Origin of the sequence: Burkholderia metallica (assembly GCF_001718555.1) — a bacterium.
In the GTDB taxonomy this organism is placed as follows: domain Bacteria; phylum Pseudomonadota; class Gammaproteobacteria; order Burkholderiales; family Burkholderiaceae; genus Burkholderia; species Burkholderia metallica.
This window is the reverse complement of record NZ_CP013403.1, coordinates 225,802-456,487: the sequence shown is the minus strand read 5'-3', so window position 1 is coordinate 456,487 and position 230,686 is coordinate 225,802. Positions and strand designations below refer to the sequence as shown.

194 protein-coding genes, 7 pseudogenes and 2 riboswitches (2 of these 203 running past the window's edge) are annotated in these 230,686 nt (G+C 65.8%); of the genes and pseudogenes, 92 read left to right on the top strand and 109 right to left on the bottom strand.

Annotated features, from left to right (window positions below):
* The 8 genes from WJ16_RS21855 to WJ16_RS21820 form a co-directional block, all read right to left on the bottom strand.
* Positions 1-1,055, bottom strand: partial view of a TonB-dependent receptor gene (locus tag WJ16_RS21855; RefSeq protein ID WP_069259174.1) — the beginning only. It extends 1,258 nt beyond the left edge of the window; the window shows 1,055 of its 2,313 coding nt (coding positions 1-1,055); its start codon is at positions 1,053-1,055; its stop codon lies off the left edge, out of view.
* Between the two features lie 213 nt (positions 1,056-1,268).
* Positions 1,269-2,486 (bottom strand): MFS transporter, encoded by a 1,218-nt coding sequence (locus WJ16_RS21850; RefSeq protein ID WP_069259173.1) that lies wholly within the window; start codon positions 2,484-2,486, stop codon positions 1,269-1,271.
* Positions 2,483-3,559 (bottom strand): ABC transporter substrate-binding protein, encoded by a 1,077-nt coding sequence (locus WJ16_RS21845; protein WP_084636101.1) that lies wholly within the window; start codon positions 3,557-3,559, stop codon positions 2,483-2,485. Before WJ16_RS21845 ends, WJ16_RS21850 begins: the two co-directional genes overlap by 4 nt.
* Positions 3,560-3,593: 34 nt before the next feature.
* Positions 3,594-4,004 (bottom strand): ExbD/TolR family protein, encoded by a 411-nt coding sequence (locus tag WJ16_RS21840; RefSeq protein WP_069259172.1) that lies wholly within the window; start codon positions 4,002-4,004, stop codon positions 3,594-3,596.
* Positions 4,004-4,720 carry a MotA/TolQ/ExbB proton channel family protein gene (locus WJ16_RS21835; protein WP_069259171.1) on the bottom strand — a complete coding sequence of 239 codons (717 nt, stop codon included), beginning with the start codon at positions 4,718-4,720 and terminating at the stop codon, positions 4,004-4,006. Before WJ16_RS21835 ends, WJ16_RS21840 begins: the two co-directional genes overlap by 1 nt.
* A gap of 41 nt (positions 4,721-4,761) precedes the next feature.
* The gene (locus tag WJ16_RS21830) at positions 4,762-5,583 is read right to left on the bottom strand and encodes an energy transducer TonB (protein ID WP_069259170.1); all 822 of its coding nucleotides are present in this window, start codon (positions 5,581-5,583) and stop codon (positions 4,762-4,764) included.
* Positions 5,584-5,616: 33 nt separating this feature from the next.
* Complete coding sequence (locus tag WJ16_RS21825) at positions 5,617-6,663, bottom strand: ABC transporter substrate-binding protein (protein ID WP_069259169.1); 1,047 nt, start codon at positions 6,661-6,663, stop codon at positions 5,617-5,619.
* 50 nt (positions 6,664-6,713) lie between these two features.
* Positions 6,714-7,886: an LLM class flavin-dependent oxidoreductase gene (locus WJ16_RS21820; protein ID WP_069259168.1), complete on the bottom strand. Its 1,173-nt coding sequence runs from the start codon at positions 7,884-7,886 to the stop codon at positions 6,714-6,716.
* Positions 7,887-8,341: 455 nt separating this feature from the next.
* Here WJ16_RS21820 and WJ16_RS21815 point away from each other — a divergent pair, with 455 nt between their 5' ends.
* Genes WJ16_RS21815 through WJ16_RS21800 form a run of 4 tightly spaced genes read left to right on the top strand, consistent with a single transcriptional unit; the run spans position 8,342 to position 12,175 of the window.
* Positions 8,342-9,418 (top strand): ABC transporter substrate-binding protein, encoded by a 1,077-nt coding sequence (locus tag WJ16_RS21815; protein ID WP_069259167.1) that lies wholly within the window; start codon positions 8,342-8,344, stop codon positions 9,416-9,418.
* Positions 9,419-9,448: 30 nt separating this feature from the next.
* Positions 9,449-10,555 carry a PhnD/SsuA/transferrin family substrate-binding protein gene (locus WJ16_RS21810; protein ID WP_069259166.1) on the top strand — a complete coding sequence of 369 codons (1,107 nt, stop codon included), beginning with the start codon at positions 9,449-9,451 and terminating at the stop codon, positions 10,553-10,555.
* Entirely contained in the window at positions 10,555-11,370 is an 816-nt protein-coding gene (locus WJ16_RS21805) for an ABC transporter permease (RefSeq protein ID WP_069259165.1), read from the top strand. The genes WJ16_RS21810 and WJ16_RS21805 overlap by 1 nt, the downstream gene beginning before the upstream one ends.
* 16 nt (positions 11,371-11,386) lie before the next feature.
* Positions 11,387-12,175: an ABC transporter permease gene (locus WJ16_RS21800; RefSeq protein WP_069259164.1), complete on the top strand. Its 789-nt coding sequence runs from the start codon at positions 11,387-11,389 to the stop codon at positions 12,173-12,175.
* Here WJ16_RS21800 and WJ16_RS21795 read toward each other — a convergent pair.
* Both WJ16_RS21795 and WJ16_RS21790 read right to left on the bottom strand, forming a co-directional pair.
* Entirely contained in the window at positions 12,166-13,281 is a 1,116-nt protein-coding gene (locus WJ16_RS21795; protein WP_069259163.1) for a sigma-54 interaction domain-containing protein, read from the bottom strand. The genes WJ16_RS21800 and WJ16_RS21795 overlap by 10 nt on opposite strands.
* 120 nt (positions 13,282-13,401) lie before the next feature.
* Positions 13,402-14,082, bottom strand: coding sequence for a class II aldolase/adducin family protein (locus tag WJ16_RS21790; RefSeq protein WP_069259162.1), 681 nt, complete (start codon positions 14,080-14,082; stop codon positions 13,402-13,404).
* A 388-nt stretch (positions 14,083-14,470) separates the two neighbouring features.
* Between WJ16_RS21790 and WJ16_RS21785 the strand changes: the two genes are divergently transcribed.
* The 6 genes from WJ16_RS21785 to WJ16_RS21755 all read left to right on the top strand — a co-directional run bounded on the left by WJ16_RS21785 (position 14,471) and on the right by WJ16_RS21755 (position 20,731).
* Complete coding sequence (locus WJ16_RS21785) at positions 14,471-15,754, top strand: alpha/beta fold hydrolase (RefSeq protein ID WP_069259161.1); 1,284 nt, start codon at positions 14,471-14,473, stop codon at positions 15,752-15,754.
* 143 nt (positions 15,755-15,897) lie between these two features.
* Positions 15,898-16,188 (top strand): co-chaperone GroES, encoded by a 291-nt coding sequence (locus tag WJ16_RS21780; RefSeq protein ID WP_069259160.1) that lies wholly within the window; start codon positions 15,898-15,900, stop codon positions 16,186-16,188.
* A gap of 12 nt (positions 16,189-16,200) precedes the next feature.
* A complete protein-coding gene (gene groL, locus WJ16_RS21775) occupies positions 16,201-17,841 on the top strand; it encodes a chaperonin GroEL (protein ID WP_069259159.1) in 1,641 nt (546 codons plus the stop codon).
* 637 nt (positions 17,842-18,478) lie between these two features.
* Entirely contained in the window at positions 18,479-18,850 is a 372-nt protein-coding gene (locus tag WJ16_RS21770; RefSeq protein WP_039354345.1) for a DUF6697 family protein, read from the top strand.
* Between the two features lie 417 nt (positions 18,851-19,267).
* Complete coding sequence (locus WJ16_RS21760) at positions 19,268-19,789, top strand: PTS sugar transporter subunit IIA (RefSeq protein WP_069259158.1); 522 nt, start codon at positions 19,268-19,270, stop codon at positions 19,787-19,789.
* A gap of 48 nt (positions 19,790-19,837) precedes the next feature.
* Positions 19,838-20,731, top strand: a complete 894-nt coding sequence (locus WJ16_RS21755; protein WP_069259157.1) for an amino acid kinase family protein — start codon at positions 19,838-19,840, stop codon at positions 20,729-20,731.
* A gap of 57 nt (positions 20,732-20,788) precedes the next feature.
* Here the strand turns inward: WJ16_RS21755 and WJ16_RS21750 are convergent, their stop codons facing one another.
* From WJ16_RS21750 to WJ16_RS21695, 12 genes are all read right to left on the bottom strand, one after another.
* Positions 20,789-22,789 carry a family 2A encapsulin nanocompartment cargo protein cysteine desulfurase gene (locus WJ16_RS21750; RefSeq protein WP_069259156.1) on the bottom strand — a complete coding sequence of 667 codons (2,001 nt, stop codon included), beginning with the start codon at positions 22,787-22,789 and terminating at the stop codon, positions 20,789-20,791.
* Entirely contained in the window at positions 22,764-23,696 is a 933-nt protein-coding gene (locus WJ16_RS21745) for a family 2A encapsulin nanocompartment shell protein (protein WP_021156739.1), read from the bottom strand. Before WJ16_RS21745 ends, WJ16_RS21750 begins: the two co-directional genes overlap by 26 nt.
* 136 nt (positions 23,697-23,832) lie before the next feature.
* Positions 23,833-24,054 (bottom strand): helix-turn-helix domain-containing protein, encoded by a 222-nt coding sequence (locus tag WJ16_RS21740; RefSeq protein ID WP_069259155.1) that lies wholly within the window; start codon positions 24,052-24,054, stop codon positions 23,833-23,835.
* 8 nt (positions 24,055-24,062) lie between these two features.
* Positions 24,063-25,004 carry a serine O-acetyltransferase EpsC gene (gene epsC / locus WJ16_RS21735; RefSeq protein ID WP_069259154.1) on the bottom strand — a complete coding sequence of 314 codons (942 nt, stop codon included), beginning with the start codon at positions 25,002-25,004 and terminating at the stop codon, positions 24,063-24,065.
* A gap of 32 nt (positions 25,005-25,036) precedes the next feature.
* Positions 25,037-25,507, bottom strand: coding sequence for a rhodanese-like domain-containing protein (locus tag WJ16_RS21730; RefSeq protein WP_069259153.1), 471 nt, complete (start codon positions 25,505-25,507; stop codon positions 25,037-25,039).
* Positions 25,508-25,881: 374 nt separating this feature from the next.
* Positions 25,882-27,282, bottom strand: a complete 1,401-nt coding sequence (locus WJ16_RS21725; RefSeq protein WP_069259152.1) for an amidase family protein — start codon at positions 27,280-27,282, stop codon at positions 25,882-25,884.
* 76 nt (positions 27,283-27,358) lie between these two features.
* A complete protein-coding gene (locus WJ16_RS21720) occupies positions 27,359-28,150 on the bottom strand; it encodes an alpha/beta fold hydrolase (protein WP_069261077.1) in 792 nt (263 codons plus the stop codon).
* A gap of 84 nt (positions 28,151-28,234) precedes the next feature.
* Positions 28,235-28,561, bottom strand: coding sequence for a DUF4148 domain-containing protein (locus WJ16_RS21715; protein WP_069259151.1), 327 nt, complete (start codon positions 28,559-28,561; stop codon positions 28,235-28,237).
* Positions 28,562-28,846: 285 nt separating this feature from the next.
* Positions 28,847-29,389 (bottom strand): cytochrome P460 family protein, encoded by a 543-nt coding sequence (locus WJ16_RS21710; RefSeq protein WP_069259150.1) that lies wholly within the window; start codon positions 29,387-29,389, stop codon positions 28,847-28,849.
* Positions 29,389-30,432, bottom strand: coding sequence for an alpha/beta fold hydrolase (locus WJ16_RS21705; RefSeq protein WP_069259149.1), 1,044 nt, complete (start codon positions 30,430-30,432; stop codon positions 29,389-29,391). The genes WJ16_RS21710 and WJ16_RS21705 overlap by 1 nt, the downstream gene beginning before the upstream one ends.
* Before the next feature lie 391 nt (positions 30,433-30,823).
* The gene (locus WJ16_RS21700; RefSeq protein ID WP_069259148.1) at positions 30,824-32,101 is read right to left on the bottom strand and encodes an epoxide hydrolase family protein; all 1,278 of its coding nucleotides are present in this window, start codon (positions 32,099-32,101) and stop codon (positions 30,824-30,826) included.
* A 203-nt stretch (positions 32,102-32,304) separates the two neighbouring features.
* The gene (locus tag WJ16_RS21695; RefSeq protein ID WP_069261076.1) at positions 32,305-33,009 is read right to left on the bottom strand and encodes an SDR family oxidoreductase; all 705 of its coding nucleotides are present in this window, start codon (positions 33,007-33,009) and stop codon (positions 32,305-32,307) included.
* 134 nt (positions 33,010-33,143) lie between these two features.
* On the opposite strand from WJ16_RS21695, the gene gcvA reads away from it, so the two are divergent.
* Positions 33,144-34,037 carry a transcriptional regulator GcvA gene (gene gcvA / locus WJ16_RS21690; protein ID WP_069259147.1) on the top strand — a complete coding sequence of 298 codons (894 nt, stop codon included), beginning with the start codon at positions 33,144-33,146 and terminating at the stop codon, positions 34,035-34,037.
* Positions 34,038-34,053: 16 nt separating this feature from the next.
* On the opposite strand, the gene WJ16_RS21685 is transcribed toward gcvA, so the two are convergent.
* From WJ16_RS21685 to WJ16_RS21660, 6 genes are all read right to left on the bottom strand, one after another.
* The gene (locus WJ16_RS21685) at positions 34,054-34,650 is read right to left on the bottom strand and encodes a pyridoxamine 5'-phosphate oxidase family protein (protein WP_069259146.1); all 597 of its coding nucleotides are present in this window, start codon (positions 34,648-34,650) and stop codon (positions 34,054-34,056) included.
* A 96-nt stretch (positions 34,651-34,746) separates the two neighbouring features.
* Positions 34,747-34,947: a hypothetical protein gene (locus WJ16_RS21680; protein ID WP_069259145.1), complete on the bottom strand. Its 201-nt coding sequence runs from the start codon at positions 34,945-34,947 to the stop codon at positions 34,747-34,749.
* A gap of 12 nt (positions 34,948-34,959) precedes the next feature.
* Entirely contained in the window at positions 34,960-36,159 is a 1,200-nt protein-coding gene (locus WJ16_RS21675) for an aminotransferase-like domain-containing protein (RefSeq protein ID WP_069259144.1), read from the bottom strand.
* Between the two features lie 190 nt (positions 36,160-36,349).
* Positions 36,350-37,318, bottom strand: a complete 969-nt coding sequence (locus WJ16_RS21670; RefSeq protein ID WP_069259143.1) for an alpha-amylase family protein — start codon at positions 37,316-37,318, stop codon at positions 36,350-36,352.
* Positions 37,319-37,426: 108 nt separating this feature from the next.
* Positions 37,427-39,070 (bottom strand): DUF2334 domain-containing protein, encoded by a 1,644-nt coding sequence (locus WJ16_RS21665; protein ID WP_069259142.1) that lies wholly within the window; start codon positions 39,068-39,070, stop codon positions 37,427-37,429.
* 12 nt (positions 39,071-39,082) lie between these two features.
* A complete protein-coding gene (locus WJ16_RS21660) occupies positions 39,083-39,379 on the bottom strand; it encodes a hypothetical protein (protein WP_069261075.1) in 297 nt (98 codons plus the stop codon).
* Between the two features lie 938 nt (positions 39,380-40,317).
* On the opposite strand from WJ16_RS21660, the gene WJ16_RS21655 reads away from it, so the two are divergent.
* Positions 40,318-42,276 carry a glycosyl transferase family protein gene (locus WJ16_RS21655; RefSeq protein WP_226263132.1) on the top strand — a complete coding sequence of 653 codons (1,959 nt, stop codon included), beginning with the start codon at positions 40,318-40,320 and terminating at the stop codon, positions 42,274-42,276.
* Positions 42,273-43,967 carry an NfrA family protein gene (locus tag WJ16_RS21650; RefSeq protein ID WP_069259140.1) on the top strand — a complete coding sequence of 565 codons (1,695 nt, stop codon included), beginning with the start codon at positions 42,273-42,275 and terminating at the stop codon, positions 43,965-43,967. Before WJ16_RS21655 ends, WJ16_RS21650 begins: the two co-directional genes overlap by 4 nt.
* Before the next feature lie 40 nt (positions 43,968-44,007).
* Here WJ16_RS21650 and WJ16_RS21645 read toward each other — a convergent pair whose 3' ends face one another.
* Positions 44,008-44,976, bottom strand: a complete 969-nt coding sequence (locus WJ16_RS21645; protein ID WP_069259139.1) for a hypothetical protein — start codon at positions 44,974-44,976, stop codon at positions 44,008-44,010.
* Positions 44,977-45,246: 270 nt separating this feature from the next.
* Entirely contained in the window at positions 45,247-47,547 is a 2,301-nt protein-coding gene (locus tag WJ16_RS21640) for an NADP-dependent malic enzyme (RefSeq protein ID WP_069259138.1), read from the bottom strand.
* A 136-nt stretch (positions 47,548-47,683) separates the two neighbouring features.
* On the opposite strand from WJ16_RS21640, the gene WJ16_RS21635 reads away from it, so the two are divergent.
* From WJ16_RS21635 to WJ16_RS21625, 3 genes are all read left to right on the top strand, one after another.
* Positions 47,684-48,655: a LysR substrate-binding domain-containing protein gene (locus WJ16_RS21635; RefSeq protein WP_069259137.1), complete on the top strand. Its 972-nt coding sequence runs from the start codon at positions 47,684-47,686 to the stop codon at positions 48,653-48,655.
* A gap of 272 nt (positions 48,656-48,927) precedes the next feature.
* Positions 48,928-49,191: a hypothetical protein gene (locus tag WJ16_RS21630; protein WP_069259136.1), complete on the top strand. Its 264-nt coding sequence runs from the start codon at positions 48,928-48,930 to the stop codon at positions 49,189-49,191.
* A 27-nt stretch (positions 49,192-49,218) separates the two neighbouring features.
* Complete coding sequence (locus WJ16_RS21625) at positions 49,219-49,602, top strand: ATP-dependent protease (protein ID WP_069259135.1); 384 nt, start codon at positions 49,219-49,221, stop codon at positions 49,600-49,602.
* A 273-nt stretch (positions 49,603-49,875) separates the two neighbouring features.
* Here the strand turns inward: WJ16_RS21625 and WJ16_RS21620 are convergent, their stop codons facing one another.
* Complete coding sequence (locus WJ16_RS21620) at positions 49,876-51,003, bottom strand: aminotransferase class V-fold PLP-dependent enzyme (RefSeq protein ID WP_069259134.1); 1,128 nt, start codon at positions 51,001-51,003, stop codon at positions 49,876-49,878.
* 326 nt (positions 51,004-51,329) lie between these two features.
* On the opposite strand from WJ16_RS21620, the gene WJ16_RS21615 reads away from it, so the two are divergent.
* Positions 51,330-52,511 carry a serine hydrolase domain-containing protein gene (locus WJ16_RS21615; protein WP_069259133.1) on the top strand — a complete coding sequence of 394 codons (1,182 nt, stop codon included), beginning with the start codon at positions 51,330-51,332 and terminating at the stop codon, positions 52,509-52,511.
* A 108-nt stretch (positions 52,512-52,619) separates the two neighbouring features.
* Here the strand turns inward: WJ16_RS21615 and WJ16_RS21610 are convergent, their stop codons facing one another.
* From WJ16_RS21610 to WJ16_RS21595, 4 genes are all read right to left on the bottom strand, one after another.
* Positions 52,620-53,792 carry an NAD(P)/FAD-dependent oxidoreductase gene (locus tag WJ16_RS21610; protein ID WP_069259132.1) on the bottom strand — a complete coding sequence of 391 codons (1,173 nt, stop codon included), beginning with the start codon at positions 53,790-53,792 and terminating at the stop codon, positions 52,620-52,622.
* A gap of 194 nt (positions 53,793-53,986) precedes the next feature.
* Entirely contained in the window at positions 53,987-55,138 is a 1,152-nt protein-coding gene (locus WJ16_RS21605) for a branched-chain amino acid ABC transporter substrate-binding protein (RefSeq protein WP_069259131.1), read from the bottom strand.
* A 418-nt stretch (positions 55,139-55,556) separates the two neighbouring features.
* A complete protein-coding gene (locus WJ16_RS21600) occupies positions 55,557-55,748 on the bottom strand; it encodes a CsbD family protein (RefSeq protein WP_069259130.1) in 192 nt (63 codons plus the stop codon).
* Positions 55,749-55,888: 140 nt separating this feature from the next.
* The gene (locus WJ16_RS21595) at positions 55,889-57,421 is read right to left on the bottom strand and encodes a helix-turn-helix transcriptional regulator (protein WP_069259129.1); all 1,533 of its coding nucleotides are present in this window, start codon (positions 57,419-57,421) and stop codon (positions 55,889-55,891) included.
* 400 nt (positions 57,422-57,821) lie between these two features.
* Here WJ16_RS21595 and WJ16_RS35345 point away from each other — a divergent pair, with 400 nt between their 5' ends.
* From WJ16_RS35345 to WJ16_RS21585, 3 genes are all read left to right on the top strand, one after another.
* Complete coding sequence (locus WJ16_RS35345; protein WP_167375392.1) at positions 57,822-57,986, top strand: hypothetical protein; 165 nt, start codon at positions 57,822-57,824, stop codon at positions 57,984-57,986.
* A gap of 64 nt (positions 57,987-58,050) precedes the next feature.
* On the top strand, positions 58,051-58,401 hold the full coding sequence (locus WJ16_RS21590) for a BON domain-containing protein (protein ID WP_069259128.1): 351 nt from the start codon (positions 58,051-58,053) through the stop codon (positions 58,399-58,401).
* Between the two features lie 56 nt (positions 58,402-58,457).
* Positions 58,458-58,655, top strand: a complete 198-nt coding sequence (locus WJ16_RS21585; RefSeq protein WP_034205539.1) for a CsbD family protein — start codon at positions 58,458-58,460, stop codon at positions 58,653-58,655.
* A gap of 394 nt (positions 58,656-59,049) precedes the next feature.
* Here WJ16_RS21585 and WJ16_RS21580 read toward each other — a convergent pair whose 3' ends face one another.
* Positions 59,050-60,078 carry a DUF1338 domain-containing protein gene (locus WJ16_RS21580; RefSeq protein WP_069259127.1) on the bottom strand — a complete coding sequence of 343 codons (1,029 nt, stop codon included), beginning with the start codon at positions 60,076-60,078 and terminating at the stop codon, positions 59,050-59,052.
* Between the two features lie 227 nt (positions 60,079-60,305).
* Between WJ16_RS21580 and WJ16_RS21575 the strand changes: the two genes are divergently transcribed.
* On the top strand, positions 60,306-61,253 hold the full coding sequence (locus WJ16_RS21575; RefSeq protein WP_069259126.1) for a LysR family transcriptional regulator: 948 nt from the start codon (positions 60,306-60,308) through the stop codon (positions 61,251-61,253).
* Positions 61,254-61,540: 287 nt separating this feature from the next.
* On the opposite strand, the gene WJ16_RS21570 is transcribed toward WJ16_RS21575, so the two are convergent.
* Entirely contained in the window at positions 61,541-63,670 is a 2,130-nt protein-coding gene (locus WJ16_RS21570; protein WP_069259125.1) for a TonB-dependent receptor, read from the bottom strand.
* A 903-nt stretch (positions 63,671-64,573) separates the two neighbouring features.
* On the opposite strand from WJ16_RS21570, the gene WJ16_RS21565 reads away from it, so the two are divergent.
* Entirely contained in the window at positions 64,574-66,202 is a 1,629-nt protein-coding gene (locus WJ16_RS21565; protein WP_069259124.1) for an NADP-dependent glyceraldehyde-3-phosphate dehydrogenase, read from the top strand.
* A gap of 67 nt (positions 66,203-66,269) precedes the next feature.
* Here WJ16_RS21565 and WJ16_RS21560 read toward each other — a convergent pair whose 3' ends face one another.
* Both WJ16_RS21560 and WJ16_RS21555 read right to left on the bottom strand, forming a co-directional pair.
* A complete protein-coding gene (locus WJ16_RS21560; protein ID WP_069259123.1) occupies positions 66,270-67,436 on the bottom strand; it encodes a M24 family metallopeptidase in 1,167 nt (388 codons plus the stop codon).
* Positions 67,437-67,565: 129 nt separating this feature from the next.
* The gene (locus WJ16_RS21555) at positions 67,566-68,894 is read right to left on the bottom strand and encodes an MFS transporter (protein ID WP_069259122.1); all 1,329 of its coding nucleotides are present in this window, start codon (positions 68,892-68,894) and stop codon (positions 67,566-67,568) included.
* Positions 68,895-69,065: 171 nt separating this feature from the next.
* Here WJ16_RS21555 and WJ16_RS21550 point away from each other — a divergent pair, with 171 nt between their 5' ends.
* On the top strand, positions 69,066-70,034 hold the full coding sequence (locus WJ16_RS21550) for a LysR family transcriptional regulator (protein WP_069259121.1): 969 nt from the start codon (positions 69,066-69,068) through the stop codon (positions 70,032-70,034).
* Between the two features lie 18 nt (positions 70,035-70,052).
* Here the strand turns inward: WJ16_RS21550 and WJ16_RS21545 are convergent, their stop codons facing one another.
* Positions 70,053-70,685 carry a LysE family translocator gene (locus tag WJ16_RS21545; protein WP_069259120.1) on the bottom strand — a complete coding sequence of 211 codons (633 nt, stop codon included), beginning with the start codon at positions 70,683-70,685 and terminating at the stop codon, positions 70,053-70,055.
* A gap of 592 nt (positions 70,686-71,277) precedes the next feature.
* Here WJ16_RS21545 and WJ16_RS21540 point away from each other — a divergent pair.
* From WJ16_RS21540 to WJ16_RS21515, 6 genes are all read left to right on the top strand, one after another.
* Entirely contained in the window at positions 71,278-71,601 is a 324-nt protein-coding gene (locus WJ16_RS21540) for a DNA-binding protein (protein WP_069259119.1), read from the top strand.
* Between the two features lie 163 nt (positions 71,602-71,764).
* Positions 71,765-72,250, top strand: coding sequence for a hypothetical protein (locus tag WJ16_RS21535; RefSeq protein WP_069259118.1), 486 nt, complete (start codon positions 71,765-71,767; stop codon positions 72,248-72,250).
* A gap of 241 nt (positions 72,251-72,491) precedes the next feature.
* Positions 72,492-73,973, top strand: a complete 1,482-nt coding sequence (locus WJ16_RS21530; protein WP_069259117.1) for a PepSY-associated TM helix domain-containing protein — start codon at positions 72,492-72,494, stop codon at positions 73,971-73,973.
* Complete coding sequence (locus WJ16_RS21525) at positions 73,951-74,370, top strand: DUF2946 family protein (protein ID WP_084636099.1); 420 nt, start codon at positions 73,951-73,953, stop codon at positions 74,368-74,370. The genes WJ16_RS21530 and WJ16_RS21525 overlap by 23 nt, the downstream gene beginning before the upstream one ends.
* A 130-nt stretch (positions 74,371-74,500) precedes the next feature.
* Positions 74,501-76,615, top strand: a complete 2,115-nt coding sequence (locus tag WJ16_RS21520; protein ID WP_069259116.1) for a TonB-dependent receptor family protein — start codon at positions 74,501-74,503, stop codon at positions 76,613-76,615.
* Positions 76,616-76,668: 53 nt separating this feature from the next.
* A complete protein-coding gene (locus WJ16_RS21515) occupies positions 76,669-78,786 on the top strand; it encodes a TonB-dependent receptor (protein ID WP_069259115.1) in 2,118 nt (705 codons plus the stop codon).
* 176 nt (positions 78,787-78,962) lie between these two features.
* On the opposite strand, the gene WJ16_RS21510 is transcribed toward WJ16_RS21515, so the two are convergent.
* Positions 78,963-80,207: an NADH:flavin oxidoreductase/NADH oxidase family protein gene (locus WJ16_RS21510; protein ID WP_069259114.1), complete on the bottom strand. Its 1,245-nt coding sequence runs from the start codon at positions 80,205-80,207 to the stop codon at positions 78,963-78,965.
* A gap of 77 nt (positions 80,208-80,284) precedes the next feature.
* Between WJ16_RS21510 and WJ16_RS21505 the strand changes: the two genes are divergently transcribed.
* From WJ16_RS21505 to WJ16_RS21495, 3 genes are all read left to right on the top strand, one after another.
* Complete coding sequence (locus tag WJ16_RS21505; RefSeq protein ID WP_069259113.1) at positions 80,285-80,743, top strand: MerR family transcriptional regulator; 459 nt, start codon at positions 80,285-80,287, stop codon at positions 80,741-80,743.
* 106 nt (positions 80,744-80,849) lie between these two features.
* Positions 80,850-81,548, top strand: a complete 699-nt coding sequence (locus WJ16_RS21500) for a hypothetical protein (protein WP_069261073.1) — start codon at positions 80,850-80,852, stop codon at positions 81,546-81,548.
* A gap of 219 nt (positions 81,549-81,767) precedes the next feature.
* Complete coding sequence (locus tag WJ16_RS21495; RefSeq protein WP_069259112.1) at positions 81,768-82,088, top strand: DUF1330 domain-containing protein; 321 nt, start codon at positions 81,768-81,770, stop codon at positions 82,086-82,088.
* A 28-nt stretch (positions 82,089-82,116) separates the two neighbouring features.
* Here the strand turns inward: WJ16_RS21495 and WJ16_RS21490 are convergent, their stop codons facing one another.
* Entirely contained in the window at positions 82,117-82,953 is an 837-nt protein-coding gene (locus tag WJ16_RS21490; RefSeq protein ID WP_069259111.1) for an NAD-dependent epimerase/dehydratase family protein, read from the bottom strand.
* Positions 82,954-83,035: 82 nt separating this feature from the next.
* On the opposite strand from WJ16_RS21490, the gene WJ16_RS21485 reads away from it, so the two are divergent.
* Positions 83,036-84,139 carry a LacI family DNA-binding transcriptional regulator gene (locus tag WJ16_RS21485; protein WP_069259110.1) on the top strand — a complete coding sequence of 368 codons (1,104 nt, stop codon included), beginning with the start codon at positions 83,036-83,038 and terminating at the stop codon, positions 84,137-84,139.
* Between the two features lie 77 nt (positions 84,140-84,216).
* Here WJ16_RS21485 and WJ16_RS21480 read toward each other — a convergent pair whose 3' ends face one another.
* Positions 84,217-85,509, bottom strand: a complete 1,293-nt coding sequence (locus WJ16_RS21480) for an MFS transporter (RefSeq protein WP_069261072.1) — start codon at positions 85,507-85,509, stop codon at positions 84,217-84,219.
* 340 nt (positions 85,510-85,849) lie between these two features.
* Here WJ16_RS21480 and WJ16_RS21475 point away from each other — a divergent pair, with 340 nt between their 5' ends.
* Complete coding sequence (locus WJ16_RS21475; RefSeq protein ID WP_069259109.1) at positions 85,850-87,310, top strand: DNA-3-methyladenine glycosylase 2 family protein; 1,461 nt, start codon at positions 85,850-85,852, stop codon at positions 87,308-87,310.
* Positions 87,307-87,840, top strand: a complete 534-nt coding sequence (locus WJ16_RS21470) for a methylated-DNA--[protein]-cysteine S-methyltransferase (protein WP_069259108.1) — start codon at positions 87,307-87,309, stop codon at positions 87,838-87,840. Before WJ16_RS21475 ends, WJ16_RS21470 begins: the two co-directional genes overlap by 4 nt.
* A 22-nt stretch (positions 87,841-87,862) precedes the next feature.
* On the opposite strand, the gene WJ16_RS21465 is transcribed toward WJ16_RS21470, so the two are convergent.
* Positions 87,863-88,681 (bottom strand): AraC family transcriptional regulator, encoded by an 819-nt coding sequence (locus WJ16_RS21465; RefSeq protein ID WP_069259107.1) that lies wholly within the window; start codon positions 88,679-88,681, stop codon positions 87,863-87,865.
* 77 nt (positions 88,682-88,758) lie between these two features.
* On the opposite strand from WJ16_RS21465, the gene panB reads away from it, so the two are divergent.
* Positions 88,759-89,637 carry a 3-methyl-2-oxobutanoate hydroxymethyltransferase gene (gene panB, locus WJ16_RS21460; protein WP_069259106.1) on the top strand — a complete coding sequence of 293 codons (879 nt, stop codon included), beginning with the start codon at positions 88,759-88,761 and terminating at the stop codon, positions 89,635-89,637.
* Between the two features lie 37 nt (positions 89,638-89,674).
* Here the strand turns inward: panB and WJ16_RS21455 are convergent, their stop codons facing one another.
* The gene (locus WJ16_RS21455) at positions 89,675-90,166 is read right to left on the bottom strand and encodes an Lrp/AsnC family transcriptional regulator (RefSeq protein ID WP_021160045.1); all 492 of its coding nucleotides are present in this window, start codon (positions 90,164-90,166) and stop codon (positions 89,675-89,677) included.
* Between the two features lie 156 nt (positions 90,167-90,322).
* On the opposite strand from WJ16_RS21455, the gene glmS reads away from it, so the two are divergent.
* Positions 90,323-92,152 carry a glutamine--fructose-6-phosphate transaminase (isomerizing) gene (glmS, locus tag WJ16_RS21450; RefSeq protein ID WP_069259105.1) on the top strand — a complete coding sequence of 610 codons (1,830 nt, stop codon included), beginning with the start codon at positions 90,323-90,325 and terminating at the stop codon, positions 92,150-92,152.
* Between the two features lie 129 nt (positions 92,153-92,281).
* Positions 92,282-92,916, top strand: a pseudogene (locus tag WJ16_RS34985) (transposase); the annotation flags it as partial.
* Positions 92,917-93,185: 269 nt separating this feature from the next.
* Here the strand turns inward: WJ16_RS34985 and WJ16_RS21440 are convergent.
* Entirely contained in the window at positions 93,186-94,211 is a 1,026-nt protein-coding gene (locus WJ16_RS21440; RefSeq protein WP_069261071.1) for an IS110 family RNA-guided transposase, read from the bottom strand.
* 45 nt (positions 94,212-94,256) lie between these two features.
* On the opposite strand from WJ16_RS21440, the pseudogene WJ16_RS21435 reads away from it, so the two are divergent.
* Positions 94,257-94,778, top strand: a pseudogene (locus WJ16_RS21435) (IS3 family transposase); the annotation flags it as partial.
* Positions 94,779-95,043: 265 nt separating this feature from the next.
* Here WJ16_RS21435 and WJ16_RS21430 read toward each other — a convergent pair.
* The 6 genes from WJ16_RS21430 to WJ16_RS34335 form a co-directional block, all read right to left on the bottom strand.
* A complete protein-coding gene (locus WJ16_RS21430; RefSeq protein ID WP_069259103.1) occupies positions 95,044-95,766 on the bottom strand; it encodes an HNH endonuclease in 723 nt (240 codons plus the stop codon).
* On the bottom strand, positions 95,763-97,538 hold the full coding sequence (locus tag WJ16_RS33590) for a hypothetical protein (RefSeq protein ID WP_236858365.1): 1,776 nt from the start codon (positions 97,536-97,538) through the stop codon (positions 95,763-95,765). The genes WJ16_RS21430 and WJ16_RS33590 overlap by 4 nt, the downstream gene beginning before the upstream one ends.
* Positions 97,539-97,768: 230 nt before the next feature.
* Entirely contained in the window at positions 97,769-102,760 is a 4,992-nt protein-coding gene (locus tag WJ16_RS21420; RefSeq protein ID WP_157126844.1) for an Eco57I restriction-modification methylase domain-containing protein, read from the bottom strand.
* Between the two features lie 4 nt (positions 102,761-102,764).
* Positions 102,765-105,617 carry a helicase-related protein gene (locus WJ16_RS21415; RefSeq protein WP_069259100.1) on the bottom strand — a complete coding sequence of 951 codons (2,853 nt, stop codon included), beginning with the start codon at positions 105,615-105,617 and terminating at the stop codon, positions 102,765-102,767.
* Positions 105,618-105,623: 6 nt separating this feature from the next.
* Entirely contained in the window at positions 105,624-110,951 is a 5,328-nt protein-coding gene (locus WJ16_RS21410; protein WP_069259099.1) for a DEAD/DEAH box helicase, read from the bottom strand.
* A gap of 16 nt (positions 110,952-110,967) precedes the next feature.
* Positions 110,968-111,144: a type II toxin -antitoxin system TacA 1-like antitoxin gene (locus tag WJ16_RS34335; RefSeq protein ID WP_084636098.1), complete on the bottom strand. Its 177-nt coding sequence runs from the start codon at positions 111,142-111,144 to the stop codon at positions 110,968-110,970.
* Positions 111,145-111,222: 78 nt separating this feature from the next.
* On the opposite strand from WJ16_RS34335, the pseudogene WJ16_RS21405 reads away from it, so the two are divergent.
* The 4 genes and pseudogenes from WJ16_RS21405 to WJ16_RS21390 form a co-directional block, all read left to right on the top strand.
* Positions 111,223-111,507: pseudogene (locus tag WJ16_RS21405) on the top strand (Sir2 family NAD-dependent protein deacetylase); the annotation flags it as partial.
* Positions 111,508-112,808: 1,301 nt separating this feature from the next.
* Positions 112,809-115,631, top strand: a complete 2,823-nt coding sequence (locus WJ16_RS21400) for a type VI secretion system Vgr family protein (RefSeq protein ID WP_069261070.1) — start codon at positions 112,809-112,811, stop codon at positions 115,629-115,631.
* Positions 115,628-117,229, top strand: a complete 1,602-nt coding sequence (locus WJ16_RS21395) for a hypothetical protein (protein WP_069259097.1) — start codon at positions 115,628-115,630, stop codon at positions 117,227-117,229. The genes WJ16_RS21400 and WJ16_RS21395 overlap by 4 nt, the downstream gene beginning before the upstream one ends.
* Positions 117,230-117,244: 15 nt before the next feature.
* A complete protein-coding gene (locus tag WJ16_RS21390) occupies positions 117,245-118,255 on the top strand; it encodes a PoNe immunity protein domain-containing protein (RefSeq protein ID WP_069261069.1) in 1,011 nt (336 codons plus the stop codon).
* 68 nt (positions 118,256-118,323) lie between these two features.
* Here WJ16_RS21390 and WJ16_RS21385 read toward each other — a convergent pair whose 3' ends face one another.
* From WJ16_RS21385 to WJ16_RS21365, 5 genes and pseudogenes are all read right to left on the bottom strand, one after another.
* The gene (locus WJ16_RS21385) at positions 118,324-118,626 is read right to left on the bottom strand and encodes an H-NS histone family protein (protein WP_069259096.1); all 303 of its coding nucleotides are present in this window, start codon (positions 118,624-118,626) and stop codon (positions 118,324-118,326) included.
* Positions 118,627-119,421: 795 nt separating this feature from the next.
* Positions 119,422-119,575 (bottom strand): annotated as a pseudogene (locus WJ16_RS35950) (transposase); the annotation flags it as partial.
* A gap of 194 nt (positions 119,576-119,769) precedes the next feature.
* Entirely contained in the window at positions 119,770-120,279 is a 510-nt protein-coding gene (locus WJ16_RS21375; protein WP_069259095.1) for a DUF4365 domain-containing protein, read from the bottom strand.
* A 239-nt stretch (positions 120,280-120,518) separates the two neighbouring features.
* Complete coding sequence (locus tag WJ16_RS34980) at positions 120,519-120,860, bottom strand: hypothetical protein (protein ID WP_157126843.1); 342 nt, start codon at positions 120,858-120,860, stop codon at positions 120,519-120,521.
* Between the two features lie 42 nt (positions 120,861-120,902).
* Positions 120,903-121,005, bottom strand: a riboswitch (SAM-I-IV-variant riboswitch).
* Between the two features lie 151 nt (positions 121,006-121,156).
* Positions 121,157-121,960, bottom strand: coding sequence for a hypothetical protein (locus WJ16_RS21365; RefSeq protein WP_069259094.1), 804 nt, complete (start codon positions 121,958-121,960; stop codon positions 121,157-121,159).
* Positions 121,961-122,057: 97 nt separating this feature from the next.
* On the opposite strand from WJ16_RS21365, the gene WJ16_RS21360 reads away from it, so the two are divergent.
* Positions 122,058-122,309 (top strand): hypothetical protein, encoded by a 252-nt coding sequence (locus WJ16_RS21360; protein WP_069259093.1) that lies wholly within the window; start codon positions 122,058-122,060, stop codon positions 122,307-122,309.
* 146 nt (positions 122,310-122,455) lie between these two features.
* On the opposite strand, the gene WJ16_RS21355 is transcribed toward WJ16_RS21360, so the two are convergent.
* The 11 genes from WJ16_RS21355 to WJ16_RS35640 form a co-directional block, all read right to left on the bottom strand.
* Positions 122,456-123,544: a porin gene (locus tag WJ16_RS21355; RefSeq protein WP_069259092.1), complete on the bottom strand. Its 1,089-nt coding sequence runs from the start codon at positions 123,542-123,544 to the stop codon at positions 122,456-122,458.
* A gap of 199 nt (positions 123,545-123,743) precedes the next feature.
* Positions 123,744-124,079 (bottom strand): Rieske (2Fe-2S) protein, encoded by a 336-nt coding sequence (locus WJ16_RS21350; protein WP_069259091.1) that lies wholly within the window; start codon positions 124,077-124,079, stop codon positions 123,744-123,746.
* A 3-nt stretch (positions 124,080-124,082) separates the two neighbouring features.
* Complete coding sequence (locus WJ16_RS21345) at positions 124,083-124,394, bottom strand: YciI family protein (protein WP_069259090.1); 312 nt, start codon at positions 124,392-124,394, stop codon at positions 124,083-124,085.
* A 5-nt stretch (positions 124,395-124,399) separates the two neighbouring features.
* A complete protein-coding gene (locus tag WJ16_RS21340; RefSeq protein ID WP_069259089.1) occupies positions 124,400-125,272 on the bottom strand; it encodes an intradiol ring-cleavage dioxygenase in 873 nt (290 codons plus the stop codon).
* 28 nt (positions 125,273-125,300) lie between these two features.
* Entirely contained in the window at positions 125,301-126,368 is a 1,068-nt protein-coding gene (locus WJ16_RS21335; protein ID WP_069259088.1) for a maleylacetate reductase, read from the bottom strand.
* An 8-nt stretch (positions 126,369-126,376) separates the two neighbouring features.
* Positions 126,377-127,843 carry an aldehyde dehydrogenase family protein gene (locus WJ16_RS21330; RefSeq protein WP_069259087.1) on the bottom strand — a complete coding sequence of 489 codons (1,467 nt, stop codon included), beginning with the start codon at positions 127,841-127,843 and terminating at the stop codon, positions 126,377-126,379.
* 51 nt (positions 127,844-127,894) lie between these two features.
* On the bottom strand, positions 127,895-128,914 hold the full coding sequence (locus tag WJ16_RS21325) for a hydroxyquinol 1,2-dioxygenase (RefSeq protein ID WP_069259086.1): 1,020 nt from the start codon (positions 128,912-128,914) through the stop codon (positions 127,895-127,897).
* 38 nt (positions 128,915-128,952) lie between these two features.
* The gene (locus WJ16_RS21320; RefSeq protein ID WP_069259085.1) at positions 128,953-129,447 is read right to left on the bottom strand and encodes a cupin domain-containing protein; all 495 of its coding nucleotides are present in this window, start codon (positions 129,445-129,447) and stop codon (positions 128,953-128,955) included.
* A 115-nt stretch (positions 129,448-129,562) separates the two neighbouring features.
* Complete coding sequence (locus tag WJ16_RS21315; protein WP_069259084.1) at positions 129,563-130,492, bottom strand: LysR family transcriptional regulator; 930 nt, start codon at positions 130,490-130,492, stop codon at positions 129,563-129,565.
* A gap of 153 nt (positions 130,493-130,645) precedes the next feature.
* Positions 130,646-131,899, bottom strand: a complete 1,254-nt coding sequence (locus tag WJ16_RS21310) for an MFS transporter (RefSeq protein ID WP_069259083.1) — start codon at positions 131,897-131,899, stop codon at positions 130,646-130,648.
* Positions 131,900-132,444: 545 nt separating this feature from the next.
* A complete protein-coding gene (locus tag WJ16_RS35640; RefSeq protein WP_418219872.1) occupies positions 132,445-132,609 on the bottom strand; it encodes a winged helix-turn-helix transcriptional regulator in 165 nt (54 codons plus the stop codon).
* Here WJ16_RS35640 and WJ16_RS21305 point away from each other — a divergent pair.
* Both WJ16_RS21305 and WJ16_RS21300 read left to right on the top strand, forming a co-directional pair.
* Complete coding sequence (locus WJ16_RS21305; RefSeq protein ID WP_084636096.1) at positions 132,601-132,885, top strand: zinc-binding dehydrogenase; 285 nt, start codon at positions 132,601-132,603, stop codon at positions 132,883-132,885. The genes WJ16_RS35640 and WJ16_RS21305 overlap by 9 nt on opposite strands.
* A 195-nt stretch (positions 132,886-133,080) precedes the next feature.
* Complete coding sequence (locus WJ16_RS21300) at positions 133,081-134,571, top strand: aminotransferase class V-fold PLP-dependent enzyme (protein ID WP_069259081.1); 1,491 nt, start codon at positions 133,081-133,083, stop codon at positions 134,569-134,571.
* A 191-nt stretch (positions 134,572-134,762) separates the two neighbouring features.
* Here the strand turns inward: WJ16_RS21300 and WJ16_RS21295 are convergent, their stop codons facing one another.
* A complete protein-coding gene (locus tag WJ16_RS21295) occupies positions 134,763-135,194 on the bottom strand; it encodes a 2-oxoglutarate dehydrogenase (RefSeq protein WP_069259080.1) in 432 nt (143 codons plus the stop codon).
* 53 nt (positions 135,195-135,247) lie between these two features.
* On the bottom strand, positions 135,248-137,095 hold the full coding sequence (locus tag WJ16_RS21290) for a S10 family serine carboxypeptidase-like protein (RefSeq protein ID WP_069259079.1): 1,848 nt from the start codon (positions 137,093-137,095) through the stop codon (positions 135,248-135,250).
* A 726-nt stretch (positions 137,096-137,821) separates the two neighbouring features.
* Here WJ16_RS21290 and WJ16_RS21285 point away from each other — a divergent pair.
* Both WJ16_RS21285 and WJ16_RS21280 read left to right on the top strand, forming a co-directional pair.
* On the top strand, positions 137,822-138,022 hold the full coding sequence (locus tag WJ16_RS21285; protein WP_157126842.1) for a hypothetical protein: 201 nt from the start codon (positions 137,822-137,824) through the stop codon (positions 138,020-138,022).
* Between the two features lie 4 nt (positions 138,023-138,026).
* A riboswitch (yybP-ykoY riboswitch) is annotated at positions 138,027-138,195 on the top strand.
* 68 nt (positions 138,196-138,263) lie between these two features.
* Positions 138,264-139,274 (top strand): sodium:calcium antiporter, encoded by a 1,011-nt coding sequence (locus tag WJ16_RS21280; protein WP_069259077.1) that lies wholly within the window; start codon positions 138,264-138,266, stop codon positions 139,272-139,274.
* Positions 139,275-139,289: 15 nt separating this feature from the next.
* Here WJ16_RS21280 and WJ16_RS21275 read toward each other — a convergent pair whose 3' ends face one another.
* A complete protein-coding gene (locus tag WJ16_RS21275) occupies positions 139,290-139,928 on the bottom strand; it encodes a glutathione binding-like protein (RefSeq protein ID WP_069259076.1) in 639 nt (212 codons plus the stop codon).
* Between the two features lie 137 nt (positions 139,929-140,065).
* On the opposite strand from WJ16_RS21275, the gene WJ16_RS21270 reads away from it, so the two are divergent.
* The 3 genes from WJ16_RS21270 (at position 140,066) to WJ16_RS21260 (ending at position 142,483) form a co-directional block, all read left to right on the top strand.
* On the top strand, positions 140,066-140,458 hold the full coding sequence (locus WJ16_RS21270; RefSeq protein ID WP_069259075.1) for a winged helix-turn-helix transcriptional regulator: 393 nt from the start codon (positions 140,066-140,068) through the stop codon (positions 140,456-140,458).
* A gap of 51 nt (positions 140,459-140,509) precedes the next feature.
* On the top strand, positions 140,510-140,878 hold the full coding sequence (locus WJ16_RS21265; protein WP_069259074.1) for a hypothetical protein: 369 nt from the start codon (positions 140,510-140,512) through the stop codon (positions 140,876-140,878).
* 219 nt (positions 140,879-141,097) lie between these two features.
* Positions 141,098-142,483: an MFS transporter gene (locus WJ16_RS21260; RefSeq protein ID WP_069259073.1), complete on the top strand. Its 1,386-nt coding sequence runs from the start codon at positions 141,098-141,100 to the stop codon at positions 142,481-142,483.
* A 58-nt stretch (positions 142,484-142,541) separates the two neighbouring features.
* On the opposite strand, the gene WJ16_RS21255 is transcribed toward WJ16_RS21260, so the two are convergent.
* The 4 genes from WJ16_RS21255 to WJ16_RS21240 all read right to left on the bottom strand — a co-directional run bounded on the left by WJ16_RS21255 (position 142,542) and on the right by WJ16_RS21240 (position 148,478).
* On the bottom strand, positions 142,542-143,618 hold the full coding sequence (locus WJ16_RS21255) for a C45 family autoproteolytic acyltransferase/hydolase (protein WP_069259072.1): 1,077 nt from the start codon (positions 143,616-143,618) through the stop codon (positions 142,542-142,544).
* A gap of 107 nt (positions 143,619-143,725) precedes the next feature.
* Positions 143,726-145,306 (bottom strand): DUF3138 family protein, encoded by a 1,581-nt coding sequence (locus WJ16_RS21250; RefSeq protein WP_069261068.1) that lies wholly within the window; start codon positions 145,304-145,306, stop codon positions 143,726-143,728.
* Between the two features lie 98 nt (positions 145,307-145,404).
* Positions 145,405-146,520: a polyamine ABC transporter substrate-binding protein gene (locus WJ16_RS21245; protein ID WP_069259071.1), complete on the bottom strand. Its 1,116-nt coding sequence runs from the start codon at positions 146,518-146,520 to the stop codon at positions 145,405-145,407.
* A 227-nt stretch (positions 146,521-146,747) separates the two neighbouring features.
* Positions 146,748-148,478: an amidohydrolase gene (locus WJ16_RS21240; protein WP_069259070.1), complete on the bottom strand. Its 1,731-nt coding sequence runs from the start codon at positions 148,476-148,478 to the stop codon at positions 146,748-146,750.
* A 238-nt stretch (positions 148,479-148,716) separates the two neighbouring features.
* Between WJ16_RS21240 and WJ16_RS21235 the strand changes: the two genes are divergently transcribed.
* Positions 148,717-149,547 (top strand): helix-turn-helix transcriptional regulator, encoded by an 831-nt coding sequence (locus WJ16_RS21235; protein ID WP_069259069.1) that lies wholly within the window; start codon positions 148,717-148,719, stop codon positions 149,545-149,547.
* 19 nt (positions 149,548-149,566) lie between these two features.
* Here WJ16_RS21235 and WJ16_RS21230 read toward each other — a convergent pair whose 3' ends face one another.
* From WJ16_RS21230 to WJ16_RS21210, 4 genes are all read right to left on the bottom strand, one after another.
* Positions 149,567-150,487 carry a LysR family transcriptional regulator gene (locus WJ16_RS21230; protein WP_069259068.1) on the bottom strand — a complete coding sequence of 307 codons (921 nt, stop codon included), beginning with the start codon at positions 150,485-150,487 and terminating at the stop codon, positions 149,567-149,569.
* Between the two features lie 129 nt (positions 150,488-150,616).
* The gene (locus WJ16_RS21220) at positions 150,617-151,810 is read right to left on the bottom strand and encodes an MFS transporter (RefSeq protein WP_069259066.1); all 1,194 of its coding nucleotides are present in this window, start codon (positions 151,808-151,810) and stop codon (positions 150,617-150,619) included.
* 107 nt (positions 151,811-151,917) lie between these two features.
* Positions 151,918-153,375, bottom strand: a complete 1,458-nt coding sequence (locus tag WJ16_RS21215; RefSeq protein WP_084636095.1) for an NAD(P)/FAD-dependent oxidoreductase — start codon at positions 153,373-153,375, stop codon at positions 151,918-151,920.
* Between the two features lie 85 nt (positions 153,376-153,460).
* Entirely contained in the window at positions 153,461-153,805 is a 345-nt protein-coding gene (locus WJ16_RS21210) for a cupin domain-containing protein (protein ID WP_069259064.1), read from the bottom strand.
* Between the two features lie 198 nt (positions 153,806-154,003).
* On the opposite strand from WJ16_RS21210, the gene WJ16_RS21205 reads away from it, so the two are divergent.
* From WJ16_RS21205 to WJ16_RS21195, 3 genes are all read left to right on the top strand, one after another.
* A complete protein-coding gene (locus WJ16_RS21205) occupies positions 154,004-154,888 on the top strand; it encodes a helix-turn-helix transcriptional regulator (protein WP_069259063.1) in 885 nt (294 codons plus the stop codon).
* A 196-nt stretch (positions 154,889-155,084) separates the two neighbouring features.
* Positions 155,085-156,035, top strand: a complete 951-nt coding sequence (speB, locus tag WJ16_RS21200) for an agmatinase (RefSeq protein WP_069259062.1) — start codon at positions 155,085-155,087, stop codon at positions 156,033-156,035.
* Between the two features lie 22 nt (positions 156,036-156,057).
* Complete coding sequence (locus WJ16_RS21195) at positions 156,058-157,539, top strand: aldehyde dehydrogenase family protein (RefSeq protein ID WP_069259061.1); 1,482 nt, start codon at positions 156,058-156,060, stop codon at positions 157,537-157,539.
* Between the two features lie 134 nt (positions 157,540-157,673).
* On the opposite strand, the gene WJ16_RS21190 is transcribed toward WJ16_RS21195, so the two are convergent.
* Complete coding sequence (locus WJ16_RS21190) at positions 157,674-158,558, bottom strand: patatin-like phospholipase family protein (RefSeq protein ID WP_069259060.1); 885 nt, start codon at positions 158,556-158,558, stop codon at positions 157,674-157,676.
* Between the two features lie 352 nt (positions 158,559-158,910).
* Between WJ16_RS21190 and WJ16_RS21185 the strand changes: the two genes are divergently transcribed.
* Positions 158,911-160,257 (top strand): DUF2325 domain-containing protein, encoded by a 1,347-nt coding sequence (locus WJ16_RS21185; RefSeq protein ID WP_069259059.1) that lies wholly within the window; start codon positions 158,911-158,913, stop codon positions 160,255-160,257.
* Between the two features lie 112 nt (positions 160,258-160,369).
* Here WJ16_RS21185 and WJ16_RS21180 read toward each other — a convergent pair whose 3' ends face one another.
* The 4 genes from WJ16_RS21180 to WJ16_RS21165 form a co-directional block, all read right to left on the bottom strand.
* Positions 160,370-160,693 (bottom strand): winged helix-turn-helix domain-containing protein, encoded by a 324-nt coding sequence (locus tag WJ16_RS21180; protein WP_069259058.1) that lies wholly within the window; start codon positions 160,691-160,693, stop codon positions 160,370-160,372.
* A 111-nt stretch (positions 160,694-160,804) separates the two neighbouring features.
* Complete coding sequence (locus WJ16_RS21175; protein ID WP_069259057.1) at positions 160,805-161,296, bottom strand: molybdopterin-dependent oxidoreductase; 492 nt, start codon at positions 161,294-161,296, stop codon at positions 160,805-160,807.
* Positions 161,297-161,437: 141 nt separating this feature from the next.
* Complete coding sequence (locus WJ16_RS21170; RefSeq protein ID WP_069259056.1) at positions 161,438-162,205, bottom strand: DeoR/GlpR family DNA-binding transcription regulator; 768 nt, start codon at positions 162,203-162,205, stop codon at positions 161,438-161,440.
* A gap of 43 nt (positions 162,206-162,248) precedes the next feature.
* On the bottom strand, positions 162,249-162,929 hold the full coding sequence (locus WJ16_RS21165; RefSeq protein ID WP_069259055.1) for an MgtC/SapB family protein: 681 nt from the start codon (positions 162,927-162,929) through the stop codon (positions 162,249-162,251).
* 266 nt (positions 162,930-163,195) lie between these two features.
* Between WJ16_RS21165 and WJ16_RS21160 the strand changes: the two genes are divergently transcribed.
* The 4 genes from WJ16_RS21160 to WJ16_RS21145 all read left to right on the top strand — a co-directional run bounded on the left by WJ16_RS21160 (position 163,196) and on the right by WJ16_RS21145 (position 167,645).
* The gene (locus tag WJ16_RS21160) at positions 163,196-164,140 is read left to right on the top strand and encodes a choline ABC transporter substrate-binding protein (protein WP_157126841.1); all 945 of its coding nucleotides are present in this window, start codon (positions 163,196-163,198) and stop codon (positions 164,138-164,140) included.
* A gap of 23 nt (positions 164,141-164,163) precedes the next feature.
* Positions 164,164-164,844, top strand: a complete 681-nt coding sequence (locus WJ16_RS21155) for an HAD family hydrolase (RefSeq protein ID WP_069259054.1) — start codon at positions 164,164-164,166, stop codon at positions 164,842-164,844.
* A gap of 168 nt (positions 164,845-165,012) precedes the next feature.
* Positions 165,013-165,150 carry a hypothetical protein gene (locus WJ16_RS35635; protein ID WP_226239565.1) on the top strand — a complete coding sequence of 46 codons (138 nt, stop codon included), beginning with the start codon at positions 165,013-165,015 and terminating at the stop codon, positions 165,148-165,150.
* Between the two features lie 44 nt (positions 165,151-165,194).
* Positions 165,195-167,645 (top strand): phosphocholine-specific phospholipase C, encoded by a 2,451-nt coding sequence (locus WJ16_RS21145; protein ID WP_069259052.1) that lies wholly within the window; start codon positions 165,195-165,197, stop codon positions 167,643-167,645.
* A gap of 206 nt (positions 167,646-167,851) precedes the next feature.
* Here WJ16_RS21145 and WJ16_RS21140 read toward each other — a convergent pair whose 3' ends face one another.
* The gene (locus tag WJ16_RS21140) at positions 167,852-169,015 is read right to left on the bottom strand and encodes a porin (RefSeq protein ID WP_069261066.1); all 1,164 of its coding nucleotides are present in this window, start codon (positions 169,013-169,015) and stop codon (positions 167,852-167,854) included.
* Positions 169,016-169,740: 725 nt separating this feature from the next.
* Here WJ16_RS21140 and WJ16_RS35865 point away from each other — a divergent pair.
* Complete coding sequence (locus WJ16_RS35865; RefSeq protein ID WP_069259051.1) at positions 169,741-170,331, top strand: GNAT family N-acetyltransferase; 591 nt, start codon at positions 169,741-169,743, stop codon at positions 170,329-170,331.
* Between the two features lie 33 nt (positions 170,332-170,364).
* Here WJ16_RS35865 and tam read toward each other — a convergent pair whose 3' ends face one another.
* The gene (gene tam / locus WJ16_RS21130; protein WP_069259050.1) at positions 170,365-171,150 is read right to left on the bottom strand and encodes a trans-aconitate 2-methyltransferase; all 786 of its coding nucleotides are present in this window, start codon (positions 171,148-171,150) and stop codon (positions 170,365-170,367) included.
* A gap of 137 nt (positions 171,151-171,287) precedes the next feature.
* On the opposite strand from tam, the gene WJ16_RS21125 reads away from it, so the two are divergent.
* The gene (locus WJ16_RS21125) at positions 171,288-172,184 is read left to right on the top strand and encodes a LysR family transcriptional regulator (protein ID WP_069259049.1); all 897 of its coding nucleotides are present in this window, start codon (positions 171,288-171,290) and stop codon (positions 172,182-172,184) included.
* A 266-nt stretch (positions 172,185-172,450) separates the two neighbouring features.
* On the opposite strand, the gene WJ16_RS21120 is transcribed toward WJ16_RS21125, so the two are convergent.
* From WJ16_RS21120 to WJ16_RS21095, 6 genes are all read right to left on the bottom strand, one after another.
* Positions 172,451-172,885, bottom strand: a complete 435-nt coding sequence (locus WJ16_RS21120; RefSeq protein ID WP_069259048.1) for a GNAT family N-acetyltransferase — start codon at positions 172,883-172,885, stop codon at positions 172,451-172,453.
* A gap of 92 nt (positions 172,886-172,977) precedes the next feature.
* Positions 172,978-173,817: an ABC transporter permease subunit gene (locus WJ16_RS21115; protein ID WP_069257757.1), complete on the bottom strand. Its 840-nt coding sequence runs from the start codon at positions 173,815-173,817 to the stop codon at positions 172,978-172,980.
* Entirely contained in the window at positions 173,814-174,800 is a 987-nt protein-coding gene (locus WJ16_RS21110) for an ABC transporter permease subunit (RefSeq protein ID WP_069261065.1), read from the bottom strand. Before WJ16_RS21110 ends, WJ16_RS21115 begins: the two co-directional genes overlap by 4 nt.
* Before the next feature lie 10 nt (positions 174,801-174,810).
* A complete protein-coding gene (locus tag WJ16_RS21105) occupies positions 174,811-175,932 on the bottom strand; it encodes an ABC transporter ATP-binding protein (protein WP_069259047.1) in 1,122 nt (373 codons plus the stop codon).
* A gap of 643 nt (positions 175,933-176,575) precedes the next feature.
* On the bottom strand, positions 176,576-177,046 hold the full coding sequence (gene cynS / locus WJ16_RS21100) for a cyanase (RefSeq protein ID WP_069259046.1): 471 nt from the start codon (positions 177,044-177,046) through the stop codon (positions 176,576-176,578).
* A 30-nt stretch (positions 177,047-177,076) separates the two neighbouring features.
* Positions 177,077-177,736: a carbonic anhydrase gene (locus tag WJ16_RS21095; protein WP_069259045.1), complete on the bottom strand. Its 660-nt coding sequence runs from the start codon at positions 177,734-177,736 to the stop codon at positions 177,077-177,079.
* Positions 177,737-177,849: 113 nt separating this feature from the next.
* On the opposite strand from WJ16_RS21095, the gene cynR reads away from it, so the two are divergent.
* Positions 177,850-178,779, top strand: coding sequence for a transcriptional regulator CynR (cynR, locus tag WJ16_RS21090; RefSeq protein WP_069259044.1), 930 nt, complete (start codon positions 177,850-177,852; stop codon positions 178,777-178,779).
* A gap of 107 nt (positions 178,780-178,886) precedes the next feature.
* On the opposite strand, the gene WJ16_RS21085 is transcribed toward cynR, so the two are convergent.
* Together WJ16_RS21085 and WJ16_RS21080 are read right to left on the bottom strand one after the other, a co-directional pair.
* Complete coding sequence (locus tag WJ16_RS21085; protein ID WP_069259043.1) at positions 178,887-179,090, bottom strand: hypothetical protein; 204 nt, start codon at positions 179,088-179,090, stop codon at positions 178,887-178,889.
* A 31-nt stretch (positions 179,091-179,121) separates the two neighbouring features.
* The gene (locus WJ16_RS21080) at positions 179,122-180,441 is read right to left on the bottom strand and encodes a DUF3422 family protein (protein ID WP_069259042.1); all 1,320 of its coding nucleotides are present in this window, start codon (positions 180,439-180,441) and stop codon (positions 179,122-179,124) included.
* Between the two features lie 161 nt (positions 180,442-180,602).
* On the opposite strand from WJ16_RS21080, the gene WJ16_RS21075 reads away from it, so the two are divergent.
* Positions 180,603-181,478, top strand: coding sequence for a LysR family transcriptional regulator (locus tag WJ16_RS21075; RefSeq protein ID WP_069259041.1), 876 nt, complete (start codon positions 180,603-180,605; stop codon positions 181,476-181,478).
* On the opposite strand, the gene WJ16_RS21070 is transcribed toward WJ16_RS21075, so the two are convergent.
* Positions 181,479-182,039 carry a hypothetical protein gene (locus tag WJ16_RS21070; RefSeq protein WP_069259040.1) on the bottom strand — a complete coding sequence of 187 codons (561 nt, stop codon included), beginning with the start codon at positions 182,037-182,039 and terminating at the stop codon, positions 181,479-181,481.
* Positions 182,040-182,181: 142 nt separating this feature from the next.
* Positions 182,182-182,532 (bottom strand): hypothetical protein, encoded by a 351-nt coding sequence (locus tag WJ16_RS21065; RefSeq protein ID WP_069259039.1) that lies wholly within the window; start codon positions 182,530-182,532, stop codon positions 182,182-182,184.
* A gap of 248 nt (positions 182,533-182,780) precedes the next feature.
* On the opposite strand from WJ16_RS21065, the pseudogene WJ16_RS35945 reads away from it, so the two are divergent.
* The 3 genes and pseudogenes from WJ16_RS35945 to WJ16_RS21055 all read left to right on the top strand — a co-directional run.
* Positions 182,781-182,876, top strand: a pseudogene (locus tag WJ16_RS35945) (NRDE family protein); the annotation flags it as partial.
* Between the two features lie 223 nt (positions 182,877-183,099).
* The gene (blaOXA, locus tag WJ16_RS21060; protein ID WP_076605981.1) at positions 183,100-183,909 is read left to right on the top strand and encodes an OXA-1043 family class D beta-lactamase; all 810 of its coding nucleotides are present in this window, start codon (positions 183,100-183,102) and stop codon (positions 183,907-183,909) included.
* Positions 183,906-185,045, top strand: a complete 1,140-nt coding sequence (locus WJ16_RS21055) for an acyltransferase family protein (protein WP_069259038.1) — start codon at positions 183,906-183,908, stop codon at positions 185,043-185,045. Before blaOXA ends, WJ16_RS21055 begins: the two co-directional genes overlap by 4 nt.
* 177 nt (positions 185,046-185,222) lie before the next feature.
* On the opposite strand, the gene WJ16_RS21050 is transcribed toward WJ16_RS21055, so the two are convergent.
* The 3 genes from WJ16_RS21050 to WJ16_RS21040 all read right to left on the bottom strand — a co-directional run bounded on the left by WJ16_RS21050 (position 185,223) and on the right by WJ16_RS21040 (position 188,733).
* Complete coding sequence (locus WJ16_RS21050; protein ID WP_069259037.1) at positions 185,223-185,813, bottom strand: class I SAM-dependent methyltransferase; 591 nt, start codon at positions 185,811-185,813, stop codon at positions 185,223-185,225.
* 442 nt (positions 185,814-186,255) lie between these two features.
* Entirely contained in the window at positions 186,256-187,977 is a 1,722-nt protein-coding gene (gene poxB / locus WJ16_RS21045) for a ubiquinone-dependent pyruvate dehydrogenase (RefSeq protein WP_069259036.1), read from the bottom strand.
* A gap of 255 nt (positions 187,978-188,232) precedes the next feature.
* A complete protein-coding gene (locus WJ16_RS21040) occupies positions 188,233-188,733 on the bottom strand; it encodes an Lrp/AsnC family transcriptional regulator (protein WP_069259035.1) in 501 nt (166 codons plus the stop codon).
* A 200-nt stretch (positions 188,734-188,933) separates the two neighbouring features.
* On the opposite strand from WJ16_RS21040, the gene WJ16_RS21035 reads away from it, so the two are divergent.
* Positions 188,934-189,950, top strand: a complete 1,017-nt coding sequence (locus tag WJ16_RS21035; RefSeq protein ID WP_069259034.1) for a 1-aminocyclopropane-1-carboxylate deaminase — start codon at positions 188,934-188,936, stop codon at positions 189,948-189,950.
* A 197-nt stretch (positions 189,951-190,147) separates the two neighbouring features.
* On the opposite strand, the gene WJ16_RS21030 is transcribed toward WJ16_RS21035, so the two are convergent.
* The 3 genes from WJ16_RS21030 to WJ16_RS21020 all read right to left on the bottom strand — a co-directional run bounded on the left by WJ16_RS21030 (position 190,148) and on the right by WJ16_RS21020 (position 192,818).
* Positions 190,148-191,158, bottom strand: coding sequence for a hypothetical protein (locus tag WJ16_RS21030; protein WP_069259033.1), 1,011 nt, complete (start codon positions 191,156-191,158; stop codon positions 190,148-190,150).
* A 123-nt stretch (positions 191,159-191,281) separates the two neighbouring features.
* Entirely contained in the window at positions 191,282-192,109 is an 828-nt protein-coding gene (locus WJ16_RS21025; RefSeq protein ID WP_069259032.1) for a hypothetical protein, read from the bottom strand.
* A 121-nt stretch (positions 192,110-192,230) separates the two neighbouring features.
* Positions 192,231-192,818 carry a tetratricopeptide repeat protein gene (locus WJ16_RS21020; protein ID WP_069259031.1) on the bottom strand — a complete coding sequence of 196 codons (588 nt, stop codon included), beginning with the start codon at positions 192,816-192,818 and terminating at the stop codon, positions 192,231-192,233.
* A 360-nt stretch (positions 192,819-193,178) separates the two neighbouring features.
* Between WJ16_RS21020 and WJ16_RS21015 the strand changes: the two genes are divergently transcribed.
* Genes WJ16_RS21015 through atsR form a run of 3 tightly spaced genes read left to right on the top strand, consistent with a single transcriptional unit; the run spans position 193,179 to position 196,414 of the window.
* On the top strand, positions 193,179-194,051 hold the full coding sequence (locus tag WJ16_RS21015; RefSeq protein WP_069259030.1) for a response regulator: 873 nt from the start codon (positions 193,179-193,181) through the stop codon (positions 194,049-194,051).
* Positions 194,052-194,093: 42 nt separating this feature from the next.
* Positions 194,094-194,597: a putative pterin-binding protein gene (locus WJ16_RS21010; protein ID WP_069259029.1), complete on the top strand. Its 504-nt coding sequence runs from the start codon at positions 194,094-194,096 to the stop codon at positions 194,595-194,597.
* Positions 194,594-196,414 carry a hybrid sensor histidine kinase/response regulator AtsR gene (gene atsR / locus WJ16_RS21005; protein WP_069259028.1) on the top strand — a complete coding sequence of 607 codons (1,821 nt, stop codon included), beginning with the start codon at positions 194,594-194,596 and terminating at the stop codon, positions 196,412-196,414. The genes WJ16_RS21010 and atsR overlap by 4 nt, the downstream gene beginning before the upstream one ends.
* Before the next feature lie 75 nt (positions 196,415-196,489).
* On the opposite strand, the gene WJ16_RS21000 is transcribed toward atsR, so the two are convergent.
* Together WJ16_RS21000 and WJ16_RS20995 are read right to left on the bottom strand one after the other, a co-directional pair.
* Positions 196,490-196,909 (bottom strand): secondary thiamine-phosphate synthase enzyme YjbQ, encoded by a 420-nt coding sequence (locus WJ16_RS21000; protein ID WP_069259027.1) that lies wholly within the window; start codon positions 196,907-196,909, stop codon positions 196,490-196,492.
* 10 nt (positions 196,910-196,919) lie between these two features.
* Complete coding sequence (locus WJ16_RS20995; RefSeq protein ID WP_069259026.1) at positions 196,920-197,246, bottom strand: thioredoxin family protein; 327 nt, start codon at positions 197,244-197,246, stop codon at positions 196,920-196,922.
* Positions 197,247-197,444: 198 nt separating this feature from the next.
* Between WJ16_RS20995 and WJ16_RS20990 the strand changes: the two are divergent.
* The 15 genes and pseudogenes from WJ16_RS20990 to WJ16_RS34325 all read left to right on the top strand — a co-directional run.
* A pseudogene (locus WJ16_RS20990) lies at positions 197,445-197,888 on the top strand (flavin reductase family protein); the annotation flags it as partial.
* A gap of 117 nt (positions 197,889-198,005) precedes the next feature.
* Complete coding sequence (locus WJ16_RS33570; RefSeq protein WP_084636146.1) at positions 198,006-198,338, top strand: DUF2322 family protein; 333 nt, start codon at positions 198,006-198,008, stop codon at positions 198,336-198,338.
* Between the two features lie 752 nt (positions 198,339-199,090).
* Positions 199,091-200,506: an undecaprenyl-phosphate glucose phosphotransferase gene (locus tag WJ16_RS20985; protein ID WP_069259025.1), complete on the top strand. Its 1,416-nt coding sequence runs from the start codon at positions 199,091-199,093 to the stop codon at positions 200,504-200,506.
* Between the two features lie 52 nt (positions 200,507-200,558).
* Positions 200,559-201,728 carry a polysaccharide biosynthesis/export family protein gene (locus WJ16_RS20980; RefSeq protein ID WP_069259024.1) on the top strand — a complete coding sequence of 390 codons (1,170 nt, stop codon included), beginning with the start codon at positions 200,559-200,561 and terminating at the stop codon, positions 201,726-201,728.
* Positions 201,725-202,255, top strand: coding sequence for a low molecular weight protein-tyrosine-phosphatase (locus WJ16_RS20975; protein ID WP_069259023.1), 531 nt, complete (start codon positions 201,725-201,727; stop codon positions 202,253-202,255). The genes WJ16_RS20980 and WJ16_RS20975 overlap by 4 nt, the downstream gene beginning before the upstream one ends.
* A 7-nt stretch (positions 202,256-202,262) precedes the next feature.
* A complete protein-coding gene (locus WJ16_RS20970) occupies positions 202,263-204,557 on the top strand; it encodes a polysaccharide biosynthesis tyrosine autokinase (protein ID WP_069261063.1) in 2,295 nt (764 codons plus the stop codon).
* The gene (locus WJ16_RS20965) at positions 204,554-205,807 is read left to right on the top strand and encodes a glycosyltransferase family 4 protein (protein ID WP_069259022.1); all 1,254 of its coding nucleotides are present in this window, start codon (positions 204,554-204,556) and stop codon (positions 205,805-205,807) included. The genes WJ16_RS20970 and WJ16_RS20965 overlap by 4 nt, the downstream gene beginning before the upstream one ends.
* The gene (locus WJ16_RS20960; RefSeq protein ID WP_069259021.1) at positions 205,804-206,958 is read left to right on the top strand and encodes a polysaccharide pyruvyl transferase family protein; all 1,155 of its coding nucleotides are present in this window, start codon (positions 205,804-205,806) and stop codon (positions 206,956-206,958) included. The genes WJ16_RS20965 and WJ16_RS20960 overlap by 4 nt, the downstream gene beginning before the upstream one ends.
* 17 nt (positions 206,959-206,975) lie before the next feature.
* The gene (locus WJ16_RS20955) at positions 206,976-208,259 is read left to right on the top strand and encodes a polysaccharide biosynthesis protein (protein ID WP_236858362.1); all 1,284 of its coding nucleotides are present in this window, start codon (positions 206,976-206,978) and stop codon (positions 208,257-208,259) included.
* Positions 208,249-209,391 (top strand): hypothetical protein, encoded by a 1,143-nt coding sequence (locus WJ16_RS20950; protein ID WP_069259019.1) that lies wholly within the window; start codon positions 208,249-208,251, stop codon positions 209,389-209,391. The genes WJ16_RS20955 and WJ16_RS20950 overlap by 11 nt, the downstream gene beginning before the upstream one ends.
* Positions 209,388-210,431: an acyltransferase family protein gene (locus WJ16_RS20945; protein WP_069259018.1), complete on the top strand. Its 1,044-nt coding sequence runs from the start codon at positions 209,388-209,390 to the stop codon at positions 210,429-210,431. Before WJ16_RS20950 ends, WJ16_RS20945 begins: the two co-directional genes overlap by 4 nt.
* Positions 210,432-211,167: 736 nt before the next feature.
* Positions 211,168-211,752, top strand: coding sequence for a fimbrial protein (locus WJ16_RS20940; RefSeq protein ID WP_069259017.1), 585 nt, complete (start codon positions 211,168-211,170; stop codon positions 211,750-211,752).
* 114 nt (positions 211,753-211,866) lie between these two features.
* Positions 211,867-212,607: a fimbrial biogenesis chaperone gene (locus WJ16_RS20935; protein WP_084636145.1), complete on the top strand. Its 741-nt coding sequence runs from the start codon at positions 211,867-211,869 to the stop codon at positions 212,605-212,607.
* 80 nt (positions 212,608-212,687) lie between these two features.
* Positions 212,688-215,333 carry a fimbria/pilus outer membrane usher protein gene (locus WJ16_RS20930; protein ID WP_418219871.1) on the top strand — a complete coding sequence of 882 codons (2,646 nt, stop codon included), beginning with the start codon at positions 212,688-212,690 and terminating at the stop codon, positions 215,331-215,333.
* A 94-nt stretch (positions 215,334-215,427) separates the two neighbouring features.
* Entirely contained in the window at positions 215,428-216,558 is a 1,131-nt protein-coding gene (locus tag WJ16_RS34325; RefSeq protein WP_084636092.1) for a fimbrial protein, read from the top strand.
* 123 nt (positions 216,559-216,681) lie between these two features.
* Here WJ16_RS34325 and WJ16_RS35860 read toward each other — a convergent pair whose 3' ends face one another.
* On the bottom strand, positions 216,682-216,864 hold the full coding sequence (locus WJ16_RS35860; protein ID WP_069259013.1) for a response regulator: 183 nt from the start codon (positions 216,862-216,864) through the stop codon (positions 216,682-216,684).
* A 212-nt stretch (positions 216,865-217,076) separates the two neighbouring features.
* Positions 217,077-217,232 (bottom strand): annotated as a pseudogene (locus tag WJ16_RS35855) (ATP-binding protein); the annotation flags it as partial.
* Between WJ16_RS35855 and WJ16_RS35850 the strand changes: the two are divergent.
* From WJ16_RS35850 to WJ16_RS20890, 6 genes are all read left to right on the top strand, one after another.
* Positions 217,213-217,500 (top strand): hypothetical protein, encoded by a 288-nt coding sequence (locus tag WJ16_RS35850; protein WP_335622444.1) that lies wholly within the window; start codon positions 217,213-217,215, stop codon positions 217,498-217,500. The pseudogene WJ16_RS35855 and the gene WJ16_RS35850 overlap by 20 nt on opposite strands.
* 685 nt (positions 217,501-218,185) lie before the next feature.
* Entirely contained in the window at positions 218,186-218,728 is a 543-nt protein-coding gene (locus WJ16_RS20910) for a fimbrial protein (protein WP_069259011.1), read from the top strand.
* Positions 218,729-218,831: 103 nt separating this feature from the next.
* Complete coding sequence (locus WJ16_RS20905; RefSeq protein WP_084636091.1) at positions 218,832-219,596, top strand: fimbrial biogenesis chaperone; 765 nt, start codon at positions 218,832-218,834, stop codon at positions 219,594-219,596.
* Positions 219,597-219,710: 114 nt separating this feature from the next.
* Positions 219,711-222,416 carry a fimbria/pilus outer membrane usher protein gene (locus tag WJ16_RS20900; protein ID WP_069259009.1) on the top strand — a complete coding sequence of 902 codons (2,706 nt, stop codon included), beginning with the start codon at positions 219,711-219,713 and terminating at the stop codon, positions 222,414-222,416.
* A gap of 41 nt (positions 222,417-222,457) precedes the next feature.
* Positions 222,458-223,492, top strand: a complete 1,035-nt coding sequence (locus tag WJ16_RS34315) for a fimbrial protein (protein WP_167375391.1) — start codon at positions 222,458-222,460, stop codon at positions 223,490-223,492.
* Between the two features lie 228 nt (positions 223,493-223,720).
* Entirely contained in the window at positions 223,721-224,263 is a 543-nt protein-coding gene (locus WJ16_RS20890) for a fimbrial protein (RefSeq protein WP_069259007.1), read from the top strand.
* 450 nt (positions 224,264-224,713) lie between these two features.
* Here the strand turns inward: WJ16_RS20890 and WJ16_RS20880 are convergent, their stop codons facing one another.
* The 3 genes from WJ16_RS20880 to WJ16_RS20870 all read right to left on the bottom strand — a co-directional run.
* Positions 224,714-227,788, bottom strand: coding sequence for an ATP-binding protein (locus tag WJ16_RS20880; protein ID WP_069259005.1), 3,075 nt, complete (start codon positions 227,786-227,788; stop codon positions 224,714-224,716).
* 181 nt (positions 227,789-227,969) lie between these two features.
* On the bottom strand, positions 227,970-228,641 hold the full coding sequence (locus WJ16_RS20875; RefSeq protein WP_069259004.1) for a response regulator: 672 nt from the start codon (positions 228,639-228,641) through the stop codon (positions 227,970-227,972).
* 617 nt (positions 228,642-229,258) lie between these two features.
* Positions 229,259-230,686, bottom strand: partial view of an ATP-binding protein gene (locus WJ16_RS20870; RefSeq protein ID WP_069261062.1) — the 3' end only. 1,677 nt of this gene lie beyond the right edge of the window; the window shows 1,428 of its 3,105 coding nt (coding positions 1,678-3,105); its start codon lies off the right edge, out of view; its stop codon occupies positions 229,259-229,261.

Sequence of the window (230,686 nt, the reverse complement as noted above, 5' to 3'; positions counted from 1 at the left end):
GCGGTGATCGACGTCAGCGTCACCGCCGGGTTGATGCGCCAGTGCGCGGTGAGCGACGTGCCCCAGGTCGAGATGTGATCGCTCGACGGCGCATTGAGCGACACCGTGTACGGATCGCTCGACCCGACGAAGCCGAACTGGTTCGCGCCGCCCGGCCCCGCGCCCTGCGCGTGCCACGCATTGCCGCCGCCCGTGTAGTTGCGGCCGTGAATGTTGAACAGGAAGTCGGTGTCCGAGGTCGGCACAGCCAGCACCTGGAAGCGCACCGCATTGTCGTGGAAGCCGCCGAAGCGACCTTGCTGCACGGTATTCGTGTAGAAGCTGTCGGCGTTCTCGTGATACACCGACACGCGCGCGGCCAGCACGTCGTTCTTGCCGATCGGGCCGCCGATCGCGGCTTCCGCGAGCCGGCTGTTGTACTGGCCGAGCCCGATCTTGCCGTAGCCGCTCACGTCGAAAGTCGGCTTCTGCGACGTGATGCTGAGCGCGCCGCCGACGGTATTCTTGCCCCACAACGTACCCTGCGGGCCGCGCAACACTTCGATGCGATCAAGGTCGAACAGCGGGAAGCCTTGCCCGAACACGCTGTTGATGTAGACATCGTCGAAATACACGCCGATGGGGCTCAGCGACAGGTCCGACGGATCGTTGCTGCCGACGCCGCGCAAGAACCAGCGCGGCCGCTCGCGGCCTTCGGTCGACTGGCCGGTAAAGTTCGGCACGTACTTCGTGACGTCGTTCACCACGCGCAACTCGTTGTTCCTGATCGTGTCGCCGCTCAGCGCGCTCACCGCGACCGGCACGTCCTGGATGCTCTCCTTGCGCCGGCGTGCGGTCACCGTCACCGTGCCGAGATTCGTTTCGCGTGCTACCGTGCCGCGGGTCGCACGGGCTGCCTTCGCCGCGGCCGGGGCTGCATCGTCCGCGCCCGGTTGCGCCGGCTTCGCGTCCGGCGCTGCCATCACCGCGCCATCCTCCGCCCACGCGGGCAACGATACGGCTGCACCCGTCAGCAGTCCCCCCAGCGCGGTGACGATTAGTTTTTTCCTGAACATCGATGAGTCATCCTGTTTGATCGGTTGAACGCACGTGCGTGCGCGACGCACGGGTGACCTGTTGCAATTCGGATGCCAGCATCGAGAAGCCCGTCGCACGGGGCTTCCGGCATGCTTGGGGGGCAGGTGTTGCTGCATGCGCATCTGTGGCGGGAAGCAAACTGCTTGTCACGCAACACCGCGCGGATTCCGCAACACCCGAGCCGATGGTCGTCAGGACAGCTTTGCAGTCACGGACGGCGATGCGTCGCGTCGCCCCGTCGAAACGCGTAACGCGAACGCGACCAGCACGACGACAGGCAGCCAGCACAGAAACACGCCCGGCAACCCGACGACCGGCACGAGCGCACTGCCGGCCAGCGGGCCGCAGAACGCGCCCGTCATCGACGCGAGGTTGTAGAGGCTCGATACCCGGCTCTTGTCGGCCGGGAGACGGCCGAGGCGCTGCATGTTGACGAGATGCAGCAGCGACGACCCGGCGCACAGCGCGGCGAGACCCGCACCGACGATCCATACGTCATGCGCAAGACCCGGCGCGAGCAACCCGGCCACGCCACCGGCAAGACTGAGCGCCTGGCAACGGCGCGCCGTCATCCGCTGCGCGACATGCCCGAGCCCGAACAGCGCGATCACCGCGACGACGCCCTGCAGCGTCAGCAGCGCGACGGCTTTCGTTTGCGACAGCCCGAGCGACTGGATCGCCAGCACCACCGTATACGCGCCGACGAGCGAACGTGTCGCGCTGTTCACGGCTTCCAGCACGAGCTGCTCGCGCACTTCGCGACGCCATGCGAGCGCCAGCAATGCACGCAGGCCGCCGGGTTCCGGTTGCGCACCGCGTGCCGTTGGCTCCGCGTTGCCGAGCAGCGTCCGGCTGAACAGCGCCATGCCCGCGAAGCTCGCCGATGCCGCACAGAACGTCGCGACCGCGCCATGCGTGCCGATCAGCCAGCTCGCGAGCCACGGTCCGACCATGCCGGTACCGACCGACATCGCCGCGCGGTACCAGCCGGCGCGCGCGAAGCCGATCTGCGCGAGACGCGCGAGGAACACGCCGTTGATCGACACGATCCGGAACGGGATGCACAGCCCGATCAACACTTGCGTGAGCGCGATCAGCGGCCACGCGCCGGTCAACGGCACGACGAGATTGAGCAGCATCGGCCCCATGCTCGCGACGAAGTACACGCGCCGCGCGCCGTAGCGCGCGACGAGCAGCCCGGCCGGCAGTGTCATCAACGCGATACCGAGCGGCTCCATCGCCGCGATGACGCCGAGCCGCGCGCTGTCGACGCCGAGCGCGAGCGCGTACAGTGTCGTCGCGAGCTGCGCCATGCTGATCGTCGTGCCGCTCGCGAGCGCCAGCAGCATGAAACCGCCGGTGAAACGCTCGCGCCGCCATGCGTCGGCGACGCGTGCCGGCGCGCTCACCGCGCGGAGTCGCGAGACAGCGTCGCGATGCCGTCGAGCGCGCGCCGGTCAATCGACGCACGCACGTCGAAGTCCGCTGGCAGGAATCGCCATTCGACGAGGAATCGCTTGAAATCGTCGAGCGCGGCGATCGACGCTTCGTCGAGATCCGTGCGCAGCCGCCGGTGCACGTCCGCGCCGTACGCGAGCCGCAGCCAGTCATGGCCCGATCCCGTCTCGCGGCCGAGATAGCCGAGCACTTCCTGCTCGTGCTCGCGCGCCCAGCCTTCGACGTCGGTCACGCGCGCGAGGAAGCGGCTGACGATGTCGGGATGGCGTTCGAGCGTCGACGCATTGACGGTCAGCGGCCGCGGCGACCCGTTGTTGATGCGGATCTGCGGATCGGGATGAAAGCCGATGTCGACGACCGGCTGCGCGCCGATCAGGTGCGCGGTTTCGAGTCCGAGCGACCCCTTCACGTAGATCGCGTCGACTTCGCCGCGCACGAGCGCGGCCGCTTCGGCCGCATAGAGCCGGCGGCTCGACAGGCTCGCGGGATGACTGAATGCCGCGTCGCGCGTCGCCGGTGTCGACACCGGCGCACGCAGGTTCGACGCCGGCACGTCGATCCATTCGACGTCGGCGGGGCCGAGCCCGTCGAGCGACAGCGCGCTGACGAAGCCGCGCAGCGCCGCCGCACGAAATATGTCGATGCGCTCGCCGTCGCGGCGCGGCAGGCCGATGCGGCGCCCGCGCAGGTCTTTCGGCCGCTTCAGGCCGCTTTCCGGCAGCGCGACGATCGCCTGCGCCTCGTCGACCCAGGTCAGGGCGACCACGCGCGTCTCGGCGCCGGCCGCGCGTGCCCACAGCGCGGGAATGCTGCCGCCCTGCCGGAATGCGTTGCCGAGCGAATGATCGACGTGCGCATGATGCAGCGCCGCGTGCCGGCTTTCCTGCAGCGCGCGCACGGTGATGCCGTCGCCGGCGAATTCGCTGTCGAGCCAGCCGAGATGCGCGGCGATGCCGAGCGGCGTCGGCACCGGACAGCGCGTGTACCAGATCGACTGGACGTTGGAGGAAGCCGTGATGCTCATGGATGCGTTCGTCAAGAGAGTCGTGAACCGCGCGTCAGCCGCGCGGCGCGGTCAGCACCGACAGCCGCGTGATGCCCGCATGCTCGATCGCGGCCATCAGCTTCGCGACGGTGCCGTACGGCACGTGCTCGTCGGCCTGCAGGTCGAGCGCGACGTCGGGCCGGCCGGCCTTCAGCGCGGCCAGCTCGGCCGGCATCGCGGCCAGCGCGACCGACCGCTTGTCGAGATACACGACGCCCTTGTCGTCGACGCTCACGGTGACGTTCGGCTTGCGATCGGCCGGCGCCGTGGCGACGGTGTTCGGCAGATTCACGTGCACCGCGTTGTTGAGCAGCGGCGCCGTGACGATGAAGGCGACGAGCAGCACGAGCATCACGTCGACGAGCGGCGTGATGTTGATTTCGCTGAGCACGTCGTCGTTGTCGGAGGAAGAGGAGAAGGCCATTATGCGAACACCTCCCGGCGGGTGTCGTCGGCACGGCGTGCCGGCGCGGGTGCGGCGGCAGCGGGCGGCACGCGGAAGCCGGCTTTCTGCGCGAGCGTGACGAAATCGGTGGCGAACGCATCGAGATCGGCCGACGCGGCCTTCACGCGACGAACGAAGAAGTTGTACGCGAGCACGGCCGGCACGGCGACCGCGATGCCGATCCCGGTCGCGACGAGCGCCTCGCCGATCGGTCCGGCTACGACGTCGATGCTCGCCGACGCGCTGTGCGTGATCGCGGTCAGCGCATGGATGATGCCGAACACGGTGCCGAACAGGCCGACGAACGGCGCGGTGCTGCCAATCGACGCGAGCACCGCCAGCCCCGCCTCCTCGCGCCGGCGCGCGTTGTGGATCTGCTGCCGCAGATGCCGTTCGAGCAGGTCGTGACGGCTCCAGCTGTGTTCGAGATCGTGTGCGCTGCTCTCGTCGGCGCGTCGCAGCGCGTCGAAGCCCGTCGCGGCAAGTTCGCCCACCGGGCTGTTCGCGCCGTCGAGCGCGGCGGCCTCGTGGAAGCTGTTCGCGGCCCAGAACGCGCCGACGTAACGTCGGTTGCGCGCACTCGCCCGCAGGCTCTGGATCGCCTTCACGACGATCAGCGTCCACGTGACGACGGAGAAGACGACGAGCAGCCAGAGCGCGCCCTGGACGATGAAGGTGGTCGGGATACCGTTCATGATGTGAGTTCCTTTGAAAATGTGGCGGGCTGCCCGACGGGTCAGCCCAGCTTGAAATCGATCGGCACGTTGACCCAGCCGTCGACCGCTTCGTCGCCGCGCTTCGCGGGCACGAACGTCCAGCGCTTCACGGCGGCCACCGCCGCGGTGTCGAGCATGCGGCGGCCGCTGCTCGTGCGGACCTCTACGGAATCGGGCGAACCGCTCGCGAGCACGTGCACGCGCAGCACGACGCGCCCTTCCCAGCCCTGGTCCTGCGCGAACGCCGGATAGTCGGGCGCCGGGTTGCGCAGGTAGGCCGCGTCGCCGACCGGTGCGGTTTCGCGCACGGGCGCGGCAGGCGCAGCCGGCGCGAGAGCAGGTGCGGCTTGCGTGGCGACGGCGGGCGCCGCCGTCGCGGGGGCCGCCTCGCGGGTGACCTGCGGCGCGGCGGCCGGCACCGGCGCCGGATGCGCGACGGCAGCACGCGGCTTCGGCGGGGTCGGCGCCTGCTTCGGCGGCTTCGGCGGCACCGCCGGTGGCGGCGGGTGCGCCGTCTGCGGCAACGGTTCGGGCGGCCGCGTCAGTTCGACCGTCATCGGCAGCGGTCGCGGCGGCTGCACGGGCGGCGCGGCAGGTACGCGCGCGGCCAGCAGCGCGACACCCGCATGCAGCGCCGTGACCGCGAGCGCAATCGCCGCCGTGACGCGCCACGCGCCCGGCTTCGCCTTCGTCGCATCCGGCCGTGCCGAAGGTGAAGCACACGGCGGACGCGTCGCCGCCGCCGCCCGGCCCGCCACGCCGTTCGCACCCGCACGCGGCGCAGCACGCGCCGCGTGCCGGCGTGCCGGCGGCACGCCGTATTCGATCGTCAGACCTGTCATGCTCGACTCCTTGCAATGACGCGCCGCGGCGCGCTACGCGACCCACGCATGGCGTTGCCGGTCGATACGCGTGAACGGCGCCGGGTCGATCCACGCGCGCGCATCGAAATCCTGTTCGAGAAAGCCCCACTCGACGAGGAAGTCCTTGAACGCGACCAGCCCGTCGATCGACGTCTGCGCGAGCCCCGTCTCCAGATGGCGGTGCACGTCCGCGCCGTACGCATAACGCACCCACTCGTCGGATGCGCGCGTCTCACGACCGATATAGGCGACCGTCTCCGCGGGATGGCGTGCGGCCCAGTCGCCCGCCCCCACCACCACCGACAGGAAGCGGCTCACGAGATCGGGACGCGCGTCGATCAGCGCACGGTCGACGGTCAGCGTGCGCGGCGTGCCGTTGCCGATCCGCACGAGCGGATCGGGGTGCGCGCCGAGATCGATGACGACCTGCGCGTCGATCAGATGCACGGTCTCGAGCCCTTCGACGCCTTTCACGAACACCGCGTCGACCTCGCCGCGCACGAGCGCCGCGATCTCGAGCCCGTACTCGTGCGGGCCACGCGCAAACGAAGCGGGCCCGGTGCGGCGTTCGCGTTCGTCGGGCAGGTCGACCCATTCGGCGTCGCCGTGCCCGAGCCCTTCCAGTTCGAGTGCGCTCAGGAAGCCTTTCAGCGCGGCCGCCCGCCAGAAGTCGATGCTGATCGGGTGGCGCGGCAACCCGAGCCGCCGGCCGCGCAGATCGCGCACCGAGCGGATGCCGCGATCGGGCAGCGTGACGATCGCCTGGAACTCGTTGGTCCACGACAGGCCGATCACGCGTGTGTCGGCGCCGCGTGCCCGCGCCCACAGCGCGGGAATGTTTCCGCCCTGCCGGAACGAGTGCGGCAGACTGTGATCGAAATGCGATTCGCGCTTGCCGGCGTCGGCCGTCTCCTGCAGCGAATTCAGCGTGATGCCGTCCGGCCCGAACTCCTCGTCGAACCAGCCGCGATGCACGGCGATGCCGAGTGCGGTGGGCACCGGGCAGCGCGTGTACCAGAGTGCGTCGCAGGCCGTGGCCTGCGCAGCGAGTGTCGTCATGGTGAAGGTCCTTGTCGATGTCGTTGGATGGCGCGGGAATGCCGTCGCGCTCATGCGCCGGCCACGCGCAGCGCCGCCTGCGTGCCGCGCGCGTTCAGCGCGCCGTCGACGAGCGGCAGCACTTCCTCGCCCACGCGGTACGCCTCCTCGAGATGCGGGTTGCTGGCGAGAATGAATGTCGAGACGCCGATGTCGACGTATTCCGCGAGCCGCTCGGCCACCTGCTCGTGGCTGCCGACGATCACGCAACCGGGGCCGCCGCGAATCTGCGACATCCCCGCCCACAGGTTCGGGCCGACGATCAGGTCGTCGAAGTGCTGCGTATTGCCCTGGTGCAGCGCGAACTGGCGTTTCGCGCCGACCGACTCCGACGATTCGCCGCGCCCGCCGAAGCCGTTGCGCGTCACGTCGCCCACCGTCGCGAACATCTGCCGCAACTCGGCCCATGCCTGCTCTTCGGTCTCGCGCGCCAGGATGTCGATGCGCATGCCGAAGCGCAGGTCGCGCTCGGCACGCTGGCGATCGAGCGCGCGGCGCGCCGCATCGACCACCTCCTTCTGTTTCGCGAGCGGCTCGCCCCAGCTCAGGTGCACGTCGCCATGCTTCGCGGCGACCGCGAGCGCGGCGTCGCTCGCGCCGGCCAGGTAGATGCGCGGCGGCTTCTGGCCGCTCAGCGGCGGCAGCAGGCCACCGGCTTCGACCCGGTAGAAGCGGCCGTCGAACGTAAACGGGTCGCCGGCCGCAACGCCCTTCACGACATCGAGGAATTCGTCGGTGCGCGCATAGCGGCTGTCGTGATCGATGAAGTCGCCGTATGCACGCTGGTCGGGGCCGCCGCCGCCCGTGACGACGTTCCACTCGACGCGCCCGCGGCTGATCCGCTGCAGGCTTGCGGCCATCTGCGCCGCATAGACCGGATGCACGAAATGCGGCTGCAGCGCGATCAGCAGCCGCAGCCGGCGCGTCTCGCGTGCCAGCGCGGCCGCCACGACCCACGGTTCCTCGGTAAAACGAAAGATCGGAATCAGCGCGCCGTGGAAGCCGGCGATATCGGCCGCGCGCGCGACCTGCGACAGATAGTCGATGTAGCCGAAATCGTCGTCGTCGACTTTCGGCGCGACGCGCGATGCGCGCTGGCGGTTCCATTCGCCACGCGTATGCAGGTCGTGTGCGCGCCGGCCGTCGCCATGCATCGGCAAGCGCCACAGAAATTCAACAGCCATCGGAGTTCTCCTGGTCGGGCCATTCGGATTGCGTGCGGCATCGGCGTGCCGCGCGTGTGCTGCGCTGTAAAGCACGCGGTGTGCCAACGCGCTCGCCACGGCGCGTGCCGGCCCGTCGATGAATGCACACGACGCCTTGTCGGCCGGGCATCGGCGGGATTCGTGCAGCGCGTACCGGCGGTTGCCGGCCATGGCGAAACACGCCCGTACCGCAGTGCTGCACCGACCGCACCGCTGCTGCGCGCGCAACAGCGGCCGGCGCGACTGTTGCTGGCGCAACAGGCCATGCATCGGCGCGAGCACCGCCCCTCCCGCGCGACGCCCGCGCCGCGTGCGGCCGCGCGGTTTCCGTTCACTGGCCCGGAACTTGCAACGTTGACCGGCCCGCGCGTGCGACACCGACACCGTGCGCGACCGGGCTTCAACCATGCTTACGCAGAGAGGGAATCTCACCCATGACAGACAGGCCCGATTCGTCATCGGACAAGCAGCAGACGTTCTGGTACGCCCGATCGCCCGTGCCGACCCCGCTCGGCATCGCCGTGCATCTCGGCTGGCTCAACGGCGAAACGTCGGCCGACGGCGTCGCGATCCGCTCGCCGCGCGGCGACACGCGGCACGACGTGTCGTCGATCAGCGATCACACGCTCGCGCAGTCGTTCCGCCAGGGCGGCAGCATCCCTGCGATGTGGGCGCGCTCGAACGGCGCGAATACGCGCGTGATCGGGCTGTCGTGGGTCGACGAATCGCAGTTGATCCTCGCGCGACCCGAGTCGGGCATCCGCTCCGTGAAGGCATTGCGCGGGCGCCGCATCGCGATCCCGAGCCGCCCCGACGACCGCATCGACATCTTTCGCGCGTCGGCGCTGCGCGGTTTCGTCAACGCGTTGAGCCTCGACGGGCTGACCACCCGCGACGTCGAGCTCGTCGACGTGCGCGCACGCACGCTGCAAGCCGTCGGACCGGCGCGTGCGGCGGACCTGTTCGCGTCGCCGCACGGTTTTTCGAGCCGCGCGCTGTATGCGGCCGAAGCCGGCGCGCTGCTGCGCGGCGAAGTCGACGCGATCTACGTGAAGGGCTCGACCGGCCTCGAGATCGGGCAGCTGATCGGCGCGCACGTGGTGATCGACATCGGCTTTCATCCGGAGCGCGCGATCCGCAACAACAACGGCACGCCGCGCCCGCTGACCGTCAACGCGGACGTGCTCGCGAATCATCCGGACATCGTCGCCGGCTTCCTGAAACTCGTGGTCGCGGCCGGCGACTGGGCCGGCACGCACCCCGACGAAACCGCGCATTACGTGGCCGGCGAAACCGCGTCGTCGATCGACTGGGTCCGCGCCGCGTACGGCAACCAGTTGCACCGGCATCTCGGCGTCAACCTCGACGACGAATCGGTCGCCGCGCTCGACGACTTCAAGACCTTCCTGCACGTCCACGGTTTTCTGGAAGCCGACTTCGACGTCGCCGACTGGATCGACCCGCGCCCGCTCGCCGACGTGCTGCGGCCGTCGCTGCGGAAGCGCGCGTGACCTTTTTTCCGCCCCCTGTTCCGGACCATCATGAAACACACGCTCTCCCTCGCCACACTACGCCGCCCGCTGCGCGCGCTGTTCGCCGCGCTGCCGTTCGCCGCGGCATCGCTCGCCACACCGGCCGCGCATGCGGACGACGCGCCCAAGGTCGTGCGGATCGCCGTCGTCGCCTATTCGAGCGGCGGCAAGACGCAATACGCGGGCGCGTCCGCACTGATCGACGCCGACAAGTCGCTCGAGAAGGCGCTCGCCGCCCGGCACGTGAAGCTACAGTGGGTGCCCGTGTCGACCGCGGCGGTCGGCACGCTCGTGAACGAGGCGTTCACGAACGGCAGCATCGATTTCGCCGGCTATGGCGACCTGCCGTCGGTCGTCGTCAACGCGTCGGGCACCCATACGCGCCTGATCGTGCCGGGCGGTGTCGGCAGCAATACGTATCTCGTCGTGCCGGCCGGCTCGGCCGCAAAATCGATCGTCGATCTCAAGGGCAAGCGCATCGCGCTCAATCGCGGCCGGCCGTGGGAAGTCACGTTCGGCAAGCTGCTCGCCGAGAACGGACTGAAGCTGTCCGACTTCAAGATCTACAACCTCGACCCGCAGGCCGGCGCGGCGGCCGTCGCGGCCGGCCGCGTCGACGGCTTCTTCACGCTGTCCGACGCGTATTCGCTCGTCGACAAGCATGTCGGCAAGATCATCTGGTCGACCAAGACCGCGCCCGACGACTGGAAGATGCGTGCGGAACTGTGGGCGTCTGACGATTTCGTGCGGCGCTACCCCGACATCACGCAGCTCGTCGCGACGGCCTACGTGCGTGCCGCGCACTGGATCTCGCAGCCGCAGAACCGCGACGCGTACGTGAAGATCCTGAGCGCGTCCGGCCAGCCGGAAAGCATCGTGCGCCGCGAATACGCGGATGAGGCGACACCGTGGAAGGAGCAATGGACGCCGCTCTTTACGCCCGCGCTGACCGGCCACTACCGCGACGTCGTCGCGTACAGCCGCCAGGCCGGCCTGACGTCCACGCCGGTCGACGTGAACGCGCTGCTCGCGCCGACGTTCGTGTCGACCGCGCTCAAGCAGCTCGGGCTCGACGGCTACTGGCGCACCGACGCGGCGCGCGTCGCGAGCCGCTGATGCCGATGCATGCCCTCGCGTCGAACGGCGCACGCGCGCTCCGACTGCCCGGCATTGCACGGCTCGGCGGCATCGCGCTGTGGTGGGCCACGCCCGTCGCATTCGTCGCGCTGTGGTGGCTCGCGAGCGCGCAGCGCTGGTTCCCGCCGCAGCTCGTCGTGCCGCCCGAGCGGCTCGCGGCCACGCTGCGCACGCTGCTCGACACGGGCGAACTGCGCGACAACCTGCTGATCACGCTACATCGTCTCGCGCTCGGCTTCGTGATCGGCGCGACCGGCGGCGCGGCATTCGGCATCCTGCTTGCGCGCAGCCGGCTGTTCGCCGATTACCTGCGGCCGACGTTCGACCTGCTGCGGCAGGTGCCGACGCTCACGCTGATTCCGCTGCTGATCCTGCTGATCGGCGTCGACGAACCGCTGAAGCTGGTCGTCGTCGGCAAGGCCGTGTTTTTCCCGGTCGCGCTGGCCGCGTACACGGGCGTGCACGACGCGCCGCGCGATCTCGTCGAGATGGCGCGCCACTACGGGCTCGGCCGCTTCGCGCTGTTGCGCGACGTGCTGCTGCCCGCCGCGTTGCCGCCCCTGCTGACCGGCGTGCGGATCGCGCTCGCCCGTGCCTGGCTCGCGCTCGTCGCGGTCGAACTGCTCAGCGCCGACAGCGGGATCGGCCAGATGATGGAACTGGCGCGGCAGATGCTGCGCCTCGACGTCGTGCTCATCGACGTCGCGGTGATCGGGCTGATCGGCTTCGCGATCGACCGGTCGATCGCGCTCGTGCAACGCTACGCATTGCGCTGGCAGACGCCCGCGCGCTGAACGAACAGGTTTCCGAATGTCCCCCGCCAAGCCCCCCTTCCCGTTCGCCGCGCTGCGCCGTCGTGCGCGCGGCCTCGTCGTGCCGGCGCTGCTGGTCGCCGCATGGCAGTACGCGTCGTCCGGCGACGCGGCCCATCAATACGCATTCGTACCGTTGCAGCAGGTGGGCGCCGCGCTCGTCGAACTCGCACGCAGCGGCGAACTCGCAACCGATCTCGGCGCGAGCCTGCGCCGCACGACGCTCGGCCTGGCGGCCGGTGTCGCGTTCGGGCTCGTGTTCGGCGCGACGATGGCGCGCTCGACGCTCGCGCGCAAGCTCGGCGAGCCGGCGTTCCAGGCGCTGCGCTACGTGCCGCTGCTCGGGCTGATTCCGCTGCTGAGCCTGTGGGCCGGCACCGGCGAATTCGCGAAGGTGTTCATCATCGCGCTCGCCGCGTTCTACCCGATGACCACCGCCAGCTTCGACGGGCTGCGCCGCGTCGATCCGCGCTATGTCGAACTCGCGCAGTCGTATCGCCTGACGCGCATCGGCCTGTGGCGCGACGTGCTGATTCCGGGCGCGCTGCCCGACCTGTTCGCGGGTGTGCTGCAGGCCGTGCCGTTCGCCTGGATCACGGCAACCAGCAGCGAGCTGCTGTTCAACGCGGGCGCGGGGGTCGGCAGCCTGATGCAGAACGCGCAGGCAGGCGCACGCGCCGACGTGTTGCTGGTCTGCGTGCTGGGCGTGACGGCGCTCGCCGTCGGCATGAGTGCGCTATGCGAGCGGATCGCGCAGCGCGCGCTGCGCTGGCGCGATCACGCCTGACGGCGCAGCCGCGCGTCGGCGTCGCCGGCGTCGCGCGGCTTCAGGATGCCGAGCTGCGCGAGCCGCGCACGCACGATGTTGCGCGACTGGTCGAGCAGGCGCGACATGCGTAACTGGTTATGGTCGCTGTAGTCGAACACGCTGCGATAGACGGTGTCCTCGATGTGCTGCCACAGCGACGGCATGCCGAGATCCAGCAGCTCGATCACCGCGTGACGCAGCGCATCGGTCGCCTCGGCCACGTCGCGCGCGCGGCGCGGCACCGCCGTCGCAGTGCGCGGATCGCCGGCATCGGGCGCCAGCGACAGCGCGGAAAACTGCAGGTCGCTCACATCGATCGCGCCGCCCGCGCAGATCAGCACCGCGTGGTGGATCACGTTCTCGAGTTCGCGGATGTTGCCGGGCCACGCGTGCGCATGCAACCGGGCGCGCGCGGCCTCCGTCAACGTCGGCGCGGTCACGCGCAACCGTTTCGCATAGGTGTCGATGAAGTGTTCGATCAGCGGCGCGATATCGCCGGGACGCTCGCGCAGCGGCAGCAGGCTCAGCTTCACGACGTTGAGCCGGTAGTAAAGATCCTCGCGGAAATTGCCCGCGCGCACCGCGGCTTCGAGATTCACGTTGGTCGCCGCGACGAGCCGCACGTCGATCTTCACGGTCTTGCGCGAGCCGACCGGCGTCACTTCGCGCTCCTGCAATACGCGCAGCAGCTTTACCTGCGCGGACAGCGGCAGGTCGCCCACCTCGTCGAGAAACAACGTGCCGCGATTCGCGGACTCGAACCAGCCGGGCTGGCTGTTGATTGCGCCGGTAAATGCGCCGCGTTCGTGTCCGAACAGCTCGCTCTCGATCAGCGTCTCGGAGAATGCACCGCAGTTGACCGCAACGAACGGGCCGTCATGGCGCTCGCTCAGCGAATGCACGAGGCGCGCGATCAGCTCCTTGCCGGTGCCGCTCTCGCCGGTGACGAGCACGGTCGCGTCGCTTGGTGCGACGAGCTGGATGCGCTCGAGCAGCACCCGCGATTTGGGATCGTCGAACGTCAGCGCCTTCGCACGAATCGTGATCGCATGCGAAGTCGGGTCCGGCAAGCTGAAGATGGCCATGGCACGACCGGCGTGTTGAACGGGGAAGGTTCGACGATAGCAAGGCGCGCGCCGGCCACGAACCAATTCATCGAGCTATCGGTATGACGGCGGCCGGATTGCGCGGGCCGCCGCGCGGCGTCACGCGAGGCCGGTCATCTTCCATTGCTGCTCGAGCGCGCCCGGACCGAATTCGAGCGAGCCGCCGAGCGGTTCGGCGAGCGCCTGGAAATACGCGGCTTCCTCGAGGATCAGGATGTACTTCGAAACGTCGAGGATTGATTTTCCCCAGAACGTCGCGCCGCCGTTCGCCTCGATGATCGCTGGTACCTCGGGGTCGCGCCGGATCGTGTCGACGATGAAGCGCGGCTCGCCGGGACGGCGATCGACATACACCGGAATCTCGCGGGCGCGTGTGTAGCGCGCGGCCGGCGCATAGCGGATCGGCAGCGGGCGATGCGCGCTCGCCCAGGCACCGAGGTACGGGCCATGCACGTGGATCACGACGCCGACTTCCGGCGCTTCGCGGAACACGTCCGCATAGCGCGGCCCGTTGCCGCCCGCGCGCGCGTCGCCGTGCAGCACGTCGCCGTCGAACGTCACGACGACGGGCTGGATCTCCTGCGACGCGGCCCACGGGCTCGGCGCAGACAGCGCGACGACGAGTTCCGTGCCCGGCACACGCTGGAACGCCTGGAACGTATTGGTCGCGGACAGCGTGCGCGTGTCCTTCAGTACGCGTTCGGACTGCGTGAATTCGCGCGTGGCGCGCTCGACGAATGCCACGAGTTCGCCGCTGTCGATGGTTGAGGTGACGGACATGAGGACGGTTTCCTTGATCGAATGAACGGATGGGCTCGCGTCGCGATGTCGTCACACCGCGACGCACGGCCACCGGATCAGCAGCAATCGTGCCAGCCGGGCAGGCATGCGTCGAAGGCCCGCGCCACGGTGCGCGTGCACCACGCACGATGCGCGCCGTACGATCCACGCGTGCGCTTCTGTTGCGGGAGCAACAGCCCGCCGGCCCGGATTGCTGCGTGACACGCAGCCGGTCCATGCGCGCACGGCCCGCCGCGCCACGCGAGGGCCCGTCACGCCGTGCGCCGTCAATGCAACGCACGTGCTGGTTCGAAACTTGCGTCGTGGTCGGCCCGCGCCGCGCACTGTCCGGCACGTCCGATCCGACTTCACCGACATCCCTCCGACCATGACGCTTCTCCCCTTGCGCGGCCATGCCGCGCGCACGCTGCTGGCTTCGGCGCTCGCCGTCTCGTCTTTCCTCTCGCATGCGGCGTCGCCGGGCCGCGTGCCCGCACCCGATCCGTTACAAGGAGACGGTCGCGTGTCCGCGTTCTACACGTGGGACCGCGACATTCCGGCGACTCCCGGCGTGCTGCTGCGCACCGAGCCGCTTCCGGCGACGCTCGGGCTCGCGAGCGCCGGGCGCCAGCTGCGCATCCTCTATGCATCGACCGATGGCGTCGGCGGCCGCACGCCGATCGCCGTGTCGGGTGCGCTGTTCGTGCCGCGCGGCACGCCGCCGGCGGGCGGCTGGCCGATCGTCGCGTGGGCGCACGGCACGTTCGGGATGGCCGACATCTGCGCGCCGTCGTGGTTCGGCCGCTCGTATCGCGACGTGCGCTACCTGAACGCGTGGCTTCAGCAAGGGTTCGCGGTCGTCGCGACCGACTATCAGGGGCTCGGCACGCCCGGCCCGAATCCGCAGCTCAACAACCGCTCGAACAGCTACACGCTCCTCGACAGCGTGCGCGCGGTGCTCGGCGGCGTGCCGGGCCTCGCGAACGAGGTCGTGCTCGTCGGCCAGTCGCAAGGCGGCTCGGCCGTGTTCGCGGCGGCCGGCTACGCGCCCGCCTATGCGCCCGAACTCGCGATCCGTGCGACCGTCGCCACCGGGACGATCTACAACGCGTCGCCCGCCACGCTCGCGTCGCTGCCGAAGTTCGAAAGCGCGTACCGGCGCGATCCCGATCGGGTCGATCCGACGCTCGCGTACCAGTTCTACTCGGTGCTCTCCGCGCAGCAGATCGACCCATCGCTGCGCGCGGACGAAGTGCTGACCGAGCAGGCATTGCCGATCCTCGAACAGTCGCGCATCAGTTGTCTCGCATCGCTCGAGGACGACGCGGCGCTCGCGCACCTCACGCACGCGAACACCGTGAAGCCCGGCGGCGATGCACGGCTGAAGGCTTGGTGGGACGAGTACCTGAAATACCCTACGCTGAAGATCGCGACGCCCGTCTTCATCGGCGCAGGCGCGGACGACGGGCTCGCGCCGCTTGAACTCGCGCTCGCAAAGGATGCGTGCGCGGCCGGCACGACGGTCGACGCGCACCTGTATGCGGGCCGAGAACACAACGGCACCGTGAACGCGTCGCTCGCGGATTCGATTCCGTTCGTGAAGCGTGTGCTTGCCGGTGAGACGATCCGCCCGGTCTGCACGCCCGCCGCCCAGCAAGCCGTGTCGCAATAGCGGAGGCGACGCGCTTTTGCACGACGGCGCGAATGCATTTCGGAATCCGTTATTGGATCGCGCCGCCGCGCATTTTTATACTCGTCAGCACTCTCTGCTAAAGAGTGCCAGCCCATTTCGACAGATCAGCACAGGACGAATCCATGAGCCTACGACCCTTGCACGACCGCGTGATCGTGAAGCGACTCGACCAGGAAACCACCACCGCGTCGGGGATCGTGATTCCCGACAGCGCCGCCGAAAAGCCCGACCAGGGCGAAGTGATCGCCGTCGGCCCCGGCCGCAAGGACGCGGACGGCCAGCGCATCGTGCCCGACCTTCAGGTCGGCGAACGCGTGCTGTTCGGCAAGTACGCGGGGCAAGCCGTCAAGGTGGACGGCAACGAGTTTCTCGTACTGCGCGAGGAAGACATCGTCGCGGTCGTCAATCATTAACGGAGCGCAATCATGGCAGCGAAGGAAATCATTTTCAGCGACGTCGCACGGGCGCGGCTGACCGAAGGCGTGAACATTCTCGCGAACGCGGTGAAGGTCACGCTCGGGCCGAAGGGCCGCAACGTCGTGCTCGAACGCAGCTTCGGCGCGCCGGTCGTCACGAAGGACGGCGTGTCGGTCGCGAAGGAAATCGAACTCGCGGACAAGCTGCAGAACATCGGCGCGCAGCTCGTGAAGGAAGTCGCGTCGCGCACCAGCGACGCCGCCGGCGACGGCACCACGACGGCCACCGTGCTCGCGCAGGCGATCGTCCGCGAAGGCCAGAAATACGTGGCGGCCGGGCTCAATCCGCTCGACCTGAAGCGCGGCATCGACAAGGCCGTCGCCGCGGCCGTCGACGAGCTGAAGAAGATCAGCCGGCCAACCACCACGAGCAAGGAAATCGCGCAGGTCGCGACGATCTCCGCGAACGGCGAGGAATCGATCGGCCAGCGCATCGCGGAAGCGATCGACCGCGTCGGCAAGGAAGGCGTGATCACCGTCGAGGACGGCAAGTCGCTCGCGGACGAACTCGATGTCGTCGAAGGGCTGCAGTTCGATCGCGGCTATCTGTCGCCGTACTTCATCAACAATCCCGACAAGCAGATCGCCGAGATCGAAAGCCCGTACATCCTGCTGCACGACAAGAAGATCTCGAACATCCGCGACCTGCTGCCGGTGCTCGAACAGGTCGCGAAGTCGGGCCGGCCGCTGCTGATCATCGCCGAAGACGTCGAAGGCGAGGCACTCGCGACGCTCGTCGTGAACAACATCCGCGGGATCCTGAAGACGGTGGCCGTGAAGGCGCCGGGCTTCGGCGACCGCCGCAAGGCGCTGCTCGAGGACATCGCGATCCTCACCGGCGGGCAGGTGATCGCCGAGGAAACGGGCCTCACGCTCGAGAAGGCGACGCTCGCCGAGCTCGGCCAGGCGAAGCGCATCGAGGTCGGCAAGGAAAACACGACCGTGATCGACGGCGCGGGCGATGCGAAGAACATCGAAGCGCGCGTGAAGCAGATCCGCGTGCAGATCGACGAAGCGACGTCGGACTACGACCGTGAAAAGCTGCAGGAGCGCGTCGCGAAGCTCGCGGGCGGCGTCGCGGTGATCAAGGTCGGCGGGGCCACCGAAATCGAAGTGAAGGAGAAGAAGGACCGCGTGGACGACGCGCTGCACGCGACGCGCGCGGCCGTCGAGGAAGGCATCGTGCCGGGTGGCGGCGTCGCGCTGATCCGCGTGCGGCAGGCGATCCGCGATCTGCAGGGCGTGAATCCCGACCAGAACGCGGGCATCAAGATCGTGCTGCGCGCGCTCGAGGAACCGCTGCGCCAGATCGTCACGAACGCGGGCGAGGAAGCGAGCGTCGTCGTCGCGAAGGTGGCCGAAGGCTCGGGCAACTTCGGGTACAACGCGCAGACCGGCGAATACGGCGACCTCGTCGAATCGGGCGTGCTCGATCCGACCAAGGTCACGCGCACGGCGCTGCAGAACGCGGCGTCGGTCGCCGGGCTGCTGCTGACGACCGATGCGACCGTGTTCGAAGCGCCGAAGGATGCGGCACCGGCGGCGGCGCCGGGCGGCCCGGGTGCGGGCGGGCCGGGGTTCGATTTCTGATTACGCAGTGCAGTGCGGTGCGTGTGCCGGTTCGCCGGCATGCGCACGATCCCGTGGACTCCCCTGCGCGTGGCGACGCAAGTCGTCACGCGTTTTTTTCGTTGTGGTGCCGTCGATGCGCGGCGACGGATACCACGTCGTGGCCGCACCTCGTATGAGTGCAGGCGCCATCTACCTGATCCGGCTCGGCCTGAAAATGATCGTCATCCCGCACGGGCCGCATAACCTTTACGACCTTTTTACTTGCGCCCGCGCACGCGTTCACTAGAATGTGTTCGCAATCGATCCCTCACCGAGTACGCCCATGCGCATCCGAAGTCCTCGCCCCCCGAGTTGCTTTTCTGCCTGACCGGCAGGACGCCTGCGTCTCTCCTTTCCCGAGCCACCGTCCTGCCAGCAGGCGGACGGTGCGCGCCGTAGTCCTTCCCGTGCACGCTTGAACACGACGTCGATGCGTTGATCGCGCATCGCACGGGCCAAGCGTATCCGCGCGGAAATTCCCTTGGCACGACGCGCCATCGATCCGCCTCCGCGGCCGCGATCGATTGGCATGCCCCGCAGTCCGCATTTCGATCCAGCCTCATTACTTCGCATACCTGATTTAACCAACGGAAATTTCCGACACCGGAGCCCGACCATGTTCGAGATCGACAAGCAGTACACCCGCGAATTCATCCACACCGCGTGCGGCGGCAGCAAGCAGGCATTCCTGCCGACGAAGAACGGCAAGGTTGTGGCCGCCTGCCTGCGCACGGACCTCAACCCGCACGCGCCCGACGTGATCCTCTGCGACGGCAGCGCGTCCGCGCGAGCGGCCGGCAGGACGCTCGCCGCGCAACGCGATGCGATTCCGGTGTTCATCCGCATGGCCACGGACGCGTACCGCTTCGTTGGCCAGTACGTCGTCAGCGAATCGCTCACCGCACCGCTCGACTGCGCGCCTTACGTACGCAACAGCAGCTTCACGCCCGGTCAGATCTCGCGCGTGCTCAAGCTCAAGCGTTGCTGATACGCAATGCGGGGCGCCTCGCGTGCCCCGTTCCGGCCATCTTTCATACAGGAGCCATCATGCTTGGCCTGACGTTCTGGAAACACGTGATCGGTGCGCGGACCGATGCCATCCGCGATGACAGGGCGGCTGCACACGACCGGCATCGACGGGTGTCGAGAACGCTCGTGCTGACCAGCGCCGCGGTGGCGTTCGCGGCGATCGCGTTCGGCGCGCCCGTCGTCGGCATTTCGGTGTTCCTGCTGACGACGCTGCCGTTCGTGCTGTCGGGCACCTGAAGGCTTGCATACCGGGCGCGTCGCGTGAACCGCGCCGCGATCGATACACTTTTTTAATGCCGCCCCCCTGCGTATCTGACACCGTCTTTACACGCACTTGTCTAGGATTTCCGTGTCATCCCGACACGGAGAGATCCGCATGCAAACGCAGCAGGCCGCCGCCGGCGGCCAACCCGACCTTCCCTACCGACGCGGCGGCGCACCGTTCGCGACCCGGCTGGCCGACGCCTGCCCGCCGGACCACATCCTGCTCGACGTACCGGTCGAAAGCGCGATCCAGTTGTTCGACCTCGTCGCGCGACATATCGAGCGCGGCAGCGGTGTGCCTGCGGAACGGATCAGGACCGAACTGACGAAGCGCGAACAACTCGGCTCGACCGCACTCGGCCAGGGCGTCGCGATTCCGCATGCGCGTGTCGACGGGCTCGGTTCGGCCGTCGCGCTGTTCGTGCGCGCGCTGTACCCGTTCGCGTTCAATGCGCCCGACCGCAAGCCCGTGCGCGAATTCGTCGTGCTGGCGCTGCCGAAAGCCGACGATCGCGCACACCTCGAACTGCTCGCCGACGCGGCGCGATGCTTCAGCGATCGCGCGTTCCGGCAGGCGTCGCGCGATGCGCCGACACCCGACGCGATTCACCGGCTCATGCAACACGTGCAATAACGCCGCGTCGTGCGGCGACAAGCGCTCCCCTCATCCATTCGAACACCCATGTTCCCAGACCCTGAAAGTTCCACCCTTACATCGCGTCGCGCCGCCGGACTGGCGCGCTCGCTACCGTTCATGCAGGCCCTGCACGGGCAGACCGTCGTCATCGTCGAAGGCGGTGCGGCGAGCGATACGCACGCCCGTGCGGCCTTCGCGCAGGACGTCGCGCTGCTCGCGCTCACCGGGGTTCGCCCGATCGTCGTCCAGCGCGTACCGGCCGCATCCGATACGCAATCGATCCACGCCGTTCACGCGGCGATGGCCGGCATCAATCATGAACTGGTGCGCTTGATCGGCAGTCACGGCGCCAAGGCGATCGGCATCGACGGTCACGACGGCGGCCTGCTGGTAGCAAGCACGGATTCCGACCGGCTCGATACGCGCGAGGTCGCCCGCTTCGACGGCGCCGCGCTGAACGCGTTCGTCGAGAACGGACTGGTGCCCGTCGTGATGCCGGTCGCGCCCGACGACGCGGGCCATGATCACCTGCTGCGCGCCGAACGCGTGGGCAGCCTCTTCGCACAGCGCACGGGCGCGGTGACGCTGGTAATGATGGTCGACGGCGCGCTGCTGCGCGAACTCGACGCGCTCGCCGGGCTCTACGGCATCACGGAACTCGAACAATGGCTGGCCGAGCATCCGGCCGCCGCTGCAGCGCCTTGCGTGCGGGAAGCGCTCGATGCGCTCGCGCACGGCGTACAGAACGTCCATCTCGCCGATAGCGCGCAACCCGAATCGCTGATCGACGAACTGCTCACGGAGGAAGGATCGGGGGTCGTGTTCTGCCGTCGCGGCAACACCGATCTGCTCGCGGAAGCCCGGCGCTATTTCGCGGATTCGGCGAGCGTGCTGCGCGACGGGTTCAGCGTTGAGCAGAAGCAGGTCGTGCGGTTCTGATCGTGCGGTGACAAGGCGCTTGCGGCGACCCGCACGGGCCGCCGCAAGCGCATGCCGTCAACGTCGCGTCGCCAGCCGCCGCACGACGCGCACCAGCGCATCGACTTCGTCGCACGTGTTGTAGAACGCGAGCGACGGCCGCACGGTGGCTTCGAGCCCGAACCGCCGCAGGATCGGCTGCGCGCAGTGATGCCCCGAGCGCACCGCGATGCCCTCTTCGTTCAGCGCCTGCCCGACCTCCTCGGTTTCATAGCCCTTCAGCACGAACGACAGCACGCTCGCCTTGTCGCGCGCGGTGCCGACGAGCCGCACGCCCGGCACCGGCGCGAGCACGCTCGTTGCATAGGCGAGCAGGTCGTGCTCGTAGCGCGCGATGTTCTCGATACCGACCCGGCTCACGTAGTCGAGCGCCGCACCAAGCCCCACCGCATCCGCGATGTTGCCGGTGCCGGCTTCGAACCGGTTCGGCGGCGGCTGGAACACCGTGCGCTCGAACGTCACGTCCGCGATCATGTTGCCGCCACCCTGCCACGGCGGCATGTCGTCGAGGATCGCCCGCTTGCCGTACACGACGCCGATCCCGGTCGGCCCGTAGATCTTGTGCCCGGAAAACACGAAGAAATCCGCGTCGAGCGCCTGCACGTCCACGCGCATGTGCGAGATCGACTGCGCGCCGTCGACGAGCGCCTTCGCGCCGGCACGATGCGCAAGCTCGACGATCTCCTTCACCGGCACGACCGTGCCGAGCGCGTTCGACACCTGCGTGACGGACACGATCTTCGTGCGGTCGTTGAGCAGCTTCCGGTATTCGTCGAGCAGCACCTGCCCCGAATCGTCGACCGGGATCACGCGCAGCTTCGCGCCCTTCTGCGCGGCAAGCTGCTGCCACGGCACGATGTTCGCGTGATGCTCGAGATGCGACACGACGATCTCGTCGCCTTCGCCGACGTTCTGCACGCCCCACGTTTTCGCGATCAGGTTGATCGCCTCGGTCGTGCCGCGCACGAATACGATTTCGTCGGGCGACGACGCGCCGATGAAGCGCTGCACCGTTTCCCGCGCGTGCTCGTAAGCATCCGTCGCGCGGCCGGCCAACGCATGCGCGGCACGGTGGATGTTCGAGTTCTCGTGCGCATAGAAATACGCGAGCCGGTCGATCACGGCCTGCGGCTTGTGCGTGGTCGCCGCATTGTCGAACCACACGAGCGGCTTGCCGTTCACGCGCTCCTGCAGGATCGGGAAATCGCGGCGGATCGCGTTCACGTCGAACGGCGGGTGCGCGCCACGATGCAACTGGCCTTGCGGCTCGGCTGCATGCGCATCGTCGATGAAGTAGCGCGGCACGTCGGCGCCCCCCGCTCGCGACACCGGCGCGTCGCGATGCACGGCGAGCAGCTCGCGCAACGCATCGTCGCCCGGCAATCCGAACGCTTCCGGCGACGCAAGGCCGTTCGACGGCACGACGATGTCCTGCGGCGTGGCCTGCCAGCCCTGCAGCGAACCGTCGGTGAAGTAGTACGGCGACGCCTTCACCGCGCTTTCCGGCGCCGGCGCATTCACGTGCGGCACGCCGAGCGCGGCGCCGCCGACACGCGGTTCGAGCGCCGGCGCGATCGACACGACGTTGTCGGGCAGCCCGTTCTGCGCGGCCGCATGCGGCGCGAGCGCGGGGGCGCGGTTGCCGAGCGACAGCACGTGCGTCGGTGCGGACGGCGCGAGGTTCGCGCCGGGCACTTTCCCTTGCGGCAGCGCGAGACCGGGCACGCCGGTGCCCGCGCCGCCCGGCCCCGCGAGCGGCGAGCCGCCCGGTACCGGGTTGCTCACCGACGCGAGGATCGGCGCGGCTGCCGGCAACGCCGACGGCACGCCGCCTGCCGCGCCGCTGCCTGCCGATACCCCGGGCGCGGTAGCCTGCCCGGGCGGCGTCGCGAGGAACTCGGACGCGAGCCGCGCGAGCGTCGCCGGGTCGGGCAAACCGGCCGGCAACGGCGCGTGCGGCAGCGCGTGCGCGTCGCCGCCGGCGAGGCCGGGATTAACGGTAGGTGTCGGGATAGTCATGGAACTTGGCGATTTCGACGTCATCGAGGACAGCCAGCGCATCCGGCGAATGGACCGCGAGCGAGCAATACAGCGAGATCAGGTACGACGCGATCGCCTGGTTGTTGATCCCCATGAAGCGCACCGACAGGCCCGGGCCCTGCTCGCCCGCGACGCCCGGCTGATACAGGCCGACGACACCCTGACGCTTGTCGCCGACGCGCAGCAGCAGGATCTTGGTCTTGCCGTCCGCAACCGGCACCTTGTCCGACGGGATCAGCGGAATGCCGCGCCACGTGAGGAACTGCGAGCCGAACAGGCTGACCGTCGGCGGCGGCACGCCGCGCCGCGTGCATTCGCGGCCGAACGCGGCGATCGCGAGCGGGTGCGTGAGGAAGAACGCCGGCTCCTTCCATACCTTCGTCAGCAGTTCGTCGAGATCGTCCGGCGTCGGCGCGCCCGTCAGCGGGAAGATCCGCTGGTCGTCGGTCACGTTCGCGAGCAGCCCGTAGTCGGGGTTGTTGATCAGCTGGCTTTCCTGCAGCTCCTTGATCGTCTCGATCGTCAGGCGCAGCTGTTCCTTGATCTGGTCGTGAGGACTGCTGTAGAGATCGGAGATCCGCGTATGCACGTCGAGCACCGTGCTCACCGCGTTCAGGAAATACTCGCGCGGCTGTTCCTCGTACGGCACGAAGGTCTGCGGCAGCACGCTTTCGTCCTCGAGCTGCGTGCACGCGGCGCGCACGGCTTCCGGGTTCTTCACCTGGTTCAGCCGATAGATACCGGCCTCGACCGGCACCCATTGCAGCAGATGGGTCAGCCAGCGCGGCGTGATCGTGGAAAGCTGGGGGACGGTCTTGGTAGCGTTCGCTAGTTGGCGGGCGGCGTGATCGCTCAGCGCGGCCGTGCCGCTTGCAACGGTCGACATGTGGGGCTCCGGGTTCTTTAGATGAAAAACGGGATTGCTTATGACGCTGGGTGATTATCGGAAGCACGCCCCTGCCGGCTCAACATGCTATAGCCGTCATGTCGCGTGCATCCGAACGGGAATCGAGGCGGGCGGCCTAGGTGACGTACGCGCCCGGCAGCAGCGTCGAGATCGACACGTCGAACGCGCGCGCGATCTTGTCGGCCGTGACGATCGACGCGATCGCTTCGCCGCGCTCGATCTCGCCGACGTACGAACGGTTCAGCCCCGCATGCTCGGCCAGCTGCTCCTGCGACCACGTGCGTGCTTCGCGCAGCTTGCGCACGGTGGCGCCGAAGTGATGAATGAGTTCGCTCATCGTGCCTCCTACGCGACGCGCGCCGCCGCGCGTGGCGTGGCGTTCGCCTCGCTGCGCAGCACGGCCTGCGTGACGTTTTCGCCGGCCGGCACGTCCTGCGTGAGCCACACGTTGCCGCCGATCACCGCGCCGCGCCCGATCGTCACGCGGCCGAGGATCGTCGCGCCCGCGTAGATCACCACGTCGTCCTCGACGATCGGGTGGCGCGCGAGCCCTTTCTCCAGATGGCCGGCCGCGTCGCGCGGGAAGCGCTTCGCGCCGAGCGTGACGGCCTGGTACACGCGCACGCGCTCACCGATGACCGCCGTCTCGCCGATCACCACACCGGTGCCGTGGTCGATGAAGAAGCCCGCGCCGATGCGCGCGCCCGGATGAATGTCGATGCCGGTTTCCGCATGCGCCTGCTCGGCGATGATCCGCGCGAGCAGCGGCAGGCCGAGCCGGTACAGCTCGTGCGCGAGCCGGTGGTGGATCATCGCGAGGATGCCCGGGTAGCACAGCAGCACCTCGTCGACGCTGCCGGCCGCCGGATCGCCGTGAAACGCGGCCAGCACGTCGCTGTCGAGCAGCCGGCGTATCTCCGGCAGGCGCGCGGCGAATGCCTGCACGGCCGTCGATGCGACTTCGTCGACGCGATCGGGCGGCGGGCCGTCGGCAGGGCGCTGACGCGCCGCATGGCGCAACTCGAGCGTCACCTGCGCGAGCAGCGCATTCAGCGCCGCATCGAGCGCATGTGCCACGTGCAGGTTCTCGCTCTCCTGGCGCAGATCGGGCGGCCCAAGCCGCATCGGGAACAGCACGCCCTTCAGCGCGCCGACGATCTGGGCAAGCGCCTCGCGCGCCGGCAGGTCGCGCCCGCCCGGTTCGAGCGAGCGCCGCTGCTTCTCGCGCCATGCGCGGCGCACCGTCTGCAGCGATTGAACGATGTCGTCGATATCGAATGCGGCCATGCTGCTTTCTCCCCGTAACGGCCGTGAATCAATCAGTCCTGCGCCCACGGCAGACCGCGAAAGCGCCAGCCGTTGCTGCCGCCGCGATGCTGCCGGTCGTCGAGGTCGCCCTCGAATCCTTCGAGCACGTTGAACACCTGCGTGAAACCGCCCTTCGCCGCGGCCTCGGCCGCCTGCGCCGAGCGGTTGCCGCTGCGGCACAGCAGCAGCACGACCGCGTCCTTGCCCGTCTTCGCTTCCAGTTCGCGCACGAAGCGCGGGTTGCGCGTCAGGCTCGTGCCGGTCGCCCACGGCACATGCAGCGACTCCGGCACGTGGCCGACGAATTTCCGTTCCTCGGCCGTGCGCACGTCCACCAGCAACGCGTCGCCGGACGAGAACAGCGCCCACGCGGTCTCCGGCGCGACACTGCCCGCATAGGGCTTGCCGGCCGACGCCGCGGCCGCGCGCGCATCTTCGAGCGCCTGTTGCGCGGCGGTTCGTTCTTCCAATGCAACCGTCATGACACTTCCTCGTTTTCGCAGATTCGTATGAACAAAGACACCGGGAACGCGGCCGTTGCAGCTTGCGTGCTGTCTATAGCCGTCAGCGCCACTATGCGAGTGCGGCGGAGCGAGCAGAACCAATAAAAATTCATTTCCTAATCAGCGCCGCGGGGAATGCAATGGCAGACGCGCGCTATCGGTGCGCGGTCGCCGGCGGGATGGAAAGGGAGAACGGGGGCCGTTCGATGTCGTACATCGAAGGGGGTTGAAAGGAAGGATGAGGACGATCGCCGCGGCATGCGGCGCGTCGTCATGGAATCAGGGATGGAACGGATCACGCCATGCACCGACGAAGCCACCGAGCGTCGCCGATGCACATGTTCTTCAGTACGTCACACCACCGGGTCGACCGCCACGACCTGCACGCCACGCGCTTCGATATCGCGCGCGGCGAGCAGGCACAGATCCTCGCGGTGATGCGTGGCGACCACCTGCACACCCACCGGCACGCCATTCGCGACGGACGTCGTGACGGCCAGCCCCGGCAGCCCCATCGCGGGCAGCGCGCGCAACGTCAGCTGCGCTTCCCACACGCGGTCGAACCCAGCCAGCCCCTGGCGGTCGAGATCGTCGGGAAACGGCAGTTCCGACGACACCGGCAGCAGCAGCACCGCGTATTCGTCGAGAAACAGCCGCCACTCCCGCGTAAGCGTCGTGCGTCGCACCAGCGCGCGGCTGATCACGTCGGCCGGCAGATCGCGCACCTTGCCGCGCACCGCGGCGATCACCGCGGCCGCGCCCGGATCGCCGTCCGCGTCGACCGCGTTCGCGAGCGCGTCGAAACCGTCGCCTAGCCACAATTGCTCCTGCAGCAGCGCGGCCTCGCGCATCGGCGGCGTATCGTCGATTTCGTCGACGGTCCAGCCCGCATCGGCGAGCCGGCGCGCGGCGTCGCGCAACGCGGCCTCGACCTCGGGCACCACCTCCAGGCCGCGCGGACGCACGCACAGCGCCGCGCGCTTCGGCACCTCGCGCCCGTCGAACGGCACGGCCACGTTCCATGGATCGCGCGGATCAGGCGCGACGAACGCACGCAGCGCGAGCGACAGATCGTCGATCGTGCGCGCGATCGGGCCTGCCGTCGACATCAACTGCGCGCCGATCGCGCGCTCGGGAGACGACGCGTTGAAGGCAGGCACGCGGCCGAGCGACGGCCGGATCCCATGGACGCCGCACGCATAGGCCGGGTAACGCACCGAGCCGCCGATGTCGGTGCCGACCGCAAGCGGGCCGATCCCGGCCGCCACGGCCGCCGCCGCGCCGCCACTCGATCCGCCCGGCGTCAGCGACGCATTGCGCGGATTGCGCGTGCGGCCATGCACGAGATTCGACGTGAACCAACGCAATGCAAACGTCGGCGAATTGGTGCGGCCGAGCAGCACGCCGCCGGCCTTCCGGATGTTGGCGACGACCGGGCTGTCGGCTTGCGCGATCAGGGTCTCCTGCAGGCGCGTGCCGTTGGTCGTCGCGAAACCGGCCTGGTCGATGTTGATCTTCACGGTAACGGGCACGCCCGCGAGCGGCCCCGGATCGTCTCCGCGCGCGATCGCGCGATCGACTTCGTCGGCCTGCCGCCGCACGTCGTCGGGACGATGCTCGACCACCGCGTTGATCGCCGGATTCACCGCATCGAGACGAGCGAGCACGGAATCCGCCACTTCGCGCGCCGATACTTCACGCTGACGCACGCGTTTCGCGAGCTCGGTTGCCGACAGTTGCCAGAGTTGCGTCATGACTGCTCCTGATGGAAAGACATCACAATCGCGCGCGGCGCCGTGCTTCGTTACGCAAGCACGGCGCCGCATGCGCTCACTGCGTATCCTGCTTCGCGCGCTCGGCGGCCGCGATGATCGCATCGGCCACGGCCTTCGGCTGGCTCAGCATCGCAACGTGGCTGCCGTTCACGCGTGCGACCGTCGCGCCGATCCGCTTCGCCATCGCTTCCTGCAGCGTCGGATCGATCATCCGGTCCTGCGTCGTGACGACGAACGTCGACGGCTTCGCATGCCACGCGGCTTGCGTGACCTTCTCCGATATGCAGCCACCGTACCACGGCCCTTGGGTTGCCGCGACGATGCGCTGCTGCGCGGACGGCAGGTCCGGCGCGAAATCCTGCGCGATCGCCTTGTCCGACAGCGTCGTGAAACCGCCCGCGTCCTTGCGCAGTTCACCGGCCCACGCGGGCGCCGGGAGCCCCTGCGTGACGTCGGCGATCGACTGGCCGTTGTCGGGCGCGAACGCGGCGACGTACACGAGCGACTTCACCTTGTCGTCGTTGCCCGCCTCGCTGATCACGACACCGGCCCACGAATGGCCGACCAGCACGACTGGCCCCTTCTGCGCGTCGATCGTGCGCTTCGTCGCGGCCGCATCGTCGGCGAGCGAGCTGAGCGGGTTCTGCACCGCCACCACGTGCAGCCCGCGTGCCTCGAGCAGCGGAATCACGCGGTTCCAGCTCGACCCGTCGGCGAACGCGCCGTGCACGAGCACGACGTTGGTGCCCTTCAGGTCTTCCTTCGGTACGGCCTGCGCCGCGACCGTACCAAACAGTCCGCCGATCACCGCGGCGGATACCAGAACGCGTTTCATCAAACCGGCCATCGTCATGCTCCTGCCCATCTCATGTTGTTCAAATGAAGTGCTGTATCGACATACGCGCCTCCGTACAGCGGGCGCGGTACCGGATCACGAATGCGCGTACAGGTCGTCGGCAGCGTTGCGCGCGGAACGCGACCGGGCTGCATCGCGGAGGCCGTCAGGCGTCGACGTATCGGCCACGTTGTCGTCCTGCGACTTCGACGGGCCGTTCTGGTCGGAGCGTGCGACCTGCAGCGCGGCGACGACGTCGTCCGGGTAGTGCGGGCCGCTGCGGGCCGGGTTATAGCCGGCCTGTTCCAGACGGACGAGTTCGGCGCGCACATCGGCACGCGTGAGGCCGTGGCCGGTATCGGCGAACGACAATGCGGGAACGGCGGCGAGGACGGCAACGGCGAGGATTCGAGCGGCTTTCATGAGGGTTCTCCTTGAAGGAAAAAGGTCAGTCGATCATTCGGCATCCGATCCAGATCGTCTGGCATCGAACGTTTGCTGCATGTCGACAGTAGAACCCGCGCACGTATCTGCGATGTTTCCGAAACCGGTGCTTTCTGCATGCCAGTTTTTCAGAAGCGGCCGCAGATACAGTGCGATACAAACCCGCGTGCCGATGCGCACCGCCGCGCCGTGCGCACCACGAAAAAAGGCGTGCCTCGCCGGGCACGCCTTCCGCTCCACTTCACACCGCAACGTCGCATCACCTCATGGCGCGAGCCGCGTGAACACGTAGTCGCGGTTCTTCACCCGCGCCTCGTGGCACGCGAAGCACGTCCGATGCTGACCGATATCGGCCGGCACGCCGTTGACGAAACGCCCGAAGCCCCAGCCGCCCGTCGACGCATAACGGCGCGAGTCCTTCACCATCACCTGCACGGTCGTCGCCTGGCCAGGCACCGTCGCCGGAGGAAACTCGTCGGATTGCTTGCGCTTGTACGCGAGCTTCACGAGGATCGTGCCGTCCGGGAACGGCAACGTCGCCTGTTCGAGCGCGCGGATCGCGACGGGGTTGCCGAGCACCACGCGCAGCTCGTCGAGCGGCGCGGCCTCTTCGGCCGGTGCGACCATTTCCCACTTGCGATAGCCGGGCGGAATCGTCACGCCGTAGATCGGTGACGCGGCCGCGGCCGGCTTCGGCTGTTCCGCGAATGCGACCGTGCCATTCGCCGCCAGCGCACCGGCCAGCAGCACGCCCGCGCCGAGCACACGGCGCGCACCGCGCCGCCACACTTCGATGCGCACCCGCATCACAGATGCTCCACTTGCAGGATCGCATCCGCGAACGCCTGCGGCGCCTCCTGCGGCAAGTTGTGGCCGATACCGCCGGAAATCGTCCGGTGCTGGTACTTGCCCGTGAACTTCTTCGCGTACGCGGCCGGGGCCGGATGCGGTGCGCCGTTCGCGTCGCCTTCCATCGTGATCGTCGGCACCGTGATCGCGGGGCCGGCTGCCAGACGCCGCTCGATGTCGTCGTATTGCGCCTCCCCCTTCGCGAGCCCGAGGCGCCAGCGATAGTTGTGAATCACGACGGCCACGTGGTCGGGATTCCGGAACGACGCGGCCGTGCGCGCAAAGGTTTCGTCGGAGAACTGCCACTTCGGCGACGCGAGCTGCCAGATCAGCTTGTTGAACGCATCGCGGTTCTGCGTGTAGCCGAGTTCGCCGCGTTCGGTCGTGAAGTAGAACTGATACCACCACTGGAATTCCGCCTGCGGCGGCAGCGGCGCGGCGTTCGCCGCCTGGCTGCCGATCAGGTAGCCGCTCACCGATACCAGCGCCTTCACGCGCTGCGGCCACAGCGCCGCGATGATGTCGGCCGTGCGCGCACCCCAGTCGTAGCCGCCGAACACCGCACGGTCGATCTTCAACGCATCCATCAGCGCGACGATGTCGACGGCCGTCACCGCCTGCTGGCCGTTGCGCACCGTGTCGGCCGAGCGGAACGTCGTCGAGCCGTAGCCGCGCAGGTACGGCACGATCACGCGATACCCGGCCGCGACGAGCAGCGGCGCGACTTCCGCATAGCTGTGGATGTCGTACGGCCAGCCGTGCAGCAGGAACACGACGGGGCCGTTCTTCGGCCCGAGATCGGCATACCCGACGTTGAGCACGCCCGCATCGATCTGATGGATCGTGCCGAGCGATGCGACGCCGGCCGCTCGCTTGCCGGCGGATGCAGCGGGCGTCGACTGCGCATGCGCGAGCGCGCTGAAGCCGAGGTCGGCCAGGCTCAGGCTCGCCAGCGTCGAGCCCAGGATCAGGCGGCGGCGGGTGTTCACGGTATCAGGCATGATTCGTTCTCCATTGTCGATCGCTAAGGAAGGGGCCCGCGGCACGTGCGGGCAATCGGGTATCGGCGTTCGCAGCCGTCGCGCATCGCACCGCGCTGTCGTGTGAATCGCTTCACCGGTGTTATATCCGAACCCTCCGGACGCTTTGTATCGCAACGTATCTGTGTGCGAACACGACAAAAAGCGATTCAAAAATCGCCGGGAAAACGACGTTTCGTGACGGTTGCGGGGCGTGTGGGGTAGAACGGGAGAGGAGAAGCGCCGGCCGTCTCGCCGCGTATGAAGGTGATGGATCCGGCTGCGCGTCGGGTCGACGGTGAAGCGACAACGAACACGAGCCGCGCAGCCGTGCAGCCACGTCGGCCCGCATTCGTTATGCAACCCGCTTCGCTTACGCGCGCCGCAACGGCCGGAACCCGGCACGCACTTCACGCGCGAACAGTTCCGGCTCTTCCCATGCCGCGAAGTGCCCGCCCTTGTCGACTTCGTTGAAGTAGATCAGGTTGTGATAACAACGCTCGGCCCAACTGCGCGGCGCCTGGTAGATCTCGCCCGGAAACACCGTGATCGCCGCCGGCAACGAGATATCCGCCGCATTGAAGTTGTTCGAGTGATCTTCCCAGTAGATCTGCGCGGCCGACGTCGCGGTGTTCGTCAGCCAGTACAGCGAGATGTCGTCGAGAATCTCGTCGCGCGGAATCGAGCGCTCGGGCACGCCGCCGCTGTACGTCCATTGCGAGATCTTGTCGTACATCCACGCGGCCTGCCCCGACGGCGAATCGGCAAGCGCGTAGCCGACCGTCTGCGGCCGCGTGACCATCATCGCCGAGTAGCCGCAGTTGTCGCGATAGAACGTCGCGAGCTTCTCGTACGCCGCCTTCTCCTTCGGCGACAGCGAAGCCGGTGCGGGGGCATCGAGCTGGAGCAGCGCCGCGATATCGGGCGGCACCGTCGCCGGCATGTTCACGTGAATCCCGACGAGGGCCTGCACGCGCTGCATCGCCATCCGGTGCGAGATCACCGAGCCGCAATCGCCGCCCTGCGACACGAAGCGCGTATAGCCGAGCCGCGCCATCAGCTCGCCCCACGCCCGCGCGATGTGATCGGAGCCCCAGCCCGGCTTCGTCGGCCGGCCCGAGAAACCGAAGCCCGGCAGCGACGGCACGACCACGTGGAATGCATCGTCCGCGCTCGCGCCGTGCGCGGTCGGGTCCGTCAGCGGGCCGATCGCCTTCAGCAGCTCGAAGACCGAACCGGGCCAGCCGTGCGTCATGATCATCGGCATCGCGTTCTCGTGCCGCGAGCGCACGTGAATGAAATGAATGTCGAGCCCGTCGATCTCGGTAATGAACATCGGGAAGCCGTTCAGGCGCGCCTCGCCCTTGCGCCAGTCGTAGTCGGTGCCCCAGTAGCGTAGCAGCGCCTGCATGCGTGCGAGCCGCACGCCCTGCGATTCATCGGCCACGGTTTCGCGGCCCGGCCAGCGCGTCGCGGCAATGCGGCGGCGCAGGTCGATCACGGCCTCGTCGGGAATGTGCGCGGTGAACGGGCGTATGCCGCTCGCGCCGGTCGCCGCATGCAGCGCGGTGGGCAGCATCGCCGAGACTCCGGCGGCCACGGAAGTGGCCAGCAGGTGGCGGCGCATCGGGGAAAACGGTGTGGAAGACATCGTTCGGCATCCTTTCGTGAAGTGGAAAGTGAGATGCCGCGGGCGGGATCGCGCCCAGGCTTTCGATCCGGCGCGCCCTCGTCACGCGGCGTCGCCCATTTGAAAGGTCTGATGTATCCCGGATTTGTCTGATTTGTACGCGCTTGTAGCTGCTGCACCGCGCGCGGGCGGCCCCCGCCGCCGCTCGCGCGCCGGTATGACGCTCAGAGCCCGTTGACGATCGCGCCATCGACGCGAATGTTCTGCCCGGTGATGTAGCCCGCGCCGTCGGACAGCAGGAACGCGACCGTCTTCGCGATCTCGCCCGTCTTGCCGAAGCGGCCGGCCGGAATGCGCGCGACGATCTCCGGCGTTTCCGGCCAGCTGTCGATGAAGCCCGGCAGCACCGCGTTCATCCGGATGTTCTCGGCCGCGTAGCGTTCCGCGTAAAGACGCGTCCACGCGCTCAGCGCCGCGCGCAGCGCCGACGAAACGGGCATCGGCCGCTCGGGCGCGTCCGCCGCGAAGCTCGAGATGTTGACCACTGCGCCGCCGCCCTGCTTCTGGAAGATCGGCGTCACGCGGCGCATCACGCGCACCACGTTCAGCAGGATCAGGTCGAGCCCCGCATGCCAGTTTTCGTCGGTGATCGCCAGCAGTTCGCCCTTCGGCGGATGCCCGGTGTTGTTGACCACCGCATCGATGCGCCCGTAGCGCGCGACCGTTTCCTGCACCAGACGCTCGATATCGGCTTCTTCCGTCACCGAACCCTTGATGCCGAAACCGCCCAGTTCGTCGCCGAGCGCCACCGCGCTGCCCGACGGCGACATCAGCGCGACGCGGTAGCCGGTCGCCGCCAGTTCGCGCGCGATCGCCGCGCCCATGCCCTTGCCCGCCGCCGTGATCAACGCTACTTTTTCTACAGTCACGATGTGCTCCTCGTTCGAATCCTGCCGCCGCGCAGCCGCCATTCGGCGCGCCATGGTGGTAATGTAGGCGCATCCATCACCCCTGTCGAACCAGTATTTCTGCCGCCAGACGATAGTTTTTCTACAGCCTCAAGATGCCGCCCCGCCCTTCACGCCTGCCGCCGCTGAATGCCCTTCGCGCGTTCGAAGTGTCCGCGCGGCACCTCAATTTCCGCGCCGCGGCCGACGAGATCGGCGTCACGCAGGGCGCCGTCGCGCAGCAGGTGCGCCACCTCGAGGACGTGCTCGGCCTGAAGCTGTTCGAGCGCCTGCCGCGCGGCCTCGCGCTGACCCACGACGGCGCCGCGTATTTCTCCGACGTGCAGCGCGCGCTGCACGCGATCGCCGACGCGACCGACAAGCTCGTGAAGCGGCGCGCCGCGCTGACGATCAGCACGACGCCGTCGTTCGCGTCGAAGTGGCTGATCCCGCGGCTCGCGCAGTTCACCGATGCGCATCCCGACTACGACGTGCGCGTGATCGCCGACCCGCAGATCGCGACGTTCCGCCACGACGGCGTCGATCTCGCGATCCGCTACGGCAAGCCGCCGTTCGGCAAGCACCTCGTCGCGCATGCGCTGTTCCCTCTCGACGTATGCGCGGTCTGCAGCCCCGCGCTGCTGGCCGAGCCCGCGTCGCCGCACGCGCTCGCGGGCCACGTGCTGCTGCACGACGCGCACGATCTGTGGCCCGAGTTCCTCGCCGCAATGCCGGAGCCCGTCGACGTCGATCCGCACAAGGGGCTGCGCTTCAACCAGACGTCGCTCGCGATCGATGCGGCCGTCGCCGGCCAGGGCATCGCGCTCGCCACCGATCCGCTCGTCGAGCGCGACATCGCGGCCGGCCGGCTGTGCAAGCCGTTCGATTTCGCGTTTCCGCTGTCGGTGGGGTTCTATCTGGTGTATCCGGCCGAGCGGCGCGACGACGATGCGATCGTCGTGATGCGCGAGTGGATGGCCATGCAGGCGGCGTCGGACAGGCGGGCTTGAGCGGACGTCGGCGGCGTCAGGGCGCGATCCAGCGGCTTTCGCAGCCGCCCGCATGCAAGTCGAACACCGCGCGGCGATGGCCGGCGCGCGCGAGTTCGAGCCAGTCGATGCGCGTCACGCTCACGTGAATCACGCAGAAGTTGTCATAGCCGTCGGCGGCCGGCGTCGAATCCTGACTCGTCGGGAGATGCGCCGCCTCGGGCGAGTCGACCCGCGTACCGGGCGGCAACGGCGCACGATACAGCAGCAGCGTATGCGGACGGCTCGATTGCCAGACCGCGCGCCGTTGCGCGTCGTCGTCGCAGATCGATGCAACGCCTTCCACGCGAATCTGCACGAGCGCATCGAGATCGCTCGCAACGAGCGCGATGCGCGGATCGCGACGCAGCTCGGCGACTTTCTCCGACCGTGCATCGGTATGAAACGACAGCATGCGCTCGGCACGGCTCGCGTGACGCAATACGATCGTGCGAACCTTCGGCGCACCGTCGACGCCGAGCGTCGCGGCCTGCAGCATCGTGAACGGCGAGCGCTGGGCGCTCACGCCGGATTCGAGGCACGACCACGCGCGGTCGTACGTTTGCGTGAGCGATTCGGAAGTCGGGTCGGACATAAAGGGCGGCGATCGCGCGTGGGTCGATCGCGCAAGCTTACCCGTTTGCGTCGGCGGCGGCGCGCATGCGATGCCGCCGCCGTATTGGCATGCCGCTCAGTTGTAGCCGAGCACGACCGGCGCGGCCTCGCCAGCATCGGCGGCATCGGCCGCCGGCTCCGCGCCGAAGCGGCCGAGCACGTCGGCCACGTACTGCGGCCCCGCGCTGATCTGCGACGACCGGTGCGCCACCGGCCGGCTATCGCCCGCGCCCGGCGCGGCGCCGGTAGATACGGTGTCGTTGACGGTGACGTTCATGTCGAGGTTTCCTCACGCAGCGAGCGCCGCACCATACGCGCGCACGAGACGCGCGACGCCTTCCCGGATCGCGTCGACGTCCGGCGCGGCGAACGACAGGCGCAGCGACGCCGCGTCGACGTTGTCCGCGAAGAACGCTTTGCCGGGCACGAACACGACCTTGTTCGCGATCGCCTGTTGCAGCAGCACGTCCGACGACACCGCGCCGATGCGCGCCCACACGAACATCCCGCCTTCCGGACGATGGAATTCGATCGCGTCGCCGAGGCCGTCGCGCAGCGCGTCGCACATCGCATCGCATTTGCGCCGGTATGCGGCCGCGATGCGCGGCAGATGGCGTTCGAGCGCGCCGTCGGCCAGATATTCGGCGGCGGTCGCCTGCGTCCACGGCGTGCTGCACAGATCGACCGTCTGCTTCGCGATCACGCAGCGCCGTGCGATCTCGGCCGGCGCGATCGTCCAGCCCACGCGCAGCCCCGGTGCGACGATCTTCGACAGGCTCGCGAAATGCACGATCCAGTCGCGCGCGCCGTCGACTTGATCGGCGAGCGCCAGCATCGACGGCACGGGCTCGCCCGCGAAACGCAGGTCGGCGTACGGATCGTCCTCGACGATCAGGAAACGGTACTGCACCGCGAGACGCAGCAGCTTCAGCCGACGCTCGCGCGTAAGCGTCGCGCCCGTCGGGTTCGCGAAGGTCGGCACCGTATAGAGCAGCTTCGGCTGCGCGATCGCGCCGGACGCGAGCTGTTCGCCGAGACGATCGACGTCGAGCCCAGCGCCGTCGACCGGAATCGTCACGATGCGCGCCTGCTGCAGACGCATCGCCTGCAGCGTCGCCGGATAAGCAGGCTGCTCGGTGAACACGACGTCGCCGGGCGACACCATCACGCGCAGCAGCAGATCGAGGCCCTGCTGCGACCCGGTCGTGACGAGCAGTTCGGCCGCCGTGCACGCCACGCCGCGACGCGCCATCAGCGCGATCAGTTGCTGCTTCAGGTCGGCGAGGCCGTCGGTCGGGCCGTATTGCAGGCAGCGTACGGGCTGCGCGTACGCGCGCGCGGCGGCCGCGTTCAGGCCGTCGACGTCGAACAGGTCGCTGGCCGGATAGCCGCCCGCAAAGGAAATCATGCCCGGTTCGGACAGGTACTTGAACAGTTCGCGGATCGGCGAGCCGGCGGGATTCTGGAATGAGGGAGTGAACGCGTACATGTCGTCGTGAGCTGGAGGGCGCGGACGGCCGGGATAGCCGCCCGATGCCGGCCGCCGCGGCGCTTCTGGCGCGACGGCGGCGAAATCGAGCCACGATTGTCGATAGTCATTAAGGCCGCGGCAAACGATATCTATGCACTAGGTCTTGCGGTTTGGTCATCACATCGCGCCGGGGCGGCATCCGGCCGGATCAGTGCGGCGTCACCGCGGGCGCGGCCGGCGGCGGCCCCGGCTTCCACGTCGACAGCGCGCGTGCGAGGTCGTCGGACACATAGTGCGGACCGTCGAACAGATAGACCGGATAGCCGCGATACGCGACCAGTTGCCTGCTCAACTCGTCGGCGCTGGCGGAACGGAACCCGCCCCGCTCGGCGGGCCGGAATGCTTCGGCGATGACCCGCACGCGGCGTTTGCCCAGTCTTGCAGCCAGTTCGTCGACGTAGCTGCGCGCGACATACGGCTCGCGGGCATACACGCCGCAGCCGTCCTGGAAGAACACGCCGACGTCCGACGGCAGCCACGCGGCGAGCCAGTCGGCGAGCGCCTTTCCGCCGATATTGGTCTGGTCGTACACGCTCACCCACAGCGGACGCGGCAGCCGCTGCAGCACCGCGGCAAGCTTCGGCGCATCCTGCCAGGTCGGATCGATCTCGACCGGGAAGTAGTAGCCGGTGACATGCAGCGGGAGCGATGCGCGCGCCACTTCCAGCGACTGGTCGGCGAGCGTCGACAGATGGGTGCGCGCGCGTTTTTCGTCCTGGTAGCCGGCGAGGCCGAGAATCACGTTCCGGGCCCACGGCTCACGGCCGATACGTTCCCAGTCGGGCAGGTGCGCGGCAGGCTGGATGCGGGTATTCGCGACGTACGCGGTATCGTCGACCGCGATCCATTGAATCAGCAGATCGCTGACACCGAGGATCTGCCAGTTGCCGACCGGACGGGTCGTCGCGTTGTCCACCTGCCAGACGATGCCGTCGGCGTGCACGTCGTGCGCGGTCCAGCTACAGGCGGCCACGACGAGCGACGCGCCGATCGCCGCGAGCGTCGCCGTGCGGGGCGAACGCGGCGCGCCGGCGAACGGGCCGGGCCGCGTCGCGCGCCGAAACCGGCGCATACGCTGGCGAATCCTGCGCAACACCGGGATCGCATACGGGGTCATCGCTCGCTCGCGGGAAGCATGCCTGCGCGTCATCGTAGCCGCTCGAACGCAAAAACGTGCGACCCGCATGGCCGATACGGGTCGCACGCAGCTGCCGTTACGCCGGGCTCACTTGGCGGTCGCGCCGTCCACCCACTTGTAGCCGAGATTCGTAATGCCGGTAATCATGCTCTGGAAGTCCTGGTACGCCGGCAATCCGAGATCGGGCTCGAGCCAGTACGGATGGAAGAAGAACGACGCGAAACCGTCCCGCACCGCCAGACCATACTTGGCATTGGTCACGATCTGCTGCCACGTGTACGTGATGCACGAGAATTTGTCGACGTTGCAGATGTTGTACTGCACGCTGCCCAGGTTCTCCGGAACGATCCGCTGTCCGTAGTAATCGGCGTTGATGATGTACGGGAAAAACTGCCCGGCCGAAAAATCCTGGTTCGCGGCACCCGTTCCGAGTTGCGGATTGGTCGACGTGTAGTACACGGCCCGCTGGAACGTGGTCGGGAACGTGAGCGCCGTCGCCGACGATGCGGCCGGCGACATCTGGTACTGCGGCGCGGCCCAGCCGACGACCTTGTAGCCGTTGGTCGTGAACTCCAGCAGGCCATCGGCCATCCGGCCTTCCGCCCACGGGATCGAGTCCTCGTCGACCGGCCGGTTCTGCACCGCGAACCAGAACTCGTAGTCGCTCCCGCTGACCGCATTCAGCAGGTTCGGCGTCGAATCGTACTGGTGCGTATAACCGTGCATCACGATCGAGCCGCCGCGTGCAAGCGCGTAGTTCAGCGCACTCTTGAGGCCGGTTGCCTGCGCCAGATGAATCGTCTCCGGCACGCCGCCGTTGTAATAGCCGTTCGGGTCCGTATACAACGGAATCGTGGCCATCGTGAACGGGATCCGCTTCGAGTACATGTAGTTCGTCAGCAGTTGCATCGAACTCGTCGTCGTGTACGCGTCGAGGTCTTCGAGACGCACGAGCGCACGATGATTCACCGGCGCATTGGTCTGCAGGATGTCGTGCAGGATGTCGCAGATCACCAGGTAGCGATCCGTCGGCCCGATGTAGGAAAACGGCACGTCGGCGAAGTACCAGAAATTGCCCGAGCGCATGACGTACGGCGCGGTTGCGCCGGTCTTGCTGTTCTTGATGGTGACGAGCGCCTGCGCCTTGGTGGAATCGAGGACCTGCGTCACGCCGATATCCGGATCCGCGCTGATCACGCCGGTCGACGCGTTGTACGCGTAATACTTGACCATCGGCAGGTTCTTGTAGGTGACCGTATCGTAGAAGCCGGGATTCGGATTGCTCGACGACGGCGTCGCGTTCATCCCGGCGAGGCTCACGAAGCTGAACCCGAAGGTCTGGTTGAACGTGTAGGCCGTGTTCCAGGCCAGCTGCCACAGGTTGTACTTGAACCAGACCACCGTCTTCTTGGTGGTCATCACGTCGGTCATGAACGCCGTCGGAATCGGGTTGTTGTAGTAGTCGCCGACATAGAACGTCACGTCGTGGCTCCCGACCATGCCGGACGTGTAGTTCTGGATCGGCACCAGATCGATCGTCGCGTTGAAGTGGCCGAGCAGGTTTCTCAGCATGATGCTGTACATCAGGCCCAGCTTCGAATACGGATCGTTGGCCGGATTGTCGTAGAGCACGAGCGTATGGGCGGTGGTGGCCTGCGCGTGCGCGGTACCCGGCAATGTCATTTGCGCGAGTCCCGCAAGCAGGGCGATGACGAGCAAGATCTTTTTCATGGCCGTTTCTCCCTACTCACGTTCCACATTGCCGTTTAACTTCTTGACCGACTTCTTGCTGAACTTCGGACGGCCCGTTTCCTTGTACGCTTTTTCCCAATCCTCGTCGGACATGCCCGCTTTCAGGTTGACCTGGGCCGAGCCGTTCGGTAGCGGCGGCGGTTTGATCTTCAGGGCAGGCGCATCGCCCGTCTGCTGCGCATGTGCGTCCTGTACGCCGACAGTGAAGACGAGCGCAGTGATCAATGCGGCGAGCGATCCGGCGGTACGCAACCCGTTCCTGAAACATTGTTTGCGATGCGAAGGCATGATTTTCATCCTTTGATAAGCAAAATAAGGTCATCTCGTTAACGAAACGGGCACGGCCGAACGCCATCCGGATTACGGGGCGTCATGTCGTGAATGTCTGCTGCGCGTTCGAACCCGGACGAACAAATCCGGCCGGGGATGGTTGGACTTTCAAGCTAGAACCGTACCATCCGTCGCAAACGGGCATAGCGCCAAGGCGGCGAAATCGGCGTATCTACGCGATTCGAAAATGCGTCGATAAAACGTTTCAGACGTGCAACGCAGCCGCGTCGCGAATTAAATCGGACGAACGTAATAAACGTGTTCGTACGATTCGGGGAAAACCATTCGATTAGCGCGCATCGTCGAATCGCGAAGCGGCACTCGCCGCGGTTGCTATGCATGCGCAATGCGGGACCGACACACCGTGTTGCCGGTTCGATACCGAACCGTTCATCAGGTCTCCGCAGGCGTTGCATGACGCGTGCAGAAGGTGGCGATCACCGCCCGGCAAAGGGCCTGAGAACGCCGTGTCGCTCGCTCGAGCGACCGCATGTTTCAGCACTGAAACGTTTGATCGGCATTCGGCGAGCCGATCCTGTGCGGCACCTCGCACACCCCGCAAGGCCAAGGGTCGCGCAGCGATGGCGCACGACTTGCTACATCTGCAGTGTGCCGCGAGGCGCGCGCCGCGCGCAGAGCGGACGCAAGCGTCGACGCAAGCACGCGGGAAACAGGCGGTCGAAAAGTCACCCACTGAATACGTCACGTCGTTCGCGACGTAACGAGGCCACATCGAGGCAGCGCGCGTCCCATACGGCGCTCGTCCGGTCGGCCGGCATTCGCGCGGCGCAAGCCACGAAGTGGACGTGACGGGGGCGACGAGGACGAAAAGCGTTTCGTCCTGCGTCGATACGAGGGGAAACAATCCGGTACGAGACAAAAGCGCGGAAAGAATGATGGATCACATGATTTGGAGTTCATATTTATATGCGCTCAACCTTGTCGCCATCGTGACCGCACTCGTCATCCTGGTGAGCACACTGGATGACCTCACGCTGGACGCCTGTTACTGGTCCTTCGAAATCCGGCGCATCCTTCGCCGTGAAAAATCGCAAACGATCGATATCGGCATGCTGCGCGCGCTCGAAGAGCGCCATCTGGCGCTGATGGTGCCGGCATGGAAGGAATACGACGTGATCGCCAGGATGATCGAGAACACCCTGACGACTCTCGAGTACGAGCGGTACGTGATATTCGTCGGCACTTATCACAACGATGCCGAAACCACGGCCGAGGTCGAGCGGATGGTCCGAAGGTATCCGGGCCGCGTCACGCGCGCGACGGTGATGAACGACGGGCCGACTTGCAAGGCCGACTGCCTGAACTGGATCATCGAAGCGATCCTGCGCTACGAATCGGTCCATCACATCCAGTTCGCGGGTGTCGTGATGCACGACTGCGAGGACGTCATTCATCCGGTCGAACTCAAGTACCTCAACCATGCGGTCGCGGACAGCGACCTGGTCCAGCTTCCCGTGCTGTCGTTGCCGCGGAAATGGAACGAGTTCGTCGCCGGATGCTATCTGGACGACTTCAGCGAGACGCACCAGAAGGACGTGCCGGTGCGCGCCCGGCTGACCGGCATCGTCCCGGGCGCGGGCGTCGCGTCGTGCTACAGCAGGCGCTCGATCGAAGCGGCGATGAAGGAGCGCAACGGCGCGCCGTTCAACACCAGTTCGCTGACCGAGGACTACGACTTCAGCTTCCGGCTGAGAGACCTCGGGATGAAGGAAACCTTCGCGTGCATTCCGTTGTCGGGGTTCACGCGCGACGCGGCGGAGAAGCGCGCACCGGGCGGCGCCGCGAACCGGAACCTGCTCGCCACGTGCGAGTATTTTCCGAAAACGTTCCGGACTGCATACCGTCAGCGCACGCGCTGGATCCTCGGCATTGCGTTTCAGGGCTGGGAGCAACTCGGATGGAAAGGCAACCTGCTCACCCGCTACCTGTTCTTCCACGATCGCAAGGGCATCCTGACCTCGCTGTTTTCGGTCGTCGCGTACGGCGTGCTGATCAACTTCCTGTTGCTCGGCGCGCTGCAGCGCGCCGGCCATCTGATCCCGGTGCACGCCCCGCTCGTCATGGCAGGCGACTGGGTCGCGCCGCTGCTGTGGATCAACACCGCGATGCTGTTCGCGCGCGCCGCCCAGCGCTTTCATTTCGTCAGCAGGCTGAACGGCCCGACCCAGGGGCTGCTGTCGATTCCGCGGATGTTCGTCAACAACCTGATCAATTTCTACGCGGTTTGCCGCGCGTGGCGCATCTATATCCGCCATCTGGCGACCGGCAAGCCCATCGCATGGGACAAGACCAGTCATACCTATCTGTCGAACGAAGCGCTCGGGAAGATGCGCCAGAAAGTCGGCGAGATTCTGGTCGACTGGGGCGTGGTCACGCTGGAGCAATTGCAGGCCAGCCTCGAGAAGCAACTGGCCTGCGGCAAGCGGCTGGGTGAACTGCTGCTGGAAGACTGCGCGATATCCGCCGAATCGCTCGCGGATGCGATCGCCGAACAGGCCGAGCTGCCGCGCGTGAGTCTCGGCAACGTCGCGGTGGGCCACTTCGCGGATTCGCTCGCATTCGAGCTGCAGTACGCGTATCGCGCCGTCCCGTTTTCGACCGCGGAGGACGGCACGCTGAACGTGGCGGTCGGGCGGCCGCTCACGCCGGACGAACAGGACGTCATGCGCCGGGGCGCGCGGTCGAACGTGGCCTACTTCATCGCGAGCGACGCGGAAATTGCCGCCGAACTCGCCCGGCACTCCCGCTTCGTCGAAATCGCACGCGCACGCGACGGCGACCCGGCGGCGCAACAGGACGCGCCCGTGAGAACACCGTCGGGAGAACAGGCATGAAGCAGACGAGACCCGCGATCGCGGCCGGCCTCAAGCGCCGCGCACGGTTGAGCGCGCTGGCGATCGCGGTGGCGCTGGCCTGGCATGCGCCGGCTTCCGCCGCCGCGCCGCTGACGCCCAAAGCCTACCGGCTCGCCGACAGCGCGTACAAGGCGATCAATGCCGGCGACCTGCCGCTCGCGGAAACGTATGCGTCGCGCGCGATCAAGCTTCAGCCCGGTAGCGAACAGCTCGGGCTGCTGCTCGTCGACGTGTATCACCGGGAAGGGAAAGTCGACGAAGCGGACGCCCTGGTTGAATCGCTGGTCATTCGTTTTCCGAAGAGTGCGGCGGTACGCGCGCAGCACGGCTATCTGGCGCAGCGTCAGATGCACTACGACGTCGCGTGCAGCGATTTCGCGGCTGCCGTCGCCACCGGAAAATGGAGCAAGGATCAGCAGCGCAACCTGCGTCTCGCGTGGTCGGACAGCGCGCTCGCGGCGAATCGTCCGCACGAGGCCGGGATGGCGCTGGCGCCGCTGGCCGACGAGAAATCGGCCGTCGTGCAGTTGCGTATCGCGCAGTTGAGCCTGCAGGCAGGCGACCGCGATACCGCCATCCGCATGGCCGATCTGGCCGCCGCCGATGCGACGACCGAAGGCGAGCGCAACATGGCCGCGTCGATCGCCGCGCAGGCGCGGCAGGAAGACCAGGCCGCCCAGGCGCCGGCGGACAATGCCGCGCAACAGAAATTGCAGGACGCGTACGACCTGCTGCGCGACCACAAGGATCGCGAGGCGCTCGACGCATTCCGGGAAGGATTCGCGGGCGGCGCAGGCAACGCGATGAACTACGCGGACGCGGGCTACGCGGCCAAGCGGATCGGGTTGAACGACGAGTCCATCGACCTGTTCGAACACAGCCTCGACGCCGATGAAAACGAACACACCTTCGATGCGCAGCACAAGTTCGGCTATCGGCGGGAAGTCGAGCAGCTTCAGCGCACCTGGGGGTTCGTGCTGAGCGCGCCGTACCAGTCGGCCGCGTTCGGCCCGCAAGGCACCATCAGCGTGTTGCAGCCGGGTATCGAGGTGTACTGGCAGCCGCCGAAGATCGGCTATCAGAACGGCCGCATCTTCCAGTTCTTCGTACGCGGATACGGCACGGCCTACGACGGCACGGGCAACGTGACCGGCATGCCGACCGTGCAGGGGTCGGTGGGCGCGCGCTACAAGCCGCTGCCCGACCAGAACGTCGTGCTGACCGCCGAGCGGCTGTTCCACGTCGGCGCCCTGTCGATGACGGACTGGCTGATGCGTATCGGCTATTCGTCGGAAGGCGGGACCGACCTGCGGGTGACCGAACCGAGCTGGCGCAGCTGGCAGGCGTACGTCGAGGGCGCGTACTTCATCAGCGCGGGCCGGTACATCATTTATTCGGAGCTGCGTTACGGGCACACGTGGCGGGTGCCGATGATCAGCGATCGGCTGACGGTCTACCCGCATGCCGCGGTGGCCGGCGATCACGACAATCGACAGCCGGAGAAGACGGCGATCGGCGCCGGGCCCGGTATCCAGTTTCGGTACTGGTTTCGCGAGGGCCGCTATAGCGCGCCGGCAAGCTATCTGGATGTCACGGTGCAATACCGGTTCGGGCTGACGTCAGCGGCACGCGCACGAGGTCTCGTGGTACGCGCGACATTGTGGTTCTAACAGGCGACGCTGACGCTGGCTCGCGAAGGGCGCTTGCCGCTTAGTTGGGTGCCTTGAGCGTGATGATCGTCTGACGCAACAGCTGGAAGTACGCGCTCGTCGAATACGGGAGCATCTGCTCGACGTAGTTCCACCAGAAGAATCCGCCGATGAAACGCGGATCGTTCATGCTGCCGACCATCGGGTAGTACGTCTTGATCAGGTTCTGCTGCACCGATGCCGGCGCGGAGGTGTCCGACGTGCCGATTTCACCGAAACCGACCTTCGCGTTCGGGAAGATGCTTTCCAGCGCCGCGAAATCGTTCTTCCACGTCGGATTCAGCCCCGTGCAATCCTGATACGGGTAGTAGCTGAACAGCGCGTAGTCGGCCTGCTGGCGGACCGTCGCGGACAGGAACGCGGTGGGCCACGTCTTCCAGTAGTCCTGCGGCTTCTCCCAGCAGTTGTTGCCCTTGCTGTCGTCGTTGTAGTACAGCGTGATGGCCGTCTTGCCGCCGTTCGATTTGACGATCTGGTTGGCCGCCGCAACCATCTGGCCGATCTGCTGCTCTTGCGCGTTGACCACGGCGTTCGTGCCGCTCGGGTTCTTGCGCAGCCATTCGCCGTTGATTTCGTTCGCGATCTCCCAGACGTCGACGGTGTTCTTCAACTGCGACACCAGTTCCTGCGTTCTGGCCTGATACGTCGCGAGATCCGTCGGGAAATAGTAAGAATCGTAGACTTCGCCCATCACGTAGGCGACGGCGTGCAGGCGCAGCAGCGGTGCGTAGTAGTCGGCGGCCGACGTACCCGGATCGAACACGACGCGCACGGTGGGCTTGTACGGCAGGTTCTGCAGCGACGCGACGATCGCGTCCAGCTTCGTCAGATCGTCGAGGGTCACACCGTAGACGGGATTCTTCAGCGGTTCGACCTGGGCCTCGGCGGGCCGGGATAAAGGCAGGAGCCCGGCATAAGCAACGCATGCGGCGATCGCCGTGCGCGAGAGTTTTTTCGTCAGCTTAATCAAAACAAATATCGTCCAAAAGTAAGAAGAAGCGCGATTTTAGACGAAAATAAAAGCTAATTATCTGACGATAGCGAAAGTGGCGAGCCCTAAAAGATCGCCGGGATTGTTGCCCGGCACGACGTGCCGGGCGCCATGCATCGGCCATTGTTACGCGATACTGATTAAATGCACGGCAGCATCGGATCGAGCGACCGCGCAGCGGAACCCGCCCTACGGGGATACCACTACGCGGCGCATGGCTGGGAGGCGTCCCCCCCTCCCGGTGCCTGCTCAGGCAGACGCGTTGCGATTCGCCTCGATCACCGTCAACGCGGTCATGTTCACGATCCGCCGCACCGTCGCGCTCGACGTGAGGATGTTCACCGGCGCATTCACGCCCAGCAGGAACGGCCCCACCGCCACGTTGCTGCCGGCCTCGGTCTTGAGCAGGTTGTACGCGATGTTCCCCGCATCCACGTTCGGGCAAACGAGCAGGTTGGCCGCGCCCTTGAGCGGCGACATCGGCAGAAGCCGCAACCGCAGGCCCTCGTCGAGCGCGCAGTCGCCGTGCATTTCGCCGTCCGCCTCGATATCCGGCGCCTGCTCCCGGATGATCTCCAGCGCCCGGCGCATCTTCACGCCCGACGCCGCACTCCCCGAGCCGAAGTTCGACCGCGACAGCAGGGCCGCCTTCGGCGTCAGGTTCAGCCATTCCATCTGGCGCGCGGCGGCAATCGTGAATTCCGCGATCTGCTCCGCATCGGGATTGTCGTTGACGTGCGTATCGACCAGCGCGACCGTGCGCTGATCGAGCAGCAGGATGTTCATCGCCGCATAGGTCGACGCACCCGGCTTCTTGCCGATCACCTCGTCGACGAACCGCAGGTGGTTGTGGTACTCGCCCACCGTCCCGCAAATCATCCCGTCCGCGTCGCCGAGCCGCACCATCATCGCGCCGATCAGCGTCAGCCGGCGCCGCATCTCGACCCGCGCCATCTCCTTCGAGATGCCGTCGCGGCAACGCAGCTCCCAGTACGTCGCCCAGTATTGCGGGAACCGCTCGTCATATTCGGGATTGGTCACTTCGACATCCTGACCGAGCCGGATCCGCAGGCCGAACCGCTCGATGCGCGCGAGCAGCACCTCCGGGCGCCCGACCAGGATCGGGCGCGCCAGCTTCTCGTCGACGATCACCTGCACCGCGCGAAGCACGCGCTCGTCCTCGCCTTCGGTAAAGACGATCCGCGCCCTGCCGCCGTCGCGCACGAGCCGGCGCGCCGTCGCGAACAGCGGCTTCATGAACGCGCCGGAATGGTAGACGAATTGCTGCAGTTGCTCGACGTACGCGTCGAGATCGGTCAGCGGGCGCGTCGCGACGCCGCCTTCCATCGCCGCCCTGGCGACGGCCGGCGCGATACGGACGATCAGGCGCGGGTCGAACGGCTTCGGAATCAGGTATTGCGCGCCGAACGCCACGCCGTACTCGCCGTAGGCGGCCGCGACGACTTCGTTCTGCTCTTCCTCGGCCAGCCCGGCGATCGCGTGAACCGCGGCGATCTCCATTTCACGGGTGATCGTCGTCGCGCCCACGTCCAGCGCGCCGCGGAAGATGTACGGGAAACAGAGGACGTTGTTGACCTGGTTCGGGTAGTCGGAACGGCCGGTCGCGATCACGACGTCGTCGCGCGTCGCATGCGCCAGTTCCGGGAAAATTTCCGGCGTGGGGTTGGCCAGCGCGAGAATCAGCGGGCGCGGCGCCATCGCCTTCAGCATGTCGGCGCTCAGGATGCCGCCGACCGACAGGCCCAGGAACACGTCCGCGCCGCCGATCACTTCGGACAGCTTGCGCGCATCGGTTTCCTGCGCGAAGCGCGCCTTCGCCGGGTCCATCAGCACGGTGCGGCCGCGGTAGACGACGCCTTCGATATCGGTCACCCACACGTTTTCGACCGGCAGCCCGAGGTCGACCAGCAGGTCCAGACAGGCCAGCGCGGCGGCGCCGGCCCCCGAGGTCACGACCTTCACTTCGGAAATCGACTTGCCGACGACCTTCAGCCCGTTGATGAACGCGGCGGCCACGGTGATCGCGGTGCCGTGCTGATCGTCATGGAAGACGGGAATCTTCATGCGCTCGCGCAGCTTCTGCTCGACCGTGAAGCATTCGGGCGCCTTGATGTCCTCGAGGTTGATGCCGCCGAAGGTCGGCTCGAGGCCCGCGATGATGTCGACCAGCTTGTCCGGATCGGTTTCGTTGATCTCGATGTCGAAGACGTCGATCCCCGCGAACTTCTTGAACAGCACGGCCTTGCCTTCCATCACCGGCTTGGACGCGAGCGGGCCGATGTTGCCCAGGCCCAGCACCGCCGTGCCGTTCGTGATCACGCCCACCAGATTGCCGCGGCTCGTGAAACGGTGCGCCTGCAGCGGATCGGCGGCGATGGCCTCGCACACGCCCGCCACGCCCGGCGTATAGGCCAGCGCGAGATCGCGCTGGGTCACGAGCGGCTTGCTCGCGACGACCGAGATCTTTCCCGGGGTCGGAAATTCGTGATAGTCGAACGCTGCCTGCTGCTGTGTCTCAGTCTGTTTCATGTTTTTCGATCCGGGCACGGGCGCCAGGCCAGTCCCGGCGCGATCCATGAAGGGGATTCTAGGGATCTGCCATAAGGTGATGATTCTGTTTTAATATCGGCCCATCACTTTTTCATGATGCATACGTGACCAGTCAATGATTTTCGATGCGAACGACGTGGTCAGGCGGCTGGGCGCCCGCTTGAAGATGCGGCACCTGGTACTGTTGCTGCAGATCCAGCAGCACGGGTCGCTGACGCGCGTCGCGGAGCACATGGCCAGCAGCCAGCCGGCGGTGACGAACGCGTTGTCCGAACTGGAGAGCATGTTCGGCACGCCGCTTTTCGAGCGCTCGTCGCGCGGGATGCGGCCCACCGCGCTCGGCGCGGTCGTGCTCGAACGGGCGAAGGCGATGATCAAGGATCTCGACCACCTCGCCCGCGAGATGGAGGCCGTCGCCGCCGGGCATGCGGCCCACCTGCACATCGGCGTGATTCCGTTCATTTCCGGGCAGATGCTGTCGGCGGCGCTCAAGCGGCTGCAGGCGCGCATGGAACGCCGCCTGACCGCGACGATTCACGAAGGCACCAGCGACCAGCTGCTGTTGCAGCTCCGGGATCACAGTGTCGACATCGTGATCGGGCGGGCGTCGTCGGCGATCGATCTGGGCCAGGTCTCGTTCGAAGTGCTGTACCAGCAGCAGCCGCGCATGATCGCGAGCCGGCGCCTCGCCGCGAAACTGGCCCGCACCGCGCTCGACTGGCACAAGCTGCACGCGCTCGACTGGATTCTCGGTGCGCCGCATACGCCGATGCGCGAACAGGTGACCGACCTGTTCCTGTCGGCCGGCATCGCGCCGCCCGTTCCGGTCGTCGAGAGTTACTCGTCGAAGCTGATCGGCGAAATGATCGCGTCGAGCGACGAAGCCGTCTCGATCGTGCCCGCCGATATCGCGGAAGAACTGGTACGGATCGCCGGTGTGGCGATCGTGCCTTATTCGCTGGTGTGGACGCTGCCGCCCATCGCGCTGTTTACCCGCACCGCCGATTCGCGCGCGCCGGCGCGGGATCTGCTCGTCGACGCGCTGCGCGAGGTGTGCAGGGAGACTTATGGGGATGCGCAGCGGTAGCGGGTGGTGAGGCGGGCTTGGGTCGAACTGCGCTTCGGCCGCCCGCGGCGCCCGCGCGAAAAATTGGCCCGCACCGGAAAGCGCGGGCCAAGCGGAGAACACACAACACCTTGGGGGGGTATCAAGGCGAGACCAGTCTAGCCCCAGTCGACGGATAGAAGATTTCAGGCCAAATTACAGCTATTACTTCATATAACGAAGGGTCGTTTGCGGTTGTGTGCGGCCAACGTGCGGCACATCGTCCATGAGCGCATGTAGCGGCTCGGCTCCGCGTGTCGTTCAGCGACACCGCCTTGCGCCGGAGCGAGGTCGGCACCCGAATGATGGCCGCTGCCATCATGCGTGAACGGCATCCCCCGCAGGTTGCGCCCTTCGTCAGCGATGCCGGGATCGGGTTCCGATATCATGTCGCCGAAATCACCGCCGTCCACGAGACCTTTTCCCATGCGCCGTTGCGCAAGGATTTCGTGGGAATGCGGCAGCGCATCGCTTCCGGAAAACGCATCGCCCGGAGCGGCCTGACCCGCTGGCGATGAGATGCAACGACCCACACGAGAGATGGAATGACGACGACCTTCGACGAGGCGACAACGGCGGCGATCGCCGCGTTTGCGCAACTGGATTTCGAGACGGCCGTGCAGGCAATGCGCGCCGAAGCCGATTACGACCACGAACTGGACAAGTGGATCTCGCGCTATATCGACGAGCACGGCGGCGGCGCGGACGACGCGGAATACGACGCGTTGCACGCGCGGGCCCAGGCAACTCCGGAATACGCGCAGTTCGTCGACGAGGTTCGCCGGGAAATCCGGGAATACTTCGACGTGACCGACGAACAACTGGACTGGATGATCGTGCTGCGCAACGACGACAGCGATGCGCTCTGGGCGGAAGTCAACCGGCAGCGAAGCGCGCTGGGAACCGGTGAAGTGCGCGGGGATCTCTGACCGTTGCTTGCCGAGGGCGTCTGGAGTCACGCCGGGGGCGGGGCTGGAGCAAGGTCGGTCACGTGGTGCGCCCGCGCCGCGCAACAAGCACCCCGCCCGACACGCGGATCACACCGAACGCCTTCGGCGTACTATCTCGCTGCGCATGGGTACATCGAATCCGCTTCGTGAACTCATGCCCGCACATCGAACGAGACAACCACGCCGGCGAGGCGGCCGGCCGCGAACGTACCCCGTCCACCACCCACGACCTCGCCAGATCCGAAAGCCGGCTTAAACGACCCGCTCCAGCGCATCCGCGAACCGCGCCACCGCCCCGTCGACGTCATGCAGCTTGTCGAGCCCGAACAGCCCGAGACGGAAGGTCTTGAAATCCTCCGGCTCGTCGCATTGCAGCGGCACCCCGGCCGCGATCTGCAAGCCGACGTCCGCGAATTTCTTCCCGGTGCGAATCCCGTCGTCGTCCGTATAACTGACCACGACACCCGGCGCCTCGAACCCCTCCGCCGCCACACTCCGAAACCCCTTGTCCGCCAGCAACGCACGAATGCGCTTGCCGAGTTCGAGCTGCTCCGCCTTCACCTTGTCGAAGCCGTAAGCCTCGGTTTCCTTCATCACGTCACGCAGCGTGGTGAGGCTGTCGGTCGGCATCGTCGCGTGATAGGCGAACCCGCCGCCCTCGTAAGCTTCCATGATCTGCAGCCACTTGCGCAGATCGCACGCGAAGCTCGTGCTCGTCGTCGCATCGATGCGTTCGCGGGCCAACGCGCTCAGCATGACCATCGCGCAGCACGGCGACGCGCTCCAGCCCTTCTGCGGCGCGCTGATCAGGATGTCGACGCCACTCGCCTGCATGTCGACCCACACCGTGCCGGACGCGATGCAGTCCAGCACGAACATGCCGCCGACGGCATGCACGGCATCGGCTACCGCGCGCAGATACGCATCGGGCAGCATCATCCCGGACGCGGTTTCGACGTGCGGCGCAAACACCAGATCCGGCTTGTGTTCGTTGATCGCGGCGACCACTTCGTCGATCGGGGCCGGCGCATACGCGGCCTGCCGTCCCGCTTCGACCGGGCGCGCCTTCAGCACCGTCGTTTCGGACGGAATGCTGCCCATGTCGAAGATCTGCGACCAGCGGAAGCTGAACCAGCCGTTGCGGATGACCAGGCACTTCCTGTTCGTCGCGAACTGCCGCGCGACGGCTTCCATGCCGAACGTCCCGCTGCCGGGGACGATCACGACCGACTTCGCGTTGTAGACTTTTTTCAGCGTGGCGGAGATGTCGCGCATGACGCCCTGAAAGCGCTGCGACATATGGTTGACCGAGCGATCGGTGTACACCACCGAATATTCGAGGAGCCCCTCGCGGTCAACATCGGGAAGTAAACCTGGCATGCTCGCCTCCGGTGAAAGATGAACGATGGGTCCGGGCGAGCGGCGTCCGTCATGCGATACCGCCCTGCACCCATGCAATTGCGTTATTTTCTCGACGAAAGCAGATTCTAACGAAGGCCGCCCGCCGCTAGGCGCATATTTTGTCGGCCGGCCGGTGGATGCCCGGCCACGCGCGGCCCCCGGCTGAATCGCCCGCCGCGTGGCCGTCCACGCCGCCCGTTGCCGCGCACGAAGCCGTCGAAGCCCTGTTCCATGTATGGACAAGATGGCACTTCCGCCGCGTGCCGCCTACCATGTCGGCTCCCCCCTTCACGACAGAGTCTCCGATGATCCCCAACCGAGCATCATCCCGGCAGCCGTCGACCGATCCCGCGCTCGCCGAACGCGTCGATGCGGTACTGTCCCGCCAACTCGAAACGCAACGCCTCGTCGGTGCGGTCGTCCTGATCGCACGCGACGGCGAACTCGTCTATCGCCGCGCAGCCGGGTTCGCCGACCGCGAAACGCGCACGCCGATGCAGGAGGACACGCTGTTCAGGCTCGCGTCGGTGACGAAGCCGATCGTCTCGGCAGCCGCCATGGTGCTCATTGCACAGCACAAGCTGTCGCTCGACGACGACGTCACGCGCTGGCTGCCCGAGTTCCGTCCGGCACTGCATGACGGCAGCGTGCCGGTGATCACGGTGCGGCATCTGCTCACGCATACCGCCGGCCTCGGCTATCGCTTTACGGAAGCCGACGCAACGTGCGCGTATGCCCGTGCGGGTGTCTCCGACGGGCTGGATAGCGCATCGATCACCCTCGCCGAAAACGTGCGCAGGATCGCGAGCGTGCCGTTGCAGTTCACGCCCGGAACCGGCTGGGACTACTCGCTCTCGATCGACGTCGTCGGCGCGGTCATCGAGGCCGTCAGCGGGCTGCCGCTCGCCGACGCAATCGATGCGCTGGTGCTGCGCCCGCTCGGTACTCGCGACACGGGATTCGTCGCACGCGACGCCGCGCGGCTCGCGACGCCCTACGTCAATGACACGCCGCAGCCGCACCGGCTCGCCGAGGGCGAAACCGTACCCATCTACGAAGGCACCGTCGGCGTGACGTTCTCGCCGTCGCGCGCGCTGAACCCGGAAGCGTTCGCGTCGGGCGGCGCCGGGATGGTCGGCACCGCCGGCGACGTGCTGAACGTGCTCGACACGCTACGCGCGGGCGGCGGCACGCTGCTGCCGGCCGACCTGGTCGACGAGATGGCGCGCATCCATACGGGCAACCTCGAGTTGCCCGACCTGCCCGGCGCAGGTTTCGGGATCGGGTTTTCCGTGTTGCGCGACCCGCAAGCGGCCGCGTCGCCGGAGTCCGTCGGCACCTGGCGCTGGGGCGGCGTCTATGGCCATTCGTGGTTCGTCGACCGCGCCCGCGGGCTCACCGTCGTGTCGCTGTCGAACACGCTCTACGAAGGAATGAACGGCCAGTACACGCTCGATCTGCGCGACGCGATCTACGGCGCAGGCTGACACGCGCAACGGCACGCACAGCAAAAAAAGGCCCGACACATGTCGGGCCAACGGGTTTGAGACACAAGGAGAATCCCGCCCACCCCACTATCGGGCGGTCACGCCGCGCTACACGACGTTCTTTTCGACGATCGGCCGGTTTTCCAGCACCCGCGCCCAGCCGAGCGTCGACAGGTCGAGCGTGTCGTAACGCCCGCCCAGAATGAGTTCGCTGACGCCGCGCCCGGTCGCCGGCCCTTGCTGCAGCCCGTGGCCGCTGTAGCCGTTGGCGAACACGACGTTGTCGAGTTCCGGGTGATACCCGATGATCGCGTTGTGGTCGAACACGTTGTACTCGTAGTACCCGGACCAGCAGTTCTCCACGCGCAGTGCCTCGAACTCGGGCACGCGATTCGCGAGCGTCGGCCAGATCACCTCGTCGAACAGGTCGTGGTCGACTTCGTCGAGCGGCAGGTCGTCCGGGTCGCGGTCCGGGCTCGGCGACGTCCCGCAGATATACGTGCGCCCTTCGGGCCGGAAATACACGCCGGTCGGGTCGATCAGCAGCGGGCAATCGGTGAGCTTCGCCGGCGACGACACGTTGAAGATGCTGCGGCGCCGCGCATAGACGGGAATGTCGATGCCCATCATCGACGACAGCGTGCGCGTCCACGCACCGGCCGCGTTGACCAGCGTGTCGCACGCATAGCGCTCGCCGTCGCCCGTGACGACATGCGTGATCTTCCGTCCGTCGCGCGCGACCGACTTCACATCGGCCGCCACATAACGCGCCCCGAGCGCCTGCGCCTTCTTGCGCAGCGCCTGCACGAGCCCGTAGCCGTCGAACCAGCCTTCGCCGCTCGCGCCATACGCGCCCGATACGAGATCGTCGACGTTCAGCCACGGGAACTTCGCGCGCAACGCATCGCGATCCATCAGCAGAATATCGGCACCGAGGCGCGTCTGCAGCGCGTGGTTCTCGCGCAGCGTCGCGTCGCCGGCCGGCGTCGCGAGGAACAGGTAGCCGCCTTCGTGCAGGTCGATCGACGGCCGGTGGCCGTCCACTTCGAGCCGTTCCCCGATGGTGCGCAGGAAGTCGATGCCGAACAGCGACATCTCGATCGACAGCGGCGTCGAGAACTGCTGGCGAATCGACGCGGCCGACAACGCCGACGACGAGCGCGCATAGGTGGGGTCGCGCTCGATCACGGTCACGGATACCGTGGGATCGGTGGCGCGAAGGAAATAGGCGATCGAGCTGCCGATCACACCACCGCCGACGATGACGACTTGAGAACTCACGACTGACTCCAGTTGCACAGGTCGGGCGCGGCCAGCCGGCCGCGCCCTTAGGTTGTTCGTGCCGCGTCGCACGCGGCGTCGCGCGGGCGGCTTCGTGCGGCTGCAACACCGGCGTGCGCCGCGATCGGAACCGATCGCCCATGGCATTTCAGCACGTCCGGCAACGCCGCGAAAGTCCGCGCGCGGGTTGTGTTTCAGTCCGCCGATTGCGTCGTGACGGGCTGCCACGCGGCGTTCTTCACTTCATACAGCGTCGAGCTCGGGTTCTTCAGGTCGCCCGTGTTCGTGAACGCGATCGTGCCCGTGATGCCGTCGTAGCGCGTGCCCTTCAGCGCGCCGTTGAAATCGGCCGGCTTCGTCGAGTTCGCCTTCTGCATCGCCTGGATCGCGATCCACGTCGCGTCGTACGCGAACGGCGCGTACGCGAGCATGTCGACGCCGTACTTCTGCCGGAATTTCGTTTCGAACTGCTTGCCCTTCGCGAGCCGCGACAGCGGCTGCCCGTATTCCCACACGGACGCCCCTTCCGCCGCATTGCCGGCGAGCTTGATGAAGTTCGCGTTCATCACGCCGCCGCCCGCGAGGAACTGCGCGCGGATGCCGAGCTGGCGCATGCGCTTCACGAGCATCGCGGCCTGCGCGTCGAGGCCGCCGAAGAACACGAGATCGGCATTCGTGCTCTTGATCTTCGTGAGCTGCGCGCTGAAGTCCACCGCCTTGTCGTTCGTGAATTCGCGCGCGACGATCGTGCCGCCGTTCGCCTTCACGGCCTTCTCGAATTCGTCGGCTTCGCCCTGGCCGAACGCGGTGCGGTCGTCGATGATCGCGATGCGCTTCGCCTTCGTCACGCTCGCCGCATAGGCGCCCGCGTTGCCCGCGTTCTGCGTGTCGGTCGCGATCACGCGGTACACGGTGCCGAGCCCGGCGCGCGTGATGTCGGGGTTCGTCGCCGACGGCGTGATCATCGGAATGCCGGCCTTCGCGTAGATCTTCGACGCGGGCAGCGTCGTGCCCGAATTGAAATGGCCGATCACGACGGCCACCTGCGCATCCGCGAGCTGCTGCGCGGCCTGCACGCCGGTGCGCGGATCGCTCTGGTCGTCCTGCGATGCGACGACGAACTTCACGGGCTTGCCGCCCACCGTCGTATGCGCGGCATTCGCTTCGTCGACGGCCATCCGCACGCCGTTCTCGATGTCCTTGCCGTAGGCGGCGCCGCCGCCCGTCAGCGGGCCGGCCACGCCGACCTTGACCACCGTTTCCTGCGCATGAGCGGCGCCCGTGTGGAGCGCGAGGATCGCGGCGGTCAGGGCGACGCCGGAAAGCGAACGAATGCGGAACGTCATGACAATCCTTGTTCTGGGGGCCGGGATGCAACGCGCGACTGCCGCGCGTCGGCGACCTCCCGCGTGCCGGTCTGCTCGTCCGCCGCCGGTGCGTGATGCGCATTACGGCCGGCCGGTCGATCGCCGCGGCCCCGTCTCCGGAGAGCCTTTCATCGCGAAAGAGGTGAACGGATTGTGGGTAGCCAATACCCGTGCAGCAAACGAAATATCGGAACTATGTTGTGAGGATTTATCATCAAGTTCCGCATTCGCGGCCGCCGCGCGGCCCGCGCGACGGTGAGCCGCGGGTGGGCGGCTTCCGACGGACGCCGCGCCGACGGCCGGCCATCAAGGTCGGCCGCGGTCATGCCGGCGGCGCATCATCGTGGCGACGACGGCCCGGCCGGCCATCGCGACGCGCGCGGCGCCGCGTCATCGGTCAGTGCCGATCGGTGCCCTTGTGCTCGCGCACCGCGTCGGCCGCTTCACCGGCCTTCTCCTGGAGCTTGCCGGCCTGCTGTTCGGCGACGCCGTCCGCTTCCGTCTGGCGGTCGCCCGTCACCTTGCCGAGCGCTTCCTTGACCGAACCCTTGACCTGCTTGAGCCTGCCTTCGATGCGATTCCTGTCCATGGTCGTCTCCTGCGATGGTTGGGGAGAGCCGGCGGCGCAACGGCCCGCGTCGCACCGCCGAGTGGACAGGTTCGCAAGCATGCGCCGCGTGCGGTAGATGCGAATGCACCAGCGCACATGGTGCATTCGTACCGGCGGCGTCAGTCCTTGCCTTTCTCTGCGCCCTTCTCGCCGCGCGCGCCGTTCGTGTCGGCCGCGCCGACGATCCCGCGTTCGCGCGCCCAGACGATCGCCTCGCCGCGGCTGTGCACGTCGAGCTTCGCGTAGATCGTCGCGACGTGATTGCGCACGGTGTTCGGCGCGAGCCCGAGGCGCCCGGCGATCTCCTTGTCCGCGAGACCATGGCACAGCAGGTCGAACACGTCGCGCTCGCGCGCGGTCAGATCCGACAGTTGCGCGCCTGCGTCCGGCGCATTCGCGCGCCGCACGTTCGCGAGCTTCTCGATCAGCGTGCGGCTGAACCACGATGCATCCTGCATCGCTGTCTCGATCGCGTAGACGAGTTCCATCTCCGTGCGCTTGCGATCGCTGATGTCGAGCAGCGCGACGAGCAGGCAGTCGCGCCCGTGAAGTGCGACCGGGTCGGCCGACACGACGCAATCGCGCACGTCGCCGTCGCGCGTGCGGATCTGCACGTCGGCGTTGCGCACGTTGCCGTCGCGCGCGAGCCGCCCCTCGATGCGCTGCCACGCGCCGCGTTCGGCCCACAGCCCGATCTCGTCCGCGGATTTGCCGAGCAGCTCGGCCTGCGCATGGCCCGTCATCGCGGCGAACGCGTCGTTCACGTCGAGCAGTTCGAAGCGCTCGGCCGTGACGATCGCGGTGGCGACCGGCGCCATCCGGAACGCCGTCGCGAAGCGCTCTTCGCTCTGTTGCAGCGCGCGCTCGGCCTGCTTGCGCGGCTCGAGATCCATGAACGTGAACAGCATGCACGCCTCGCCGTTCATGTCGATCGGCTGCCCGGCGACGACCACCGCCTTCGTGCTGCCGTCCGCGCGTTTCAGCACGGCCTCCATCTGCGGAATCGTCGCGCCTTCGGCGAGCCGCTCGATCGCGAGTTCGCGCCGCTCGGCCTGTTCGAGCACGTCGACTTCGTACACCGAGCGGCCGAGCACGTCGTCGCGCTCGTAGCCGGTCATGTCCAGAAAGCCCTGGTTCACCTTCACGTAGCGCAGGTCGTCGAGCCGGCAGATCACGGCCGGCGCCGGGTTCGCGTTGAAGGTGCGCTCGAAGCGCTCCTCGGCGCTCGCCCATTCGGTCGCGTCGTGCAGCACGAGCGCGAGGCAGTCGGGCTCGCCGGCCGCGTTCGTCAGCACGAGGCTGCGGATGCGGTGAACCCAGCTCACGGTTTCATCCGCCGCCGATTCGACTTCGACCGTCACGTCGCTGAACTCCTCGCCCGCGATCACGCGATCCATCGGATAGTGGCCGTCGCGCACCGGATGGTTGTTCCGGTAGCGCAGCCGGAAGCGCTCGCGGTAATCGGTGACGGTCGCGCCGAGCGCGCTCAGCTCGGTCACGCCGTGCATCGCGAGCGCGGCCTCGTTCGCCCAGACGATCCGCTGGTCGGGCTCGATCAGGATCACGCCCTCGGTGAGCCCCGCGATGATCTGATGCAACTGGCGCCGGTCGGTATGCGACTTCAGCACCTGTTCGTTTACCTGTTCGTTCATCGAATGGTTGTCCCTATGGTCAGCAGGAGGCCGGCCCGGTTGTCCCTTTTTTACATTGCTTTTTCGCACCGATACACGCCGGCGGGCGCGTGCGGCGATGATCCCGTCGCGCGCCGCGGCGCAACAGGCGCGAATGCACTAGCCGCCATAGTACATTCGCACGCCCCACCTGAATCGTGCGTTTCCTCGCCGAATGGCACGGCACGGGCTGTGCGCCGGCCGTCCCGCATTACCCGGGTCGTGATGCATTTCCCGTTCCCGTGCCTGCGCGCCTTTCCCCGTGCAAACGCACTAGCCGATCCGGTGAATTTGCGCGATGTCCGCTCGCGTTCGCCCCGGTACGCTGGTACTGCATCGGCGCTCATGCGCTGCCCTTTCATCCCGCAGAGGAGGACTCCGGATGAAGCTGCATCAGACACCCGATCCGACGCGACCCGAACCGGCCCCGGACAACCCGCCCGAACCGGCGCCCGGCACCGATCCGCCGGTGCCCGTGCCGCCCGACGTGCCGCGCCCGGACATGCCGCCGCGCGAGCCCGGCTACGACACGCCGATCGCCCGGTAGCACGCGGCACGTTTCGTGCTCCACGACTCGACCCATTCACCAAGCCAATCGAAGGAGAACATCAATGAACAAGACCTCGCACCTTTCGACACTGCTGGCCGTCAGCGCGGCCTTCCTGCTTTCCGCTGCACCGCTGACGAACGCGCAGGCACAAGCCTCGTCGACCGACAGCGGCATGACGAACGAATCGAACCAGCCCGTCACAGACACGTGGATCACGACCAAGGTGAAGGGTGAACTCGCCACCACCGAGGGCGTGAAGAGCACCGACATCAGTGTGAAGACGGTCGACGGCGTCGTCACGCTCACGGGCGTGCTGCCGACCAAGACCGCCGTGAAGAAGGCCATCGCGGTCACGCGCTCGATCAAGGGCGTGAAGCACGTCGACGCATCCGGCCTGAAGGCGAAGGCCTGACGTTCCGGCGCGGCATGCCGCCGCGCCTTTTATCCCTGCATGACAAGGAGGACACGATGAACGAAGACAAGATCAAGGGCCAGTGGAAGCAACTCACCGGCAAGCTGAAGGCCAAGTGGGGCAAGCTGACCGACGACGATCTCGCGGTCGCGGAAGGCAATCGCGACTATCTGGCCGGCAAGATCCAGGAGCGGTACGGGATCGCCCGCGATGAAGCGGAAAAGCAGTTGAAGGAATTCGACCGCGAGCTGTAACGCGATCGCAATTGACGCAACCCGCCGCGGCGCCTCCGGCGTCGCGGCCACCAGGACAACGACATGGGCAAATACCTGATCGCCTGGCTGCTCGGCGTGCCGGTCGGGCTGCTGGTGCTGTTCTACCTGATCACGCACATCTTCTGACGGCGCGGCGGCCGGCGGCTGGCGCCCGGCGCGCCGCCCGCATTCCTCCGCATGCCATGGCGACTGCCTCGACGCATGCACGCCATCGGCCACACCCACGCCACTCCTGCAGGACATCCACTCTTCCGACTACGCGACTGCCGGCGACGGCCAAACGCAATCGGGCAGCACGCTGTCGCGCGCTGCCCGATCGGTCGTTTCCATCGGCAGCAGCCGGCGAATGCCGGCGACGGCGCTGCGCCCGGCGTTACTTCGCCGCGTTCGCCGTCATCTTGAAGATACCCTGCGCGTTGCCCGCATCGAAACGCAGGTCGGTCACCCAGCGGCGCGCCGCCTGGTCGAACGTGCGCTTGCGCGTGATGAACTCGTAGAACGAACCCGGCACGTTGCGCTTCACCGTGCCGCCGTCGCGCGTGCGGAATTCGCGCTCGACGGTATCCGCGCGATACGCGGTCTGGAACACGCGGCCCGAGCGCGAGCGCTCGACTTCCGGCTTCATCGGCCGGCCCTTCGCCTTCTCGTCGTCGGACAGCTTGAACACGTCGGCGACGCGGTCGGTCGCATGGTTGAACGCATTGCCTTCGGTCGCGATCCACGCCATTTCCGCCGACTCCATCAGCAGCGTTTCGTAGTCGAGTTCGTGCGGCAGATCGTGCTGGCGCGCGAACGCGCCGACGATCTCCGGCAGCAGCGCGTGCGCGGCTTCCAGCGACAGCCAGCCTTCGCGCTCGACTTCCCACAGCAGCGCGACGGCCGCCGGCGACAGCGGATCGCGCGACGTGCTCACGACGTTCGTCACGGCCTGCTGGAATTCCTTCGAGAAGCGCTCCGGATGCAGCTCGCTGACGAAGAACTGCGCGATTTCGTCGGGGGCGTCTTCGTGCGCATACGCGCGGCCCGTCATGCCGAGCTTGTCGAGCGGATAGCGGCCGTTCAGCCGAAAGCCGAGCGGACGCAGGATGCGCGTGAACGCCGCCTCGCCCGGCGGCAGCGCGCCCGTGTGCGGCCAGCGCACCGTGCGCAGCGCGCCGTGATCGAAATACACCGAGCCGCCGCTTTCGATCGTCTCCGCCGTGTACGCGCGGCCGTTCGCCGAACGTTCGAGCAGCCCTTCGAACAGCGCCATGTTCATCGCCTGCGCGATTTCCGCACGCGTCACGACACCGTCTTCCCATTCTTCGAGGATGGCCGGCATGTTCAGGGTCGAGAACAGGGCGTCGGTCTTCGCCTGTCCCAGCAGCTTCGTCAGCAAGCTCTCGATATTCGGATTGCGCATCAGGATTCTCGTCTCGGGGGACCGCCGGCAATCGTGCCGGCAACTCGTCGGCCGGCCGCCCCGCGGGCGCCTGACCTTGCGTGGGGAGCATTATTCAAAGGGTTGCAGCCGGGCGTAAAGCGAGATTAAATTGATATGTGATGAGTTTTTGGAATTATCAGCCGCTCCCCGGCCCCCGCCCGCCGCCTTGCGCCGCGCGGATCTGATCGTCATACGAATCGAACATCATGCGCAAATTCAAGATCCCCAACATGGGCGCGCTCGTGGCTTTCGAGGCCGCCGCCCGCCACGAGAGCTTCACGCATGCGGCCAAGGAGCTGTTCCTGACCGAAAGCGCGGTATCGCGCCAGATCGCGACGCTCGAAGCGAGCCTCGGCGTGCGGCTGTTCGCCCGCGTGAAGCAGCGCGTCGTGCTGACGCGCGCCGGCAAGCTGTACGGCACGCAGGTGCGGCGCGCGCTGGAGGCGCTCGACCGCGACACGCTGTCGATCATCGCGCACGGCAGCGGCGGCGGCTACCTGGAGCTGGCGGTGCTGCCGACCTTCGCGTCGCACTGGCTGATCCCGCGCATCAAGAGCTTCTACGACCGCACGCCCGACGTGCGCGTGAACATGGGCAGCCGCACCGACCTGTTCTCGTTCGAGGATACCCACTTCGAAGCCGCGATCCACTACGGCAAGCCGACCTGGCCCGGTACGTCGTCCGACTACCTGTTCGGCGAGGAAGTCGTGCCGATCTGCTCGCCGGCGCTGCTCGACGGGCCGGTGGAGCGCGTCGAAGATCTGCTCGCGTATCCGCTGCTGCACTCGACGACGCGCCCCGGCGCATGGGCGCAATGGTTCGAGACGCACGGCGTCGAGGACATCCGCACGATGCAGGGCGTGCGCTACGAACTGCACACGATGCTGATCAGCGCGGCCGCGGCCGGGCTCGGCATCGCGCTCGTGCCGAAGTTCTTCGTCGAGGAACAGTTGCAGCAGCTCGGGCTGGTGGTGCCGTGCGATGCGGCCACCGTCGGTGATTCCGCGTACTACCTCGTGTATCCGACGGAACTCAGCCACAGCAAGCCGCTGGAATCGTTTCGCGGCTGGCTGCTCGAACAGGCGAGCGCGTATGCGGCGCCGGCGCCCGGCGCGGATGGCGGGGAATGGGCGGACGACGAGGACGTCGAGTAACGGCGCGCGCGCGCCATCCTTGTCGCACGGTGGCCTCGCAGGCATGTCGCGTCGGCGGACCGGCCTTCACCACCTTCACCAGCCGCGCGCGATCCGGGTTCGGCGTCGGCCGGGATCGTCAGCGCACGCGCCGCGACCGGGCCACGAGCGAGCCACAATACGGCGCACGGCACGCGTGCACGGCCGGTCATGCGCGACACCTCGATCGATTGGCGGATCATGGGCAGTAACGTGCGGGCCATCGTCGCGAAGGCCCGCATTGTCGCCTGACGCATGCATCACGTGCATCACATGTGCCACTTCACCGTGGCGGTCAGCGTGCGCGGATCGCCGGGCATGTTGTACAGGTCCGCATTGCCGTGCGCGGCGATGAAGTAGCGGCGATCGAACAGGTTGTCGAGCGTGAGCGTCACGTCGACCTTCTTGCTGCGATAGCCGGCGCCCAGGTTGAACACGGTGAACGACGGCAGCGTGACGAGATCGCTCGCCGACGCATAGCGCGCCGACTGGAACTGCATGCCGGCCGCCGCATAGAAACCGTACGGCAGCTCGCGCTTCACCCACAGGTTCGCGCTGTGGCGCGGCATCAGCCCCGGTGTGTTGCTCGACACCGCGAGGCCGGCCGCCGTCGATTGCGCGGAACCGTCGACCGTGCCGTTCATGTACGCATATCCCCCATACACCGACCACTTCGGCGCGATCTCGCCGGTGAAGCCCAACTCCATCCCGCGCACGTGCTGCGTGCCGATCGGCAGCGCATAGCCGGGATTCGCCGGATCGCCGATCTGCTGGTTGGTCTGGCGCATGTCGAACAGCGCGACGCTCGCCGTCGCGTTGCCGCCGAGGTCGAAGCGCGAGCCCACTTCATACGCGGTGGTCTTCTGCGGCGCGAGCGCGGCGCCGTTCGCGAACGCGCCGGAACTGATCAGCGTGTCGGCCAGCGGCGAGAACGACTGGCTGACCGAACCGTACAGCGTCAGCCAGTCGAGCGGTTCGTAGATCAGCCCGACGCGCGGGCTCCACGCGTGATCGGTACGGTCGAGGTTGACGTTCGACGACGTGTAGTCGTGGCGGATCTGGTTCAGGTAATCGAAGCGCAGGCCGGCCAGCACTTTCCAGTGCTCGGTCAGCGAGATCAGGTCCTGCGCGTAGACGCCCGCGAGCCCGACGACCGTCGACGCGTTCGTCTTCGCGCGCGCGCCGGCCGGCACGCCGGGCAACACCACCGCCTGCGGATTGAAGAGATCGTAGGTCGCGACCTTCGACACGCTGTAGATCGTGTCGAACTTCTGCTGCTGCGACAGTTCGAGCCCGTACAGGAGCTCGTGGCGCATGCCGAACAGCGACGTCTTCTGCGTGAGTTCGAACAGGCCGTCGATGCCGTGGTCGGTGCGCTGGCGCGTCGACTGGTCGAGCGTCACGACCGGATGCGCGGCCGTCTTGATCGGCTCGTACGTCACGTAGTTCTTGCGTTCGAGCGAGAAGTCGTACGCGCGGATCGCGCCGTGGAACGACAGCGAATCGCTGAAGCGGTGATCGAGCGACACCGTCGCGCTCTTCGCGGAGATGTCGTTGTACGAACTGTTCACCCCGTCGGCCGAGCCGTAGTACGTGTTGATCGGCACGCCGACCGGACGGCCGAGATACGCGGGCAGCCCCTGGTCGGACGTGCGGCGATCGTGCAGGTAGTCGAATTCGACGTTCAGCACCGTGTCGCGATCGAGCTTGAACTGCGCGGACGGCGCGATCGCCTGCCGGTTGAGCTGGAACTGGTCGCGAAAGCTGTTCGAGTTCTCGGCCGCGCCGGTGATCCGGAAACGCGCCGCATCGTTCGCATTCCAGCCGAGGTCGAATTCGCCGCGCCGTTCGCCGCGCGTGCCGAGCGTCACGCCGACGTCGTTCACCGGCGTCGCCTGCGGCCGCTTCAACACGCGGTTCACGATGCCGCCCGCCGAGCCGCGCCCGTACAGCACGGCCGCCGGCCCCTTCAGCACTTCGACGCGATCGACGTTCGACAGGTCGCGATAGTAGAGCGCGTCGTCGCGGATGCCGTCGACGTACTGGTCCGTGATGCTGTTGAAGCCGCGGATCGTGATCTGGTCGCGCTGGCCGTCGCCGACCGAGAAACCGACGCCCGGCACGTTGCGCAGCGCATCCTGCATCGACGTCGCGTTCTGGTCCTCGATCAGCGCATGCGGCACGACGTTCACCGTCTGCGGCACGTCCATCAGCGACATGTCGGTCTTGGTCGCCGCGCGCGAATGGCCGCCGTCGTACGACGCATGCTCGGCGGTCGCGTTGACGGAGATCGCGGGCAGGGTCGCGGCGGGCTCGCTCGCCTGCGCAAAGGAAGTGCGTGCGCCGGCCAGCGACGTGGCGATCAGAAGCGCATGGCAGGCGCTCTTGTTGAGTTTCATCGTTGAGGTAGAGGCTGAAGGAAAACGGCAAACGGAAACAAACGCATCCGCCCCATGCACGCACCGCGCGGCGAATCGGCTGGAGACATCCTTTCCGTGAACACGAAGCAGCGCGCGGGAGAGCCCCCGTCGCGTCGGCCGGCCCGTTAACGGCCGGCGAAAAAGCCGTGACGTTCTGTCACGGCTCGTAACGGAGCGAAATATTAAACGAGAATGATTCGTGTTTTTAATTAATTTTCAACGTGTCGCCTGCCCGCAACGGGCACGCGCATTACGCTCTGCATTCCTGACGAATGCCTTTCTGTTTTGCGCCTGGACGCGATTTGAACGTAATAAAAACGAAAGAATTTTCTCGCCACTCATCGGGCGATCGAGGATCTGGCAAAAGGCGGGAATCGGAATACGCGGACGACGAGACGGGAGAGAATCGCGACGCATTCGTCGAAGGAACCGCATGGCGTTCGAAGTCCGGTGCGCGCCGGACCGGGCAACCCCGACCCGGCGCTCCGGGCAGCCGACCTCGCATCGGCAGTGCGGCGGGCCTGCTTCTTTTTTTCCCTACGTGTGCTCTCAGGTTCACTTCATTTTTTTCTTCACCGCGCCGGGCCATTATCCGCGCAATCCCGCCACAGGGAAACGTTTGCGAGCGCACATGGCGGCGCATACCGGGTATTTGGAAACAGTCTTCCAATACGCTTTCGATGTGCGCGCGACGAACCGGCAAATCTTGCATTCACGCCGGCGTTCCTTTTTAATGGAACTGGTTCCATTCGTTGATTCGGCCACGTTCGCGCGTGACGCGCCGCCGTCCGCGCGTCATGATGCCGATTCAGGATCGAGGATCATCCCGCTCAGGATTCGCATCGCCCGTCCTTCCCGGACACCCCGTCAAACGAGACCGTCATGCCCGATTCCGCCTCCCTGCAGCACCTGTTTCCCGCCTTTCAGGACATCCCCGCCGAGTACCGGCTCGCTTCGCCGATTCACCAGCGCCTGTCGCTCGTCGACGGCGAACTGCGGCCGTGGGACGGCGCCACCAAGACCGTGCTGTCGCCGGTCTGTGTGCGACAGGCCGACGGCAGCGTCGAGCAGGTCGAGATCGGCAGCTATCCGGTGATGGGCGAAACCGAAAGCGACGCGGCCCTCGACGCCGCGGTGCGCGCCTACGATGCGGGCCGCGGCGAGTGGCCGACGATGAAGGTCGAGCAGCGCATCGCGTGCATGCAGGACTTCATCAGGCGGATGGTCGCGCAGCGCGAGCTGGTGGTGAACCTGATCATGTGGGAGATCGGCAAGAGCCTCGCCGATTCGCAGAAGGAGTTCGACCGCACCGTCACCTACATGACGCAGACGATCGACGCGCTGAAGGAACTCGACAACGCGAATTCGCGCTTCGTGATCGCGGAAGGCACGATCGGCCAGATCCGCCGCACGCCGCTCGGCGTCGTGCTGTGCATGGGCCCGTACAACTATCCGCTGAACGAGACGTTCGCGACGCTGATCCCCGCGCTGCTGATGGGCAACACCGTGGTGTTCAAGCCGCCGCAGTACGGCACGCTGCTGTTCGAACCGCTGCTCGAAGCGTTCCGCGACGCGTTCCCGAAAGGCGTGATCAACACGATCTACGCACCGGGCGCGGTGGTCGTGCCGCACATGCTCGCGTCGGGCAAGATCAACGTGCTCGCGCTGATCGGGTCGAGCAAGGTGGCCGATCACCTGAAGAAGCAGCACCCGAAGTCGCACCGGCTGCGCGCGATTCTCGGCCTCGATGCGAAGAACGCGGCGATCGTGCTGCCCGACGCCGATCTCGATCTCACGGTAAAGGAATGCCTGCTCGGCGCGCTGTCGTTCAACGGCCAGCGCTGCACCGCGCTGAAGATGCTGCTCGTGCACCGCTCGATCGTCGACGAGTTCCTGAAGCGCTTCACCGCCGCGCTCGAACAGTTGAAGATCGGCATGCCGTGGGAGAAAGGCGTCAGCATCACGCCGCTGCCGGGCATGCATCGCACCGCGTACATGACGGACGCGATCGACGACGCGAAGGCGAAGGGCGCGCAGGTCGTCAATGCGTCGGGCGGCGAGTTCAGCAAGACGCTGTTCTACCCGGCCGTCGTGTATCCGGTGTCGGAAGGGATGAAGCTGTACCGCGAGGAGCAGTTCGGGCCGATCATTCCGGTCGCGCCGTTCGACGACGTGGACACCGCGCTCGACTACGTGACGACGTCGGATCACGGCCAGCAGGTCAGCATCTTCGGTTCCGATCCGGCGCAGATCGGCGCGCTCGTCGATCCGCTCGTGAACCAGGTGTGCCGCGTGAACCTCAACTGCCAGTGCCAGCGCGGGCCCGACGTGTTCCCGTTCGCGGGGCGCAAGGATTCGGCGGAAGGCACGCTGTCGGTGAGCGACGCGCTGCGCGCGTTCTCGATCCGCTCGATGGTCGCCGCGAAGCAGACCGAAGGCAGCAAGCAACTGCTCGATTCGATCGTGTCGGATCACTACTCGAAGTTCATCAATACGGGCTTCATTTTCTGAAGCGGGCCGTTTGCGAACAAGCCGCTGCACACACCCGTGCAGCGGCTTTTTTTGCGCCCGTGCGGGACTACGCCCGAACCGGGAACGTCAACGCGTCGAGATCGAGCGGGCCGCCGGTCAGTTGAACCGGGCCTTCGTCACCGATCAGCACCGTATCGGAATGACGGAAGCCGCCGACACCTTCGATGTAGATGCCCGGCTCGATCGTCAGGCACATTCCCTTCTCGATCGGCCGGTCGTAGCCTTCGGCAAAAAACGGCGCCTCATGCGCGGTGACGCCCATCCCGTGCCCGGTCCGGTGCAGCATCCGGTCGCCCATTCCCGCGCGGCGGAAATAGTCGTTGACCTTGCGATCGACGTCGCTCAGCAGCGCGCCGGGCATCGCCGCGTCGAACGCGAGCCGGCGCCCTTCCGACATCACGTCGAACGCGCGTCGCGCCGCGTCGGGCACGTGGCCGAGGAAGAAGGTCCGCTCGACTTCCGCGCCGTAGCCGTTCATCACCGCATTGACGATCGATACGTGCGGGCCGCCCTCCTCCATCCGCATGTCGATGTTGCTGAAGTTGTGCGGGTCGTGCGACACGCTGCCCGGCTGGAACACCGCGACGATCCGCGTCGCCAACGGGTTCAGCGACGGATCGTCGGCCAGCAGCCGCTGCATGATGAAGCCGCGAATGCGCGACGACATTTCCGCCATCCCGAGGCCCGGGCGCGCGTCGTTCAGAAGCAGGTTGTGGGCGCCGGTGGCGATTTTGCATGCATACACGTGGCGGCCGATCTCGTAATCGGACTTGATCATCCGTACGTCGTCGATGATGTCGATGCATATGCGCTCGCCCGGCGTCTGTGCATAGACCTGCAGCGGACACACCGATTCGACGCCGACACGCTCGCCCGGCCCGAACAGCGCCTTGAAACGGTCGCTCCATTCGCGCCCGGCCGGCGCCGGGAACTCGAAATACGGAATCAGCTCGAGTTCGCCGATCGAGCGCGTCCGCACATGCGGCTGTTCGAGCTGCGGCACGACGAACTGCGGCGGGCCGCTGCGCGAAATGACCAGCACGAACGGCCGCTCGTGGACGATGTTCGCGAAGTTCGTCAGGTAGTAGATGTTGTCCGGCGAGAACGCCACATAGCGATCGAGGCCGGCTTCCGCCATGCGTGCGCGCACGCGGTCGAGGCGTCCTTTGAGTTCCGCGTCGCTGGGCGCCGCAAACGTAGGGGTGAGTTTCATGCGTGACTTCTCCTGTTGAGGATGACGGGGCGGCCGGCTCGGCCGATCATTTTCGATGTCGCGATACGAGGACATTTCATTCGTTATCCTGCATTTCATCGATACGCGCGGAAACCGAATCCGGCTCGCTTACTCGCTCGCCATACGACGGAACCCGAGCAGCGCGACCAGGCTCACGACCGCCATCGCGACGATGTACAGCGCAGGCGACGCCTTGTTGTGCGTGGTCGCGATCAGCCACGTGACGATCAGCGGGGAAAATCCGCCGAACACCGTCGTCGGGATGTTGTACGACACCGCGAGCCCGGTGCTGCGCACCGCGGCCGGGAACGCGCGCGCGGACAGCGCGGGCACCAGCCCGACGAGCACGCCCATCGGCGCGGCGGCGGCGGCCTGCATGATCAGCAGGTTGCGCAGCGAAGGGCTCGCGATGACCCACATATAGAGCGGCAGCGTGATCGCGGACAGCACGACGATCGCGGCGGCGACCATCGCGACCGGCCGGCGCCAGACGTCGCCGAGCAGGCCCGCGAGCGGCGCGATCGCGACCATCACGATGCCGGCGACCGTCGTGCTCATGAACGGCGCGGACATCGGCAACCCGAGCTGCTTCACCGCGAACGTCGGCATGTAGATCAGGTACATGTAGAACGCGGCGGTACTGACGATCGTCACGCCGATCGCCGCGAGGAACGACGCGAGGTGCTCGCCGAACAGGCGCCTGAACACCTGCGAAGCCGGCAGCGCTTCGCCGTGCACGAACGCATCGGTTTCCGATACGCTCCTGCGGATATAGAAGCCGACCGGGCCGATCAGCAGCCCGACCACGAACGGCACGCGCCAGCCCCAGCTTTCGATCTGATGCGGGCTGAGCGACGTCGTCAGAATCGTGCCGATCGTGCCGCCCAGCACGATGGCCAGCATCGTGCTCGACATCTGCAGGCTCACGAAGAAATTGCGTCGATGCGGCGGCGCCTTTTCCGCGAGGAAGGCGACGGTACTGCCGAATTCGCCCGACGCCGCGAAGCCCTGCACGAGCCGCGCCAGCACGAGGATCGTCGCACCCAGCCAGCCGGCCTGCGCGTACGGCGGCGCCACCGCGATCGCGGCCGTGCCGGCCAGCATCAGCCAGATCGTCAAGGACATCGCCGCCTTGCGGCCGTACCGGTCGCCGTACAGCCCGAGCACGATACTGCCGAGCGGCCGCACGACGAATCCCACGCCGAAGGTCGCCGTCGCGAGCAGCAGCGACCCGACCTGCCCGGCCACCGGGAAAAACAGCTTCGCGATCACGCTGGCGAAATAGCCGTAGATCACGAAGTCGAACCATTCGAGCGCGTTGCCCGCGGCGGCGGCCGCGACGTCGCGCAGCGTGCCCGATCGCGCGGACGGCTGCGCCTCCGCCGAAAGTCGATCGAGCGCCAGGGCGCCGGCAGGATTTGCTGCATCCTCTTTCATCGTCCGTCTCCTCCATCTGCTGGCTGCGGTAGTTTCGTGCTCATGTTCGATGCGCACCGTTACCGCGTCCAACGGATTTCCGGAATATGATCATCACCAACGTAAATAACGGTGCGAGCCGGCGCGCGGCTTCGTCGCGTCGCCGGCTCGCACCCGAACGGGAGACAGGCGATGAAGGATGTGTTTCGTCAGCTCGACCTCAACCTGCTGCGGGTGTTCGCGGCATTGATGGCCGAAGGCAACGTCACGCGCGCCGCCGAGCGGCTGGCGCTTTCACAGTCGGCGGTCAGCAATGCGCTGCGCAGACTGCGCGAATCGCTCGGCGACGTGCTGTTCGAAAAGACCGCGTCGGGTGTACGCCCGACCGCGCGGGCGCGCGAGCTGTGGTCGGCGGTCCAGCCGCCCTTCGACGCATTGAAGCAGGCGATCTCGCCCGACCAGTTCGATCCGCAAGAACATCGGGGCACCTTCACGATCGCGATGTCGGACTACTCGGTCGAGCGCATCATGCCGCGCCTCGCGCAGTACATGGGCACGCATGCACCGTCGATGCGGATCGAGCTCACGCAGTTCAGCGTCGCCGACCTGCCGCGCATGTTCGACCGTGGCGGCGTCGATCTCGCGATCGGCGGCTACCTGAACGACTCCAGCCCAAGCAGCGGCGTGCGCACGCACGAGATGTGGCCGATCCACTGGAGCTGCCTGATGCGCAAGGATCACCCGCTCGCGAAGGGGCCGCTCACGCTGAAGCGCTTTCTCGCGGCGCGGCATCTCGACGTCGGGTTTTCCGGCATGCGGGTGCCGGTGTACGACAGCCTGCTCTCCGCGCACGGCCTGCAGCGCAATCTCGTCCTCACGCTGAATGCGTACTCGCCCGCGCTGGCGATCATCCGGGAGTCGGATTTCATCGGCGTACTGCCGACCACGCTGCTCGATCTGTCGATCCATGAAAAGGAACTGGTGTCGCGGCAGCCGCCGGTCCGCATGCCCGCGCGGCCCTACTGCGTGATCTGGCATCAGCGCTGGGACAGCCATCCCGCGCACCGCTGGCTGCGGCAGACGATCGTGTCGCTGTTCACGCCTCCGGCGGAACAGCCGGGCAGCGCCACGCGCGCGGCAACCCGGCGCGCTGCCCGCTAGATGCGCGGGTGCGCCGCGTCAGACGTTCGACACCAGCAGCCTGATCCCCGCCACGCCGAACACGACGGCAAGACACGCTTCCATCGCACGCCGGCCGCGCACGTACAGCCGGCGCGCACCGTCCATCGAGAACACGAGCGCATAGCCGCCGAACACCAGGCAGCCGATCACGATACAGCCCGGCACGACGGCGCCGTGCGACGCGCCCGCGCCGTTCGACGACAACGCGACGATCGACACCCACACGAGGATCGCCTTCGGATTGGTCAGGTGCAGCATCGCGCCGCGTACGTAGAAGCGCGACAGCCGTTGCTCGCCCGCCGCGCTCACCGACGCGGCCGCGTGGCCCGACAACGCGGTGCGCCCCGACTTGAACGCGAGCCACAGCAGGTACAGCCCGCCGAAGAGCTTGATCGCGACCAGCAGCTTCGACCACGCCAGCAGCGCGGCCGACACGCCGAGCGCCGCCACCGTCGCCCAGCACATCGACCCTGAAATCACACCGAGCGCGAACGCGAGCGCCGCCTTGCGGCCCTGGTTCGCGGCGACCGACATGATCGCGAGATTGCTCGGCCCGGGGCTGGCCGTGCCGATGAAATAAGCCGTGTACGCCAGCAGCAGATTGGCCGAGAAGAAGGCGTGGACGTTCATGTCGATCTCCGCAACGGATGATTCGGAGATTGTTCGCGAACGCGCGCCGTCTGCCCATGAACACTTGGCCGGTATTTCGCTGGGCCAGTTGGGCGGTCGCGCAACCGGATCGTCGCGCGCATTCGTCTCGGTTTTGAAACACCCGTCACCTTCGCCGGCGGTCGTTGCTGTCGCTGCGAGCCGGGCGGCACCGCCGCGTGCGGCCGGCCGCACGCGCGACACGTGCAGGCAGCGCACGCGGGCCGGCCCGTGCGCGCCGCTGCGCCGGGGAACGCGCCACGCAATCTGTCACGGCGTTACGTTACATCCGTGAAGCATTTCGCGTCGTCGTGCCGTGCCGCGTCCCACACCGGCATCGCGCCGCGCCGCTAGACGGCCTGCTCGATCACCGTCGCGATCCAGTCCCGGCGGGACTCGCCGCCCCGTGTCGCACCGCGGCTCAACATTACTCAACAATCGTGTCGCGGGGCTGGTACGAAACCTGCGTTCCGTTCGGGAGACAGCCGCGCCATCGACCGCGCGGACACGAAACCCCGCTCGGGCGCGCGCACCGAACCCGCCCGAACGATCCAAGCATGCAACGAGGCTCTTCATGGATGCGCTGCCCAATTCGTCCGACACGTCGTTCCAGCTCTTTCTCGCGAAGGTGCTCGAACAGCCGTTGCCCGACTGGACCGAAAAACAGCAGATGGAACTCGAGATGGCGCGCTCGCTGTCCACCGAAATGGTCCACCTCGCCGAAGACATGCGCGGCCGCACGCCCGATCTCGCACGCTGCCTCGTGCTGCTGCGCTACGCGAAAGTGCTCGACTTCATGCTGACGTCGCTCGCCGCGCACCGCGACATTCATCCGCAGACGCTGCGCACGCTGTTCCGGCTCGCGAACCTGAAAGTCGACGATGCGTATCCGGCCTGAGCCGGCATAACGCATCGGCTGCCGTGCGCGGCAGCCTCGGCCACGACAGGACGCTCCGAACCGCGTCGCGCGCACGGCGATGGCCTCGCCGCACGCCGCGCTGATACCGCGAATCAGCGTGACAGCCGGCTTCTCCGCGCAAACGGAGTTACAATCGCGCGCCATGAACGCACTTCGCCACTTCCTGCTCCGGCAAGGCGTCGCGCGACAGCTTCTGTGGGGGCTCCTCCTCGTGACGCTGCTGTCCCGCGCGCTGATGTCGGGCGCCGTGATGCTCGATCCGGACGGTCCGGATGCGGGCTCGGTGGTGCTGTGTTCGGGCCGCGGCCCGCTGATCGTCGACGCGGCCGCGCTGGCCGCCCGTTTCGATGCCGGCGCGCCGATCACCCCGGCCAACGACGCGCGGGCGCTCGCCGATACGCTCAAGCACGACGCGCATGCCGACAACACGGCGTCGCCCGGAAACGGCGACAGCCTGTGCGCGTTCGGCGCCGCGCTGTTCACCGCGCTGGCGCCGTTCGTGCTGCTGGTGCTGCTGTTTCCCGCCGCCGCGCCGCGGCGCTTCCGGGTTCACTTCGACAGTCTTCCCGTCGTGCGATCGATCTTCGACGATCGCCCACCTTCCCGCGCACCTCCGCTGTTCTGCTGACGGTTCCCCCCGCGGCTCGTGCACGTCGATGTGCATGAACCCGCCTGCCGTTCGTCTCACACGACCTGATTCAAGCGTTCACCCGCGTGCCCGCATCGAGCGGGCGACGCCGCCATGCGCACCGTCCGCGCGTGGCGCCGCGCCGCCCGTTGCGTCGATGCAGGCAGGCGGGCGCAACGCGCGTTGACGTCCGCCGGTTCGCGCCGGCGTGGCCGCTCAACGAACACGAGGAACTGACACCATGTCGACCACCGTCGAGCGGGCCATCGCGCCCGCGCAATCCACCCACGCCGGTTACCGGACGCTCTGGCGCTGGCACTTCTATGCCGGCCTGTTCGTGATGCCGTTTCTCGTGATCCTCGCGATCACCGGCACGCTTTACTGCTTCCAGCCGCAGATCGAACCGCTGCTGTATCCGCACCGGCTCGTCGTCGAGCCGCGCGCGACGCCGCGACTCGATGCCGACACGCTGCTCGCTCGCGCACGCACTGGCGTGCCGGCCGGCGCAGCGCCGGTGTCCGTGCAGGTCTCCACCGCGCCCGATCGCAGCGCCGAGTACGTATTCCGGATGCGCGACGGCAGCCGCGAGAGCGTGTACGTGAACCCGTACGACGGCAGCGTGCTCGGCACGCTAAGCGTCGAGAACCGCTTCATGCAGATCGACCGGATGCTGCATCGCAAGCTGCTGCTCGGCAAGACGGGCGAATTGCTGATGGAACTCGCCGCGTGCTGGACCTTCGTGATGATCGGCACCGGCATCGCGCTGTGGTGGCCGCGCGGCGCCGCGCGCGTCGGGCAGGCGCTGCGCCCCGACCTGTCGCTGCGCGGCCGGCCGCTGTGGAAGAGCATTCACGCGACGGCCGGCATCTGGCTCGCGGCCGGCACGGTGGCGTTCATCCTGACCGGGCTGCCGTGGTCGGGCTCGTGGGGCAAGAACTTCAAGGCGCTCGCCGCGACCGTGAACCTCGGCGCGCCGGAAGGCGCGTGGGGCGGCTCGGCAGTGCGTTCGACGCGCCCGGGCGCCGCACCGACGCCCGAGCCTGCGTCCGCCGCTGCATCCGCGCGAGCCGCCGCACGCGCCGGTCATCACCACGATTCCGACGATTCGATGCCCGGGATGGTGATGGACGACCTGCCGTTGCCGCAAACGCCGTGGGCGGTCGGCAACGTGCCCGTCCCGCATTCGCCGTCGGCGCCGACATCGGCGCCGCTGCCGCTGGCCCGCGCGATCGCGATCGTCGCCGGCCGCGGCGTGACGAGCGGCTACACGCTCGCGCTGCCGTCCGGCCCGGACGGCGTGTTCACCGCGTCGTACTTTCCGGCCGACCCGAAGGCGGAACGCACGATCTATATCGACCAATACAGCGGCGCGGTGTTGAAGGACATCCGCTATGACGACTACGGCGCGGTATCGCAAGCCGTGTCGTACGGCACGTCGCTACACATGGGCCGCTACTTCGGGCTTGCGAACCAGATCATCTGCACGGTGCTGTCGCTCGGGCTCGCCGCGATGGCCGTCACCGGCACCGTGATGTGGTGGAAGCGCCGCCCGGCCGGCAAGGTCGGTGCGCCGTCGCGCGAACGCGGCAAGCCGCCAATGCGCGGCTGGATCGCGGGGCTCGTGCTGCTCGGCATCGTCTTCCCGCTGATGGGCGCGACGATCGTCGCGGTCTGGTTGATCGACCGTCTGCTGTTCGGCCGTGCGGCACGCGCGGCAGCCTGATTCGTCGCGCGCCGGCGCACGCGGCGCGCCGACGCGGCAAGCCCGGGCCACCGCGTGGCTCGGGCTGGTCGCGCTCGTGCTCGCGCTCGTCGCGCCGCTGATCTCGCAACTGCGCGCGGCCGCACCCGATAACGGCCTGCCGGCCGCGCCGATCTGCTCGGCAACCGGCAACACGCTCGTCGCGCACGCGCAGCCGCATGCGCCGTCCGATGCGCATTTCGAGCGCTGCGGCTATTGCGGCCTGCTCGCCGGCCATCCGCCGCTGCAGTACGCGGTGTTCCTGTCCGCCGCTCCGGCCGTGCGGCATGCGCCGCCCGAGCCGACGATCCTCACCGCCCACCCTCCGTCGAAGCGCTACGCGCTCGCCGCGCGCGGGCCGCCTTCCGCCCGCACCTGACGCTCCTCGCGAGCGCGCCGCCGCCCATCGCGCGGCGCGGTCCACCTTGCCTGCCCGCCCTGCCGGCGCCGCGCATGGCGTGCACGCGTGCCCGTTTCATCATCGTCACCCTTACTCTTCGTATAACGACATGTTTCCCTTGACTCGTATTGCCGTCGCGCTGTCCGGCGCGATTTCCGTGCTCTTCGCGTCGGCCGCCGGCGCACAAGGCGCCGCCGCGCCGACCGACGCATCGGATACGTCGACACTGCCCGCGATCAACGTCAACGCGACCCGCGCGCCGGACTCGCTCACGTCGAAATCGACCGATGCGCTGAAGCGCGCGCTCGAACAGACGGTCGGCTCGGTGGGCTTCGTCGATGCGGACAGCTACCGGAACACTTACGCGTTCACGCTGCGCGACGTGCTGAAGGACGTGCCGGGCGTGTTCGTCGAGAACCGCTACGGCCAGGAGCTGCGGCTGTCGATCCGCGGCTCGGGGATTGCCCGCGCGTATCACACGCGCGGCCTCGAAATCCTGCAGGACGGCATCCCGACCAACCTCGCCGACGGCAGCGGCGACTACTACCAGATCGATCCGCTCGCGCTGCAGGCGGTGCAGGTCTACAAGGGTGGCAACGGCCTCGCGTACGGCGCGTCGACGCTCGGCGGCGCAATCGACTTCGTCACGCCGACCGCCCGCACGGCGGACGCGCCGAACATCGTGCGCGTGGAAGGCGGCAGCTACGGCACGGTACGCACCAGCGCGCAGATCTCGCGCGTGCTCGGCCCGCTCGACTTCCTCGCGAACTTCAGCGTGAATCACGCGGACGGCTATCGCGATCACGCGAAGGGGCAATACGAGCAGTTCAACGCGAACGTCGGCTACCGGTTCAGCCCGACGGTCGAAACGCGCTTCTACGTCGGCGTGTACGTCGTCGACCAGTTGCTGCCCGGCACGCTGTCGCTGTCCGACGCGCTGAACAATCCGACCAAGGCCGCGCCGAGCGCGGTGTCGGGCGACCAGGCGCGCAACACGCGCACCGAGCGGATCGCGAACCGCACGACGGTGAAGCTCGATTCGGGCGAACTGCAGTTCGACACGTGGGCGATTCACAAGAGCCTCTATCACCCGATCTTCCAGGCGCTCGACCAGGACGGCTGGACCTACGGCTTCGCACCGCGCTACACGGGCCGCCTGACGCTCGGCGGGATGCGCGACGACCTGATCGTCGGCGCGCGCTTCTTCGGCGGCCGCACGCAGGCGAACCAGTACGTGAACGTCAACGGCGACAAGGGCGCGCAGACGCTCGACTCGACGCAGACGGCGTTCAACTACGAGGCGTACGTCGAGAACCGGCTGTTCTTCGTGCCGACCGTCGCGCTGATGACGGGCGTGAAGGTCCTGCATTCGGTGCGCGAATACATCGACAACGGCGGGTTGCCGCGCGACCCGAACTACCGGTCGACGAACGCGAGCTACAGCGGCGTCAATCCGAAGCTCGGGCTGCTGTGGCAGCCGGATGCGAACACCCAGGCCTATGTCGACATCACGCGCAGCCAGGACGTCCCCGACTTCACCGACCTCACGCAGACCTTCTCGAACACGACGCGCTTCACGCCGCTCGCGGCGCAGCACGCGTGGACGATCGAGTTCGGCACGCGCGGCTCGCGCGAGCGCGTGAGCTGGGACGTGACCGCCTATCGCTCGCTCGTGCGCGACCAGTTGCTGCAATACACGACGAACCCGGATGTGCCGGCGTCGACGTTCAACGCGAACAGGACGGTGCTGCAGGGGATCGAGGCCGGCGCGTCGGTCGAGCTGCTGCGCAACGTCACCGGGCGCGGCGCGGGCGACACGATCACGCTGTCGGGCATCTGGAACCTGAACGACTTCCGCTTCAAGAACGACCCGCAGTACGGCAACAACCGGATCGCGGGCGTGCCGCTGAACGTGCTGCGCGCGACGCTCGGCTATGCACGCCCGAGCGGCTTCCACCTCGCGGCGACGCTCGACTGGGTGCCGTCGGGCGCGTGGGCGGACGATGCGAACACGTTGCGCGTGCCGAGCTACACGCTACTCGGGCTGCAGGCCGGCTACGACTTCCGCAACGGGCTGTCGCTGTTCGTCGACGCGCGCAACCTGACCAACAAGCGCTACGTGAGCGACATCAGCACGGTCGCGAACGCGCGCACCGCGAACACCGCGATCTTCTATCCGGGCGAAGGACGCAGCGTGTTCGCCGGCATGCGGTACGCATTCTGATGCGCCGCCGCCCGCAGCCGTGCTCATTGCAAAGATTCGAAGGAAACCGAAACATGAAGTTCAGATTGATGCTGCCCGCCGCCTTGCTCGCCGCCTTCTCACCCGCCGGGCAGGCACAGGAAAGCGACATCAAGCACACCGGCGCCACGCTTGCGCCGATTCGCGTCAACGCACAGAAGGCGACGCCGCTCACGCAGCCGCTCGACACCGGTAGCCGCCTCGGCTTGAGTTCGCTCGAAACGCCCGCGAGTGTCGAGCAGATCGATCGCAAGACGCTCGACACCCGCGGCGACGCGTCGATCGTCGACGCGGTGAGCCGCGCCGCCGGCATCAGCGCATCGCCGCATCCCGGCAACGGCGATTCGGAACTGGGTGCGCGCGGCTTCGTCGGCGCGGCGTCGGTCACGCAGCTGTATGACGGCGTGCGCCCGTACGGCGCGATCGGCGTCACGTTCCCGTTCGACACGTGGTCGGTCGACCATATCGACGTGCTGCGCGGCCCCGCGTCGGTGATCTACGGCGAAGGCGCGATCGGCGGCGTCGTCAACATCGTGCCGAAGAAGCCGACGCGCGGCGCGATCCGCAACGAGCTGCAGGTCGGCGGCGGCACCGAAGGCACCGCGCGAGTCGCGTTCGGCAGCGGCGGCGCGATCAACGATAAGCTGTCGTACCGCTTCGACATCAGCGGCAACCGCGCATCGAACTGGGTCGACCGCGGCAATTCGCGCAACCTGTCGTTCTCAGGCGCGCTGCGCTACGACGTGACGTCCGACCTGTACGTGAGTGCATCGTACGCGCAGGGCTTCCAGCATCCGATGCAGTATTTCGGCGTACCGCTCGTGAACGGCGCGCTCGATCGCGCGCTCGACAAGAAGAACTACAACGTCGGCGACAGTGACATCGCGTTCCGCGACAGCTGGGCAACCGTGTCGGCGAACTGGCAGCCGAGCGACAGCCTGAACGTGACGAGCACGCTGTACCGGATGAAGAGCAACCGTCACTGGAAGGATGCGGAGTACTACACGTACCTGCCGTCGACCGCGCAAATCCGGCGCAGCAGCTACACCGAAATCTTCCACGACCAGGAACAGTACGGCAACGTGACGGCGGCCACCGTGACCACCGCGCTGCTCGGTATGCGCAACACGTTCTCGGCCGGCTTCGAGTTCAATCACACGACGTTCCAGCACGACAACAATTCGCCGTATTCGGGCACGTCGACGGTCGATCCGTTCGACTTCGATCCGGGCCGCTTCATCAACACGGCCGGCACTTATCCGAAGTACCGCAGCCAGGCGAACCAGTACGCGCTGTTCGCCGAGAACCGGCTGGAAATCACGCCGCGCTGGTCGGTGATCGGCGGGCTGCGCTACGACCACGCGAGCGTGAATCGCGACGATCTCGTGAACGGCGGCGCGTTCACGAAGGTGTTCGCGAACACGGGCTGGCGCGTCGGCACCGTGTACGACGTGCGGCCCGGCCTCGCCGTGTACGGCCAGTATTCGGTCGCGGCCGATCCGGTCAGCTCGCTGCTGTCGCTGAATGCATCGAAGGCGAACTTCACGCTCGCGACCGGCCGACAGATCGAAATCGGCGTGAAGCAGTCGTTTCTCGACGGCAGGGCGGAATGGACGCTGGCCGCGTACCGAATCGTCAAGCGCAACCTCCTGACGGCCGATCCGCTGAACCCGAACCAGTCCATCCAGGTCGGCCAGCAGTCGTCGCGCGGGCTGGAGGCGACGGTCGGCGCGGAGATCGCGAAGGACTGGCGCGTCGACGCGAATGTGTCGATCCTGCGCGCGAAATACGACGACTTCCAGCAGGCGTCCGGCGGCACGACGGTCTCGCGTGCGGGCAACGTGCCGGTGTCGGCGCCGCAGCGGCTCGCGAACCTGTGGGTGAGCTGGCGCTTCGCGCCGGACTGGACGGGCATCGCGGGCGTCAAGTACGTCGGCAAGCGCTTCGCCGATACCGCGAACCAGCTCGTGATGCCGTCGTACACGACCGTCGACCTCGGCCTCGCGTGGAAGCCGCGCAAGGACACGACGATCACCGCACGCGCGTACAACGTGTTCAACCGGCGCTTCGTGCAGTCCGCGTACTACAACGAGACGCAGTACCTGCTCGGCAACGACCGGCGGATCGAAGTGCTGGCGAACTACCGGTTCTGATCCGGCGCGAAGCGATGGCACGCGCCTGCGCGGCGGCGGTTGCGTTCATCGGGACGTCGCCGTGCAACCGGCTACCCGTTTGCCGCATGATTACCGTTGGGTACGCGTGCCCGCCATCACGCACGCCTGACCGCCGTCGCGCACGCCTAACCGCCGTCGCGCACGCCTAACCGCCGTTACGCTCGCGTACCCGCCCCGCGCCCCGCCATCCACTTCCGGTAGCGCCGCGTCTGGCACTGCGTGGCCAGTTGCTGCCCGACCAGCGCGCGCAGCGGCGACACCTGCGGGTGGGTGCGCCGGCCTTCGCTGAGCCGCGTGAGCTGGAACTTGACGACGGCCATGTTGGCGAGCGCGCCCAGCACCTTGTTCTTCCACCGGATCGGCGCCAGCACCGGCGCGCTGTCCTTGCCGGCCCGCCAGTCGCGCGGCAGGTTCGGCTCGATCGACAAGGCGGTCGCGATGCCGACCATCGCCACGCCGCTGTCGACCACCTGCTCGGCCACCACGCGGCGCCGGATGCCGCCCGTGACCATCAGCGGCATGCGCGCGACGGCCGTGATGTCGCGTGCGAATTCGAGGAAATACGCTTCGCGGGCCAGCGTGCGCCCGTCGCGCGCCTCGCCCTGCATCGCCGGCACTTCATAGCTGCCGCCCGACAGTTCGACGAGATCGACGCCGAGCGGATTCAGCAGTTCGACCACGCGCTTCGCATCGTCCGCGCTGAAGCCGCCGCGCTGGAAATCAGCCGAGTTCAGCTTGACCGCGACCGCAAATTCCGGCGACACCGTCGCACGCACTTCCCGCACGATATCGAGCAGCAGGCGGGCGCGCCCCTCGATGCTGCCGCCCCACCGATCCTGCCGGCGGTTGGTCAGCGGCGACAGGAACTGGCTCAGCAGATAGCCGTGCGCCGCATGGATCTCCACGCCGGTGAAGCCGCTCTGCTCCGCGAGCTGGGCGGCGCGCACGAAGCGGCGCTGCACGTCGGCGATATCGGCCCGCGTCATCTCCTTCGGCACCGGGAACCGCTTCGACAGCGAACCGAGCGCGAGCGGCACGGCCGACGGCGCGAGCGTCGTCTGGCCGAGCGCCGCCTGCATCTGGCGCCCCGGGTGATTGATCTGCATCCAAACGTGCGCGCCGCCCGAGCGCGCCACCTGCGCCCAGCGGCGGAAGCGGTCGAGATGCGCGTCGTTCTCGAGCACGACGCCGTTCGGCCCCGTCATCGCGCGGCCGTCCACCATCACGTTGCCGGTCAGGATCAGGCCGACCTGGCCGTCGGCCCACGCCTGGTACAAGCGCAGCAATGCGTCGGACGGCGCGTGCTCCGCATCGGCCATGTTCTCTTCCATCGCGGCCTTGGCCAGACGGTTCGGAATCACCGCCCCGTTGGGCAGTGTCAGCGGCGTAAACAGGTTCATGGAGGACACCCTCGATTGACGATGACCCACGATAACTTTAAAGTCAACTTCAAGGTCAAGCGTTTTTGGAGCACATCATGAAAATCGGCGAACTGGCGAAAGCGAGCGGTCTCGCGGCGTCGCGGATCCGCTTCTACGAAGCGAGCGGGCTGCTCGAACCGGCCCGCCGGCAGGCAAACGGCTATCGGGAATACGGGGCGGAAGCGCTGACGCGGCTCTCGATCATCGACCGCGCGCAGCGCGCGGGCTTCGCGCTCGACGAAATCCGCGCGATACTGCCGCCCGATCTCGGCGTGTGGCAGCGCGACGAGTTACTGGTCGCGCTGCGGCACAAGGTCGACGAAATCAAGCTGCTCGAACGGCGTCTCGCGCACAACCGGCAGAGTCTGCAGACGCTGATCCACGAAATCGAACATAAGCCGGCGGGCGGCGACTGCGCGGCCGCCGCGCAACGGATGCTCGACCGGCTGGACGAGCAGGCCAGCCAGCCGCTGGAGCCCGCGCCCGTCGTGCGGCCGGTGCGCAAGCGTGCGTGACGGCCGGCTCCGCGCCGCGCATCGATCCCTCCACCCGCGCGCGATGGCGAGCCGGACCGACGCATGCGCGCCGGCGCCCGCGGCGCAACCTCATGACCCGATCCGCATGACGATCCCCCGCATCACACGATGCGTCGTTGCCGCGCTGCTGACGTTCGCCATCGGCAGCGCCTGCGCCGCGACGTGCGGCGAACCGGCTCCTTCGATCCGCTGCCCGGACACATCCGGCCTTCCGCACGACATCGTCGCGCAGCTTCCGGCCGGCTACGAAGCGCTGGATGCCACGTCGGGGCGCCTGACCGACGGCACCCGCATCGGCTATGTCGTCGTCGCGCATCGGCCCGACGATTCGATGCGCAACCCGTCGCCGCGCCCGCTGATGATTTTCCTGCCGGACAAGGACGGACACTACCGGCTCGCCGCGCGCAACGACGCCGTGATCATGCAGGCCGACGAAGACGGGATGGGCGATCCGTATCTCGACGGCGTGGCCGAGAACGCGCTCACGGTCGAGCCGCGCACCTTCACCGTCGAACAGGGCGTATTCATGGGGCCGAGCCACTGGCGCGACCGCGTGACGTTTCGCTACGACGCCGCGCATCGCACGTGGGTGTTCCATCGCGAAGTGACACGGAGCTGGCGGCTCAACGACGACCCGAACGGCGATGCGCTGAAGGCCGACCCGGTACGCGTCACGCGCGCGAATGCGGCGAAAGCCGTCACGTTCGAAGCGTGGCGGCCGGACTCCTGGTGCGATTCGGCCGAGCGGCGCGGCGCCGATCCGGCTTGCGGCAAGCCGCATTGACGGCGACGGGCAGCGCGGCTGCCCTGCTGCCCGGATGACGATGCGTGCGGGCAGGCGGGGCGCGGGGATGCCGCCGCGCGGCACGCGCGAAGTGCCCGACGGCTCGCTCAGCGCCCCTTCCGCCGCCGCGCGACTTTGCTTACGTCACAGGTAATCGACGCGCGGCACCCGCGCCGCGATCATCGCTCCATCGACCCGCATCACATCAAGGAGCCTGCCATGACCGCGTACGCCATCGCCCACCTGCACGACGTCGAGATGTGCGACGACATCGTCGAATACCTCGAACGCATCGACGGGACGCTCGCGCCGTACGACGGCCGCTTCGCGATACACGGCGCGCGGCCGGAGGTACGCGAAGGCGCGTGGCGCGGCGACCTGATCGCGATCGCGTTTCCCGATCTCGACACCGCGCGCGCGTGGTACGAATCGGATGCGTACCGGCAGATTCAGCCGCTGCGCGCACGGCACGCGAGCGGCCCGCTGATCCTGATCGACGGCGTCGACGAACGGCACCGCGCGACCGACATCCTGCGCTGAGCCGCGATGCGGGTGACGCCGGCGACGCTTACGACGCCTTGCGCTCCATCGGCTCGCCGACGACGAACCCGCCGCCCTGGAACCGCTGCGCGGGATCGTCGTAGTCGGCCGTCGGCGCGGTCACCGGGAACAAGCCGGCGAACTGCTCGGAGCTGTCGCGCGGGCGGAAGCCGAGGAAGCCGGCCTTCGTGTTGTCCCACCACTTCACCGGGTTGTCCGACGCGCCGTACACGATCGCGTGCCCGACGCGATTCGTCAGCAGCGAACAGCGCACGAGCTCGATGAAGTCGCGATAGCTGAGGAACGTGACGAGCATGCGCGGATTCTTCGGCACTTCGAACGATGAACCGATCCGCAGGCACACCGTCTCGATGCCGAAGCGGTCGAAGTAGTAGCGCGACAGCGATTCGCCGAAGCATTTCGTCACGCCGTACAGGCTGTCGGGGCGCAGCGGCGAATCGGCGTCGAGCACTTCGGTGACCGGATGGAAGCCGATCGCATGGTTCGAGCTCGCGAACACGACGCGCTTCACGCCATGCTTGCGCGCGGCTTCGTACAGGTTGTACGTGCCGGTGATGTTCGCGCCGACGAGATCGTCGAACGGCGCGTCGACCGAAATGCCGCCGAGGTGGACGATCGCGTCGACGCCGTCGACGAGCTGCATCACCGCGGCCCGGTCGGCCAGATCGACGACGCGGGTTTCTTCATGCGGGGCTGCGTCGCCGAGCGTCGCGATGTCGCTGACGCGCACGACGTCGGCCCAGTCGGCGAGCGCGCCGCGCAACTGGCGGCCGAGGTTGCCGGCCGCGCCCGTCAGCAGCAGGCGCCCGAACGGTTTGCGCGCGCCGGTGGATGAGGCGTTCATCGAATCTCCTTGAATCTGACCTGAAATCTGACTGAGGTGGAAAACGTTTTCCAACTATACGCGGGAGCGCCGCCGAACGTCAATGGTCGAACCCGTTCGCAACCCTCCGCACTTTCCCGATATCGGCGCGTGGCCGCGCGCCTCCTTTTTCTGCCACAATCCGGCGTTATCGAACGAAAACGTTACCCTCCGGATGAAAAAAGTTTCCCCGACGATCCGCGACGTGGCGGCGGAAGCCGGCGTGTCGGTCGCGACGGTATCGAAATACGTGAACGGTACGCAGCGCTTCTCGCCGACCGTCGAAGCACGGCTCAAGGAAGCCATCGACCGGCTCGGCTACCGCTCGAACCCGCTCGCGCGCTCGATGATCACGGGCCGCACGCGCACGATCGGCCTCGTGATCCTCGACATCAGCAACCCGCACTTCACGAACGTGGTGAAGGGTGCGAACCGCGTCGCGCTGCAGCACGACTACACGCTGCTGCTCGTCGATACCGAGGAGAGCCAGGCGCGCGAACGCTCGCTGATCGAGGCGCTCGCGCAGCGCGTCGACGGGCTGATCGTCAGCACGCGGATGCCGGACGATGAAGCCGGCTGGATGCTCGATCTCAACAAGCCGCTCGTGCTGCTGCGCCGCAGCCCCGGCCTGCCGATTCCGAGCGTCGGCATCGACAACCGGCTGTCGACCTACATGCTCGCGCGGCATCTGCTCAACCTCGGCCACACGCGCATCGCGTATCTCGGCTTCGGCAGCGCGCGCGTGAACGACGAGCGGATCCAGGGCGCGCGCGACTGTCTCGCGGAAGCCGGGCTCACGCTCGACGTGCACGATGCGCATGCGCCGACCGCCGAAGCCGGCGAACGCGCGTGTTCGCGCGTGATGCTCGGGCCGCAGCGTCCGCAGGCCGTGATCTGCTACAACGACCTGATCGCGCTCGGCTTCATGAAGGAAGCCGCGTCGCTCGGTTTCCGGCTGCCGCAGGACGTGTCGGTCGCCGGCATCGACAACGTGCCGTACGGCGAATACGCGGCACCCGCGCTGACGACCGTCGACATCCAGAGCGAGAACATGGGCGAACTCGCGATGCAGAAGCTGATCGACGCGCTCGCGGGCCGCACCGACGCGAGCTATTCGACGTTCGAGCCGCGGCTGATCATGCGTGCGTCGACGGCGGCGGCCGGCTGAGTTTCCCGCTTCGCGCCTTCAATGAAAACGCGCCGCCCGAGGGCGGCGCGTTCGTTCGTCGACACTCGATCACGCACTCATGCGTCGAGCTGCGCCGGCTTCATCTTCGGCGTAAGCACGTGCATCACGGCCAGCGCGATCAGGTACGCCGATGCGCCGATCGCGAATAGCACCCAGTAGTGGCCCGTGCGCTGCAGCACCTGGCCGATCACTTCCGAGAACAGCACGCCGCCGATCGATCCGGCCATCCCGCCGATGCCGACGACCGACGCCACCGCGCGACGCGGGAACAGGTCGGACGCGGTCGTGAACAGGTTCGCCGACCAGCCCTGGTGCGCGGCGGCGGCGAGGCCGACGATCATCACCGCGACCCACAGGCTCTGCACCTGCGACACGAACGCGATCGGCAGCACGCAGCATGCGCAGATCAGCATCGCCGTCTTGCGCGCCCGGTTCACGCTCCAGCCCGCGCGCAGCAGCTTCGACGACAGCCAGCCGCCGCCGATACTGCCGACCGTCGTCAGCGCATAGATGCAGACGAGCGGCAGCCCGATGTGCTGCATGTCCATCCCGCGCGATTCGTTGAGCCACTTCGGCAGCCAGAACAGGTAGAACCACCACACCGGGTCGGTCAGGAACTTGCCGATCAGGAATGCCCACGTCTCGCGCTTGCGGATCAGCTCGCCCCAGCGCGGCGCGCCGGCGTTCGCGTTCGCCGCATCGAGCGCCTCGGCTTCGTCGCGCGGCTCGTCGTACTCCGCGGCGAGCGCGCGCGTATCGGCCTGACGATAGAGCACGAGCCACACCGCGAGCCACACGATGCCGATCGCGCCGATGATCACGAACGCCGCGCGCCAGCCGTAGGCCACCGCGATCGCCGGGATAATCGCCGGCGCGAACACCGCGCCGATGTTCGCGCCCGAGTTGAAGATGCCGGTGGCGAGTGCGCGCTCGCGGCGCGGGAACCATTCGGCCGTCGTCTTGATCGCGGCCGGGAAGTTGCCGCCTTCACCGATCCCGAGCAGCGCGCGCACGAACGCGAACCCCATCACCGAGCCGACCGCCGCATGCAGCATCGCGGCGATGCTCCACACCAGCATCGCCAGCGCGTACGAGATGCGCGTGCCGAGCCAGTCGACGATGCGCCCGAAACCGAGCAGGCCGATCGCATAGAACGCCGAAAACGCCATCACGATGCGGCCGTACTGCACCTGGCTCCAGCCGATGTCGTGCTGGAGCATCGGCGCGAGCAGGCCGAGGATCTGCCGATCCATGTAGTTGATCACGGTCGCGAAAAACAGCAGCGCACAGACGGTCCAGCGGTAGCGGCTGGCGGCGGCGCGCACGGCGCCGACGACGGCAGATTGCATGAATGTCTCCGATGCGCGGTCGCGCCCGTCGCGCCGCACGAAGTTCGTTGACCGGCGACCGGCGCCGGGGCGGACGGCGACGCGCTGCTGCGCACGACCGATTCCGCCGATAGTCTGGAAAACGTTTTTCAAAGGATAGGACGTGTGCCGGCGCCCTGTCAGTCGGGGATTTCGATGAGTCATCTCAAATTGACCACCGCAAAAGAGACGACTGTTTCGCAACGTGGCATTAACCGTTTTTCCCAGATTTTCCGGCAGGCGCGCGCGAGGGAGATGGCGGTCGATACACAGGTCCGATTCCAGCCAGAAACGGGGGCGGGGATGGTTTACAGTCCGTCTCATGCGACTCGATCCCGACACCTGCTACGACGCGCTGCTTTCGCGAAACCGCCGCTTCGACGGCTGGTTCTTCGTCGGCGTTGCGACGACGGGCGTGTATTGCCGCCCCGTCTGCCCGGTGAAGCCGCCGAAAGCGCGGAACTGCAGCTACTACCCGACCGCAGCAGCAGCCGAGAAAGCCGGCTTTCGACCCTGCATGCGCTGCCGCCCCGAGCTCGCGCCCGGCCACGGGCTGCTCGACCTGTCCGGCAATCTCGCCGACGCGGCCGCCACGCTGATCGAGGACGGTTTCCTGAACGCGCATTCCGTCGATGCGCTGGCGCAGCGCGTCGGCGTGACCGAGCGCCATTTGCGCCGGATCTTCGGTGCGCAGTTCGGCGTGTCGCCGGTCGAGTTCGCGCAGACGCACCGGTTGCTGATGGCCAAGCGGCTGCTGACCGACACCGCACTGCCGGTGGTCGTCGTCGCATCGACGGCCGGGTTCGGCAGCGTCCGGCGCTTCAACGACCTGTTCCTGCAGCGTTACGGCCTCAATCCGCTGCGACTGCGCAAAGGCGCACGCGCGCCGGCCGACGGCGACATGACGTTTCCGCTGCCGTACCGGCCGCCGTTCGCATGGGCCGATCTGATGCGCTTTCTCGCGCAGCGGCAGATCGACGGCGTCGAGCGGATCGATGCGCAAGGTTATGCGCGCGTCGTCGAATTGCCGGACCGGCACGGCAAGCCGGGCCACGGCCGCGTGACCGGCTGGGTGTCGGTGACGCACGTGCCGCAGCGCTTCGCGCTGGCCGTCACCGTATCGCCCGCGCTGACGCCGGTCGTGCCGGCCGTGCTCGCCCGCGTGCGGCGGCTGTTCGACCTCGACAGCCGCCCCGACGTGATCGATGCGCATCTCGGCGAACTCGCGAGCGGCTCGCCGGGCCTGCGCGTGCCCGGCGCATTCGACGGTGTCGAGATCGCGATCCGCGCGATCGCGGGCGAACGGCTCGCCGCGGCGCACGCGGGCACGCCTTGGCTCGCCCGCATCGCCGAACGTTTCGGCACCGCGGCGCAAGGCGCGCCGCCGGGCCTCACGCACGCGCTGCCGTGCGCCGCGACGCTGGCCGCGCTGCCGCCCGCCGCCCTCGAAACGCTCGGCATCGCGCGCGTCGCCGCGGCGGCGATCGTGTCGCTCGCCCGCGCGGTCGACGACGGCACGCTCGCGCTCGAACCGATGGCGCCGCTCGACGCGACGCTCGCTGCGCTGCGCGCGATGCCCGGTTTCGACGAACGCGCGGTGCAGTACGTCGCGATGCGCGCGATGGCGTGGCCAAATGCGTTCCCGGTCGACGATGCGTGGCTGCCCGCCCGCGCCGAACGCGCCCGTGTGCCATCATCCGTGCCGCATGCGGCGCGCTGGGCGCCGTGGCGCGCATATGCCGCACTGCACGTGTGGCGTCTTCATGGAGATGTCGTGCGATGACCCCCGCTCACCTGATTCCGAGCCCGCTGGGCGACATCGCCGTGCGCATCGAGGACGACGCGCTGACCGGCCTCTACTTCGTCGGCCAGAAATACTTCCCGTCGGTGGCGATCGTGAGCGAAGCGGATGCGCTCGCAATGTCGCCGCTCGCACGCCGCGTCGCGGACGAAGTCGCCGAATACTTCACCGGAACGCGCGAGACCTTCTCGGTGCCGATTCGCCTGAACGGCACCGCGTTTCAGCGACGGGTGTGGAAGGAGCTGCTCGCGATTCCGTTCGGCGAGCTCGTCACGTACGGCGACATCACCGCGCGCGTCGGGTTGCCGATGAGCGGCGCGCGTGCGGTGGGCGGCGCGGTGGGCCGCAATCCGGTGTCGATCATGGTGCCGTGCCATCGCGTGATCGGCGCATCGGGCAGCCTGACCGGCTATGCGGGCGGCATCGACCGCAAGCGCGCGCTGCTGTCGCTCGAAGGCGCCGGGTTCGCGCGCGACGCCCGCCAGCCGGTACAGCAGGCGCTCGCGTTCTGAGCGGCGGCGCGCCGCCGCGACGTTACGCGTTCAATACCGGCCGGCGCGCTTCACGCTTCGCATACGCGCCGGGCGTCACGAGGAATTTCGCGTGGAACAGCGCGATGAACGACGACGTCGAGTCGTAGCCCAGTTGCGCGGCCACCGTGCCGATCGGCTCGCCCGCGTCGAGCAGCGGCAGCGAAGCAAGCAGCCGCAGTGCCTGCCGCCATTCGGTGAACGACAAGCCCGTGTCCTGCCGGAACAGCCGTGAAAGCGTGCGCCGCGTCGCGCCGACCTGATGGCCCCATTCGTCGAGGCTGCGCGCATCGCCCGGATACGCATGCAATGCACGCGCGATTTTCAGCAGGCGCGCGTCGCGCGGCAGCGGCACCGTCAGCGGTGCCTCCCGCATCCGGGCGATCCGGTCGGCGATCAAGCACACGAGTGCACCGTCCGGCCCCGTCTCGTCGTAGTTCACCGGCAATTCCGCCGTGGCGATCACCAACTCGCGCAGCAGCGGCGTCATGCAGAGGATCGCGCAATCGTCGTGCACGTCGTCGCGCGCGATCGCGGCGTCGAGATACAGGCTGTGGAACGCGACGCAGTCGCGCGTCGACACCGCATGCGGCACGTGCGGCGGAATCCACATCGCATAGTGCGGCGGCAGCAGGTGCCGGCCCGACGGCGTCTCGACCTCGAGCACGCCGCTCGTCGCATACATCAGCTGCGCCCAAGGATGACTGTGCGCGTCGACGCTCGCGTTGCCGGGAATCTCGAACGCGCGCACGTACAGCGGCCTCGGCAGGCGCGCCATCGGCGGCACCGCGTAAGCGTCACCCGATTGTCCCGCCAGCAACATAAGACGTCCTCCGAAGGTCATTTCACGAACGAGCGCGATGCTACCGTGGCGGCTCTTCCTTCACACGGCTTCCGCCCATGAGCGCTCATACCCGCACTACCCGCAAGACCGTCACCGCGATCCGTTCGACCAAGGGCATCGGCAGCCTCGTGTCGCTGACCGCGTATTCCGCGCCGATGGCGAAGCTAGTCGACGAGGTGGCCGACGTGATCATCGTCGGCGACTCCGTCGGCATGGTGCTGTACGGGATGCCCGATACGCTGCCCGTCACGCTCGACATGATGATTGCACACGGGGCGGCCGTCGTGCGCGGCGCTGCGCAGGCGTGTGTGGTCGTCGACCTGCCGTTCTCGACCTACCAGGAATCGCCTGCACAGGCGTATCGCTCCGCTGCGCGCCTGCTCGCCGAAACCGGCGCGCAGGCCGTGAAGCTCGAAGGCGGCAGCGAGATGGCCGATACGATCCGCTTCCTGACCGCGCGCGGCATCCCGGTGATGGCGCACGTCGGTCTCATGCCGCAGCAGGCCAACGCGACGGGCGGCTTCCGCGCGCAAGGGATGGACCCGCGCTCGGCCGCGCAGGTGTTCGACGCCGCCTGCTCGGCCGAACGCGCCGGCGCGTTCAGCGTCGTCATCGAAGGCACGGCCGAAGCGCTCGCGCGCCATCTGACCGAAACGCTGACGATCCCGACGATCGGCATCGGCGCATCGCCCGCGTGCGACGGGCAGGTGCTCGTGACCGAGGACCTGATCGGCGCATTCGACGCGTACACGCCGCGCTTCGTGAAGCGTTACGCCGATGCGAATGCGGTGACGCGCGACGCGATCCGCCAGTACGCGCACGACGTGCGGCAGCGCGTGTTTCCGGAGCCCGCGCATTGCTTCGGGTACGGCAAGCCGCTGCAACTGGCAGGGGTGACAGGCGTGCCCGATGCCGCTGGTGCGGCTGCGCCGTGACGGACGCCGCGAACGCACGGCGAACGGCGCGATCGCTTCATGCGCGCTTGCGCATCGCATGCGTGACGCGCGCGTTCGCCTCGAACTTCGCGCGATGCGTCGAGAAGAACGTCCGTACGTTGCGCACGTTCGACGCGCCGGTAAACAGCCTTCGCGCGAATTCGTCGTATTCGGCGACGTCGGCCAGATCGGCCACCACGACGAAATCGGGCCCCGGCGACACGCGATAGCACTGCGTGACGGCCGGCTCCGCGCACACGTACGCTTCGAACGCGTCGTAGTCCTCGGCCGTCTGCCGGTCGAGGCTGATCTCGATCAACGCGGTGACGGCCGTGCCGATCGCGACGGGATCGAGCACCGCCACCTGCCGGCGGATCACGCCGGCCTCCGTCAGCCGACGCACGCGACGCATGCAGGTAGGCGGCGACGACAGCGCGCGCTCGGCCAGTTGCAGGTTCGACACCGACGCGTCGTCCTGCAGGATCGCGAGAATGCGCAGGTCGAGATCGTCGAGGGTGATGCCGGCCATCGGCGGCTCCTTCCAGTCAGGGCGTGAAATTTAATTTCAACATGATAGACCATCTGCCGCTCATTTCATTTATGCGAATATTTTGAAATTTAATTCCATTTGGCTCGCCCTACCATCGCTCTCACTGATCCAGACAGGACATTTACGGAGCGTGATATGTGTGGAATTGTCGGGGCGGTCGCCCAGCGGGACATCCTGCCGAACCTGGTCGACGGCCTGAAGCGGCTCGAATACCGCGGCTACGATTCATGCGGCGTCGTGGTGTATCGCGATCGGGCACTGGCGCGCGCACGCAGTGTCGACCGGGTGGCCAACCTGCAGCGCGAGATCGCCGCGCAGGCGCTGTCCGGCTATACCGGCATCGCGCATACGCGCTGGGCCACGCACGGCGCGCCCGTCACGCTCAATGCGCATCCGCACTTCTCGCCGAGCGACGCCAATGCGCGCATCGCGCTGTCGCACAACGGGATCATCGAGAACTGCGATCAATTGCGTGCGGAATTGCAGGCGCACGGCTACGTGTTCGCGAGCCAGACCGACAGCGAGGCGATCGCGCACCTGATCGACCACCTGTACGACGGCGATCTGTTCGATGCGGTACGGCGCGCGGTCGCGCGACTGCGCGGCAGCTATGCGATCGCGGTGATGTGCCGCGACGAGCCGCACCGGATCGTCGGCGCACGCGACGGGATGCCGCTCGTGGTCGGCGTCGGCGAAGGCGAGAATTTTCTGGCTTCCGATGCGATTGCGCTGTCGGGCATCACCGATCGCATCGCCTATCTGGAGAACGGCGACGTCGCCGATATCCAGCTGCATCGCTACTGGATCGTCGATGCGAACGGCCAGCGCGTCGAGCGCGCGGTGCAACGCGTCGCCGCGCATAGCGGCGCGGCGGATCTCGGCTCGTATCGCTACTACATGCAGAAGGAGATCTTCGAGCAGCCGCAGGCGGTGGCCGATACGTTGCTCGATGTCTCGTCGATCATGCCCGAGCTGTTCGGTGACGGTGCGTGGCGCGTGTTCAACGACGTCGATTCGGTGCTGTTGCTCGCGTGCGGCGGCAGCTACCACGCGGCGCTCACCGCGAAATACTGGATCGAGAGCATCGCGAAGCTGCCGGCCAGCGTCGAAATTGCGAGCGAGTTCCGGTATCGCGACAGTGTGCCGAATCCGCGTACGCTCGTCGTCGCGGTGTCGCAAAGCGGCGAGACGGCGGATGTGCTGGGTGCGGTGCATGTCGCGAAGCGCATCGGGATGATGCATACGCTCGCGATCTGCAACGTCGCGACGAGTGCGTTGATGCGCGAATGCGCGCTGCAGTTCGTCACGCGCGCGGGGATCGAGATCGGGGTGGCTTCGACGAAGGCTTTTACGACGCAGCTCGTTGCGTTGTTTCTGCTGGCGCTATCGCTTGCGCAGGTGCGCGGGCGGTTGAGCGACGACGACGAGAAGGAGCATTTGCGGGCGCTGCGGCATCTGCCCGATGCGATGTCGAAAGTGCTCGCGCTGGAGCCGCAGATCATGGCGTGGTCGGAACTGCTCGCACGACGCGACAACATGCTGTTTCTCGGGCGCGGGATGCATTATCCGATCGCGCTGGAAGGTGCGTTGAAGATGAAGGAGATTTCTTATATTCACGCTGAAGCGTATCCGGCCGGCGAGTTGAAGCATGGGCCGCTGGCGCTGGTGAGCAACGAGATGCCGGTGATTGCCGTGGCGCCGAACGACATGCTGCTCGAGAAGCTCCGGTCGAACATGCATGAGGTCAGTGCGCGGAATGGACGGCTTTTTGTCTTTGCGGATGTGGACTGTGGATTGGTGCCGAGTGAAGGGATCGAGGTGATTCGGCTCAATGAATACTACGGGCCGCTTTCGCCGATTCTGCATACGGTGCCGATGCAGCTGTTGGCGTATCACGCGGCGTTGGCACGGGGGACGGATATTGATAAGCCCAGGAATCTGGCGAAGTCGGTGACGGTGGAGTGAGGTTTTTTAGAGAGGAAAGGTTGTGTGCTCAGGTGCATTAATTTCGGTTGACCCTGACCCAAGAAATAGTCCGGTTCAAAAGTAGAGAAATTCGGCATGATGTGTCCAAGCGGACACGAAGGCTATGCCATGAAGACAAGCAAGTTTACGGAAGAGCAGATCGCATTTGCACTGAAGCAAGCCGAGTTGGGGACGAAGGTCGAAGAGATCTGCCGCAAGCTCGGAATCAGCGAGGCGACTTTCTACAACTGGAAGAAGAAATTCGGAGGTCTGGGGCCTTCTGAGTTGCGCCGCTTGCGCCAGCTCGAAGAGGAAAACGCGAAGTTGAAGCGGCTCGTAGCAGACCTGAGCCTGGACAAGGCCATGCTGCAGGACGTACTCGCAAAAAAGCTCTGAAGCCTTCCCGTCGGCGCATGTTGATCGATGAGTTGCGTGATCGCTATCGAACCAGCTTGACGAAGACATGCGCGTTGTTTGGCATGTCTCGTTCGCTGTATCGGTATCAGTCGGTTGCGCGCGATTCGTCGGCGCTGCTCATGCGTATCAAGGAAATCACCGCCACGCGCGTGCACTACGGGTATCGACGCGTTCATGTGGTCCTGCGACGGGAAGGCTGGCGAGATAATTGCAAGCGCGTCTACAGGCTGTATCGTGCGGAGGGCCTGTCACTGCGGCATAAGCGACCACGACGTAACAAATCGGCTCGGCTGCGACAGCCCAAGCACATCGTGACCGCGATCAACGAAATCTGGAGCATGGATTTCTCTATGGTCCACCCGCAAACCGCAAGCGCAGACTGGTGGCGATAGACGACTCGCGTTTATCTATCCGGCCTGTAGCGATCCGATCGAAGCCGGATCTGGCCTGCATGATGTAGTCGCACGCTTCCGTCCCAATTAGTGGCGCGGCATGATGTCTGCCGGAAGTCCATACGGGTTTGGGGAAGCGACGGATGGTCGTTTGCGCCATGCTGATTGGCTGCGCGAGCTGCGGAAAGAAGCGGCATCGAGGGTAGCGATCCGTCTGGTATGCGTCAGGCGTGATAGTGCAGGTTAAACTCCGCGCCGCTTCGCATGACGGCCCATGCAATGCGTACGAGTTTGTTTGCCAGAGCGCAGACCGCAATGTGCGCATGCCGGCGTTCGGCAAGTTGGATTAGCCAGTGCTGGATCGGATCGTTGGGATGCTTGTCTTTCCATACCCATAGCGCGCGGGCGCCCTGCACGAACAGGCGACGCAGATAACTGTTTCCCCTCTTTGTAATACCTAGCAAACGTGGCTTGCCGCCGGTTGTATGCTGCTGTGGCACCAGCCCTACCCAGGCGGCGAGATCGCGTGCCCGCCGGAACGTTGATGCATTGCCGACTGCGGAGACGATGGCGGTCGACAGCAAGACACCGACACCTGGAATCGTTTGAAGGCGTCGGCAAAGGTCACTCTCACGTGAGAGACATTTGAGCCGGTCGTTCATCTGTTCAATGGTTGATTCCGTGCGGTTCCACATATCGAGCAGCATGCGTCCAAGATCGCGCATCATGGGAGTTAAGCCGGAGTCTTCCTTCTCGAGCAGAGCGGGCAACACTGTGCGAAGCGCATAGAACCCCTGTGCAATCTCGATGCCGCGATCCAGCAGCAGTCCGCGAATCTGGTTGGTCAATGCCAGGCGTTGCTGGAGCATGCGTTCGCGGGCGCGATGCAGCGCCTGGACATCCATCTGTTCCTCTGACTTGAGCGGCACAAACCGCATCGTCGGAAGTTGGACAGCTTCGGCAATAGCCTGAGCGTCGTTAAAGTCGTTCTTCTGCGATTTGACGAACGGCTTGACGTACTGTGCTGGCAGAAGTTTGACGTCGTGGCCGAAGCCCTGAAATTGGCGGGCCAGATACTGCGAGCCACAGCATGTTTCGATGCCGACAAGGCACGGTGGATGTTGTGCCATAAGCTGCAGGAGTTGATTACGCCCCAGCTTCTCGCGCAGCACGACTTTGCCAGCAGCGTCGCAGCCGACGACGTGGAACCAACGCTTGCCGAGATCGATTCCTAACGTGACCGAGTTCATGGCAGCCTCCATGGGTGGTAGCGCCACTACGATAGAAGAAGCGGGTGGACCATACCATTAGTTGCAGATGCACTGTTCGATGGGCGACGCCTTCGGACTCTGACCGTCGTCGACAACTACACACGGGAATGTTTGGCCATCGAGGTCGGACAAAGTCTGAAGGGGGAGCATGTGGTCGAAGCGCTGATGCGTATTACTGCCACGCGTGGGCACCCCGCCACGATCAAGGTCGACAATGGCAGCGAGTTCATCTCGAAGGCAATGGATCGCTGGGCCTACGAACATGGCGTTGAATTGGATTTCAGTCGGCCGGGCACGCCCACTGACAACGCCAAGGTCGAAAGCTTCAACGGGCGTTTCCGGCAGGAATGTCTGAACGCACATTGGTTCTTGTCATTGGCCGACGCGCAGAGCAAAATCGACGACTGGCGCACGTACTATAACGAGGTTCGCCCCCACTCCGCACTGCAGTGGATGACACCCGCCGAATTCGCCCGTCAGGCAAGGAAATCCGCCTCGCCTGACGACTCAACCAAGCCGGAAATCTCCACTTCCGACCAGGACTAATTCTGGTTCAGGGTCAGGGGAATCCGTCCGGATTTTTATTGGCGAACGCTCCTTGATAGCTTAGATGGATGACTTCTCGTTGAATAAGTTGCCAGCAGTAAGCAATCGCCGCCAAATCTAAGCGGCCATTTTGTCATACTGGGCGATAATCGGCGTCCGCTCTTTTTTCCGGTGCCGAGACTTGGGCACTTGCCGCTCGGATAAATTTCCGCTCGAGGGTTTCGCCCACATTGCGGCGGAATGGGAAAGGGGCTCCCCCATGCCGTCAAGGCGTCCGACGAAACTCGTTGGCGCGGTGAAACATCAGGTATGAGGCATGTCCAGGCTTGAGATTCGGAATAGTCCATTCTGACGAGACCCCAAGCTGAACTCTTGCGGCATACGACAACACGTCAGATATGAGCAAGGTTCCTTGGTCTGAAAACGAAATCCAACCACCGTCGAACAGCGCGTCAATATGTGGAGCGAGCAGAAACCCGTTGAACACATCCAGCCTCTCTTCGTCACTTTGACACTTAGCCCAAGGCTTGATGTGCGAGGCTCGTAGCAAGGCTGGGACGGCGAGGCCAGTTACGCAGCAGCGCCCATGCCAATAATCCATCAGTGCACTTCGATACAAGTCTTGCCCGACACGTTGTACCGCCAGGCGCTCCGCCTCAGTAGTTTGCGGTAGATGCTTTTTCGCGCGCCGGAACTGGTCGGCCACACGGTTCGGCATGGTTCTGGCGATGGCCGAGGCACGTTGGAGGACAGCGTAAAGCTTGTCCAAATCACCAACTGAGATTTCACTGGCGTCTGCGCCATCCAATAGGACATCGCTCGAAGCCCAAACGCGAAGTGCCCCCTCCCGCATTTGTACGAATATCGCTTCTGGAAACAGCGCCGAACGCAACTCCAGCCCGCCGTCGGTCAGCAGAATAGGCGTGCGCTCAAAGCCACAGTCTGCAGCAGCTTTCTCGACGCGAAGGCGCTCAAGCGGCGTCATCATTCCCTCGGCTGCTCAAAACCTGGCAATTCAGGCAATAGCTCGCGTTTAAACAGAAGATTTTCTTCGGCACCCGGCTCAAGCTCCAGCACAACATATCGGTCCCCGTGTACCTCTTCTGGTGGAGGTGAAGTAGTCGTCACGATGAACTGAAACGGGACTGCACCATCCTCACAGAGTTGCGCCGCAGCTTCGAACGCTACGAGAAAAAATTCTCTATACAGACGCTCGCTCATATCAGCTTCTCGCGGACAGTCGTGAACTAGGAAACCCGGGTGGCTACTGACCTCAGACGTGACGGAGTCCAGCAAGCAGACGATGTCGCCGAGAAGTACCTCGAGAACCTGATAAGCCTCGCCACCGCGCAAAACCCCAAACGGGCGAAGCTCGTCGTCTGGAACGAATCGGGCGTGCCCTTCGGCCCCCAGCAACCGAGACGATACGCAAGCAGTTAGGGATTTGATTGCATCTACTCGTGCAGACCGCTGAGACCGTCGGTCGGCAATCGAAGTCCGAAGACGATTTAGCTCTGACTCAAGCTCCCGCTGCCGTTGCCGCGCCTGTATTAATTCAAGCGTGTCTACCCCTTGAGCTCGTTGCGAATGCAACGCTTGCAGCTCATCCCAAGACTTTTTCAAAAGCGTGTTGGTACTTTCATTTGTCGCGACTCGAACGCGAAGCCGTCGTAGCTCGGCCTTTTTCCCCGAAATTCGTTGAGATTGCTCGGAGACCGCAGCTGATGCACCTCGGAGTTCAGCTTCACGGCGGGCAAGTTGTCGTACGAGTTCCTGTGCATTCGCTTGCACTTCTTTCCCATCTCGATGCCACGTCAGGCTGGCAGCGTTTTTCCGGTCTTGGATATATTGGCATGCGGAAAACTCGATGTTGCCGTGGTCACATCGACTACCATCGAGTCCTTCCAACCGGTCACGAACCTTAGTCAATCGCTCAAAGTCTTCCCGGTTTGCGTCGACGAGTGCCTTCGCGATACCCACCTCGGCCTCAGCCAGCCGCATCGTGTGATTGAGATTTGTGAGGCGAATTTGCTCTACTGCCAGTTGCTCCTCGACTTGCTCGACCTCACGTTCCCAGCGCTCCTCCACTTGCTGAGCGGTCTCGAAAGCGGCTAGAACGCGGGACTCGATGGACTGGCCAACGGTCGCAGCATACAGCGGCTCGTCTTCTCCGGCGCCAAGCCGGATACGTAGTTGACGGTCGGCATGGGCTAGAGCAAAAGCCGGCGCGCGTTCCAACTCTGGAATTCGTTCCTTCACTTGGTCGAACTGGATTTGCTTTGACTCAATCTCGCGAAGTAGTCGGTCCAGTTCGGCATCGACAAGGCCGAGAACAGACCCGACGAACAGCGGAGGGTCTCGTCGTGGCCTCGTGAAGCCCAAACCCTCACCGTCGCGCCAGTGGTAGAACCCGTCAAAGCGCGTTCGCTGGTCCCTGATGCACCAGGCCAGTAGATGCCGCCATTTAAGTTGCTGATTCGTACCGGGCAACGATTGTGCGGCGAGGCGACCAACTGAGAACTGCTCGAGCGCATCGAGATATGCCTGGAAATCAATGGAGACGTCTCCATGAAGAAGCTGCTCTAGCGTTTCGCACTGTGCGGCAAGGGAATGGCTGTAGGCCCCATAGGGACGAAAGACCAACCACGTCACGCCATCGATGTGGACCTTTGCCGCAACGCCGCCCTTCGGAAAGCCGCTCGACGCTTTGTCGCGCAACGTCGAGATGGAAGGGGCATCGTCACCCAGTACATATCGCATGAGAAGACACAGCGATGTCTTCCCAACCCCGTGGCCAGCGCTGGACAGGCCTGGGGTCTCATTCGAGGCCGACTCCTTGGCCCATACAATGTTCAGACCTTGATGCAAACTGATGGCACGCGTCAGGACTAGAGGCTCCCGAGATTCGACCAGCCATACAGTCTCGACCCATAGTCGAGGATGCTTGTGAGCGGGCTTATATCCCTCGAGCCAGCGTGTCATTGCTCCTCCTATCTAGTGCCTGTCGACCTAGGTACAGCAGAACCATTTCCGGTTACCGCGTCCTCAGATGCAAGACGCCGCGACTCGGCCACGTGCATTAAGCGGGCGATGTCGGCATATTCTGGTAGTTGGCTTACATCACTGGGAATCGCTCCATTCCCGCGTTTGAATATTGATGCAGCACCCTGCATTTCGCGCGCTAGAACGGAAACAGCCTCGAGGCGCTGAACGATAGGCAGGACTCGGTCAATCAACTGCACAACTTCTGACGTCTTATGCTCGCCCAATAGCGATGAGAGTTGCTGCGCTTCTGATGGCTCCAGATATTTAGCGGCTATTGCCGAGCGCGCGATGACGGATTGCAGCGCCGAGACCGAACAACCCTCTGGACGGAGTTCCACGAGCGCGACAATGAGTCCCGCGAGCCTAGCCTCTTCTGCGCTTCGAATCATCCCGTGCGCAGAGTACTGGACTGACGTCGTCGAGAACGCGGGGACATTTTGCGACTGCATCGCGTCCTGTCGGTCCCATGCTTCCAGCACCAGCCGCTGAGTTCGATACTCTCGGAATTCCCGAACTTCATTGTTCTTGAGCACTCGGAAGGTTTCGCTGGGGTAGTCTGCACCCATCACGTCAGTCGGGTCGAGGATGTAGCGCAACTCATCACGAGTCAATTTATAAAGGCGAGCGTAATAGGCGTCCAACTCGGCGCGCAACTGGGCACGGCGTTCTGGATTCCAGGCAAAGGGCTGGCTGCGTTCAACAACTGGGCGTGGGTCATACGCCGCGAGGTCTTCTGCCCAGTACTTCATGTCGTCCGCAGTGTAAGTCAGCTCAAGAACCCGCGGAACTATGAATTCCAAATTCTCCGAAGCATAATTATTGGGCGGCAGCACCGCAATCTGTTTCATGGTGAAATATTTGAAGGCAGTTCCACCAACCTTCTGGCGCGCCACAAAATCGCAGACAAGTGAATTTAAATTGCCAACCAGCGCCGCACAGAGGGGTGCAGGAGCTCGCGGAATCATCAGCAGAAATTTGTCGCCAACCCCCGACCGAGGAATCACAGACGAAATGAGTGTCCGATAATCCGTGCTGCGGCAAATATCCCGCCACCCCATCAACCAACGGGGACTACGACGGTCCATCCAGCCATCGAGCAATTCGAGTAGCCCGTTATCGCTGGTTGCCACGCGCAATGCGTCGGCCAAGACGGAAAGCTCGTCATCTTTCAGGCGGGCATTGACGTTCTGAATCGCCCATTTCGGAAACTCGGACAAGGCCTTCTTCGTTGTCATGCCCTCGCCACGCAGCACATCGCTGAGACGCGGAAAGTGAGCCTGAAGCTGCACCTCTACGGTTTTGATATGGGGCTGTGCCTGAGTCGGCGTCCAGCCATTGCGCGCCGACGGCGAGCCTGCGACAGCGTGGAAGAGTTCACCAGCGACCCATTGGGCCAGCGCGGACAGCAAGTCGGCCAGGACCTTATCTTCAGTGTCTTGTTGCGCAGTTTCCCGTGCTACATGGCACTTCAGCCAAGCACGAGTCACTTTTGTTGGCACATTGGCAATACGCGCGAGAACTTCTCGCTCGCTCACCCAGTAACGCGGTCGAACCCTAAATGCCGGGTCGGCCTTCTGCGCCAAGGCGACATCAGTAGTTTCCACCTCACCAGCTTTGCCATTTGGGTCATCAATATAGGTTGCCCATCGATGGTCAAACTGGTGAATCATTTTGGCTTCGTACAGCGGTAGACGAGAAGGCTCGGACGGAGATGACGGCGCATACCGGAACAATCCACTGTCCCCTGACATGTGGAACATCGACTGAAAACTGATGCCCCACGGGTTCACCTCAACCTCCAATACCTTGCCTTCCTCGTCGGTTGCTGCCTCCTTAATGAGCACTGGTGCTGTACGGTACAGTTTCTTTGTCAATTCCGCATCGCGCTCGCTGCGGAACACCGGGAGCGTCGACGTGTTGGGATTCAACAGCGTGAACTCTGACGCAGTGAGGCGATAACGCTTCTCTACCCGCGCAAAATTATCCCAACTCTCGATGTCGTAGGCGAACTGCGCATCTTGCTCGATGCCAATCGTGAGCAGGCAAAAAGCTTTACGGTCATCGGTTGCTGGGAACCAACGGCGAATCTCGTAGAAACTGAATAGCGACGACAGGCGACTAGCGCGAATAAGATGCGAGAAATAAATCTTCGTCGTGTCGTCAGTTGCAATACCAGTCGGCACAATGAATCCTGCCCGCCCCGTGGGAGCTGTCGCCTGCAAGAACGTCTCAGCAAATAGAGCATAGGTGTTCACATCGCCTACGCCCGTGAGCGGATAGCGTCGACCGTTGTGCGCGTACAGGCTGGCAGCCTCGGCCCCGTGGCGTGTCGCAATAAAGCTGGCGTACAGTGACATCTCAGCCCGGTTAGGTGGGACCAGGCCTTCAGCACGCTCGAGGTCGGGGTTCACGTTATGCAGCAACACCCCTTCACGGAGCCATTCGATACGCTGGTTGCGTTCAGCTTTGTTCCTGGCCGTTGCCACTAGAGGGCTGCGCGTAGCGAAGAACTCTTCCTCCTGCAGCTTAATACGCTCCCACGGCGGATTACCCAGCATGACCGAGAACCCACCGCGCGCTGCGACCTGCGGGAACGCGAGCCACCAGTGGAAAACAGTGTGTTGTCGGCAAAGAGCTTGAGCGGCATCCTCCAGTTCGGTCTTGGCAGGCTGGCCGCTGAACACACCCCACAGATAGCCCGACAAAGGCACGACACTTTTCGTATCGGCCAGCTTCGGCGCGAGGAAGGCAGCCACGTAGGCGTCGGCCAACCGGGCAAATTTGCTGCGCTGCGCGTCTGCCTCGGCTTCGGCCCATGCTTGGCGCTTCGCAGTCAGATGTTCTAGGGTATCGTCGTCCAATGCCTCGACCGTCACTGCCTGCGCAGCCAGCCCGGCTTGCGTCAGCAGGTCACCGCCCGCGATGGCACGCCAGCTTTTCAGGTCAGCTTTGTTTTGCTTCTTCAGCGCACTCGCCGTTGCCTTGTCATCGCCCGAAAGAACGGTATAGGCCTCATCAGGGATACCGTGTTCCAGAACCTTGGGGTCCAGCACACCCAGCAGCGCGTCCCCTACACGCAGGTGGTGGTCAACGAAGCTCAGGGGCCGGTCTGGTGAATAGGCCTCCAGCCACAGCGCCGTCTTGGCGAGCTGGATGGCCATCGGGTTCTTGTCGACACCGTAGATGCAACGGCTGACCACATCGCGCAGCGCGTGGCGATAGTCGGCAGGCGTTGGGGCGCCGCCATCCCGTTCCGCCGCGGCGCGGTGCACGGCCACTTCATCGGCCAAGCGGCGAGCGGCGGCAAGCAGGAAGTGTCCGCTGCCGCAGGCTGGGTCGCAAATAGTCAGCGCTAGCAGCGCCTCCACGGGTCGCTGCGGGTTGGTCTTGACGGTTTGCTCAATTACCGGCTCCAACGCGCTCTTTATGAGCTCCTGCACCAAGCTGTCAGGGGTGTAGTAGCTGCCCGTGAGCTTGCGGGTATTTCCTTTGGTCGACGCATCCGTTATCTCATCGCCCACGAACGCCAAGCGAGCGGTGCCAGCGTGTGCAAGGCCTTGAAGGTCCGGTACAAGCTCCAGAAGGCTCTCATACACGCTTCCAAGCTCTTCCGGCCCCATGTCACGATAATTGACACGGGACAGGCTGCCGTCAGCCCGGAACCAGCCGAGCTCGAACACCGCAGCCAGCAGATAGCGATTTTCGAGCTCCGCGGCATCCAGGTGCGAGCACTGGTCAGCGTCGAACAGCCCGCCGATGGCAGGCAGGCCGAGTGCCGCCTCGCCGTGCGCTAGGGCACGGAACGTGATGGTCAATGCCTGCCAGAGGTCTCCATGGCGGTCATGCTGGCTGCGGCGAACTGCACGCTCGCGCAGCCAGGTGAGCGAGTAGCCGTCAAGATACCGCGCCTTGGCCTCATCACTGGCGTCAGGTGCGAAGACCAGGCGTTCGCCACTGCCACGGTCGCGGCGGTCCTCCACGGTGGAAAGAAAAATGAGGCGGTAAACAAGGCGCAGTAGTTCTTCAAAGAAGGCCTGACGGTCATAGCCGCTTCCTGCATCCTGCAACGCTGCCCTCAACGAACCATTGGCGGGGTGAGAAAGAAAGCCTGTACCCAACGCCCGCAAAGCGTTGGCCACCTGGTTGCGCAATTTGCCTCGCACGGTAACGCCGACCTGCTGGCCCGCTTCGCGCCAACGCTCCCAAGGACAATCGGTCGGCAAAGCTTCGGCGTTGCCGAAGCGGCTCGCGTGAGCCAGCAGCCAGAATGCACTGAAGTCGGCCAGCAGCTCTTCGGTGAAGATGGATTCGAGGTCAACCTCGATATAGGCTGGACGAGTGAGGCTGGGGTTGTCGCGCAGGATGCGTAGCGTCAGCCCGTTGCTGACCAGGGCCCAAAGCGAATCATCGCTCGCGTTCAGCGCTTCCTGCGTCAGCATGAAGGGACTGCGGCGACGAATTTTGCCGGTCTCCGGGTTTGTTTCGCCAAACCGGTCGGCCGCGGTATCGAGCGATTCGTCGACACCAGCCAGCACCAGTGGCACACGACCACCACTTCCGGCATGGCCAATGTTGTACTGGTGTCCAGCGACCTCGATAGGGGAATGGCGGCCAATATCGTGGAAGTGCAGTACGTCCCGCAGCAGCGGAATCAGCCACTCACGCACCGTGACCTCATCGAGCCGCACATCCTGGCGCTGTCGTAGTAACTGAAAATCCTGCCAGATATTGAGTGCAATCTTGAAGTCGCGAGCAATTTCGTCGCGCAGTTTCAAGCCTTTCGCAATGCGGTAATGGCTTTCCGTCTGCTCAGTGTCCTTGGGGTCTGCGAGCAGAGTCAGGCGTGTCAGCTCGTCGGCCGGGATGAGCCCACCTTCGATACGAATGGCACGGTAGGTCAGCTGATGCGTTTTCCGCGTTGAATTCAATCGGGCCATCGCGTCAGGCTCCCGTCGTAGCCGCTGCTGCATCCGGCAGCAACACGTAGACGCCCATCACGTCGACCGGCAAACTAGCTGTCACCTGGTAGCTCCCTCGACCTTCCGAAGCTTCGCGCACGCGGCGGTGGTCTTGCAACAGTGCTTGGGCACGCGTCTGGGCAATGGCTTCGAGTTGCGGTTGCCAGCCCGGCAAGGTTTCCAGGGCGGATTGCAACTGGCGGTCGCGAAGTGGCGCGGGCATGTTGCGGGTAGCCTCAGCGCCCAGCAGGGCCCGGGCCTGGTCAGCAGAAAGTTCAGTCAAAGGTTCATTTCCGGATGCGGCTACGGCGACTGCCTCTTCGCACATCAGTAGGCGTGTACCAGCGCCATGCGTCACCGTGAGTTGGTGACGAATGCGCAACAGCATGACCGTGGTTTTGAGCGAGACGTGATTGACAAAAGCGCTGCCCGCACGCGCGATGGTCGTGTCTTCAATTGCGTACGCGGCATCATCCAGCGCCCGTTCGAGCAGCGTGTCAGCCAGTACCGCTACCAGCGGATGAGTACGGTGAATGAAGCTCGTGCCCTGCGCTGGAGGCTGGTGAAAATCGATACGCAAAGTGTCGGTCAATCCCTCGACAGCCAGTCGTTCACGTACCGAGGCAGGCAGGTGCTCTGTCAGCAGCTTGAAGTGTTCATTGACTGGCTGCAGGGGGGCGCCGAGCTGGGTAGCGGCGCGGCTAACGAAGCGTGCGACGTCTGCTTCACCGCCAAGAACCGCAGCGGTCTTTTGCCATTCAGGCAGTACATCCTCCGGTCTCAGCCTGCGTTGGGCGAAAATGGAGCGATTCTGCCTGGCTTTTTCGCGAGCACTCTCCCACGCAAGTTCAATCTCCCTCGCAGGTTCACCAAAAAGGTCAAGCTCTCCCTGCATGCCGATTGATGCCCCCTTGCGCAACAACACGGCATTCATCAGCGCTTGCGTGAGTTTGCCCTCATTGTCTGGCATCGGGACAAGTATGCCGAGTTCCTTGCGGATGCTTTCCGCCTTGCGCAGGATAACCTGCAGCACCGCACCGTCGACCGGATTGTCCTCGCCGAAGAGCATGGTGCTGCGCACCTCACGGGCCTTCTGCCCGAAACGGTCCACGCGTCCCTCCCGCTGTTCATGTCGAGTGGGGTTCCAGCTCAAGTCGTAGTGGACAACGGCCGTAAAGAGGCCCTGCAGGTTGATACCTTCAGAAAGGCAGTCGGTCGCGACAAGAATGCGCGTATCACATTCGCCCAGGCGCTCGACGGCATCTTCACGTTCATCAGGCGTTAGCTCACCCGTTACCGCCTTAACCGTTGCGGACTTGAATTTTTCCTGTAATGCGGTCTCAAGGTAGTGCGCTGTCGCGATGTAACGGCAGAAAACGACGGGCTGAAAACCATCCTTCAGTAACAATGCGAGGTGTTCCTGCAATTTGGCGAGCTTCGGGTCGTTTTGCTGACCGGTCAGTGCTGTGGCACTGGCTATCAGTGCCTGCAGACGCTCACTGTCTTCGGTTTGCGCACCCGGTTCAATGTCGTCTGTCGACAAGGCGTCATCCGTGCCATCAAGCACCCGGTCACTGGCTTGTGCCTCAAGCTCTTCGAGAGGTATGGCGTCAGATGCCCCCCCGTCTCCAGCGACGCCAGCCAACCGCGTACGCAAGGCGTTGACTGCCGCAGCCGGCGACGACGAGATGCAGCGAAGCAATGCCAATGCCGCCCACCAGTTCATGCGTTGCTCTCGCAGACCCTGATTCTCGGAACGCTCAACTAGTTCGCGCGCATAGGTCAGCACGTCATTGAACAGCTTGCCCCAGGCGCCTGTGAGTCGATATGTAATCTCGGCAGTGAGACGCTCGGGGAACATCGATGTGTCCTGCCACTCGGCAATGTCAGGCCGTCGGCGCTGGACAAAGTGACGCGCCAGGGCCTCACGCAGGTCGTTACGCTGGTCGGCTGGCATATCCTTTAGTTGCGTGAAATCTGGACGCAGCAGCCCGAGCAGGTTAAAGAAGGCATCTTCGTCGCCGCTGTGCGGGGTGGCGGTCAACAAAACCAGATGCCTCTCGGCGTCATCGGCGAGTCCTGTGAGCAGCTGATACCGCTGCTGACGCCCTTGGCCCGCCTGAGTGCATGTGTGGGCCTCGTCGACGATGACGAACTCCGGGCAATGACGCTGAAATGCTTCCCGGCGGCGCTCGGACTTGATGTAGTCCAGACTGACCACCGTGTACGGGTGAGCGTGAAACAGCGATGTACCGGGCGGAAGGTCTCGCTCGAGCCGGTCTGCGGTGTTCGACCGCACGACGACCGCGTGAATATGAAAGCGCTCGGCGAGTTCGCGCTGCCATTGCTCGCATAGATGGGGAGGGCATAGCACGGTAAGGCGCTGGATTTCTCCGCGGTCGAGCAGTTCGCGAGCGATGAGCGCACCTTCAATCGTCTTGCCGATACCCACGTCGTCAGCAATCAGCAGGCGCACGGTCGGCAGCTTGAGTGCCATCAGCAATGGCACAAGCTGGTAAGCACGCGGCTCGACAGCGATGTTGCCGAAGCTGCGGAATGGACCGGCGCCGCTACGCAGCTTCAACTGCAGGGCATCGAGCAGCATCTGGCTGGCCGCATGGTTACGCGCCTGCGCAACGGTCGGCCAAGGGAACGTCGCAGGCCGAACCGTCTGCGGCTTTTCAAGCGGCAGGTAGATAAGCGTCTCGTCATGCTCAGCCCCACCCAGAGGACGCAGTCGCAGCGTCTCTGCGGTGGATTCGGGCAAAACAACCCATTCCCGGCCACGTGCCGAAATCAGGGAACCCGGATGAAACTCCGGCGTCGGTGCATTCATGTTTAATCAAACCTTCCCGGGACCAAACAGGTCTACGTTCTTCTTGAAGATGTCAGCCCAGGACATTTTTTCCTTGGGGAAACGAACGACCAGATAGCCAAGCGCATCTAGCTGTTGATTGATATTTGCGTCCCGCTGACGCTGCGTCTCTGTCTCGTGACGTGGCCCATCGACAAAGACAGCGAGATGCAGGTCATCGTAAAAAAAATCGGCGCAGCAAGCAGCAACTGCAATGGTGTACTGTCCACGGTCCGGCTTGCGGAAGCCGTGCTCGGAAACGTAATCCAACCAGGACTGCTCCAACGTGCTACCAGCGGTACGCGCCAGTTCTGCGTCATGCTGACCAGGGTCTCGCCCCTGAGTCCCCTGTTTCGTCCCGGCTTGCGTCAGACGACACAGGATGTCCAGTACCAGACCTCCAGCCTCGGCGTCTTTCCTGTCGATGAGTTGATGGTCGGGCTGGTTGTAGTACGAAAGCAGGCATCGGTAGCAACCTGCCTCGCAAATCGGTTTGCCGTGCTCAAGCTCTTCCGTCAGCGTCTCCCGCTGCCATGGTGTACCGGAAGCAGGAGGCAAGAAATGCATGACTTCGAGCGCCTTGACCGCTACAGCGGACATCGCCGCCGGCTCAGTGGCGATGCGTGTCAGGACGCCAGCACCACCTTCCGCCGCCTCGAAGAACAGGATGGACTGCCTGTTGTCGCGCGTAGGCAAGGGTTCTGCCATCAGTTCGCTTTCTTCCAGCTGATAGACCGCCTCGATACCCCGTTTGAGTGCGTACTGCAGCGTCGTCAACGTTGTGGAGGATAGTTCACCTAGGCAGAAATGCGGGCGAATAATGAGAATGTTTCGCCGGTCTTCCACATACGGAACGATACGCTGCGGCGGCGTCTTGTCTGGCGGTGCCTCAGCCTCGCTTTCCGATTCGCCATTGCCATCGTCAACACCACCGACCCAGTGGCCGGTGACCGGGTTCATCATGAAACCCTGGATAGCCTTCTCCTTGCGCCGCCGCCAACCAAAGTTCATGCGCCAGACCGTGGCGGTCGGACCATATTGCATCTCCAGCAACGGTCCCTGGTCATCTTCGACCAAAGTGGTGACCATCTGAAGCTTGCCGTCAGCCTCAGCAAACTGCAGCGTGGTCTGCATCTCGTAACCTTGGCGAACTCGCTCTTCCTCATTGGCCGTAATTCGCTCGGCACGCTTGGTCGAGACGTTTTCGATGCGATATAGATTCTTCACTTCCTGGGCACCGGCCAGCGATGCGCCGCAAGAAATGCAGCGGTCCGCATCGCGCTGGGAACGAAAATGGCCGTAACCGCAAGCAGGGCACAGGCGAGCAACTTCGGTGGGCAAGCGTGCCCCGTCGCTGATTTGGTCTTTCCCCGTGATTGTCAGCAATGCCTTGATGACCCGATACTGGCTACCCTCGTGATAGATGAGACTGTAGGGACCAAACTCTCCCAGTGCAAGGAAGCGCGGGCGAGACAGGAAACTCTCTCGCCCGATGCTGCCGCGACGGGCAGGCAGGTAGGCCAGTAACGGCAAGCGCGGAAAGTTATATCCCGGCAGAAAACCTTGGCTTGCCATATAGCGATATGTGTAGAAATCGCTGTTGAAAGCGCTGTCGCCGGCCAGCAGCAGGTCGCGCTGCTTACGCGCTTCATTGTGCCGCTGCTGAGCTTCGCGCCGCTCCCGTTCATTGGCCGCGGGGTTGTTCTCAATCTTGAAGTTGAGGTCAATGGCCTGCGCGGTGGCTCGATAAAGGTCGCGCCAACGCTGCAGGGCCCCGTTGAACTCGATAAATGCGCGGTGGAAGACAGTCTCGGCCCACTCCTCGCTGAACCACGGCGCTCTTTGCGCAGTCAACTCCCCTTTCAGCATGGCCAGCACCTTGAGCCCACGCTTATGGGCACGCAGCTTCGCTTCCGGCCTATCAAGGTCGGAGGCAACATCTTCCGCGACAGGTAGCGCCTCCGGCTGGTTCATGTCCAGCAGGTCACGTACGCTGTTGCCGAGTTTCCTGCCCGTTTCGGCTAGCCAGATGGCATGCATATGGCTCTTGATGAGCTCCAGGTTCGCCAGGTCGAGCGTTGGCGCATTAACCTGGCCATGCACCATTCGAACCGGGTCGCGGAAGTAATACTGGTCGTGTGGACTCTGTGCCGCACAGTAGGTAATAACGAGCGCTGGTTGCCCCGCGCGCCCGGCTCGACCACTGCGCTGCGCATAGTTTGCCGGCGTCGGCGGCACGTTGCGCATGTACACCGTATTCAGCGAAGAAATGTCGACGCCGAGTTCCATCGTCGGCGAGCAGAACAGCACCGGCAACCACTCAAGCGCCATGCCGGTCTTCTCCTGCCACTCAGCCTTGTCCTTTTCCGTGAAGCGAAAGCGTGCTTCCCGCTCCATCCGGTCTTCCTGTTCAACCTGGGCGGTATGTTCGCGAGCTTCAAAATCGAAAAGCTGATGGACCGGACTGTCCAGCAATGCCGCAATGTTCTGGTATAGCCCCTGGAAAAAAACGTTGTTGTTCGACGGTGTGGTGCTTTGCCCATTGCCGGACGCCCAGACGAGCGCTGAACCATTTAACTGCCAACCCACCAAGCCAACATCGGTTTCGTCCTTACGCACAAGACCATAAGATTCGGCGGCTCTCAGGAGCGCCGCAATAACATCCGGATAGGTCTGGTCGTTGATGTCCGTAGAAAACGGATTGCCACCTCCCCAGGTACTAGCCCTTCGGAGCTCTCTGCCCAAACGGGAGCGGCTGGAACCAATAACCAGGAAGTCGTCCAGATTCAGACGTCGGCCCCGCCGGTCAACCTCCTCACGGGGCCGTCGCGTGACAAACCATTTGGCCGGCTGTGGACGCTCGTCTTCGGTAAAGCCCCATGGCTCACGAAGATTTGCATAGCTTTGGGTGCGCAACTGCTCGAGCTCGTCGCGGTCAAGGTAGCGCGTAGCGATACAGAGCCCCTGCCGCATGAAGTTAAAGAGCACTCGCAATACTGCGGCCCGCTCCGCAGGCCTGGCTGCCTGCAGCACCCGGGGGGCATCAGCCCACTCGTCACTATCAGCAGCAAGGTCCTCTATGTCCTGATAGTCGATGCGAATCAGCCCGAGCTGCTCCAGGTTGGGATTGTTGAAACGCCAGCCACGACGTAGGTCAAAGTAGCTGCGGTAACCCAGGATGCCGCGCATCGCCTCTTGCACCTGGCGTCGTGCATTGCCTTTCACTTCAGGTTGCTGCATGTACTCCGCACGAACGCCGAGGTCATCACGCTGGAAGCCCAGCGCTTCAAAAACAGCATTGGCGATTTCCTTTTCGCCGAGCACTTTCGACGAAGATTGGTTGACTGCGGAGAGTAGCGCTGAGCGAGTCAGGAGAACCTGAAGGAAGTCGTTGAAGTGCCCAGCCTGCAGCGCGGCATCCTGCCGGTTATCAGAAAAGCCCAGCACTTTTTTGGCATCAGGCGTTAGTTCTTGGTCCTGCTCATAGAGATACCGTAGCGCCGAGAGCGTTAGCATCGTCGTCGCAGAACTCCGGCCTTCACCGGATAGCGACGTCAGGCGCAAAGCATCCTTGCCTGCCGTTGCATGGGTGGCCCCACACGCCGGACAGAAGCGGAAAGCACCGGGGATAAACCAGGCATCCAGGCCAATGCCATCTGTTTTCACGCCATCCGGCCGAACACGCACCTCTTGGGGAACGAACTTGCGCTTATCCGTCTTGACACGCCAGTCCCCATCGCTCCGCTCTTCAATCCAGCCCTCGGGGTAACGCTCAGGGTCTGACGGGTCCCAGTTATCCAGTCCTGGCATCAGGAAGCCGAACCGAACCTCCTCATCGTCGTGCTGACGCTCGTCGATACTGCGCACGTTGAAGGTGCGACCTTCGGCGCCATTCGTGTCCCAGACCGGCATGAACTCCTGGCCGCAATCCCGACAGAAATGGACGTGGTAATAGCGCCGGACACGGTCGGTATCGCCCGCAACGAACTGCTGTCCATCGAGCGTGATGGCACGGTGTCGAGCTGCTTCCAGCGTCGCGTAGACTTTGCCACCGCCGGCGATAAACTGGTGAAGCTTGAATGCAAATAGTGATTTGCCGGTCTCATCCTGAACTGCGTAGGCGAGCAGCATAAATTTCTGGAGATAGTCCAGGCAGGCATCGACGGATTCGCCCGACACCTCATGCAGCTTCTGCGCCGCGTCAGCAAGTTTCTGGGGACGTGCGCGCCTCGGCTTGTCACCCTCGTAATCCAGTCCCAAAGTCAATTCGACCCAAACGGAAACCGGATGCGACGCTAGACCAGCAAAATCGGCGGCCTCAGGTACGCCGGCGCGAAGAGCTTCAGCCAGGCGGGGTGAAACAGTCGCAATAGTTTCTTGTTCTGGTGTGACACGGCGCAGCGTTTCGGTAACGATGTTCCGGTCAGGGATGTTTGTGCCAAACAGTCGCGATGCAACGTCCGCGACGATGGCGTTCCGCTCCATCTGCGTACCTTCGGTAGCCATTGTGGCTGAGGTACCGATGCAAATTAGGTTTTCGGAAAGTGCTTCCCGCACCCGACGAACGAGGAGCGCGACATCGGCACCCTGCCGCCCCCGGTAGGTGTGAAGTTCGTCCAGAACGAGAAAGCGCAGGCCTTTGGCATTGCGCATCACCGCCTTGTCGATGTCATTCTGCCTGGTCATCAGCAGCTCGAGCATCATAAAGTTGGTGAGCAGAATGTCAGGCGGGTTGGCTGCCATGGCCTGGCGCTCTTCATCAGACTCCTGGCCCGTGTAGCGTCCAAAAGTTACAGCGCGCTCGGCTGGATTTGAGCCGAGGAATTTTTTCAGTTCTTCCAGTTGCGAGTTAGCCAGCGCGTTCATCGGGTAAATGACAATCGCCCGGGTACGCGAAGTCGAGTCAACCGCCTTGGCTTTAAGGCATTCGTCGATGATGGGGATGAAGTAACTGAGTGACTTGCCTGAACCCGTGCCCGTCGTCAGGACATAGCTTTCGCTGGCTGCAGCGAGGCTGATGGCCTCTGCCTGGTGCTTATGCAGGGGCAAGGAAACCCCCGCAGATGAGGCAGATTTCCCGAGTCGAAAAATATCCGCACACTGGGCGCTTAGCTGTCCGGCGGCGACGAAATCTTCGACCGTGCCGCCAGACTTGAAGTTCGGATTTATCTGGATGAGCGGCGCAGGCCAGTAGCGCTGGCTGGCGTATTGCTCATCGACAAAGTTCCGAATGTCATCGGCCCGGATACGCGTAAAGCTACGAGTGAACTGCTCGTATTCGTCGACAATGTGCTGGCGAAACTGAAAGACGTCCATCCTTCCCCCGGTAGATTTAGCGGCCCAGCGGCCGTTTGGCCGGAATCGTTATGCTGTGTTCGCCACAGTGTTGTCGAACGAGCACTTCTATGAAGTTGGCAATCGTCCTGTGCTCTCTCTCGGCGGCCAATCGAATCAACTCCTTCAACTCGGGTGTAATCCGGAGATTCAAGGTGTCGGACTTACGTTCCATAGGTCGGCTCGCCAGAGAAAAATGTACCGCAATTGTAACGCTGATGGGTGTTGCGCCGGCGAATCAATGGTGGAAAGGTTGCTCATCGCCGCAGGCGCTGGCGTGGGGGTGGATTCCGGGCTACGCGACTTCCGGGGAACGGAAGGCTTCTGGCGTGCATACCCGGCGCTGCGCCACTATGGATTTTCGTTTGAGGACATCGCCAACCCCGCGGGCTTTGCGAGCAATCCGCGCCTGAACTGGGGATTCTATGGTCACTGCCTCGTGCTCTATCGCGCGACCGTTCCTCATGCCGGCTTTGGCATTCTGCTCAGGTGGGCGTCGGCGATGAAGCACGGCGCTTTCGTGTTCACCAGTAACGTCAAGCACTTTGCAGGCGTTCCGGAAAAGCTCCGGTTCCTGTGGGCCAACGGTGATGGCGGCCGCACGCTGCTCGACTCGTCCACTGGCGGACACCAGTTTAGCAAGCTGTATGGCGGATGCTAGGGTTCCAAGTCCTGGGCCTGAGTGAACGTCTGGGTCAACTGGATTCTTTCTGACGCACGTGGCAAAGCTGGTGCCGAATGGTGCGCAGGGCCTGATGGACTTCGTAGGCTGGAAGCGGCGCTTTTCATGCTTGGGTATGATTTCCATCGGGTTCGTGATTCGCATAGCGGCAGAGGAACCGACCAGCCCCGCAGGGCAAGGAGAGGTACCAGCGAAGCTGGCTAACAGCTGGTCTGGCGTTCCGCAGGAGAAGCCTCCGTTTCACGATGAGGCCTCTCGAGGTCGTTGCTCGTCGCCTGCCGCAAATCCACCGACACGATTAGTCGGTCATGATGGCTGTACTTGCGGTCGGTGCAATTCTGGCTCGCCCCGGTCACTTCGGGCCGCACCTATAACGCTTGCGCGCTAATTGGACACGGGTCATAAGGGAAGCGCCAGTGCGGGTCCCACTGGCAACGTACGTAACCGAAACTGTTGGAAAAGCGAGTGTTCGGATGTTGACGGCGGTCACGCAGACATACGGACGATTTGACGTCGTCGGGTCGGCCACGCAAGCCATTGATTTGCCGAGAGAGTTCGGGCGTAACCGAAACCAGCGGTGACGCGTAACCAGAATTAATGTACCTCAGCATGTGGGAATTTCGAATAGTTTCGCTTAACGCGACGCGAGAAGTTTTACTTAATGCTCTCTGAAATTCCCGCAAATGACCGCGTGGCGGGGGCTTAAGTGAAACTGTTCCAACGACATTTGCGCATGACCAAAGCGCAGCATGCCTCGGAAAAATGGTGTCCCGCCGCGCGCAGCATTCAGAACACCTTCGAAATCCGACCAATGACTAGCCAGTCAGCTCAAGAAATGTCGAACCGATATGGTCAGCACTTCGGCCACCCACCATTCGACTGCGTCGGCCGAGGGCAGCCCTTTGGGCCACACCTTGCAAGTGCTTGCGTCGCCTCTCGTACACAACGGCAGTTTGGTTCCGGCCGACGGGGAAGAAAGCGGTGCCGTCTCTCACTACCAGTCCGGCGCCGAATTATTTCTCGATAGAAAATAATTGTCGCGAATTGTTAACCCGGTCTACTTGAGGCACACGGTTGTGCCTGTCATATTGCCTGCATAGGGTCTTCCCTATATGATTTTGCTCGGCCGTGAGAGAGGCCAGCACAAGGAAAATCAAATGGGAGCGCAGGACCTTATCGCGTTGACAAATTCGGGGTTACTCCAGTCCGACCGGATTGTTAAATTGGATACCCCCGCCGGAGCGAATGCGCTTCTGCCACATATTGTGGTGGGAACTGCTCGCCTCGGTGGCAATTTCGAGATCACTGTCGACGTTGTTTCGCTGCAGGATTCAATCGAGCTGAAATCCCTCATTGCGCAGCCCGTCACACTTTGGATGCAGCAGTCTGACAAAACGTATCGTCCCCGACACGGATATGTTCATACGGCCCGCCGGCTGGGTGCCGACGGCCGGCTGGTCAGCCTGCAACTGATTTTCTCGTCGTGGCTTCACTTCCTGAAATTCCGCAAGGACGCGCGAATATTCCAGGACCAGACCGTCGAAGCCATTCTCGAAACAGTGTTCCAAGGGCATCCCCAGGCAATTGGAGCGTACCGAATCGAGGTGACCAAACCGTCACCTGCACGCTCGTTCTGCGTGCAGTACGAAGACGATTGGAACTTCGTGCACCGGCTGATGGAGTCGGAAGGCTGGTTCTATTACTTCGAGCATGCCGACGACGGTAAATCTCATACCCTCGTCGTCACAGACGACCTGTATTCACTCAAACCGCTTGAGCCGGAACAGGTCCGGTTCTATCGTGCCGGCGTCACGCGACAGCCCGACGCGTTCGTGCACTGGTCGGGCACGCGGACCTTACAGAGCACGTCGTATTCGACGAGTACGTTCGACTATAAGAACCCCGAAGCGCGCAAGGAAAAATCGTTTCCTACCGTCGCGAACCAGGGCGAGCTTCCGCAGCAGGCCGAAGTCTACGAGTACACGGGGCCATACACGTACCTCGATGATGACCGCGGCGACCGGTTGACCAAGCTCAAGCTTGAGGAATGGGAGTCGCGCGCAAAGCGATTCCGCGGTGTAGCTAGCGCACCGAGTATCGACGTCGGCGGCTGGTTCAGTTTGCTGGACCACCCCGAGCACGACGGAGATAGTGCTGAGGACCGCAAGTTTGCGGTGGTCGAGGCCACCTGGTACATCCGCAACAATCTCCCGATTGGGGAAACCCACTCCTATCCGCATAGCCTCGATGCGCGTCTTGCCGAGGTTCGTGATGCTCACGAGGAGTCGGCACCTGCGTTCGCGGTTAAAGATGCTTCAGGCAGCGAGGGCTTCTTCCTCGTTGATGTCGAAGCCCAGCGCCAGAAGGTGCCGTTTCGCAGTCCGTTCGAACACCGAAAGCCCGTCATGCACCTTCAGACGGCGACGGTCGTCGGCTCTGGCAACGAAGAGGTCTATACCGATGCGCTGAACCGCATCCTGGTACGCATGCACTGGGACCGACGTGAGGGCGTCGGAGCGACATGCTGGATGCGCGTTTCCTATTCCGATACTGGCGGCGGCTACGGCAGCGTGCACGTGCCGCGCGTTGGCGAAGAAGTGACCATCGAATGGCTCGGTGGTGATTGTGACCGCCCCATTGCAACAGGCCGCGTCTACAACGGCGCAACGCAGCCGCGCTGGCATTCCAACGGCATCCTGTCAGGCTTCAGCTCGAAGGAATACGGCGGCAACGGTTACAACCATCTCGTGATGGACGATGCGACCGGGCAGAACCGGCTGCAACTGTTCTCGTCGCAAGGTAGCTCCATGCTTCACCTGGGATACCTGATTGCCCAGGACGGCAATGTCCGCGGCAGCTATCTCGGCAGCGGCTTCGACCTTCGCACCGATGCGTACGGCGCGATTCGCGCCAATCGGGGACTTTTCCTCACGACCCATCCTGGTTCGGGTGCGGCGCACCAGCAGTTGGAGGTCCGACAGGCCCAGCAGCAACTCACCAGCGCTCACAACTTGGTCGAGTCGCTTTCCGATGTCAGCACCCTGCACCAGGCCGAAAGCCTGAAAGCTGGTCACGACGCGCTCAAGGCTTTCACGGACGCCACGAAAGACGACGTTCAGGGGCAAGACCAGGGGAGCGGCGGCCGCACGGCGGGAGGCGGCACGGGTGTAGCCAACGCGTTCAAAAAACCTGTTCTTCTGGCCGCAAGCCCGGCGGACATTGCACTGTCGACGCAGCAGTCGGTGCACTTGGGTGCGGACGAACACGTGAACGTGGTCAGCGGCCAGAGCACCCACATCGCGGCCGGAAAATCGCTGCTCGCGAGTGTCGCCGAACGCATCAGCCTGTTCGCCCAGAACGCCGGGATGAAGCTCTTCGCTGCGAAGGGCAAGGTGGCGATTCAGGCGCACTCGGACAACATCGAAGTGACCGCGCAAAAAACGGTAAAGGTGCTATCGGCGACCGAGAAGGTCGAAGTGGCCGCGAGCCAGGGCATCCTGCTGACCTCAGGTGGCGCGTATCTCCGCATTCAGGGCGGCAATATCGAGATTCACGCTCCGGGCAAGATAGACATCAAGGGAGCGCAGCATGCGTTCGCCGGCCCCACGAGCGCACCCTACGATTTGCCGGCCCTGCCCAAGGGCGACCTGCACAACAAGCTCGAACTGAATCTCACGGACGACAACCTCAAGGCTGTGCCCCAAGCTCCCTACAAAGTCGTGTTTGAGAACGGGACGACTCTGGCCGGCAAGCTTGATGGAAACGGTCACGCGGTCCTGCGCGACGTACCAGACGGCACCGCTAAGGTCTTCTTCGGGGAGGACGCCCGCCCATTCACGCCCCAGCCAGTCCCCGCGCCCACGGAGCTCGCGCAGCCTGATGTTCTCAAAGAACTGCATGCAGCCGGGCACGAGGGCATTACGGAGGAAAACCTCTACAGCCTGTTCAACAAATTTTCTGGCCGGCCGGACGTGAAATGAACGAAAGCGACCAACAAGCAATAGAAGACGCGGTCAAAGAGATTGGCTGGTCGATGGCAACCAACGCTGTCCCGCTGTTCTACGTCGCGCAGAACGTCTACGACACCACGGAGAGCGTCTGGACCGTATGGAACGCACGCGAAAGTGCGGACGAGATGACGAAAATCGAGGCTGGCATCGACCTGGTGTTCGCCGTCGTGGGGTGGGTCCCTGTCGTCGGTGCCGGCGTCAAGCGTACGTTTCGTCTCGTCAACCACAAGTCGGAAATCTACGGCCCGCTGCTGTTCGACATTCTGCGTCTGGTGCTCCAGCAAGCGCACATCCAGACCAGCCCGGATGCGTTGATTGACAAGTTGTTCGATGCCACCGGCGTCAAGAAGTATCTGACTGAGGCTCGCGAACACATCCAGAAGTCCTGGCTGTATCGCGAGATGCCGTCCGCGATGCAGGTCACGTTTATGCAGGCGCTGACCTTCGTCGAAACGAACCTGCCGTACTGGCTCGCACAGTTCGTCCAGCGCAAGCTGCTCCACTGGCGCAAGAAGCAGCCAAACTCGTCCGCAGTCAGCACCCTGGATGAACATCGGACCACCGAAAAGCCTGGCGCAAAGGGAGAAGAGGCAAAGGCTGGTCATGACCGACCGGTCCCGACGCCATCCAGGGGCGTGGTCAACGCCAAGCTCGCCGTAACCGATATCACAACGAGTATCACCGGCATTCTGGGCGAGCACATCGGCGACTACTACTGCTATGAGAAGCTCAAGTGGGGCAACGGCTGGAAGGACCACGACAAGGGACTGAGTGGCAAATGGAGCGAGCAGCCAGGCCTCAGGGTCATGGGCAAGCTCAACGACAACGGCAAGCTGAACAAACTGTTTGACCTGAAGGCGCGCGGCCGCGGTATCGACGGAGTTTGGCGCGCTGCGCCGTTCAGCAACCAGACAAAAGACTTCGCTATCGTGGAAATCAAGGCATCCACGACGACACGAAAGCTAAAGGACCCAAACGCCAAGCATAGTATCGCTAGCAAACTCGGAACCGTAAAGGAAGCTATCCGCCCGCCAGCAAATGACCTTCTCGAGCCGCCTGATGACGCCGGTCCCGCCTTACCCTCCAAAGGAGGCGGCAAGCCTGGCGGCGGAGGCAAGCCAGGGAGTGGTGGAGGAAAGCCGTCAGGCGGGGGCAAGCCAACTGTCGGAGGCGGTGCGGGAGACGCCCCTACACACGGCCAGCAGAAGTCACAGCCCACACCACCAGAAGCCACCTCCAGTTCAACTACTGATGCTGGCGGGAAAGACGCGACCAAGGGCGACAAATCAGTGGATAGAGTCCAGATGAGCACCGCCTGGATTCAGCGGAATCTTCCGCAGGCCGTGCCCGAACCATTGGTTTCGGCAATCTTACGGGCGGGATATTCCCGACACATTTTGTACGTTCCTTTCTATCTCCCTGCAGCTGCGCAGCACGTTGAAGCATTGGCGACGGGGGACGAACACGGCCATACAGACCACGACCTTCCCTTCACACATCATTACAAGGAAGGTGAAGTAGCGGAAGCTGTGAAGCTCAAAGCCAGCAGGTTAAAATCGCGGGCGTAACCTGAGAGAATGGACATGAGCGACGATTTTGATTCGAAGCGGCGGCAGCGATTTCTGGGCGAAGACTACTTCAACTGGTTGATGGAGTCGCTAAGTGACGACGTTACATACTGGTCGGAAAATATTGCACCCACTGGCGAAACAGAAAGCGAGCGTAAAGCGACAACGACTCTGTACCTCTCGTCTTACAGCTATCGTCGTTTCTTGCTGATGTACACGGGTGGCGTGGATATTGGGATATTGCGCGCCGAGCTAGAGTCAGTCGTCAATGCATTCGAGAAATACACCAAAGCTAAGCGCCTTTATGAGATAGACGCAGAGCAGCCCCCATTGGCATTTAGCGTCATCGGAGATTATGAGGTCGTCATGCAGCTGATTAGTTGCTGCTACCTCATGCATCGACGTGACCTGCTTCCCCGAATCGTCGATATGTTCGACCCAGCCTATCGAGGGCAGGACACGCTGTACGAAGACCTCTTGTCGTATGAGTTCGAGGGCCGCGTCGACGTAGATAGCTGGTTCCACGACGTTCCTTACCGCCCCCTCGTTTTTTCCCTGTACCGCGAGACGAAAGATGAGTGCGTCAGCGACATCACCGAATATCTTGAGGCTTGGTATCCGGGTATGACTACCGCGCCCTGGCACGACGGCCATCTTGAAGCCCAGAAGAATGGCAAGGGGGCGTATGTCGGCTATTGGGCCATAGAAGCCGCCGCCGCGGCGTACCTGTTGAAGGTTGATGACAGCTCCTTCCGCGACCATCTGCTGTATCCGAAGGACCTTGCAGACTTTGCGCGCAAGTTCGAGGCGGAAAAGGCCAGCGCACAGGTACCTCAAGAAGTCGGGCCGAAGACAGTTCGTACCGGCCAGGTCTGTCCGGAAACCGGCATTTGGAAAGCGCAGGGGCATCACGTGCCTGGTGTGCTGGTTCAACAGGGTGAGCGCATGCCTGAGGTCTTCGCACCGGACAAGAGCGGCGCATATCGTCCGCAGTCAGCGCTCTGGGAGCTAGAACGCAAGGCCTGATGCATGGGCTGGTTCTCCAAGCCACACGCGTAAATCGCAACGCGTGCGGTCATGCCCAACTTGTCGCTTTACTTCGCGATGAGGAAACGGTCGCGGTTCTTTGCGTCGCGAATCCAGAGCGGAGCGCGACCGCGACCCGACCAGGTCTCGCCGGTCTTCGGATTCTGGTATTTCGGCTCAGTAGCCGTTGCCGAGCTCGCAGCCTTCTTCGCACGCTTGCGACCAAAAATCTGGTCTTCGGTGATGCCATACTCGGCGACAAGCTCACGAACCTGCGCGATGATTGCTTCGAGCTCCGCGAGGCGCGCTGCTTCGGTGCGCTCCTGGAGCACGTCGAGCTGCGCCTTCAATGCTTTATAGTTTTCGGCCATTCTTTAACTCTCCCACTTTGTAAAAATTTTGCATATCTGACCAACCCAGTTCCTGTGCTTGCCCGACGGCAGTATCCCCCTCGATGCGGCACCTCGCGCATCTGTCCGACACGTCCTACGCGGAGCAGCCCTTTCCTGCTACCCGGCTACCGGAAGGGTTGCTTGTCTCCTCAAGCAAGCGCTGTCTGCCACTAAGCAAACGACTACATCCCATATGCTCGACGCACGCCATTTCCCGTAAATCGTTCATGGCGATAATGGTATCGCTGCCAAACGCTCGATATACAGACTTAGCTGGATTTCCTAAGCGCCTTCTTTGCGGGTACTTTCTTGCCAGGCTTTCGCGATGGTGCCGGCTTCTTCATGATATCGGCCGGCACTGGATTGTCAAACAGTTGACCTTGCTGAGATTCCTCTCGCTCTAGTTTCACAATAGTCTCTGTCATTCGAGAAAGCTCAGATTTCATCTCGGCGAACAATTTCATTCTTGTTACCCGTGATGCGTCAACCAGCGCATTTGAAGAGGCAGAACTGCTCGAATCACTTGCGAAATGCGTAGCCACAGGTAATCCTGAGCATATTCCTCCAACAGCGTTATGTGCGTCGTATTCCTACCCACAAGAATCGCAAGAGCAGCAATCGCGAGCGCGGCGTTAAACGCGGGCTGCTTAAGACTACTCAATCGCGCGACTACGCGTTCGAACTCTAATACTCGCTGCTCTATGGAGTCCGATTTAATCAGCTCATGGTTGAGTTGTAATGTCCGAAAAATAGCGGGAAGTACCTGACTCTTTTCATGCGATTCGCTATCGAACTTTGCTTTCCAGGCATACAGACTATGGGTCGTAATGCCGAGCCGCTGCGCAACATCGGCCACCGAATGGCCTCGCTCAGTGACTTGCTTGACTGCCTCGATCTTGAACTCATCCGTGTACCGCTTGCCGCTCATACTGACCTCCTCGGTTGCCATAAATTATGGCTCGAAGATGTCTACTGGAGTCTGGCCGCACCACTGAATCTCTTTTCAGTGCCTCCATCCCTAATAACCGGTAACGGCACATTGGCGAAGGAGATGCAGGCTTGACGCCAATGTGGCGATCGAACGTGGGTAAGCCTGCGGGGGAACAAATGGATTTAAGAAAACTACAGTGCGGCCACAATTTTGTTTGGCTCGCAGATCGCGATGATCCGCTGGACTAGCTCATCGACCGAAGTACACCGGTAAGGCGCAAAGCGGTCCGCGCTACTTTCCGACTTGTTGGGCCGGATGACCCACTTGGATGCATTATTGCGAGCGAGTTCCGGCAAAATCGACATCGGCACGAACCATGTCACGACAAAACCTGTCAGCTCCTCGTTGCAGAGCCCCGCGACCAGATACGCACGACGCGTCTCGTTGAAGGTCGTCTTCCTGACTTCAAAGTGGGCTTGATTTCCTCGCTCCTTGGTGCCGGGCTTATATAGGGTGACGGTCCGGCACTTCAGTTGGATGGCGACTGATTGGCCGGTCGCCTTGTCCCAGAACAAGCAATCAATGCCGTCGTCATCGGCCAGAGGCTGAAACGGTGAAAGCCGGCCGCAGCTACCCTTCATAACGGCATTGACCAGCAGGTTCTCGCCAATTGCGCCGATTTGTGTGGAGGACAGCGGCATAACGTTCACCCCGGAAATTGAACCCGCTGATTATCTCGGTAGTGTCTGCAGCTGCCAAGCGGCACATCGCGATGGCATTGCGGCCGCCGCGCTTCTTCATCAACTTGCAGCCAGTCGCCTGCGGGCCGCCACGGTAAGCGCAAAGGTACCGTCCTCGTACCGCTTCACGAGTCCACACTGGGCCAGCAGTACGCGCATGTACGAGGCGGTCGACCATCAGCCCAACGCCGCCGATGCCGTCACGACGTGCCGGACACAGCCGCCCCCGCTCGAACAAAATGATGCTCGATCCTCGTGCGAAGCACGCCATCGAGCGCCGCAAGCCGGTCACGCAGTCGAACCGCCTGCCCTTCCGTCATTTCCGCGAGAACGATCTTCTGTTCGAGCACGTCGCCGCAGCGGGCGATGGCCCATCGGTCGACCGTCGCCGTTTCACCTTCGAGTACGGCGGCCGCCGTCGAGACGATGCCCGGATTCAATCCCGATACGAGATGAACCGTATGCGTCAGCGTAAAACCGGGAAGGAAATGCGACCAGTCTTCACAGACCGCGGGGCAGGAGGTAGAGGTAGCTTGATGCATGGTAGCTCCGGATGAGTGGTTATCGAACCGGTGCCAGCCATGCTGCTCCCGCTTCGTTGCCGTAAATCGGCCGCATCGCCTGAAGGCGTCCACCTTGCCCGGGAGGGCAGGTTGGCGTCGGATAGTCCGACTCTGGATGCTTGATTCCTCACGTTCGACATTCCGAACGTGGGTTCATTATACTGAAAATCGGATAGCGGGCAAGAAGTGCCGGAGGAGTCGTACGTTGGTCGGGTGGCGCCCCCGATCCGGCCTGCGCGCAGGCGATTCCGGACGCCCAGGCCAGCGATGCACACTCACTTGGATCGGGGCCCTATTTTTGCAACGTCACCGAGAACCTTCTCCAGCTTCCTGCCAGCGTGAAGCATTCCCGCGATGTCACGATCGGGCTCGATCTTGTCTAGCACCTTGAAATCGATTTCGAGAATCTCTGCAATCTTCGTTGCGAGCGCCTTCGAAATCGGCCGATGCCCTTTCTGCCCTTTCGGCGCAAGTATGTGACTTACGCGGGACATCGACCGCCAGCCAAGCCCCGCAGCCAGCTTCTTTTTAGTCCCGGCCGGCATGTTATCCAGCTGCTCGATCAGATTTTGCCGCCAACGCTCCTCAGGAGGCAGCTGAAAGTCCTCGATGGGCTCGCCCGTGCCAAATATGAAATTTTGCTGAACCCTCGCCGCCTCGTCCCTGGCTGCTTGCTCCTGCAACAACGCGCGCTTTCGCGCTTCAATTCTCGAGTCGATCCCCGCACGTCCACGTCGGCGATGGCGTTGAGCCGCACGAACTGCACTGCCGAGCTTGACGAGCGCCGCAATATCGCCGCGTTGCGCGGCTTTTACACATTCCAGCAAATGCTCTTCAAGAAACGCCTGATTATTCTCCAGCCAAACTGCTCGCTCGGCACCTTGGGCGCGCCGGAATTCGTCGAACTGGCGCTGTAAAGATGCCGACAGCCCCGAGTCGAAGCGCTCCTCGAGAAGACGCGTGAGTTCCCGTCCCACGCTCGTCCCCTGCGCCTTCGCCGAGGCGACCAGACGCCTCTTGAGACTCACCGGAATACGAGCAAACAGTGGCTCCGTGGGTTCTTTGAGTTTATCAACCATGCAATCACTTTAGCATGGCTGTTCGAGCCTCAAGCCATGCCCTAAAGTCACTCACGTCACACTCCGTGACTCACCTTCTCTAGAAAAAGAGGCAGATATGAGCAAACTTGGCATCGCGGAAGGCATCAAATTGCGCGGAAACGTCAACCGCATTACCGAAATCCTGGAACGCGGTACGGTGCAGGATGCCGTCGCCTGTTTCGCCCGGTGCGGCGTGACGTTGCATGCAAGCGGTGGCGATGTCCCGCTGATGCGCAATCTTCCGGAACTGACCCGTACGGCCGTGCCGAAGCGGGTGGTCAAGGATTACTTCGGCGCAAGCGGCGGCGCCGTCATGAATCCCGCGTAAGCGCGTATGGCAACCACCAAGGCAGTAATAGTGGAAAAGAAAACGGGCCGTCCGGCCCGTTTTCCGATTGATGCGCTCGACGATGCGGTCTCGTATGTGCCGACGGACGACCTGCAGACCCTATGAAGCGCGGCACCGCGACGCCGTCAAAACACCGTATGCACCCCCACCCGCGCCACCGCCTGGCTCGCGGAACTCGACGCTCCGTTCGGATCCAGCACGCCGTTGACCTGCGCATTCGCGCCGCTGTTCGCCCGCTGATAATCGGCCGACACATAAACCATCGTCCGCTTCGAGAACAGGTACTGAAGCGCAACGCTGACCTGATGCGCGTGGTTGTCGTTCACCGCTTCATTGCCCTTCATGTACATGTACTTCGCGCCCAGCACGACATCCGGCCTGACGTGCCACAGCCCGCCCGCCTCGGCCATCCACACGCCGGCGTCGTTGAACGCATTGCGCACGGTCGTCACCAGCGCATTCGCGGTAACGACACCGAAGTCGTAATGCATCCCGACGCCCCAGTTGCGCACGCTGGTGGACGGCACGCCGGGCGCGGGCCCGTATTTCTCGTTCGTATACGCCGCTCCCACGCCGAACGCCCCTGCTTCATAGTTCACCCCGGCACTGACGGCGTTGTCGGCGCCCACCGACCCGGCCACCCCGCCGAACGCATACATCACGCCACCGGAGAACCCCGCGACCGTCGGCGAGCTGTACTTGACGGAATTCGCGATCGGCTTGCTGCCTGCCGTGCGGTCCCAGTCGAACGCACCGGTCGGGTTGTCCGGAAGCGCGAGACGCTGGAACGGGCCATTGCGGAAACCGTACAACCCCGAGATATCCCGTGAAATCGCGTTGTTCCTTGAAAACAGCGCATCCGCCATGAAGTCGTACTGGTTACCCAGCGTGATGCTGCCGAGCCGATTGCTTTCGAGGCCGACGTACGCGTTGCGCCCGAAAATCCCCGTCCCGACGATGCTGCCGTTCGCCATCGAGAACTGGTTCACGAGCGCGAACGTCGCGCGATATCCGCCACCCAGATCTTCCGTGCCGCGCAAGCCGAACAGATTCGGCGCGAATATGCCGTCGTCGAACTTGACGTTCTTTCCGCCGCTCTCGTTGCTGACATAGGAAATGCCCGCGTCGATCAGCCCGAACATCGTCACGCTGCTCTGCGCCCATGCGCCCTGCGCCACCGCGAGAATCGCCACTGCTCCAAACCCGAGTTTCATTTCGTCTCCGTCTTTTTTATGAAAATGCGAGGCCGCCACCCGCTGCGTGGCAGGTGCTCGCTCGATGCTGCACAAGAAATCGCGCTCGCTCAGGTGTCTAACAACCGACACCGTTAAAATGATTAGTTTTACTGATTTAAAAATACGAAAGTCATCGCATCAACCGCCTCCGCGCGCATCATCTTGAGTCACCCCCGAATCAGGCACCCCGACAGACGATCCACGCAGCGGCATCCACCTCGACGGCCACCGCCTCCAGCGCCGCCCCCGAGCAAGGCCCATCGATACACACGCCGTCATCGAACCGGAACAGCGCGCTATGATGCGCGCACATCAGCACCTGCGACCGGTAACAGGAAACGCTGCCCGGTACGAAATCGAGCGGCACCGAGAAGTGCGGGCAACGATTCACATACGCCCATACCTGCTCGCCGCGCCTGACGACGATCACCGGGCGCCCGATGCATGCGTCGTCGACGACCCGCGCGCCGCCGTCGGGCACTTCGGAGAAGCGGCAGAGTTGTCGCGCTTCCATGCCTCACACCCGCTGCTCGGGGTTGCCGAGGCTCCAGTCCCACGGCCGCACTTCCACGCGCGAGAACAGCCCTTCCTTCACATACGGATCGTTCCCGACGAACCGCATCACCGCGTGAATGTCGTCCGCCTCCACGACGAGCAGCGTGCCGTTCATCGCGTCGCCGTGCGGGTCGAGCGTCGGGCCGCCGAGCCGCACCACCACGCCGTGCTGATCGGCCGAGCGCAGGTACGTCCGGTGAATCGGCCGCATGCGATCGCGCACGTCGCGCATGCCCGGCTGGTCCGTCGCAAACACCGCAAAAAATCGCGCCATGACGGTCAGCTCCGGTCGAGAACGAAGTCGTACGTCACTTCGCGATACGGGCCGCTCAGGCCGAACTGACGGGCGAGCGCATCGTCCGCATCGCGCCGGCGATACGCAACCATCAGCGACGGCTTCACGCCGAACACCGCATCCGACGTCAGATATGGATCGTCTTCGTCGAACAGGTGCGTGACGAGCGTCCGGCAGCCCGGCGCATCGATCATGAAGTGCAGATGCGCGGGCCGCCACGGATGTCGCCCCGTGGCGTCGAGCATCTTCCCGACCGGGCCGTCGGTCGGAATCGGATAGCTGACGGGCAGTATCGTCGCGATCGCGTAGCGGCCCTCGGCGTCGGTCCGGTAGCGGCCGCGCAGGTTGCCGTGCGGCTGCGCGGTGTCCTGCCCGGAATACATGCCGTTGTCCGCCGTCTGCCACACGTCGAGCACGGCGTTCGCCACCGGCTCGCCGTCGGTGGTCAGCACCCGGCCACGCACGATCGCCGGCACGCCCGGCGTGAGCGCCATGTTCTCGCCATACGCGCGCTCGGGCATCCCCTCGATGTAGAACGGACCGAACACGGTCGTCTCCGTCGCGCCGGTCGCGAAACGATGGTTGATCGCATCGACCAGCATCGAGACGCCGAGCGTGTCCGACAGCAGAATGAATTCCTGTCGCACAGCACCGTCGCACATCTTCCCCGTGTCGGTCAGGAAGCGGATCGCGGCCATCCACTCCGCCTCGGTCAGCGCCGTTTCGCTGACGAACGCATGCAGATGCCGCACGAGGCTCTGCATCAGCGCACGCAGTCGCGGGTTCGGCGTACCGTCGAAGCTGGTGACGACCTGCTCGGTCAGCGCGGCGTCGCCGTCTTGGGGGTCGTGGTGCATGTCTGTCTCCTTTGACGCATCGTCGCGTTCATTGCGGCGCGCGCCCTTCCCATGCGTGCTGCAGCAATGCGCGAATCGCCGCGCGTTCGACCGGCCGCGGATTCGCGTACGGGTTGCGGCACGCAAGATCGGCCGCTTCGTCGAGGCCCGCCTGCGGCATCCCGAGGTCGGCGAGCGCTGGCGCAATGCCGAGCCGCGCGTTCAGCGCGAACAGCAGCGGGCCGGCTTCGGCCGCGTCGCTGCCACCCAGCGCGCGCGCCACGCGGCGCAGCGCATCGGGCGCGGCAGCGTGGTTGTAGTGCGCGGTATGCGGCAGCATCGCCGCATGCGTCTGCGCGTGCGGCAGGTTGAAGGTGCCGCCGAGCGTATGGCACAGCTTGTGGTGCAGCGCCATCCCCACCGCGCCGAGGCAGGTTCCCGCGAGCCATGCGCCGTACAACGCGCGGCTGCGCATCGCGCGATGCGCCGGATCGCGCACGATCACCGGCAGCGCTTCGCCGAGCGCGCGGATCGATTCTTCCGCCATCAGGCTGATCACCGGGTTCGCGTCCTGCGCATAGAGCGCCTCGACCGCATGCGCGATCGCATTGATGCCCGAAGCCGCCGAAATGTCCGGCGGCAGCGACACCGTCAGCAACGGGTCGTAGAGCACCGTACGCGGCAGCACGCGCGCATCGCGCCCGGTGCGCTTCAGCCGGCCTTCCGTGAGCCCGAAGATCGGCGTCATCTCCGAGCCGGCATACGTCGTCGGCACGGCCAGGATCGGCAGCACCGATTCGAGCGCAATGGCCTTGCCCAACCCGATCGTCGATCCGCCGCCGATCGCGACGCAGCAATCGGCGTCGCGTTCGCCGGCCATCTCGCGAGCGGCGCGCGCGACCTCGACCGGCACGTGCATGACCGCCTGCGCGCAGATGCCGGCCGCGCGCTCGCCCAGGATCGCCGCCACGCGCTCGGCGAGCGGCCGCTGCTCGGGCGTGGACAGGATCAGCGCGCGGCGCGCGCCGAGCGTCGACAGCTCGTCCGGCAGCCGGGCGAGCGCCCCCCATTCGAATACCACGCGCGACGGCGTGCCCTGATAGACGAAGCGATCCATGGCAATCCTCAACGCTTGAAGTGCGGCGGCACGTTGCCGTCGACGTTGACCCACACCGATCGCGCCTCGGTGTAGTCGTGCATCGCCTCGAAGCCCATTTCCCGGCCGTAGCCCGACTTGCCCACGCCGCCGAACGGGCTGCCCGGATTGACGCGCTTGTAGCAGTTGATCCAGCACATGCCCGCGTCGATCCGCGACGCCATCTTGTGGGCGCGGGACAGATCCCGCGTCCAGAGGCCGCTGCCGAGCCCGTACTCGGTCGCGTTGGCAATCGCGAGCGCTTCTTCATCGCTGCCGAAGCGCAGCACGGTGACGAACGGGCCGAACACTTCCTCCTGCGCAATGCGGTCCGTCGCGCGCTTGGCCTCGATGATCGTCGGGCGCACGTAGTAGCCGTCGGCAAGCGCCGGGTCCTGCGGCGCGCTGCCGCCGGCGAGCACGCGGCCGCCCTGCTCGCGCGCGACGTCGACGTACGACAGCACGCGATCGAGGTGCTGCTTCGACGTCAGCGGCCCCATCTCGGTATCGGGATCGAGCGGGTTGCCGATGCGGATCGACGATGCGAGCGCGACGAAGCGTTCGAGGAACGCGTCCGCGATGCGTTCGTGCAGCACGAGACGCGAGCCGGCGATGCACGCCTGCCCCTGGTTGTGGAAGATCGCCCATGCGGCGCCGTTGATGGCCGCGTCGAGGTCGGCATCGTCGAACACGATGTTGGCGCCCTTGCCGCCCAGTTCGAGCTGCACGCGCTTCAGGTTGCCCTGCGACGCTTCGACGATCCGCCGGCCCGTCGCCGTCGACCCGGTGAACGCGATCTTGCCGACGCCCGGATGCTCGGCGAGCCGCTGGCCGGCCGTGTGCCCGTAGCCCGGCACGATGTTGACGACACCCGCGGGAAACCCGACTTCGGCCATCAGCTCGACGATGCGCAGCGTCGACAGCGGCGTGATTTCCGAAGGCTTCAGCACCACGGTATTGCCGGCGGCGAGCGCGGGGCCCATCTTCCAGCTCGTGAACATCAGCGGAAAATTCCACGGCACGATCTGGCCGACGACACCGATCGGCGCGCGCTGCACGTAGTTCAGGAAGCCCGTTTCGACGGGAATCACCGACCCTTGCAGCTTGTCGGCCATGCCGCCGAAATAACGGAAGCACGCAGCCGTGCGCGGCACGTCGAGCGAGCGCGAATCGCGGATCGGGTGGCCGGTGTCCAGCGATTCGAGCTGCGCCAGTTCCTCCGCGTTGGCCTCGATCGCGTCAGCGAGGCGCAGCAGCAGGCGGCCGCGTTCGGCGGCCGGCAGCGCCGACCACGCGGGGAACGCGCGGGTCGCGGCTGCGACGGCCAGGTCGACGTCGGCCGCAGTGGCGGCCGCGATCTTCGTGATGACGGTGCCGTCGTGCGGATTCAGCACGTCGATCGTGCCGCGGTCGACGGCGTCGACGAAGCGTCCGTCGATGAAGAGTTGGGTTTGCATGAATCGTCCTCGGTGTATCGCTTAAAGCGAAAGCGGAAACGGAAGCGCCGGTCAGAACGCGATCGGATACGGCGCGAGCTCGCCGCTCTCGTAGCGCTGCGGCAGGTCGGGCGTCGCGTTCTCCCACACCAGCAGCATCGAGCGCTTCGTCGAATAGCCCTGATGCCGGATGTCGGCGGGCATCGCGCAGATGTCGCCGGCGCGCATCGTCACGCGTGCGCGCGGCGCGCCGGTATTCTTGTCGCCGATGTCCCACACGATTTCGTCGGACAGTTGCAGGAACCATTCGACGCGGTCGTTGCCATGGAACACCGGCAGGATGAATTCCTCGGTGGTCGGGCAGAACAGGCTGCGCCCGCACACCGACGTGACCGACGGATTCCACGTCACGTCCGAGCGCGACAGGTACTTGAACAGGTTGAACGCGTGCAGTTCGCCTTCGAAGCCCGGCTCGACGTGCACTTCCGGTTCGTCCTGCGCGACGTCGAGAAACGCGCGGTTGACCGGCAGGTCGTCGCGCAGCGGCGAATCGCCCTCGAGGCCCGGCATGCGGCGCGTCGCGATCCGCGTGCGCTCGATCGCCGAACCGTTGTCGCCGTGCTTGCGTCCGAACGCCGTCCCGGTTTCCTCCGGCGCCGCGAACGGATCGAAGCCCGCGTTCGTCCAGTCGTGCAGCATCGCCTTGAAGGTCGCCATGATCGTCGGCGTATCGAAGGTCTCCGTGTAGTCGACGCCGGCGTCCTTCAGGATGCCGTTGAAGGTGCCCGCATACATGTCGACCTTGCCGTAGTGATTGCGCGTGCCGAACACGTGGTCGAAGTTCACCCAGCCGTAGAAGAAGCCCCACGCGACGTCGCGCATCATCGCGCGCAGGAACGCGTCCGCGGGAATCGCGTGCGTGCGCGTCTGGCCTTTCGCGGGCCAGCTGATCTTCACGAAATATTCGTCGCGCTGGAATGCGAACGCGCCGAGCTGGAAGCGGCGGTAGCCGGTAACGGCATCGGCTTCGCTGGCCTGCACCAGATCGGCGGCGAAGCCCGTGGAAAGGTCGAGGGTGTCGAGGGTGGCCATGACGTGTCTCCTGGAAATGTCGAATGAGGTCGGACGGATCAGTGCAGGCAGATGTCGGCCCACTTCTCGACGGACAGCTCGCCCAGGACGGTCTGCACGAGTGCGACGCCCGGCTGGCTCGCGGTGAAGCGGTACGCGCAGCCGGCCGGCAGCAGCGCCTGATGGCCCTGGCGCAGCACGACGTAGCCCATCTTCCGGCCGGCCGGCTCCGCGCCGGCGCGCACGGTGCCGCGCCCCGACTGCGGCGGCGTATCGAGCTTGATGAAATCGATCCGGACTTCGCCATCCATCTGAATCGCGAACTCGTCGTGCGCGCAGGCGAACCACGGCGACTGGCCGTCGGTTCTCAGCACTTCGATCACGTATTCGAGGTTCTTGCCGGCAACGACCTTTTCGTAAGGGGCCGACTTCGACGCGATCTCGAACACATTCGAGAACGCGTAGTGCTGGGCGCTGCCGCTGGTGATTTCGATCTCGCCCTTCCGGTAGCCGGCGAGCGAGCCAAAGACGGTATGGAATGCCGTGTCGGTCATTTCTGTCTCCTGAGTTGAACCGCTTGTTGGATTCCACTCTAGGGGCAAGGCCCCGCCGCAACAAGGCACGGGACGGCGACTACGGCATTTGCGTTTCGCGAATAATCCGCGCGGTTCAACGCACCCAGCCGCGCTCCAGAAGCGGCCGGTCCCACGGCGATTCGTCGCCGATCGTTTCCGCGAGGAATTCGACCAGCGCCTTCACCTTCAATGCCTGTCGCTGCGTTGCGGGATACACCGCGGCGAAGCTGAGCGGCGCGAGCTGGAAGTCGGTCAGGATCGGCACCAGCCGGCCGGCGACGAGCGCGTCGCTCGCCACGAGCGTGGGCAGACACACGACGCCGCCGCCCGACAGCGCGTACTCGCGCAGCAGGTGCACGGAGTTCGAGCGGATCATGCCGGGCAGCTCCATTTCGACGACCTCGTCGCCGCGCGTCATCGTCCAGCGGTTGCGCGACGGATAGCCCGAATAGAGCGCGGTGGTGTGCTGCAGCAAGTCGCGCGGATGTTGTGGCGCACCATGCGCTTCGAGGTAGGCGGGCGACGCGCAAAAGAGTCGCCTGACGGTGAACAGCCGCCGTTCGATCAGCGACTCGGAGATCGGCGGGAAGATCTGGAACGCGATGTCGAACCCTTCTTCGACGGGGTCCACGACACGGTCGTTGACGATGACGTCGAGCTGGATGCCCGGGTAGCGCCGGTTGAATGCCATCAGCGGCGCGCCGAAGTGATCGAGCGCGAAGCCGGGCAGCATCTGGATGCGCAGCCGCCCGGTCGGCGTCGCGCGAAGTTCGCGCATCTGGTCCGTCAACTCGTTGACGCGCCCCACCACCTCCGCGCACTCGCGATAGAACGCCTCGCCCGTTTCGGACAGGCGCACGTGGCGCGTGCTGCGATGAAACAGCGGCGCGTTGACGAACTTCTCGAGCTGCTGGATGCGGTTCGTCACGACCGAGCTGGTCACGCCGAGCTGCCGCGCCGCCTCGGCGAAGCTGCTCGCCTCCGCTACCCTGACGAATGCCTCGATGCTCAGAAACCGGTCCATGCCGCGCCCTTTTTCGACAGCGAAACCGGCAGTCTAACCGCGCGGATAACGGGCTAGGTCATGCGAAAGGCGTCACTGTGTCACGCAATCGATGTCAATCGGTGGCGGCGCGGCCCCGCGCCTGCGCCCGCCGCCCCGCCGCCCCGCCGGGCCTTACCGCGACTGCTCGCCGGCCGCCAGCGCCGGCTGCACGGCCGCGCGGCGCTGCAGCACGGCCGGCGCGGTTTCCTTCAGCAGCAGGCTGACCACGATGCCCAGCAGCACCGCGACCATCGGCAGCCACAGAATGTTCTGGATGCCAAAGTGTGCGGCGACGTAGCCGCCCATCGCCGGCGCGATGCCGCCGCCGAAGATCTCGCCGACGCCGACCACCACGCCGATCGACGTCGACACGAGCCCGACGGGCGCGGCCTCGGTCGCCACCGGGCCGGACAGCAGCGACACCAGCCCGAGCGTGAAGAACGACGCGACGAACAGCACGCCGAACAGCGCGAGCGGCTGCGGGCCGAGGCCGCGGAAGAGGTAGAGCATCACGGCCGTCCCCGCGAAGCCGACGATGCTCGCGAGGCGGCGGCCGACCAGGTCGGACAGGCCCGGCAGCCCGAACTGCCCGAGAAACCCGCCGAAGCCGATCGCCGACACGACGAGGCCCATCTTCTGCGTGCCGAGCGCGAGGTAGTCGGTCAGGTACAGCGGCAGCAGCGCGCCGAGCACGAACACACCCGTCATCGCGCAGCACAGGGCGGCCATCGCGACCAGGATGTTGCGGCTGCCGAGCACGTGGCGGAGAGACGCCGGCGCATGCTCCGACGCGGCTTCCTTCGCGACCTTCGGCTCGCGGATCACGAAGAACATGATCGCGCCGAGGATCAGGCCGGGAACGGCGACGAGCGCGAAGACCCAGCGCCACGACACGAACCCGAGCAACTGCGTCGCGATGATCGGCGACAACGCGAGCCCGAACAGCGCGAAGCCGCTTTGCTGCAGGCCGAGGTTCAGCCCGCGCCGCCGCGGATGCGACGCGTCGGCCGTCGCCGCGAAGCTGGTCGGGCAGAACGAGCCTTCCGCGACGCCCATCAGGCCGCGAATCGCCATCAGCCCGAGCAGCCCGCCCGCGAGGCCCGAGAAACCCGACAGCAGCGAGAACGCGACGATGGCCGGAATCAGCACCTTCCTGCGGCCGATCCTGTCGGACATGCCGCCCATCAGCGCCGCGAAGATGCCCCACGACAGGCCGAGCACGCCGATGCAGTTGCCCACATCCTGCGCGTTCAGGTTGAGGTCCTTCATGATCGACGGGAACAGTGGCGCGATCAGCCAGCGGTCGAGGCCGACCAGCCCGAAGCCGAGCGCCAGCAGCGTGACCGCCTTCCACTCGTATGAGGTATCCCACTCGTTTGCTTTCATGTCCGTCTCCGTGGACACAGGTTCGCCTGCGCGCGCTGCGGCGCCTGCGCATGAGCCAGGTCCGATGTCTTTTGTGTGCGACGCGAGTCGCGGGGAAGTGCCGGCCGCGGTGCGGGTGCGACGTGTTGCGTTGCGATGCATTGCGTTCATGCGGCCGACGTCACCACGATAGGTGCAAGGACGCGAATCGGGTATCGAACAACCGGCGAACGCGCCATTCGCGAAACGCAAATAATCGGGGGCGACGGGCGGGAAGCGCCTGCGGGGAAGCGCGACGCCGTGGCTACGGCACCGGCGGGACGCCGGCTCGCGCGTGACAGGGGGAATCCCTCATGGACATCGGGCAGCCGCGGATCGCTTCGCGGGCAAGGACGACGCAGCCGCTTCGATCCACGCAGCGGCCCGACGGTTTTTACGTAGCCCGCCCCCGGGCGGCTGAAGGAGCGCCCCGTCGAGATGATCCGGCGCTTGCCGTGGCACGGTTCGGTCGCGACGGCGACGCGGCGAGCCACCGGCTTTCGCTTCAGGGAAGATTCCTATCGGATCTACCGCGTTTCACTGTGAGCAACATAGCCGTCGCCCCAGTCTTTCATCGCGTCGAGCACGGGCGCGAGCGTGCGCCCCACCTCCGTCAACGAATATTCGACACGGGGCGGAACCTGGCGTGCGTGTCGCAAGGCGGCGTGATCAGTTCCTATGCGATGACCCATGCAACGGACGAGCTGTCCGTTCCGTTGCTGAAGGCGATGATGCATGGCTGTGTCCTGCGCTTCGTCTACATCTACCACGTGCCCGACGACATCAAGCAGCAGGCCGCCACGGACGTCGTCGCGTGCGTGGCGGCAGGCGCGTACTCGCCGAGAATCGGGATGAAGGTTCCGCTGGAAAGCATCGTCGACGCGCACGAGGCGCTGGAGTCCGGCCGCATCGTCGGCAAGGTGCTCGTGCACACCCGGTTCGATTCGGCCGGAAACGGCCGGCCTTGAAAGCCGGCGGCCTCGGCCCGGCCGCACCGCCGCCCCCATGCGGGCGACCGGGCCATGCGATAAAAAAATTCCCTCATTCCGTTAAACGAGAAAACGTTATTCCCTGTCAAGCTGAATCGACAGCCCACTTTGGATCCTTTTTCCCTCCTGTCCCCAGTATCATTTCTCGCACTACGCAATGAGCAAGAGACGGACATGAGCGACACCACCACGCTGCACTACCTCGACTACGCCGCCACGACGCCCGCCGATCCGCGCGTGATCGACGCGATGACGGCCTGCCTCGGCTTCGACGGCATCTTCGGCAACCCCGCATCGAGCTCGCACGCCGCCGGCCGGCTGGCGAAAGACAAGGTCGAGCAGGCCCGTGCGCAAGTCGCCGCGCTGATCGGCGCGGATGCCGACGAAATCGTCTGGACGTCGGGCGCCACCGAATCGAACAACCTCGCGCTGAAGGGCTATGCGGAAAACGCGACCGGCAAGCGGCACCTGATCACGAGCCGCATCGAGCACAAGGCCATTCTCGACACGATGGCGAACCTGTCGAAGCATGGCGCGTCGGTCACGTTCGTCACACCCACGCGCGACGGCGAAATCACCGCCGACGCGGTCGCTGCCGCAATCGGCCCCGACACGGGCCTCGTGTCGCTGATGCTCGTGAACAACGAACTCGGCACGCTGACCGATATCGGCGCGATCTCGCGCATCGTGCATGCGGCGGGCGCGCTGCTCCACGTCGACGCCGCGCAGGCGCTCGGCAAGACGCCGATCGACGTGCGCGCGCTCGGCATCGACATGCTGTCGATGTCCGCGCACAAGGTGTACGGCCCGAAGGGCATCGGCGCGCTGTTCGTGCGCCGCGACATCGCGAACCGGATCGCGCCGCAGATCCACGGCGGCGGGCACGAACGCGGGTTGCGCTCGGGCACGCTCGCCACGCACCAGATCGTCGGCATGGGCGTGGCGTGCGAACTGGCCGCCGAAAAGCTCGACGGCGAAACCGCGCGGATCGCGGCGCTCGGCGCCCGCCTGACGGATGCGCTGGTCGCACTCGGCGACGTCACGCAGAACGCGGCCGCCGCGCGCCGCATCCCGCACACGCTGAGCCTCACCGTGAATGCGCCCGGCTTCTTCCCGTTCATGCTCGGCGAAGCGCTGGCCGTGTCGTCGACGTCCGCATGCAACTCGACCAGCGGCGCACCGTCGCACGTGCTGACCGCGATCGGCCTCGATGCGCAGACGGCGGGCCGCACCGTGCGCGTGAGCTTCGGCCGCTTCACGACGGAGCAGGACGTCGACTTCGCGATCGCCTGTTTCCGCAACGCGATCGAACAGTGTCGCGCGACGGCGTCGAACGGCTTCTGCGCGTCGCGGCAGATCACGCCGGCCGACCTGAAGGCGATCCGCACTGCCGGCTTCCGCTCGATCATCTGCAACCGGCCGGACGGCGAAGGCGACGCACATCCGGCGTTCGACGAAATCGCCGCGGCGGCCCGCGAACTGGGCCTCGAAGCACGCTACCTGCCGGTCGAGCGCGACCGCATCGGCGATGCGGAGATCGATGCATTCGGTGAACTGGTCGACACGCTGCCGAAGCCGGTGCTCGCGTACTGCCGCAGCGGCAGCCGCTCCAGCATGCTGTGGAATCGCCTGTCCGCCCGACGCTCGGCGCTGGCCTCGGCCTGAACCCGTCGCGCGGGTGGTGTCGCCGCTCTGCTGCTCGCCGGTCGCGTTCGACGCGCACCGGCTCGTAACGCTCAGCAACTTCACCGGCGTCGGTGGCGGCGCTGCGCGCGCCAGGCCGTCTGGCGCCTGTCGTTCATCTTCCGGCGGCCGGTGCGAAGCATGTCGCACCGGCCGCCGCCCTGCCTGCTACGTCACTCGTCCTGCTGGTCCTGCTGCGCCTGCACCTGCCGCTGCCGGATGAACTGCCGCACGTCGTTCATCGTCACGCGGCCGGTGTGCTTCGCATCGATCTCGTCGAAGTGCTTCGACACGAAGCCGAGACCGTTGCTCTGCGCCTGCGCCTTCGTCACGGCCGCGCCGTTGCTCAGCACCGTATTGGCGCCGAGCCGCGCATCGACACGCTGCTGCGCCTGCTGCTGCAGCGTCGCGCCGGTCGACGGCAACACCGGCGCCGCGCGCGTGGCAGGAAAGAACGGCCCGTCGACACCGTGCCCGCCGCGCGGCAGCTTCACCGGCGCCACCGCCTGCGGCGGCAACGCGTAGGCACTGCTCATCACGGCACCGAGCACGATCAACGGGGACATACGCCGCATCAATTTGATTAGGGACATGATCGCTCGCATTCAATGGATGAAGAGAGGGTTCCTTTGACAAGGAGTCCGTCGCTCGGGGCCGCTCACGGCGCCGCCGCCAGCGTCGTCCCGGCGGTCGCGCCGGGGACGCTGCCGGTCGGTACGCTCGGCGGGTTTTCATCCGGCCACGGCGGCGGCAGCGTATGCAGCGTCAGCGCCGTCGGAATCCGCGCGCCCTTGTAGAACGTCTTCAGGTCCCGCTTCATCTGCGGACGGGCGACGTCGTCCAGGTAGATCATGTGGCCGCCCTGGAAGAAGTTCACCTGCAGCTTCGGATTCAGGCCCTTCACCGTCTGCAGCCGCGCGAGTTGCTTCTCGGTGTTGAAGAACGGCGTCGCGAGATCGTGGAAGCCGTTCTCCGCGAGCACACGAAGCTTCGGGTTGAGCTGCAGCGCACCGAGCAGATCGGGGATCGTGTCGGGCATCGGCTGGCCGTCGTGCGAGAAGTCCCAGACCTCGATGATGTTGTCGTTCAGCGGCAGGTAGGTCGCGTTCGGTGCGGTGTAGCCGAGGTAATCCGGCATCTGCGTCGCGAGCGCGTTCGTGAACGGCTGCGAAATCAGGATGTCGGACGGATCGCCGTCGTCCTGCAGCCGCGGATCGGAGTTCGGCAACGACACGCGGCCGTCATACCGGCCGATCGTCGTGCCGGGCAGCAGGCTCGTGCCGAACGGATTCGCGTTGAAGTAGCCGCGCAGCGCCTGCTGCGTGAGGCTCGACGGGATCGACCACAGCTTCAGCGTCGCATCGCTCGGGAACACCGGCGTGCCGAGCGCATCCGGAATGCCGAGCTGGCTCAACACCCACGACTGCGAATACTTCTGCAGCTGGTTGTAGATCAGCGTCGTGAACAGTTCCGTCTGCAGTGCGTACAGATCCTGGTTCACCGGCGCCGGCGACACCTGGTTGAAGTACGCCGCGACCGCCGCATAGCCGGGCAGATAGCCGGCCACCGTATCGGTGTCGAGCAGCAGCCCTTCCGTCGACTGCGTGATCGCGACCGCCTCCACCGCATCCGCGAAGTAGTTCAGGATCGCCGACTGCAGCACGATGCCCGTCAGGTGCACGCCGGCCGATTCGAGCGCGAGCGCGAGCATGTCGGTACGCGGCGTGCCGTACGATTCGCCGTACAGGTAGATCGGCGACGTGCCGCGGCTGTTGACGTTCAGGTAGCGCTGGATGAAGTCGCGCATGATGTTCACGTCCGCATCGGAACCCCAGTACTTCTGGTTGGTGTTCGGCAACACGGCTTCCGACAGCCCGGTGCCGGGCGGGTCGATGAACACGAGGTCGGTGGTATCGATCAGGCTTTCGGCGTTGTCGACGAGCGGATAGTTCGGCCAGTTGCTGCCGAACAGCGGATCGGGCGTGGCGACGCGGGTCGGCGCGAACGAGCCGAGCCGCAGCCAGATCGACGACGAGCCGGGGCCGCCGTTGTAGACGAACGTGACGGGGCGCGGCTTGCCGTTCGTGCTCGGCGCGGTGTACGCGACATACGACATCGACGCTTCCGCATTGCCGTTCGCGTCCTGCGCGGTCAGGTGGCCGGTGGTCGTCGTGTAGTTGACGGTCGTGCCGCCGTTCTTCCACTGGTAATGCATGACGGCCGCTTTCTCGGACACCTGCGCGGGCGCGAGGCCGTCTGTCGCATTCATCGAATACGCGACCGGGTCGACGTAAGGCTGGTTGGCCGGCGTCTGCGCGCCGGCCGCCTGTTGCGCGCCGGCCTGTGCGCTGGCGGTGGCTTGCGCGAGGCTCGACGCGCCGACGGACGACGAATCGTCGCCGCCGCACGCCGCGAGCGCCAAGGTCATGACGGTCAATGCACCTAGCCCGGCCAACCGGCCGTGACGGCCACGGCGGCTGCCGGTACAGCTCCTGTCTGGTTTCATCTCTGTCCTTTGGTTCGGATACCGCTTCACACAGGCCGCCAACGCCTGCGAAACGCGCAGACCGACCCGCCACTCGCGTTGCACGGTCGGCAGTCGGCGGTTGGGGATTGGACTTCTAAGAGACTGAACTTGATACAGACACAGCAAACTGCTGGCGAGATTGGTGCTCGGACGCCCCCTGCAGTTTGGACAACTTTTATATGACCCAAATTTACGACAACACAAAAATAGGCGGTGCTGCGCCGCGTTGTCAAAGATCATTCGGATATTAAAAATCCCGCGATAATGCTAACGGCGGACAGTGTCTGCCAATTGAAAGAAAGCGGGATTATTTGTGCGTTGCGGGCTTTATCGGCAATCATTCGCCGGAATCGGCGCTTTTGCCGTATGGAACGGAATCCTTTGCCGGCGTTGATGCAGCGCCTCGCAAGCCTTCAGATCGCCGGGATTATTCTTTCATTTTAATTATCAGCGACCGATTAATTCGGCATGACGGCAGGCATGGAACGCCATTCAATGATTCGAGCGCTTCAATCGTTATTCGATCATGGCGCCGATTCGCGCGACGCCATCCATAAAATACCGATTTCTGCCATTCCGTAAAAATTCAGCGGCATTATTTACCCGCGACACGCGCGGCCGGCCGCGGTGCGACGACGCGCGGCATGCAAACCCGCCGCACCGCAGATCACGCGGTCGCGTACGCGCACGACCGAAGCATACGAAGTGCCGATCGGTTCGAACGGCGAGGAGTGCGAACGGTTGGATGCTTCGCAGCAGATGATCGAAAACGACACGTACGTGACGCCGCCGCGCGCACGCCGCTTGCTACCCCGCACGTCGCAAGCATCCGCCACGCCCGCGCGTTCCCCGCACGACGAACGGGGACCGAAGCGCAAGCTTGCCGAAAGCGACCCGCTCGGCTAGACTGCTTTCCGTCTTTGGGGAGTAGCCTGCTTTCCGCCCCCGGAAAGCGAACGCGTCAACACACTCGGCCTGCGGCCGTGGCGCGTTCGGCCTGATCGGCTTGGCGAGACCATGGGCGCATCGCGTCGTTCCTGGTCGGACGTCGGCGGATGTGCCATGGTTCGTCAGCGTCCGACCACGGAGTCCCCATGTTCGTCCCCGCTCTCTCCTCACATGCCGCCGCTGCCTGCGGAGGTGCCGCATGACCTTGATGTTCGTCGAACTGGCGTTCATGCTGGTCGTCATCCTCGTCGCCGCCGAAGTCTTCACCAATGCGCTCGAACATCTCGGCGAACGTCTGAAGATTTCCGAAGGCGTCACCGGGTCGCTGTTCGCGGCCGTCGGCACCGCACTGCCCGAAACGATGGTGCCGCTGCTCGCGCTGGCGGGCGGCACCGCGAACCAGGCCGTGAACGAGGAGATCGGCGTCGGCGCGATTCTCGGCGCGCCGCTGATGCTCGCGACGCTCACCACGTTCCTGATGACGCTCGCGGTGATCCGCTCGCGCGGGCTGCGCGGCACGATCGCGCCCGAACGCACGGGCTTCGTGCGCGACATGAACACCTTCCTCGCCGCGTTCTCGCTCGCCACCGTCGCGATGTTCGTTCCGCATCACAACTGGGCCGTGCGCGGGCTGCTCGCGGTGATGCTGGTCGGCATCTACGTGATGTACGTCGTGGTGACGTTCCGCGCGTCGAGCCAGCTCGTCGATGCCGGGCACGGCACCGAGGCGCCGCATGCGATGTTCCTGGCGCGTACGGGCCTGCCGACCAACCTGGCGACCATCGCGCTGCAATTGTTGCTCGGCGTCGCGCTGCTGGTCGGCGGTGCGAAGGGTTTCATTCACGGCGTGGAAGGCGTGTCGCACGCGCTCGGCGTGTCGGCACTGCTGCTGTCGCTGATCATCGTGCCGATCGCGACGGAATTGCCGGAAAAGATCAACAGCGTGCTGTGGATTCGCCGCGGGAAGGATACGCTCGCGTTCGGCAACATCACCGGCGCGATGGTGTTCCAGGGCACGCTGCTGCCGGCGATCGGCATCATGCTGACGCCGTGGGAGCCGCGCCCCGAAGTGCTGACCGGCGTGATCATCACGCTCGCGGCGGCCGTGTGGCTGCGCATCAATGCGCGCACGCGCGGGCTCGCGGTGTGGGCGTTGCTCGCGAACGGCGCGGGCTATGCGGCGTACCTGGTGCTGGCGCTGACGCGCTGAACGCGTCGGGCTGTGTCAAGCCGCGTTCGGCCGCGCGTCGGCCTGCAGCACCCGCTGCACCGCCGGCCGCGCCCGCACCCGCTCGTACCACGCGCGCAGATGCGCATACCGGGTGAGGTCGATATCCGCGTGGTACACGGAGCGCATCCATACGGCCTTGCCCCAGCCTGTCAGCGCGAACAGGTACGCATCGGCGACCGTGAACGTGTCGCCCGTCAGGAACGCGTTGCCGTCAAGCTGGCGGTCGATCCACGCAAAGCGACTGTCGAGCTTCGTTCTCGCCGGGTCGACGTACTGCCCCGCCTGCACCGCATACAGCAGCGGAATGAAACCCTTGTGGATTTCCGCGGAGAGGAAGTTCAGCCACTCCATCAGCCGATAGCGGGCGAGCGTGCCGTACGCGGGCGCAAGTGCGGCGTGCGGACACAGATCCGCGAGATACTGCGCGATCGCCGGCCCTTCGCGCAGCAGCGTGCCGTCGTCGAGTTCGAGCAGCGGCACGTAGCCGAGTTCGGTCACGTCGTAGTAGTTGCGTCCGTCCTCGAGCACATGCTTGCGCGGGTCGACCTTGACGATCTCCGCGTCGAGGCCGCCTTCGCGCAGCACGATGCAGATGGCCTGCGAACAGCTGCCGGGAGCGTGATAGAGCTTCATGCGTGTCCTTCGTTTCGTTGTCCGTGTATCGATTCGCCGCGACGCGGGCGCTACTATCTCGCATCGGCGCAGCGCCGGGAAGACGGCAGTCGTTTGTGCCGTAGTCACAAAAAATTTACCGACCGGGGTTCAGCAGGATGAAAACGAGTGCGACAGGATGTTCCGTTGAAGAAGCGATGCGCCTGCTCGGCGGCCGTTGGCGGCTGCTGCTGGTGTCGTACCTGCTCGACGGGCCGCGGCGCTTCAGCGACCTGCGGCGCGACATGCCCGGCATCTCGCAGCGGATGCTGACGCTCGACCTGCGCGCGCTGGAAGACGCAGGGCTCGTGCGGCGCACCGTCTATCCGGAAGTGCCGGTGCGGGTCGAGTACGATCTGAGCGCGGACGGCGACCGGCTGCGGCCGGTGGTCGACGTGATGCGCGAATTCGGGCTGTGGCTGAAGGCGCGCGATGCCGATGCGCCGTGCGATGCCGCTTCGACGCCCGACGCCGCGACTGCGATCGAAACGGCAACCCGCTCCCCCCGATAACCCCGATAACCCCGATAACCCCGATAACCCATTACCCAGGAACCCCCGTTCATGGAACTCCATGCCACCATCGGCGCGGCAACGTCCGACCTCGACGACGACGACAGCTTCGCCAACATCTACTGCCACGATGCGGAGCAGGACTATTGCTTCGCGCTGTCGCGCTTTCCGGACGACGCGCTGATCGAGGTGATGGTGCGCGACCAGATCAACGCGCGCGTGAAGGATCTGTCGGTGCGCCTGACCGACACCGCGATCGTCGTCGAACTCGAACCCGCCGTCGCCGCACGGCTCGACGGCCACACGCGCTACGTGATCCATCTCGCGCCCGGCCAGTACGATCCGGTCGCACTGCGCGCCGCGCTGAAGGAAATCTTCGTCGGCAAGAGCGGTTACCAGGACGACACCGCACCCAGCTAGGCATCGCCGGCCCGTTCATCCCCGCCGTCGCTCCCGCGCCTGCCCGTGACGTGCTCGTCGCCCTTTCCCACATAGTGAGCGCGTGACGTCCCATTAATAGGGATGCCTGTTCAAATGTTGACGCACCGCGCGCCACGGCTCTAACGTTCGCTCCAACGCCATTCGATCCGGCCGCCCCGCTCGCGGGCGACGGCCGGGCACAGAACACAGGAGACGACCGTGGCCCCTTCCGCGTCACGCACCCATGCCAACCCGCCGGAACGACAGCCCGCCCACGCCGGCGCCGCGTCCGACGCCGCCGCCCGCGCGCCCGCGGCACAGACCGCGCAGCCGAGCCGCAAGCGCCTGCTGATCCTCGCGCTGCTGTTCGTCACCGTCGTGATCAACTATCTCGACCGCAGCAACCTGTCGATCGCCGCGCCCGCGCTGTTCAAGGAGCTGAATATCGATCCGGTGCGCGCGGGCCTCGTGTTCTCCGCGTTCGGCTGGACCTATGCGCTGATGCAGATTCCGGGCGGCTGGCTCGTCGACAAGGTGTCGCCGCGCATGCTGTATGCGGGCGCGCTCGCGCTGTGGTCGGCCGCGACGCTGCTGCTCGGTTTCGCGGGTTCGTTCGTCGGGCTGATCGTGCTGCGCCTCGCGGTCGGCGCGCTCGAAGCGCCGGCCTATCCGATCAACAACCGCGTGGTGACGACCTGGTTCCCGACCCGCGAACGCGCGAGCGCGATCGGCGGCTACACGTCGGGCCAGTTCGTCGGCCTCGCGTTCCTCACGCCGGTGCTCGCGTGGCTGCAGGTGCATCTCGGCTGGCACATGGTGTTCGTCGCGACCGGCCTTGCCGGCATCGCATGGGCCGCGATCTGGTATGCGGTGTATCGCGAGCCGCGCGCGTTCCGTGGCGTCAACGCGGCCGAGATCGCGCTGATCCGCGACGGCGGCGGGCTCGTCGATCTCGAGGACCGCGTCGCGGCGCGCAGCGAGCGCGCACCGTCGACGTGGCGCGACCTCGGCGTCGTGCTCGGCCGACGCAAGCTGTGGGGCATCTACCTCGGCCAGTTCGCGCTGAACTCGACGCTGTGGTTCTTCCTCACGTGGTTCCCGACCTACCTCGTCAAGTATCGCGGCATGGACTTCATCAAGTCGGGCTTCCTCGCGTCGCTGCCGTTCCTCGCCGCGTTCGTCGGCGTGCTGTGCTCGGGCGTGCTGTCGGACTGGCTGATGCGCCGCGGCGCGTCGCAGGGCTTCGCGCGCAAGCTGCCGATCATCTCGGGGCTGCTGATCTCGACCTGCATCATCGGTGCGAACTACGTGACGTCGACGGGCTGGGTGATCGCGTTCATGACGATCGCGTTCTTCGGCAACGGCTTCGCGTCGATCACGTGGTCGCTCGTGTCGGGGCTCGCGCCCGCGCGGCTGCTCGGCCTCACGGGCGGCGTGTTCAACCTGATCGGCAACCTGTCGGCGATCGCCACGCCGATCGTGATCGGCCTGCTCGTGGACGGCGCGGACTTCTCGCGCGCGATCACCTACATCGCCGCAATGGCGCTTGCCGGCAGCCTGTCGTACGGGTTGCTGGTCGGCAAGGTCGAACGCATCGACGCATGAGCGTGCGCGCGGCACGGGCGGGCCGCCCACGCCGCGCGGCCGGCCCGCATCCGGCGGATCAGAACCGCTGAAACCCGTCGCGCGCGAGCGCGTACGGCGTGCCGGCCACGTAGTCGAGCACGCACGCGTCGGTATCGATGCCGACGGTCAGCAGCGTTTCCCAGCGCTCGGTGTCGGGCATCGACAGGTCCGGATGAAAGCACACCACCGCCTGGTCGCCGGCCGCCCCGCACATCGCCGCCGCGCGCGCACGCACGTCGGTGCCCGTCATCCCGCTCACGACGTCGTTCAGGTACGCGAAGCGTTCGCGCGTGGTCGAGCTGTCGGGCATGCACTCGCCGCCGCTCAACGCGCGATCGAGGAAGTGGTTCGTATGCAGCAGCCAGCCGTCCGGACGCGGCACCACCACGCCGACGCCCGACGGGCTCAGCTCGATGCTCGCCGCGCGCGGGTTCGCGTCGTGCCGCGTGAACACGGTCAGCACCGTCGATGCGCTCACGCGCGCGGTGCGCGCGATGTCGATCGCTTCCTGCACCGTCGTCGCGTCTTCGAGCAGCCGTCGCGCGATCGCGTGCACGGGCACGCCCGCGCTGTCGTTGTCGCTCGCGTGATGCAGGATGTTGAAGTGCAGCCCGAGCCCCGCGTCGTTCACGCCGAGTTTCGCGAGCATCCCGCATTCGGTGAACAGCTTGACGGTGCGGCCGTGCGGCGTGGCGAACCGCATCAGCAGCCCCTGCGGCGCGAGGCTGTCGTGCCAGTCCCACGTCTGCAGCGTGCGCGGTGCGTGCGGGCCGGCCGGCGCGTAGACCGTCGTCGAGCACTCGCCTTCGGCCGACGCGGGCGCGGTGGCGAGAATCTCGGTGCGCGCGTTCAGGCACGCGAGCTGCCAGCGCGGCAGGTCGACGCCGTCGGCGATCGCGTCGACTTCGGCGGCCAGACGCGGGCACCACGCGCCGAGCGCGGCGACGCTCGCTTCGCCGATCTCCCGCGCCCGCTGCGGCGCGATGCCGAGCTTCGGGAAGAACGCGAGATACAGCGCGACCGTGTCGCGGATCGCCGGCGCGAAGCGCTCGCCGATCAGGCGGCCGCGCTCGCGCGGATCGGTGACGTCGGTCACGAAGGTGTGCAGCTTCAAGGTCGAATCTCCTGTGTGAAATGCGTTGCGGGCCCGCGCGGCCCGCAACGTGATGCATCGTGCAAACTGACCGACCGGCACACGCGCCGGCCGGAGCGGAAAAAACATCAGAACGAATAGATGAACTGCATCCCGGCCAGGTCGTTGCTGCGCGAGTACGACCCGTCGTTCTTCACGAATACCGGATGGTTCGCCGCGTCGTGCCGGTATTCGAGCTTCACGGTGATCTGCTGCGTCGGATAGAACAGCAGGTCGGCCGTGATCGCATAGCGCTGCGCGCCCTTGCACTCGGTGCCGTTCGTCGACGAACCCTGGAAGCACGCCGGATCGATGCCGAAGCCGCTCGACCCGTTCACCGACGGATTGCCGCCCGCGAGCCCGTACTGGATGTTCGTGCCGCCGCCGCCGTTCGACGTGTTGTTCAGGTAGTCGAAGCGCAGCGTCGCGCCCATGCGGCCGACCCACGACGTCGTCCACTTGGTATGGCCGAGCAGCGACATCCCGTACCAGCGCGCGGTGCCGCCGTTCCATGCGCCCTTCTGCAGTTCGCCGTAGTCCACCTGTGCGTTGACCTGCGTCTTGTCGTGCGTATAGGTGACGTCGGCTTCCACGTACTTGTAGAGGCCGGTCGGCGACGAACCGTTGCACTGGTAGCCGTAACCGCCCGCCTGCGCGCACGGCGAGAACAGCGACTGCCGGCCGAGCATCCCGGACACGCCGAAGTCGAACGCGGTCGACGTCGCGTTGTCGAAGCGCGCGGTGATCGTCGGCGTCCAGTTGGTTTTCGTCGTGTTGTTCGCCGCGTTCGCGATCGCGCCGGCGGTGCGCAGCACCTCGTTGCCGATCACGACCTGCCAGAAGCGCGTCATCGCCGCGTTGGAGCCCTTCAGCCCGACGCCGATCAGGTTGCCCGGCTCGCTGAAGTCGTACAGCAGTCCGTGCGTGAGCGTCAGCATCTGCGTCGACGGCTGCACCTCGTAGCCGGCGAGGCTCGGCATCATCCCGATCTCGAACGTGCGCGTCGTGCTGAGCGGCACGGTAACCACCGCCTGCGTGACGATGTTGTTGCCGACGCCGCCGTGCGAATTGCTGAACACGTTGCCGAAACCGCGGTTCGGCTGGATCACGACCTCCGCCGACGGTGCCATCGGGCCGACGCCGAAGGTCTTCTTGATGTCGAGGTAGACGTCGCCGATCGTGCTGTTGAAGTAGTCGTACGCGCCCGGGTCGTGATTCAGGAACTGGAAGCCGGACGTGCGCTGCGCGCGGTTGAACAGGTACACCGGATCGACGTAGCCGGTGATGCTCAGGCCCGCGAGCGGGCCGGTGGTCGCCGCTTCCTGCAGCGAGTCGACCTTCAGCGATGCGTTCGCGATCTGCTCGCGCATCTGCTGCAGGTCGTCGTTCGTGAAGGCCGGCGCTGCATCGGCGGCCGGTGCGGCAGCCGTTGCCGTGCTGATCGAGCCGATCTTCGCGCCGCCCGAAGCGGCGGCGGCAGCCGTTGCCGCGCCGGCGGGCTGCGCCGCCAGCATGCTCGCGCGCAGTTCGTTCACCTGCTGCTGCAGCGCGGTGACCTGCGCCTGCAGCGCCTGCATCCTGCTCGCGTCGGTTGCCCGCGGCGTGTGCGCGAATGCGCAAGCCGCTTCGAACGCAAGCACGCACAGCGCCGTCATGTGTGTGATTTTCATGGTGTGGGTGGTCGTCGGGACGCGCGCGCCCCCGCCCGCCGCGATCAGCGGCGGGGCGCGCGAAAGGTACATGGGAGTGAAAAGACGCAGCGGCCGGCTTACTCGGTCTTCAGCTTCGTCCAGAGCCGGTTCTGCAGGCGCATCAGCTCGGGCGGCACCGGCTTGCTGAGGCTCAGCCTGCGGATCACGTCGGCGGGCGGGAACACGGCCGGATCGCTCGTCACTTCGGCGCGCACCAGATGCCGCGACGACGGCACGGCCGACGGATACGACGTGTCGTTCGTCAGGTTCGCGCTCTCCTTCTCCGACAGCACGAAGTTGACGAACTTCAGCGCGGCGTCCGGATGCGGCGCATCCTTCGGCACCGCCATCATGTCGAACCACATCGCGCTGCCTTCGGTCGGGATCACGTACTTGATGTGATACGGCTTCTTCGCGGCGGCGGCCGCGATCCGCGCGGAGTTCACGTCGCCTGACCAGCCCAGCGCGAGGCAGATGTCGCCGCCCGCGAGATCGTTGATGTAGCTGCTCGAATTGAACTGCGTGATGTACGGCCGCACCGTCTTCAGCAACTCGTACGCGGCCTGGTAGTCGGCCGGGTTCGTCGTGTTCGGGTCCTTCTTCAGATAGACGAACGCCATCCCGAACGCATCGACCGGCGAATCGAGCACCGACACGCCGCAGTGCTTCAGCTTCTGCGCGTATTTCGGATCGAACAGCAGCGCCCAGCTGTCGAGCGGCGCGTCGTTGCCGAGCGCGGCCTTCACCTTCTCGACGTTCATTCCGAGGCCATCCGTGCCCCACGTCCACGGAATGCCGAACTGGTTGCCCGGGTCGTCCTTCGCGAGCACCTTCATGATGTCCGGATCGAGCAGCCCGTAGTTCGGCACCTGGCTCTTGTCGATCTTGCGGTAGAGGCCGGCCTGCAGCTGCCGCGCCCAGAAGATGTCGGACGGCACGACGACGTCGTAGCCCGACGTGCCCGACAGCAGCTTCGCCTGCAGCGTCTCGTTCGAATCGAACTCCTGATAGACCACCTTGATGCCGGTCGCCTTCTCGAAGTTCGCGATCGTCGCCTTGCCGATCGAGTTGCCCCAGTTGTACACGTTGACGACGTCCGCCGCGTGCGCGGCCGGCATGCCGGCCCACAGGCAGCCGCCCAGCGCGAGCGCCGCGCATGCCGTTCCCAGATGCTTGCCCCAATCCCCTGCCATGGTTTCCTCCGTCGATGTCGTGATCCGCTCGCGACGAGCGGTGTGTGCTTCGGTCCGGGAAAATGTAGCCAGAGGAAATTGGCCGGTCTGCCCTGCCAATAGGGGGACACGCCGCACAATCGGCGCGTCCGGTTCCGGCCGGATGCGCGGGCCGACGAACGGCGCAAGCCGGTTGAAAGCCTCCGCCGTCGCTTCGTCAGGCCGGGCCGGGCCAGCCGGGCCGACGCTCAGGATGCCTGCACGCCGGTACGCACGCCGAAGTCGTCGCCCACGTGCGTGATGCGCCCGCCCATCATCGTCAGCGCGACGTCGATGCGGCCGATGTCGTACTGGCCGACTTCGAACAGGTCGTTTTCGAGCACGACGAGATCCGCGCGCTTGCCGCGCGTGAGCGAGCCGACTTCGTGCTCCATCCCGAGCTGGTACGCGCCGTGTATCGTGTACGCGGCGATCAGTTGCGGAATGCTCAGGCGCTCGGCGATGTCCGGGAACACCGGCGCATCGGGCTCGCCGGCAAGCTGGCGCGTATGGCCCGACTCGATGTGTTCGAGCGGCTTGTGCTGGCAGCGGCACTGGCACGCGAGGCCATCCATGCCGATCGACACCGTCACGCCTGCGTCGACGAACGTGCGGAACTTGTACATGTTGCTCCATCGCTCGTGGCCGTAGTGGTCGCGCAACTGCTCGGTGTACGCGTCGACCACGCCCCACTGCAACTGCGTGTTCGCCATCACGCCGGCGCGGCGAAAGCGCGGGATGTCGTCCGGATGCGTGAGGAACGCATGCGTGATCACGTGGCGGCGATCGCGCGGCGGGTTCGTGCGGTTGACCGCGTCGAAGCCGTCGAGCGCCATCCGCACGGCCGCGTCGCCCACGCAATGCACCATCACGTTCGCGTTCGCACGATCGGCTTCGACCAGGTAGCGGTTGAACGTCTCGGCCGGCATCGTCGGCGCGCCGCAGGTGTCCGGGCGGTCCGCGTACGGTTCGAGCAGGTACGCGGTGTGGTTCGCCTCGGTGCCGTCGAGGAACAGCTTCAGCGCGCGCGCCTTCACGAGCGGCGAATCGTACCGCTCGCGGTATTCGACGAGCGTGCCGACGGGGTCGTCAGCCTCGCCGATCACCGCGACGCTGCCCACCACGCGCAGCTTCAGGTCGCCCGCGCGCTCCATCGTCTGCAGCGTCTCGTACAGCAGCGACTGGTCGCCGCTCGCGTCGAAGAAGCCCGCGTCGAACACGGTCGTCACGCCGGCCGCGCACAGCTTCTTCTGCCACGGCGGGATCGATTTCAGGTACAGGTCGATGCCGGTCGGCAGCAGGCCGGCCGCGCTGATCCGCTGCAACACCAGCGAATACGCGGCGCCGTCGACGATCAGGCCGGTCGGCTCGCCGGTCACCGCATCCTTCTCGAACCAGCTCGCGCCTTCCTGCACCGGCGGCGTCGCCGCATCGATGCCGGCGATCTCCAGCGCCTTCGAGTTCACCCACATCGAATGGAAGTCGGTCGACAGCAGGCACACCGGGCGATCCGCGCAGATCGCGTCGAGCGTCTGCCTGCGCAGCAGCGCGGGCGGAATCGTCGCCTGCACCCAGCCCATCCCGGTGATCGCCGGCTCGTCCGGGTGCGAGTCGACGTACGCGCGCAGCGCGGCGAGCACCTTCTGCGGATCCTCGTAGTTCACGAACGCCTGGAACGCGAACGCGGTCGTCTCGAAGTGCCAGTGCGATTCGACGAAGCCCGGCAGCACGAGCCGGCCGGCCGCATCGACGACCTTCGTGTCCGCCCCGACGCAAGCCTGCACGGCCGCCGTATCGCCGACGAAAACGATCCGGCCGTCGCGCACGGCGACGGCCTGCGCCCACGGCCGGTGCGGATCGACGGTGTAGACCTTCGCGTTGGTCAGAACGAAATCCGCCGGCGTCGAATCCGTTGCGGCGGGCGTCGGTTGCATCTGCATGGCCTGTCCTTTCTGTTGATCAGGTTTTCGAAGTGCTTTCACTATAGGCAGACGATTCGCGGCGGTATGCCCCCCCGCCGCCGGGGCTTCGGCGAATTCCGGCCGCCGCGCGCGCAGGCTTGTCGTCGTTTTGGGGACAACGCTTGAAATTCGTGGGGCCGATCCGGTGAATTCCCGGCTGACGCGTGCACGGCGTTCGCGTAACGTCGCGCTGTCCCCTGACCGCCGATGCCCGACCATGCGACTTCTCCAGCCCGACCCGGCCGCCCGCGGCCACTACCTGATCGGCGTGCGCCCCGACACGCTCGGCGCGACGCTGCGCGCGGTCGGCACGCCGGATTTCGTCGGCGCGGTCACCGAGTTCGTCAACGACAGCATCGACGCCGACGCCGTGCACCTCGAACGCTGGCGCGCGGATGCGGGCAGCACGTCGGGCTTCGTCGTCGAATGGCTCGGCAGCGGCAGCCTGCGTTTCGCGGCCGATACGCTGCGCGTGATGGATGTCTACTATCAGGACTACTGCCTCGCCGACCCGCTGGTCGTGCCGCTGCGCGGCAAGCCCGGCACGCTGCTCGTGCAGCGCGACGTGGAAGGCATCGCGCAGGGCGAATTCCGCCGCCGGATCTTCGACGAACCGGGCATCGCGCAGGAATGCATGCTCGTGCACGGCAACGCGCACCTGCAATACGCGCTCGGGCTCGCGCGCACCGTCGGGCGGCCCGCGTTCACGAGGGACGAGCTGTTCCATTTCAGGCAGATGGTCGACCTGCTGTTCCCGATGTTCGAGCTGCATGCGCGCAGCTGCGCGGCGCGGCGCGTGGCGTCGGGCACGGTGAATACCGCGTCGCAGGCGCGCTTCGACGCGCGCCTCGAACGGCAGGACGTGCAACTGTCGCGCCGCGAGCACGAAATCTGCCGGCTGATGCTGTGCGGGCGCTCGGTGCCCGAGGCCGCGCAGCAGCTCGATGTGAAGCTGTCGACGGCCGAGTCGTACGTGAAGCGCGCGTTCGCGAAGCTCGGCGTGCGCACGCGCCGCGAGCTGTTCGACTGGGCGCTGGTCGATTGTTGAACGCGCGCCGTGCGTGGCCCTAAGCGGCCAGCGCGGCCGCCTTGATGTTGAACGCGCGCAGCAGATCCTCGCAGAACGCATCGACGATCGGCTTGTCGCTCGCGCTGCGCTTCATCGCGAGATGCAGCGGCACGTCGAAGCTGAACGTCGTGCGTCCGACGGCCTTCACGAGCCCGCGCTGCTCGAACGGCTCCGCGTAGTGCGCGGGCAGGTAGCCGAGATGGCCGCCCGACAGGATCAGGATCGTCGCGGCCTCGATGCTATCCGCGCTCGCGGTCACGCGGCGCTCGGGCAGCGGATACTGCTCCTCCGGCACCGGATAGGTGCGCCATACCCAGTCGTGCTGTTGCAGATCGTCCGCCGTCACCGGCCGCGACGCATGGAACAGCGGATGCCCGCGCCCGCAGTAGATCACCTGCTGCTCGGTGAAGAGCGGCGTGTACAGCAGCCCCGGCACGCGATGCCAGAAATAGCCGATCGCGAGATCGAGCTGGTTGTTCACGAGGCTTTCCTCGAGTTCCTGCGGCGACGCGACCTTCATCGCGAACGTGACGGCCTGGTCGCGCTTGCGGAATGCACCAATCGCATCGGCCACGCGCGCGTTCTCGACGAGCGGCGCCTGGCCGATCAGGCCGATCGACAGCGTGCCGACCAGCTTGCGGTCGATGTCGCGCACCCGCGCGACGAATTCGGAAGTGGCCGCGACGAGCGTGCGCGCGGTAGCCGCGAAGCGTTCGCCCTTCGACGTCAGGCGAAAGCCGCCGCGCCCGCGATCGCACAGCTTGAAGCCGACGCGCGCTTCAAGCGCCGACAGCTGCGTGCTGATGGTCGACTGCCGCACGCCGAGCGACGCCTCGGCGGCCGTGATGCCGCGTGCGTCGACGACGGCCAGAAAGACCCGGATGAGCCGGAGATCGAGATCGGAGGTATTCGAGAACATGCTTCAAGCCGCTGCGCGTGTGCGCGTTGCCGGGCCGGCGCGACACGCATCGCACGTCGCGCCGGGCGCCTTCGCCGATGAACCGAACCGGACGCGCGCCGCCATCGGCAGCGGCGCGCGTCGCAACCGTCACTCGGGCGCCGTCACCGCGAGCGCGCGCTCGATGCCGAACACGGCCGGCCGCAGCCGCCGGTAGCAGAGGAACGCCGCCGCGCACAGCACGATCGCCGCGATCAGCGCCGACTGCGTGCCCGCGCGCTCGATCAGCGAGCCGCCCGCGACCGAGCCGACGCCATAGCCGAGCGCGACGCAGCCCGGCGACAACGCGGCCGATTTGCCGACCAGGTCGTACTGCGGAATCGTCGCGTAGATCAGCAGCGCGCCGCCCGTCCAGCAGCCGATGAAGACAATCGCGCCGAGCGTGAACGTCACGGGCGATGCCGGCATCGCGAGCAGCACGGCCGCGACCGCGCAGCCGCCGAGGTTCACGAGCGCCCAGCGGCGCAGGCCGGCGCCCGCGCCGAGCTTCGGCATCGCCGCGCAGATCGCGAGGCTCGCGATGTTCGCGATGCCGAGCACGAGCGACACCGACTTGCCGCTCAGGCCCGCATCGGTGCCGATCTTCTCGAGGAAGGTCCACACGACGCCGACGCCGCCGTACAGCGCGAGCTGCGCGCACAGCACGAGCATCGCGCCCCGGCGGTCGATCCGGCCGGCGACGCCGCCCGGCGACGGAGCGGCCAGCGTCTCGCCGCGGCGAAACAGCGGCGCCGCGAGCACGAACATGCCGAGCACGCCCGCGACGAAGCCGAACACGCCGTGCGCGCCCCATGCGTCGCTCAACAGCGGAAAGACGTACGCGAGCAGCACCATGCTCCACGTCACCTGCCCCATCAGCATGATCCCGAGATTGCGCTCCGGCGCGCGCGAATACGACAGGTAGCGCAGCGCGATGCCGTTCAGCCCGCCCGAGCCGACGCCCGCGATGAACTGCAGGGCCGAATACGCGGCGAGCCCGTGCGTCGCGAGCGTGCCGAGGTTCGCGCCGGCCGCGAGCGTCACCGCGCCCGCGAGCACCCAGCGCACCGGCTGGCGGCCGAGCACGAACGCGACGAGCAGCGTGCCCGTCGATTCGCCGAGCACCTCGATGAAGCTCGACAGGCCGAGCGCCGCTTCGCCGAAGCCCCAATGACGTTCGACCTGCCCGACGATCGCGGGCAGGCCGAGGAAGACCGTCGGCCCGAGCATGCCGAGCAGCAGCATCACGACGACGAACAGCGCGCTTTCCTGCCGCGCTTCATCCCGCAGGTTGACTACATTCATCTGGTGTCTCTCTCCATGCCCGCGATGCGGGCCGTCCCCTCCGGGGATCGTTTTAACGTGTCGCCACGCGGTGACGGCGGCCCGGCGCGGGGCCGCCGCGCGGGCGCTCACATCGGGAAGCCCATCGCCTTGAGGCCGCTGATCCACGCGCGCTTCCAGCCGCCTTCGGCATCCGCGCCGTCGAACGCATGGAACGTGATCTTCGCCGCGAGCCAGCGCATCGGCTCCGGCGGGATGTAGCTCGGGCTCTGGTTCGCGATGTCGAGCTTGCGCTCGGGGCTGTCGCGATCGAACAGGATGTTCAGCCCCATGAACGCGCCGAACCGGCTCGCCGCGACGCCGAAGCCCGTATAGCCGGCGACGAACACGGCCTTGTCGCCGAGATAGCGCTTCGCGAACACCGAGCCGCGCGAGCAATAGTCGATCGGGCCGCCCCATGCGTGCGAGAAACGCACGTCGCTCAGTTGCGGGAACGTGCGGTAGAACGCCTGCGCGAGCCGGTAGTAGGTTTCGCGCCGGCCGTCCTGGTGCGGCTCCGGATCGCCGTCGAAGTGATAGCTGACCAGCCCGCCGAAGATGATGTTGTTGTCCTTCGTCAGCCGGAAATAGTTGAGCTGCGTGCGCGTGTCGTACACGCCCTGACGGTTCTTCCAGCCGATCCGCGCGAGCTGTTCGTCGGTGAGCGGCTCGGTCGCGAGCACGTGGTCGCGCACCTGCATCACGCGGCGGTTGATGTCGGGAATCCCGACCTTCGCGGTGCCGCTGCCGAACACGACGCGCGGCGCGCGCACGCTGCCCTTCGGCGTCTTCACGAATACCGTGCTGCCTTCGTCGGTCACGGTCACGAGCGGCGTGTGCTCGTACAGCTTCACGCCGAGCGTCAGCGCCGCGCGCTTGAGCCCCCACGCGAGCTTCGCCGGATGCACGATGCCGCTGCGGTTGCGCGACCACAGCGCACCCGCGAACAGCGGCGAATTCAGTTGTTCGAGCGTTTCGTCGCGATTCAGCAGCACGACGTCGTGGCCGTATTCGCGATGCAGGTCGTAGTCGCCCTTCAGATGCGCGAGGTGCTCGGGGTCGACCGCAACCGTCATCTCGCCGTTCCACTCGATGTCGGCGTCGATGTCGTAGCGCTTCAGCGCGTCCTCGAAACCGTCGAGGTTGCGATGGCCGAAGGCCTCGAGCTGCGCGATGTCGTTCGGGAACACGCGCACCGCGTTCGGCAGCCCGTGCATCACCGACGTCGAGATGATCCCGCCCGCGCGGCCCGATGCGCCGTGCGCGACCTTGCCGGCCTCGATCAGCACCACGTTCAGGTGCGGCATCTGCTCCTTCGCCTGCACGGCCGACCACAGCCCGGTGAAGCCGCCGCCGACGATCAGCAGGTCGGCCGTCACGTCGCCCGCGAGTTCCGGCTCGGCGGCCGGCGCGGCGGGGTTGTCGAGCCAGTACGGGAACAGCTTCGTATTCGCGAGCGCCGCCTCGACGCCCAATGCGACCGGCGCGCCACGCGTTGCGTCCGCCTGCACCGGTGCGCTCTCTCTTGCCTTGACTTCCATTTCCATGATCCCAGCCATTCCACGCGAAAAACGAAACCGCCGCCGGGCGCGCGTCACACGGACGACGACACCGCGGCGGCGGCTTCCGACATCACGACTTCTCGAGCAGCACGTAGAACTTCTTCGCGTCCTCGATCGTCTCCCAGCGGCCCGCGAAGCCGGCCGGCAGCAGGTAGCCCTGGCCCGGCACGAATTCCTTGCGGTTGCCTTCGACGTCGGTCAGCGCGATCCGGCCCTCGACGAGCCACACCGCTTCGTCGGCCGCGGTTTCCGGAAACTCCACCGAGCCGACCTTGCCTTCCCACCAGCCGATGAGGTAGCTGCCGCTCTTGCCTTCCGCTGCGCGCCAGTCGCTCTCGTCCATGCCGAAGTCGAGCTTCGTGAATTCGCCGATGCCTGCGCCGAGCGGCAGGATGTCCTTGATCAGTTTGGTCATCTGAATCTTTCGTCTCTTGAATGAAAAAAGCAGAGACAAAGTTACTCATTTACACTGCCCCGGTATGCCCCCCTCCGGGGGGGACAAGCGGTGTTTTCCGGGGCGAACGGATCGACAGGACACCCGACGGTGTTTCCCCCTAATGACGTCTGCGCCGCCGAACGCTACAATCGCGCCGCCTTTCACCCGGGGAACCGCATGCTGCTCAACGTGAACCCCTTCCACCGCGACAACGACCGCTTCAACGTATCGTTCAAGGCGCTGGGCGAGCTGATCGAGACGGTCGGCACGCCGCACTTCGTGCCGCGCCTCACGCAACTGCTCAACGAAGTGGTGCCGCTCGACGTCGCGCACGTCGAACGCTCGCGCGTCGACGGCTCGATGCCCACCGGCTATCGCTGCGAATGGATCGGCAGCAGCGGCATCGATACCGAATCCACCGAAATCTCCGACGTGATGACGCTCTACTACGAGCGCTTTCTCGACAGCGACCCGCTGTTCGCGGGGCTGCGCGGCAAGACGGGCACGATGCTCGTCGTGCGCGACATCGCGGCGATCCCGCCCGGCGAATTCCGCCAGCGGCTGTTCGACGACGTGCGGATCGGCCACGAATGCGTGCTCGCGCGCGGCACGCGCTATTCGCAGCATTCGATCGCGCTGGAGCGCGGCCGCGACCGGCCGCCGTTCACGCTCGACGAGATGAACCGCTTTCGCAGCATCAGCGACGTGCTGTTCCCGCTGCTCGAACTGCACGCGTCGACCACCGCCGTGCGGCGCATCGCGCACCCGACGCCCGACGTCCATCCGCTCGCGCAGTTCGACGCGCGCATCGCGGCCGACCGCGTGAAGCTGTCGAAGCGCGAATACGAAACCTGCAAGCACCTGCTGTCCGGCAAGACCGTGCCGGAGACGGCCGAAATCCTCGGCGTGCGCGTCGCGTCGGCCGAGTCGTACGTGAAGCGCGCGTTCGCGAAGCTCGGCGTGCGCACGAAGCGCGAACTCGCCGCGTGGGGATCGGCTGCCGCCGCGCGCCCTTTCTCCGGCCCGCACGACGGCGGCGCGCCGCCGGCCTTCCCGCGCTGATCGGTCCTCGCCGATACGGCCCTGAGTCGCGGCCCTGAGTCGCGGCGCGGCCGCGATCGGTGGCGCCGCGGTCGATGCAGCGGCGCCGTTCGCATTGAGCGTCGTCGATGTAAACGTTGCGACTTCAGGATCTTCGCGCGCGGGTTCTCCTCTACCATCGGCCGATCGCTTGACCTCAAAACAAGGAGACGGCCCCATGCCCCGCGAATTCAATCAGCCGATGGGCGGCAACGAGATGCCGCGCTTCGGCGGCATCGCCACGATGATGCGGCTGCCGCAAGCCGCGACGACCGACGGCCTCGACGTGTGCTTCGTCGGCGTACCGCTCGATCTCGGCACGTCGAACCGCTCGGGTTCGCGCTTCGGCCCGCGCCAGATCCGTACCGAATCCGTGCTGCTGCGCCCGTACAACATGGCCACGCGCGCGGCCCCGTTCGATTCGCTGCAGGTCGCCGACATCGGCGACGTCGCGACCAACCCGTACGACCTGAAGGATTCGGTGCGCCGTATCGAAGAGGCGTACGACGAGATCGTCGCGAACGGCTGCCGGCCGATCACGCTCGGCGGCGACCATACGATCGCATGGCCGATCCTGCGCGCGCTGCACCGGAAATACGGCAAGGTCGCCGTCGTGCACGTCGATGCGCACGCGGACGTGAACGACACGATGTTCGGCGAGAAGATCGCGCACGGCACGCCGTTTCGCCGCGCGGTGGAAGACGGGCTGCTTCAATGCGACAAGGTCACGCAGATCGGCCTGCGCGGCACCGGCTACCACGCGGACGATTTCGACTGGTGCCGCCAGCAGGGCTTCACCGTCGTGCAGGCCGAGGAATGCTGGAACAGGTCGCTCGCGCCGCTGATGGCGCAGGTGCGCGAACGCGTGGGCGACACGCCGGTCTACCTGAGCTTCGACATCGACGGCCTCGATCCGTCGTTCGCGCCCGGCACCGGCACGCCGGAAATCGGCGGCCTCACCGTGCAGCAGGGCCTGGAAATCGTGCGCGGCATGAAAGGCCTGAACCTCGTCGGCGCGGATCTCGTCGAAGTCGCGCCGCCGTACGACCCGACCGGCACCACCGCGCTCACCGGCGCGAACCTCGCGTTCGAGATGCTCTGCGTGATGCCGGGCGTCGCCTACCGCTAACCCGATCGACAGGATGCCCTTCATGTCCACCGCCGAGCTTTCCCGTTCCCCCGCCACCTTCGTGCTGCCCGCGGCGCACATCGCCGGCCGGCCCGTGCACGCGCCGGCCGACGCGCCCGGCGCGCCGATCTTCGACGCATCGACCGGCGCGGCGATCGGCTGGCAGGCATTCGCGACGGCCGCGCACGTCGACGCCGCGGTGCGCGCCGCGCGCGACGCATTCGCCGGCTGGCGCGACACGCCGCCCGTCGAACGCGGCCGCATCCTCGCGCTGATCGCGGCGCGCGTCGAGGCGTCGCGCGAGCGTCTTGCCGCGCTGCAGATGCAGGTGAGCGGCAAGCCGCCGTTCGAGGCCGACGCCGATGTCGGCGACGTCGTCGCGACTTTCACGTATTACGCCGCGCTGTGCGAAGAGCCGGCGCTGTTCGCGGCCGAGCCGGTCGCGCTGCCGAGCGACGCCGTCACGGCCGAGCGCTTTTACGACGCCGTCGGCGTCGCCGCGCTCGTGATGCCGTGGAATTTTCCGATGGTCACGACCGCGTGGAAACTCGCGCCCGCGCTCGCGGCCGGCTGCGCGGTCGTGCTGAAGCCGTCCGAGCTCACGTCGCCCGCCGAGCACGCGCTGCTCGACCTCGTCGCCGAAGCCGGCGTGCCGGCCGGCGTCGTCAACGTCGTGAACGGCGGCGCCGACGTCGGGGCGGCGCTGACCGCGCATCCGCTGATCGACAAGATCTCGTTTACCGGCAGCACGGCCGCCGGCCGCAAGGTGATGCAGACGGCCGCCGTCGACATGAAACGCGTGACGCTCGAACTCGGCGGCAAGTCGTCGCTGATCGTGCGCGACGACGCCGATCTCGACGTCGCGGTGTCGCTCGCGGTCGCGGGTGCCTTCACGAACGCGGGCCAGATGTGCTCGGCCACCGCGCGCATCCTCGTGCACGACAGCGTGTACCGCCGCTTCATGGCCGCGTTCGAGACGGCCGTGCGTGCGCTCGTCGTCGCACCGCCCGCCGCGGAACAGGTCGCGATGGGGCCGCTGATCTCGGCCGCGCAGCGTGCCCGCGTCGAGGCGATGCTCCAGCACGGCATCGATGCGGGCGCACGCGTCGCGTTCAGCGGCCGGGTCGCGGATACGGGCGGTGCGGGCTTCTTCATGGCGCCCGTCGTGATCGCCGAGCCGGCGGCCGACAACCCGCTGTGGACCGACGAAGTGTTCGGCCCCGTCGCGTGCGTGAAGTCGTTCCGCACCGACGACGAAGCGATCGCGCTCGCGAACGACACGCGCTACGGGCTCGTCGCGACCGTCGTCACGCGCGATGCGGCCGCCGCGAAGCAGTTCCGCCAGCGCGTGCGCGCGGGGCTCGTGTGGATCAACGCGCCGCAGCTCATCTATCCGCACGTGTGCTGGGGCGGCTTCGGGCTCAGCGGAATCGGCCGCGAACTCGGTGTCGCGGGGCTGCGCAGCTATCAGGAACTGCGTCACGCGATGTACGCGATCGACTGACCAGTGCGGCCGTTCAGGCCGTTGGCGGCACCGTGTCTCGCGGCACGGTGCCGTTTTTTTCGCTTCATGGATTTCCGGAGCGCGGCCCGACAACCGGCGTTCGTCGGTCATGCGTCCGCAGGCGCGCGCCACCCTCAATGCGACAGCGCCGCGGCATGATCGTGCTCGCGCAGCGGGCCGGGAATCTCACACGCCGCGAGCCCGCCCTCGCCGATCCACGCGCGCGTGCGTTCCGCGGCCTTGTCGATCAGTTGCGCGCATTGCGAGTAGTCATAGGACGACACCTCGAGCGGGCAGAGCGGCGGCACGACATGGATTTGCGCGCGGGCCCCGTACAGCTCCAGATCGCGCACCAGTTGCCGTGCAATCACGAGCGTCAGCGCGTGCGTCGCATGCGCGATCGCACTGCGCGGCGGCACCCGCAACGCGCACGCGAACCCGGCCGGCAGCACGACGATCCGCTTGACGCCGAGCGCAATCGCCACGGAGATCGGCGTATTGTTCGCGACGCCGCCGTCGACGAGATCCACGCCGCCGATGCTGACCGACGGAAACACGCCGGGAATCGCCGCGCTCGCCAGCACGGCATCCACGACCGGGCCGGCGGACAGCACGACTTCGTCGCCGGTCAGCACGTCGGTCGCGACGATATGAAGCGGCAACGCCGCCTGCTCGATTCGCCGGTACGGCAGGTTTCTTTCGAGCAGCAGGCGCAGCGCGTCGGCCTCGACCAGATGCGGCCGGTTGCGCAGCAGCATCGCGAGGAGGCTGCGCATCGAGAACGGCATGACGTCTTGGCGGCGGATCCGGCACCACAGCGCTTCAAGCATCGCGACGCCATCCGCGTCCGGCCGTCCGGCGAAATAGGCGGCATTGATCGCGCCCGCCGACGCACCGATCACGCAATCGGGCCGTTCGCCGCTCGCGACCAGCTCGCGGAGCATGCCGACCTCGATCGCGCCAAGACTGCCGCCGCCGGCGAACACGAAGGCGGTCGAGGAAGTGGAATCGGAAGCCACGGTGTTGCCCTCCTGCGGTTGGCGGTGACGGTGCTTTCGCCATGATGGATCGTGCGGCGCCGCGGATGTCCTGATGAAAACCCTGCCGGCACACGGTCCCGGCCGGCCGACGATGCGCACCGCGGTGCCCGATTAACCCGACAGAGCGCTTTCGGGGAGCGTCATGTCATTCATGCCCCTTTTTCGGTGCGCATGACCCGTCGGCCGCTCCGGCCGTTCAGCAACGATCCGGCCGCGCCGCGCGACCCAACTGCGTGATTCCTCCGGAATTTCACCCGTTATATTCCGTGGTATATTTCGCAAATCTTTCGCGCATCCGTCTCCGGCCCGCGCTTGCCGGACAGAGGTCAACATGCACGCTCCGCCCTTTCGCCTCGCCCGCACGGTGGATCTTTCGTCGCCGAACGGTCATCTGCCCGCGGCAACCGGCACGCGGATCGACGCATGCTGCGCGCCGTCGCGCGCGCAACTGGCCGAGCTGAAGCGCCGCACGCGCCTGTCCGAACTCGACGCCACCCTGCACTGCTCGATCATCGGCACCTGCCTGACCACGCACGAACTGCGCAAGCTCGTGCCGAAGTTCGCCGACGTCGATCGCCAGCATGCAACCGACCTCGACATCCATCACGCGGCCGTCGAACTCGCGATCGACGGCACGGCCGGCGCGAAGGCATTGCACAAGGCGCTCGACGAACGCTACGCGGGCGCGATCCGCGCATTCGACAGCGCGAAGGATGCCGATGAACTCCTCGCACGCTGGAAGGACGCGCTCAAGCGCGGCGACATTCCGCCCGCGTACTGGGCGCTGATGACGCATCCGCGCGCGACGATGAGCGTGCGCCAGACCGCGTTCGGCGACCTGCACATGCTGTCGCACCTGGTCGGTGCGGCCAATCGCGCCGATATCCGGCGGCTGGTCGCGCTGGAGGAGGAGAATGCCGCGCTGCTCGCGAAGCTCGAACGGCAGCAGGCGCGCCTGCACGAAATGAGCATGCAGCGCGACGCGGCGTTGCACGAACGCGATGCCCTCGCCACGCGCGTGAACGCGCAGCCGCTGGCGGCGGAAAACGTGTTGCGCGACGAAGTGCATGCACTGCGTGAAGCGCTGGCCGCGCGCGATGAACGGCTCGCGCTGCACACGAGCCGCCGCGAGGCGGCCGAACAGCGGATCGCCGCGGAACAGGCGAGCGCCCGCGCGATGCGCGCGCGGCTCGACGAACTGATGGCGATGGTGAAGACGTTGCGCGCCGAAGCGAGCGCGATCGAACTGGCGGTGCAGGCGTCTGCGGACGATCCGGCCGAACGCGCGGACGATCCGCCGTCGATCCTTCAGGGCATGCGCGTGGTGTACGTCGGCGGGCGCCCGGGCTCGAACCGCGCGATCAAGCGGATCGTCGAAGCGGCGGGCGGCGACGTGACGCTGCACGACGGCGGCATCGAGGATCGCAAGGGCCTGCTGGCCGCGGCGCTGCCGGGCGCGCACATGGTCGTGTTTCCGGTCGACTGTATCGACCACGATTCGATGAACCTGCTCAAGCGCATCTGCGAGCGCCAGCACGTCGCGTACTACCCGCTGCGCACGGCCAGCGTCGCCAGCTTCGCCGAACTGATCGGTCGGCTCGATGCGCAGACGCGCGACGGGATCGCGCCGGATGCCGCCACGGGCGACACGCCGCGCTTCTGCCTGCGGCACGGATAGGGGCGGATTCGCTTCGCCGCGTTCGTCATGCGCGGCTCTTCATTGCAGCGGGGCCGGTGACAGCCCGTCGTCAGCGTGAACGGGTGCCGGGCCAGCGTTCGTGCGGCGCGCGTCAGCGCCGCACCATTTTCGTGAGCGCGGCGATTTCGTCGGCACACGCCGCGTAGGCCCGTTCCTCGATCCCGCGATAGAGCCGGATGATCTCCTCGCCGACCGGCGTGAGCACGCTGCCGCCGCCGCTCTGCCCGCCATGCTCGGACACCGTCGCGGGCGACTTCAGCGAGCGGTTCAGCTCGTCCATCAGCAACCATGCCCGCCGGTACGACATGTTCAGGCTGCGCGCGGCCGCCGAAATCGAACCGTGCTCGCGCACGGCCTCGAGCAGCGCGACCTTGCCCGGGCCGAGCGCGATCGTGTCGGCCTGCTGGATACGCATCCTGAACCGCACCTCTGGCTTGGGGTGTGCCGATGTCTTCATGGTGTCCTGCCCTGTAAGCGATGCGGGCAAGCATACACGATGGCCGACGCGGCGCACGCCGGCCGCGGCTCACACCGCGAGCATGCGCGCGACGATGCCGGCCAGCCGCTTCACGTGGCGCGGTGCGGGCAGGCGGTCGGCGCCCGAGAACAGCAGCGGCGCGCCGTCGTCGATCGACAGCGGCGCATCGCCGCATTCGAACGCGACGATCACATGGTCGCCGACAGGCGTGTTGAACAGTTCATGCCACGAAAACGTGACCGAATAGCCGTCGTGCGCATGCGCGATGAACACCATGCGCTTGAAGTCGCCCGGCGCGTCGTTGCGCAGCCCGGCTGCGTCGAGCAGGTCGTTCAGCCGGGCGCCGCGATACGGCGCGACCGAGCGGATGAAGCGGTTCGTCGTGAAGCAGCGCAGGTCGAACGGCTCGGCCGTCGCGCTCGCGTGCCCGCGCAGGTCGTCGAGCGTCACCGTCATCGGCCGCTCGAAGGCGCCCGTCAGCGCGATCGAACCCGCTGCCGCCTGATGCGCCGAAGGCGCCGCCGTTCCTGCCATGTCCATCACCCGTCTCCATGACGGCCCGCCAATGGGCGCGCCTGCGTTGTATCGACGCATATATTACGCCGCAAAAAAGCCGGCCGGCAGCATACGTGCCGCATGGGCGGCATAACGGCGGCCGATCGTGCGCCGCACGACGCGGCGCTACGACAGCACGATGTTCCTGACGACTTTCTTCAGGCTCTTGAAGCTGTCGACCGATTCCGCCTTCGAGTCCGTCACCAGTGCGCCGATCCGCGCCGGCTCGCAGAAGCTGATCCGGCTGTTCGTGCCGAGCTTGCTGAAATCGGCGAGGATCGCGACGTCCGCCGCGTTGCTCACCATCGCCCGCGCCACCTCGGTTTCCATCCGGTCGTAGTTGGTCGCGCCGCGCACCGCGTCGACGCCCACCGGCGACAGCAGCGCGAGGTCGGCGCGATAGCGGAAGATTTCCGCGACCGTGCCGTCGCCGACGGTCGCGGCCGCGCGGCTGCCGATCATCCCGCCGAGCAGGATCGTTTCGTTCTTCGTCTGCCCGGGGTCGCCCGAGCGCATCTTCAGCGCGACGTCGATCGAGTTCGTGACGATCGTGAGGCCCGACAGCTTCGCCAGTTCCTCGGCCAGCAGCGTCGTGGTCGTGCCCGCGTCGATGAACAGCGTCTGTGAGCCCGTGACGAGCCGCGCCGCCGCGCGGGCGATCGCCAGCTTCGCCTTCACGTGCGTCTGCGCGCGCTCGGCGATCGGCGCTTCGTCGCCCACCTGCACGGCGCCGCCGTGGACACGCTTCAGTTCGCCGAGCGCTTCGAGGTCGACGAGATCGCGGCGCACGGTTTCCCGCGACACGTTCAGCTCGGCCATGATCCGGTCGGTGGAAACGCGCTGCATCTTCGATAACAGAAGCCGGATCCTCTGGTATCGCTCTTCTTGCCACATGGAATGTCCTCGGAATGAACGTCAATGTTATGCGAACGGCGAACTACGCAGCGCTCTCCTCCATCTTTTTGATCCCCACGAGGGTCTGCAGGGATTGACGGACCGCCTGGACCTCGCTGCTCGTCATCTTCGAAAACACCACGTGGATGCGGTCGTCGTCCGGCTCGGCGTCGTCCTGTTCGATGACGAACTGGACGATGCGCGCGTGGTCGATGCCGGGCATCGCCTGCAGCGACGTCAGCTTCACCGCGCCCCGGCTCGCGAGGATGCGCACGCCCCAGCGCTGCCGCGCGGCGAAAAAGCGCTTCTCGATCGGCTTCAGGCCGGCCAGGATCGCGAGCACGATCGCCGTCGCGGCGATCGCGGCCACGTACATGCCGCCGCCCACGGCCAGCCCGACCGCCGCCACGACCCACAGGCTCGCGGCGGTCGTCAGGCCGCGGATGATCTCGCCGCGCAGCATGATCGAACCGGCGCCGAGGAAGCCGATGCCCGACACGACCTGCGCGGCGACGCGCGACGGGTCCAGCGACACGTTCTTCGCGTTCTGGATATCGGCGAAACCGAACGCCGACACGACCATCACGAGCGCGGCGCCCACGGCCACCAGCATGTGCGTGCGCAATCCGGCCGCCCACGACAGGCGTTCGCGCTCGATGCCGACGATGCTGCCGAGCAATGCCGCCAGCAACAGGCGAGACACGATTTCCAGCTGACTGATCATTTGCGTTTTCCTTGCGTTGCGTTGTCGATTCGATGGTGCGCGGCCGCCCGCGCCGCCGCCCGATTGCTCGCGCCTTCGCCCGCCCGTCGCCCGCGCGGCAACCGGCAGGTTGTATTTTTGTGCGATCTTGCGATTTTGTGCGTTCTAATATACGGTACGCAAAACGACAAAGCCAGACCCAGGTTCGCTTGTTTCATCCGCTCGGCACGCTCAATCGTCAGACCATTCAGGCAACACGATCCGGAACACTTGCTTAGGAGACCAACATGATGAAAAACGCATGGATGCTGGCTGCAACCCTGCTGACAGCGCTGGCCACGGCGCCCGCTCACGCGTCGGACGGCGACGTCTGCAAGAAGGTGACGCTCGGCGATGTCGGCTGGAGCGACATCGCGGCCACCACCGGCGTCGCGATGATGCTGCTGGATGGTCTCGGCTATGAGGCGACCAAGACGATCGCGTCGCCGCCGATCGTGCTGGCCGGCGTGAAGAAGGCGCAGATCGACGCGTTCCTCGGCTACTGGGACCCGAGCATGACGCCCACGGTGAAGCCGTTCGTCGATGCCGGCGCCGTCCATCAGTTGCCGCAGCCGAACCTGGTCGGCGCGCGCTACACGCTGGCCGTGCCGCAGTACGCGTCGGACAAGGGCCTCAAGAGCTTCGCCGACATCGCCCGATTCCGCGACCAGCTCGACGGCAAGATCTACGGGATCGGCGCCGGCAACAACGGCAATGCGCTGATCCAGCGGATGATCGACAGGAACGAGTTCGGGCTCAGCGGCTTCAAGCTGGTCGAATCGAGCGAGGCCGGGATGCTCGTGCAGGTCACGCGCGCCGTGCAGGAGCACCGGATGATCGTGTTCCTCGCGTGGGAGCCGCATCCGATGAACCTCGACTACAAGATCACCTATCTCGACGGCGGCGACAGCGTGTTCGGGCCGAACTACGGCTCGGCGAAGGTCTATACGCTCGTCACGCCCGGATACCTCGAACGCTGCCCGAACGTCGGCCGGCTGCTGACCAACCTGAAATTCACGACCGACGAAGAGAACCAGCTGATGGTGCCGATCATGAATCACGCCGATCCCGTCGCCGTCGCGAAGGAATGGGTGAAGAAGCACCCCGGCGTGCTGTCGAAGTGGCTCGACGGCGTCACGACCCTCGACGGCAGGAGCGCGAAGGACGCGATCGGGAAACTCGTCGGCGCATGAGCACGCACCCCAAGGAATCCCCCATGTACCCGAATCTCGCGCTGTTCGACCTCGACCACACGCTGCTGCCGCTCGACAGCGACCAGGCGTGGAGCCGCTTCATCACGCGGGTCGGGTGGCGGGAAGACGACGCGCACGTGGCGCTGATCGACGAGCACTACGGCCACTATGCGGCCGGCACGCTCGACATGGACGCGTATCTCGCCGTGACGCTCGCGCCGCTCGCCCGCTATCCGCGCAACGTGCTCGAGCGCTGGCATGCACAGTTCATGGACGAAGTGATCCGCCCGGCGATCACGCAGCCGGCGCGCGACCTGGTCGACCGGCATCGCGAGAACGGCGATCTCTGCTGCATCGTGACGGCCACCAACGTGTTCGTCACCGGGCCGATCGCGGCCGAATTCGGCATCGATCACCTGCTCGGTATCGAGCTCGATACCGACGACGGCACGCCGGACGGTGCGTTCACCGGACGCAGCACGGGCGTGCCGAGCTTCCGCGAAGGGAAGATCGTGCGCACGACCGCGTGGCTCGCGTCGCTCGGCTACGCCCCGTCCGATTTCGAACGCACCTACTTCTACAGCGATTCGATCAACGACGTGCCGCTGCTCGACTACGTCACGCATCCGGTCGCCACCAATCCCGACGCGAAACTTTTGCAGGTGGCGGGTACGCGCGGGTGGCCTGTCATGAAGTTGTTCTGATTCGGGCGATATTCTCTGCTGTCCATTTTCATGTCTGGAGGGGTAATGAAATACGGAGCACGCAGCAATCATTCCAATCATTCAGGAATCCGACTCGAATCGGATAGAAAGCCAATCGTCAGTCCGCGCCGGTCGGAAAGCCGCTTTCCGCACTGTCGCGGCGTTTTCATGATCGCGCTCCTGTGCACGCTGGCCGCTTGCGGCGACGGCGATTCGGGCACCCCGGCCAGCGTGGCGGCCGCGCGCGCAGCCGCACCGGGTTCGGCGTCCACGCCCGTCCTGCACTGCGCGAGCGCGTGCCACTGACCGACGCAGGCCGCGAGGCCCGCCATCCAAGACAGAGAGCGATCATGCAAAACAAACCCACGACACGACGTCAATTCATTGCCGATGCGTTGAAGCTCGCCGGCGCCACCGCGATCACGGGCATGCTGCCCGAAAGCATCGCGCGCGCGCAGGCCATTCCGGCGGCCACCGTGACCGGCACGATCCAGGACGTGAAGCACGTGGTAATCCTGATGCAGGAGAACCGTTCGTTCGACCACTACCTCGGCACGCTGGGCGGCACGCGCGGCTTCGGCGATCCGCGGCCCGTCGTGATTTCGAGCGGGTATCCGGTGTGGCGCCAGCCGTGGCTCATGTCCTACGTGTTCCCGTTCAACCCGTCCCCGCCCTCCGGCACCGCGAACGGCGACACCTACTACGGCGACCTCCCTCACGACTGGGGCACCACGCACAGCGCGTGGAACAACGGCCGCTACGACAACTGGACCAGCGCGAAGACGAGCGGCACGATGTACTACTTCACGCAGAACGACATTCCGTTCTACTACGCGCTGGCGAGCGCATTCACGGTGTGCGACGCGTACCACTGCTCGATGCTCGGCCCGACCGATCCGAACCGCCTGTATCTGTGGACCGGATGCTGCGGCAACGTCGCCGGCTATTCGCCGTACACGACGAACACGATGACGGGCACCGGCTGGACCACGATGCCGGAGCGCCTGAACACGGCCGGCGTCACGTGGAAGTTCTACCAGGACAAGGGCAACGGCCTCGACGCCGGCCACGGCTATGGCGAATACAACGGCTCCAGCAGCGATCTCTGGTGGAACGGCAACTACGGCGACAACGTCATCCTGAACTTCAGGCAATACCAGAACCTCGGCGCAACCGATCCGCTCGCGCCGGCGCTCAACGGCACGCAGATCGATCCGACGGGCGGCGGCAAGGAATACGACACGAACCTCTTCAGCCAGTTGCGGGCCGACGTCGCGAACGGCACGCTGCCGCAGGTGTCGTGGATCGCCGCGCCCTACGCGTACTGCGAACATCCGTCGTGGACCGCGAGCGGCGGCGAATGGTACGTGAGCAACGTCCTCAATGCGCTGACGTCGAATCCGGCGGTATGGGCCAGCACGGTGCTGCTCGTGATGTACGACGAGAACGACGGCCTGTTCGATCACGTGCCGCCGGCCGTGCCGCCGAGCGCGTCCGCCGGCACCGGCCAGTCGACCGTCTCGACGGCCGCCGAATTCGTCGCGAGCGGCGGCGCCGCATCGGACGGCTCGGCCAGCGGCGACGTGCCGATCGGGCTCGGCCCGCGCGTGCCGATGTTCGTGATCTCGCCGTGGTCGAAAGGCGGCAAGGTCAACTCGCAGGTCTTCGATCACACGTCGGTGATCCGCTTTCTGGAGGCGCGCTTCGGGCTGCAGGAAACCAACATCACGCCGTGGCGGCGCACGGTGTGCGGCGACCTGACGTCGGCGTTCGATTTCTCGAACGCCGACCAGACCGTGCCCGCGATCCAGCCGCCCGCGAGCAACATGAATCCGAACGGCCCGGCCGTGCTGATCCCGTACCCGACCACCACCGCGGTGCCGGCGCAGACGGCCGGCCGCCGCACTGCCTGCCGCCTGCCCTACGAGTTCTTCGTGCAAGGCAAGGTCAACCGCGCCGGTCGCACGCTGTCGCTGACGATGACCAACACCGGCACCGCGGGCGTGCACCTGCAGGCATGGGTCGACGGCACGAGCACGATCCCCCGGCATTACACGATCGCGGCCGGCGCGAACCGGTGCGCGACGCTGTCGGATTCGCTCGCGCTGAATGCCGACGGCGGCTACGACTATTCGGTCTACGGCCCGAACGGCTTCCTGCAGACGTTGCGCGGCAGCATCGGATCGTCCGGCAACACGGGTTCCAGTGCGGAAATCAGCCTCTGCTACGACGTGGCGAACGGCAACGTGCAGATCACGCTCGACAACTCCGCCGGGGCCGCCGCGACGACGTTCCAGCTCACCGACAACGCCTACGGGATGAACACGAAGCAGTCGGTCACCGTGGCCGCCGGCGCGACGCAGGCCGTCACATGGTACGGCGACGGCGGCTGGTACGACGCCAGCATCCGCGACGCGAACGATCCGAACTTCCTGCGCCGGGTAGCCGGCTGCGTGCAGCCGCAATCCGGCGCGCTGCTGACGGATTCGGCGATCGGCAACACCGGCAAGCAGTTCGTCGCGGCGCTCGCGGCGCAGGGGTCAACGTTCGGCACGCTGCGGTTCGATTACGTCGCGCCGCCGTGGAGCCACAGCCCGAAGAACTGGGTGGGCATCTTCGCGCATGGCGCGCAGCCGACCAAGGGCAGCTACAAGTCGTGGGCGTACCTGCCGAAGAGCACCGGCTCGCTGCTGTTCTCGTCCACGGCCAACACGACGCTGGCGTCCGGGCAATACGATGCGTGGTACCTGTTCGACGACGGCTACACGCCGCTCGCGGGCCCTGTCACGATCACGATCTGACCGCAGGGCCGACCGTGCCGGCCGCCCGCACGGGGCCGGCTCGCATTCGGGCGCGATGTACCGCGTCGCGCCCGAATGCTTCTTCCGTCGCGCGGCGCGCCAGACGAGCAGAGCCTCGCGAGCAAAACGCTTTCCGGCCGCGCTTCGTCGCACGACACAGTAAAACGGGCGCTCCCATGGGAGCGCCCGCTCGCGTGCAGGGTCGATCAGAACTTGTGGCGCAAGCCGATCCGCGTGACGAACTGCGTGTTCGCGCCCGCGTTGCCGATGAACGACCCCGACGAGCCGATCTCGGCCTGCACCGGCGTCGCACGGCCGTTGATCGTGTTGCTGCCCGACGCCTTCTGGTAGGCCGCGCTCACGTACACGTCGGTGCGCTTCGACAGCGCGTAGTCGACCGCGGCGTTGACCTGGTGCCACTTGCCGTCGAAGCGGCCGTCGAGCTTCGAGAACGTATAGCCGAGGCCACCGCTCAGCGCCGGCGTAAACGCATAGCGGCCACCGATTTCGTAGTTGTTCAGTTTCGACGTTTCGCCCGACAGCGGCACGAACTTCGTGTGCGTCCAGTTCGCCCACACGAGCGCCGCCGCGATCGCATAGCGTGCGCCTACGCCGACCGTCTCGAGATCGCGCAGCCCTTGCGTGTTGACGTTCGCGATGCTCACGCCGAACGCGGGCGTCGCGCCGTTCGGAAAGCGGATGTTCGTGTACGCGGCGCCGATGCCGAACGGTCCCTGCGCGTAGTTCGCGCCGAAGCTGTACGCGCTCGACGAACCCTGCGAACCGGTCGCGCCGGTCGTGGTCGGCGTGCCCGCGAACTGCGTCGAGTTCGAGAAGCCGTACATTGCGCCGAACGTGAGGCCCGCGAAGTTCGCGCTCTGGAATTTCACCGCATTGTTGATGCGGCTCGACGTCAGCTGGTCGAGATCGTTGATGTGATACGCGTAGTTGCCGGCCGGCGTCTGGCTGCCCATCGAGTAGTTCGCGCCGATGTAGTCGGTCGAGAACGAATACTGGCGGCCGAACGTCAGCGAGCCGATCCCGTTCTTCGACAGGCCGACGAACGCCTGCCGGCCGAAAATCGCGCCGCCCTGGCCAATCGAGCCGTCGCCGCTGCCGAAGCCGTTTTCCAGCACGAACAGCGCCTTCAGCCCGCCGCCGAGATCCTCGGTGCCGCGGATGCCCCAGCGGCTGCCCGACGCGACGCCATCGCCGTACTTGACGAGCTTGCCGTGGCCGCCCGACGTCGCGACCTTGTTCGAATACGTGATACCCGCATCGATCAACCCGTACAGCGTGACACTGCTTTGCGCATGCGCGACGGCGCCGAACGTCCCGAGTGCGGCCGCGGCCACGATGGTCTTTTTCATGTTCACTTCCTTTTGTTGTTGACGCGCGCGACTGCGTCGCAGCATGACGCGCGGCGTGTTGACGAAGAACCGACGGATGAACGAGCGCAAGCCACCGGAATCGCCGCGCGCGCATGGGCGTCATGCGCGTGCACGATGTTTCGTTTCGATGCCTGGGTGGGCTTGCTGAAGCGGCATGCCGCGGGGCGGCCGCTCGTGTTGCAGCGTCGTGAAGCATGCGCACCGGTTGCGCATGCCGCGACGACGCGTTGCTCCGGCGATGCAGGTCAGACTCTCTTCCGGCTTTCGTGGAGCGAGTGGACGACGCGGCGCCTGACGGCGCCGCGTCTTCGATATATTTTTCGAAATATATCGAGTCGTCACGAAACGGTAAACAACTATTCGGGTTCCTGTCGCCTTTCATCCACATGCAGCCGATGGCCATCCGGATCGACGACACGCCGCACGACAGCCGGCATCGCACCGAAATCCAGCATAATCGGGCGGTTGAACGAGCGCCTCGGCCGGCGCATACGCGCCGCACACGTTTGCGCGGCCGGCCGGCTCGTGGCTTGCCCGCGTTTCACCGTCACGGAAGCCGCCGGTCTGTGCCGGCTTCGTGCGCGGCGAATCGTGCGCTCACAAAAAAACGAAACAGAAACACACTCGATACGACGCACGCCACGACAGCGGCGACGCGCATCGCAAACCACCACGCCACCTCGCAGCCGACAGGACACCGACACATGGACCGAGCCGAGCACATCAGCATCGAACAGACGAGCGGGTTGCCCGCCGACGAACTGGACCGATGCGACTTCTCGTTCGACATCGCCTGGGAATTGAATGCGCCGTATCAGGACTTGCTCGATCTGCGCGCACTGCCGGCGCGCCGCAAGCAATACGGTTTTGATCCGGCCGGCTGGGCGGACGAGGCGACCGGCCAGACGGCGCTCTTTCGCGCGACGGCCGGCGGCACGCTCGCCGGGTTCGTGGCCATCGGCCAAAGCTGGAACGGGATGGCCGAGATCGCGGAACTGGCCGTTGACCGCCATTACCGGCGGCAAGGCATCGCGCTGTTGCTGCTCGCGGCCGCCGAATCGTGGGCGCGCAGCCACGGCTTCGGCTTCATGCGGCTGGAAACGCAGTCGAACAACGTCGCCGCGTGCAGCACGTATGCCCGCTCGGGCTTCGTGCTCGGCGGGCACGATCGCCTGCTGTATGCGGACGACGAGAACGACGGCGAAGTGGCGCTGTTCTGGTACAAGGACCTGCGCGACGGGCAGACCGCACGCATCCGCACGGTCGACCCGGAATCGATGCGGCCGCCGCGCTGACGCACGGCGGCCCGCGCGTCGGTCATTGCCGCGTCACGTGCGCGTCGCGACGATGAACAGGCGCGGGAACGGCAGCAGCACGGTGCCGTCGGCGAGTGCCGGATAGCCGCCCGGGCCCGCGATCGCGTCGCGATAGCGCGCGAGAAACGCCGCGCGCTCGTCGTCGTCGAGCGCCGCGAGGAACGGTCGCAGCGCGCTGCCCTTGAACCATTCGACGACCGCGTCGGCCCCGCCGCGCAGCGGGTGGTAGTAGGTCGTGCGCCACACGTCCACGCGCGAGCACAGCGGCGACAGGAGCGCGTGGTAGTACCGCGCGTCGAACCGCTCGGTGCGCGCCGCGCCGCCCAGCTTGCCCGCCCACGGGCCGGCCGCGGCGACTTCACGCATCAGCCGGTGCGCGGGTTCGTCGAGGTTGTCGGGCATCTGCACCGCGAGATGGCCGCCCGGCGCGAGCCGGCCGACGAGCGCCGGAAACAGCGTGTCGTGCGCGGGCACCCATTGCAGCACCGCATTCGCGAGAATCAGGTCGTACCCGCCCGGGTCGTCCCACGCGGAAATGTCCACGACGTCGAAACGCAGGTCCGGCAGACGCTTGCGCGCGGCGTCGATCATGTCCGCCGACGCATCGATGCCGTGGACCGTCGCGTCCGGCGCACGCGCGAGCAGCGCTTGCGTCGAATTGCCGGGCCCGCAGCCGATGTCGATCGCGGTACGGATCGGCGTGTTCGGCACGGCGGCCAGCAGATCGCGGATCGGCCGCGTGCGTTCGTCCTCGAATTGCACGTACTGGGCCGCGTATCGATCGAGTGGGGTCGTCATGTCGTTTCTCCTGGTCGGCGTGAACGGCCCGCCCTGCTCCCCGCGCGGGATGCCGGCAGCCGTCGATGCACCGCATTCTGCGATCGTCGCGAAGTTCAGTAAAATGAATTTAATATCGTGATTGATTCATAATTCTGATGAAAATCGATACGCTCGGTGTCCAGGCTTTCGTCGCCATCGCCGACGGCGGCAGCTTCCGGCAGGCGGCCGATACGCTGCACGTCACGCAGACGGCCATCACGCAGCGGCTGCGCAAGCTCGAAACCTTTCTCGGCGTCGCGCTCGTCGAGCGCACCACACGCCGCACCACCCTCACCGAAATCGGCCGGCGGTTCCTGCCGCAAGCGCGCCGGCTGCTGAACGAGCTGTCCGACGCGCTCACCGAAATCCGCGAAACCGGCCTGAGCCAGCGCGGCGACGTCACGATCGCGTGCGTGCCGACGGTCGGCGTGCAATACCTGCCCCGTATCCTGCGCGCGTTCTCCGCGCACCGGCCGCACGATCGCGTGAAGATTCTCGACCACGCGTCGGCGTCGGTGCTGCAGGCCGTGCTGCATCGCGAGGCCGAGTTCGGCATCGGCATCGCCGGCGATCAGCATCCCGAACTGGTCAACGTGCCGCTGACGAGCGATCCGTACGTGCTGGCGTGCCGCGACGATCATCCGCTCGCGAAGCGACGCCGCATTCGCTGGGCGGCCCTGCAGCCGCATGCGCTGATCTTCGCCGGCGAAGTGAGCGGCAATCGCGGGCTGCTCGACGGCGCGCTGAAGACGGGCGGCGTGTCGCCGCATTCGTTCTACGAGGTGCAGCGCAGCTCGACGGCGCTCGGGCTCGTCGCGGAAGGGCTCGGCGCGGCCGTGGTGCCGAGGCTCGCGATCCAGAAGAATGCGTATCCGATGATCCGCACGATCGAGCTCGTCGAGCCGGCAGTGTCCCGCACGCTCGTGCTCGTCACGCGCAAGAGCGCGCAATTGTCGCCGGCCGCCCGCGCGCTGTACGATATGATCGTCGAACAGGCGACACCCTCTCGATAGGTCGGTTCCGTGTCGTGAGCGCAGTGCGCAACGACTGCAAGCGCAAGATCGCGGACCGTCGATGTCATTCCGAAACCGGGCGATGTCGTACGGCTAGGACCCGTTCCCGTCGGCAGGATTGACGCGCGTGTCGGTCGGGCTCGAACCTCCGGACGCCCCGTCGTACGCGCCTGAGCATTGCCGATTCGGCATGCGTGCGTGTCCAGATACCGGCGTTCGCACTGCGCGATCATGCTCGCCGCGCGACGCGAACCGGTCGAACCCGCTCAAAGCACCTTCACCATGAACACGCGCGACGCCCCTTCCGGCTCGCACGGCACTTCCCCGAACGCTTCGTAGCCCTGCTTCCGGTAAAACTCCGGCGCCTGGAACGAGATCGTGTAGAGCACCGCACGCGCGCATCCGCGCCGTTTCGCTTCCGCTTCGGCCTCGCTCAGCAGCCGGCTGCCGAATCCGCCGCCGCGCAGCGATTCGGGCAGGTAGAACAGGTCGATGAAGAAAAGGCCGAGCGACGTACGCCCGGTCAGGCCGCCGACGATCTCGCCGGTCGCGGAGTCGGTGACGTACACGTCGAGCGTGGCCGCATCGGCGCGCCCCGTCATCGCGTGATTGAATTCGCCGAGCTTGCGGCTGATGAAGTCGCGTGCGCCCGGCTGCTCGCGGTCGGTGAGCTGGATCGAAACGTCGGGTTGCGTGGTCATGGGGCGACGGCAAACGGGAAGAAGGAATGCCCGGGGCGGGCGTCGCACCACTATAGCGTGTCGCCCCGATCGCCGTACGGGTGCGCCCGCCGTCACGCCACCGCGAACGCCGCCTTCATGTCGGCGATGCGGCGCCGCTCGCGCATGATCATCATCCGGTTCACGACGATCACGCCGATCGTCACCGCCGTGATGAACAGCGTCGCCAGCGCGTTCATCTCCGGGTTCAGCCCCAGCCGCACGCGCGAGAACACCACCAGCGGCAGCGTCGTCGAGCCCGGCCCCGACAGGAACGCCGACAGCACCAGATCGTCGATCGACAGCGTGAACGACAGCAGCCATCCCGACAGCAGCGCCTGCGAGATCAGCGGCAGCGTCACCACGAAGAACACCTTCAGCGGCGTCGCGCCCAGATCCAGCGCCGCCTCCTCCAGCGACTTGTTCATCTCCTTCACCCGCGACTGCACGATGATCGCCACGTACGACACGCACAGCATCACGTGACCGATCCAGATCGTCACCATCCCGCGCCCCTTCGGCCAGCCGAACATCTGCTCCAGCGCAACGAACAGCAGCAGCAGCGAGATGCCCTGGATCACCTCCGGAATCACCAGCGGCGCGTTGATCATCCCCGTGTACAGCGTGAAGCCCTTGAAGCGGCCGAAGCGCGCGAGCACGAAGCCCGCCCAAGTGCCGATCACGACCGACGCGGTGGCCGTCATCAGCCCGATCTTCAACGACAGCCACGCGGCGTTCAGCAGCTCGTCGTCGTCCAGTAGCGCCGCGTACCACTTCAGCGAGAAGCCCGACCACACCGTCACCAGCTTCGACTCGTTGAACGAGTACACGACCAGGCTGATGATCGGGATGTACAGGAACAGGAAGCCGAAGGCGAGGACGCCCGTCGACAGCGGTTTGCTCGGCTTGATCATTTCGCATCCTCCAGTTCCTTGACCTGGTAGTACTGGAACAGCGCCATCGGCACCAGCAGCAGCATCACCATCGCGACCGTCACCGCGGACGCCATCGGCCAGTCCATGTTGTTGAAGAATTCATCCCACATCACGCGCCCGATCATCAGCGTGTCGGCACCGCCCAGCAGTTCCGGAATCACGTACTCGCCCACCGCCGGAATGAACACCAGCAGGCTGCCGGCGATGATCCCGTTCTTCGACAGCGGCAGCGTGATCCGCGTGAACGCGACCCACGGCTTCGCGCCCAGGTCGTACGCAGCTTCGAGCAGCGTCAGGTCCATCTTCACCAGGTGCGCGTACAGCGGCATCACCATGAACGGCAGGTACGAATAGACCATCCCGATGTAGACGCCCGCGTCGCTGTGGTACAGGCGCAGCGGCGTGTGGATGATGCCCAGCGCGATCAGCGTGTGGTTCAGCAGCCCGTCGTCCTTCAGGATGCCGATCCATGCGTACACGCGGATCAGGAACGACGTCCAGAACGGCAGCATCACGGCCATCATCAGCACGTTGCGGCGGTTCGGCTCCGAGCGCGCGATGTAGTACGCCATCGGATAGCCGATCAGCAGGCACAGCACCGTCGACACCGCGGCCATCTTCAGCGAGCTGAGGTAGGTCGCGATGTACAGGTCGTCCTGCAGCAGGAACGCGTAGTGCGACAGCTGCAGCGCGAAGTGCACGACGCCGTCCTTGAACTCGACGAGCGACGTGTACGGCGGGATGCCCATCACCTGGTCGGCGAAGCTGATCTTCAGCACCAGCACGAACGGCAGCGCGAAGAACACGGCGAGCCACAGGAACGGCACGCCGATCGCGACGCTGCGGCCCGACGGCAACAAGAGCGACAGCGCGGCGAAGCGGCCCGGGCGGGCGCGGCCGGCGCCGGCGCCCGCGGCGCTCGTCGACACAGGCGCGGAAGGCGTGGAAGCGGAGGTTTTCATCATCGCGTCCTCACTGCGTCAGCACGACGCCGCTGGCCGGCGACCACGACACGAACACGTCGTCGTTCCACGCCGGCGCACCGTCGTTCATCAGCTGCGAGCTCGACAGGTTCGACACGACCGTCTTCCCGCTCGGCAGGCGCACGTGGTACAGCGAGTAGCTGCCCATGTACGCGATGTCGGTGACGACGCCGCGCGCCCAGTTGTGTTTCGAGCCCGGCTTCTCGCGCGACACGTGAATGCGCTCCGGGCGCACCGAGATGCCGACCGGCATCCCGAGCGGGCCGGTCACGCCGTGGCTCACGTACATGCGCGCCTCTAGGTCGTCGCTCTCGACGAAGATGTGATCGGGTTCGTCCTCGACCACGCGCCCTTCGAACAGGTTGGTCGAGCCGATGAATTCGGCCGAGAAGCGGCTGTTCGGGTATTCGTAGACTTCGCCGGGCGAGCCGATCTGCACGATCTTGCCTTCGCTCATCACCGCGAGGCGGCTGGCCATCGTCATCGCCTCTTCCTGGTCGTGCGTGACCATCACGCAGGTCACGTCGACCTTCTCGATGATGTTCACGAGTTCGAGCTGGGTCTTCTGGCGGATCTTCTTGTCGAGCGCGGACATCGGCTCGTCGAGCAGCAGCAGTTTCGGGCGCTTGACCAGCGAACGCGCGAGCGCGACGCGCTGCTGCTGGCCGCCGGACAATTGATGCGGCTTGCGCTTCGCGTACTTGCTCATCTGCACGAGCGCGAGCGCGTCGGCCACGCGTTCCTTGATCTCGTTCTTCGGCGTGCCTTCCTGCTTCAGGCCGAACGCGACGTTCGATTCGACCGACATGTGCGGGAACAGCGCGTACGACTGGAACATCATGTTCACCGGGCGGCGGTAAGGCGGCAGCGACGCGAGGTCCTCGCCGTCGACGAAGATCTTGCCGGAGGTGGCGGTTTCGAGGCCGGCGAGCATGCGCAGGAGCGTCGACTTGCCGCAGCCGGAGCTGCCGAGCAGCGCGAACAGTTCGTTCTTCGCGATCGTCAGGTTCACGTTGTCGACGGCCGTGCTGTCGCCGAATTTCTTCACGACGTTTTCGATGCGCACGAAGGCGTCGTTCGGCTTGAGCGTATCCGTCGCCGGACGATGCATCGCATCAGGTGTACTGAATGAATCCCGTTTCATGATGGTCCGTTTTAAGCAGTAAGCGAATCTCAGGCGTCAGGCGCGATCGGTCGGCGATCGCAGTGCCGGCGCAGAGGGATCGAGCGATTCCTCGTCCGGAACGAATGGCGCAACGAAACAGGTGTGAGGCACCGCGCGTCGATCGGCAAAGATCAGGCGCAACGTGTCGGGGTCGCCGCGCCGGCTGTCATGCAGACTTCATCGGTTTTCATCGGGCTTTCCGCACGTTTTCGTCGTCTCCAGTGCGAATTTTTAAACCCGTCAAAAACCTTTTGGATCGCGGATTTCCGTTCCGGACATTGAACGGGATCGATGTTTGGGAGACCGGAAAGCCGGGCGCCGCATACCGGCGCGGGCGCCCGGCGGCACGGTGCGCCGCCGGGCGAAACGGAGGGTGGGGAAAACGAGCAGCCGGGCGGCTGCCGTGCGCGGCCGGGGCGCCGCGCAGGTCACGTCACGTCACGTCGCGTTCGGTTCCTGCCGGCGCCGGTAGACGGCGATCGCATCGCCGTGCTTCTGCTGCACGATCGGTGACCGGCGCGCCGCAATCGGCTTCGCCTATCACGTCGGGCGGGAGCCTGCGCGGTGCCACTGCGGCGCCGCGCAGGCGTCAGAACGGCTTCGTCGGCAGGTACTTGCCGTCGAGCGTGATCACCGCGCGCGAACCGCCTTCCGGATCGTCGACCTTCTTCACATCGAGCCGGAAATTGATCGCGCTGATGATGCCGTCGCCGAACTTCTCGTGAACGAGCGCCTTCAGCGTCGTGCCGTACACCTGCAGCATTTCGTAGAAGCGGTAAATGGTCGGGTCGGTCGGCACGCGATCGTCGATGCTGCCGCGCAGCGGGATCGTCTGCAGCAGCAGCACCGCGTCGTCGTCGAGGCCGAGCTTGTCGGCGACGCTGCGCGCGGCGTCCGCCGGCAGCGCGTGCTGGCCGAGCAGCGCGGCCGTCACGAACGCTTCGCTCAGGCCCGTGCCTTCGGTGAGCTGCGCGAACGACAGGTTCTTGCGCGCCTTCGCGAGCACGACTGCCTCCGCGAGCGCGTGGCGGGCTGTCTGACTGTGCTGGGACTGGATCATGGCAATTCCTCGTGGTGGGGTGGGAGCGATTCAGGCCGCGACGGCGTGCGTCGCGGGAGTGGCGCGGACATCGGGATGGTCCGCGAGCGACACGAACCGGCCGGTCGCGCCGTCGTAGGCGTCGATACAGCCCGATTCGATGTCGTAGACCCAGCCATGCAGCGCGACGCGCCCTTCTTCGAGCGCGAGCCGCACGGCTGGATGCGTCTTCAGGTTGGCCAGTTGCGCGACGACGTTCTCGCGCACCATCGAGTCGATCCGCTCGCGCTCGCTGCGATGCGTGCGCGCCTCGTTCACGACGCGCGCCGAATCCGCGTAGCGCAGCCAGTGGCCGACGGCCGGCATGTGGTCCATGCACTGGCAGGTGGCGATCGCGGTCATCGCGCCGCAGTCGGAATGGCCGCAGATCACGACGTCGGTCACGCGCAGCGCGGCGACCGCGTATTCGACCGACGCCGACACGCCGCCCGGCTCGGGGCCGTACGACGGCACGATGTTGCCGGCATTGCGGATCACGAACAGGTCGCCCGGTTCGCGTTGCGTGACGAGTTCGGGCACGAGCCGGCTGTCCGAACACGAGATGAACAGCGCCCGCGGGTTCTGGCTGCGTGCGAGGTCGCGGAACAGCGCGGCGCGCGCCGGATAGGCGTCGCGCTGGAACTTCAGGAAGCCGTCGATGATGTCCTTCATCGTGTTTTCTCCGGTGCAGGTGAATTCGATGAAGGGCAGGTTACGCCGGACTTCCGATAACGTAAAAGACTGATTTATGATCCAGTCGATAAGCCAGTCTTATAGGAATCGCCATGCTGCTGCGCCATATCCACTACTTTCTGGCCGTCGCCGAGCACCGCAGCTTTACGCGCGCGGCCGCCGCGCTGCACGTGTCGCAGCCCGCGCTGTCGCAGCAGATCCGGCAGCTCGAGGAGACGCTCGGCGCGCAACTGTTCGACCGCACCGGGCGCGTGACGACACTGACCGACGCCGGCGACGTGTATTTCCGCTATGCGCGGCAGGCGCTGCACGATCTCGCGGAAGGCCGGCGCGCGATTCACGACGTGCAGGATCTGAGCCGCGGCTCGCTGCGCATCGCGGTCACGCCGACCTTCACGAGCTATCTGGTCGGGCCGCTCGTCGAGGCATTTCACGGCCGCTATCCGGACGTGTCGCTGTCGGTGCAGGAGATGTCGCAGGAACGCATCGAGGCGCTGCTCGTCGACGACGCGCTCGACGTCGGCATCGCGTTCGACGGCGTGCAGACGGCCGATATCGAAGCGCACGCGCTGCTGGTCGAAACGCTTGCGCTCGTCGTGAACCGCCGGCATCCGCTCGCCGGGAAACGCAAGGCCGGCCTGCGCGCGCTGCACGACGCGCCGCTCGTGCTGCTCACGGCCGAGTTCGCGACACGCGTGCAGATCGACCGCTATTTCCGCGAGCACGACGTGCGGCCGCGCGTGTCGATGGAAGCGAATTCGCTGGGTGCGGTGATCGAGATCGTGCGCCGCACGAATCTCGCGACGCTGCTGCCCGCGACGATCGCGACCGGGCACGACGACCTCGCCGCCGTTGCGCTCGACCCGGCCGTGCTGCGCCGCACGGCCGTGCTGCTGCAGCGCAAGGGCGCATACCGGAGCGCGGCCGCGCGCGCGTTCGTCGAACTGGCGCTCGCGTACGGGGCGGGAAAACCGAAGGGGAATGGCCATGCGCGTGCGACGCGCGAGAAGACAGCCGGCTGAATGCCGGCCATGCGGAACGGCAGGCCAAGCCACCGCGCGCGGCCGTCCGACGTGTCACTCGGACGAAACGCGCGCGCGGCGTTGAACCGACGCGAACGGAACGTGCGTCAGTTGTATCCGAGAATCGCGACAGCCGCGACGTCCGGCCGGTCGATCGTATTCCCGACGAGCGACGTCATCGGCTCCTGCAGCACGGCCTGATAGGACGTCACGCGCGGCTCGTCGGACGCGCCCGAATCATCGGGTGCCGGTTCGTCGAATGCGGCATCGAAAACGCTGTAAAACCCCGGTTGCTTCTGCGAAAAAGTCATCTCCACTCCTTTACCTGATTTTTTAGAAACCCTAACCAACCTGCTTCAAATCCGCCGCATGCACCGGCGCGCCGTCGTGCGCGGCCTCCGAGCGCGCAAGCTGCGCACGCGTGCGCCGCGTGATGTGAATCACCGCGAACACGACCGGCGCGATCAGCAGGCCCTCCGCCAGTTCGGGATCGACCGGCAGGTTCATCACGTGCAGCGCCTTGAACGCCGCCGTCGCGAGCGACAGCACGTAGTACGAAATGGCGGCCACCGACAGCCCTTCGACCGCATGCTGCAAGTGAAGCTGGTTGCGCGCGGTGCGCTCCATTCCCGCCAGCAGGCGCGTCACGTCCTTTTCCTGCGCGAGATTCACACGCGTGCGCAGCAGGTCGACCGCCCGCGCGATGCGCGCGGCGATCTGCTCGTGGCGCGCCCAGACGCTGCGGCAGGTTTCCATCGCCGGCGCGAAGCGGCGCTCCATGAATTCGGCGATCGTCGGCATCCCTTCGATGCGCTCCTCGCGCAGTTCGTGAATGCGCGCCAGCACGAGCTTTTCGTACGCCCGCGACGCGCTGAAGCGCGCGCCCGATCCCGACAGCGATTCGACCCGCACCGCAAGATGCGTGAGCTTGACGAGCAGCGCGGTGTCGTCGCCGTCGGCGCCGCTCGCGTCCATTTGTTGCATCAATGCGTGCAGCGCCGCGTGGATCTCGTCGAGTTCGCGACTCATCCGGCGCGCGACGGGCAACGCGAGCAGCGCCATCATCCGGTACGTTTCAATTTCATACAGGCGCTGCAGCAGCCGCCCGCCCTGCTCCTCGCGAAAATCCTCGTCGACCACGAGAAAACGCATGAAGCCGTCGTCGCGCACGTGCCAGTCGCAGAACACCTTGCCGCCGCCGAGCACGTTGCTGCCGACGAGCGCGGGCCCGTCGATCCAGCGGCGCAGGTCACCGCAGACGAGCCGCGCGGCGTCGCCCGACAGCAACTCCATGCGCACCGCGACGAAGCGGATGCCGGCGAGCCGCGCGAACCACGCGGCCGGAATGCCTTCGATCGCGAGATCGTCGAAATAGCCGGTGTCGCGACGTGGTGCGACGAACGTGAAGGTCGAGAATTCGGTGTGGCGCTCCCACTTCAGATGCCAGCCGCTCGGCGACTGCACCGCGTGGTGCGTCGCCCCTTCGTGCGGCGCGGCGAGGCCGGTATCGCGGCACAGCGCGTGCAGCAGCGTTTCGTGGATGTCGGGCTGGCCGTCCGCGTAGATCGCGTAATGCGTGAGCGACACGGCTTCGGCAAGCCGCAGGAACGGCCGCGCATGCAATTCCGCAGCCAGTGCCGCGCGCAACGGATGGTCGATCATCGATACACCACGCTTTCCTGTTCAGTGCCGCACGCCGGATCGACCGGCCCGAACGCCGCGTTGCCCTCGGGCGTAACGTCAGCGTGATCGCACTATGGCAGACACACAGCAACAATAAAAACGCATAATGCTGATCGTTACGTTCAGTTTTCCTGATACCCATGAAGATGCTCGATCACGACGTGCTGGCCACCGTCGTCGCCGTCGCGGAGACCGGCAACATGACCCGCGCCGCCGAAGCCGTGAACCGCTCGCAGTCGGCCGTCAGCATGCAGATCAAGAGCCTGGAGGACGCGATCGGGCGGCCGCTCTTCGTGCGCAAGCCGCGCAGCATCGTGCTCACGCGCGAGGGCGAGGTGCTGCTGGGATTCGCCAGACGAATGCTGGCGCTGCGCGACGAGGCATGGGCGGCCGTGGTGCGGCCGGAAGTGACGGGTAAAGTCGTGATCGGCGTGCCGGACGACTATGCGTCGTCGCTGCTGCCGTCGGTCCTGAAGAAATTCTCCGCGACCTATCCGAAAGTCGAGATCCAGGTGATGGGGCTGCCGAGCAGCGCGCTCGCGCCGCTGATCAAGGACGGCACCGTCGATCTCGTTTGCGGCACGCGCATCAAGGGGCTGTCCGGCGACTTCATCCGGCACGAGCCGATGGCGTGGGCCGCGATGACGAACGGGCCGCGCGTGTGGGAAGAGCGGCCGCTGCCGATCGCCGTGTTCATGCCGGGCAGCGTCGCGCGCGAGAACGCGATCCGCAGCCTGGAGCGCGCAAAGGTGCCGTACCGCACGTCCTATGAAAGCCCGAGCCTGCTCGGGCTGCTCAGCATGGTCGAGGCCGGCCTCGCGGTCGCGCCGCTCGCGCGCTGCGCGATTCCCGCGCAACTGTCGATGCTCGGCCGCTCGCACGGGCTGCCCGACCTGCCGCCGCTCGAACTGATCCTCGCGCGCAGCACCAAGTCGAAGCGGCCGCCGTGCGACTTTCTCGCGGAGCAGCTGATGGAAGACCTGCAGCGGCAGACCGGGCAGGCCGGCGACGCGTGATCAGCGGGTCGGGCCGAACCCGGCCGCGGCCAGCGCCGCATTGACGTTCGCGGCGATCGCGTCGACAAGCGCTTCGAGCGTGGCGCCGCTGACCTGCCGCTGTGCCGGCGCGAGATGCTCGGCACGCTGCCAGCCCCACTGCGCGCCCGAGGCGACCGACAGCGTCGCGCCGAACCGGTTTCCGTGGTGGTGGCCGAAAATGCTCACGCGCCGCTCGGCCACATACGCCTGTTCGGGCAGGCACAGCCGGATCTCGACCGCCACCTGATGCGGATCGTTCACGCGCGCGGCCGGGCTGACCGTCGCCGCGAACACCTTGCCGATACGCCAGGTCACGCAGGTCTCCCACGCCTCGAGCGGACCGCCCATCGCGTCGACCCGCTCGGTGTCGACCGACCACTGATGCCGCGGCGGCAGGACGATCGCCTGATGCAGCAATACTTCGGCCACACGCACCGTCGTCAGGAGCTGACGCGCGAGCTGCTGGCCCGACGGCAACGACGCCGTCCGTGTGCGGCGCCCTTCCGGCCGCGCGATATGCACTGCTTCCATGAGGCCCATGACCCCTCCGTATTCATGATCGGCGCCGCGCCCGCGGCGCCGCACGCCTGTCCGTCGCCTGCCGGCGGGCGGCAACGGCGCCAGCCGCTCGGGCGGCGGTGCGGACAAGCCATACGTGAACGAGCAACAATCGTTCCTTGCGTCACCGCGTGCTCGGTGCAATGCGCAACCGCCGCGCGACCGGCCCGATCACCGCGTCGGTCTGCTGCGCGATCAGCATGTGCAGCGTGAATTCCAGGTCTTCCGGCGCGATGTCGAAGCGCACGTGGATCACGTCGCGCACGGCCCGTGCGCTGACGACGTACACGCCGAGCGGGGAATGCAGCAGCGCCGCGAGCCGGGCCCGGGCGTGTTCGCCGGAGTCGGCCGTCAGCGTGACCGGCAACTGCAGGCGCGGGCGCGGCGGCGCAAGCGGGATGACATCGGGGTGAGCGCGGGCGCGCAACTGGCGGCCGGCGACATCAAAGGTGGGAACGGGATGGATGAAGGTCATGGAGCGGACGGAAGCCGTCTCGGCTGTTCGACACATCCCGAGCTTAGAAGAGCCCGCATAAACGGCGTGCAAAAAAACGGGGCGCCGGTGCAAAAAACGGCATGGGGGACATATCACGCACCGGCAGGAAGCCGGCGGCAGCCCGTCCGCGTCGTCGAGCACGCGCCAGTTCCCGGGCAGCGTGCAGCGATCGATCATCGTCACGGCCGCGCCGTGGTTCACCGCGATCTTGATGCCTGCCGGGGCGTCTTGGCCCGCCCGCAAGCGCAAGCCTGCCGGCGGTTTTTTTCATGGCGGCCGTCTACAACGGCTTCAACCTGCTCGTCGGCGACTGGCGGCGGCGGCGCGGCAGCGCGTGACCGACCGATGCCGCCCGCGCCGATAGAAGCGCGCGATTGCCCCGTCAACCGTGACAGGTCAACGAACGAGCATCCGTCGATACACTGGGGGCCTCCGCGACGGCTGCCATCCGCACGATCTTCGATGCCGGCCGACGCCTTCATTGCACACGGCCCGCCGCCTTCCGCCCGCACCGCGCGCCGGCCGCCCATCCCCGAGGAGTGTCACTTGAAGCACCCGTGCCGCACGCTGTTCACCTTCGCCGCCGGCCTTCTGGCCGCCGCGTACTCCCATGCCCGCCCGATCTGCACCGTCGTCGCCGACGCCGCCACCGGCCAGGTGCTCGTGCAGCAAGGCGACTGCGCGACCCGCGTGACGCCGGCGTCGACGTTCAAGGTCGCCATCAGCCTGATGGGCTTCGATGCGGGCGTGCTGAAGGGCGAGCACGCACCGACGCTCGACTTCCGCGCCGGCTACCCCGACTGGGGCGGCGCGCCGTGGCGCGAGCCGACCGACCCTGCACGCTGGATGAAGCTGTCGGTGTTCTGGTATTCGCAGCAGGTCACACAGGCGCTCGGGCAAGCGCGCTTCCAGCAGTACACGAACGCGTTCGGCTATGGCAACGCGGATGTGACCAGCCAGCAGGGTGAACTGAACGGCGTGATGGGTGCATGGGTCAACTCATCGCTGCGCATCTCGCCGTTCGAACAGATCGGCTTCATGCGCAGGATCGCGAACCGGACGCTGCCCGTCAGCGCCCACGCGTACGACATGACCGAGCGCATCACGCTGATCGACACGCAGCCCGGCGGGTGGGTCGTACATGGCAAGACGGGTACCGGGTCGCCAGGGCGCAAGTACGACGCGTCGCACGCATACGGCTGGTTCGTCGGCTGGGCGGCCAAAGGGCCGCGCAAGCTCGTGTTCGCGTACCTGATTCAGGATGACAAGCCGCAGACGCCGAATGCCGGCCTGCGCGCACGCGATACGTTCCTGGCCACGCTGCCGGCCCTCGCCGAACCAGGCAGCCCGCAATGAGCACCGGCCCGCGCAACGCGCGGATCGACCTGTTGCGCGGCGTGTCGATCGTGCTCGTCCTGCTGCATCACTTCAACATCCCGTACTCGCTGCGCGACACGTCGCTCGCGCGCGCAGTCGGCTGGGATGCGGTGCATGCGGTGGCGCGCAACGGCAACTACGGCGTGACGATGTTCTTCGTCATCTCCGGCTACCTGATCACGTCGAACGCACGCCGCCGCTGGGGTAGCCTCGGCGCGCTCGACGTGCGCGCGTTCTACGTGTCGCGCATCGCGCGGATCGTGCCGTGCCTGCTTCTGCTGCTCGCGCTCGTCAACGGTCTCGCGGCGGCCGGCGTACCGATCTTCACGAATCATGCGCCGCAGGGCATCGCCGTGTCGTTCTGGCTCGTGAATCTTGCGTCCCTCACATTCTGGATGAACGTGCTGATCGGTGCGTACGGTTGGGTCAACTACGCGCTCGGCGTGCTGTGGTCGCTGTCGGTCGAAGAGGTGTTCTACCTGTCGTTTCCGCTGCTGTGCATCGCGCTGCGCCGCGACACGCGGCTGGTCGCGTTCTGGCTGCTGATCGCCGCAATCGGCCCCGCGTACCGCTTCACGCACACCGGCGACGAAGGCGGGTTCCTCTATGCGTACTTCGCGTGCTTCGACGGCATCGCGATCGGCTGCTGCACCGCACTGCTCGCCGAACGCGCGCGCTGGCAGGTGTTCGCGGCCACACCGGTGCAATGGCTCACGGGAATCGCGATGGCCGGGCTCTATCTCGCGTGGCCGATCGCGCAAAGCCATGTGCCCGGCGTCACCGCGATGGCCCTCGGCACCGCCGTGCTGCTGATCGGCGCGCATGCCGAACGCGAACCCGCGCACGGCCGCGCACTCGCGCCGCTGCGCTGGAGCGGCCGGCTCAGCTACGAACTGTACCTGTTCCACCTGATCGTGCTCGGCGCGCTGCGCACGTTCTGGCCGCCGTCGGCCACGCAGGGCGACACGAAGCTGCTGTTGCTGATCGCGTATCTGGCGTTGTCGGCCATCCTGAGCGCAGTTATTGCGCGCGGCTATGCGACGCCGCTCGACCGCTTCATCAAGCGGCTCGCATCGCGGCCTGCTGCTCGCGTAGCGGACAGCGCACGCGTGTAGCACGCCATCCGGATTCGATTCATGTTGCCGGTGCACCTTGCCGTTGATGCTTTCGAAATGAAAGGCGACGGCGGGAACCCGGTGTGACGGCAACGTGAATGGAAACCGGAAGGATCGGTATGAAAAATGAAAGCGCACGGCGAGGCGCCGCGTCCGGTCGCCTCGCGCGCGGCCGGGTCAACCGGCCTGTTCGGCGGCGGCGCGGCGCACGGTCACGATGCGCGCGGGCGGAATGTTTGCCCACACGATCCGGCTGCCGCAGCCGACCAATGCCGAATCGCGCAGCGGATGACGGCCGGGCGGCCGCAGGTCGTATGTGAACTGGATCATCACGCCGTCGGCCGACAGTACGCGACGGCACTGGCCGACGATCGCCGTCACGTCTTCGCGCGGCAGCGTGCGCAGCGGCAGACACGACACGATCGCGTCGACGCGCGCATCGGGCGGCAACAGCCGTTCGAGCTGCCGCGCGTCACCCCGCACGATCGAGATGCCCGGAAAACGTCGCCGCAGATGCTGGACGAACGCCGGCGAACGCTCGACCACGACGAGCCGCTGCGGCGCGACGCCGCGTTCGAGCAGCGCAGCGGTGATCGCGCCGGTGCCGCCGCCGAGCTCGACGACCAGCCCGTCGCCGTCCGGCACCGCATCGGCCATCTCGCGCGCCAGTTGCCGCGAACTCGGGCACAACGCACCCACCGCGGCCGGACGGCCGACCCACTCGCGCACGAACAGCGCCGACACACGCCACGCGTTCGGCCACATCATCGGCAACCCCTGAACGGTCGCGCCGCTGGCCTCGACGTGCCGACGGCTGCGTGGAACAGGGCTATCGCGACACGGGGCTTGGGCATGCGCATCCTCCTGGACGAATCGGACCGCCGCGGGAAGCGCGACGACCCATCGATTCTAGGAAATGCAAACTTAAGACGACGTGAAGATTGTCCCTGATTCCGCCGACCAATTCGTGCCAGATCGGCGACCGATGCGCGGCTGAACGTGCGCGGGATAGCGCTCGCCGGCGATCCCGACCTCGACGCGTCGAACCGGATGGCCGACAGCGTGCCTCCGTCGGAAGCGTCGCCGGCGCGAATCCCGATTGCCGGGTTCCTGGGCTGTTCAATTCATCCTGCGACTCGAACGCCCCCGGCACGCATCATCGATGCGGTACGCCGCGCGCGCCGCCGAAGCGTCGCACGCGGCGCACACATCACCGCAGATTGGTTCTGGCCAGTTCGACGATCTCGTCGCCGCGCCCGCTGAGGATCGCGCGCAGCATGAACAGGCTGAAGCCCTTCGCATGCGCGAGTTCGATCTTCGGCGGCATCGCCAGCTCGTACTTCGACGTGACGACGTCGACGACCGCCGGCCCGTCATGCGCGAACGCGAGGCGCAGCGCTTCCTCGACGTTCTCCGAATGCTCGACGCGCACGCTGAAGATGCCCGCGCCCTTCGCGATCGCCGCGAAATCGGTCGGGCTCAAATCGACGTTCGTGTCGAGATAGCCGGCGGCCTTCAGCTCCATCGACACGAAACCGAGCAGGCTGTTGTTGTACACGACGATCTTGACCGGCAGCTTGAGCTGGCGCGCGGTGAGCAGATCGCCGAGCAGCATCGACAGCCCGCCGTCGCCCGACAGCGACACGACTTGCCGCCCCGGATGCGCGCCCTGCGCGCCGAGCGCCTGCGGCATCGCGTTCGCCATCGAGCCGTGGTTGAACGAACCGTGCAGTTGCCGCTTGCCGTTCATCGTCAGATAACGCGCGGCCCACAGCGTCGGCGTGCCGACATCGGCCGTGAAGATCGCGTCCTCCGCCGCGACTTCGTCGACGATCTTCGTCAGGTATTGCGGATGGATCGCGCGGCCCGGCGGCTCGGCCACCGCGAGATCGTCGAGCCCCTTGCGGGCGGCCGCGTAATGCTTCAACGCGTTTTCCAGGAAGCGCCGCTGGGTCTTGCGCGTGAGGCGCGGCAGCAGCGCGGCGATGGTTTCCTTCACGGTACCGACGAGGCCGAGCGCAAGCGGGGCGCGGTGGCCGAGCTGCGAGCCCTTCCAGTCGATCTGCGCGATCTTCGCGTGGGCCGGATAGAACGGCCGGTACGGGAAATCGGTGCCGAGCATCAGCAGCGTGTCGCACGATTCCATCGCGTGATAGCCGGAGCTGAAGCCGATCAGCCCGGTCATCCCGACGTCGAACGGGTTGTCCCATTCGACGAACTGCTTGCCGCGCAGCGCATGCACGACGGGCGCGCCGAGCGTGTCGGCGAGCGCGACCACTTCGTCGTGCGCGCCTTGCGTGCCGCTGCCGCACAGCAGCGTGACCGCCTCCGACGCATTGAGCAGCGCCGCGAGCCGGTCGAGATCGGCGTCGGCCGGCAGGATCGACGGCGGCGCCGCTTCGCTCCACGCAGGCGCTTCGTCCGGGCCGTCGCCGAGTGCAATGTCGCCCGGCAGCACGATCACCGCGACGCCGCGTTCGTCGATCGCGGTGCGCATCGCGCGCGCGAGCACGCGCGGAAACTGCGACGCGTTGGTCACCAGCTCCGCGAAATGGCTGCACTCGCGGAACAGTTCCTGCGGGTGGGTTTCCTGAAAGTAGCCGAGGCCGATCTCGGTCGACGGAATGTGCGCGGCGATCGCGAGCACCGGCTGGTGATTGCGGTGGCAGTCGTACAGCCCGTTGATCAGGTGCAGGTTGCCGGGGCCGCAACTGCCCGCGCACACCGCGAGCCGGCCGGTCGACGCGGCATCCGCGCCGGCCGCGAACGCGGCGCTTTCCTCGTGCCGCGTATGCATCCAGCGGATCGAACCGATCTGGCTCAGGCTGAACGACAGCCCGTTCAGGCTGTCGCCCGTCACGCCCCAGATGCGTTCGACGCCCGCTGCGGCGAGCGTCTTCGCCAGGTACTCCGCCATCGTCTGTTTAGCCATGCTGTCCTCGCTCGTTGATGGGTCGTCACACGAATGAACCGGCTGCGGCGGCCTGCCAGCGCCGTCGACGGGACGAGCATACGCGATCGGTTCAACTCGCGTCGTGAACGTGCGGCACGCCGATGCGGATTTCGTTCGGTCCCTTTCGGCGGCGTCGAACGACGGTCGGGAGGTCGTCGGCGAGCGAAGCGGACGAAGCGAATGGACAGCGAACGGGGCGCGCGCCGACGCGGCGCGCGTTCGCGGCGCTCGCGCCTACAGCGGCAACGCATGCGTCGACAGAATCTCCTTCAACACCATGAACGAACGCACCTGCCGCACGCCCGGCAGATACAGCAACTGTTCCGCGTGCAGCCGGTTGAAGCTGTCGTTGTCGCGCGTGCGCACCAGCATGAAATAGTCGAACTCGCCGGTCACGACGTGGCATTCGACGCACCCCGACACCTTCTGCGCGGCCTTCTCGAATGCCGCGAACGCTTCCGGCGTCGAGCGGTCGAGCACGAAGCCGATCACGACCAGCATCCCCGCGCCGAGCGGCTTCGGGTCGAGCAGCGCGACGATGCCGCGGATCAGCCCCATCTCCTTGAGCCGCTCGACGCGCCGCAGGCACGCCGGCGGGCTCAGCTTCACCTTCGCGGCGAGGCTCACGTTGGAGATCGACGCGTCCTGCTGCAGCTGCCGCAGGATCGCGCGGTCGATGCGGTCGAGCGGCGGCGCGACGTTGGCCGCCGCGGCGGGGTTTCGTTCTAATTTCATTGCGCCATGCTCCATTCTGACGAATCAAAATTGTTCAAAAGGCATTCCTGTCGTCGATAACGTAGGTCGGCACGACTTATTTCGCAAGCTCATTTCCCGCCTTCGTGCCTATCATTTTTCCACCGGGATGCCGCCGAAGGCCGCATCCGAACGACGCCCGCCGTTTCCTCACTCATCCACCCGCCATCCGGAGCCTGTCGATGAACCTGCAACGTTTCCCCCGCTATCCGCTGACCTTCGGCCCGACCCCGATCCAGCCGCTCAAACGCCTGAGCGCGCATCTCGGCGGCAAGGTCGAGCTGTATGCGAAGCGCGAGGACTGCAACAGCGGCCTCGCGTTCGGCGGCAACAAGACGCGCAAGCTCGAATACCTCATCCCCGATGCGCTCGCGCAGGGTGCGGACACGCTCGTGTCGATCGGCGGCGTCCAGTCGAACCAGACGCGTCAGGTCGCGGCCGTCGCTGCGCATCTCGGGATGAAGTGCGTGCTCGTGCAGGAGCACTGGGTCAACTACGAAGATCCCGTGTACGACCGCGTCGGCAACATCCAGCTGTCGCGGATGATGGGCGCGGACGTGCGGCTCGTGTCCGACGGCTTCGACATCGGCATCCGCCGTAGTTGGGAAGAAGCGATGGAGAGCGTGCGGCAGGCGGGCGGCAAGCCGTATCCGATTCCGGCCGGCTGCTCCGAGCATCCGCTTGGCGGGCTCGGCTTCGTCGGCTTCGCCGAGGAAGTGCGGCAGCAGGAAGCCGAGCTCGGTTTCAAGTTCGACTACATCGTCGTGTGCTCGGTCACGGGCAGCACGCAGGCGGGCATGGTCGTCGGCTTCGCGGCCGACGGCCGCGCGGATCGCGTGATCGGGATCGACGCGTCGGCCACGCCCGACAAAACACGTGCACAGATCACGCGCATTGCGCGGCATACGGCTGAAATCGTCGAGCTCGGGCGTCGCATCGACGAGCAGGACGTCGTGCTCGACACGCGCTACGCGGGCCCCGAATACGGGCTGCCGAACGACGGCACGCTCGAGGCGATCCGGCTATGCGCGCGCCTCGAAGGCGTGCTGACCGATCCGGTCTATGAAGGCAAGTCGATGCACGGGATGATCGACAAAGTGCGGCGCGGGGAATTCGAGCCGGGGTCGAAGGTGCTGTATGCGCACCTGGGCGGGGTACCGGCGTTGAGCGCGTATGCGGAGATTTTCCGGAACGGGTGACGCGTTCCGCAGGTAGTCGGCACACGCCGTTCCGCGCATGCCGGATCGACGCACGCGCAAATGAAATACCGCCGGCAAGCCGGCGGCAAAAGATGCGTCCACGGATGAGGTGGCGCACGTCAGGCACTCGATTCAGCGAGTGCGGGTCATTCAGCCGTGAACGACCCGCGCGACGCTGCTGCGCCGGAGGTGCTCGCTCAGTTCTGCGTGAGCGGATTCAGCGTCGTGCACAGGAAGCCCGTGCAGTTGGCCGGCTTGAAGTAGAACGACGCCATCACCGGCGTCGACGTGCCGAGCGCGAGATCGCCCAGGTACGCGGCGCCCTGCGCGCCGAAATTGTTCGACTGCTGGACGAAGCTGTCGCCGGTCGACTGGATCGCGGCCGACTGGTACGTGAAGGTCGGCGACTGGGTCTGGTCCTTCACGTAGACCCACGAGATCGTGCTGCCGAACAACATCCCGCCCTTCGCGCGATAACCCTTCGCGCCTTCGCTGTTGGCCTGCGCGATGAAGTCGCTGACGTTCGTCGCCGGCACCAGCGCATCGTACATATAGGTCGCGTTCGACGCGTTGTTCTTCATGTACACGTTCGCCTGCACCGATCCGACCATCATCGGGCCCAGGAACCAGTAGCCCGACTGGCCCTGGCCGTTCGCCTGCGTGAGGAACGCGTTCGTGTCGGCCGGCAACGCCGTCGTCGCGTACGTATAGGTCGCCGACGAGCCGCCGTCCTTGCGATAGAGATAGCCGTACGTGAGCGGCCCTTCGTAGCGGTAGCCGCTCGTGCCTTGCGCGTTGGCCTGGTTGACGAAGCCCGTCATGTCGGACGGCGCCGCCTGCAACTGGTACGTGTACGTCTGCGCCGCGCCGTCGTTCACGAAGATCGAACGCGACCCGCCGTTCGACGCGCTGTAGAAGTAGTCGCCCAGATAGCGATAGCCCTTCGCGCCTTCGCTGTTGAGCAGCGTCAGGAAGCTCGCCTGATCCGCCGCGGTCGGCTGCGCGTCGTAGCGCAGCGTCAGCGTGCTGCCGCCCGAGCCACCGCTGCCGCCGCTTCCCGTCCCGCCGGAACCCGTGCCGCCGGTGCCGCCACTTCCGCCGTTGTTGCTCGTGCCCGATCCGCCGGATGCCGCGGGCGAGGAATTATCGTCGCCGCCGCAAGCAGTCAGCGCCAGACAGGTCAATGCGATCAATGCAACGGCTTTCATCGGAATCACCTTTCAAACGAACAGGACGAACGCAACCGGCACGCGCGAATCGTTCCGCACGCACGGACCATCACGAATCAAGCATCAGGAATCGGCCGGCGGCGCACCGCCGGCCCGGGGACGTCAGTTGACCTGCAACTGGCCGCCGCGGCCGAGGCCGCCCTTGACGTCCTGCGCCTTGTAGCTGCGCAGTGCCACGACCATTTTGTTGTACGCGTCGATGAACGCGACGACCGTCGCCTTGCCTTCCGGCGTCGACGAGAAGCCGGCCAGCGCACCGCCCACGCCGCCGCCGAAGCCGCCCAGCGCCGCGCCGTAGTTGGTCGCCGTCGAGCTGCCTTCCGACGCCGCGATCTGCACGGCCGAGCGCACGTCGAACAGCGTCAGCGTGACGACCGACGCCTTCGTCTGCAGGTGGCCGGCCACCGCCGCGACCGCGCTGTTGCCGATCAGCCCGCCGATCATGCTGCCGATACCGCCGATCGGCGAATCGTTGATGACGATCTGCGGTTCCATGTAGTAGTCGGCCGCGACACGCTGGCCCTTCTGCTGCTTCGAGCCCGCGCGGTATTCGCCCGAGTTGCGCTGCAGCTGCGTGATGCGCGACAGGCGCGCGTCGCTCTTCTGGTTGCCGATCGACGTGATCACGAAGCAGTTCGACTGCTGGACGGCCAGGCGCAGCAGCGGGTCGATCGTCGTCATCTTGGTCGCGCTGCCGAACGGGCCCCACCAGTCGGCGTTGCGGCCGTCGTCGACGGCGATCGTGCCGAGCGGCGACGTGCAGCGCTGCAGCCCCGTATCGGCGCCGGCGCTCGCGCCGCCGGCCGCGGCGCCCGTCACGCCCGCGTTCTGGCCGCCGGGCGTCACCATGCCGCCGCAACCTGCGACGGACGCGCAAAGCGCTGCAACCAGCGCACCTTGGGTGAGACGTTGGGAAAGGTTGGTCTTCATGTCGTTGTCGATCGATTAGAGTCGTTGTTCGGCTTATGTGTTCGTGCGAACTTCGATAAGCCCCCCGGCGTGGCGCGCGATGGTGGTCTCCCCGCTGCAGCCCCCGTTGCTTTATGCCCGGTCAGTAGTACCAGTACGTCTGCTGCCAGACGCCGTAGTACGGATAGCCCGAGTTCCAGTAGCCGTAATAGACGTCACGCCATTGCGTGCGCCATTTCCAGTCTTCTTCGTCTTCCTTCTTCGCCTTGCGCGCCAGGTCGAGCAGCTTCTTCGACTCCTTGTCGCCGCGGGCCGCCGCGATCGACAGCCACTTCTCCGCTTCGCGCGCGTCGGAGCCCATTTCCTCCAGGCCGAACAGGTAGAAACTGCCGAGCGCCTTCTGCGCCTGCAGGTCGCCGCGCTCGGCGGCCTCGCGCATCCACTTGAGCGCCTGGTAGCTGTCCTGGCGCACGCCGTCGCCGCGGAAATAACGCAGGCCGAGGTCGTACGCGGCCTTCGGCTGGGTCTTCGCCGTCTGCTTCAGCGCAGCGATGCGCGGATCGTCGCGCTCCTCCGAATCGTCCCTTTTTTGATAGGACACCTGATCTTTGGGGCGATCAAAACAACCCGTGTCGTCGCAGATCCGCACCGTGCTGCTGGTGATCGACGGATCCTGCGCGCACGCGGCCAGTAGCAACAGCAGCCCCGGTGCGAGTAAACGGCGGTACATCGTTACCTTCCTCAAGTTTTTTATTGGCGCCGCAATTCTTCGCGCTATCCCACCCCCGGGAGCGCACACCCGGCGGCGCGCGGCGCAACGGATACAATCCGTCGACGCCGACACGCACTCCAGGGCTCTCTCAGGCTCTCTCTTCGAATCGTTCGGTCACTGCTGCATGGCTGTCGCTTTTCGCTTGCCGATCGTGGCCGGCATCGATCCCCAAACATGACGCGACAAACAATAGTGACGTGGTGAGCAATAATAATGAAGAAAAATGGCATGTCAAGGTCATTCGCGTTTTCAAAGGTTGCATGACGCGTCAGTTTTGATATGCTCTCCCTCGCCAAAACCCCTGGAGACCCCATCGAGATGTCCAACAGCGAGCAGGCCAACGTCGATCTCATCACCGCCAACAAGGTGCGCGACCTACTGAACCGGAACGGCATTCCGCCGCGCAGTCACAACACGACGATCGCGAACGTGCTCGGCCTGAGCTTCTCGGTCGTCACGCGCAAGATGAAAGGCCTGATCCCGTGGAACCTGTCGCAGCTGCAGGACATCGCGACGCACTTCGGCGTGCCGCCCGCGATCCTGCTCGACGACAAGGGCACGCAGCCTGCCGCCGCCGAGATGATCGACGCGACGCTCGTGATCGAATCGCGGCGCCTGCGCTGTCGCGCCTCGATCTCGACCAAGGCCAGCAGCCAGATCGAGACGGACTTCGTCGCGCTGCAGTGGCAGGGCGAATGGCTGATCACCGAGCGTCAGCACGCGCGCGAGGGCCGCACGTACCCGGTCGACGTCATCGAGCTGCGCTCGACGCAGCCGAACGTCTATGCGGCGCGGATCGCGGTGGTCGACGATTCGCAGGACGTCGCCGAAACGGTATGTGAATATTTCATCGAAAAAGGCGTGAACGCGATTCCGTACTTCGACGGCGCGACGTTCCGCAAGGCACTGGAAGTCGAGGATTTCGACGGCTACATCCTCGACTGGATGCTCGGCGACCAGACGGCCGCCGAACTCGTGCGCGGCATCCGCTCGAGCGAGAACAGCGGCGCGCCGATCTTCCTGCTGACCGGCAAGATTTCGACCGGCGAAGCGAGCGAGGACGAAATCGCGCACATCGTGTCGCACTACAACGCGCGCTGCGAGGAGAAGCCGGTGCGCCTGCCGATCCTGTTCGCCGAAGTGGCGCGCGAACTGAAGATCACGCTGCCGGCCGCCGCCGCCGCGAACTGAGAGCACGACAGCAAACCACCACCGCACGACCGAGGGCACGACATGCGAATTTCGACCATCTGGATCAAGCGCCTGCTGACGGCCTGCCTGCTCGGCATGGCTGCCGCGAGCTGGGCCGCTTCGTCGTTCACGTTCACCGTGGACGGCAAGATCGACAAGCACAACCAGCAGGGCAAGACGGCGTACGTGTTCTCCGAGCAGGCGCTGATGGCGCTGCCGCAGCACACGATCGTCACGTCGACGAGCTGGACGCCGAGGGCGACCTTCACCGGCCCGCGCCTGTCCGACATCCTGAAGATGGTCGGCGCGCATGGCACGCAGATCGAATTCCGCTGCATCGACGAGTACACGTTCACGATTCCGGTGTCCGATGCCGATCGTTACGGCGTCATCCTCGCGCGGACGATGAACGGCAAGGTGCTCGGCAACGACAACTACGGCCCGCTGTGGATCATGTATCCGCGCGACCAGTACCCCGATGAACTGAAGACGCCGCTCGGCGAAGCCAAGTTCGCGTGGCAGATCATCGGCCTGACGGTGAAATGAAGCGCGGGCGATGGAAAAATAGAAAAATCATCCTGGTCCTCGGCTCGCTGTGGATCATGGGGTTCGCCGCGTGGGCGTTCCTGCTGTGGGACCTCCTCGCCACGTCGGTCAACGAGGGCGTGCTCGAAGGGCCGCGCGAAGGCGTGTTCTGGACCGCGTCGCAATACCGGAACGTCTACACGCGTTTCGACCGGCAACTGATCCTCTACGCGACGCATCAGGACGACGATTTCAATCACGTGCAGATGCAGCTCGACAGCCTGTCGGTGTCGTTCGGCTTTCTGCAGCGGCCGTCGGAAGTGTCCGAATACTGGCTGCGCATCCCGCGCGCGCGCAACGAGATCGAAGCGCTGGGCGAATTCATGACGCGCCTGAAACGCGAAGTGCCGTTGCTGCGCGACGCGCCGAAACAGGCGCAACAGGTGATCGACGAGGTCAATGCGTACTGGCCGAAGGTCAACGCCCTCGCGAACTACTTCCGCGCGATCGAGATGGCGCAGCGCGACTTCACGTTCCATCAGCTGAAGGAAAAGCAGCGTGCGATCCTGATTCTCGGCATGGTGCTCGGCGTGATCCTGTGCGCGCTGTTCCTGCTGCTGTTCTATACGATGCGCACGCGTGACGACCTGCTCGAACGGCAGGACGCGGCGCTCGACGCCGAACGCAAGGCGTCGGACCGCGCGTTCGAGATGATCGAGGCGAAGAACGCGTTCCTCGGGATGGTCAGCCACGAGTTGCGCACGCCGCTGCAGGCGATCTGCGGGTCGGTCGAGATCCTGCTCGCGCGCCCGCAGTCGGACGCGAACCTGAAGACGATCCGGCGGCTGCAGAATTCCGCGCTGTCGCTCGAAGCGCTCGTCAAGGATCTGACCGACTACATCAAGCTGCGCTCGACGAAGCGCCTCGCCGAACAGGAAACCGTCGGCATCGCGTCGCTGCTCGCCGAGGTGTTCGACCCGCTGCGCGAGAAGATCGCATCCAGACGGATCGTGGTCACGCAACGGGTCGAGCCGCACGGTCTCGCGATCCGCTCCGATCGCAAGCTGCTGCGCCAGGTGCTGTCGAACCTGATCGAGAACTCGGTCAAGTACACGCCCGGCGGATCGATCGACGTGTCGATCACGCTCGTCGACGCGCCGGCCGGCCCGCAAGTGAAGATCGTGGTGCGCGACACGGGCACCGGCATCGCGAAGCAGCACCTGCCGAAGATCTTCGAGCCGTTCTACCGCGCGAACGACGCGGTCGGTCTGCATGTGGACGGGATCGGCATGGGGCTCGCCGTCGTGCGCGAAATCGTGACGACGTTGCGCGGGCATGTGGACGTGCGCAGCGTGGTCGGCGAAGGCAGCGAATTCGTCGTGACGCTGCCGGCCGAAGTGCCCGGCACCGACACCGCCGGCAATGCGGCCGGCGACACGCCCGCACTGCCGCACGCGGCCGCGCTCCGCGGCCGGCGCGCACTGGTGGTCGACGACGACGACAACGCGCGCGAAACGCTCGGGGCGATGCTGTCGGCGCTCGGCCTCGACACGGAGCTGTGCAACACCGGGCAGGAAGGCATCGCGCGCTTCGGCGCAAGCCGTTACGACATCGTCGTGCTCGATCTCGAACTGCCCGACCTGAGCGGCTTCGAAGTCGCCCGGCGCATACGCGCCGTTGCGCAACCCGACGCCGACGGCCGGCATCCGGCGATCCTCGGCGTCAGCGCGTATGAATCGGCAGCGCTGCGCGAGAACCAGCGGATGTTCGACGCATTCCTGCCGAAGCCGGTACACCTGCGCGAACTCGGCGCCCTTGTCGAGAAGCTGCTCGGCTGATTCGGCATGCCGCGTGCAAACGCGCACTGCATTGCGCGCCGGCGCCGCATCATGCGTTCCCGCTCACATTCCCGCCTATTCGCCGATCAGATGCAGCACGATATCGCGCCGGTGCGCCGCACGACGATGCTCGAACAGATAAATCCCCTGCCAGGTGCCGAGCACCATGCGGCCATGCTCGACCGGAATCGACAGCTGCACCTGCGTGAGCGCCGTGCGCAAATGGGCGGGCATGTCGTCGGGGCCTTCGGTGTCGTGCTCATAGCGGCTTTCGTCTTCCGGCGCGAGCGTCGCGAAGTAGCGTTCCAGATCGCGCCGCACCGACGGATCCGCGTTCTCCTGGATCAGCAGCGAAGCCGACGTATGCCGGCAGAACACGGTAAGCAAGCCCGTGCGAATCGACTGCTGGTCGACGAAGGCGCGCACCTGTTGCGTGAACTCGACGAGGCCGCTGCCGCGCGCGTCGACGGAGATATGCGTGATGGCCTGTTGCATGATCGTGACGTCAGGCCAGCGCGGCGAAGCCGTCGGCCTCGATCTGTTTCGCATCGGCCGGCCGCACGACGCGCGCAACCTCGACGCCGTCGCGCAGGAACACCAGCGTCGGCCACAGCTTGACGCGGAACGAGCGGCCGAGCGGACGGCCCGGCCCGTCCTCGATCTTCAGGTGACGCACGGCGGGATGCGCGGCGAACGATTCGACGATCGCGGGCTGCGCGGCCGCGCAGATGCCGCACCAGTTGGCGCCGAATTCGATGACGGTCGCGCCGGCGAGTGCTTCGACTTCCTCGCGGGTCGGCGCGTTGGCGGTATAGCGTTGTGGCGTGTCCATCGGGGCCCTCATGTGCAATTCCGGAATGCGGTCGCGCGGCAGGCGCGCGGCCTGCGATTTCTTACTGTAGCGGAAAAGCATGCGCGATGCCGATGTGCTCGCGGCCGTTTGCGCCGCGCATGCTCGCGCCGTTGCCGTGCATTGCATGCGCTGCTTTGCGAGCAATTTCCGTGCGTCGCCGCGGCGTCGATCCCGGATCGCACGACGGGCACGCATCCGGTGCCCGAATCGAAGCGCGCGAGAGGCTACGTGTACGAGCCTGACAAGTTCGGCACGGCGGGGCTGACGGAAACGCCATCGCAGACCGTGTCGTCGCCGCGCGCGCTCGAGTGCACGATTCACCTGGAATGGGTCGTCGCGGCCACGCACGGCCTCTCCGATGAAACGCCTGACCTGCTCGGGAAGATCACGTTGTTCGAGGTGCGCATCCAGCGTGTGCACGTGCATCCCGACCTGCTGGCGGACGGCCATCCGGACCGCATCGATCCGGACAGATGGTCGCCGCTGATTATGAGTTTCCAGAAGTTTTACGGTCTGGCGCCGCAGCAGTTGCATGCGTCGAGGCTCGCCGCGATTCCCGAGCGCGCGTATCGCAGCCCCGACATCGAGCGTCCGCGCAATGCGGGCGTGCCGGCCGACGCCCGGGCGATGATGAAGCGCGATGTGACGGCCCGCGCCGGCCGGTGCGCCGAGACCGATCGGATAAAATACGGCCGGCCATACTCATTGGCCGATGACCGAACCGACGGAGTGTTTTCAGTGATTCAAGCTACCCCAGTATTCAAGGACAACCTCGCGCAATTGCCGGCCATCGACGGCATCGCGCGCATCGATCTCGTCGGCGCGAACGGCGACGTGGTCGCCAGCATCGAGAACCAGCCGGGCAAGCAGGGTTCGCTCGCGGTCTACCATTACCTGAAGCAGGCATTCGGCGCGCTCGACGCGAAGGCTGCCGAGCATGGCCTCGCGGTGTTCGCGGAGCACACCGCCGACGCACGCAACCGCCCCGGCGCGCACCCGAACGTCGATCGCCTGCTCGCGATCGCGGCCGGCGGCGACGCGCTGCGCATCGACGTCGTCCCCAAGCGTTGAGCGACAGGCGGGGCAATGATGCCGCACGTCGATGCGCGGCACGCTCATGCATCTCGTCGATGGGCACCCATGCATGCCGAATCGTCGTCCCGCCCGCACATGCCGCGCCGCACGCGCCCGCATTCAATGCCATCGATGACGGCGTCGCCCGCCACCCGTCATTTTCACGATCGGCTACCCTGATTTAATCGATACTCCGCGCAGGCCGCCAGCCATCTCGCCGGAACATCGCGCCGTCCGTCATTCGACGACGCCGAACGTTTCGCGACCCGGCGCGCACATGCACGTCAAGCGTGCACATCCATCGCGTGAACCGCATGCCATCCCGGCATCGACCATGCCGGCACGCGTCAGCGAACCCGGCACCGGCAAATGAAGCGATCGATGCCCGGTCTTTCGCAATGCACGCGTCCCGAAAGATCCCCCCACATTGCATTAGTACATGTCTTAATGGATGACGCGTTCATTTAATACGTGTCCCATTTAAATCGCATCCCTGGTTACCCAAAATTGTCTTGGGTTGAGTCGAATCCAACGCATCGCAACCCCAGGCTCGGATCCGACCGTATTTAAAAGATCCTGCCAATGCGACGCACGCGATCGACCTCTAAGGCACGCAGCGCCCCCTCCCCTCGTCAACCACTCCCGTGAAACGGAAGCAACGGCACCGCCCGGTCTTGTCCTGGCGCGGCGCGTTGCGCCGTGCGCGAGGCGACAGGCGCCGCATCAAATAAAACGGTAGCGAAGGGTATATGCATACGGCACTCGAACAGCAGCGCGCCGCCGCTCCGTCGGCGGTCCACGGGCTCCTCGCGCGCATCGTCGACATCACGCTGATCGCGGTCGGCGCCGCGGCGGCAGCCTGGTTTTTTCCCGGCGAAGGCATCGATCCGTCCGACAACGTGGCGATCGTCGCGAGCACGGCGGCGTTCGCGATGGTCCTGTTCCCGGCATTCGGCGTGGCGCGCGCGCCGTGCCATTGCTCGACCTATCGCATCGCATTCCGCACCGTCTCCGCATGGCTGCTCGCACTCGCGGGCTCGGCGATCGTCATGTTCGCGATACGCGGCGCGTTGCCCGTGCCGCTGAACGGATTCCTGTTCTGGGCGGCGGCAAGCGGCATCGCACTCGTCGCGTTCCGACTCGTCGCGTGCGCGACGTTCGAGCGGATCGTCCATGTGGGCGAGCGCACCAGGCAGGTCGCGATCGTAGGCGGCGGCGCACATTGCGCCGCCGTACTCGAGCGGATCGCGCAATCGTCGTCGGCGCGCTATCGCGCGGCAGCCATGCTCGATCCGGATCGCCCCGCACAACCCGCTGCGGACGGCATCGATGTCCTTCCCACGCTGGATGCATTCGCCGCGCATGTCCGGGCGCATGCGATCCCGGAAGTCTGGATCGCGCTGCCGATCACCGGAGCCGGCACCATCGTTCGCGTGCTCGATGAATTCCGGCACGACCTCGTGAATGTCCGCCTCGTGCCCGACGTCAGCCAGCTCGCGATGTTCGACGGTGAGATGGTCGACCTGGTCGGCGCGCCGGCGATCAACCTCGTCGCGTCTCCGCTGTCGCCGCGCGCGCTGGTTCAGAAGGCAATCTTCGATCGCCTGTTCGCGGCAGCGGTACTGGTCGGCACGGCACCGCTGCTGCTCGCGATCGCGGCGGCCGTCCGGCTGTCTTCGCCTGGCCCCGTGCTGTTTCGTCAGCAACGCAAGGGGGCGGACGGCAAGGCCTTCACGATCTACAAGTTCCGCACGATGCGGATTCATGCCGATGCGGACGGCGGCGTACGGCAAGCCACCCCCAACGATCCGCGCGTGACCCGCATCGGTGCGTTCCTGCGCCGCACGAGCCTCGACGAGATGCCGCAGTTCATCAACGTGCTGCGCGGCGAGATGTCCGTCGTCGGCCCGCGTCCGCACGCGCTCGAACACGATGATCTGTACCAGACGATCGTCGACGGATACATCCATCGCTACCGCGTCAAGCCCGGCATCACCGGCTGGGCGCAAATCAACGGCCTGCGCGGCGAAACCGATCGCATCGAGAAGATGCAGCGCCGCGTGGAAGCCGATCTCCATTACCTGCGCAACTGGTCGTTCGCACTCGACATGCGCATCGTCGCCGCGACGATCACGCGCGGCTGGACACATCACAACGCGTATTGATCACGCATGGGGCGCCGTCGCGCGGCGCCCATTCCTGGAGAAAGCCATGCCTATGGAATCCGCCGCAAACGCGCGGACCGGAGCCCCGCGCCCGCGCGGCGCCCGTCTGTTGCCGATACTGTCGATCGCGACGCTCAGCGTTGCGCTGTCCGCCTGCGCGCTCGCACCCGGCATGCGGATGGTCGAGCCGCCCGCGCCATCCGCGGCGGATGCCCGGCCCGACGGTGAAGCGCCGCATTACGAGATCAGGAAAATCGGCCCCGACCTGATTCGCCGATTGAAGGCGCAGGCCGCGCAGCAACTGGCCGCGCAAGTCGATCTGCTGACGACACCGCCCGGCGCGTACCGGATCGGCCCGGGCGACGTGCTGCAGATCACCGTATGGGATCACCCCGAGCTGGCGGCCGCGCAAGGCGCGGCGACGCCGAACGCGCCGCGCGCCGCCGATCCCGTCACCGGCTTCGTCGTCGATCAGGACGGCAACCTGACGTTCCCGTTCGCCGGCCGGGTTCACGTCGCGGGCCTCACCGCCGACGCCGCGCGCACGCGCGTCGTCGATGCGCTCGCGCGTGCTTACCGCAATCCGCAGGTCACGCTGCGCGTCGCGTCGTTCCGTTCGAAGCAGGTTTATATCGACGGCGAGGTTCGCGCGCCCGGCAACCAGCCAGTCAACGACGTGCCGATGACGCTCTACGAAGCGCTCGGCCGCGCGGGCGGCCTGAATCCGGCCGCCGACCAGAGCCGGATGACACTCGTTCGCGACGGCGTGTCGCATCCGCTCGACCTGACGAAGATGCTGCGCCAGGGCCGCAATCCGGCCGACATCGTGCTCGCCGCCGGCGATCTGCTGCATGTGCCGAGCCGCAGCGATTACGGCGTCTACGTGATGGGCGAGGTCAACAAGCCGTCGCTCGCGCTGCCGCTGCGCGACGGCGGGCTCACGTTGTCCGACGCGCTGTCGCAGGCCGGCAGCGTGAATCCGAACACGGCCGACGCCGCGCAATTGTTCGTGATCCGCGGCTCGCAGACCGACAGTCCGCAGGTATTCCACCTCGACGCGCGTTCACCCGTGTCGATGGTCCTCGCGAACGAGTTCGAGCTGCAGCCGAAGGACATCGTCTACGTCGACGGCAACAGCCTCGTGCGCTTCAGCCGCGTGCTGAGCCTGCTGCTGCCGAGCGTCAACTCCAGCGCCATGGCCGCGGCGCTCGCCATCAAATGAGCGCGCTCGCCACCTTGCTCGTCGTGTGCGTCGGCAACATCTGCCGTAGCCCGATGGCACAGGCGCTGTTCCGCGCGCGCCTGCCGGGCGTCGACGTGCAGTCGGCCGGCCTCGGCGCGCTCGTCGGGCATCCCGCCGAGCCATTCGCCGTCGCGCTGATGCGCGAGCGCGGCCTCGACATCGCCGCGCATCGCGCGCGCCTGCTGACCCCGTCGCTCTGCGCGCAAGCCGACCTGATCCTGACGATGGAGCGCCAACAGAAGCGCGCGCTCGAGCGCCGTCATCCGTCGCTGCTGGGCCGCGTGTTCACGCTCGGCGAATTCTGCCCGGCGCCGGGCCACGCACGACCGGGTTTCGACGTGCCTGATCCGTATTGCGGCACGCGCCCGTTGTTCGAGCAGAGCCTGCGGCTCATCGAGCACGGCGTCGACGACTGGTGTGCGCGCCTCGCGTCGGCCACGCAGCCCATCGCCTCGGCAGACGCCACCTCGCAGTCGCCTGCCGCTTCCTCACGATTTCCGGACTGAACCGATGATGTCAAGCTCCCCCCCTCCGCGCATGCCCGAGCATGCCGACGAGATCACGCTGGCCGGCGTGATCGACACGTTGGTCTCCCATCGCTGGCTGATCGCGTGCGTCACCGCCGCATGCGTCGGCGCCGGCACGCTGTACGCATTCCTCAGCCATCCGCAATACCAGGCCGATATCCTGCTGCAGATCGAGGACAGCGGCGACGCATCCGCCGCGAAGAGCCTGCTCGGCGACGTGTCGTCGCTGTTCGACGTCAAGTCGACGGCCGCGGCCGAAGCGCAGATCCTCGCGTCGCGGCTCGTCGTCACGCGCGCCGTCGACGATCTGCGCAGCTACATCGACGTGCAGCCGAAGCGCTTTCCGGTCGTCGGCGATTTCATCTCGCGTTTCAACCCGGCCGTCGCGCGTCCCGGCGTGCTGGGCATCGGCGGCTATGCCTGGGGCAACGAGCGCGCCGATCTCCCCCGCTTCGACGTGCCGAAGCCGCTCGAAGGCGACCGTTTCGAACTGACGGTGCTCGACGGCGGGCGCTACCGGCTGTCGGGGCCGGGCCTCTCCGCGCCCGTCGTCGGGCAGCATGGCCGGACGGAAACGTTCCGCACGGCGGACGGCCCGCTCGTCGTCGAGCTCGCTCGCGCAGACGCGCAACCCGGCACGCGCTTCACGATCGTGCGCCAGTCGCGCGCGGAGACGATCGATACGCTGCGCCGCACGCTCGACGTGCAGGAGAAGGTCAAGCAGTCGGGCGTGATCGTCGCGACGCTGCGCGGCCCCGATCCGCAGCGCGTGCAGGCCACGCTGCAGGCCATCGCGAGCCACTACGTCCGACAGCACATCGAGCGCCGGTCCGCCGATGCCGCGCAGTCGCTGGCTTTCCTCAACACTCAACTGCCGATCCTCAAGAAGCAGCTTCAGCAAGCCGAGCAGCGCTATACGGACATGCGCAACGCGCACGGCGCAGTCGACCTGACCGAGGAAGCGAAGCTGGTGCTGCAGCAAACGGCCGACGCAAAAACGCGCCTGCTGGAATTGCAGCAGAAGCGCGACGAGATGGCCACGCGCTTCGCGTCCGGCCACCCCGACATGATCGCGATCGACGCGCAGATCGGCACGCTGCGCCGCCAGCAGCAGGACGTCGAACAGCAGGTGAAGCGCTTGCCCGATCTCCAGCAGAACGCATTGCGGCTGATGCTCGACGTAAAGGTCGACACCGATCTGTATACCGCGCTGCTCGGCAACGCGCAGCAGCTCGAGCTGGTGAAGGCGGGCCGGACCGGCAGCGTGCGGCTCGTCGACGCGCCGACCGTGCCCGATGAGCCCGTTCGCCCGAAGCGGACCATCGTGATCGGCGCGGCCGCGCTGTTCGGCTTCATGCTAGGCGTCGGGCTCGCGTTCGCGCGCGACTTCCTGTTCGGCGGCGTCGACAGCGCCGACGAAATCGAGCGGCACCTCGGCATGAACGTCTACGCGACGATTCCCGATTCGCCGGAGCAACGGCATGTCGCGCGCCGTATGGCCGCCCATGCGCCGGGCCCGCATCTGCTCAGCGTGCGCGATCCGCACGATGCGGCGATCGAAAGCCTGCGCAGCCTGCGCACCGCGCTGCGCTACGCGATGCAGGGCGCACGCAACAACGTGCTGCTGCTGAGCGGCCCGGCGCCGGGTGCGGGCAAATCGTTCGTGTCCGCGAATTTCGCGGCGCTGCTCGCCGCGAGCGGCGCGCGCGTGCTGCTCGTCGACGGCGATCTGCGCAAAGGCTATCTGCATGACTATTTCGGCGTCGCGCGCGAGCGCGGCTTCGCCGACGTATTGTCCAGCGACATCGCGCCGCACGACGCGATTCACTCGGGCGTCGTGCCGAACCTCGACTTCATCTCGACGGGCGCGTTGCAGCCGAACCCCGACGTGCTGCTCGCCGACGAGCGGATCGCGGCGCTGCTCGGCGAATGGTCGGCGCGCTATGACGCAGTGGTCATCGATTCCGCGCCGATTCTCGCGGTCGCCGATGCGGTCGTGCTCGGCCGGCATGCCGGCGCCGTGCTGCTGGTCGCGCGCGCCGGCGCGACGCGTCTCGCCGAGCTGGGCGAAGCCGCGCGACAGCTCGCGCACAACGGCATCGCGACAGCCGGCGTGCTGCTCAATGGCGTCATCCCGCGCGCGGGCCGTTACGGCGGCCGCTACGGCGCCTACCGCTATACGCGATACGGCGACGCGCCGCGTCGCGACACCCCCGCATCGCCGGCACGCCGCGTACTGCGTGCGCTGACGGCACGGCTTCGCCGAGGAGGCTCGCGATGAGCGACACGATCGATATCGGGCGCCACGCGCGCCCCGCCGCGGACGCCCCTAATGCGACCGCCCTCGCGCGGCCGCCCGGCCCCGCACGCACGGTGCCCGGCCAGCATCCGCGCCTTCGCATCGCGCTCGTCGTCGAAGCCGCGGGCGGCGGCGTCGCCGTCCATCTTGCCGATCTGATCCGCGGCCTGAGCGCACACGACGGCGTAGAGCTGCATCTGATCGTTCCGCAAGGCCCGCGATTCGACGCATCGATTCTCGATGCGGGCGTGCTTGCGCATTGCCGGTCCGTTCACTCGATACCGATGCGGCGCGCGGTCGGCTGGCGCGACGCGATTGCCGTCGCCACGCTCTACCGGCATCTGCTGCGCATCGGTCCCGACATCGTGCACAGCCACAGTTCGAAGGCCGGCGCGATCGCGCGGCTGTGTATCGGCCCCTGGCGACAGGTCTATACGCCGCACGCGGTGTACACGCTGAACCCGTCGCTGCGCGGCTGGCGCCGCCGCTTCTACGGCACGGTCGAACGCGTGCTCGGCAGCCGGTTCTCGAGCCGGATCGTCGCGGTCTCCCGCGACGAGGCAGCGCATCTGCACGACGCGCTCGGCATTCCGGACGCCCGCATCGACACGATCGCCAACGGCGTGCCGCCGCCGCGGCTGATGCCGCGCGACGACGCGAGGCGCGCGCTCGGCCTGCCGCGCGATGCGGTCGCGGTCGGCTTCGTCGGCCGCCTCGAGCACCAGAAGGGCGTCGATCGGCTCGTGCGCATCGCGCGCGGTGTCTATCGCCGGTGCGGCCACGCGGTGCAGTTCGTCGCGATCGGCCCCGGCGACTTCGACACGGCAGCCGGCCCCGACGCCGACGACGTGCCGCCGAACCTGCGTGTCGTCGGCGCCGTGGATGGCGCGAATCGCTACTTCTCCGCGTTCGACCTCTTCGCGCTGCCGAGCCGCTATGAAGGCTTTCCGTACGTCTGCCTCGAGGCGCTGGCCGCGCGCGTGCCGATCGTCGCGTCGAACGTGGCCGGCGCGGCCGAGCTGATCCGCTCGCACGGCATCGGCGTCGTGGTGCCGAACGACGACGATACGACCGACTTCATGCGTGCCGTCGTCACGCTCGCCGACGACCCGGCATTGCGACGCGGCATGCGCGCGAATTGCGCGCACGCCCTCGAACACTATTCCGCCGCCGAGATGGTCCGGCACACGCTCACGCTTTACCGCAGCGTGGTTCACCAGGAGCCGAAATGAACCCGACCACCCACATCGCGCTGTTGCATGCGTACAGCGCGCGCAATTCCGGCGACGGCCTGTTGGTCGATCTGTCCGCCAGGCTACTGCGTGACGCATTCGGCGATGCGATCCGGATCTCGATCGTCGCGGCCGATCCGGCTTCGTTTCCTGCCTACGACGACGTCGGCCCTGCGCCCGTGCTGGCCGACCGCGGCGCGAGCCGGGTGACGGGCGCGGCCCGCTGCGTGCTGCCCGTCCGCGCGAACGGGCGGCTGCACGACTTGCGACGCCTGCTCGACCGCGTCGATCTGATCGTCGGCGTCGGCGGCGGCTATCTGCGCGCGCGCAATTGCCATGAGGCGCTGAAGCTGGAAGCCGGCCACCTGCTGCAGATGCGCGCGGCGAAGGCCTCGGGCAAACCGGCCGTGTACCTGCCGCAAAGCATCGGCCCCGCGCGGCCGGCATGGCCCGTGGGCACGCACCTGCGCCGCCTGCTCGCGTCGTTCGACACGGTATTCGTGCGGGACGACCGTTCGTCAGCGTTCCTGTCGGCCAATGCGAACACGCGTCGCGCGCCCGATCTGGCGGTGCTCGATTTCGAGCGCCGCAGCGACACGATCCTGCAGCGGGCCGCCCGCGCCGGCGACGGCGTGCGCCACATCGCATTCGTGCTGCGTCGTCCACCGGCGTGGAATCGCTTGCAGTGCGCACGTTACGCCGCATCGGTCGCGCGGCTGATCGAGCGCGTGCGCCCGCATTGCCGCATCTCGTTCGCGGTGCAGAGTGCCTGCCGCGGCAACGACGACACCGCGTACTACCGCGACATCGGCATCCAGGACGCGCTCGTGCCGCTCAAGACGCTGCTCGCGCACGACGTGCCCGACTGGGTCGTCTCGGTACGCCTGCACGGCGCGCTGGAATCCGTGCTGCAAGGCGTGCCGGCGTTCCACGTCAGCTACGAGCGCAAGGGTTTCGGCGCTTATGCGGACCTGCATCTTGACGACTGGGTCGTCAACGGCGCGGCGTTCGATCCGGACGCGGTCGCCGACAAGATCCTCGCAGACGGCTCGGCAACCGCATTCTGGCGGTCGGCCCGGACAGGGCTCGACCGGATTCGCACCGCGCGCGAACACGTGGTCGACGCGTTGCGCGCGGCGCGATACGCATGACGATCCGGACACTGCCCATGCTCATTCGACTCGCCCTCAGATTCGCTGCGCTCGGCCTGAAATTCGGCCTGACGATCGTCATCGCGCGCACGCTCGGCTTCGATGCGGTCGCCGTCTACGGGCTCGCGGTCGCCGTGTCCGTCATTGCATCGAAGCTGCTCGGGCTCGGCTTCAGCACGGAACTCAACCGCCGACTGAGCGCGAGCGACCCGCTGCCCGCGATCGGCGAGGCGCGCAGGTTGGGCATCCTGTTCGGCGGGCTTTATCTACTGGCCTGCACGTCGCTCGCGATCGCATCGCTCGCCGGCTTTCCGGCCGACGCATTCGGCCTGTCGACGCGCGTGCTCTGGTGCATCCTGCTCGTTGCGCTCTCCGAACACGCGGCATTCGAAACGAATGCATGGATGTTCTCGCTGCACCGCCCGCGCATGGGCTCGTTGCTGCTGTTCGTCCGCACCGGCGCATGGGCCGGCATCGCGTGCGCCGGCCTGCTCTCCGGCGCAGTGCGCTCGATCGAAGCCGTCTTCGCGCTGTGGTTCGCATGCAATGCGTGCGTCGTGGCCGTGTCGTGGCAACGCATCGGCGTGCTGGCGCGCCGGGCCCGCCACGCGCGGCGAATCGCACATGCGCCGGCGGCCCGCGACATGATCGCGGTCTGGCTGCACGGCCTGCCGTTCTACGCGGCAGGCGGGCTGCTGTCGATCCTGCAGTACGCCGAACGCTTCATCGCCGGCGGCCACGTGAATGCCGACGCGCTCGGCCGCTACGTTTTCGCGTGGTCGGTCGCCAATGGCGTGCAGACGGTCGCATTCGCGGCGGTCGTCGCCACGGCCGCGCCCGGCTTCGTGCGCGCGCTCGCGGACGATCCCGCCGAATTCCGTCGTCGGCTTCGCCGCGCGGTGGCGGCAAGTGCGAGCCTGGCGGCATTGCTGTCCGTCGCGATCCTCGTCGTCCACGACGACCTGTTCCGGCTCGCGAACGAGCGGCCCGGCGCGCACGAGGTCGCGTTGCTGGCGGTGCTGCTCGCGTCGTTCGTGCTGCGCGCGGCCGCCGACGTGCTGTGGGCGGCCACGATCGCGCTGCGGGCCGGCGTCGCCGTCACGCTGGTGATGGCGGGTATCGCGGTGGTCTGCGTGCCGGCCGCGTGGTACCTGATCGCGGTTTTCGGCACGACCGGCGCGGCACTCGCGCATCTGACGGCCAGCATCGCGATCGTCGCCGCCCTGGCGACGATCGCCCTGCGCGGCGGGCGAATCCACTCGGCCAGCGCGATCCGGAGGAGCGTATCCGATGCTGCATAAGCTGATCGGCGCAGGGCCGCTCCTCAGCCGCGGATTGACTCGCGCGATCGCGGCACTGGCCGTGTTGCTCTACTGGATCGTCTATGCGAAAGCCGATGCGTTCCTGCCGGAATACGTGTTCCGTGACGCGGAGAAGATCCAGAGCCAGATCGGCGGATCGGGCAGCTACGACGGCACCTCGTTCGATGCCGTCGCGAAGTTCTACGCGATGCTGGGCCCCGCCGGCACGCACGTGTTCACCGCCGCGGTCGGCGCGCTGTTCATCTGCCTGATGATCGCGCAGGGGCGCCGCATCGGTTCGCTCGCGGCGAGCCTCGTGCTGCTCGTGCCCTGCGTGTTCTTCAACCTGTTCGTCGCGAGCAAAGACACGCTCGTCGTGCTGATCGCGATCGTGCTGGCCAGGGTCGCGCAGCGCCGCCCGGCGCTCGTCGCGATCGCGGCGGCCGTCGGGCTGTACGGCGCCTATGCGGCAATCGTGCGCAGCTATTTCGCGCTGATTCTCGGGTTCGCGCTCGTCGTGCTGCTGTTCCGACGCGGCTCATGGCGCCGCAGGACGCTGCTGATGCTCGCCGCGCCGCTCGTGCTCGTGCTGCTGCCGAACGACGCGTATTACCTGCTGCTGCATCCGCGCGACATGGCTGCGGACTACCTCGCATACGGTTCGCCGTACGGTGCGCGCACCAGCTTCCACAACCCGGTCGCCCCGACGTCGTTCTTCGCGTTCTGCGTCGATTACCTGTACGCGGTGCTGCGGCTGAACCTGCCGGTGCTATTCTCTCCCGGGCCGAAGGAAATCGCGATGCAGGGGTTTGTCTGGATCGCACTGGCCGCCGTATGGCGGCGCACGCCTGGCGAAGGCCGGCTGGCCCGCGACGCGCTCGCGTCGCTCGTCATCGGCCACGTCGCCGTGTCTATGCTGTTCGAGCCCGATCTCGGCAGTTACACGCGCCACTTGTCGAGCGTAGCGCTGCTGTGCGCGATACAGTTCGCCGGCTTCGCGCGTCCGGCACCCAGGATAGGCAGTCCGGCGTCCACGCCGGGCACCGGCGCGGTCGCCGCACGCGGCATCGAAGCGGTCGCATCTCCATCCGCCATCCCGCCTTCGCGACGCACGGCCCAGGGGGGCATGTGAACGCGAACGCACAGCGCCAACCCATCTACCTGAACATCCAGTGCGCGCGGGCGCTCGCCGCGCTCGCGGTAGTCGCCTATCACCTGCACGTGCTGCCGTCCGGGCAGGCCGGCGTCGACGTCTTCTTCGTGATCAGCGGATTCATCATGGCGTGCGTCGCGCCGTACGAGGGGCGCGATTTCCTCGTCAAGCGCCTGATCCGGATCGTGCCGCTCTACTGGGTGACGACACTCGGCATCTACGCGATCGCGCTGTTCCGCCCTCACTGGCTGAACACGACGACGGCAGCGCCCGACTATCTCGTCAAGTCGCTGTTGTTCATCCCGTACGTGAAAGAAAACGGCCATTGGGGACCGCTGAATCTCAACGGCTGGACACTCGAATACGAGATGCTGTTCTATCTCGCCGTCGCGGCCGCGCTGGGCTGCGGGCGCGCGCGTCATGCACCCGCGCTCGCCGCGCTGATGCTGGCGTTGCTGTGCGCATGCGCGGCCGCTGTCGACCCATCCGGCGCTACCGTCCCCGGCCATCTCGGGCAGCCGTTCGTGCTGGAATTCGGTCTCGGTGTCATGGCGCACGGCGTGCTGCAAGGCGGCGTCGCGAAGCGGGTCGCCGCACCCGTATGGGCTGCCGTCGTCGTTGCCGCCATCGCGGCAATCCCGTTGCTGCAGATGCGCCACGGCACGCCGGAAGGGTTCGCGCGGGTCGTGCTGTGGGGTGGCCCCGCGTTCATGCTGATTGTCGCGCTGGTGGCGCTCGACAAGTGGAACTGGACCAGCAGGAGCCGGATCATGGCCGCGCTCGGCGCATCCAGCTATTCGATCTACCTGATCCACCCCTATGTGATCGGCATGGCCGGCAAACTTGCCGGACTGCGCGCCGATCCTCGCACGGGGGCGGGCCTTGGCGCCGCGTGTGCGATCCTCGGCGCGGCCTGCGTCTGCGGTTACGTCTGTCACGTATGGATCGAACGGCCGATGTTGAGAGCGCTGAACCGGAGATTCGTGCGCGCACGCGGCGTGGCTGAATCGTCGACGTGATCGCCGGCACGATGCGACAAGGCCGGTCCCAACTGGCCGCGCCCGCTGCCGCGGCGCCGGATCGGGTCGATACTCGAACTACCGATCGGCACCCGCCGCCGGCGAATCCCTCCGGGCCGCCGCACGCGGGCTGTACCGGGGATCGCCACGACACGCCCCGTCAGCGGGCGCCGCACGCCCGGTTGCACGTTGAATCCGTCGACGTCCGACGCATCAGGGCGATTTGCAGCGCGCGGATGCGCTCGTGTCGACCGGTGACAGCCGGTCGAACCACACGCGGCAGGTCGCAATGAGCATCGTGTATCTCGGGATGAAGCGCATACCCGCACGGGAACAACCGGCTGGACTGCAGCGACGCCGCGTACGCCCGCGTCGGCCACACCCGGATATCGCAGACGATGGGCGCCGACGTGCGGCTCGCGCGGGATGGCTTCCGGATCGGCATTCGTCGAAGCCCGTCGTCGTCACATCTTCCGATTCTCCGACCCGGCGCACCCCCGAAATTTAACATTTTATGCAGGTTGCCTAACAATCCTCCCCCCAAACGTTCTTTTTAGTACTTGTACTAGATCAATGGACTCCGCTTTAGTTGTCGTCCCATTTCTCGCTATACCTGATATCAGGAAAATACGTATCGAAATACATACATCGAGATTCATCTCATGCCCCCCTCCCCAGAGCGGAGTCTCATGTGCGTTTTCATCACCTTCTCAATCCACTGTTTGGAACTCAATCAATGAAAATCGCGAAAAGCACCTCCGCACTTTCCCTGTTCGTGATCGCGGCCGGCCTCGCGGCAGCTTCGGCAGCGCATGCGTCGGACGGCACGATCAACTTCACTGGCTCGGTCGTCGCATCGACCTGCAAGATCAATGAGGGCGTCAACGATCTGTCCGTCACGCTGCCGAAGGCATCGACCAACCAGCTCTCCGCGGCAGGCAAGACTGCGGGCCGTACGCCGTTCAAGCTCACGCTGACGGGCTGCACGACCGACAAGGAAGAGGGCGGCACGACGATTCCGGCGCCGGTCAACAAGGTATCGGTAGCGTTCGAGCCGGGCCCGAACGTGAACCTCGCAACCGGCCGTCTGAAGCTGACTGGCGCGGATGCGGCGAAGAACGTCGAAATCGGAATCCTGAACGACAAGTATCAGGACATCAAGGTCGGTGCCGAAAGCTCCGCGCAGAACTCGCAGATCGTCGATATCGACACGACGGCCGGCACCGCGACGCTGCAGTATTCGGCTCAATACGTGGCAACCGGCGAAGCAACCGGCGGTTCGGCGAACTCGTTCGTCACCTACTCGCTGATCTATCCCTGAGCACTCGGTTGATTGAGTGAGAGAGCCGGCCTCCGGACGAGGCCGGCCCTCCGGAACACATTTCCGAATTCGCTCCGCAATTTATTCGGACTACAGAATACAAGGAGGAGAATGATGAAACTTTTTGCGCCCTATCGCATGCTGGCGCTGCTGATGACCGCCCTGTCCTGCATGAGTGCTCAAGCGAGCGTGACGCTTTCCGGCACACGCGTCGTATTTCCGGGCGCCGACAAGGAAGTCACGGTTCAACTGTCGAATGACGGCAAGGCGCCGGCCCTCGTCCAGGCGTGGATCGACACGGGTGACGAGCGTGCCGCACCGGACCAGATCGACGTGCCGTTCGTGATGACGCCGACGATCTTCCGGCTCGAGGCCGGCAAAGGTCAGACCATCCGGATCATTCACTCGGGCGAAGCGCTGCCGGCCGACAAGGAGTCGTTGTTCTGGTTGAACGTGCTCGACGTGCCGCCGAAAGCGTCGGCCGACGACGACAGAAATCGCCTGATGATCGCGTTTCGCACACGCGTGAAGCTGATGTACCGGCCGGACGGGTTGCCGGGAAATGCGGCCGACGCGCCACGTCAGCTCACATGGAAGATCGCGGCCGATCCCGATAACCGGCTGGTTCTGAAGGCAACCAATCCGACGCCCTACGTCGTCAACCTCGGCGGCATCGCGCTGCATGCGAACGGCAAGACGCTGGACGCAGGCGTGGGCTATGTGCGTCCCGGCGAAACCGCCTCGTTCCCGGTCAAGGGTCTGACGAACGCCGACGCAACCGGCGGCACGGTCGTATACAGCAGCTTCGACGACTGGGGCGGCAACCGATCCAACGAGGCCGCCGTGTCGCGGTGACGTAACGCGCGCGCCGTCGATTCGGCCAGGCCACTCGATCCGAGAGGAACACTCAATTCAACACTGACGGGAAAGATTAAATGATGGAGAAGCGGCAACCGAGCATGCAGGCGGAGACAGAACCGAAGCTGAAGCCGGTTTGCGCGCTGCTTCTCACGATCATCGCGGGTTGGCAGGCGCACGCCCATGCGGCGGATGCCGATGCCGGGGTGCTGCAGGTCGCACAAACGGAGTTCGCGCAGGTCGAGTTCGAGGGCGGCTTCCTGAACAACGGCAGCGGCGCGATCGACGTGTCGCGCTATGAGCGTCGCAACGTCGTGCGGGCCGGCATGTACAAACCCGACGTCTATGTCGACGGCAACTGGGTCGGTCGCATCGAATTGCAGTTCAAGAGCGCGCCGAACACGGCCGATGCGCAGCCATGCTTCGACAAGGCGCAGTTCGCGCTGATCGGCGTCGATCTGTCGAAGCTGCCGCAGGACGTGCGCGCGACGCTTGACGAGGACGGCGCATGCCTGCGTGTCGGTCAGGCCATTCAGGAAGCATCGGTCAGCTACGACTTCAACGAGCAGCGGCTCGATCTGAGCATCCCGCAGATCTCGATGCGGCGGCAGGCACGCGGCTACGTGAGCCCCGACCAGTGGAGCGAGGGCATCCCGGTCGGCATGCTCGACTACAACGCGAGCGTGTATCACTCGCGTACCGGCGGCCAGGGAGAAAGCACGCAGGGCTACGTCGGCGTCAACGGTGGCGTCAACGTCGGACGCTGGCACTTCCGTCACAACGGCTCGTTCAACTGGGACGATCGCGGCCACAGGAAGTACGAAAACGTCTCGACCTACCTGCAGCGCGACCTGACCGCGTGGTCGTCGCAATTGATCGTCGGCGATGCGTACACATCCGGCGATCTGTTCGACTCGACGTCGTTCCGCGGCGTGCGCCTGTATACCGACGACCGCATGCTGCCCGAATCGCAGCGCGGCTATGCGCCGGTCGTGCGCGGCGTCGCCAACACCAACGCGAAGGTCACGGTCACGCAGAACGGCGCTACGCTGTACGAGACGACCGTCGCGCCGGGCGCGTTCGTGATCGACGACCTGTATCCGACCGGGTACGGCGGCGACCTGAAGGTCAGCGTGACGGAAGCCGACGGCTCCGTACATTCGTTTACCGTACCGTACGCGGCGGTGCCGCTGTCGCTGCGTCCCGGCCAGAATCGCTACAGCTTCACGACGGGCGTCGTGCGCAACCTGCCGAACACCACGCCGTACTTCGCGCAGGCAACCTGGCAGCGCGGCGTCACGAACCTGCTGACGGGCTACGGCGGCGTAACGTTCGCGCAAGGCTACCTGTCCGCGATGGCCGGCGCGGTGCTGAACACGTCGTTGGGCGCGGTCGGCGTGGACGTCACGCATGCGACGACGTCGATTCCCGGCGAGCGGCGCTATTCGGGGCAGAGCTTCCGGATCAGTTACGCAAAGGCCGTCGCCGCGACCGGCACGAACGTCGCGATCGCCGCGTATCGCTATTCGACGAACGGCTTCTTCGCGCTGAACGATGCGATGCTCGCGCGCGACCAGACGAGACTCGGCACCGGATCGACCAGCGTGTCCCGGCAGCGCAACCGCGCGTCGCTGACGGTGAGCCAGTCGCTCGGCGCCCGCGGCGGCAGCCTGAACGCAACCGCATCGGCGTCGACCTACTGGAACCGCAGCGGGTCGGACGTCAACTTCACGGTCGGCTACAGCAATACGTTCCGCAGCGTCGCGTACAGCGTGTCGGCGACGCGCCAGCGCGACGCATGGGGCCAGTCGAGCACGATGTACTACGCCAACCTGTCGATTCCGCTCGGCAAGACGCGACCGATGACGCTCGCGACCAGTTTCAGCCGCGACACGCGCGGTTCGACGCAAGCGCAAACGAGCCTGTCGGGCGCACTCGGCGTCGACAACAACCTGTCGTACGGCGTCAACGTGAACCACGGCAATTCGTCGGGCACGTCGCAGACCAACGGCGGCGCGAACATCCAGTACCGCGGGCCGATCGCCGAACTGAGCGGCAGCGTCAGCGCAGCCGCCGGCTATCAGCAGTTCTCGGCAGGCGCGCGCGGCGCGATCGTCGCGCATCGCGGCGGCGTCACGCTGTCGCAACCGCTGTCGGAGACCTTCGCGATCATCGAGGCGCCGAATGCCGAAGGCGCGCGCGTGACCAACACGTCGGGCGTGCGCATCGACCGGCGTGGCTATGCGGTCGTGCCGTACCTGACGCCGTTTTCGATGAACGACATCGGCATCGATCCGAAGGGGTTGTCGACCGATGTCGAATTGAAGGAAACCAGCCAGCGCATTGCGCCGCTGGCTGGCGCGGTGCCGATGCTGACGTTCAAGACGGCATACGGACGCTCCGCGGTCATCCGCGCGCGGCAGGCCGACGGTTCGCCGGTGCCGTTCGGCGCGACCGTGACCGATGCGGGCGGCAAGGACGTCGGCACGGTCGGCCAGGGCGGCAAGCTGCTCGCGCGCGGGCTCGTGGATCAGGGTGAACTGAAGGTGCAGTGGGAAGCGGGTCGTGGCAAATCGGTGTGCGCGCTGTCGTATTCGCTGCCGGTGCGCAAGCAAGCCGCGACCTACCAGTCGCTCCAGAGCCTTGAACTGCCGTGCGTGGCGAGCGAGGCCGCCAGCTACGCGCCGGCGGTATCGAATCGTGTTGCGTCCGCACGTCGGTGACACTGCGCAATATTCACTACGGAAACGGTCGAACGTCGCCGTCGGCAAAGCCCGCGAGCATTTCGGATCGTTTGCGATTTAACGGGATAGAGTCATGAAATGGATGAATACGGCGGGAAACACAAACCGGCTTGCGAGCGCGCTGCGCGCGTCGAATCGCTCCGCAATACGACGAGCGATGCAATGCCTGGCGCTGTGCACGATTGCTTTCTCTGAATTCGCATTTTCTGCTTGCGAATTGTCGGCCACCGGCTATTGGTTTTCCCCCAGGCTCCCTGCAACTGTCAGTGTGACTCAGGACGAAATTGCTTTGGGAATCCAGTTTCCGAACTCGACCACTGCGTATAACACTGCTGCATTTGTGTCCGGTCGTGAATGGGATTGTTGGTATGACGAATACGTGTTCACGCCCACCCAGAAGGTTATCCCGAATGTAACCTACAAAACAAGCACTGGAAAAGTGGCTGCCGTTTTCGAAACCGGCATACCCGGGATTGGCTTTGCGGTTGAAGTGTCGATTGGAGATGGCATCAATGGCTACACCCAGACGCCACTTATCAATGGAGACCTCTCCGTACGCGTACCCAATGGTGGTACGATGAACAATGGCACGATTGCTGCAGTAGTGACACTCGTCTCGGCCGGCGGCCTCGCGACGGGAAGCTGGACCTCCAAGGCCACAACGTTTTTCAACTTCAGGTTGAAATATCGAGGCGCGTTTCTTCCGGGAAACAGCCCATCGGCATACATCTCCCCGACGAGCACACAGGTGGCGGCACGGGCGTGCAAAGTCACATCCGGTGCAACCAATTCGGTTACGTTGCCAACCCTGGTCGCGCCGAGTCTCAAGGCGCCCGGTGACGTCGCATCTGCCCGATCGGCGCCGTTCTCGGTCGGCCTGAACTGCGACGCCAACGTCAGTGTTCACGCGACGTTGACCGATGCGACGAATCCCGCGAATACGGGCAGCGCGCTGAGCCTTGCGTCCAGCTCGACGGCAGCGGGCGTCGGGATTCAAATCCTCAAAAAGGGTGACAGCACGCCGTTGAAGTTCGGGCCGGATTCATCCGGCAAGGGGAACACGAATCAGTGGTTGGTCGGCAAGTCCTCTGCAGCCAACACCAAAATTTCGGTGCCGTTCGAGGCCAGGTACGTGAAGGTCGCGGAAAAGATCAAGCCGGGCACCGTGAGCGCACTCAGCACGATCACGTTTTCGTATCAGTAGTCGTGCCTTCATTCGGCGCAGGCCGGTGCAAGCGGTCGATTGCATGCGTGATTAAAGCTTGAACGCCGGACCGGACACGCTCGACGTCGCCCCTTTTTCGTTCATCGACCGCTCCGCGCAGGCTCACGTATCGCGCGACTTCGCGTCACCCGCGAGCGCGAAGCCGCCGCGCACAGGCATGTCGAGATCGGTCAGAACGACGTGGTACGGTCGCTCGAAGCAGGCGCGCATCGCCTCGATGCCGTTGGAGACGATCGTCGCGTCGTCGCCCAACGCGTCGAGCTGGTCGCGCAGCAACGCCGCCATGCCGGATGATCCTCGGCGACAAGCACTTGCAACGGTTCTTCATCGTCGGCCTCTGCGCCTGCTTCGGATTCCGCCTCCGCTTCGTACCCGCGCGCGGTATCCGCGAACGTCCCGGATTCCGGCGAATCGTCTCGCCAGCCGGACGGTGCTTCGGGCAGCGGCAATGCAGCCACGCAAACCGTGCCTTCGCCAAGACGGCTGTCGACATTCAACGCTCCCCCCATCAGCATCACGATGCGCCGGCACAGTGGCAGCCCGAGCCCCATGCCGCCGAAGCGCCGGCAGATCGTTGCATCGGTCTGGACATAGACATCGAACAGCGTCGGCAGGCTGTCTTCAGGAATGACGATGCCCGCTTTCGACGCCACGGCCGTCCGGTTCTGCCTTTGCAAGCCGCACGTCGATCGTCACGCCGCCGCACTTCGAAAACTTGATCGTATTGCTAATGATTTTCAAGATCAATTACCGCATCCCGGTCGGATCGCCCAAATAACCGTCGGCGAGATCCTGCGCAATACGGCACGTCAGCGCGAAGCTTTTCGCATCCGCGAGCGGGTGAAAAATCGAAGCGATGTCGCATACAACACACCGCAGGTCAAACGGGGTGCGTCCCAACACCATCCGGTTCGACTCTGACTTCAGCGCCCGCACGGCAGCACATCGATCCCGCGGCACCTGGTGCACACGAAATGCGCATCGAGATAGACGGTGCCGTATCTCGCGCGCTCGACCGCACGCGCCGGCATCACGCATGTACGCGCACTGCCTGCGGACGTGCCTGGACGGAAGCACGCTTCTGCCATCTGCGCTGGTCTCGAGTCTTCGATTCATGATGTCTTCGTTGATGGTCGTATCTGCCTCGAGCAGGTTAAGACAGATGTCAGGCAAGGCCGGGAAGTTTCGTTTGGCATAGCTCATACGAGCAGGCCATCGGTCTTTGCCGAATGGCATACCCGTCAACCGGCACATTCCGCTCTCGACACATCATCCAATTCATATGCATTCCGAATCAATTTCCCGTGATCAAAAAATGCCAGATCAAGACGCGCAGTAGCGCCGCAAGCTTGATCTCACGCCAGTCACTTGTGCGACTCGTGCGACCACCTCGCACCTGATGTTGTTTGACAAATATTTCGTACGAGAACGAGCCATTTTACCAATCCATTAGGACTCGACCAATTCTTTCAACCCTCTTACTCGGAAACAATGTCAACTGTTTCCTGCCGCTGCGACCGGCGTGTCTCAGCAACGGCAACAGCAGTGCAAAGGAAACGTCGGTGCGTCATCTCTCGACGCAAGACCATTAACCACAGGTAATCACATGTCCAAAAAAGCACTTTCCATCCTGATGGCGACAGCGGGTCTCCTCGCCGCTGCGTCGTCGGCCCATGCGGCGGACGGCACGATCACGATCACCGGCGAGATCACCGCCCAGACCTGCAACATCTCGGGCGACGGCGGCGGCAAGGACTTCACCGTCACGCTGCCCAACGTGTCGACGTCGTCGCTGTCCACGCCGGGGTCGACGGCCGGTCGCAAGCCGTTCCGCATCGCACTGTCCAACTGCTCGCCGAACTCGGGCAATGCTTCGGTGTACTTCGAACCTGGCACGACGGTCAACGCACAGACGGGCCAGCTTTTCAATGCGACGGGTGACGCGAGGAACGTCGAGGTCGGCCTGCTGAACAAGGACGGTTCGAACATCAAACTCGGAGCGGCCCAGGCACAGCAGAACTCGCAGGTCGTGCCGATCTCGGGTGGCGCGGCAACCCTCGATTACTACGCGCAATACGTCGCGACCGGCGGCAGCGCCACGGCCGGCACGGTCGGCACGTCGGTCATGTACTCGGTCTCGTATCAGTAATCCGGTCTCGCGACCAGCGGCCCGGGCTCGCGGAGCAACGCGGCGCACGGGCCGCGTCCGACCGACGGTATGTGATCTGTCTATTTACAAGGAGAAATCGGCGATGGGGAAGTCAATGAACTGGCGCTCGAGCGTGGGCGCTGCGGCACTGGTCGCGTCGCTGTCCGGCATTGGCGCAGCGAATGCGAGCGTGGTAATCAACGGAACGCGCGTGGTCTATCCGGAACAGGAGCGCGAGGTCACGGTCAAGCTGACCAACGATGGCGACAGGCCCTCGCTCGTGCAGGCCTGGCTGGACGACGGCAACGCGAACGCGCTGCCTGACGAGTCGAAGGTGCCGTTCATGCTGACACCGCCGTTGTTCCGCCTCGATCCGCAGAAAGGCCAAAGCCTGCGGCTGATCTACACGAAGGCGCCGCTCGCACAGGACAAGGAAACACTGTACTGGCTCAACGTGCTCGACGTCCCGCCGCAGGCGGCCAACGATCCGGACGCCCCCAACCTGTTGCAGCTCGCGTTCCGCTCGCGCATCAAGTTGTTCTTCCGTCCCGCCGCGCTGCAGGGCGTGGCCGACGAGTCGGCTGAGAAGGTCACCTGGAATTTCGCGCCGAAGGCCGGCGGCGGCTATGCACTGCAAGCGAAGAATCCGACGCCTTACCACGTGACGTTCACGAAGCTGACCGTCAAGTCCGGCGGCGCCACGTGGACCAACGACAAGGGCGGCATGGTCAAACCCGGCTCGACCGAGCAATTCGACCTCGGTAACGTGCCGTCGATGCCAGCGGGGCCGATCGAGGTCGACTACACGTTCCTCAACGACTACGGCGCAGGCATCGAAGGCAACTACGCGCCGAAAAAAGCACACTGACGCCGCCCGACCATCCCTGAATCACTCGTAGCTGACCGGCCGGCGTGGCAATCGCACCGGCACTGGCAATCCGTCGTTCGCATCATGCAGATGCGGCATTAATACATCGAATTCATGCGAACAGATCATCAAAATCGAACACTGGAGGCACCGGCGCGTTTCGCGCTCAAGCCGAGCTATCTGCTCGTCATGGCAACGCTCGGCAGTTGGACTGTCGGCGCGCTGGCCGCACCGGCAGATCGTTTCGATGTAGCGCAGGTTCAGTTCAACGACACGCTGATGATGAAGCCGCGCGGGCAGCGACTCGATCTCGGCCGCTTCGCGAAAGGCAATCCGGTCCCGGCGGGCGACTATCTGGTCGATCTCTACGTCAACAACACATGGAGCCGCCGCTCGACGGTACGCTTCAGCGCGGAAGCGGGAGCGGACGACGCACGGCCGTGTTTCGATCGCACGCTCGTGACCCGGCTCGGCCTCGACGACCAGGCACTGACCGACACCGCGCGCGCCGAGTTGGCACAGGTTCGGGCCGGCGCGTGCACGGACGTCGACAAGCTGGTCGCCGACGCCACGTACGAATTCGACATGTCGGAACTCCGCCTCAACGTGAGCATTCCGCAGGCGGCGCTGCTGCGCAATCCGCGCGGCTACGTGAGTCCGGAACTGTGGGACGACGGCGTACCGAGCGCGACGCTCAAGTACAACACGAACGTGTACCGCAACGCGTCGTCGGGTTATGCAAGCACGCAGGCGTACGCGGGGCTGAATGCCGGCGTCAACATCGGAAACTGGCACTTCCGGCACAACGGCACCTATACCGCGCAATCGCAGGGCGACAGCCGCTATCAAAGCCTCAATACCTACGTGCAGCGCGACCTGCCGGCCTGGCGCAGCCAGCTGAAGATCGGCGAGACGTACACCGACGGCACGCTGTTCAACAGCGTGGGCATGCGCGGCGTCACGCTCGAAACGGACGACCGGATGCTGCCCGATTCGATGCGCGGCTATGCACCGGTGATTCGCGGCGTCGCAACGAGCAACGCACACGTCCAGGTCACGCAGAACGGTGCCGTGCTGTACGAAACGAACGTCGCGCCGGGTCCGTTCGAAATCAACGATCTGTACGCGACGGGCTACGGCGGCAACCTGCTCGTCACCGTCACAGAGGCCGACGGCAAAAAGCGCAGCTTCACGGTGCCGTACTCGGCTGTCGTGCAATCGCTGCGTCCCGGCATCTCGCGTTTCGGCGTCGCGCTCGGCCAGTTGCGCGAGCCGCAACTCGAGCGTCATCCGAGTTTTGCACAGGCCACGTATCAGCGCGGCATCAGCAACCTGCTGACGGGTTACGTCGGCGCGATCGTCGCGGAAAACTATCTGGCCGGGCTGGTCGGCGCGGCATTCAACACGCCGGCCGGCGCGCTCGCCATCGACGTCACGCACGCCAGCGCGCGTATCCCGGGCGTGTCGGCGACGAGCGGCCAGAGTGTGCGCTTGAGCTACAGCAAATCCGTCGAGGCAACCGGCACGAACATCGCGGTCGCCGCGTATCGCTACTCGTCGCGCGGCTACTGGGAACTGCGCGACGCGACGTACGCCCGCGAGCGGGCCGCGGCCGGCGCGGATCCGAACATCGCATACCGGCAACGCAACCAGGTTCAGTTGACGCTGAACCAGACGCTCGGCGAAGGTCGCGGCAGCCTGTTCGCAGTGGGCTCGACAGCCAGCTACTGGAACCGCCAGGGCACGACGACGCAATTCCAGCTCGGCTACAACAACAACCTGCGGATCGGCGGCGTCAACCTGAGCTACAACCTGTCCGTTTCGAGGCAGCGCGACGGCTATACGGGCCGCCTGAACAACCAGGTGTACGCCAACGTGACGGTTCCGCTCGGCAGGCGGTCGTACGCGCCGACACTGACCACGAGCGTCACGCACGACAGCAACGGTGCAACCGGGCAGATGGCGCTGACCGGTACCGTCGGAACGGCCAATGCATTCTCGTATGGCGTGAACGTCAACGCCGGCGGGGGCGCGACGTCCGGTGGCGGCAATGCGCAGTATCGCAGCCCGTACGCGACGCTCTCCGCTAGCGCGAGCGGCGGCAGCGGTTACTCGAGTGTGTCCGCCGGCGTGTCGGGCGCGATCGTCGGCCATGCGGGCGGCATCACGCTCGCCAACGACCTCGGCGAAACGGCCGCGATCATCGAGGCGAAGGACGCCGTCGGCGCGCGCATCACGAATGGCACGGACGTACGGATCGACGGGCGCGGCTATGCGGTGCTCCCGTATCTGACGCCGTACAAGATGAACACCATCGAGCTCGATCCGAAAGGCATTCCGAGCGACGTCGAAATGCTGACGACCAGTCAGCAGATCGCGCCGCGAGCGAACTCGATGGTCAAGCTCAAGTTCGAGACGGTGACCGGTCGAGCCGTGCTGCTGACGATGCGTCAGCCGGACGGCGAACCGGTGCCGTTCGGGAGCACGGTGGTCGATGCAGAAGGCAAGACCATCGGATTTTCCGGACAGGGCGGCATGTTGTTCGCCCGCGGCCTGGGCGAAACCGGTGTGCTGACGGCGAAATGGGGCAATCGCGCAACCGAAGTCTGCTCGCTCAGCTACCGCTTGCCGACCAAACACGACAAGGCCGAAGTGTACGCGCGGGTCAACGCGATATGCGCGCGCACCGTGCCGGGGAATACGCTCCCGCAAGCCGCCGTCGCAACGGAGGCGCGCGGGCATTTCACCGATTCAGATCAAACCGGCGACGCGACGGTCCGCTCGAGCGATGACTCGCAACTGAGCGCCGCCTTTCACTGAGTCGAATTCAATCGAAATCACGATAAATGGAACATGAAAACATGAGATTCAAATATCTTTTTATTTCCATTATTTTCTTTGCAAGCTGGTTTAATTCGAACCCCAGCCTGGCGCAAACCAATCTTTGCCGTTTCGGCAACGGAAACTCGAGCGATTACCAACGCATCTTCACCTTCGGCAATGTATACGTCTCCTATGACACACCGAACGGTGCCGTCTTGGCAACAACGACGGTGGAACCAATGGATTATGTCTGCGGAGCCAACACAACCCCGCCCGGAGGCTATCAAACCTATTTCGTTGATCGCGGATCCCCATCCAACATCCCTGGCGTGGTTTACATTCCGTACTCTGCAACTTCGCGCTCGCTAGGATTGCGCTTTACCAATCTTGATACTGGAGAGGTCATGATGGTGTATGGCGGTGCCCAACAGGATTGGGCCCCCGCGAATCCGACTACCAAGCCGATTGATGGGCAATTTCGCGTCAAAGTCGAATTAATCAAGCTCAGTGACGAAATATATAACGCATCGCTCCCAACAACCTTTCCCGCCGGCATTTGGAGCGTAGGTATAGTAAGCCGGGGAGCCCCCCATTCCGGAGTCAGGTATCAGTTCTACTGGTTCAACAAAACCGGAAAACTGATCATCATGCCGAATACTTGCACGGTCACCACGCCGTCGGTCAATGTGCCATTACAGCCCATCGCGGCAAGCAAACTCAATGCTGTTGGCATGACAGCGGGGGATAAGGAATTCAATATCGGTTTGAACTGCAAATCTGGGTCGAAAGTTTACGTGACGCTGACCGATTTGACCGATCAGAGCAATACCGGCAATCAATTGACCCTCACGCCCGATTCGTCGGCGAAAGGCGTGAAGCTTCGCATCCTGAGAAACGGACAACCCGTCGGTTACGGTCCGGATTCCATCGCGCCTGGCAATACCAACCAATGGTTGGTCGGGCCGTCCGCGACAACGACCAGCATTCCGCTGTCCGCGCAATACATCGCGACCGGCCAGGTGTCTGGCGGAACGGTCAAGGGTGTCGCGACGTTCACGATGAGCTACCAGTAAGTGATTCGGTAGCGTACCGGTCGTCAGGCAATCGCGAACGGCCGGTGCACTACGGCGGTCATCGCTCGATCGATGGCTGAAGCAGGCTTCTGTTTCGCAATCCTTCAGGATTGCATCGGAAGATCATTGACGGACGAAGTCGGGTGTCGCCCGTACGGCCGGTCACGGCATACGGACGGCTCGACGGCGGAGTCCGTTTTTAAATCTCCTAGTACTAGAGGAATTGATATGAAACTCGCATTCTCCAGCATCGCCGCTCTCACCATCGCTGCCGCGGCAGCACTGCCGGCCGTGTCGCACGCCGCGGACGGCACGATCACGATCAACGGCAAGATCGGCACGCAGACCTGCACGATCGATGGTAACGGCACCGGCGGCAAGGACTTCACCGTCGCGCTGCCGAAGGTGTCGACGTCGTCGCTCGCTTCGGGTGGGTCGACGGCCGGCCGCACGCCGTTCAAGATCGGCCTGAAGAACTGCTCGCCGGCGACGGGCAATGTTTACACGCACTTCGAGCCGGGTACCACGGTCAACTCGACGACCGGTCAACTGATCAACGCATCGGGAACGGCGAAAAACGTCGAAGTCGGCCTGCTTAACGGCGACACGACCAACATCGGGGTCGGCAAGGCCGACGAAAACTCGAAGATCGTCCCGCTGGCGAACGGCGCGGCGGAACTCCCGTACTACGCGCAGTACGTCGCGACGGGCGGCGCCGCAGGTCAGGGCACGGTGAACACGTCGGTCATGTACTCGATCATGTATCAGTAATCGATGCCCCGGCGCGCCCCTCGCGCGCCGGGGTATTACCGATGCGCGGGCTCGCCGCAGTCCGCGTACTCGGAGTACACCCCGCCGGAACGAGGCGGCGATTGCCCGTTATCCTGGCGAAAACGATGCGTGTTTCCAATGTGCCAGTGGTCGATCAGAAAGACAATCCTTCACGCAGAACCCCGCCACGCACCTCGGCATTTCTCGCGGCTATCGCGGGGATTCAGCCTTGCTTGAACAGGTAGGAACGCGTTTGCGTTTGCGTTTGCGTTTGCGTTTGCGTTTGCGTTTGCGTTTGCGTTTGCGTCTGCGTTTGCGTTTGCGTTTGCGTTTGCGTTTGCGTCTGCGTTTGCGTTTGCGTTTGCGTCTGCGCGGCGAGCGTCGTGCTGCTCAAACAGCGATGCCGGATACGACGGCCGCGAGCCCCGATCCGACGATCAATACGCCGGATTATTTTTCCGCCCCATCCGAACCCGTCCCGTCACCCGTCGACAGCCGTCCGAGTGCCAGCCGAACAGCATCCTCGACCGAATGCCAGATGCGCTTCAACGCTGCCGGGCCGCCGTCCCGCATCGCGTGTTCGGCGTGCGCGCACGCGTCACGCGCATCGGCATCGCCCGCCAGCGCAAAACCACCGCGCATCGAATGCAGTTCGATGCGCAACGTATCCACGTCGCCGCTCGCGAGCGCGTCACCGATCGCCGCGAGCGAATGCAGCGTGGCCTCATGCAGCCGATGCCGTACCTCATCGGTCATCGCGGGCGCGACAGGTATTCGCTCGGCCGCCGCTGCGGGCGACGTCGCATCGCGTCCCGCATGCCGCCGCAACGCAGCGTCGAGTGTCTCGATCGACAGCGGCTTGAGCACGACTTCCACCGCGCCGGCCTGTTCGCAGCGCCGGCGGTCCTCGTCGGTCGCGTGCGCAGTCATCGCGATCACGGGCACCCGCGCACCCTGCTCGCGCAGGAAGTTCGCGAGCGCGAAGCCGTCGAGTTCAGGCATGCCGAGATCGGTCAGCACGACGTCGTACGGTCGCTCGAAGAAGGCGCGCATCGCCTCGATGCCGTTGGAGACGATCGTCGCGTCGTAGCCCAACGCGTCGAGCTGGTCTCGCAGCAACGCCCGGCTTGCCGGATGATCCTCGGCGACGAGCACTTGCAGCGGTTCTTCATCGTCGGACTCCGCGCCTGCTTCGGCGTCCATCTCCGTGTCGTATCCGCGCGCGGCATCCACGAACGTCCCGGGTTCCGGCGCATCGTCTCGCCAGCCGGACGGCGCTTCGGGCAACGGCAATGCAGCCACGAAAACCGTGCCTTCGCCAAGACGGCTGTCGACCTTCAACGCGCCGCCCATCAGCGTCACGATGCGCCGACACAGCGGCAGCCCGAGCCCCGTGCCGCCGAAGCGCCGGTAGATCGACGCATCGGTCTGGACATAGACGTCGAACAGCGTCGGCAGGCTGTCTTCGGGAATGCCGATGCCCGTATCGCTGACCGCGATTTCGACGCCACGGCCGGCCGGGCTCGCCTTTGCAAGCCGCACGTCAATCGTCACGCCGCCGCGCTTCGTAAACTTGATCGCATTGCTGACCAGGTTCGACACCAGTTGCCGCAGCCGGGTCGAGTCGCCCACGTAACCGTCGGCAAGATCCGGTGCAATACGGCACGTCAGCGCCAGGTTCTTCGCATCCGCGAGCGGGCGGAAGATCGCCGCCACGTCGTTCACGACTCGACGCAGGTCGAACGGGATGCTTTCCAGCGCCATCTGGTTCGACTCGGCCTTCGACAAGTCGAGCACGTCGTTGATCACGCGCAGCAGCGCATCGGACGACGACATGATCGTCCCCAGCCGGCGCCGCAGCGGCGGCGCCATCTGCGCGCGCTCCATCAGTTCCAGGTTGCCGATGATCGCGTTGAGCGGCGTGCGGATCTCGTGGCTCATCGTCGCGAGGAACGTCGACTTCGCCTTGTTCGCGAACTCGGCGGCCTCGCGCGCCTCGCGCAGCTTCTCCTCCGCCTGCTTGCGGGCCGTGATGTCGAGCAGCGTGCACAGCAGCACGTCGATCCCGCGATACCGGGTGCGCACGATGTGCGCGTCGAGATAAACGGTGCCGTGCCCCGCGCGCTCGACGGCCAGCTCCCGTGTCACGCGCGTACGCGCATGGCCGGCGAGCGCGCCGTCCCGGTACGCGCGCCACAAGCGCTTGCCGAGCGGCTCGCCCGACACGTCCTGCTCGTAAGCAACCAGCGCGTCGTTGCGCATGATCGTTTCGCCGTCGGCGAACGACAGCAACACAAGCCCGGCCGGCGCCGTACGGATCAGCGTCCGGTTGAGCGCCTCGCTTTCGATCAGGCGAATCGCCCGCCGATTCGCCGGACGCAGTGCGCGCCGATCGAACATCACGATTGCGATCCACAGCAGCGCGATCGCGAAGAGCGCGGGCGCGACGGTCAGGCTCGCGCGCAACGCTACGTCATTCAAAACGGCGCGCCACGAGATGGTCGCCATCACCACGTCGTCCGATCGCGGTACCCTGTCGCTGACGACGAAGTTCATGCCGACGCGATGTGCGGCCGCCCGCTCGCCATCGTCGTGGCGCACATGTTCGAGCGCGCGCGCCACTATCGTGCTGTCGGGTTGTCGGCCGAGCAGGAGATGTCCGCCGGAATCGACGAGCGCATATTCCGTGCCGGCGCCCGGCGAGCGCAGTATCCCCTCGATCAGCGGCGGGCTGTTGATGACGAACCAGACGACCGGCCTGCCGTTCGCCCCAAGTACCCATTGCACCATCCGCAGCACGGAGCGTCCGAGCACCGGATCGAATCGCCGCTCGAGCGCAATCGTGTTTTGACGAGCGACGGGCGCCATCGATACGGATGTATCGTTCGTCATAGGTCGCAATTGCTCGACGAGGGCCCTCGCATCGAAACCGCCTGGCAGTGCAAGCGCTCGCTTCACCAACGGACGCCCTGCCGCAACGATGAAATCGCCGTTCGGATCGATCAGATAGGAAGTACCGCCCGGATCGGCCGGTTGTGGCGGCGGCAGGACGCCCGTCAACTCGACCGGCTCGAGATAGCGCGCGAGGTAAGCCAAGTGACTGTTCGCTGATGTGACCGGCGGGATGTCGGCGAACGCGGCGATCGCAATTCGCCCCTTGCGCCCGATGAACGTCTGCTTGCCGTGCCTGCCGGCGAGTACCCCGGGCAGGCTTCGCGGATTTTCAACGACGCTGGCCCATTGCAGTTCCATGTCCTCGACGTAGCGATTCCGGAGCGCCCTCATGATCTCCACCTCGGCAACGAGTTCGGCCCTGCGCCGCGTGAACTCGACCCGGAAGCGCTCGAGGGACTCCTGCACGTCGAGCAACAATACGAGCGCCGCGCACACCAGAATGAACACCGAGATCGCCGCGCCGCTGGCATATAGCAGGAACTGCTGCTGCCGCCGGACGCGACCTGGCTCGAATGGCTTGCGACCGGCCACGGCGGGGTACGAAACAAGTCTCTTGAGCTTTGCGGGCATGTCGTATCGATCTCGTTGCTCGTGGCCGGGCATGCCGCGTCATTCGCCGATGCCGGCGCATCGCCTCCCTGTCAAACAGGGCAGTCACGTGGCGTGGCGTGCCGCCACCCACACGTAGGGCCTCACTTCGACGGCGTCCGCGCTGAAGCCGATCCAGAGCGGCAACCGGCTCGCGCGCGCGTCACGTCGACGGCGACGCATCGCCGTCAGGCGCGCCGGAGAGATTCTGCTCGTCGTTATAGCGGATCAGATCCGCATCGCGGACGATCCCGAGTTTCTTCATTGCGCTCGACTTCTGCGAACTGATGGTTTGCTTGCTGCGATGGAGCTGCGCGGCGATCTCCCCCACCGTGTAGCCTGCGCCGAACAAGCGGACGACCTCGATCTCGCGCGTGGTCAGCGCGCGAGTGGCGGGCTCGGATTCGATGTCCTGCAGGAGTTGCTTGATATACGGCGACATGTAGTTCGCACCGACGTACGCGGCATGCACGGCGCCGATCAGGTGCGAGATCGCATCGGACTTGCTGAGGATGCAACTCACGCCCTGCTTGTGGATCGCGCGCAGCACGCTCGGATTGTCGATCATCGTGATCGTCACGATATGCAGCGCGGGATAGCGGCGCTGCAGGAACGACAGCAGCACGAGCCCGTCGCCGTACTTGCCGCCCGGCATCACGTAGTCGAGCACGAGCACGTCGCTCTGCTGCGCGTCGAGCGCCGCGACCAGGTCCGTCGAATTCGAAACGGTGCCCACGAGCTTGATCGTGCTGTTGCCCTGCAATGCCTGCGAGATACCGAGCGCGGACGCCGGATGATCGTCGGCTACCATCACGCGTACAAAGAATTCGTCCATGTTCCTGTTTCCCCGAGGCTTTCAGTCACGCATCCGGTCCCCGCCGCGACGGGAGCATGCTCGCGCCATCGTGTCGATGGCTAGCCATATTCGGCGCACCGGACAAATAATGCCTCAATTTTAAGATAAATCCCGGCTTACCCTTCGATCAACGCGTGGCCGCACGGCGGACTATGTGCCGGCGCTCGCCGTGCACACGACGTGTCCGCACGGCCGCACCGTGCAGATTGTCCGAAGATCACGACGGCTCGGAGCCGTTACGGGATGACGGCCGCGCTCTCACGCAGCTCGGCTGGGCCGCTGCACGGCGCGCTATCGGTGGCTCGAATCGCCTGGTAGGTCATGCGTATTGTCATCCACCCTGTTTTTCCACTCGATCAGGGTACGGCGCCGCTGAACCGGCGACATGAGAAGAAACTCGTTCATCATCGTCAGGAATTCCCGACGAGACTTCTCAGAAAGTGCGGCGAAATCGAGCAACAGTGCGAATATCTTCCCTACATGACGCACGATGTTCCCCTCCAGTATTGATTTGAAATCTGCCGCGCAACGTGAACGTGCGTCGGCACCCTGCCTTTGTTATGTTGGATACGCGTTGAAGCGTACGATGCTGTCGGTTACTTGTCATGCAAAGCTGTTTCATGATTGGTTGATCTCGATGTGCACATGGCCGCGCACGGCTCCTTCGCCGAAGTCGCGTTACGGCGCTGCCACGCATGCGCAAGCGCGCCGCGCAGGTGGCCGAGCGTCACGGGTTTCGTCAATACGCGTCGGACACCGGCTGTCGTGCAGCGGTGCATGCCCTCGGGCGTCAAATGCGACGTCACGACCAGCACGTCGCACGCGGGATCGACGCCACGTGCCGCTTCCGCCAGTTGCTGCGCGCGCATGTCGGGCAGGTCGTCGCCGATCAGCAGCACGTCCCAGTCGTCGCTGGCCAGCGATTCGAGTGCCGCGCGCCCCGATCCGACCTCGGTTGCCGCGCAGCCGAGCGCGTACAGTTGCTCGCTTAAAATCGAGTCGTTGATGGTTTCGTCGTCTGCGACGAGCACGCGCAATGTGCGACTCCCGTGCGCGGCCGCGTCGCGCGATGCGGCGACCGTTGCCAAATCGCGAGCATGCGAATCGTCACGCCGCGGGTCGTCGCCCGATACGGCATCGATCCCGCTTTCATCGTCCATCTGGCCGCCGAGCGCCAGCGCGGCGCGCAAGCCGCCGAGCGAATAACTCGATATGCGTACCGTGTCGCCCGCGCGATACGGTTCGAGCGGGCCATCGGGTGTCGCGAGTATCAGCGGCGCGCAATCGCTCAGGCTGTTCAGATCCGCTCGCGACCACGTGTCGGAATCGCCGAACAGCACGACCGCGCCGCGTCGTGCCATGCCGGCCGGCAGACTCGACGGGCTGTCGTACACGCTGACGTCGAATCCCCATGCCTGTAGATGCGGCAACGCAAAATCGCGCCACCCGGGATGCGCGGCGATCAGCGCCAGCGCGTAGGCGTGCGCCGCGCGCGGCCGGTCGAGCGCGACGACGTCCATGCCGAGCGGCAGAAGCACGCTGAACCGGCTGCCGACGCCCAGCTTGCTCTCCACGGCGATGCGGCCGCCCATCGCCGTGACGAGCCGGTCGCACAGCGCAAGCCCGAGCCCCGTGCCGCCGTAACGTCGGGTGATCGATGTATCGACCTGCGAAAATGCATTGAACAGCTTGCGTCGATGTTCAGCGGCGATGCCGATGCCGGTGTCCTCAACCTCGACCGACAATTCCGGTGCGTCGTGCCTGTCGGCAACGACCGCGACGCGCACGGTCACGCGGCCGACGTCGGTAAACTTGAGCGCGTTGCCCAGCAGGTTGCGGAGCACTTGCGCGAACCGGGTTGGATCGCCGCGCATCTGTTGCGTACTGCTCGCATGGATCTCGCAGAACAGCTGCACCCCCTTCGCCTTCGCGATCGTCGCGAACGCGTTCAGCTCGCGCTCGAGCACCGCGGTCACGTCGAACGCGATCGATTCGACCGACATCGCGCCGGCCTCGATCTTCGA

What these genes read in the sequence shown, in the direction of transcription:
- WJ16_RS21075 (WP_069259041.1), top strand. Translation starts at nt 180,603, where the DNA reads ATGAAGATGCTCGATCACGACGTGCTGGCCACCGTCGTCGCCGTCGCG.
- WJ16_RS21390 (WP_069261069.1), top strand. Translation starts at nt 117,245, where the DNA reads ATGAGCGACGATTTTGATTCGAAGCGGCGGCAGCGATTTCTGGGCGAA.
- WJ16_RS21805 (WP_069259165.1), top strand. Translation starts at nt 10,555, where the DNA reads ATGCCGATGCATGCCCTCGCGTCGAACGGCGCACGCGCGCTCCGACTG.
- WJ16_RS21590 (WP_069259128.1), top strand. Translation starts at nt 58,051, where the DNA reads ATGAACAAGACCTCGCACCTTTCGACACTGCTGGCCGTCAGCGCGGCC.
- WJ16_RS21010 (WP_069259029.1), top strand. Translation starts at nt 194,094, where the DNA reads ATGCGAATTTCGACCATCTGGATCAAGCGCCTGCTGACGGCCTGCCTG.
- WJ16_RS21300 (WP_069259081.1), top strand. Translation starts at nt 133,081, where the DNA reads ATGAGCGACACCACCACGCTGCACTACCTCGACTACGCCGCCACGACG.
- WJ16_RS21565 (WP_069259124.1), top strand. Translation starts at nt 64,574, where the DNA reads ATGCCCGATTCCGCCTCCCTGCAGCACCTGTTTCCCGCCTTTCAGGAC.
- WJ16_RS21530 (WP_069259117.1), top strand. Translation starts at nt 72,492, where the DNA reads ATGTCGACCACCGTCGAGCGGGCCATCGCGCCCGCGCAATCCACCCAC.
- WJ16_RS21520 (WP_069259116.1), top strand. Translation starts at nt 74,501, where the DNA reads ATGTTTCCCTTGACTCGTATTGCCGTCGCGCTGTCCGGCGCGATTTCC.
- WJ16_RS35865 (WP_069259051.1), top strand. Translation starts at nt 169,741, where the DNA reads ATGGACCGAGCCGAGCACATCAGCATCGAACAGACGAGCGGGTTGCCC.
- WJ16_RS21295 (WP_069259080.1), bottom strand. Translation starts at nt 135,194, where the DNA reads ATGCGAGCGATCATGTCCCTAATCAAATTGATGCGGCGTATGTCCCCG.
- WJ16_RS21250 (WP_069261068.1), bottom strand. Translation starts at nt 145,306, where the DNA reads ATGAAAATCACACACATGACGGCGCTGTGCGTGCTTGCGTTCGAAGCG.
- WJ16_RS20975 (WP_069259023.1), top strand. Translation starts at nt 201,725, where the DNA reads ATGAGCGCGCTCGCCACCTTGCTCGTCGTGTGCGTCGGCAACATCTGC.
- WJ16_RS20910 (WP_069259011.1), top strand. Translation starts at nt 218,186, where the DNA reads ATGTCCAAAAAAGCACTTTCCATCCTGATGGCGACAGCGGGTCTCCTC.
- WJ16_RS21320 (WP_069259085.1), bottom strand. Translation starts at nt 129,447, where the DNA reads ATGACCGACACGGCATTCCATACCGTCTTTGGCTCGCTCGCCGGCTAC.
- WJ16_RS21795 (WP_069259163.1), bottom strand. Translation starts at nt 13,281, where the DNA reads ATGGCCATCTTCAGCTTGCCGGACCCGACTTCGCATGCGATCACGATT.
- WJ16_RS21375 (WP_069259095.1), bottom strand. Translation starts at nt 120,279, where the DNA reads ATGCCGCTGTCCTCCACACAAATCGGCGCAATTGGCGAGAACCTGCTG.
- WJ16_RS21580 (WP_069259127.1), bottom strand. Translation starts at nt 60,078, where the DNA reads ATGCGCAATCCGAATATCGAGAGCTTGCTGACGAAGCTGCTGGGACAG.
- WJ16_RS21345 (WP_069259090.1), bottom strand. Translation starts at nt 124,394, where the DNA reads ATGGCGCGATTTTTTGCGGTGTTTGCGACGGACCAGCCGGGCATGCGC.
- WJ16_RS21305 (WP_084636096.1), top strand. Translation starts at nt 132,601, where the DNA reads ATGACCCATGCAACGGACGAGCTGTCCGTTCCGTTGCTGAAGGCGATG.
- WJ16_RS21420 (WP_157126844.1), bottom strand. Translation starts at nt 102,760, where the DNA reads ATGGCCCGATTGAATTCAACGCGGAAAACGCATCAGCTGACCTACCGT.
- WJ16_RS21680 (WP_069259145.1), bottom strand. Translation starts at nt 34,947, where the DNA reads ATGAACGTCACCGTCAACGACACCGTATCTACCGGCGCCGCGCCGGGC.
- WJ16_RS21835 (WP_069259171.1), bottom strand. Translation starts at nt 4,720, where the DNA reads ATGAACGGTATCCCGACCACCTTCATCGTCCAGGGCGCGCTCTGGCTG.
- WJ16_RS21400 (WP_069261070.1), top strand. Translation starts at nt 112,809, where the DNA reads ATGGGAGCGCAGGACCTTATCGCGTTGACAAATTCGGGGTTACTCCAG.
- tam (WP_069259050.1), bottom strand. Translation starts at nt 171,150, where the DNA reads ATGACGACCCCACTCGATCGATACGCGGCCCAGTACGTGCAATTCGAG.
- WJ16_RS21480 (WP_069261072.1), bottom strand. Translation starts at nt 85,509, where the DNA reads ATGCAATCTGCCGTCGTCGGCGCCGTGCGCGCCGCCGCCAGCCGCTAC.
- WJ16_RS34335 (WP_084636098.1), bottom strand. Translation starts at nt 111,144, where the DNA reads ATGGAACGTAAGTCCGACACCTTGAATCTCCGGATTACACCCGAGTTG.
- gcvA (WP_069259147.1), top strand. Translation starts at nt 33,144, where the DNA reads ATGCCGCCCCGCCCTTCACGCCTGCCGCCGCTGAATGCCCTTCGCGCG.
- WJ16_RS21220 (WP_069259066.1), bottom strand. Translation starts at nt 151,810, where the DNA reads ATGAATGTAGTCAACCTGCGGGATGAAGCGCGGCAGGAAAGCGCGCTG.
- WJ16_RS21265 (WP_069259074.1), top strand. Translation starts at nt 140,510, where the DNA reads ATGGAACTCCATGCCACCATCGGCGCGGCAACGTCCGACCTCGACGAC.
- atsR (WP_069259028.1), top strand. Translation starts at nt 194,594, where the DNA reads ATGAAGCGCGGGCGATGGAAAAATAGAAAAATCATCCTGGTCCTCGGC.
- WJ16_RS21145 (WP_069259052.1), top strand. Translation starts at nt 165,195, where the DNA reads ATGCAAAACAAACCCACGACACGACGTCAATTCATTGCCGATGCGTTG.
- WJ16_RS21335 (WP_069259088.1), bottom strand. Translation starts at nt 126,368, where the DNA reads ATGGATCGCTTCGTCTATCAGGGCACGCCGTCGCGCGTGGTATTCGAA.
- WJ16_RS20960 (WP_069259021.1), top strand. Translation starts at nt 205,804, where the DNA reads ATGAACCCGACCACCCACATCGCGCTGTTGCATGCGTACAGCGCGCGC.
- WJ16_RS21245 (WP_069259071.1), bottom strand. Translation starts at nt 146,520, where the DNA reads ATGGCAGGGGATTGGGGCAAGCATCTGGGAACGGCATGCGCGGCGCTC.
- WJ16_RS20985 (WP_069259025.1), top strand. Translation starts at nt 199,091, where the DNA reads ATGCATACGGCACTCGAACAGCAGCGCGCCGCCGCTCCGTCGGCGGTC.
- WJ16_RS20905 (WP_084636091.1), top strand. Translation starts at nt 218,832, where the DNA reads ATGGGGAAGTCAATGAACTGGCGCTCGAGCGTGGGCGCTGCGGCACTG.
- WJ16_RS21465 (WP_069259107.1), bottom strand. Translation starts at nt 88,681, where the DNA reads ATGTTGCTGGCGGGACAATCGGGTGACGCTTACGCGGTGCCGCCGATG.
- WJ16_RS21180 (WP_069259058.1), bottom strand. Translation starts at nt 160,693, where the DNA reads ATGCGTATCCAGCAGGCCGACACGATCGCGCTCGGCCCGGGCAAGGTC.
- WJ16_RS21615 (WP_069259133.1), top strand. Translation starts at nt 51,330, where the DNA reads ATGATCCCCAACCGAGCATCATCCCGGCAGCCGTCGACCGATCCCGCG.
- WJ16_RS21770 (WP_039354345.1), top strand. Translation starts at nt 18,479, where the DNA reads ATGTTCGAGATCGACAAGCAGTACACCCGCGAATTCATCCACACCGCG.
- WJ16_RS21140 (WP_069261066.1), bottom strand. Translation starts at nt 169,015, where the DNA reads ATGAAAAAGACCATCGTGGCCGCGGCCGCACTCGGGACGTTCGGCGCC.
- glmS (WP_069259105.1), top strand. Translation starts at nt 90,323, where the DNA reads ATGTGTGGAATTGTCGGGGCGGTCGCCCAGCGGGACATCCTGCCGAAC.
- WJ16_RS21780 (WP_069259160.1), top strand. Translation starts at nt 15,898, where the DNA reads ATGAGCCTACGACCCTTGCACGACCGCGTGATCGTGAAGCGACTCGAC.
- WJ16_RS35345 (WP_167375392.1), top strand. Translation starts at nt 57,822, where the DNA reads ATGAAGCTGCATCAGACACCCGATCCGACGCGACCCGAACCGGCCCCG.
- WJ16_RS21555 (WP_069259122.1), bottom strand. Translation starts at nt 68,894, where the DNA reads ATGAAAGAGGATGCAGCAAATCCTGCCGGCGCCCTGGCGCTCGATCGA.
- epsC (WP_069259154.1), bottom strand. Translation starts at nt 25,004, where the DNA reads ATGGCCGCATTCGATATCGACGACATCGTTCAATCGCTGCAGACGGTG.
- WJ16_RS21215 (WP_084636095.1), bottom strand. Translation starts at nt 153,375, where the DNA reads ATGGAAATGGAAGTCAAGGCAAGAGAGAGCGCACCGGTGCAGGCGGAC.
- speB (WP_069259062.1), top strand. Translation starts at nt 155,085, where the DNA reads ATGCCCCGCGAATTCAATCAGCCGATGGGCGGCAACGAGATGCCGCGC.
- WJ16_RS35860 (WP_069259013.1), bottom strand. Translation starts at nt 216,864, where the DNA reads ATGGCGGCGTTGCTGCGCGACCAGCTCGACGCGTTGGGCGACGACGCG.
- WJ16_RS21340 (WP_069259089.1), bottom strand. Translation starts at nt 125,272, where the DNA reads ATGCACCACGACCCCCAAGACGGCGACGCCGCGCTGACCGAGCAGGTC.
- WJ16_RS21210 (WP_069259064.1), bottom strand. Translation starts at nt 153,805, where the DNA reads ATGACCAAACTGATCAAGGACATCCTGCCGCTCGGCGCAGGCATCGGC.
- WJ16_RS20900 (WP_069259009.1), top strand. Translation starts at nt 219,711, where the DNA reads ATGCGAACAGATCATCAAAATCGAACACTGGAGGCACCGGCGCGTTTC.
- WJ16_RS21715 (WP_069259151.1), bottom strand. Translation starts at nt 28,561, where the DNA reads ATGAAAGCCGCTCGAATCCTCGCCGTTGCCGTCCTCGCCGCCGTTCCC.
- WJ16_RS21635 (WP_069259137.1), top strand. Translation starts at nt 47,684, where the DNA reads ATGATTTTCGATGCGAACGACGTGGTCAGGCGGCTGGGCGCCCGCTTG.
- WJ16_RS21595 (WP_069259129.1), bottom strand. Translation starts at nt 57,421, where the DNA reads ATGAACGAACAGGTAAACGAACAGGTGCTGAAGTCGCATACCGACCGG.
- WJ16_RS20880 (WP_069259005.1), bottom strand. Translation starts at nt 227,788, where the DNA reads ATGCCCGCAAAGCTCAAGAGACTTGTTTCGTACCCCGCCGTGGCCGGT.
- WJ16_RS21080 (WP_069259042.1), bottom strand. Translation starts at nt 180,441, where the DNA reads ATGATCGACCATCCGTTGCGCGCGGCACTGGCTGCGGAATTGCATGCG.
- WJ16_RS21035 (WP_069259034.1), top strand. Translation starts at nt 188,934, where the DNA reads ATGAACCTGCAACGTTTCCCCCGCTATCCGCTGACCTTCGGCCCGACC.
- WJ16_RS21810 (WP_069259166.1), top strand. Translation starts at nt 9,449, where the DNA reads ATGAAACACACGCTCTCCCTCGCCACACTACGCCGCCCGCTGCGCGCG.
- WJ16_RS21605 (WP_069259131.1), bottom strand. Translation starts at nt 55,138, where the DNA reads ATGACGTTCCGCATTCGTTCGCTTTCCGGCGTCGCCCTGACCGCCGCG.
- WJ16_RS21705 (WP_069259149.1), bottom strand. Translation starts at nt 30,432, where the DNA reads ATGCCTGATACCGTGAACACCCGCCGCCGCCTGATCCTGGGCTCGACG.
- WJ16_RS21110 (WP_069261065.1), bottom strand. Translation starts at nt 174,800, where the DNA reads ATGAAAACCTCCGCTTCCACGCCTTCCGCGCCTGTGTCGACGAGCGCC.
- WJ16_RS21415 (WP_069259100.1), bottom strand. Translation starts at nt 105,617, where the DNA reads ATGAATGCACCGACGCCGGAGTTTCATCCGGGTTCCCTGATTTCGGCA.
- WJ16_RS21725 (WP_069259152.1), bottom strand. Translation starts at nt 27,282, where the DNA reads ATGACGCAACTCTGGCAACTGTCGGCAACCGAGCTCGCGAAACGCGTG.
- WJ16_RS21430 (WP_069259103.1), bottom strand. Translation starts at nt 95,766, where the DNA reads ATGATGACGCCGCTTGAGCGCCTTCGCGTCGAGAAAGCTGCTGCAGAC.
- WJ16_RS21170 (WP_069259056.1), bottom strand. Translation starts at nt 162,205, where the DNA reads ATGTGGCAAGAAGAGCGATACCAGAGGATCCGGCTTCTGTTATCGAAG.
- WJ16_RS21745 (WP_021156739.1), bottom strand. Translation starts at nt 23,696, where the DNA reads ATGTCGACCGTTGCAAGCGGCACGGCCGCGCTGAGCGATCACGCCGCC.
- WJ16_RS21290 (WP_069259079.1), bottom strand. Translation starts at nt 137,095, where the DNA reads ATGAAACCAGACAGGAGCTGTACCGGCAGCCGCCGTGGCCGTCACGGC.
- WJ16_RS21670 (WP_069259143.1), bottom strand. Translation starts at nt 37,318, where the DNA reads ATGACCCCGTATGCGATCCCGGTGTTGCGCAGGATTCGCCAGCGTATG.
- WJ16_RS20965 (WP_069259022.1), top strand. Translation starts at nt 204,554, where the DNA reads ATGAGCGACACGATCGATATCGGGCGCCACGCGCGCCCCGCCGCGGAC.
- WJ16_RS35850 (WP_335622444.1), top strand. Translation starts at nt 217,213, where the DNA reads ATGCCCGCTTTCGACGCCACGGCCGTCCGGTTCTGCCTTTGCAAGCCG.
- WJ16_RS21355 (WP_069259092.1), bottom strand. Translation starts at nt 123,544, where the DNA reads ATGAAACTCGGGTTTGGAGCAGTGGCGATTCTCGCGGTGGCGCAGGGC.
- WJ16_RS21640 (WP_069259138.1), bottom strand. Translation starts at nt 47,547, where the DNA reads ATGAAACAGACTGAGACACAGCAGCAGGCAGCGTTCGACTATCACGAA.
- WJ16_RS21740 (WP_069259155.1), bottom strand. Translation starts at nt 24,054, where the DNA reads ATGAGCGAACTCATTCATCACTTCGGCGCCACCGTGCGCAAGCTGCGC.
- WJ16_RS21315 (WP_069259084.1), bottom strand. Translation starts at nt 130,492, where the DNA reads ATGGACCGGTTTCTGAGCATCGAGGCATTCGTCAGGGTAGCGGAGGCG.
- WJ16_RS21040 (WP_069259035.1), bottom strand. Translation starts at nt 188,733, where the DNA reads ATGAAATTAGAACGAAACCCCGCCGCGGCGGCCAACGTCGCGCCGCCG.
- WJ16_RS21160 (WP_157126841.1), top strand. Translation starts at nt 163,196, where the DNA reads ATGATGAAAAACGCATGGATGCTGGCTGCAACCCTGCTGACAGCGCTG.
- WJ16_RS21655 (WP_226263132.1), top strand. Translation starts at nt 40,318, where the DNA reads ATGGATCACATGATTTGGAGTTCATATTTATATGCGCTCAACCTTGTC.
- WJ16_RS21055 (WP_069259038.1), top strand. Translation starts at nt 183,906, where the DNA reads ATGAGCACCGGCCCGCGCAACGCGCGGATCGACCTGTTGCGCGGCGTG.
- WJ16_RS21540 (WP_069259119.1), top strand. Translation starts at nt 71,278, where the DNA reads ATGGATGCGCTGCCCAATTCGTCCGACACGTCGTTCCAGCTCTTTCTC.
- WJ16_RS21845 (WP_084636101.1), bottom strand. Translation starts at nt 3,559, where the DNA reads ATGAGCATCACGGCTTCCTCCAACGTCCAGTCGATCTGGTACACGCGC.
- WJ16_RS21620 (WP_069259134.1), bottom strand. Translation starts at nt 51,003, where the DNA reads ATGCCAGGTTTACTTCCCGATGTTGACCGCGAGGGGCTCCTCGAATAT.
- WJ16_RS21535 (WP_069259118.1), top strand. Translation starts at nt 71,765, where the DNA reads ATGAACGCACTTCGCCACTTCCTGCTCCGGCAAGGCGTCGCGCGACAG.
- WJ16_RS21270 (WP_069259075.1), top strand. Translation starts at nt 140,066, where the DNA reads ATGAAAACGAGTGCGACAGGATGTTCCGTTGAAGAAGCGATGCGCCTG.
- WJ16_RS33590 (WP_236858365.1), bottom strand. Translation starts at nt 97,538, where the DNA reads ATGCGATATGTACTGGGTGACGATGCCCCTTCCATCTCGACGTTGCGC.
- WJ16_RS21000 (WP_069259027.1), bottom strand. Translation starts at nt 196,909, where the DNA reads ATGCAACAGGCCATCACGCATATCTCCGTCGACGCGCGCGGCAGCGGC.
- WJ16_RS21365 (WP_069259094.1), bottom strand. Translation starts at nt 121,960, where the DNA reads ATGGTTGATAAACTCAAAGAACCCACGGAGCCACTGTTTGCTCGTATT.
- WJ16_RS21475 (WP_069259109.1), top strand. Translation starts at nt 85,850, where the DNA reads ATGCGACTCGATCCCGACACCTGCTACGACGCGCTGCTTTCGCGAAAC.
- WJ16_RS21155 (WP_069259054.1), top strand. Translation starts at nt 164,164, where the DNA reads ATGTACCCGAATCTCGCGCTGTTCGACCTCGACCACACGCTGCTGCCG.
- WJ16_RS21020 (WP_069259031.1), bottom strand. Translation starts at nt 192,818, where the DNA reads ATGTACCGCCGTTTACTCGCACCGGGGCTGCTGTTGCTACTGGCCGCG.
- WJ16_RS21485 (WP_069259110.1), top strand. Translation starts at nt 83,036, where the DNA reads ATGGTCGAACCCGTTCGCAACCCTCCGCACTTTCCCGATATCGGCGCG.
- WJ16_RS21800 (WP_069259164.1), top strand. Translation starts at nt 11,387, where the DNA reads ATGTCCCCCGCCAAGCCCCCCTTCCCGTTCGCCGCGCTGCGCCGTCGT.
- WJ16_RS21120 (WP_069259048.1), bottom strand. Translation starts at nt 172,885, where the DNA reads ATGACCACGCAACCCGACGTTTCGATCCAGCTCACCGACCGCGAGCAG.
- WJ16_RS21665 (WP_069259142.1), bottom strand. Translation starts at nt 39,070, where the DNA reads ATGAAAAAGATCTTGCTCGTCATCGCCCTGCTTGCGGGACTCGCGCAA.
- WJ16_RS21050 (WP_069259037.1), bottom strand. Translation starts at nt 185,813, where the DNA reads ATGATGTGGCCGAACGCGTGGCGTGTGTCGGCGCTGTTCGTGCGCGAG.
- WJ16_RS21165 (WP_069259055.1), bottom strand. Translation starts at nt 162,929, where the DNA reads ATGATCAGTCAGCTGGAAATCGTGTCTCGCCTGTTGCTGGCGGCATTG.
- WJ16_RS21830 (WP_069259170.1), bottom strand. Translation starts at nt 5,583, where the DNA reads ATGACAGGTCTGACGATCGAATACGGCGTGCCGCCGGCACGCCGGCAC.
- WJ16_RS34325 (WP_084636092.1), top strand. Translation starts at nt 215,428, where the DNA reads ATGAAATGGATGAATACGGCGGGAAACACAAACCGGCTTGCGAGCGCG.
- WJ16_RS21125 (WP_069259049.1), top strand. Translation starts at nt 171,288, where the DNA reads ATGAAAATCGATACGCTCGGTGTCCAGGCTTTCGTCGCCATCGCCGAC.
- WJ16_RS21505 (WP_069259113.1), top strand. Translation starts at nt 80,285, where the DNA reads ATGAAAATCGGCGAACTGGCGAAAGCGAGCGGTCTCGCGGCGTCGCGG.
- WJ16_RS21575 (WP_069259126.1), top strand. Translation starts at nt 60,306, where the DNA reads ATGCGCAAATTCAAGATCCCCAACATGGGCGCGCTCGTGGCTTTCGAG.
- WJ16_RS21710 (WP_069259150.1), bottom strand. Translation starts at nt 29,389, where the DNA reads ATGCGGGTGCGCATCGAAGTGTGGCGGCGCGGTGCGCGCCGTGTGCTC.
- WJ16_RS21115 (WP_069257757.1), bottom strand. Translation starts at nt 173,817, where the DNA reads ATGATCAAGCCGAGCAAACCGCTGTCGACGGGCGTCCTCGCCTTCGGC.
- WJ16_RS21585 (WP_034205539.1), top strand. Translation starts at nt 58,458, where the DNA reads ATGAACGAAGACAAGATCAAGGGCCAGTGGAAGCAACTCACCGGCAAG.
- cynS (WP_069259046.1), bottom strand. Translation starts at nt 177,046, where the DNA reads ATGATCCAGTCCCAGCACAGTCAGACAGCCCGCCACGCGCTCGCGGAG.
- WJ16_RS21730 (WP_069259153.1), bottom strand. Translation starts at nt 25,507, where the DNA reads ATGACGGTTGCATTGGAAGAACGAACCGCCGCGCAACAGGCGCTCGAA.
- WJ16_RS21675 (WP_069259144.1), bottom strand. Translation starts at nt 36,159, where the DNA reads ATGTACGCGTTCACTCCCTCATTCCAGAATCCCGCCGGCTCGCCGATC.
- WJ16_RS21785 (WP_069259161.1), top strand. Translation starts at nt 14,471, where the DNA reads ATGACGCTTCTCCCCTTGCGCGGCCATGCCGCGCGCACGCTGCTGGCT.
- WJ16_RS21560 (WP_069259123.1), bottom strand. Translation starts at nt 67,436, where the DNA reads ATGAAACTCACCCCTACGTTTGCGGCGCCCAGCGACGCGGAACTCAAA.
- WJ16_RS21395 (WP_069259097.1), top strand. Translation starts at nt 115,628, where the DNA reads ATGAACGAAAGCGACCAACAAGCAATAGAAGACGCGGTCAAAGAGATT.
- WJ16_RS20950 (WP_069259019.1), top strand. Translation starts at nt 208,249, where the DNA reads ATGCTGCATAAGCTGATCGGCGCAGGGCCGCTCCTCAGCCGCGGATTG.
- WJ16_RS21065 (WP_069259039.1), bottom strand. Translation starts at nt 182,532, where the DNA reads ATGACCTTCATCCATCCCGTTCCCACCTTTGATGTCGCCGGCCGCCAG.
- WJ16_RS21030 (WP_069259033.1), bottom strand. Translation starts at nt 191,158, where the DNA reads ATGAAAGCCGTTGCATTGATCGCATTGACCTGTCTGGCGCTGACTGCT.
- WJ16_RS21600 (WP_069259130.1), bottom strand. Translation starts at nt 55,748, where the DNA reads ATGGACAGGAATCGCATCGAAGGCAGGCTCAAGCAGGTCAAGGGTTCG.
- WJ16_RS20955 (WP_236858362.1), top strand. Translation starts at nt 206,976, where the DNA reads ATGCTCATTCGACTCGCCCTCAGATTCGCTGCGCTCGGCCTGAAATTC.
- WJ16_RS34315 (WP_167375391.1), top strand. Translation starts at nt 222,458, where the DNA reads ATGAGATTCAAATATCTTTTTATTTCCATTATTTTCTTTGCAAGCTGG.
- WJ16_RS21750 (WP_069259156.1), bottom strand. Translation starts at nt 22,789, where the DNA reads ATGACTATCCCGACACCTACCGTTAATCCCGGCCTCGCCGGCGGCGAC.
- WJ16_RS20930 (WP_418219871.1), top strand. Translation starts at nt 212,688, where the DNA reads ATGATGGAGAAGCGGCAACCGAGCATGCAGGCGGAGACAGAACCGAAG.
- WJ16_RS20935 (WP_084636145.1), top strand. Translation starts at nt 211,867, where the DNA reads ATGAAACTTTTTGCGCCCTATCGCATGCTGGCGCTGCTGATGACCGCC.
- WJ16_RS21175 (WP_069259057.1), bottom strand. Translation starts at nt 161,296, where the DNA reads ATGGACATGGCAGGAACGGCGGCGCCTTCGGCGCATCAGGCGGCAGCG.
- WJ16_RS21815 (WP_069259167.1), top strand. Translation starts at nt 8,342, where the DNA reads ATGACAGACAGGCCCGATTCGTCATCGGACAAGCAGCAGACGTTCTGG.
- WJ16_RS21515 (WP_069259115.1), top strand. Translation starts at nt 76,669, where the DNA reads ATGAAGTTCAGATTGATGCTGCCCGCCGCCTTGCTCGCCGCCTTCTCA.
- WJ16_RS21700 (WP_069259148.1), bottom strand. Translation starts at nt 32,101, where the DNA reads ATGTCTTCCACACCGTTTTCCCCGATGCGCCGCCACCTGCTGGCCACT.
- WJ16_RS21230 (WP_069259068.1), bottom strand. Translation starts at nt 150,487, where the DNA reads ATGTTCTCGAATACCTCCGATCTCGATCTCCGGCTCATCCGGGTCTTT.
- WJ16_RS20970 (WP_069261063.1), top strand. Translation starts at nt 202,263, where the DNA reads ATGTCAAGCTCCCCCCCTCCGCGCATGCCCGAGCATGCCGACGAGATC.
- WJ16_RS21325 (WP_069259086.1), bottom strand. Translation starts at nt 128,914, where the DNA reads ATGGCCACCCTCGACACCCTCGACCTTTCCACGGGCTTCGCCGCCGAT.
- WJ16_RS21070 (WP_069259040.1), bottom strand. Translation starts at nt 182,039, where the DNA reads ATGGGCCTCATGGAAGCAGTGCATATCGCGCGGCCGGAAGGGCGCCGC.
- WJ16_RS21275 (WP_069259076.1), bottom strand. Translation starts at nt 139,928, where the DNA reads ATGAAGCTCTATCACGCTCCCGGCAGCTGTTCGCAGGCCATCTGCATC.
- WJ16_RS21410 (WP_069259099.1), bottom strand. Translation starts at nt 110,951, where the DNA reads ATGGACGTCTTTCAGTTTCGCCAGCACATTGTCGACGAATACGAGCAG.
- WJ16_RS20890 (WP_069259007.1), top strand. Translation starts at nt 223,721, where the DNA reads ATGAAACTCGCATTCTCCAGCATCGCCGCTCTCACCATCGCTGCCGCG.
- WJ16_RS21825 (WP_069259169.1), bottom strand. Translation starts at nt 6,663, where the DNA reads ATGACGACACTCGCTGCGCAGGCCACGGCCTGCGACGCACTCTGGTAC.
- WJ16_RS21085 (WP_069259043.1), bottom strand. Translation starts at nt 179,090, where the DNA reads ATGACTTTTTCGCAGAAGCAACCGGGGTTTTACAGCGTTTTCGATGCC.
- WJ16_RS21755 (WP_069259157.1), top strand. Translation starts at nt 19,838, where the DNA reads ATGTTCCCAGACCCTGAAAGTTCCACCCTTACATCGCGTCGCGCCGCC.
- WJ16_RS21205 (WP_069259063.1), top strand. Translation starts at nt 154,004, where the DNA reads ATGCTGCTCAACGTGAACCCCTTCCACCGCGACAACGACCGCTTCAAC.
- groL (WP_069259159.1), top strand. Translation starts at nt 16,201, where the DNA reads ATGGCAGCGAAGGAAATCATTTTCAGCGACGTCGCACGGGCGCGGCTG.
- WJ16_RS21790 (WP_069259162.1), bottom strand. Translation starts at nt 14,082, where the DNA reads ATGTCCGTCACCTCAACCATCGACAGCGGCGAACTCGTGGCATTCGTC.
- WJ16_RS21840 (WP_069259172.1), bottom strand. Translation starts at nt 4,004, where the DNA reads ATGGCCTTCTCCTCTTCCTCCGACAACGACGACGTGCTCAGCGAAATC.
- WJ16_RS21105 (WP_069259047.1), bottom strand. Translation starts at nt 175,932, where the DNA reads ATGCATCGTCCGGCGACGGATACGCTCAAGCCGAACGACGCCTTCGTG.
- WJ16_RS21510 (WP_069259114.1), bottom strand. Translation starts at nt 80,207, where the DNA reads ATGAACCTGTTTACGCCGCTGACACTGCCCAACGGGGCGGTGATTCCG.
- WJ16_RS21490 (WP_069259111.1), bottom strand. Translation starts at nt 82,953, where the DNA reads ATGAACGCCTCATCCACCGGCGCGCGCAAACCGTTCGGGCGCCTGCTG.
- WJ16_RS21650 (WP_069259140.1), top strand. Translation starts at nt 42,273, where the DNA reads ATGAAGCAGACGAGACCCGCGATCGCGGCCGGCCTCAAGCGCCGCGCA.
- cynR (WP_069259044.1), top strand. Translation starts at nt 177,850, where the DNA reads ATGCTGCTGCGCCATATCCACTACTTTCTGGCCGTCGCCGAGCACCGC.
- WJ16_RS21660 (WP_069261075.1), bottom strand. Translation starts at nt 39,379, where the DNA reads ATGCCTTCGCATCGCAAACAATGTTTCAGGAACGGGTTGCGTACCGCC.
- panB (WP_069259106.1), top strand. Translation starts at nt 88,759, where the DNA reads ATGAGCGCTCATACCCGCACTACCCGCAAGACCGTCACCGCGATCCGT.
- WJ16_RS21280 (WP_069259077.1), top strand. Translation starts at nt 138,264, where the DNA reads ATGACCTTGATGTTCGTCGAACTGGCGTTCATGCTGGTCGTCATCCTC.
- poxB (WP_069259036.1), bottom strand. Translation starts at nt 187,977, where the DNA reads ATGGCTAAACAGACGATGGCGGAGTACCTGGCGAAGACGCTCGCCGCA.
- WJ16_RS21015 (WP_069259030.1), top strand. Translation starts at nt 193,179, where the DNA reads ATGTCCAACAGCGAGCAGGCCAACGTCGATCTCATCACCGCCAACAAG.
- WJ16_RS20875 (WP_069259004.1), bottom strand. Translation starts at nt 228,641, where the DNA reads ATGGACGAATTCTTTGTACGCGTGATGGTAGCCGACGATCATCCGGCG.
- WJ16_RS21385 (WP_069259096.1), bottom strand. Translation starts at nt 118,626, where the DNA reads ATGGCCGAAAACTATAAAGCATTGAAGGCGCAGCTCGACGTGCTCCAG.
- WJ16_RS21625 (WP_069259135.1), top strand. Translation starts at nt 49,219, where the DNA reads ATGACGACGACCTTCGACGAGGCGACAACGGCGGCGATCGCCGCGTTT.
- WJ16_RS21195 (WP_069259061.1), top strand. Translation starts at nt 156,058, where the DNA reads ATGTCCACCGCCGAGCTTTCCCGTTCCCCCGCCACCTTCGTGCTGCCC.
- WJ16_RS21310 (WP_069259083.1), bottom strand. Translation starts at nt 131,899, where the DNA reads ATGAAAGCAAACGAGTGGGATACCTCATACGAGTGGAAGGCGGTCACG.
- WJ16_RS21185 (WP_069259059.1), top strand. Translation starts at nt 158,911, where the DNA reads ATGCACGCTCCGCCCTTTCGCCTCGCCCGCACGGTGGATCTTTCGTCG.
- WJ16_RS21500 (WP_069261073.1), top strand. Translation starts at nt 80,850, where the DNA reads ATGACGATCCCCCGCATCACACGATGCGTCGTTGCCGCGCTGCTGACG.
- WJ16_RS35640 (WP_418219872.1), bottom strand. Translation starts at nt 132,609, where the DNA reads ATGGGTCATCGCATAGGAACTGATCACGCCGCCTTGCGACACGCACGC.
- WJ16_RS20980 (WP_069259024.1), top strand. Translation starts at nt 200,559, where the DNA reads ATGGAATCCGCCGCAAACGCGCGGACCGGAGCCCCGCGCCCGCGCGGC.
- WJ16_RS20995 (WP_069259026.1), bottom strand. Translation starts at nt 197,246, where the DNA reads ATGGACACGCCACAACGCTATACCGCCAACGCGCCGACCCGCGAGGAA.
- WJ16_RS21360 (WP_069259093.1), top strand. Translation starts at nt 122,058, where the DNA reads ATGAGCAAACTTGGCATCGCGGAAGGCATCAAATTGCGCGGAAACGTC.
- WJ16_RS21820 (WP_069259168.1), bottom strand. Translation starts at nt 7,886, where the DNA reads ATGGCTGTTGAATTTCTGTGGCGCTTGCCGATGCATGGCGACGGCCGG.
- WJ16_RS21545 (WP_069259120.1), bottom strand. Translation starts at nt 70,685, where the DNA reads ATGAACGTCCACGCCTTCTTCTCGGCCAATCTGCTGCTGGCGTACACG.
- WJ16_RS21350 (WP_069259091.1), bottom strand. Translation starts at nt 124,079, where the DNA reads ATGGAAGCGCGACAACTCTGCCGCTTCTCCGAAGTGCCCGACGGCGGC.
- WJ16_RS21095 (WP_069259045.1), bottom strand. Translation starts at nt 177,736, where the DNA reads ATGAAGGACATCATCGACGGCTTCCTGAAGTTCCAGCGCGACGCCTAT.
- WJ16_RS21495 (WP_069259112.1), top strand. Translation starts at nt 81,768, where the DNA reads ATGACCGCGTACGCCATCGCCCACCTGCACGACGTCGAGATGTGCGAC.
- WJ16_RS21470 (WP_069259108.1), top strand. Translation starts at nt 87,307, where the DNA reads ATGACCCCCGCTCACCTGATTCCGAGCCCGCTGGGCGACATCGCCGTG.
- WJ16_RS20940 (WP_069259017.1), top strand. Translation starts at nt 211,168, where the DNA reads ATGAAAATCGCGAAAAGCACCTCCGCACTTTCCCTGTTCGTGATCGCG.
- WJ16_RS21240 (WP_069259070.1), bottom strand. Translation starts at nt 148,478, where the DNA reads ATGCAGATGCAACCGACGCCCGCCGCAACGGATTCGACGCCGGCGGAT.
- WJ16_RS21685 (WP_069259146.1), bottom strand. Translation starts at nt 34,650, where the DNA reads ATGTCCGACCCGACTTCCGAATCGCTCACGCAAACGTACGACCGCGCG.
- WJ16_RS21570 (WP_069259125.1), bottom strand. Translation starts at nt 63,670, where the DNA reads ATGAAACTCAACAAGAGCGCCTGCCATGCGCTTCTGATCGCCACGTCG.
- WJ16_RS21440 (WP_069261071.1), bottom strand. Translation starts at nt 94,211, where the DNA reads ATGAACTCGGTCACGTTAGGAATCGATCTCGGCAAGCGTTGGTTCCAC.
- WJ16_RS35635 (WP_226239565.1), top strand. Translation starts at nt 165,013, where the DNA reads ATGATCGCGCTCCTGTGCACGCTGGCCGCTTGCGGCGACGGCGATTCG.
- WJ16_RS21455 (WP_021160045.1), bottom strand. Translation starts at nt 90,166, where the DNA reads ATGGCCGGCATCACCCTCGACGATCTCGACCTGCGCATTCTCGCGATC.
- WJ16_RS21760 (WP_069259158.1), top strand. Translation starts at nt 19,268, where the DNA reads ATGCAAACGCAGCAGGCCGCCGCCGGCGGCCAACCCGACCTTCCCTAC.
- WJ16_RS21550 (WP_069259121.1), top strand. Translation starts at nt 69,066, where the DNA reads ATGAAGGATGTGTTTCGTCAGCTCGACCTCAACCTGCTGCGGGTGTTC.
- WJ16_RS21720 (WP_069261077.1), bottom strand. Translation starts at nt 28,150, where the DNA reads ATGGCCGGTTTGATGAAACGCGTTCTGGTATCCGCCGCGGTGATCGGC.
- WJ16_RS21235 (WP_069259069.1), top strand. Translation starts at nt 148,717, where the DNA reads ATGCGACTTCTCCAGCCCGACCCGGCCGCCCGCGGCCACTACCTGATC.
- WJ16_RS21025 (WP_069259032.1), bottom strand. Translation starts at nt 192,109, where the DNA reads ATGAAGACCAACCTTTCCCAACGTCTCACCCAAGGTGCGCTGGTTGCA.
- WJ16_RS21330 (WP_069259087.1), bottom strand. Translation starts at nt 127,843, where the DNA reads ATGCAAACCCAACTCTTCATCGACGGACGCTTCGTCGACGCCGTCGAC.
- WJ16_RS34980 (WP_157126843.1), bottom strand. Translation starts at nt 120,860, where the DNA reads ATGCATCAAGCTACCTCTACCTCCTGCCCCGCGGTCTGTGAAGACTGG.